This window comes from Amycolatopsis sp. NPDC034160 (genome assembly GCF_055575355.1).
Window position 1 is genome coordinate 1 of sequence record NZ_JBVISU010000011.1, and the last position, 227,653, is coordinate 227,653.

A 227,653-nucleotide genomic window follows, 5' to 3' on the forward strand; every position below is an offset into this window, starting at 1 on the left:
CTTTCCCCAGCCTTAAAGGAGTTGTCGCGAAAGCCATTTGAGGGACATGTGATGTCCTGAAAGTGGCTTTCGCGACACCTCGGAACACCACCGCCCAGTGCCGAAGCCTGATGTCCAACTTCTCACAGGCCCTCCCGACCACGACACCTTTGCCCTACCCCTTGATAATTCCCGAACTCGTGTCGACCAAGTAAACCGTGTCGCCACAGTTCGGCCGCTTCGGTGGATCGAGGCCAAGGCCGTGGAGGTGGTTGTCACTGTCAACGCAAGAGCAAACAGCAATGATATGCGTGAACGAACTTCATCGGATTACTCCCCCTCTAGAATACCCCGACGTACTAGGTTGCAAGTCGCAGCTAAGCGGACTGGATGATGTTGACTATAGGCCAGTCGAGTGAACAAAAAAGTCTCATCGAAAACCGACCCTGCTCCATAGATTTCTTGCGGCTCCCGCACAGTCCCAGCGTCTAGTTGATGTTCTCGGTTGCGTGCACCGTACGGCCACCCTTCCCTTGTGGGGAAGGGAGGTGGCCGTACTCCACCGCGTGACCAGACGGAACTTTTTACCGCCCGGTTCGCCTCAGACCTTTGACTGAACCGGTGTCAGCTGTCGTTGATCTTGACTCGCGCGTGTCGGATCGACGTCTTCAGTTGGCGCTCTGGCAAGCAAACTTTCTTCCCATGTCTGATAAATCCTTCGACGTCGTCAACGCCTCCGGAAACTTGCTTGAGGCCGCCCTCCCTGGCCGCAGAACTCCTGGAAGGTGCCGTCAAAAGTTTGCGGAACATCACGGAGGCGTTCGAGGGTTCGCGCCAGCTGTCGAGTACGAAAGTCATGCAGGCGATTCAAGACATGGGCGAGTTGCAGAGTGGGCTCAAGCTGTCGAAGTCGGCCGCTTGGGAAGCACTGTGCCCCGACTCTGACCACGGGATCCCGGAGTCGGCTCCCGTAGCCGCCGCCGACAAGGACGAGGTGTCGGCATAACGGAAGGGGTGTGCGGTGGTTCTTCCGAGGGTGTCAGTCGAGTGAGTCGCTCCAGTCGGACGAGCCAGCAGCATTGAAGCGGACTGGCAACGCGCCGGCGTGGCGGCCCTGGCTCACCGTGGTCCGCACGCCGCGGTGTGCCTGGAAGCACTAACCGGTCGGGCTACATAGCTGGAGCAGATGTTGTGACCCCATTCAGCAGGGCGAGGCGGAGCGCTCCAGGTTTGCTTCAGCTACTGAACGGTAACTGAAGTTCGCCATGGCAATTCTCAAAGTGAGACAGAACGAAAAAACCGCCCGACCTCGGCAGGTCTGCCAGGTGGGCGGTGTTTCGTCACTGTGGAGCTAAGGGGACTCGAACCCCTGACCCCCTCACTGCCAGTGAGGTGCGCTACCAGCTGCGCCATAGCCCCGGAGCGAAGTTGAACTCCGCATCTCGTGTGTCCATACATTACACCGCCCGCGAGGGCCGTTCGCGCGGGGGTCACCCTTGGCAGTCGTGAGTCGGGAAAAACGCCCTGACCTCCATCTTTTAGCCTTATTTTTAGACGTGTATTGACTCCGCGTGTGACCGCCGTTACGTTTTCGACCATCGTGACGCCGAGGTCCCCGCCCGCTACGCCGCGTCTCCACTGGGCTCCACCTCAGCTCGCCCTGCCCGAATGACGCGGAGGAGGTCCTGATGAGGGCCAGAGCAGCTCTGTTTACCCTGTTTTCCCTGTTCGGAGCGCTGATGGTGGCGGCTCCGGCGGCTCAGGCGGCCATCGTGCCCGACACTTGGTACACGGTGACGGCCGGTAGCGGGAAGTGTGTGGACGCGCGTGGCGCCGGGACGGCGAACGGGACGGCCGTCCAGCAGTACGCGTGCAATCAGACCTTCTCCCAGCAGTGGCAGTTCCAGCCGACCTCCGGCGGTTACTACCGGGTGAACACGCGTAACGACCCAGCGCGGGTGTGGGACGTCGCCGACGTGTCGACCGCGGACGGCGGGTTGATCCATTTGTGGACCTACGGCGGCGGTAGCAACCAGCAGTGGCAGCCGGTCGAGGAATCCGGTGGCGCGTATCACTTCGTCAGCCGCAACAGCGGCAAGTGCCTCGACGTCCCAGGGGCGTCGACCGCGGACAGCGCGCGGCTGCAGCAGTACGCGTGCAACGGCAGCGGGGCGCAGTCGTTCCGGCTCACGCCGGTCACCGGCACGGCCAACCCCGACCTCGGGCCGAACGTGCTCGTCTTCGATCCCGGCATGTCGCAGTCGGCGATCCAATCTCAGGTCGACAGCGTGTTCTCGCAGCAGGAGACCAACCAGTTCGGCTCGAACCGCAAGGCGTTGCTGTTCAAACCGGGCTCGTACAACGCCGACGTCAACGTCGGGTTCTACACGCAGGTGCTCGGGCTCGGGCTCTCACCGGACAGCGTGACGATCAACGGCGCGGTGCACGCGGAGGCCGACTGGTTCCAGGGCAACGCGACACAGAACTTCTGGCGGGGCGCGGAAAACCTCTCCGTCAACCCGAACGGCGGCACCGACCGTTGGGCCGTTTCGCAGGCCGCGCCTTATCGGCGCATGCACGTCCGCGGCAACCTGCAGCTCGACGACGGGGGCTGGTCCAGCGGCGGCTGGATGTCCGACGTCAAGGTCGACGGCCAGGTCCGGTCCGGTTCACAGCAGCAGTGGATCTCACGCAACTCGCAGTTCGGCGGCTGGAGCGGCTCCAACTGGAACATGGTGTTCGCGGGCGTCGACGGCGCGCCGTCGACCAGTTTTCCGAATCCGCCGTACACCACGGTGAACACGACGCCGGTCGTGCGGGAGAAGCCGTTCCTCTACGTCGACAACGCGGGTGCGTACCAGGTTTTCGTGCCTTCGACGCGCACCAACGCGTCGGGTATCACGTGGGGCGCCAACCAGCCGGGAAAGTCGCTGCCGATCAGCCGGTTCTTCATCGCGAAGCCCGGCACGACGGCGTCGCAGCTCAACGCGGCCCTCGCCGAGGGGAAAGACCTCTTGATCACGCCGGGCGTCTACCACCTCACCGAGACGCTCCGCGTGACCAGGCCGGACACCGTCGTGCTCGGCCTCGGGCTGGCGACGCTGATTCCGGACAACGGCATCACCGCGATGACGGTGGCCGACGTCGACGGCGTCAAGGTGGCAGGCGTGCTGATCGACGCGGGCACCACGAACTCCAACACGCTGATGGAGGTCGGCCCGGCCGGCTCCGCGCAGGACCACGCGGCCAACCCGATCTCACTGCACGACGTATTTTTCCGCGTCGGCGGGGCGGCCGTCGGCAAGGCCACGAACAGCCTGGTGGTCAACAGTGACGACGTCATCGGCGACCATCTGTGGATCTGGCGCGCCGACCACGGCAGCGGGGTCGGCTGGGGTACCAACACCGCCGACACCGGCCTGATCGTCAACGGCGACGACGTCACGATGTACGGCCTGTTCGTCGAGCATTACCAGAAGTACCAGACGGTCTGGACCGGCAACCGTGGCAGGACGTACTTCTACCAGAACGAAATGCCTTACGACCCACCGAATCAGGCCGCCTGGATGAACGGGTCGACGCGGGGTTACGCGGCCTACAAGGTGGCGAACTCGGTGACGGACCACCAGGCGTACGGGCTCGGCAGTTATTGCTACTTCAACGTGAATCCGAGCGTGGTCGCCGATCGCGCCATCGAAGTGCCGAACTCCCCGAACGTCCGGTTCCGCAGCATGGTCGCCGTCTCCCTCGGCGGGACCGGGACCATCGACCGGGTGATCAACGACCGCGGTGGACCCGCCAATCCGGGATCGAACGTGGCGAACCTCGTCGGGTATCCCTGAGCCCCGGTGCGCGCCGTGATGGCGGTCGCGGCGCGCACCGGCCCCCGAACGGGTGGTGTGCCGCGCGCACGCTCTCCGGCGCTTCGATACTCGGGACATGCCTCTCGTCGGTTTCACCGCCATCGAACCCCGCCTTGCCTGGCCGCTCGCCGCCGTCCGCGGGGTTTTCGCCGTCCTGTTCGGGGTGCTCGCGCTGATCTGGCCGGGCACGACCGTGTTGGCGCTGGCGATCATCTACGGCATCTACGCGATCTTCGACGGCATCGGCGGCGTGATGCAGGCCTTCCGGCCGGGCGACGCCGCCCACCGTGCCGCCTACGGGGTGCTGGGCGTGCTCGGCATCGTCACCGGCGTGCTGGTCCTGCTCTGGCCGGGGATCACGGTGCTGGTGCTCGCCCTGCTCGTCGGCTTCTGGGCGATCTTCACCGGCATCGTCGAGATCGTCGCCGCGATCCGGCTGCGCAAGCAGATCGAGGGCGAGGCCTTCCTGATCGCGGCGGGTGCGCTCTCGCTGATCGCGGGCATCGTGATCGTGTTCAATCCGATCGCGGGCGCGTACGGGATCGCGCTGCTGGTCGGGATCTACGCCCTGATCTACGGTGTGATCCTGCTCGTGCTGGCGTTCCGACTACGGAAGCTCGCCTGAGCGGTCACCGCCAGGCCTGCCGCAGGTGTACGCGGGCCTCGACGCGGCGCAGGTTCGACAGGCTCGGCGAGCATGATCCGACGTTACGCGCGATCGCTTAGGCTGATCCGGTGAGCCAGCCGATCCTGTTGACCGTCGACGACGATCCCGCCGTATCCCGTTCGGTCGCCCGCGACCTGCGCAAACGGTACGGGAAGGACTACCGGATCATCCGGGCCGATTCCGGTGCCGACGCCCTCGAAGCGTTGCGCGAGCTCAAGCTGCGCGGCGACGCCGTGGCCGCGATCCTCGCCGACTACCGGATGCCGCAGATGGACGGCATCGTCTTCCTCGAGAAGGCGATGGACCTCTTCCCGAACGCCCGCCGCGCGCTGCTGACCGCCTACGCCGACACCGACGCCGCGATCCAGGCGATCAACGTCGTCGACGTCGACCATTACCTGCTCAAGCCGTGGGACCCGCCGGAAGAGAAGCTCTACCCGGTCATCGACGCGCTCGTGGAGACCTGGCGCGCGGTGGGGGAGCGGCCGGTCGACCAGATCAAGCTCATCGGCCACCGGTACTCGTCGCCATCGTTCCACCTGCGCGACTTCCTGGCGCGCAACGCCGTGCCGTATCGCTGGTACTCGGTCGACGACGACGAGGGCCGCCGAATCCTGGAGGCCGCGGACGCCGCGCCGCAGGACATCCCGGTGCTGGTCACGCCGGACGGTTCGGTGCTGCGCCAGCCGTCCGGGCCGGAACTCGCCGACGCCGTCGGCCTCTCCACGCGGCCGGCGCAGGAGTTCTACGACCTGATCGTGATCGGCGGCGGGCCGGCCGGGCTCGGGGCGGCCGTGTACGGCGCGTCGGAGGGGCTGCGCACGGTCATCGTCGAGCGCAAGGCCACCGGCGGGCAGGCGGGTACCAGTTCCCGGATCGAGAACTACCTCGGCTTCCCCGACGGAGTTTCCGGCGCGCAGCTCACCGACCGGGCCCGGCGTCAGGCGCTGAAGTTCGGCGCCGAGGTGCTCACCGCCCGTGACGTCGTCGGCTTGGAGGCGCGGGGTTCGGCGCGCGTGGTCATGTTCGGCGACGGGACCGAGATCGCCGCGCATTCCGTGGTGCTCGCCAGCGGCGTCACCTACCGCGCCTTGAAAGCCGAGGGCATCGCCGAGCTCACCGGCCGCGGCGTCTATTACGGTTCCGCCGCCACGGAGGCGCCCGAATGCAAGGGCGAGCACGTCTACATCGTCGGTGGTGCGAATTCGGCGGGCCAGGCGGCGGTGTTCTTCTCGAAGCACGCGGCAGAGGTCACCATTCTCGTCCGCGGCCAGTCGCTCGAAGCGTCGATGTCGCATTACTTGATCGAGCAGATCGCCGCGATCGAGAACATCCACGTCCGCACGCGGACCACGGTGGTCGAGGCACACGGCGACGACCACCTCGAACAGCTGACCCTGCGCGAGAACGGCGCCACCACCGAGACCGTGCCCACCGGACATCTGTTCATCTTCATCGGCGCCGCGCCGCGCACCGACTGGCTGGGCACGGAGATCCTGCGGGACGACCACGGTTTCGTGCGGACGGGACCCGACCTGCTGACCGACGGCGCCCAGCCGCCCGGCTGGCCGCTGGAGCGCGACCCGCATTACCTGGAGTCGTCCATTCCCGGGGTGTTCGTGGCCGGTGACGTCCGTGCGGCGTCGGTGAAACGCGTCGCCTCAGCCGTCGGTGAAGGCGCCATGGCGGTCACCCTGGTCCATCGCTATTTGGAGGAACAGTGAGCGTTCTGCCCAGGGAAGAATTGCGCGGGCTCTTCCTCTTCGAGCACCTCAACGAGGAGCAGCTCGACTGGATCGACGAGCACGCCGCGCTGGAGCGGTACACCGGCGGCGAGACGATCATCCGCGAGGGTGAGCCCGCCACCTGCTTCTATCTCCTGTTGTCCGGCGCGCTGCGGATCACGCGGCTCGTCGGGGGCACCGAGGTCGAGGTGGTCCGCTCCGACCAGCGCGGCGCGTACTGCGGCGCGACACAGTTCTTCGTGCACCAGGAGACCGAACACACTTACGGCGCTTCGGTGCACGCGGTCAGCGACCTCACCTTCCTGACCCTGCCCGCGGCCGAGTTCGCCACCGAGTTCCGCCGCTGGTTCCCGATGGCCACGCATCTGCTGGAGGGGATGTACCTCGGCTGGCGCAACAGCGACACCGTGATCGGTTCGCGGCGGCGCCTGCTCGCGCTCGGCGAGCTGTCCGCCGGGCTCACGCACGAACTCAACAACCCGGCCGCGGCAGCCGTGCGCGCGACGGCGTCGTTGCGGGAGCGCGTCGCCGGGATGCGGCACAAGCTCGCGATGCTGGCGAAGAAGAGCGTCGACCCGGCGTTGCTGGAGCAGTTGCTCGACATCCAGGAGCAACTGGTCAAGCAGGTCTCTTCGGCGCCGAGGCTGACGGCGATGCGGCAGGCCGACCGCGAGGACGAGATCGGCGACTGGTTCGACGACCACGGCATCGACCAGGGCTGGGATCTCGCCGACATCTACGTCCGCGCCGGGCTGACCGTGCCCGATCTCGATCGCTTGCTGGACTCGGTCGGGGAGACGTTCCTCGACGGCGCCGTCCGCTGGCTGGCGTACGCGCTCGAAACCGAGATGCTGATGGGCGAGATCGAGGACTCGACGACGCGGATCTCGGTGCTGGTCGGCAAGGCCAAGCAGTACTCCCAGATGGACCGCGCGCCCCATCAGTGGATCGACGTCCACGAAGGGCTCGACTCCACCCTCGTCATGCTCGCCGGGAAGATCGGGCCGGGCATCCGGGTCGTGAAGGACTACGACCACACGGTGCCGAGGATCCCGGCGTACGCGGGCGAACTGAACCAGGTGTGGACGAACGTCGTCGACAACGCGCTCGGCGCCATGGGGGCCGAGGGCATACTGACGTTGCGGACGTCCCGGGTGAACGATCACGTGCACGTCGAGATCGGCGACACCGGCCCGGGGATCCCGGCGGAGATCCGGCAGCGGATCTTCGAACCGTTCTTCACCACGAAACCGGTGGGGCAGGGGACCGGCCTCGGTCTGGACATCTCGTGGCGCATCGTCGTCGAACGGCATCAGGGCGACCTCCGCGTCGACTCGGAACCGGGGAACACGCGGTTCACCGTCTGCCTGCCGATCTCGGAGCAGTCCGTGATCTGATTTTCCTTCCCCCTCAACGTTTCGCCAGAAAATGACGACTTCTTTCGTTCATTGATCGTTCATTTCGAAATGGCTCGCCCGCGCGTCAAAAGAGGTGAACGGGCTGAAGGATCAGGCCGGTGAACGAGGGGGTGAGCCGGTGAAACGCCGTCTGTCGATCGGCCTGGCCGTGGTGCTGCTGCTGGCCGTGGTCGCCGTGATCGTCTGGGGCCGGGGCGGTGACGAGAACACCGCGCGGGGGACTGATCTGACCACGGTGCGCGGCGTCATCGGATCGGAGAAGCTGGCCTTCTTCTCCGACAAGCGGGTGGCGGACGCGTTCGCCCGGCACGGGCTGAAGGTCGAGGTGGACACCGCCGGTTCGCGGCAGATCGCGAACATGGACCTCGGGAAGTACGAATTCGCTTTCCCGTCCTCGTCGCCCGCCGCGCAACGGATCCAGCGCGATCACCAGGTGACCGGTGTGCACACGCCGTTCCAGTCGCCGATGGCGATCGCGACCTTCGAACCGATCGTGCACCTGCTGGCCGCCAACGGGATCGTACGCAAGGGCGCCGGGGACTACCAGGTCATCGACGTCGCGAAGTACCTCGAACTCACGCAGAAGGGCACGCGCTGGGACCAGCTGCCCGGCAACACCGCCTTCCCGGCGCGGAAGAACGTCCTGGTCACCACCACGGACCCGCGCGAGTCGAACTCGGCGGCGATGTACCTGTCGATCGTTTCCTTCGTCGCCAACGGGAATAATGTCGTCAGCACGCCGGAGGCCGAGGCGAAGGTGCTGCCCGGGGTGTCGAAGCTGTTCATCGATCAGGGCTACACCCAGAACAGCACCGAAGGGCCGTTCGAGGACTACCTCGCCGCGGGCATGGGCAAGACGCCGCTGGCGCTCATCTACGAGTCGCAGTTCGTCGACAGGCTGGTGCGCGGCGACGGCTCGATCCGGCCGGACATGCGCCTGCTCTACCTGGCACCGACGGTGTACTCGAAGCACACGCTCGTCCCGCTCGAACCGAATGGCGACCAGGTCGGCAGGCTGCTGGCGACCGATCCGGAGCTGGGGAAACTCGCCGCCGCCTTCGGCTTCCGCACCGGTGATCCCCGGCTGTTCGCCGACGTCGTCGCCGCGGCCAAGGCACCGGTACCCGCCGATCTGGTGGACGCGGTCGAACCGCCGTCGTTCGAAACCCTGGAGCGTCTGCTCGACGCGGTGAAGAAGCAGTACTGATGGACGATTTCACGCTCACTCCACCCGAACCGGTGGAGGCGATCCCGGCCGAACGGGCCGCGGGCCTGGTCACCCTCGCACCGGAAGTCCACGCCGAGGTCGCGAAGCGCGCGAAGAGTTTCGCCCGGCGGCTCGAAGCTCTCGACGTCCGATCGCCGGAGTTCACCCGCGTCCTGGACGAACTGCTCGCGGTCGGGGAGGCGGACATGCGCGCGGCGGCGACCGTCGCGGGCGCGCTGCTGGATCGCTCGGCGCGGGCATTGGCGGAAATCGGGTCGCCACAACAGCGGGCGACAGTGAGCCTCGCCGGGCTGCGGCGGGCCGTCGCGGAGATCGATCCCGCGAAACTGCCGATCACCGGGCGGAAACTGCTGGGGCTGATCCCGGTCGCGGGCAGCGCGAAAAAGGCCGTGGACCGCTACCGCGCCGCCAACGAGCCGGTGAACGCGCTGGTACTGGACCTGCGTGCGCGGCAGGACGTCTTGCGCCGCGACAACGCCGCGCTCAAGGGTGAGCGGGAGCGGCTGTGGACGACGCTCGGCAAGCTGTCGGAGGCGGCCGCGTTCGCCGAGGCCGTCGACACCGCTGTCGAACGCCAGGCCGGCATCTTCGACTTCACCGATCCCGCGCGGGCCAAGTCGCTGCGGGCCGACGCGCTGCATCCGATCCGGCGGCGGCATCAGGACCTGCTGACCCAGCTGGCGGTGAGCGCGCAGGGCTATCTGGCACTGGATCTGGTGCGGCGCAACAACGACGAGCTGATCCGCGGGATCGAACGGGCGGTGTCGACCACGGTCGCGGCGCTGCGGGTCGCGCTGCTGGTGAGCGGCGCGCTCGCTGGGCAGCGCGATGTGCTCGACGAGGTCCAGGCCGTACAGGCCACCACTGACGGGCTGATCAGGGCCAACGCCGAGATGCTGGAACTGCGCGGTGCCGAGATCCAGCGCGCGGGCAGCGATCCGGCGGTGGCGGTGGCGACGATCCGCGAATCGTTCGAGCGGATCTACCGCAGTATCGACGCGATCGACGAGTTCAAGGCCGGGGCCGTCTCGACGATGGCGGCGACCGTGGAGGCGTTGTCCGGGGAGATCCGGCGTGCCGAAGACCATCTGCGCCGGTCTCACGAGACGGCGACGGCCGAGGGGGCATCGTGAAACGCTGGACGGTCTTGGCGATCAGTGCGGTTTGCGCGCTGTCGCTGGTTTCCTGTTCTTCGAGCGAAAGCGGGACCGGTGGCCTGGGGGCGGCCGAACCGGGCACTTTGCGGGTGCTCGCGGGCAGCGAACTGGCGGATATGCAAGCGCTGCTGGAACAGGAAGCGGCGGCCACCGGGGTCAAGGTCAAGTTCCAGTTCGCCGGGACGCTGGAGGGCACCGAATCGCTCGCGAGCGGGAAGGCGGACGGCCAGTACGACGCCGTCTGGTTCTCGTCGAACCGCTATCCCGCGGCCGTTCCCGAAGCCGCGAAACGGCTGGGCGAGCAGGCGAAGATCATGAGTTCGCCGGTGGTACTCGGGCTTTCCGCGTCGGCGGCCCAGCGGCTCGGCTGGGCCGGGCGGCCGGTGGGCTGGGGCGAAATCGCCGAACAGGCCGGAAAGAAGACATTCACCTACGGCATGACCGACCCGTCGGCGTCGAACTCCGGGTTCTCGGCACTGGTCGGGGTCGCCTCGGCGCTCGCGGGCGCGGGTAACGCGATCGACGCCCAGCAGATCGCTTCCGTCACCCCGAAACTGACCGAGTTCTTCAGCGCGCAGGCGATGTCGGCAGGCTCGTCCGGCTGGCTTTCCGAGGCCTACCAGCGGCGCGCGACCGGCCAGGATCCCGGCAAGAAGGTCGACGGGCTGATCAACTACGAGTCCGTCCTGCTGTCGATGAACGCGAGCGGGAAACTCCCCGAACCGCTGACGCTGGTATACCCGTCCGATGGCGTCGTGACCGCGGACTACCCGCTGACGTTGTTGCAGAGCGCGAATCCCGACGCCCGGGACGCGCACCGCAAGCTGGCCGAACGGCTGCGCACCCCGGACACGCAGCGCAGGATCATGGAGACCACCCAGCGCCGCCCGGTCGTCCCGGGTGTCCCAACGGGACCGCAGTTCGCGCAGAAGGATCTTGTCGAGCTCCCGTTCCCCGCGACGCAGCAAGCCGTCGACGCGTTGCTGGGTGCCTACTTCGACAAGATCCGGCGTCCCTCGCGGACGCTGTACGTGCTCGACACGTCCGGCTCCATGGCGGGTGACCGGATCGAGGCGCTGCGGACCGCGCTCGTCGCGCTGACCGGCGCCGACGGTTCGCTGACCGGGCGATACCGGCGGTTCCGCAGTCGCGAAGAGGTCACGATGCTGCCGTTCGACACGGTGCCCGGCGCTCCGAAGACCTTCGTCGTCCCGGAAGGCGATCCACAGTCCACTTTGGACAACATCAGGCAGTTCGCCGAAGACCTCGACGCGAACGGCGGTACGGCGATCTACGACAGCCTGGATCGCGCGTACCAGATCCTGGGGCCGTTGGTCGCCCGTGATCCGGATCGGTTCACCTCGATCGTGCTGATGACCGACGGGGCGAACGCGAGCGGTTCCACGTTCGCGGACTTCCAGCGGAAGTTCCCGGCACTGCCGGAGGCGATGCGGCAGATCCCGGTGTTCACCGTGGTCTTCGGCGAGGGTGACTCCGCCGAACTTGGCGAGGTCGCGAAGCGCACCGGCGGAAACGTGTTCGACGCGCGTGGTGACGTGCTGCCCAAGGTGTTCCAGGAAATCCGCGGGTACCAATGATCCGGTACCTCGGTTCCACGAAGAACCTCGCCGGCTGCGTCGGCGGGCTGATCGGGCTCGTGCTGTACCTGACCGGCGTCGTCGGCGGATGGTGGCCGGTGGTCGTCGCCGGACTCTACGCGGTGTTCGCCCTGCTCGCGCCGCCCGAACGAGTCCGGCTGGTGCCGGCCGACGCGGTCGTCGAAGCCGGGCAGCTACGGGCGGACCTCGCTGCGCTGGTGGCCAAGGTGACCGAGCGAGCACAGCGGATGCCGGAGTCCTCTGTGGACGCTGTACGGCGGATCGCCGAAGTCCTCCGTGACGTGCTCTCGAAGCCGGAGCGGTGGGCGGCCAACCCGGACGTCCAGCACGCCGTCACCCGGCTGGCACGGACGGATTTGCCACTGTCGGTGGAGACCTACCTGAATCTGCCGTGGTGGTTCGCCGCCAAACGGCGGCCCGGTGAGCGGAACGCGTCCGACGAACTCCTCGCGCAACTGGAGCTTTTGGAGACCGAAGCGCACCGCATCGCGGAACGGTTCTACGCCGGTGACGTCCACCAGCAGGCCGACCACACGCGCTATCTGCGCGAGCGCGGCGAATCGGCTTAGGGCGTCCCGATCATCGGAAAGCGGAAAACAGTCTGCCGGTCATTCTGCATGGGCAAGCCCGATTTCCGATGGTGGACTGCGTAACGCCGATCCGGTCGTGGTCGGTGTTCCGTCTTCGGTGAGGGAGTTCAGACGTGCGTAAGTACAGACATTGGGCGGCCGCCGCGGCCGCGGTGGTGGTGTGCCTCGCCGGTGGTACCCCGGCGAATGCCGAACAGCGCGGTGATCACTGCGTCGCCGACACAGCGACCGGAGTGATCCGGTGCTTCGACAGCGTCAGCGAGTCGCTCGCCGCGGCGAAGGCCGGAGAAGTCGGTGCCTCCGCGACGGTGATCAGCGTGCTGTACGAACACGCGAACTTCGGCGGTGCGAGCGTCGCCGTCACCGGGTCGCCGTGTACCGAGGGGACCAACCAGACCATCGGGTTTCTCGGTGACTGGAACGACAGGATCTCCTCGTTCCAGACCTTCGGCAACTGCTACATCACGATGTACGAGCACGCCGAATACCAAGGCGGCAGCCAGGAATGGTACGCCAACGACAGCGGTAACTACGGGTCGAACATGAACGACCGCGGCAGTTCGGTGGTGTACTCGCGCGGACCGTCGCGCGCCGAACTGCTCAAGGACTGCGGCCACGCCACCAAGACCTGCAACGCCCACGTCGACCAGCGCGGCCAGGACTTCTACGGCAACTGGGGCCGCGTGGACACGGTGTACAACTGCAGTGCCAACAAGATCACCCAGGTGATCGGCAAACGCGACACCCGCAGCGGGAAGAACACGGTGTCGAACGAGATCAGCGTGAGCGCGGGCTTCGAGTTCCTCGTCGACTGGTCGGTCGCGTACAAACGCACGTGGGGCCAGGAATGGGGCTGGGAGACCAGCGAGAGCGTCGAGACCCGGATCGAGGTCAATCCCGGCTACTGGGCGGGCCTGGACCGCTCACCGGTGATGCGGGTGGCCAGCGGCTCGTACGACATGTGGTACGACAAGCGCCGATGGGGTCACCACCAATGGTACGTCTGGAACTTCAGCGGTGAAGGCCCGGCGCCCGGTGTGGTGGGGCAGACCAGGACGGTCGGCAAGAAGATGACGTCGGAAGAGAAGAAGAAGGTGTGCGGGAAGTCGGCCGGGCTCGTGCGTTCCTCCGGTGGGGCGCAGGCTGAAAGTGCCTCGGCTGGTCCCGCGGCACCGGCCGTGCCCGCGGTGCGCGTCGCGGAGGGGCCGTTGCACAGCTAGCCCGGTGAGGCGTCGGTACAGGTGGTCGTGAGTGGCGATTCGGGTTAGAACCCGAATCGCCACTCACGACCCACCCAGCCACTCGCGACCGTGCCGGAAGCTCCGCGGGCTTCCCTGAGCAGGCGCTTTCCTGGACAATCGTCTCATTCGTCGTCGCTAATACTCCATTGCGTAACGACTCGCTCACTGTGTGATACCGAAATGCTCGCGTAACCCGAATCCGCTGGTGGCGGAAACGCGCGATGCCTAACGTTTCTCGCATGCACGCAGTGCTTTTCCCAGCTCGGGCCTGAACCCAGCCCGCGTCAGCGGGCGTCCCAGGGTGGCGGACCGGACACAGTGGATCTCGCGCAGTGGTCTTTCTCGTCCCCACCGAGGAAAGGACGCCCAGTGACGACGCTACCCCCGGAACCAGAGCCGATCCCGGCCCCGCCTCCCAGCTCCTATCAGCGCGTCAAAGCGGCCTACGACCGGATCACCGAGGTCGACCGGCCCGACGTCTGGATCACCCTCCGCCCTCTGGAAGACGCCCTCGTGGACGCGAAGGCGGTCGATGAACGCCTCCGCGCCGGCGCGGACCTCCCGCTCGCCGGAACTTTGCTGGCGGTCGCCGACGTCATCGACGTCGCCGGTCTTCCCACCGCGGGGGAGGACGTCTGCTGTGTCGGTGCCACCTCGGTCTCCCGGCTGGCCGCCGCCGGAGCGGTGGTCCTCGGCAAGACCAACTGCGACCCGTTCGGCAGCGATCTCGAAAGCACTCACAGCCCCTACGGCGCGGTGAGCGCCGCGCTGAACACCGCCCGGGTCTCCGGAAGCGCGAGCAGCGGCGCGGCCGTGGCCGTGGCACTCGGCCTGGTCGACCTGGCGATCGGCACGGACACCGCGGGAGCGGGCCGGATTCCCGCGTCGCTCAACGGGATCGTCGGGATGAAGCCGACACCGGGTCTGGTGCCCAAGACCGGCGTCGTCGCGCCCTGCGACAGCGTGGCCCTGTTCGCGCGCAGCCTGACGCTGGGGCAGCGTGCGCTGGGGCTGATGACCGGCCCCGACGGGATCGACCCGCTCGCGCGAGACTGGCCCGCCGACGTCCGGCTCAGCGCGGGAGACCGGCCCCGGGTCGCGGTCCCGGGCTCCGAAACGCTCACCTGCCTGTCACTGCAGTCCCGTTCCGCCTTCCTCGGCGCGGTTTCGGCGCTGCGCGCGTCCGGCGCCATCGTGGAGACGGTGGAGGTGTCGGCCCTGCTGTCGGTGGGCGAACTGATGCACGACGAGGGCTTCATCGCCGACAGGCAGCGGGTCGCCGAGGCCGGGATGCTCGCGCTCCGGACGCTGTCGGAGTACGACGCCCTGGTCCTGCCGACCGTCTCGGATCATCCCGAGGTCGCGGAGGCGCTGTCCGATCCGGCTGGGGTCGCCCAGCGGCTGGAGCGGTTCACGGCGTTCGTCGGCCTGCTCGACCTCGCCGCGGTCACGGTGCCGTCGTCGCCGTCGGATCTCGGGCCGTACGGGGTGTCGGTGGTGGTGCGGCCGTTCGACGACCAGGTCGCCATCGACCTCGCCGCCGTCCTCACCGACGAACAGGCCGATTTCCCTTATCCCGCACCGGGTGCGGATCTCGTGGTGTTCGGCGCGCAGCTGCGCGGGCAGCCGCTGAACGAGCAGCTGGTCGCGGCGGGGGCGCGCTTCTCCGGACTGGTCAAGACCGGCGAGGGCTATCGGATGCTGTTGCTGCCGACCGAACCGCCGCAGCCGGGCGTCGTACCGGTGAGCGCCGCGGGCGAGCACACGATGCTGTCGGGGGAACGCTGGCGGCTTTCGCCAGCCGCCCTCGGCACGTTCGCCGCCACGCTGCCCGCGCCGTTCGTCCTCGGCCGGATCCGGCTGGAGAACGGGGACACTCCACTGGCCGTCCTTTGTGACCAGGCGGCCACGGCGACGGCGACGGCGCTCACGCGGTACCAGTGCTGGCGTGCCTACCTGCGGTTCGTCAGTACGGCCGGGCCGCGAGACCTCGGGCGACCCGCTTGACCAGACCGGGGCCGTGCAGGGCGAAACCGCTGTAGAGCTGGACGAGACCGGCGCCGGCGTCGAGCATCCGGGCGGCGGCGCCGGCGTCGAAGATGCCGCCGACGCCGATGATCGGCAGTTCGCCGCCGGTTTCGTCGTGCACGAACCGCACCACCTCGACCGCACGTGCGGTGAGCGGGCGGCCGGAAAGCCCGCCCGCCTGCTCGCCGATGGCGGCCTCGGCCGGCGCGATCCCTTCGCGGGACAGGGTCGTGTTGGTCGCGATCAGCCCGGCGACACCGTGTTCGAGGCAGACCTCCAGCAGTTCCGCGAGCGCTTCGTCGGTGAGGTCGGGGGCGACCTTCACCAGCACCGGCGTCGGCTTGGCATCGCCCGCCAACTCCGCCGAGGTCTTCCGGAGCTCGGCGAGCAGCTCGGCCAGCGCGGTCTTGTCCTGCAGTGCCCGCAGCCCCGGTGTGTTGGGCGAACTGACGTTGACCGCGAAGTAGTCGGCGTACGGGTACAGCGCCCGCAGCGAGAACCGGTAGTCCTCGACGGCCTCGTCGAGCGGGGTCACCTTGGACTTGCCGATGCTGACGCCGAGCGGCACCGGCGGCTTCCCGCTCGCGGCGAGCCGGGCGGCGAGCGCTTCCGCGCCTTCGTTGTTGAAGCCCATCCGGTTGATCACCGCGTCGGTCTCGGCGAGGGTGAACAGCCGCGGTTTGTCGTTGCCCGGCTGCGGATGCCGGGTGACGGTGCCGACTTCGACGAATCCGAAACCGAGCGCGGGCCAGGCGTGCAGCGCGCGGCCGTTCTTGTCCATCCCGGCGGCGAGGCCGACGCGGTTCGGGAAGCGGAGCCCGAGGAAGGTGACCGGATCGTCCGTCCGGTAGACGCGGCCGAGCACGGCGAGCGCGGGGGAGACCCGGCTCAGCCCGGCGAGGCTGCCGATGGTGCGTTCGTGCACGGTTTCGGGGTCACCACCGGAGACCCGGTACAGCGCGGGGCGGACGATCTTGTCGAAGAGCACGCGCCCATCATGCCTGGTGGCCGCTAGGGGCGCGCCTTCCACTCGTCTTCGAGCATCGCGAAGAGGAGTTCGTCACACCACTCGCCCTTGACGATCTCGTTCGCCCGCAGATGCGCTTCCTTCCGCATCCCGAGGCGTTCCATCAGTGCGGCGGAAGCGGTGTTGCGGCCGTCACAGCGGCCGATGATCCGGTGCAGTCCGAGGTCTTCGAAGCCGAGCCGGAGTAGTTCGACGGCGGCCTCCGCGGCGAGCCCCTTGCCGTGGTGGTCGGGATGGAACACGAAACCGATCTCGCCCCGGCGGTGTTCGCTGCTGAGGTATTCGAGGTTCAGATCGCCGATCAGCTGCCCGCTCTCGGTCAGCTCCACGGCCACGGCCAGGAACTGGCCTTCCTCGGACAGGGTGCTGCTGTGGACGCGTTTCGCGAGCGCGGCGGCGGATTCGGCCCGGCTGCGCGGGCTCCAGTACAGATAGCGGGCGACGTCGGCGCGGGACTGGAAGGAGTTGAGTTCGTCGAGATCGTCCGGGGTGAAGGCACGGAGGGTCAGGCGTGGGGTGGTGATCGGGAAATCGGGCCTCAACATGGCGTCAGGCTATCCAGTCTGGCGGGTTCGCGGGAGCGAAACAGCGGCGGACGGTCCTCCAGCGCGACGGGTGGTCCCTCGCGGGCTCGCAAATGGGCCATATCCCGGATATGAGGGTACCCCCGAGGTGGCTCCCGGACGCCGGAATCGGCGGCCGGGCCCGAGCCGGACCGGTGCTCGAGAACCTCGGGGGCCCGGTGACTGCCTGGTATTCGCTATCAGGCAGCACGCGAAGCAGACGACGAGCCGAAGGTGGCTCCAACTTGCGTTGTATCTGCTCAAAAGTCCTACGCGTGCGGTCCGCTAGCGGACAGTCACCTCACGAGTCCTGTTGGAATACAACTTTGGACCACCTCCTCTCTCGTGTACCGCCACGCTAGGCGAGGACTTCGGGGTCCTGCAACAAGATTTCTTTGATCTCGGTCACGAGGGCGGTCTTCGCCGCCGATTCCAGGAACGACGCGTTCGCGGCGTTCTCCGCGAATCGGGCGATTTCGGTCGTGGTGAGGCCGAGGGTTTCGGCGACGGCCAGGTACTCGCCGTCGAGCGTGGCGCCGAACATCGGCGGGTCGTCGGTGTTGAGCGTGACCAGCACGCCATGGTCGAGCAGACGGCGGATCGGATGCGCCTCGATCGACGGGAACTGTCCGGTCCGGACATTCGACGTGGGGCAGACCTCCAGTGGAATCCCTTGTACCGCAAGGTGTTCCATCAGTGCCGGATCGGTGTACGCGCTGACACCGTGGCCGATCCGCTCGGCGCCGAGGTCGTGCACCGCCGACCAGACGGTGGCGGGTCCGGTGGTCTCGCCCGCGTGCGGGACGCTGTGCAGCCCCGCCTCCCGGGCCCGCGTGAAGAAGGGCGCGAACTGCGCGCGGCCGACGCCGACCTCAGGCCCGCCCAGTCCGAACGACACCAGTCCTTCGGGGCGTTCGCGGAGCGCGAACACGACCGTCTCGCGCCCGGCGACGACGCCTTTCTCGCCGGGGATGTCGAAGCACCAGGCCAGTTCCACCCCGTGCTCCGCCTTCGCCGCGGCCCGCCCGGTGGCGAGACCCGTGAGCAGATCGTCTCCCGTCATGCCGTCGAGCAGGTGGTTGTACGGCGTCACGGTCACTTCGGCGTAGCGCGCGTTCTGCGCGGCCAGATCGGCGGCCAGGCCGGTGACGAGGGTGTGGATGTCGCGGGCGTCGCGCACCAGCGAGGTCACCGCCAGGTAGTTGCGGAGGAAATGCGGGAAATCACGGAAGGTGAAGAACTCGGCGAGCGCATCGGGCTCTGTCGGCACCCCGGCGGACGGGCGCCGCCGGGCCAGTTCCAGCACCGTGGGCAGGCTCGCCGAACCGACGAGGTGGACGTGGAGTTCGACCTTGGGCAGGGCGTGCACGAACGCGCGCAGCGCCTCGCCCGTGAGGAATCCGGGCATGACGAAAGCTCCCTGCAAAGTGGGTGAAGGGGTGACGTATCAGTGGAGCGGGCGGCTCAGGGAGCGAGGTCGCCGCGTTCGGTGTCGGCCCCGTAGAGCGGGAGCTTGAACAGCGTCACGAAGCCAGCTTAGCCGCCGGGGGCGGGTCCTGACTGGCATTTGGGGCAGAACCAGGTCGGCCTGGCCTGGTGGCCGGTGCCCTGTGCGGCGACCCGGAGCCGTCCGCCGCAGCGGAAACAGCCCTGCTTGGTCCGCCCGTAGACCCAGTGCTCGCGGCCGCGGCGCAACTCACCGGTGGTGGTCTGCCAGGTGTGCCAGGCGTTCGCCTTCAGCAGTTTGCGGCCGAGCGCGACGGCCTTCGCGGGGTCCACGTCGGAAACCGGGGTCCACGGTGTGACGCCGAGCAGGAAGCAGATCTCGACCTTGTACATGTTCCCGATCCCGGCCAAAATCCGCTGATCCAGCAGGGCGTCGCCCAGTTCGCGATCCGGGTCGGCGGCGAGCGCGGACGCCGCCCGCTCCGCGAGCTCGTCCGTCCACTGTGGATCGAGCAGATCCGGGCCGAGATGGCCGACCAAGCGGTCTTCCTCACCCGTGGGCAGGAGTTCGAGGTCGTGCACGCGGAAACCGATCGCCTGGACGTCTTCGGTCACCAGGATGGCGCGCGCGTGATGAGCCGGATGGCGCCAGCGAGCGTCCGCCGGATAGACCGCCCACTTGCCGTCCATGCGCAGGTGGCTGTGCAGGGTGAGATCGCCGGAGAAACGCGTCAGCAGGTGTTTGCCGACCGTGCCGACGCCGAGTACCTGTCGCCCGGCGAGATCCGCCGTGGCCAGCTGAGGGACTCTGAACTCGCCTCTCCGCAGCGTCTTCCCGGCCAGTGCCTTGTCGAGGACCTTGCCGGCGAGAAAGACGGTGTCGCCTTCGGGCATCGGCGCTAACCCGTGCCGGTGTCGCTCAGCTTGGTGGGCTCTTCGGCCGGCTCCGGTTCGTCGCCGCGGACGCGATGCCGTCCGGCGCGGTTCGAGCGGAGGACCTTGGCCAGCACCATGTTGAAGGTGAGCGCGATCTCCTGGGCGCCGGGGGAGTGCCACTCGTGGATCGGGCTGCACGCGCCCTGGGCCTGCTGCACCGCGAGCCGGTCCGGGATCGCCGTGGGCATCACGAGCGGCCCGAAGTTCTCCCGCAGCTCGGCCACCCGGAACTGATGCTCGTAGGAGCGCACGCGAAGCTTGTTGACCACGACGCCGATCGGCCGCAGCCCCGGGTTCTGCTCCTCGCGGATCTTCTCGATCGCTTCGAGCGCGCGACGGGCGCCGGAGACGGCGTACATCGTCGGCTCGGTGACGATCAGCGCGCTGTCCGCGGCCACCAGCGCCGAGCGGGTCAGCCTGCCGAGCGACGGCGGGCAATCGAGGATCACCAGTTCGTAGGGTTCCTCGCGCAACGGGTTGGTGTGCAGCTCGTCGAGCGCACGCGACAGGTTCTCCAGCCGTCGGCTGTCGGCGTCGGGCTCGTTGAGCATCTCCAGCTCTTCGGCACCGACGAGGACGTCGATCCGGTCGCTCCACACGCTGGGCGCGATCGCGCGTTCGAGCACCGGACGCGTCGGTGTCTCGAGGACGTCGGCCAGCGTGCGGTCGGTGAGGGGTGGATCCAGCGAAGTGGTGGCGTTGCCCTGCGGGTCCAGGTCGGCCACGAGAGTCCGCGCGCCCCGGCGCAGGGCGGCGGACGCGACACCGAGGGCGACCGTCGTTTTACCGACGCCACCCTTCAGGCTGAGTACAGCGACCGTGTGCACTCGATACAGCCTACGGGCCTTCGGCGGGGTGGCTCCCCGGCAAGGTGTCGAACACCGCATCGGACTACACAGGTAATGCCTGCCGGAAGGCGGGCATTACCCTGTGCGCTTATGAAGACGGACACCGTGGCCACGCGGGGATCGGGCGCGGTTCGCCGGGTTCTCGAAGCAGAACTCAAGGCCGCCCGGGCGCGAGGCGCGCACCAGCCGAACGTCGTCGACGTCGGTGGCGGCAGCGGCGGCTGGGCGGTGCCGCTGGCTTCGGCGGGCTGTCTGGTGACCGTCGTCGAGCCGAACCCCAACGCGCTGGCGACCCTGCGCCGCCGCGCCGAGGAAGAAGGCGTCTCCAGCAGCATCACGGTGATCGCCGACGACTCCGACGCGCTCGGCGCCCACGTCGCCGCCGGATCGGCCGACCTGGTGCTCGCGCACGGCCTGCTGGAGGTCGTCGACGACCCTGAGCTTGTGCTCGCCGCGCTGGCCGCCGCGGTCAAACCCGGCGGCGCGGTCTCGGTGCTGGTGGCGAACCGCCACGCGGCGATCCTGCAGCGCGCGCTGGCCGGGCGGCTCGGCGAGGCACGGGAGCTGCTGGCGTCCGAGAGCGGCGTGCTGGGCGGCGGCCGGGAAACGGTGCTGCGGCGCTTCGACGCCGAGGTGCTGCGGGCTCAGCTCGTCGCGGTCGGCCTCGAAGTGATCTCCCTGCAGGGTGACGGCGTCGTGGCGGACTTCGTGCCGGGAGGGGTCCGGGAAGAGGACCTGGCTGAGTTCGAGCTGGCGGCCGCGTCGGTGTCCCCGCTGCGGGACATCTCCAGCCGGCTGCACCTCCTGGCCCGCCGCCCCTGAGCCTCGTGAGTGGTAATGACGGTTCTAACCGTCACTACCACTCACGAGACTGTCGGTGGTCCGGGCTAGCTTCTGTCCGTGGGACGAAATGCTGAGCTGCCTGGCGGCATGAGCCGTTACCGGGTGACGACGGGGGCCACCACCTGGCCCGACGACACCGGTTGCGGCCTGCTGCACGTCGACATGGACGCCTTCTTCGTATCCTGTGAGCTGCGCACCCGCCCTGAACTGGCCGACAAGCCGGTGGTGGTCTCGGGTGGCGGTCCGCGGTCGGTGGTGGCGGCTGCGAGTTACGCGGCGCGCGAGTTCGGTGTCCGGTCGGCCATGCCGTTCTCGACCGCGAAGCGGCTCTGTCCGCAGCTGATCTGCATCACCCCGACACCCGGGCTCTACGGCGAGGTGTCGAAGGGGGTCATGGGGATCTTCCGCGAGCTGACGCCGCTGGTGGAGCCGCTGAGTCTGGACGAGGCCTTCCTCGACGTCAGCGGGGCGCTCAAACGGCTGGACTCCTCACCCGCGCGGCTCGGCGCCTGGATCCGGGAGCGGGTGGCGGCCGACTTCGGGATCAGCTGTTCGGTCGGCGTCGCGAAGGTCAAGTTCGTCGCGAAGCTGGCGTCCGGGATGGCGAAACCGGACGGCATGGTCGTCGTCCCGGCGGCCGAGACGCTCGCGTTCCTGCGTCCGCTGCCCGTGTCGGCGCTGTGGGGTGTCGGAAAGCGCACCGAGGAGCAGTTGCGGCAGCAAGGCCTCGACACGGTCGCCGACGTCGCCGCGGCACCGCTGCCCCGGCTGCGACGCTCGCTCGGACGGGCGCTGGGAGACCATCTGTACGCGCTCGCGAACGGGCATGACGAACGCGAGGTCGTGCCGGAGACGCCCGACAAGTCGATCGGTGCCGAGGTGACCTTCGACGTCGATCTCCACGACCGCTCGGCACTCGGCCTGGAACTGCTCCGGCTGTCGGAACGCGTCGCCGCCACCCTGCGCCGCCGAGGGCTGCGCGGGCGCACGGTGTCGATCAAGGTCCGGTTCGCGGATTTCAAGACGATCACCCGGGCCAGGACAACCGCCGTCGGAGTGGATGTGGCCCGCGACATCCACCGCACCGCCGTCGACCTCCTCACCGAGCACGCGCCGACGGGCGCAGTCCGCCTGATCGGCGTAAGAGTCGAAGGGTTGCACACGGAGAGTGATGGAGAGCAGCTGCTTTTCGACTCACCTGAACCCCGTTGGCGCGATGCGGAAGTGGCCGCCGACGTCGCGAGGTCGAAGTTCGGTGCCGCCGCGGTACGGCCCGCGTCCCTGTTGACCCCTCGTGACCAGTGAAATCGGCCGCTCGACTGTCTTCGAGAGAGCCGAGTCGGGTGGTTTCGGCCAATTCGATCCCTTCTGGATACGGGATCGGGTAGTCGGACGAGCGCGGGGCTCGTATCCTGGACAGAGACACCCCGCCTGGGGTTGTCTGTTGGGTCCATGACGTTGCGCGGCCCGGCGCCCGCGACAGCTGTGCCGGAGGAGGAAAGATGCCACTCTCCGAGCATGAGCAGCGGCTGCTCGATCAGATCGAGCGCGAGCTCTATGCCGAGGACCCCAAGTTCGCATCCACGGTGCGAGGCACCCGGTTGCGCCGCCCCGCCCGCCGACGGCGTATCCAGGGTGTTGCCCTGTTCGTAGTGGGCGTCGCACTGCTGGTGCTCGGCGTGGTGGTCAACATCCGGGTCGCCGAGATCCCAGTGATCAGCGTGCTCGGGTTCCTCGTGATGTTCTTCGGAGTCATGATGGCCGTCACATCGCTTCGGCACGGAGCCGAAGCGGAAGGCGGTAGGGACAGCGGTGGCCCGGGTGCCGGCGGAGGTGGCGGCGGCAAGTCGTCCCCGCGCCGAAGCTCGTTCACCCAGCGCATGGAAGAGCGCTTCCGCCAGCGCTTCGAGGAGCAATAGCGCTCACACACGCGAACATGCCGACGAGGCGGTGCCTCGTCGGCATGTTCGCGTTGTCCTGTGCGGAGGATTCTCGGCACATCCACGTCGGCATCCAGGTCGCCGAAGACCGACGGTGAGGGAATCGGGACACTCAACGTCCCGATTCCTGCATCGTCGTGACCTCGCTACAACCCGGTCAGGGACACTTCTCGCGACCGCAGCGCCCGTTTCAGGTGGTTGGCGCGGTTTCGCGTGGGGGTCGTGAGTGTTCTGGCGAACCCTCTCTGAGGTATCTACTCGTGGCCTGCGGCCATCACGGCACGGCCGCTACTGAACTCGCCCCCGTAGGCACCTGAACCGGACACTCAGTCGCCGGGACCTGTCCCTTGTGGACACTGAAGCCCGGTCGGCGCCCCAGAACCAGACCTGCACGTTCTCGACTTTGCCGGGACCCTGACCTCGTGAGTGGTAAAGACGGTTCTAACCGTCTTTACCACTCACGAGGCCAACCGCCTACTTGCCTCGCCTCAGGGACCGCGGGAACAGGCGGCCCTTCCACGACATGGGCGCGTTCCGCTTCAGGCTCTTGCGAACCTCGGCGAAGGCCGGGCCCAGTTCGTCGTCGCTCACCGGCTGGTCCGAGTACCAGGACGTCTCCACGACGCCGATGACCGTCCGCAGGCCGGAGCGGCCCTCTTCGTCCAGACGGTGCTTCTCGGCGACCTTCCGGCCCGCCACGCGCACCGTGTCGCCGTCCGAGAGCGGCAAGCCCCGGTCCGCGCATTCGTCCATCAGTTCGCGCCACGCGGCGTCGGCCGCGTCGGGGGAGTGCGACGCGATCTTCTGCAGCCGTAGCCGTCGCTTGATCTCCCGGATCGCCGTCGGCGTGCCCAGCCCGCCGAGGACGACCACCAAGACCAGCGCGAACCACCACGACACCCACGCCGCCAGGAACGCGAACGCCGCCACCCACAGCCCGATCGCGATCAGCGGCAGCCAGTTCGCGACGTTCGGGTTGTCCAGGAACCCGCCGTCTTCACGCGCCGGGGCGGGCGAACCAGGGGATCGGGAGGACGTCGAGCGCATGAGCGACCGGTGCCTCAAGCGGGAACGCACGATCGCGACCACGGTGAGCGCGGCCGCCAGTCCGCCGAGGATCCCGGCGAGGATGGCGGGCCACAGCGGCTCCTCCTCCTGCTGACCGCCGGTGTCGCCCGCACCCTGGTCCGCGCCCGGGTCGCGCGGGGTGCCGGTGGCGGGGGCGCTCGACGCCGGCGCTGTCGGCACTTCCTGGGTGTCGTCGGTCGGGGAGCTGCTGGTGTCGGTCTGCAGATACGGCGGGACGACCGCGCGGCCGTCGACCAGCGGGGTCGGATCGAAACTGACCCAGCCCTTCTGCTGGAAGTAGACCTCGACCCACGCGTGCGCGTCCTCGGAGCTGATCGAGAGGTGATCGCCCTTCGGCGTGCCGGAGGTGAAACCGATGGCGACCCGCGACGGGATGCCGACCGACCGCAGCATCACGGCCATCGCCGACGCGAACTGCTCACAGAAGCCGCGTTTGCCGTTGAGGATGAAGTCGGCGAGCGCGTCGGAGTCCTTGGCGTCGGCGGTCTTGGTGTCGTACACGAAACCGTTCTGTGCGGTGAAGAACGACCAGATGGCCTGGGCCTTGTCGAAGTTGTTGGACTTGTTCTCCGTCAGCTGCCTGGCCTTCGCCGCCACTCGGGGGTCGACCCGATCGATCTGCATGAACTGCGGCGGTACCTCGGTGAGCTGAGCGTCGTCGAGCCGGAGCTCCTCCTTCGAGGGTTCCTTGATCGACGCCGTCTCGGTGTAGGCGGGCGCGTTCTGCTTGGTCGTGGTGAACACGGCGCCGCCGACCGGGTCGTACAGCCAGTTGTCGGCCAGCCCGGTGAGCGTCCGCGGCGCACCGTAGATCGGCAGCCAGTTGTCGACCCAGTTCGTCGGCTCGATCCGGATTTCGCGCGCGGGTCCGGCGCCGTCGTCGCCCGGCGCGGGCGGGAGCCCCCGGTTGGCCTGCACGCCCTGCTGGGCGCGGCCGTTCTGCGCCAGCCCCCAGCCCTTGTTCGGGGTATAGGTGTCGAGGGTGAACGCGCGCAGCAGCCGCTTGTCCGCGCCCATCCCGTAGACCTTGAACAGCTCCACGTTCTCGCCCTGGTCGAGCAGGCCGCGCAGCTGCGTGAACGGCTCGACACCGAATCCGCCCGCTCCGCCGCGGCCCGACCCGGTTCCGCCGGGGAGGCTGCCGACCGTGCCGATGCCGGTGACCGCCGTGCCGATGACCAGGCCCATCGCGATCGCGGCGGCCACCACACCGACGGGGGCGGACAGGGTGCTCGCCGAGTTGCCCAGGCCGGGTGCGTCCCGGTTGCGCCAGCGGCGATGCCGGTGGTTGCCGTCGACGGCGAGCAGGGCGGCGAACGCGGCCGCGCCGAGCAGGAACGTCCACCACGGCAGCATGTCCTCGGCCAGCGCGGCGGGAACGGCGTAGACGCACAGCAAGACAAGGCCGGTCGCGGCGGGCGCGGCGGCGGCCACCGCGAGGGTGTCGACCAGCACCGCGACCAGGCCGATCGCGATGGTGACCAGGCAGAGGATGGGCGGCGTGCCCTCGACCGGCGGCAGGCCGACGCGGATCTGCTCGGCCGACGCGGCGAGCACGCCGCGCAGTTCTTCGAGCGCGTCCGGGCCGGGGATGATCTTCAGGATGCCGCTGGTGGTGAACGCCCCGGTGATCAGGAACAGCAGCACCAGCAGCTGCGCCAGGCCGACGACGATGGTCGGCGCGCGCAGCGAGCGCAAAGCGAGTCCGGTGGAGGCGATCAGGACCACCGCGACCAGCAGGTAGCCGAACCACGCCCAGCCGGTGACGACACCGGTGAGCGAGGTCGAGGCGAACAAGGTGGCGAGGCCGGCGGCGACCGGTGCGAGCACACTGCTCGTCCAGACCGGCGGCGGCGCCTCCGGACGGGGCTTCGGGGTGTGCGCGACGGGCGGCGGCGCGGTCGTGGTCACAGGCCACCTCCGATCAGGGTGCCGCGGCGGGCGGCCGTCTGGCACAGCTCGGCCCAGACCTGCTGCATGGGCGATCCGGGCCCGGCGACGACGACGCCCCAGCCGGCGGCGCGCAGCAGCGCCGCCGATTCCTCGGTGGCGGCAGCCCTGGTTTCGGGCCGGTTGACGCCCGAGGACCAGCCGGGGGTGTCGAGCAGCACGGCGAGGCTCCGGATCCCGCGCGGGCGGTACCGGGACAGTTCGTGCACGGATTCGTTGCTGACGGTGCCGAGCACGGCGATGAGTTCCTGTCCCTCGGCCGGGTCGTGGCCGAGGGTGATGTCGCGCTGGTGCGCGGGCTGGAGCGCGGCGAGGACGTCGAGCACGATGTTGTCGTAGTGCTCGCCACCCTCACCGGGGGTGTCGGCCAAGGTCTGGCCGTGTTCGGTGATCAGCCGGACGCGGTGACCGGAGCGGCGCAGGTGCAACCCCACGGAAGCGGCGAACGAGACGGCCCATTCGAGGCTCGCGGCGGGGCCGGTGCCGTGATGCGCGGCCGCGCGGTGGTCCAGCAGCACCGTGGTGCCGCCGCGCCACGGCCGCTCCTCGACGCGGACCATGATCTCGTCGCGGCGGGCGGTCGAGCGCCAGTGGACCTTCCGCAGATCGTCGCCCTGGCGGTACTGCCGCACGATCACGTCGGCCTCGCCCTGCCCGGCATGGAGGCGGATGCTGCCGTCGTCACCGGCGCCGATACCCGCCCCGCTGGGCAAGCCCCACAGGCCGACCACCTTCGGCACGACGACCAGCCGCGAATGCCCGATCAGCTCGCGTTCGAACTCGCACAGCCCGAACGGGTCGGTGATCGTCGCCCGCAGCGGGCCGACCTGCTGGATCCCGCGCAGCACCGGCTGAAGCGGGTAGCGCAGCGCGACGCGCCGGTCGTGGGGAAGCCGTTCGACGACGAACCGCGGCCGCGAACCCAGCGCGTACGGCACGCCGTCTTCGAGGAGCACCTCCCCCGCCGGAAGCCTGCCGTCACGCCAGAGCTCGAGCTGGACCTCGCCGGGCGAGCCGACCGAGACCCGCTCCGGGCGCAGTGCGCGCGCCGCGCCCAGCCGCAGCCTGGTCGCCGAGACGAAGAAGGCGACCAAGAGCGGCAGGGCGACGACGAACACCGCGACCCGCAGCAGGTCCCGCTCGTTGAGCACGAACGAGCACACCGCCGCGGCGACGCCGGCGGCGAGGAGGCAGCGGCCGCGTGTGGTCAGGCCGGACAGAGCACGCAGCATGGCGCTATTCCTCGTGTGTCAGCGGTGGTTCGTCCCGGCGGAGCCCTGCGGGACGGGAACGCGGTGCAGGATCGCGCGGACCACGTCGGTGGCCGAACGGCGGGCGGCGTGCGCCTCGGTGGTGAGCACCAGACGGTGCGCCAGCACCGGGACCGCGACCGTGTGCAGGTCGTCCGGGACGACGAACTCACGGCCCGAAAGCGCGGCCTGCGCCCGGGCGGCGCGGACCAGCTGCAGGGTCGCCCTCGGCGACGCGCCGAGGCGGATCTCCGGCACCTGCCGGGTCGCCGACACCAGTTCGACGGCGTACCGGCGGACCTCCGGCGACATGTGCACCGACCGCACCGTCTCGATCAGCCGCTGCACCGAGTCGCGGTCGGAGACCGGTTCGAGATCGGCCAGCGGGTTGTGCCCGGCGTGCTCGTCGACCATGGCCAGTTCGGCCTGCTGGTCGGGATAGCCGATGGACACCCGCGCGGTGAACCGGTCCCGCTGGGCCTCGGGCAGCGCGTAGGTGCCCTCCATCTCGATCGGGTTCTGGGTGGCGATCACCATGAACGGCTCTTCGAGGTGGTACGTCGAGGTGTCGACGGTGACCTGGTGCTCTTCCATGCATTCGAGCAGGGCCGACTGCGTCTTCGGCGAGGCGCGGTTGATCTCGTCGCCGACCACGATGTTCGCGAACACCGGGCCGGGCCGGAACTCGAAGCCGCCGCTCTGCCGGTTGTAGATGGACACCCCGGTGACGTCGCTGGGCAACAGGTCGGGGGTGAACTGGATCCGGCTCACGGTGCAGTCGATCGAGCGGGCCAGCGCCTTCGCCAGCGAGGTCTTGCCGACCCCGGGCACGTCCTCGACGAGGAGGTGGCCTTCGGCGAGCAGGGTCACGAGCGCGATGCGGATGACTTCGGGTTTGCCGACCAGTACCCGCTCGACGTTGGCGGCGATCCGCCGCGCCGTCTCGTGCAGTTCGTCCAGCGACGCGGTGTTTCCACCAGCCCTGCCCTCACGGCCGTTCTGGCGGCCGCTCACCGAGCCGGTGGCCGTGGGGTACGGCTCGCGCCCGGTTGCCTGCTCGCCCTGCTGTTCGCCGGGCGTCGCAGACTGGATTCTCGACGTCACTCGACCTCCTGATGCCACGTGGCTGGATGTCCGCTGGGTCTGCTGAAGGCAGCTTTTCCTCACCCGGGTAGTCCCCCGAGCAGCGGTCAGCCTCCCACGAAGTGTGTCAAACTCGGGCGAACTCGTGGGGGGAACCCCGCCAACCCCAGTCGATGACTCTGTGCAACCAGAGACCTTACCTCGATCGAGTGAGGTGAGCGCGTTTTTGGGTGCTCCCGCTGACACCGGGTTTTGTCGTATGCTCCGATGCGAAGTCGCTCGACTACGGAGAGGCGTAACCGCATATGAGCGAGGTGAGTTCCGCCAAACCCCGGTTCGATCTGAGCGGGTTCGCGGTCGCCCCGGAGCTGGCCGCCGACGCCCATGTGAAGATCTCCGCCCTGCAGGACGTGGTCGGCCAGATGGTCCGCGAGGCCAAGGTGCTCGGCCGCACGGTTCCCCTCGGCGGGGGATACGCGGACGAGGTCGGCCGGTTCATGGCGCAGTACGGGATCGGCGCCGACGGCTCCGCGGTCGAGGCGCTCACGGCGTTCGGCAAGGAACTCGAGGCGCTCAAGAACCGGATCGAGAAGGCACTGGCCCGCTACACCCGTCAGGATGAACAAGCGGCGGCGGACGTGGACTGTGTCGGCGGCTGAACCCATGAGTCCCCGCCTCCTCGGCTTCGGCGCCCTCGGCGCGCTCATCGTCCTCGCGGTGTCCGCCTGTGGGCAAGGGGCCGCGGGCCAGGCGCGGGTTCCGGAAACCAAGACGGTGGCAGGCGGCGCTTGGACCGCCGCCACGGTTCCGCCGGCGAAGCTGGATCCCTGCGCGCTGCTCGGCCCCGCGGAGCGGTCGAGCGCCGGGGTGAACGTGCTCGGCGTCCCGAAGGAGATCAACGGCGCCCGCGCCTGCGACTGGACGGTGCCCGCGACCTTCGGCGTCACCATCACCGTGGACGAGCGGAACGGCCTGGCCGACCTCGAGATCGCGCGCAAGACCGCGACCAGGACCAAGGTCGGCGACCGGGACGCGCTCAAGGTCGCCGACAAGAACGCCGCCGACGGGACCTGCGCGGTCCTGCTCGGCATGGGGGAGAAGGCGAGCGTCCAGATCGACGTGAGCAACACGGACTTCACCGACACCCCGCTCGCCTGCGAGCGCGCGGTGACGGTGGCGGGACTGGCCGAACCCAAGCTGCCTTAGGAGCCTGTCGGCGGAGCGGAGGACGAACTCAGGAATGGACATGACGCGTGAACCCGCCCGGCCGAAGGCCCCGCTCTCGCGGCGGCGGGGCGCCTTGACCCGTGAACGGCAGAGGTTTGACCATGTCGCGCCCTGTCGACGCGATCGCGGACGCGGGTTCGCAGCCGGATACTGAGGAGATAGAGCCGTGCCTGAAGGAGAGACTCCGGGACGCGAGGTCCCGGTCGCGGCCACGCGGTACGAGGCCTACAGCCACGAGGCGCTGGCCGCCGAGGTCGAGGCAGGCAACGACCCCGAGGCGGCGGGCGGTATCGGCGCCGCTTGGGACGCGCTCGCGCGGCGGATGCACGACGCGACCTCCGAGCTGGCCGGGTTGATCGGCAGCAGCGAGGAGAACTGGCGCGGGGAAGCGGGCGACGCGCTCCGCGGCGTGCTGGCCACCGCGTCCGGCTGGCTGACCTGGTCCGCCGACCTCTCGTCGGCGCTCGGGCAGGCGATCTCCGGGCAGGCCGAGGTCGCGGCGCGAGCCCGCGCGGACATGCCGCCGCCGGTGGACTTCGATCCGGGCGCGATGATCCGCGGTGCCGCCGCCGGCGGGAACCTGCTGGCACTCGCGGCGCTCGCCGACGAGATGGAGGCGCGCCGCGCGGAGGCCGAAGAGGCCAGGCGCAAGGCCGTCGACGTGATGAACAATCGCGACGCCTCGCTGCATTCGCTGACCCCGCGAGTCTCGTTCGGGAAGCCGCCCGAGCTGGGGCGGTCTTGATCCGCGTTTCCGCGTCGGCGTTCGACGTCCTCTGGTCCGACCTCGGCCACGCCGCCCCGCCGTGGCCGCTGTCCGTCCGCAGTGTCGGCGGCACGGAAGCGGAACGCGCCGAGATCCGCGGCGCGGTCTACGAAAACCTCGCCGAACGAGGCCTCTATGACGGGGACCGGCTCGACGCCGCCCTGGAAGCGCGACTGGACCTGCTTGCCCACGCCGAGGTCTACGTCGAATGCGAGGCGCTGGCCGACATGACAGCCGAAGTCCCGTTCCGCGCGGTCGCGGCCGCGCGGGGACGGCACGGCGTGCTGGCCACCCAGCCTGAACAGACCATCGCGCTTTCCGGGATCGGCGACGGCGAGGTGTTCGCCGCGATCGTCGACGTCCTGCCGGAGCTGCGGCCCGGCCCCGGCTATGGCATCAGCCTGCCCGCGGCGCGCTTCGGCGGTGAGCTGGAGGATCCGCTCTTCGGTGATGGTCGACGATCGTCGGTTTCGGACACGCAGCTGCGCGAGGTGCTCGCCATCCAGGCCCGGCCGGTCTACAGCGCGGGCCAGTTCACCGTGCGGGCCCGCGACCGCGACGGCCGGACCCGCCGGGCGGGTGGCCTGACCTGGTTCGACACCGACGTCGGCGCGTACTGCGCGGCGCGGACGGAGGGACGCGGCGGACAGGCGTGGGTGAACGTGTCCCCTGTGGACGGTTCACGGCTGGCGACGCGACTGGCTTCGCTGCTGGATCCGGACCGCTAGGTTGTGACGAGTCGACGACCCGAGGGGGGTTGCGGAATGACCGTGCCATTCGGTGGCCAGGTGCGCGATCCGCAGGAGTGGATGCGCGAACAGGAACAACGCAGCGCCGCCCTGCTGGCCAAGGCTGAGCAGGCGAAAACCGATCTGGAGAACAACGTCGTCACCATGAGCAGCCCGGACCGGCTGGTCACCTTGACGGTCAACCCCGGCGGCGGCCTGACGTCGCTCGCGCTTTCCCCGCAGGCGCAGGAACGGTCGCCCGCCCAGCTCGCGTCGCTGATCATGAGCACCTACCGCAAGGCGACGACGAGGGCCGCGGACCGGACCCTGGAGATCATGGCCGGGCTGACCGGCGAGGACTCCGACGCGGTCGACTTCATCAAGAGCACCCTGCCGCCGCGGGAAGAACCGGCGGCCACCCCGGAACCGGACGACTCCGCGCGGTTCGGCGTCTCAGCCGAGCCACCCGTCGAGCCGCCCGCGAAACCCCGGCCGTCCCGTCCCGTGCCCGACGAGGACGACGGCGAAGACTTCCAGCACGTCGACTGGACCGGCCGCTCGTGAGCGGGCCGGGATACGGCGTTTCGCCCGAACGCCTCAAGGCGCACGCGGACCAGGTCTCCGATCTCGCCGACCGCATCCGCGGCGCGGCCTCGGCGGCGACCCAGGTCGGGATGGGCGGCTTCGGTGGCTATGGCCTGCTGTGCGCGGCGCCCGTCGGTGGCGTCCTGCGGTTGGCCCAAGGCGACGCGGACGAGCTGATGACCAGCGCGGCCGAGCTCGGTGACGCGTTGTCCGGAGCGCTGAAGAAGGCGGCGACGGACTACACCACGATCGACGACGACGCGGCACAGCTCAGCCGGGACCTGGGGAAGAAGCTGTGAGCGAGGACCTGATCGCCAAAATGGAAGACAAATCCGAGCCGTTCAAGGGCGGAGGCGTTTTCGACAGCGGCTCGAGCGTCGTCGGTGACATCTACAAAGGATGGAAAGGCGAAGATCTCGACGCGTTCGCGGTCGCGATGGACGGCGTCTCCTTCGGACTGGACGTTTTATCGATGGTCCTGAACCCGCTCGGAGAGCTGGTGAAGGCCGGTGTCGGCTGGCTGATGGAGAACCTGGACTTCATCCGCGAACCGCTGGAAATCCTCACCGGTGATCCCGATCTGGTCCAGCAGGCGGCGCAGACCTGGAACAATATCGCGACGGAGCTTGAAGCCGTGGCAGGTGATTACGAAGGCGCCTTGTCCACGACTTCTGGATGGGATGGCGACGCGGCCATCGCTTACCGCCGTGTCGCGCTGCAGTACACCCAGTCGCTGCGTGACGTCGCCGCCGAAGCGAAGGATTCGGCGCAGTGGATCACCACCGGGGGAATGGTGGTGGCCACCGCACGGGCGCTGATCTTCGACATCATCGCGACCTTCATCAGCGATGTGATCACGCGGGCGCTCCTCGCGCTCGCGTCGTCGTGGTTCACCTTGGGCGGCTCGGTCGCGGCCTTCACCGCGAGCGTGTTCGCCGACGCGGTCAAGGTCATGGCGAAGATCCAGAAAAAGCTCGGCAAGCTGCTCAGCGCCATCCAGAAATTCGTGAAGCGGTTCGAAGGTTCGAGCGAGCGGGCCCGTGAGGCGGCGCGGGCGCTGGGGCGAAAATCGTCCGAGCTGGGGCGCGAGGCGAACAAGGCGATCAAGGCCGGCGACAAGACGCTGGACAGCCTCAAGGGCGACAACCTCAAGTACCTTCGTGGTGCAAAAGATCGGATGGAGAACACCACCTGGGGCAAGGTCGCTGACAACACCGGTCTCAAGGTCGCCAAGGAAGCCGGAAAGGCGGCCGCTGCGGACTACAACCAGTACGACGGCGGTTCGTCCGAGCGCGGCCGGGTCACGCCGCCCAAGACCGGCCGGATCAGCGGTTCGCTCGATGACGAAGACTGAACTGGCCGAACCCCCGCACCGGGCGCGCCGAGGGCGATACAGCCTGCGGGTGCTCTCCGGCGTCGTCTTCGTGGTGCTGGGCTCATGGGTGATGTTCTCATTCGGTGCCTCGCTGGGGATCGGTGCCGCGGGGACAGTGGATCGGTACCACAACATCGTCCCCGTGGACCGCCTGCAGCCGTTGTTCTCCACTGGGTTGTGGTTTTTCTTCGTAATCGTGGGCACGATCCCCAGCTACATCGTCGGCTGGTTCGCGGGCAAGGGCATCGACCGGTTGTTGCCCGAACCGAAGGAGAAGCCTAAGGACTGGCGGGGCGTCAGCCGTCGTGCTACTCCCGGGATGACCGGGCGCCGCCGGAAGCGCGATCGTCGCTGATGGGCGAACAGATCAAGCGGCCGACACGAACCGGTCCTACCCGGTGGGGGCCTCCAGGCGTGATGGGCGCCCTGGGGGTCCTGCTCACGTTGTGGCTGATGCTCTCTTTGCAGTGGGTGATCGGTTTCGAGCCGTGGGGCAGGCTGAGCAGGACCGGTACCGCTCAAATCGAGCAGTGCCAGAGGAACGCGGTCCATGCCTGGATGACGTATTCGTGCAAGGCGGAAATCCGGTGGGACAACGTTTCCCAAGCTGGAGAACAGGTCTCGACCGACGCGGTCACCTCGGTTTCCGCGTTTTCGGGCAGCGTTCCGGTGGAGGAGTACAAGTTCCGGAAGAAGAACAGCTCGCGAGGTGGATCTTCCGTGGTCCCGGTGGATCGGCCGCGGTGGCCGGTCGCCGATGGCTGGTGGATCCTGCTCGTCTTCGTGAGCGTGATCCCCGGCTGGATGGCGGGGTACTGGGTGGGTGATCGGCTCGGCCGGTTGCTGCCCGCGCCGACGGAGAAGCCCAGGGAATGGCGCGGCGTCAGCCGTCGCACCACGCCCGGGATGAACGGACGCCGCCGCAAGCGCGGACGCCGCTGACCGTCCCCGCCCATTCCGTCGGTGCGCCGAGCCCGAAGTGATGGCTGTCCTTTGTCGACATGTCGTCCGATGAACCGACGTCACCCTCCACAATGTCCCCCACCGTGCTCCACCGGATTCCCCACTTTCACCCCCACTTCGCCCTACAGCAGGGTTCCGGCTGCCGATAACCGGACGCATCAGGCATGGATGAGGTTGCTTCGATACCCGGCCAGGGGGATCTTGGCCACCGTCCCCCACCGAGCCCCCACCTGGCCCCACCTGGCTGACCAGCGAAAACGTCTGACACGACGGAGTGGTGGCGGCTTTTGTCGCGTTGACTGTGGTGAAAAGTGGGGTACGGTGGTGCGCAGTGGGGCAGAAGGGAAGCCCCGTGGCCGACCCTGGTTGCCAGCAGCCGGGATCGGTAGGGAGGTGGAGCCGATGTTCCTCGGCACCCACACCCCGAAGCTGGACGACAAAGGGCGGCTCACGCTGCCCGCGAAGTTCCGCGACGCGCTCGCCGGTGGGTTGATGGTCACCAAGGGGCAGGATCACTGTCTCTTCGTCTTTCCCCGGGCCGAGTTCGAGCAGATGGCGAGGAAGGTCGCCGACGCCCCGTTCACGAACGAGGCGGTCCGGGCCTATCAGCGTTATCTCTTCGCCGGGACGGACGAACAACGCCCGGACGGGCAAGGACGTATCGCGATCGCGTCCGAGCTCAGGCGGTACGCCGGGTTGAACAAGGAGTGCGTGGTGATCGGAGCGATCACCAGGTTGGAGATCTGGGATGCCCAAGCGTGGCAGGGCTACCTGGACGAACACGAGGACAGCTACGCGAAGGCTCGAGAGGAAGTTCTGCCGGGCGTCTTCTAGACGTGACCGAAGAAGCACCCACGCCGTCGGGGGGCGCGGGTTCCTGCTTCGGACACGCCGGAAGCCGTCCACACGGATGCCGTGAGGCCTCTGTCCGCTCAGTGGCCCTGGTACACCTTCCCCGGTACCAGGTCAGCAGGCGGGCGGACAGGGACCTGACGGCATCCGGCATCTTCCCCGGCACGACACGAAAGGGGGGAAGACATGGCAGACGAACACGAGCACGTTCCGGTGCTGCTCATGCGCATCGTCGAACTGTTCGCGCCGGTCTTCTCCGACCGCGAGGCCGTGCTGGTCGACGCGACCGTCGGACTGGGCGGTCATTCCGACGCGCTGCTCACCGAGTTCCCCGCATTGCGCCTGGTCGCACTCGACCGTGACCCCAACGCGCTGGAACTTTCCGCGCAGCGGCTCGCGAAGCACGGGGATCGCGTCGATTTCGTGCACGCCGTCTACGACGAGATGCCGTCCGCGCTGCAGGGTCTCGGACTGTCCAGAGTGGACGGAATCCTGTTCGACCTCGGTGTCTCCTCGATGCAGCTGGACCGCGCCGAACGCGGTTTCGCCTACTCCAAGGATTCCCCGCTCGACATGCGGATGGACCCGACCACCGGGATCACCGCCGCCGACGTGCTCAACACCTACGCCCCGGGCGAGCTGATCCGGATCCTGCGCGACTACGGCGAGGAACGATTCGCCCAGCGGATCGTCAAAGCCGTTATGGCGGAACGGGAGAAGGAACCCTTCACCCGAAGCGGGCGGTTGGTGGAACTGCTGTACGACGCGGTCCCCGCGGCGAGCAGGCGCACCGGCGGCCACCCGGCGAAGCGCACTTTCCAGGCGCTGCGGATCGAGGTCAACGGCGAACTGGAAGTGCTGCGGCGGGCGATGCCGCGGGCGCTGTCCTCACTCGCCGTCGGCGGCCGCATCGTCGTGGAGTCCTATCAGTCCCTCGAGGACAGGCTGGTCAAGCAGGCCTTCGCGGAACTGGCGAAATCCCGGACGCCCGAAGGGCTTCCGGTGGAACTACCGGGCCACGGCCCGGAACTGAAACTGCTCACCAGAGGGGCCGAGAAGGCCGGCGAGGCGGAGACCGAACACAACCCACGGGCCGCCTCCGTGCGGCTGCGAGCCGCCGAACGGATCGGAGACCGAGCACGATGACCGCTCCCGCGAAGTCCCGCGGCCGCCGGGGTGCACCGGCGCCCGGACGGCGTGCCCGCGCGACCAGCACGGTCGACGAGACGCCGGAAACCGCCGCACCGGACACCGCGGCGCCCACCCGCGCCTCCCGCGGCCGGACGTCGGCGGCCGAACGCGCCTACGCCCGCCGCGCCCAGCGCGCCGATCTGCTGCAGCGTGACCAGCGGCGCAACCGTCCTGACGCCGAAGTCGGCGCGGGCAAGGAAGAACCGCCGAGGAAGCTCAAACTGCGGTGGCCGCGCTCGCGCGCGTCGTTCGTGCTGATGATGATGGGCATGCTGGCCGTCGGCGTGGCGTGCACGCTGTGGCTGACCACGCAGGCCATCGCCGATTCGTACCGGCTCGAACAACTGCGCACGGCCAACGCCGGGCTCGCCGAGGCGAAGGAACGGCTGCAGCGCGAGGTCGCGAAGGCCGAGTCGCCCGCTTCACTGGCGCCCAAGGCCAGGGAACTGGGCATGGTGCCCGGCGGCGACCCCGCGCACATCGTGGTCGGCCCGGACGGACAGTCCACTGTGGTCGGTGAGCCGAAGAAGGCACAAGGGGAGGCGCCGCCGGTCTCGGCCGAGCCGCCGCCCCCCGCCGAGGGCACCCAGCAGGGCGTGATCGAGGGCGACCAGCCCGCTGTCCCACAGGAGAACGCGGAACCCCAGGCGCAAGGAGGTCAGTGATGTCACCCGGCCGTCCGGCACAGGCCAGGACCCGGTCGGCGGGCAGCGCACGGCGGACCTACGCCGCCGGGACTCGCCGTGCCACCGCCCGGCGGGGCAACGGGGGACATCCGAGCCGGTTCACCGGCGTGCGGATCCTGCTGATCGTCGTGATGGTGCTCGCCGGCCTCAAACTGGTGCAGGTGCAATGGTTCGAGGCCGGCGCGCTGTCCGAGGCGGCGGAACGGCAGCGGACATCGGTGATCGAAAGTCCCGCGCAGCGCGGGTCCATCATGGACCGCAACGGGACGAAGATCGCGTTCAGCATCGAGGTGCGGACGCTCGCGGTGAGCCTGAACTGGCTGCACAAGACGATGGACGACTTCGCCGCGAAGAACCCGGCCAAGGGCAAGAACTTCGAGACCGAGGTCGCGGGCGCGGCGAAGCTGATCGCGGCCAAGCTGCCGGGCGTGATCACCGAGCAGGAGTTGCTGGACAAGTTCCACAAGCCGGACGGGTTCACCTACCTGGTCCACGACATCGAACCGTCGGTCGCCGAGTCGATCGTCAAGGCATACCCGTGGATCAGCGTCGAGAAGCGCTCGAAGCGGGAGTACCCCGGCGATTCGGTGGGGGCGAACATCATCGGCTACGCGAACTGGCGTACCGACGACAAGGACGTCTCCAAGCACAACCTGCACGGTGGCTACGGTCTCGAGGCCTCGCGGGACAACGATCTCGCCGGAACACCGGGCCGCAAGATCGTCAACACCCGGAACGGCAACGACAACCTCGTCATCCCCGGTACCGAGCGGGACATCCAGAACGCCGTCCCCGGTTCGGATCTGCAGCTGACGATCGACACCGATCTGCAGTACGAACTGCAGCGGCAGCTGAGCGAGTACGTCGCCAAGTCGCGGGCGAAGGGTGGCCAAGCGGTCATCATGGACTCGAAGACCGGCGAGGTCTACGCGCTGGCCAACGACAAGACGGTCAACCTCAACGACCCGGCTTCACGCAGCGAGACCGAGAACCTGAACAACCGCGCGGTGACCACGCCGTTCGAACCCGGTTCGGTGAACAAGATCGTCACCGCCGCGGGCGCGATCGACGACGGCATCACCACCCCGGAGGCGTCGATCCCGGTGCCGGGTTCGCTGCAGGTCGCGGACAAGGTCGTCAAGGACGCCTGGATCCACGGCACGCAGCAGTTCACCACCACCGGCATCTTCGCGAAGTCGTCGAACGTCGGGACCCTGTTGCTGGCGCAGAAACTCGGCGAAGACCGCTACGCCGACCTGCTCAAGAAGTTCGGTCTCGGCCAGCGCACCGGTCTCGGCCTCCCCGGGGAGAGCCCGGGCGTCGTACCGCCGCGCAACCAGTGGTACGCCACGACCTTCGGCAACCTGCCGATCGGGCAAGGGCTTTCGATGACCGTCGTGCAGATGGCCGGGATGTACCAGGCCATCGCGAACGACGGGCTGCGCGTGGAACCGAGGGTCGTCAAGGCGAAAGTCAATCCCGACGGGACCGTCGTCCCCGAACCGGCACCGAAGACCGTGCAGGTCATCAGCCCGCAGGCGGCGAAGACCGTGCGCGAAATGATGCGAGCCGTAGTGCAGAGCGGCAGGGGGCTGCAGAGCGGCACCGGGCCGAAGGCGGCGCTGGAGGGCTATCAGGTCTCGGGCAAGACCGGCACCGGCCAGCAGGTCGACCCGGCGACGAAGACGTACAGCAATCACCTGTACAACATCACCTTCGCCGGGATCCTGCCCGCCGACAAGCCGCGGTTCGTGGTCGGCATCCGGCTCGACGCGCCGGACGCCTCGCTGCCGGGCGGGGGCTCGGCCGCGCCGCTGTTCCACTCGATCGCCGCCTACCTGACGCAGCGGTTCCAGATCCCGCTTTCGGACGGTCCGACGCCTCAGGTCCCGCTGATCCTTTCCTGACCGGTCCAGGAGCCTCGTGAGTGGTAATGACGGTTCTAACCGTCATTACCACTCACGAGACCATGATCGTCCTCAAGCGACAGTCGGAAGCCCTTGCGTGCCAAGGAGAGCTCGCCGAACCCAATACCACGAGCATGATCACCGCGCGCACACCCCGCACCGCTTCGGTCACCCGAATGCCACGCCGGTAACCTCCTTTGCTGTGTCGGTGCCTACTTCAGATCCCCGCAGCGGTCCCGCCGTCGAAAGCGGGTCCGGCGCGACGGCTGCCCAGGTCCCGGACAGCCCGGTCAAGGCCGTCGCCGCACCCCCTCGTCCGGCCAGGATCGAGCCGATGCCGCTGGGCACGCTGCTCGCCAGGGCGGGCGCGCGGCTCGTGGTGGGCGGTGACGACTATCCCGCCGCGGCCGAGCTGACGGTCACGGGCAGCACGCTGCGCGCCCAGCACGTCCTTCCCGGCGACCTCTTCGCCGCGCTTCCCGGTGCCCGCGCCCACGGCGCGGACTTCAGCGACCAGGCCATCGCCGCCGGAGCGGCCGCCGTGCTCACCGACGAGGCCGGTGCCGGGCGCCCGGTACTCCGCGACGCCGGCGTGCCGATCCTCGTGCACCCGGATCCGCGGGCCGCTCTCGGCGAGATCGCGGCCTGGATCTACGGCGAGCCCTCGCTGGAGCTGTCGGTGCTCGGGATCACCGGGACGTCCGGCAAGACCACGACGTCGTACCTGGTCGACGCCGGGCTCAAGGCGGCCGGGCTCACCACGGGGCTGATCGGCACGGTCGAGACCCGGATCGCGGGTGAACGGCTGGCCAGTGGGTTCACCACTCCCGAAGCACCGGATCTGCAGGCTCTCCTCGCCGTGATGGTGGAGCGCGGCGTCACGCACGTGCCGATGGAGGTCTCCAGCCACGCGCTGGCGCTGGGCCGGGTCAACGGCACACGTTTCGCGGTCGGGGCCTTCACCAACCTCTCCCAGGACCACCTGGACTTCCACAAGGACATGGAGGAGTACTTCGCCGCCAAGTCGCTGCTGTTCGACGGCCGCTCCACCGCCGAGGTGGTCGTCGTCGACAGCGCCTGGGGCCACGCTCTCCTGACCCCGCACACGGTGACCGTCTCCACCGAGCCGGGCACGGACGCGCACTGGCGCGCCACCGACCTGACGCCGACCCCGGCGGGGGAGCAGACGTTCACCCTCCACGGTCCCGACGGCCTCGCCGCTTCGGCGAAGATCCCGCTGCCGGGTGAGTTCAACGTGGCGAACGCGGTGCTCGCGGCCGCGATCCTCAGCACCGCCGGTGTCCCGCTCGACGCCATCGTCGAAGGGCTCGCCGCGGTCGAGGTCCCGGGCCGGATGGAGCGGGTCTATCTCGGCCAGCCGTTCACCGCGGTGGTCGACTACGCGCACAAGCCCGCCGCGGTCGCGCAGGGGCTCGACGCGCTGCGTGCCCGCACCGAGGGCCGGATCATCACCGTCCTCGGCTGCGGCGGCGACCGCGACACCGCGAAACGCCCGGTGATGGGTGAGGCGGCGGTCCGGCGCAGTGAGGTGCTGATCGTGACCGACGACAACCCGCGCTCGGAGGATCCGGCCGCGATCCGGGCGGCGATGCTGGCCGGTGCCCGCAACGCCGGACCCGCGCTGGGCGGCGAAATCCTCGAGATCGCCGACCGGCGCGAGGCCATCATCCACGCCGTCGAGCTCGCCCGGCCCGGCGACATCGTGCTCATCGCGGGCAAGGGCCACGAGACCGGCCAGGAGGTCCAGGGTGTCGTGCACCCGTTCTCCGACCGGGACGAGCTCGCCTCCGCCATCCGCAGACGTCTGGAGACACCGTGATCGTGCTCAGCCTGGCCGAGATCGCCGCCATCGTCGGCGGCAGGCTGCACCGGACCGACGGCACCGCCGAGATCACCGGCAGCGTCGAATTCGACACGCGTGAGATCACCCCGGGCGGCTTGTTCGTCGCGTTGCCCGGCGCGAAGGTCGACGGCCATGACTTCGCCGCGAAAGCCGTCGAGTCCGGCGCCGTCGCGGTGCTCGCGGGCCGTGAGGTCGACGCCCCGGCCGTGATCGTGCCGCCGGTGCCCGCCGGTGCCGCGCACGATCGCGCGTTCGCACTGGTCGCGGACAAGGACGGGGCGGGCGCCGCGGTACTGGCCGCGCTGGCCAAACTCGCCCGGCACGTGGTCGAGAAGCTGTCCGGAGAGCACCTGACCGTCGTCGGGGTCACCGGCTCGTCGGGCAAGACCTCCACCAAGGACGTCATCGCCCAGCTGCTGGAGCCGCTCGGCCCCACGGTCGCGCCACCAGGCTCGTTCAACAACGAGCTGGGCCATCCCTGGACGGCGCTGCGGGCCGACGCCGCGACCCGGCACCTGGTGCTGGAGCTGTCCACCCGCGGGCACGGCCACATCGCCGAGCTGGCGGCCATCGCGCCGCCGCGGATCGGGGCCGTGCTCAACGTCGGCACCGCGCACGTCGGCGAGTTCGGTTCCCGCGAGGGCATCGCCAAGGCCAAGGGTGAGCTGGTCGAGGCGCTGCCGAGCGCGGAAGACGGCGGTGTCGCGATCCTGAACATCGACGACCCGCTGGTCGCCGCCATGGCGAGCCGTACGAACGCGCGGGTGGTGTACGTCGGCGAGAGCGCGTCCGCGCACGTCCGCGCCGCCGACGTCACCCTCGACGAGGAAGCGCGGGCGTCGTTCCGCCTGATCACCCCGTCCGGCGAAGCGCCGGTGAAGCTCCCGCTGTACGGCGAGCACCACGTCGGCAACGTGCTCAGCGCGGCCGCTGTGGCGCTGGAACTCGGCTCGACGACCGAGGAGATCGCGGCCCGCCTGTCGAACCTCGAACGGCGCTCCGGGCGCCGGATGGAGGTCACCACCCGGCCCGACGGGGTCACGGTGCTCAACGACTCGTTCAACGCCAACCCCGAGTCGGTGCGCGCCGCGCTCAAGGCACTCGCCTCGATGAGCACGGAGCGCCGGTCCTGGGCCGTACTCGGCGTGATGGCCGACCTCGGCGCCGACGCGGTCGAGGCGCACGACGGCATCGGCAGGCTCGTCGTCCGGCTCAACATCGACAAGCTCGTCGTCGTCGGAGAGGCCGCCGCGGCCATGCACCAGGGCGCGCATCAGGAGGGTTCCTGGGGCGAGGAGTCGGTACTGGTACCCGACGTCGACGCCGCCATCGCCCTGCTGCATGATCAGCTCCGCGCGGGCGACATCGTGCTGGTGAAGGCGTCCAAGTCCGTCGCACTGTGGCGGGTGGCCGATGCCCTGCTCGCCTCCCCCGGAACGAACGCTGAATCCCCTGTAGTACCCCCTTCCCCCTCCCAAGAACGCTCGAACGGTGGTGACGCGTGATCAGCATCCTGATCGCGGCCGCGGCGGGCCTGCTGGTCTCCATCCTCCTCACTCCCTATCTGATCCGGGTCTTCTCCCGGCAGGGCTTCGGCCAGGAGATCAGGGAGGAAGGACCGCAGGGACACAAATCCAAGCGCGGTACCCCGACGATGGGTGGTGTCGCGATCATCGTCGCGATGGTCGTCGGGTATTTCGTGGCCCATCTGATCAGCTCGCTCAGCGGCGGCAACGGCACCGGCGGCCCGTCCGCTTCGGGTCTGCTGGTCCTCGGGCTGGCCGTGGGCCTCGGGATCGTCGGGTTCCTCGACGACTTCATCAAGATCCGCAAGCAGCGCAACCTCGGGTTGAACAAGACCGCGAAACTGGTCGGCCAGCTGGTGGTCACGATCGGCTTCGCGATCCTGGCGCTGCAGTTCGCCGACGAACGCGGGCTGACCCCGGCGTCGGAGAGCCTGTCCTACGTGCGTGACCTCGCGCTGATCACCTTCCCGTCGGTGTTCTTCGTGATCTTCTGCTACGTCGTCATCTCGGGCTGGTCGAACGCGGTGAACTTCACCGACGGCCTCGACGGTCTCGCCGGCGGCACCGCGGCGATGGTGCTGGCGACCTACGTCGTCATCGCCTTCTGGCAGACCCGCCTCTCGTGCGCGGTCACCCCGCAGGCCGCCTGCTACGACGTCCGCGACCCGCTGGACCTCGCCGTGGTGGCCGCCGCGGCGACCGGCGCCTGCGTCGGCTTCCTCTGGTGGAACGCGGCCCCGGCGAAGATCTTCATGGGCGACACCGGTTCGCTCGCGCTCGGCGGTCTCGTCGCCGGGCTGTCGATGACCACCCGCACCGAACTGCTCGCCATCGTCATCGGCGGTCTGTTCATGGTCGAGATGATCTCGGTGGTCGCGCAGATCGCGGTGTTCCGCACGACCAGGCGACGGCTGTTCCGGATGGCCCCGTTCCATCACCACTTCGAACTCGCGGGCTGGGCGGAGACCACGGTCATCATCCGGTTCTGGCTGCTTTCGGCCATCTGCTGCATGTTCGGTCTCGGGCTGTTCTACAGCGAGCAACTGGGCCTCGGGGGTTAAGCGGTGGAACTGGCCGGTCGTCACGTCCTCGTCGCCGGAGCCGGGGTCACCGGCAAGTCCATCGTCCCGGTCCTGCGGGAGCAGGGGGCGCGGGTCACCGTCACCGACGGCAACGCCGAACGGCTGGCGGAGCTTGAAGGTCTCGGCGCCGAATTGGTACCGGGCCTGACGGAGCCGCCGGAAGGCGTCGAGCTGGTCGTGACCAGCCCGGGCTGGCGGCCCACGTCGCCGCTGCTGGTGGCGGCGACCGAAGCGGGCATCGAGGTGATCGGCGACGTCGAGCTGGCGTGGCGCGTCGGGCAGCTGCGCGACAAGCCGCCGGTGTGGCTCGCGATCACCGGCACCAACGGCAAGACCACCACGGTCGGGATGCTGGAGTCGATCCTGCGCGTCGCCGGCGTCGACGCCGTGGCCTGCGGGAACGTCGGTTTCGCGGTACTCGACGCAGTACGGGCCGGGCACGAGGTGCTCGCCGTGGAGCTGTCGAGCTACCAGCTGCACTGGTCGTCCACGCTGGCCCCGCACGCCTCCGTGGTGCTGAACCTGGCCGAGGACCACCTCGACTGGCACGGCTCGATGGAGGAGTACGCCGCCGCGAAGGGCCGGATCCACGCGCACTCGCGGAACGTGGTGCACAATCTGCACGAGGAGTGGTCCGTCCGGCTCGCCGACGAGCACGCGCCCGCCGACGCCCGCCGCGTCGCCTTCGGCATGGACACCCCGCGGCCCGGCGAACTCGGCATCGTGGAAGACCTGCTGGTCGACCGCGCCTTCGTCGCCGACCCGGCGACCAGCGCCGACGAACTCGGCACGCTGGCCGACGTCCGGCCGGCCGGTCCGCACAACGTGTCCAACGCGCTCGCGGCGGCGGCGCTGGCCCGCGCCTACGGCGTCAGCGGCGAGGACGTCGCCAAGGGCTTGCGCGAGTACCGCCCGGCCCCGCACCGGGCCGAGGAGATCGCCGAGTTCGACGGTGTGCGCTACATCGACGACTCCAAGGCGACCAACCCGCACGCGGCGAGCGGTTCACTGCGCGCGCACCTCTCCGTCGTCTGGATCGCCGGTGGCCAGCTCAAGGGCGCCTCGGTGGACGAGCTGGTCGGTTCGATCGCCGGCAGGCTCCGCGGAGTCGTGCTCCTCGGCGTGGATTCACCCGCGATCGCCGCCGCGGTCGCGCGACACGCGCCGGATGTCCCGGTCAACAGCCTCCTTCCGGGTGACGATGACCCCATGACTGCGGCGGTGAAGGCGGCCCGCGCCCTGGCGCGCCCTGGAGATGTGGTGCTGCTGGCCCCCGCCGCGGCGTCGTTGGACATGTTCTCGAGCTACGGTGCGCGCGGCGACGCGTTCGCGCGCGCGGTCCGTGTCCTGCGCGACGGTGCGGGGGAGACCAGTGACGGCGGTTGAGGAAAGAAAGCGTCAGCCAGACCGGCCACGCAAGCCGCGGGAACGCAAGGAAAGCGCGTTCGTCGCGTTCCGCACCGCGCTGACGGCGTGGCTTTCGCGGCCGCTCGCCTCGTTCCACCTGGTACTGGCGCTCACCGGCGTGCTGACCGTGATCGGCATCGTGATGGTGCTTTCGGCGTCTTCGGTCGCCTCGTACAACCCGAAGACCGGTAGCGGGGTCTACGCGCAGTTCAGCAAGCACATCCTGTTCGTCGCCATCGGCTCGGTGGTGTTCTGGATCGGGCTGCGGATCCCGCTGGAACGCGTCCGGCGCCTTTCGGCGACGATGACCGTCGTCTGCCTCGGCCTGCTCACGCTGGTGCTCACCCCGCTGGGCTCGACCGTCAACGGTTCGCAGGGCTGGTTCATGTTCGGCGGGTTCGCCTTCCAGCCGGTCGAGGCGGCGAAGCTCGCGCTCGCCTTCTGGGGCGCGCACATCCTGGTGATCAAGTACAACATCATCAACCAGTGGCGCCATCTGCTCGTCCCGGTGGTGCCGATCGCGCTGCTGATGTTCGCGCTGGTCATGATGCAGCCCGACCTCGGCGGCACGATCACCCTCGCGGTGGTGCTGCTGGCCCTGCTGTGGTTCGCGGGCGCCCCGAAACGGCTGTTCGGCGTGATCCTCGCCGGCGGGCTCGTCGGGGTGCTGGTGCTCGCCATCATCGCCCCGTACCGGCTGCGGCGGGTCATGTCGTTCGTCTCCGGGGACCCGGACACCAGCGCCGACGGTTTCCAGGCCAACCAGGCGAAGCTCGCGCTCGCCGACGGCGGGCTCTTCGGCAAGGGGCTCGGGCAGGGCCAGTCCAACTGGGGCTACCTGCCGAACGTGCAGAACGACTTCATCTTCGCCCTGATCGGCGAGGAACTCGGCTTCATCGGCTGCGTGGTGGTGCTGGCGCTGTTCGCCGGGGTCGCCATCGTGGGCCTGCGCATCGCGGCCCGCAACCTCGACCCCTGGATCCGGATCGTGTCCGGCACGCTGACCGTCTTCCTGGTCGCGCAGGCGGGGATCAACATCGGCTACGTCGTCGGCCTGCTGCCGGTCACCGGGGTCACCCTGCCGTTGATCTCCTACGGCGGGACGTCGCTGGTGATCACCATGCTCATCATGGGGGTACTCGCCAACGCCGCCCGGCACGAACCGGAGGCGGTGGCCGCACTGCGTTCGCAGGGGCCGGGTAAATTCGGACGCCTGCTGAGGCTTCCCGCGCCCGATCCGTACCGCCCGCCCGCCAAGCGCAAGGGCGCCGCGGCCAGGGGAGGCGCCACCAAGGCGGCGAGGCCCGCGCCGAGGACGGCGAGGCCATCGCCTGCCCAGGAGCGGCGCCGCTCGGTGCGGGAGCCCGGCAGGAGGACGGCCGCACGTACGGCGGTGAACCGCGGTACCGCGAAACGGGGTACCGCAAACCGGAGAGGTCATAGGTGAGTAACCCCGTTAAGGGAGCCGAGAGATCCGCCGCGGGCAAGGCGCCGGTGGTCGTGGTCGCCGGGGGCGGCACCGCAGGACACATCGAACCAGCACTCGCGCTCGCCGACGCGGTGATGCGCCTGCGTCCCGACGCGAAGGTGATCGCGCTGGGGACCGAGCGCGGGCTGGAGACCAAGCTCGTCCCGGCGCGCGGCTACCCGCTGGAGCTGATCCCGCCGGTGCCGATGCCGCGCAAACCGACACCGGAACTGCTGAAGATGCCGCTGAAGGTCCGTGACGCGGTCAAGCGCACTCGCGACATCCTGGAGCGGGTCGGCGCGGACGTCGTCGTCGGCTTCGGTGGCTACGTCGCGCTTCCGGCTTATCTGGCCGCGCGTGGGCGCACGCCGATCGTGGTGCACGAGGCCAACAAGTCGCCGGGCCTGGCGAACAAGGTGGGCGCCCGGTTCGCCGCCCGCGTCGCCGTCGCCGTCCCGGGGACGCCGCTGGTGAAGGCCGAGGTGGTCGGCATCCCGCTGCGCCACTCCATCACCTCGCTCGACCGGGCCGCGCTGCGCGCCGAAGCCCGCGAGTTCTTCGGGCTCGACCCGGACGTTCCGACGCTGCTGGTCTTCGGCGGCTCGCAGGGCGCGGTGTCGATCAACGGCGCGGTCTCCGGCGCGGCCAAGGAGTTCGCGGACGCCGGAGTCGGCGTCCTGCACGCCCACGGGCCGAAGAACACGCTGGTCGTCCAGGAATTCCCCGGCAAGCCGGCGTACGTCCCCGTGCCGTACCTGGAGCGGATGGACCTGGCCTACGCCGCCGCCGACGCGGTGCTGTGCCGCTCCGGCGCCATGACCGTCGCCGAGGTCACCTCGGTCGGCCTGCCCGCGGTGTTCGTCCCGCTGCCCTACGGCAACGGCGAACAGGCGGGCAACGCCCAGCCCGCCGTCGACGCGGGTGCCGCGCTGATGCTGCCCGACGCCGAACTCACCGCGGCCAAGGTCGCGGAGCTGGTGATCCCGCTGGTCTCCGACGCCGACCGGGTCGCGAAGATGAGTGCGGCCGCGGTCGGTCTCGGCCACCGCCAGGCCGACGAGACCCTTGCCAAGATCGTGCTGGAGGTAGCCGGTGCCTGACACCCTCCCGGACACGCTCACGCGTGCCCACCTGATCGGGATCGGCGGCGCCGGGATGAGCGGCATCGCCCGCATCCTGCTGGCCCGCGGGGCCCAGGTGTCCGGATCCGACGCGAAGGAGTCGCGCGCGTTCCTGTCGCTGCGCGCACAGGGCGCCGAGATCGCCATCGGCCAGCGTGCCGAGAACCTCGACGCGTTCGCGGAGGGCCCGTCCTCGGTGGTCGTGTCGACCGCGATCAAGGAGAGCAACCCGGAACTGGTGGCCGCGCGGGAACGCGGGATCACCGTCCTGCACCGCGCGGAGGCGCTGGCCGGGCTGATGCGGGGTCACCGCGTCGCGTGCATCGCCGGGACGCACGGCAAGACGTCGACGACGTCGATGCTGACCGTGGCCCTGCAGCACTGCCGCCTCGACCCGTCGTTCGCCATCGGCGGCGACCTCAACGAGTCGGGCGCGAACGCGCACCACGGCGAGGGCGGCGTCTTCGTCGCCGAAGCCGACGAGAGCGACGGGTCGTTCCTGGCCTACTCGCCGACGGTCGCCGTGGTGACCAACGTCGAGCCGGACCACCTCGATCACCACGGCACGGCCGAGGCGTACGTCTCGGTGTTCAGCGACTTCCTCGGCCGGATCGAGCCAGGCGGCTTGCTCGTGGCCTGCGGTGACGACGAAGGAGCCGGCAAGCTGGCCTCGCAGGCGGAGGAACGCGGCATCCGCGTCCGCCGCTACGGTCGTTCCGTCACCGGCGCGGACGACGCGAAGGTGCTGGGCTACACGCCCGATCCGGAAGGCGGCGTCGTCCGCATTTCCTCGCAGGGCAAGGAAATTGACCTTCGCGTCGCGGTGCCGGGTGAGCATATGGCGCTGAACGCGATCGCCGCGCTGCTGGCCGGGATCGAGCTGGGCGCGCCGGTCGACGGCCTCGCCGAGGGGCTCGCCGCGTTCGGCGGTGTCCGGCGGCGGTTCGAGTTCAAGGGCCGCTCCGGCGACGTCCGGGTGTACGACGACTACGCGCACCACCCCACCGAGGTCGACGCGCAACTGCGCGCGGTGCGGACGGCGGCCGGTTCGGGCCGGGTCGTCGTGGTCTTCCAGCCGCATCTGTACTCGCGCACGAAGACGTTCTCGAAGGAGTTCGCGGCGGCGTTGTCGCTGGCGGACGAGGTCATCGTGCTGGACGTGTTCGGCGCCCGCGAGGAACCGGAGCCCGGCGTGAGCGGCGCGCTCATCGCCGACCAGATCTCCGGCACCACCGTGCACTACCAGCCGGCGTTCGACGTCGCGGCGAAGCTCGCCGCGGATCTGGTCAAACCCGGGGACCTGCTGGTGACCATGGGCGCCGGTGACGTCACCCAGATCGGCCCGGAGATCCTGGCCGAACTGGACCGGCGGGCGGAGTAGCCATGACGCAGACCGGGGAACGCCGCCGCCCGGCCGAACCCGGTCGGCGTCCGCGTACCGAACGAGACAAGCGGGTCAAGCGGGTTCAAGGGGCGAAGGCCCGGCGCGGCAGGCGGTCCGTGCAGGATCGTCGCCGGACCACCCGGCCGATCCGGCGCAAGGAACTGCGGCGGCGCTGGGTCGCGCTGCTCTCGGTGCTGACCGTCGTCGCCGTCGTCTACCTGCTGTGGTTCAGCTCGATGCTGGGCGTGCAGCAGGTGGACGTCGTCGGCGCGACCTCCGTCCCCGCGGACCAGATCCGCGCCGCGGCGGCGGTACCGGACCAGAAGCCGATGTTGCGCCTGGACACCGAAGAGATCCGCGACCGCGTCGCGCAGATGCCCGGCATCGCCACGGTCGACGTCTCGCGGTCCTGGCCGAGCACGCTCGAAATCACCGTGACCGAACGGGCGGCCATCGCGTTCTTCGACAGCGGCCCCGGCGGCGACGGCGTGCACCTCATCGACGGCGGGGGAGTGGTGTTCAAGACGCTCCAGGAACGGCCGGCGGGGCTGCCCGAGTTGAAGCTGCCGTCGGTGTCGGCCGACGACCCGGTGACCCGTGCGGTGACCGGCGTCCTCGGCGTGATCCCGCAACAGCTGCTGAAGCAGGTCACCACCGCGACGGCGAAGACACCCGGCAGCGTCGAGTTCGCGCTGGCCGACGGGAAGACCGTGCGGTGGGGGACCTCGGCGGACACCGAACGCAAGGCGAAGGTGCTCGCCGCGCTGCTCACCCGCGAGGGCAAGGTCTTCGACGTCTCCGCGCCCGACCTGCCCACCGTCTCCTGACGCATTTCGTCCTCTAGATGCGGTAGTTCGCCCTGCCAACTACCGCGTTTAGAGGACTAAACGCGGGCTTCGATGCCGTCCAGTAGGCGTTCCAGGCCGAAGGTGAAAGTGTCGTAGGCGGCTTCGCAGCTGTCGGCGTCGTAACCGCCGCTCTCCCACATCCGGGTCATCGCCGGATGCCGATCGACGTCGAAGTACTTCTCCCAGAACACCGCCCGCTGCCCCCACCAGGTGTCGGTCGACTCCCCGGTCCGCTGTTCCAGCTGAGCCGTCTCCGCCGAAAGCGCCGCGTTCGCCTGGACGTACACCTCGATGCTCTGCGCGGCCGCGGTCACCTCGCGCGGCGGCAGCCCGATGTCCGCGACCGCCGCGATCAGGTACTCCTGCCCCGCCATCAGCCCCGGCCCGAGCACCGGTCGCACCGACGACGCCGACCGCAGCCAGGGGTGCTCGCGGTACACGGCCAGGGTGCGGTCGGCGTAGAGCCGGACCCGCTCGCGCCAGCCGTCCGGCCGGGGTTCGCCGGGACCGGGGAGGTCCCGTCCGGCGAGCACCGAGTCCACCATGAGGTCGAGCAGCTCCGTCTTGCCGGGGACGTAGGTGTAGAGCGTCATCGTGCCGACGTCGAGTTCCTTGGCGATCTGGCTCATCGACACGGTCGCCTCGCCCGCCCCGTCGGCGAGGGCGACGGCGGTGGCGATCACCCGGTCGAGGGTGAGTTTCGGTTTCCGTCCCCTGGTCGGCTGCCGGGCTTCGCCGCGGTCACGCCACAACAGTTCGAGACTGCGCTCGAAATCCATCCACACTCCACTCGGCCGTGAAGCTGGATTCTACATTCTCGTATGCGGTACGGTTGAATCATTCCCGTATGGCGTACGAAAAGGAGTGGGGCATCGTGACGATCCTGGTGACCGGTGCGACCGGAAGCGTCGGCAGGCTGCTGGTCGACGAACTGGTAGAGGCCGGAGCGCCGGTGCGGGCGTTGACCGTCAATCCGGCGAAGGCGGCACTGCCGGAGCAGGTGGAGGTCGCCAAGGGCTACCTGGGCAAACCCGAGACGCTGCCGGAGGCGCTGAAGGGCGTCGACACCGTGTACCTGGCGCCGTTGGCGGAGACGGTGGACGACTTCGTGAAGCTGGCGAAGGAGGCCGGAGTGCGCCGGGTGGTGGCGCTGTCGGGCAGCAACGCCGACGATCCGGCGGAGAACTCGAGTGGTGTCGCCTACGCGATCATCGAGAAGGCGGTCCAGGAGGCCGGTTTCGACTGGACGTTCCTGCGGCCGGGCGCGTTCATGAACAACACGCTCGGCTGGGCGGAGCGGATCAAGTCGGGACGGGTGGTCCGCGAGGCCTACCCGGAGGCGCGGATGACGCCGATCGACCTCGGGGACATCGCCGCCGTCGCGGCGCACGTCATCCTGACCGAGGGACACGTCGGCAAGAAGCACACCCTGAGCGGGCCGACGGCGATCAGCCAGCGCGAACAGGTCGCCGCCATCTCGGCCGCGCTCGGCGAGGAGGTCACCTTCCAGGAACTCACCCGGGAGGAGGCGGACAAACAGTGGACCGACGCCGGGATCCCGGCGGAGATCGCGAAGTGGCTGCTCGACGGCTTCGCGTACTTCACCGAGCACCCTGACACGCCGACGGGCGTGGTCCAGGAACTCACCGGACGGCCCGGGGTCACCTACGAACAGTGGGCCGTGGCGAACGTCGAAGCGTTCCGCTGAGGGTCGCCCTCGTGAGTGGTGATGACGGTTCTAACCGTCATTACCACTCACGAGGCTTTGGTGACGTTTCAGCGAGCTCGCCGGGGCAGACGGGTCGGCAGCGGTGCGCCACGCCGCGGCCGGTCCGCCGTCGCCTGAGCAGGCGCTTGGGCAGGCGACGGGGCAGGCGGGAGCGGCTGGGACTTCCGCTGAGGTTGAGGCAGCGGAGGCGGGGCCTGTGACTCGCGAGGCCAGGCGGGGGTGATCATCGCCTGTGCCCCGACCCGGCGGACCGGCAGTCCGTGCGCCTCGCGGGCACGCAGGCCGGGCCAGATCTCGGCAGCCTCTTTGGCGGCGTCGCGGATCGCGGTGCCGTCGAGCGAGGTCCGCGTCTCTTCGATGTCGCGGTCGAGCCACTGGACGACGAACTCCAGCGGCCCGGCCGGCGGCAGCGGCCACAGGAAGATCTCGTGGTCGACGTGGAACGACGTACCGCCGAGGCCGTGCGCGCGCAGCACCGGCTGGTCCGGTTTCGACGCCGATGGCACGGAGATGGTCTCCGAACTGGCCCGGCGGCCGTCGGGGAAGAGCACTCCGACGAGCAGCGCGTTGTAGTCCGGTACGCGGCGGTGGTCGATCAGGCCTTCGGCGTGATCGCCGGGCAGCAGGTCGCGCGCGTAAACCGACAGCTGGAAGGTCACCGACTCCGGCCATACTTCGATCCCGCGCAGCGCCACGATGGTCCGCTCGGCGCGGCCCAGCGGCATCGACCAGGGCAGGATCGCCGGGACGATGTACTCGCGCGGTGGGTCCACCCAAGGGCGGCCGTTGTAGCCGAACAGCTCCTGTTCCGGCACCGGGAACAGGGGACGGCTGCGCGGGCCGTCCGTGAAGAAGCTCATCGCGGACCAGGTGGGGCGAACCTGGCTGACCCGCCGTTCACGCCGTCAAAGACCACCATGCGGTTCACGGTATCCGATGACCATGCCGGTACTGAACGGTTTCACCACACCTTTCGCGTCACCCGAAGCCCCTGATCCGCACCTTTGAGCCCTTCGGGACCTTGGTGCCCGGCTGCGGATCCTGCTGCAGGACGAAGTCGAAACCGCCGTTTCCGCCGCCGTTCCCGTTGCCGTTTCCGCGACCCTGACGGTCGGGGTCCAGACCCGCTTGCCGCAGGATCTGGATCGCCTCCTCCATCCGCTTGAAGGTCACGTTCGGTACTTCGACGGCGTTCGAAACGAAGACCCCGATGCGGCGGTTGCTCGCCTTGCCGCCGCCCTTCGGGTCGGTCCGGATCACCTGGCCGGCGGCGAACTGGTCGGAGAACTCCTCGCCTGCCTGGAACGGCTGGAAACCGGCCTGCTGGAGGATCGTGAACGCGGCGTCCTTGCTCTGGCCCGTGACGTCGGGGACCGGCGGCAGCGGCTCGGGGCCCTTCGACAGGATGATCGTGACCTGCCCGCCGATGTTCAGCTGCGAACCGGGGCTCGGGTCGACGCGGATCACCTTGTTCTTGGCGACCTCGCTGAACTCCTGCTCGCCGAGGGCCGGGGTGAGCTGTGCGGCCTTGATCGCCGTCTCGGCGTCCTGCTGGCTGGTCCCGGCCTGGACGTCCGGCACGATCGGGCGGCCCTTGGACAGCACCACGGTGACCGTCGAGCCCGGCGCGAGCGACGTGCCCGCCGCCGGATCGGACCGGATCACCGTGTGCTGCGCCGCGGTGTCGCTGTACTCCTCGGTGTAGGCCGGGGTCAGCTTCGCCGAACGGAGCGCGTCACCGGCGGCGGCCTGGTTCATCCCGGCCAGCTTCGGCACCGAGGACGACGTCGGGCCGGAGTCGTTGAGGATGAAGGCGAACGCGCCGATCAGGCCCCCGAGGACCAGGACCGCGGCAGCGATCATCACGTAGAGGCGGTTGCGCGACCGTGGCTGGTCTTCGTCGTCCGCGGGTGGTTTGGGTCGCGGGGGAGGCGTTCGCGGCGGCTGGGCGGCCGCGAATTGCGGCTCCCGGTGCAGTGCCTGCGTCCCGCGTGGGCCGGTGACCGGCAAGGTCGCCTCGGCGACCGGGGCCAGCACCGTCGTCGCCGTGGCGGCGCTCGACGCCGGGACGGCCGGGATGCCGGGGGTGGTGCGTTCGGCGTCGGTCTCCCGGTCGGCGTCGGGCGGCAGCGGCACGGGCACCGGGACCGCTGGGATGCCGAGGACGGTGCGCAGATGGTTCAGCTCGGCGAGAAACACCGCCGCGTCGGACGGGCGCTGCTCGGGGTCGCGGCGGGTGGCGCGCAGGATCAGCTCGTCCAGTGCGGGCGGAATGCCCGGCCGCAGTTGACTCGGGCGGGGGACGTCGTCGTTGACGTGCCGGTACGCCACCGAGAGGGCGGTGTCGCCGGTGTAGGGCGCCCGTCCGGTGAGCATTTCGTACAGCAGGATCCCGGTGGAGTAGACGTCGCCGCTGGAGGTGGTCGCGCCGGTGGCGACCTGTTCGGGCGAGACGTAGGCGACGGTGCCGAGGATGACGCTGGAACTCGTGGTCCCCGCGCTCGCGATGGCACGGACCAGGCCGAAGTCGCCCACCTTGACCACACCGCCCGAAAGCGCCGTGCCGCCGCGGCCGATGAGCACGTTCTCCGGTTTGACGTCGCGGTGCACCAGTCCGGCCGCGTGCGCCGCGGCGAGGGCGGACAGCACGGGTTCGGTGATGCTCAGCGCGAGCGCGACGTCGAGCGGGCCGCGTTCGGCGAGCAGTTCGCGCAGGGTTCCGCCGTCGACGAGTTCCATGACCAGGAACGCGCGACCGGACTCCTCCCCGCCGGGGGTATCGAAGCCCTGGTCGTGCACCGCCACCACGTGCGGATGGTGCAGCCGGGCCGCCGAGCGGGCCTCCCGTTCGAAGCGCTCGACGAACGACCTGTCGTCGGCGAAGCGCGGGTCCATGATCTTGATGGCGACCTGGCGGTCCAGGCGGGTGTCGACGCCGCGGTACACCGACGACATCCCGCCGCGCGCGAGCAGCTTGTCCACCCGGTAACGGCCCTCGAGCAGAGTGCCCACCAGAGTGGGGTCCGTGCGTGTCACGGCTATGGATCGTACGGAAGTGCCCATGTTCTGATGTACGGGACCTGGCCCGGGCGGGATCACGATTTCCGTCATTTCGTCGAAACGGCGGTATGCGTCACCGAGCGAGCACTCTCCGTCATGACGGAGGTCGTCACCCGTGCGCAGTAACGGGACACGAGACGGAATGTGGCACAGTGTCACCTGTGAGTGGGATTCCCGTCGCCGACGACGTTCTCGGTGCAGATGTGGCCGTTCTTCCGATTTCCGAGGTCGCGACCGCGCTGAACGTTTCGGCCAACAAGGTCCGCCAGATGTTGCGTGACGGCCATCTGATCGCCGTCCGGCGCAAGGGCGAGCTGTACGTCCCCGGCGCGTTCCTGGTGAAGGACGGCGTGGTCAAGGGCCTGGCCGGCACGATCACGGTGCTCGCGGACTCCGGTTTCAGCCGGACCGAGATGCTGCGCTGGCTCTTCGCCGAGGACGAGACCCTGCCGGGGGCCACCCCGGTCAACGCGCTCCGGACCAGCCACGGCACCGAGGTCAAACGGCGCGCGCAGGCGATGGCGTTCTAGTCCGTCCGGACGTTCTGACCAGGACATACGTCGTAGCCGCGAGCAGCTGGCACCCCGCCGCGGCGGACAGCCCGGTGGTTACGGAGAGTGCGCTCAGCGGTCCCGCGGCCGCGGCACCCGCCGCGAGTCCGGTGATCTTCACGCTCGCCGCCGTCGTGAAAACCTGCGCCCGCACCTCCGCGGGCGCTTCGCGATGCCGGATGGCGAACAGCGCCGAAAGCTGCGGTCCTTCGGCGAATCCGGCGAGCACGGCGGCGGCCAGCAGGGTCACCACGTCGTGCCCGGCCGCCGCGAGCAGGAAGCTCGCGCCCAGCAGGACGGTGCTGGCGAGCACCGTCCGATCCGGTGGTGGCGGCTTGCGGGCCAGCACGGCGTTCGCGACCAGCGCCGCGGCGGCCAGCACGGTGAGCAGGAGCGCGCCGAATCCCGCGTTCCCCAGCCGTTGGGCGCCGAGCAGCGGGTAGCAGACCACCGCGATCCCGATGCCGACGAAGGACACCGTGGACGTCGCGGTCGCCCGCAACAGCGCCCGCTTGCGGAAGAGGACGGCGAACCCGTCGGCGAGCTGACGGCGGATCGGCTTCGTGGGCTTAACTTCGCCCGCGGGTAGCGACCATGCCGCCGGGAAAGCCACCGCGACCAGGGTGATCGCGACGGCGACCGCGGCCGGGGCGCCTGCGTAAGCGGTCACGAGCCCGGCCAGTCCCGGTCCGATGAGGCTCGCCGCGGTGAACGTCATCGCGTCCAGCGTGCTCGCCCTCGGCAACGACGTCCCGCCGCGGACGTGGGGCAGCTGAGCCGTCCAGCCGCCGGCCAAGGCCGGGTTGAGCAGGCCCGCCGCGACGGCGACCGCGATCGCCGCCGGGACTTCGACGAGCGCGAGTACCGCGCCGAGCCCGCCCGCGTAGGCGAGCAACGCCCACGCCAGCAGCCGTCCCGGCCGGGGACTGCGGTCGAGCAGCGCGCCGAGCAGGGGACCGCCCGCCGCCGCGGAGATCGTCAGGCCCGCGAGCAGCGCGGATCCGGTGGCGGCCGAGCCGTCGACACTGAGACCGAGCAGCAGCAACGCCGGCCCGGACAGCTCGTCGCCGGTCCTGGCGATCGTCGCTCCGGTGAGGTAGACGGCGAGTCTGTAACGGCCTCTCATAGATAAGACGTTACAGTGGGGGATGACTTCAGCGCAGCGGGATTTCCTGCCGGGCCGGTCCGCTCGGGAGGCGGCGCAGCGAGCGGTGGATCTTCTGGAGGTCCTGCTCGTGCCGGAACCGTCGGATTCTTCTGTCCGTTCCGTGCTGGAGGCGCACGGTGAGACCGACGTCGAGCTGGAGCCCTCGGACATGACGTCGTTGCGCGAGGCGGCTTGGGAGCTGCGTGCAGTGTTCGCGGCGCGGGATGTCACGGAGGCGGCCGGGGTGCTCAACCGGCTGCTGGCCCGATACGCGCATCCGCCGCGGCTGACCGACCACGACTCCGGATTCGGCTGGCATCTGCACGTCGACGCCGACGATGACGGGCCGTGGGGCGCGTGGCTGGCGACGTCGTCCGCGCTGGCGCTGGCGGTCTTGCTGGCGGACCGCCAGGCGCCTCCGGGCGGACTGTGTGCCGCTTCGGGCTGTGGGAAGCCCTTCGCGCACTTGGGCGGGGGGAGCCCGCGTCGGTACTGCTCGACGCGGTGCGCTACCCGGGAGCGGGTGGCGGCACACCGGCGTAAGCCACCCGAGACGCCATGAAAGGTCCTTTCCTCGCAAAATTTGCAAGGAAAGGACCTTTCATGGCGCGCGAAAGCGGGTCAGGACTGCTGCTTGTCGCGCCACTGGGTCCAGGCGCGCAGCTTGTCGAGGTTGTAGTCCGGTCCGCCGGTCGCCACGGTGAACAGCGAGACACCCAGCTCCAGCAGCTTCGGTCCCAGCTCCTCCGGGTCACCGTCGACGGCGATCGAACGCTCGATCTCCTTCGGGTCCCGGCCGACGTCGGCGCAGTGCTGGTCGAGGATCTTGACCTTGCGCTCGACGACCTCCGGGTCGCCGAAGCCGTGCCAGATGTCGGCGTGCTTCGCGACCAGGCGCAGCGTCTTCTTCTCGCCGCCGCCACCGATCAGCACCGGGATCTTGCGGGTCGGTGCCGGGTTCAGTTTGCCGAGCCTGCTCTCGATCCGCGGGAGCGCTTCGGCGAGGTTGTCGAGGCGTCCGCCCGCCGTGCCGAACTCGTAGCCGTACTCGTCGTAGTCCTTCTCGAACCAGCCGGAGCCGATGCCGAGGATGAGCCGTCCGTCGGAGATGTGGTCGACGGTGCGGGCCATGTCGGCCAGCAGTTCGGGGTTGCGGTAGCTGTTGCACGTCACCAGCGCGCCGATCTCGACCCGCGACGTGGACTCCGCCCACGCGCCCAGCATCGTCCAGCACTCGTAGTGCAGGCCGTCGGGGTCGCCGAACAGCGGGTAGAAGTGGTCCCAGTTGAACACGATGTCCACGCCGAGGTCTTCGGCCTCCGAGGCCGCCCGGCGGATCGCCTTGTACTCGGCGTGCTGCGGCTGCAGCTGGACGCCGATCCGGATCTTCCTGTTCGCAGCAGTGGTCATGTTCGCACCCTAAGCCTGGAGTTGCTCCACGCGCTCGTCAGTAAACCCGGCAAGGCGACCCCCGCCCGGCGGCGGCGCGGCACGACCGCTCGGGTGTTCAGCACGTCGTAATCGAGCGCCACGATCTCGTCGAGGATGCCTTCGTAGAGGACGAGCGCGGTCCGCACGCAATACCGGGATTCCTCGCGCAGCAACGGGATTCCCGCTTCCGCGCGGCGGTACACCGCCCGGTTGCGCGCCACCGACACGGCGAGCGCGCGCCGCACCCGACGGTCCGGCAGCCCTCGGGAACGCGACCATTCGAGCAGTTCGCGGTCGACACCGAACGCGGCCAGTTCCTCGGTGGGCAGGTAAAGCCGTCCCCGGTCGAGGTCCTCGCCGATATCGCGCAGGAAATTGGTCAGCTGGAACGCCTCGCCCAGCGCGGCGGCGTGGGGCTCGGCGTCGGAAATCGGGACGACGGCGCCCAAAACCGGCAGCATCTGCAGGCCGATCACCTCGGCCGAACCGTGGATGTACTCCCGCAGCTCGGCGTAGGTCGCGTACTCGGTGATCTTGAGGTCCATCGCCATGGACCGCAGGAACGCGGCGAACAGGCCGCGGTCCAGCTGGTGGCGGCGCACGGTGTCGGCGAACGCGGCCAGCACCGGATCGGCGGGGGTGGCACCGTCGAAAACCCGCCCTGCCGAATCGGCGACCTCGTTCAGCGCGGCCGCGGGATCGGTGCCGGGAGCGGGATTGTCGACCAGGTCGTCCGCCATCCGCGCGAAGCCGTACAGCGCGTGCGCGAACGGCCGCGCCCGCGGCGGCAGCAGCCGGGTCGCGAGGAAGAAGGTGCGGCCATGGCGCGCGTTGATCCGGCGGCACGCGGTGTACGCCGCCCGCAACGCCGGGTCGGTGATACCCGCGGCGTCGAGCTCGTTCATCGCCCGGTGACCCGTTCCGCCGCGAGCCTGCCGGAGATCACCACCGGCGGAATGCCGACGCCCGGCGTGGTCCCGCAGCCGGCGAGTACGACGTTTTCCGCCGCCCGCACCAGATTCCCCGGCCGGAACGGGCCGGTCTGGGCGAAGGTGTGCGCGAGGGAGAACGGCGTGCCCGCGGTGAGCCCGCGCTCCGCCCAGTCCGCGGGGGTGATCATCTCGTCGACGACGAATGCGTCCGTGAAGCCGGTGAGGCCGCGTTTTTCCAGCGTGCGCAGGAGTTCCGCGCGATATGCGGGCCCGACCCGGTCCCAGTCGATCTTGCCGCGGCGGAGGTTCGGCGCCGGTGCCAGCACCGAGATCACCTGATCGCCGCTGGGGGCGAGTCCCGGTTCGGTCGCGGTCGGCCGGGTCACCAGCAGTGAAGGGTCACTCATCAGCTTGCCCTCGCGGATGATCTCCGAGAACGTCTTTTCCCAGGCGCGGCCGAAGAAAATGGTGTGGTGGCCCAAATCCGGCCACGACCTCGGCGCGTGTCCGTGCAGTACGACGGCCGACGGCGAATACCGCAGCGGCAGCGGGCGCCGGGGGCGGGCGCCGAGAAGGCGATACGCGGTGCCGAGTTCGGTCGCGAGAACCACGGTGTCACAAGGGATCCGCTCACCCGAGCGGGTCCGCACCGCGCGCACCCGCGAGGAAACCCTTTCCAGCCAAGCGGCTTCGGTGCCGAACCGCACCTCCGCACCCGCCCGTTCGGCCGCGGCCGTCAGCGCACGCGCGATCTCGCCCATCCCACCGGACGGGTAGTAGACACCGCCGACGGTGTCCATGAAGGAAATGACGCCGTACGCGCCGATCGCGCGGGCCGGGTCGAGTCCCGCGTAGAGCGCCTGGAAGGAGAACAGACGGCGCACGCGATCGTCGCGCAGGAAACCGGCGATCTTCGGGCCGAGCCGCCCGAAACCACCCAGTGCGGCCAGCTTCGCCAGTTCCGGGCGCACGAGATCGAGCGGGGAGTCGAAGTTCGCGCCGATGAAATGGTCCTTCTGTACCGCGTACAACTCGGTCAGCCAGCGCCGCAGCCGACGGTAGCCCTCGGCCTCGGCCGGGCCGGCGGCCGCGCGGATCTCGGCCTCCATCGCCGCCGCGTCCGTGTGCACGGCGATCGTGCTGCCGTCGGCGAACCGGGCGCGATAGGCCGGATCGAGCCGGGTCAGCGTCAGGTTGTCCGCCAGCGATTCACCGACCGCCGCGAAGGCCTCGTCGAGCAGTTCCGGCATGGTCAGCACGCTGGCCCCGGTGTCGACGGTGTTGCCGCCGAAGTTCGCTTGCCCGGCGCGGCCGCCGGGGGCCTTGTCCTGCTCCAGCAACGTCACCCGGCGTCCGGCGCCGAGCAGGTGCAGTGTCGCCGTCAGCCCGGCGAGCCCGCCACCGATCACCACCACGTGGTCACTCGGACCGGTGACGGTGCGCATCAGTAGGTCCGCTGGGTCGCCTTGACGACCAGCCCGGTCAGCGCGGCGGGAGCGGGTTCGGCCAGACGCGCGCGGTCCAGCGCGGCCATCGCGGATTCAGTGAGCTCGTCGATCCGGTGTTCCACCGCGTCGACCGCGCCGACGTCCCGCAGCGCCTCGCGCACGTTCTCGACGGCGTCCTCGGAAAGGTGAGCGTCGCCGATGGCGTCGGAGATGACCTTCTCCGCCGCTTCCTTGCCCTGCTCGGCCGCGCGCTGGAGACCCAGCGCGACCAGCAGGGTGCGCTTGCCCTCGCGCAGGTCGTCGCCTGCCGGTTTCCCGGTGACCGACGGGTCGCCGAACACGCCGAGCAGGTCGTCCCGCAGCTGGAACGCCACGCCGACCTCGTCACCGAACTCGCGCAGCGTCGCGATCAGGGCCTCGTCGGCGCCGCCGAGCGCGGCACCGAGGTGAAGCGGGCGCTGGACGGTGTACGCGGCCGTCTTGAGCTTGCAGATGTGCAGTGCGGCCTCGGGGGAGGCGTCGCCGGTGGCCTGCGTGCGCACGTCGAGGTACTGCCCGGCGAGCACCTCGGTACGCATCGCGCGCCACGCCGGCCGCGCGGCGGCCAGTGCCGCGGGCGGCAGCGGGGCCTCGCCGAACATGTCGTCGGCCCAGGCCAGCGCGAGGTCACCGACCAGGACGGCGGTCGCGAGCCCGAACGTGCTCGGCGAACCCAGCCAGCCGCTGTCGGCGTGCAGTTTCGCGCCCGCGATGTGCACCGTAGGCGAACCGCGGCGCGAATCGGAGGAGTCGATGAGGTCGTCGTGGATCAGCGCACACGCCTGGATCAGCTCCAGGCTCGCCACCGCCTGCAGCACGCCTTCGACGTCCGGCCCCGCCGGATCGCCGCCCGCGCCGCGCCAGCCCCACCAGGCGAACGTCGGGCGCAGGCGTTTGCCGCCGCCGAGCACGAACCCGGCCAGCGCGTCGATCCCGACGCCGACGCTCGGTTCGGTGCGGCGGATTTCGGCACCGGCGCGCTCGAGGAACCCCGCCAGCGCCCGCTCGACGTGGGCGGGCAGATCGGCGTCGTAGGCGGACGTGTCCATGCGCACATCCTCCGGGAAGGACGGCGTCGGGACCCAGTCGGGTGCCGTCGAATGTGGCGGAACAGACGTCAACCGCGGGTCTTGGCGTAGTGCCGCTTCGCCCGCGCCCGGTTCCCGCAGTCCGCCGAACTGCACCAGCGCCGCGACCGGTTGCGCGTGTGATCGGTGAAGACCCAGCCACAGCCCGGCCCTTCGCACTCCCGGACCCGATCGAGTGCTTCGGAGCGCAACAGCTCCTCGGTCGCCAACGCGAGGAAGTGCGGCAGCGCGTCGCCGTCGTCCAGCGGTACCACCCACCGCAGTGGCAAGGACGACGGGAGCGACGCGTGCCGGTATGCCTCGATCAGGGGCTTTCGCAGCACCGTGAGGTCCGGCGGATCCGACACGAGCACGCGGTAAAGCGTCTCGCGGAACGTCTTCACCGTCTCGAGGACGGCTTCGGAGATCTCCAGTCGTTCGCTGCCCGCACCCACCAGGACGACCCACTCGGACAGCCGCGCCGGATCCGAAAGCCGGTCTTCCCGCCTGGCCGGATCGCGCCGCCAGGAAACGGTGTTGACCAGGTCCAACGGCACACTCCCGCCGATGCTGTCGTACCCGTCCCAGTGGCCGTCCACAGATCCTCCTAATGGTCAAAATAAGTTTAGCTTGTTAGGCTCGGTCGTATGACCACGCTCCGGCAGCACTATCTGTCCGGCGCCCGAGTCGGCCTCGGACTGGGTGTCGCGACCTTCGTCCTCGGTGTCACCTTCGGCGCCTACAGTCAGACTCTGGCCTGGGGGATCGCGGCCCCGATCGTCGCGTCGATCATCGTGTTCTCCGGCTCGGCCCAGTTCGCGATGGCCACCGCGCTCGCGGGCGGCGGCAACATCGCCGTCGCGGTCGGCGCCGCGGCCCTGATCAACGCCCGTTTCCTGCCGATGGGCGCCGCCGTCGCCGCGGACCTGCGTGGCGGGCGCCTGCGCCGCGCGTGGGAGGGTCAAGCCGTCGTCGACGGCTCGTGGGTCGCCGCTCACCTCGGCGGAGGACGCTTCGACCGCGAGAAGCTCATCGGCTGCACGCTCGTCCAGCTGCCCGCGTGGGTCCTGGGCACCGTGCTCGGCGTCCTCGCCGCCCCGTCACCGGACATCGTCGCGCGCTTCGGCCTCGACGTCGTGTTCCCCGGCTTCTTCCTGGTCCTGCTCATCGACGAACTCCGCCGGTCCCGTGAGGCGGTCTGGACGGCGGCGCTCGCCGCCTGTCTCGCCGGCGTCCTGGTGCTGTTCGTCCCGGTGGGGCTCGCGCTGATCGGCGCTTCGGCGGCCGCGCTGGTGGGATTGGGGGCCCGGCGATGACCCTCTGGATCGCCATCGTCGCCGTCGCGCTGGTCAGCATCGGGTTCAAGGCGGCCGGCCCGGTCCTGCTCGGCGACCGGGAACTGCCGCCGCGGCTGGCCGGGGTCATCGCGCTGCTCGCACCCGCGCTCCTGGCCGGTCTCGTGCTCACCGACGTGACCGGCCCGGCCTGGTCCGGGCTCGACTGGACGCTGTGCGCCGGGCTGGCCGCGATCGCGGTGACCTACCTACTGCGCGTGCCGGTGCTCGCCGCGATCCTCTGCGGCGTCGTCGTCACCGCCGCACTGCGTTTCTTGGCGTGAAGTACGTGATGGCCCCCTTCCTTGCGCCTAGCGCAAGGAAGGGGGCCATCACGTACTGGGGGAAGGGGTCCTTCATGTGCCGCTTACGAAGCCGCCCAGAACGGTCCGCTCAGCCCGGCCTGGGCGAAGTACGCCGCCGCGGAGGCCGGGTCCCGGCGGGCGTAGCCGTGCTCGAGCCTGCCTTCGTACCAGCCGGCCGCGAGCCGCCACAGTGTCGCCAGATCCATGACGTAACCCTTGTCCTGCCCGGTTTCGGCGAGCCATTCGTCCACACAGGACTCCCCGCAGAACAGCCGCTGGTTGCCGCAGGTGTGCACGACGTCGTCCCACATCCGCGCCACCGGCACCAGGAAATGCGCGACCAGTTCACCCTTTGGCGGGGCCTGGTCGTTCACCAGCAACGCCTGCGGTTCGCCGCAGCCGCGGCAGCGCGTGGACACCAGCACCTCGGGTTCGGTCTTGACCAGACGCGGGATCGCGAACGAGTCCCACGCGCAGCCGCCCCACCACAGCGTCCGCTCGCCCATCACGGAAAACCCCAGCGGAATCGCCGCGAACGGATGCGCCATCACGACGTGCTCACGGGTGTCGAGCACCAGATGTCGCTGCTCGGCGAGGCGGTGCAGCGCCTGTTTCGCCACCGCGAGCGATCCGTGGGCGGCGTCGGCCAGTTCCGGGGCCGTCGGCGGTCTCCCGTGCTCGGCGAACGCGCGGTAGACCGCGACGCGGACGTCCTCGTCCCAGCTGGTGTCGGTTTCGGCGCTCATGGCGGCTCCCTGTGCTCGTCCCCGAGTCTCCCCAGGCTCGCGCCACTCAGCAACCGCGCGAGAGTGGCTGAAGTCGCATGTCCATTGCCTGAGAGGGGACTCCCAGCCAGCGGACTTTCCCCCTTAACATGGCGGTATGACGTCGGTGGTCGAGCGGTTGCAGGGTGATGGACCCGTGTTCTCCATCGAGTTCTTCCCGCCTCGCGACGCGGCCGACGAGGCCGTGCTGTGGAAGTCGATCCGTGAACTCGAGCCGCTGGACCCGGCGTACATGTCGATCACCTATGGCGCCGGCGGGTCCAGCCGCGACGGCACGATCCGCAGCATCGCCCGCGTCGCCACCGAGACCACGCTGGTGCCGATGGCGCACCTCACCGCCGTGAACCACTCGGTCGCGGAGCTGCGCAACGTCATCGGCTGGTACGCCGCCGTCGGGGTGCGGAACATCCTCGCGCTGCGGGGTGACCCGCCGGGCGACGTCTACGGCGACTGGGTCCCGCATCCGGAGGGGCTCAACTACGCCGAGGAACTCGTCGAACTGGTGCGTTCGCTCGGCGACTTCTGCGTCGGCGTCTCGGCGTTCCCGTACGGCCACCCGCGGTCGGCGAACCTCGAAGCCGACACCGAATACCTCGTGCGCAAGCTCCGCGCGGGCGCGGATTTCGCGATCGCGCAGCTGTTCTTCGAGCCCGAAGACTTCCTCCGCCTGCGTGACCGGGTCGCGGCCACCGGCTGCGAGGCACTGGTCATCCCCGGCATCATGCCGCTGACCACGCTGCGGACCCTGCACACGACGATCAAGCTGTCCGGCGCGCCCGCGCCGCGGCGGCTGCTGGACCGGCTCGAACCGCTGGCCGACGATCCGAAGGCCTTCCGCGCGGCGGGGATCGACACGGTGACCGAACTGTGCGAGCGGCTCATCGCCGAAGGCGTCCCTGACCTGCACTTTTACACGTTCAACCGGTCCAAGGCCACGCGCGAGGTGGTCAGCAGGCTCGGCCTGGTCCCCGCCAGGGCGTAACTCCGTACCGAAGTAGCCTGGCATCCCGGTAGCGTGCCGGGCATGGCTTCAACCGCGCGAAGTGTGCACCAGATCTGTGACCGGTACGTCGACGAGTACGCCGCGGCCGACCCGGTCGCCGCGACGACGTTCGGCATCTCCGGATACGACGACCAGCTGACCGACTACTCGCCCGCCGGGCACGCGGCGCGGGCCGCCATCGCCGCCCGCGCGCTGGCCGACATCGAAGCGGCCGAACCCGCCGACGACGGCGAGCGCGCGGCCAAGGCGGTGTTCACCGAGCGGATCGGCTTGCAGCTGGAGATCCACGAGGCGGGTCTCGACATCGCGGCGCTGAACGTGATCGAAAGCCCCGTCCAGGAACTGCGCATGGTCTTCGACTTCATGCCCACCGACACCGCGGAAGACTGGGCGACGATTGCCGCCCGGATGGCGCGGGTGCCCGAAGCGCTCGACGGCCTCCGTGCGTCGCTGCTCGCGGCCGCGGGCGCCGGCCGGGTGTCGGCGTTGCGGCAGGTCGGCAAGGTCGCCGAACAGGCCGAGACCTGGGCGGGGCTGAAGGACGAGACCGGGTTCTTCGAGACGCTGGTCTCGGGGGCGAAGGACGTCGACGAGAAGCTGCGCGCCGAGCTCGGCCGGGCCGCGCACACCGCGCAGGAGGCGTACGCGGAGTTCGCCGGTTTCCTCCGCGCCGAACTCGCCCCGCTGGCGCCGGTCAAGGACGCCGTCGGCGCCGAGGTCTACCGGCTGTGGTCGCGGTTGTTCACCGGAGCCACCTTCGATTTGGACGAGGCCTACGCCTGGGGCTGGGCCGAGTTCACCCGCATCGAGACGGAGATGCGCGAGGTCGCCGGCCGGGTCAAGCCCGGCGCGACCCTCGCCGAGGCGGCCGCCGCCCTCGACGCCGACCCGAAGTACGTCGTGCGCGGCCGGGCGGAATTCCAGGCCTGGATGCAGAACCTGTCCGATAACGCGCTGAAGTCGTTGCGCGGCAAGCACTTCGACATCTCCGACCGGGTGATGGCGCTGGAGTGCAAGATCGCCCCGCCCGGCGGCACCGTCGGCGCGTACTACACCGGCCCGAGCGAGGACTTCTCCCGTCCCGGCCGGATGTGGTGGTCGCTGCCGCAGGGCCGGGACGAGTTCACCACCTGGCGCGAGGTCAGCACCGTCTACCACGAGGGCGCGCCGGGTCACCACCTGCAGATCGCGACCGCGGTGGACCAGTCGGAGTCGCTCAACAAGTATCAGCGGTTGCTCGCGTTCACCTCCGGGCACGCCGAGGGCTGGGCGCTGTACTCCGAGCGGCTCATGGAGGACCTCGGGTTCCTCGACGACGACGGCGAACTGTTCGGCATGCTGTCCGAACAGCTGTTCCGCGCCGCGCGCGTGATCGTCGACATCGGCATGCACCTGGAGCTGGAGATCCCGGCCGGGACCGGATTCCACGAGGGCGAGCGGTGGACGCCGGAACTGGGCCTGGAGTTCATGCTCACCCGGACGGTCACCGACCCGGCCCACGTGCACGACGAGATCGACCGCTACCTGGGCTGGCCCGGGCAGGCGCCGTCGTACAAGCTCGGGGAACGCCTTTGGCTCGCCGCGCGCGAAGAAGCCCGCGCCCGGCAGGGCGACGCGTTCGACATCAAGCAGTTCCACACGCGGGCGCTGGCGCTCGGCGGGATGGGGCTGGACACGCTGCGGGAGATGCTCGCGGCGCTGGACTGATCCGGCTCGCCTCCGGTAGTGCCATGAAAGGTCCTTTCCTTGCGAAATTTGCGAGGAAAGGACCTTTCCTTGCGTGCTTCGCCCTCGACGCACGGCGAGGTGGCCCGGCCGCCCCTCAATTCACGTGCGCCCACCGCCGCCCCTTGATACGTTCGGCTCGTGCAGCGGATCTTTCTTGTCACCCCACCCCCGGCCTCCTGAGCGGGGTGTCTCCGGCCGCGCGGCGTTCCAGCCGCCCGGCCTCCTAGTGCTGCACTGAAGCACCCCGCGTCGTCGACGTCCTTTCCGACCGACACAGACGCAGGAGCGTTTCCCCATGTCCGTTGCCGTACCCACGCGCGCCCGATCGTCGGCCGCGCTCGTTCTCGCCGGTGTCCTCTGGGGCACCGGCGGCCTCGCCGGATCCCTGCTGGCATCCCGTGCGGGGCTCCATCCGATGGGTGTCGCCGCGTACCGGCTGCTGATCGGCGGCGTGATCGCCACCGGCTACCTCTGGCTCACCGGCGGTCTCCGCGGCCTTCCGCGCACGCGGGAGGCCCGCCGTCGCCTCCTGGCCGTCGGCGGCCTGTTCGCCCTCTTCCAGACCAGCTACTTCGCCGCGGTCTCGCTGAGTTCGGTGAGCGTCGCGACGATGACCACCATCGGCAGCGCACCCGTTCTGCTCGCCGTCGCGACGGTCGTCAGGACCAAGAAATTCCCCACGCGCTGGACCTTGGTGTCCCTGGCCGGTTCCCTCACCGGGCTCGCGCTGCTGCAGTGGACGCCCGGTGAGAAGGTCGACGTCGCCGGAGTGCTGTTCGCCTTGCTCGCCGCGGCCGGGTTCGCCGCGTTGACCCTGGTGACCGCGACCCGCGTCGAGGGGCTGGATCCCTTGCCCACCACGGCTTTCGGTTGCCTGATCGGCGGCGCCGCGCTCGCACCCGCCGCGGTGTGGTTCGGGATGGCGGTGCCGCTGGAGGCCGATGTTCTCGCGCTCGTCCTGTACTTCGGCGTCGTGCCCACGGCGTTGGCGTACGCCGCGTACTTCCGCGGTCTCGAAACCGCGCATCCCGTGCTGGCCGCGTTGTCCGCGCTGCTCGAGCCGCTGACCGCCGCGCTGCTGTCCATGGCCGTGCTCGGGGAACGGCTCGGCACCATGGGCTGGTGCGGCGCGGTGGTGCTCATCGCCGCGCTCGCCGTCGCGTATACGAAGCCTTAGAGGGGAAGGGTCCGGCCGAGGATCGCGAACGCCCGCGGATCCCCGGCGAAGTGGTAGTCCCGCAGTACGTCGACGAACCCGACGCGCCGGTACAGGTTCCAGGCCCGGCTGGTGCCTTCCGGCGTGGAAAGGAGGACGTGGGCGTTGGGCACGCCGTCGAGCAGCCGTCGCAGGAGGTCCTCGCCGATCCGCTTCCCCTGGCTTTCCGGGCTGACGTGGATCTCGGTGAGCTCGAAGTAGTCGGACATCCAGTGCTCGGCGGCGGCCTGGCCCTCGCGGCGGGTCAGGCCGTGGCGGACCTGTTCATGCCACCACTGGCCGCCGCGGCCCTTGTAGCCGTAGGCGAGCCCGAGCAGGACGCCGTCCGCGTCGAGCGCGGCCATACAGCGCCAGCCTTCGCGCAGCGCGTGCGTGAGCCACATCGGCGCGCGCTGCTCCGCCGTGCCTTCGGGGTAGCGCATGGCATTGACGTAGATGGTCAGCGCCTCGGGGAGCCGGGCGCGGAACTCGTCCGCGGACAACTGGACGTAGCGGGTGCGTTCCGAGGACATCGCGGTCACGGGCGTTCATCCTGCCCGCCGCCCGCGACGGTCGCGGGAGTGCCCCCGGTCAGCGCGACCAGCTCCTCGAACGTCGTGGGGAACACGGACTTCGGATGCCCGGCGGCGGCCCAGACGACGTCGTGGGCGCGCAACGCGGTGTCGACGAGAGTGGTCAACGCCTTCGGGTGACCGATCGGGGCGACCCCGCCGATCGGCTGTCCGGTGTGCGCGCGGACGAACTCCGCGTCCGCCTTGCCGATCTCGTCGGCGCCGGTCAGCGTGGCCAGCAGCCCGGTGTCGGCGCGGTGCGCGCCGGAGGTCAATGCGAGCAGGGCCGTCTCCGTGTCGCCGGTGCGGCTGCGGAACACGAGGCTGTTCGCGATCGCGCCGACCTCGACGCCGAGTGCTTCGGCGGCTTGCGCGGCCGTGCGGACTTCGGCGGGGAGGATCCGGATCCCGTCCGCGGCGGCGTGCTGACCCGCCTCGGCGAGGGCGGCCGCGACCTTGGCCACCGAGGGATGGCCGGACTGGTCGATGGTGCTCATGACCCTATGAGATCACGAGCCCGATTCCGTGTCCCTCACCACATGCGGCGATCACCCGGCTACAAGGCCGAGGGCGCCGGGGTTGAAGAAAGGGGCACTTCAGGGTTACATTGGTCTTGTTCGAACAGACGTTCGACATTCGGTGAGCGCGCACCGGTAGGTGCCCGGCGCGGGGGCGGGGGAAGCGCCTCGGCGCCGGGCACCGGCCGGCGCTCACGTACAGGAGGAGGGTCGTCATGTCCGTTTCGGTCGTGTCCCCTGACGAAGCCGAGAGGCCGGGGGGCTCCGCGCAGCCCGCCCTGCCGATGTCGTTGCGCCCGCCGGCACCGCCCGCGGCGGTCTCCTTGTACGCACAGGCAAGGCGTGGCCTTGGCGAAGCAGAGCGGGAGAGTGATCCCGCGGAGCGGTTCATCGGCGCGTATCTCGCCGCGCTGCGGGGTGCGGCGGCGGTGCTGGAGGCCCGGGGCCGTCCGCACCGGGGCCGTGCGCGGCCGGCGAGCGGCTGGGTGCTGCTCGAATCCGTCGCGCCCGAGCTGAAGGAGTGGGCGGCGTTCTTCGCGGCCAACTCCGCGACGCGAGCCGCCGCGCAGGCGGGCATCACGGGCAAGGTCACCGCCGAACTGGCGGACGGGCTGGCGAAGGCCGCCACAGTGTTCCTGGAACTGGTCCGACGGGTGGTGCACGGGCTGCCGATGGGTGATGCGGCGCATGTGGCCTAGCGCGTCGTGGAGAGGGGGTGGCCGATGGCCGGGCAGGCCATGATCGACCAGAGCAGGTTCTTGGCGGTGATCGGCGCCGAAACGGAGCTGATGTCCCAGGTGGCGCACCACGCGTCCGCCGACGCGCCGGTCCCGACCTGCCCCGGCTGGACACTCGGCGAGGTGCTCCGGCATGTGGGCAGCGTGTACCGGGTCACCCGCCGGTGGATCACCGACGGGCGTCGTCCCGAGCACTGGCAGCGCAAACCGGGGCCTGGTCAGACCCTGGACGAGTACTTCCGCCAGGGTCGGGACGAACTCGTCGCCGAACTGGCCGCGCACGACGCGGACGAACCGGCGCCGACCTGGTGGCCGGCGGACCGCAGCTACGGGTTCTGGCGGCGGCGGATGGCGCACGAGGCGACCATCCACCGGATCGACGCGGAGAACGCGGCCGGGCGGGACGTGTCGGAGATCCCCGAAGACGTGGCACTCGACGGGATCGACGAGGCGCTGGCGCTCTGGTTCGGCCAGCGGCTGCCGTTGCTGGGACTGTCCGGGACGAAGACCGGATCGGTCGGTGTGCGCACCGCGGGCCATCACTGGATCGCCAGAGCCGGGCCGACGGAAACGGTCGCCTGGCGGTGCTCGGCCGAGGACGCCCAGCGTGCGGACGATCTGGTCACCGGACAGCCGGACAAGATCTACCGCTGGCTCTGGGGCCGGGCGGGTCCGACCGCGGTGACCGTCAGCGGAGACCAGGACATGGCGGGACAACTCTGGGCCCTTTTGCGGCTCGCGACTCGATGACCGGTCGGTGGGGAAGCCAAACCGGTCAGCGCCAGTCGGCGAAGCCGAAGATGTGCCTGAGAAGCGACCGAACGCGAAATGTCGGTGGTGCCGTCTAGGTTCACCAGGTGTGGCATCACACCTGGTGAACCTGGTCTTCGACTCGGCCCTTCCCAGAGATCTGGCGGGTTTCTGGGAAGGGCTGTTCAGCTGGGACGCCCCGTTCGACCCGGCCTTCCGCTCCGAGGCCGGGCCGAAACGGGGCAAGAACCGGCTGCACCTGGATCTGGCGAGCCGTTCGCCGGAACACCAGGCCGAACTGGTGGACCGTGCGCTGTCCCTCGGCGCACGACACCTCGACATCGGCCAGGGCCCGCCGGAGGAGAAGCGGGTGCCGTGGGTGGTGCTGGCGGATCCTGAGGGCAACGAGTTCTGTGTCCTCGAACCCCGTGAGCAGTACGCGGGCACCGGTGCGATCGCCTCGGTCGTCGCCGATGCCCGGGATCCGGAGCGGCTCGCGCGGTTCTGGGCGGCCGCGCTCGGCCGGGAGATCGGGGTCCGGGAGAAGCCGATCGTGGGCTTGCGACCGGCGGATGGCCGCGGTCCCTGGCTCGAATTCCTCGCCACCGAGGAGGAGAAACGGCACCGGAACCGGTTGCGGTTCGAAATCGCGCCACGGCGAGGCGGAAGCCGGGCGGCCGAGGTCCGGCGGCTGCGGGAGCTCGGCGCGACAGGGCAGGGGTCGGCGAGACAAGGCGCCGTGGCCATGGTGGACCCGGAAGGCAACGAGTTCAGCGTGCTTTCACCGCGCTGAGTGTTTCGCCGGGGTTGCGCGGCGGCGCCGAACGCTGACCTGAGCGAAACACCGGCGCCGTGGGCAGGCAACAACCGGCGGGGACCGTTGAGGCCATGGAGACCTATCGAATCCGGCCCACCCAGGTCCATTCCGGTGCGGAGACGGCGGCCGCGTCGGCCTGGCGGGTCCGGATCCGCGTGGACGACCGGCCGGGCACCCTCGCCAGGATCGCGATCAGGCTGGCCGACCTCGAGTGCAACATCCTCGGACTCTCGGTGCTGCCGGTCCCCGGCGGCGTGCTGGACGAGATCGTCCTGCGGCCGGCCGCGGGCTTGCCCCGGCAACTGCTCGTCGACGCGATCCGGGACGAAGGCTGCGAATGCTCCGCCGTCATCGACGCCGACCTCGCCGAACTGGTCGATCCGGCCACCGCGACGTTCACCGCGGCCAAACAGGCCGTCGAGGCGCCCGGCGGACTCGCGGAGGTGCTTCGCGGCGTCCTCGCGGCCGACGTCGTCACGAAGGTTCCTTCCATCGAGGCGAATCCCGCCCGGACGGAGGGCGGGCACCGGGCGGTGTTCCCCGCCGGGGACGGAACCGCGTTCGTCGCTCGCCGCCGGTGGTCGCCGTTCGTCGAACTGGAACTGAGCCGGGCCGTCGCGCTGATCGGCCTGATGACCGCCGTCCGCGACAACGTGACCGGCCCGATCGTGCTCGACCGGCCCGACGGCGCCGCGATCGTCCTGCGGAAGGGCGTCCCCGGTGACGCGGAGGCGGTGTCCGCGCTGCACCAGAGATGCTCGATGACGACGTTGTTCCACCGCTACCACACCGGAATGCGCGCCGTACCGCGTCGCTGGCTGCACCGGCTCCTGATGCCGCCGCGCGGAGTGAGCCTGCTCGCGGTCTGCGGTCGCGACGTGATCGGCCTCGGTCAGCTGATCCCGGCCGTCGGCGGCGAGGCGGCCGAAATCTCGCTCCTGGTCGAGGATTCCTGGCAGCGGCAGGGCATCGGCACGGCCTTGCTCTCCCGGCTCGCCGTGCTCGCCACGGCCAAGGGGGAGCGCGAACTCGCCGCCGTCTGCCTGCCCGGCGACGACTCCCTCTACCGCACCGCCGCCCGGGCGGGCCTTCGCCCCGAACGCCTCCCCGGCGATTCGGGCACCCTGCGCTTCACACTCCCCAACCCCCCGCGTTTAGTCCTCTAAATGCGGTAAACGCGGGAGGAGGTCAGCGCTTCCAGAACCAGTCTTTGCCGCGGGCCTCGCCCAGCGCTCGCTTCTTACGCTCGGGGGTGAGGCGGTCCAGGTACAGCTTGCCGTCGAGGTGGTCGATCTCGTGCTGCAGGCACTGCGCGAGCACGTCGAAACCTTCGACCTCGACCGGTTCGTTGCGCAGGTTGACCCCGCGCACGACGGCTCGCTTCGCACGGACGACCGGGAACCACAGTTCCGGCACGGAAAGGCAGCCCTCGCCGATCTCGTGCGTCTCCTCGGAGAGCTCGACGAGCTCCGGGTTGATCACATACCCGGTCAGCCCGCCGACGTCGTAGCTGAACACGCGAAGGCCGACCCCGATCTGCGGCGCCGCGAGACCCGCGCGCCCGGCCGGTTTCACCCCGTCCATCAGGTCGGTGACCAGCGACTCGATCTTCTTGTCGAATTTCGTGACCGGGTCGCATACGGTCTTGAGCACGGGATCCCCGAAGTAGCGCAGGTCGCGCATCACCATGTTCGAACGTCCTTCTCCGCTGGCCTGAGCGGCAATTCTAGGCCCGCAGGCGCAGGCCCTTCGGAGTCGCCCGGAATCCCGCCTCCTGGAGCACCGCGGACAGCTCGGAGGTGAGCGCCACCTCACCGTCGGCCTTCTGCACCGCGAGTTGCCCCAGCCAGCCTTCCCGTACCGCTGTGGACAGCGCCCGCGCGGCCGACCGCAAGGGTTCCTGATCCTCGGTGAAACTCAGCAGCGACCGGCCACCGCGTTCGACGTACATCGCCGGGACACCGTCCACGAGCACCGCCAGCGCCCCCGCTTTCCTTGCGGGACGGTGCTTCGTGTCACCCGTGGCGGCAGGCCACGGCAACGCGGCGCCGTAAGGCTGGGCCGGGTCGGCGGCGGCGAGCACCACCGCTCCCTCCTTGGTGGTGCGCTGGTTCCCGGACTGCGCGCGCAGCCTGTCGACGGCGCCCTTCGCCGCGAACTGCGCGGCTCCGAGCCCCTCGACGACGTAGCCACGAACGACCTGGCCCGAATCCTCCATCCCGCGCAAAACCTTGTAGATTCCGGAAAAACCGCCGGTCACCCGCTCGGTGTCGAGCGCACCGCGGGTGAGGACGCCATGCCGTTCCAGGAAGGCCTCCGTCCGCGCGAGCGCACGCCTGGTCGGGTCCGGCGCGCGTTCCGGGGTCAGCGCCCAGCGTCCGGCGACCGTCGGCGGACCGGTGCGCGACGGCATCGCCGGACGTCCGGCCCGAAGCCGCGCGTACCGGCCGCGAGGAGCCTGCCGTCGTGGTTTGTGCGCCGCGCCCGAACCGGAGACCTGCGCCCGCAACGGGCCGAGCGTGTCCCCGGTGACCAGCCCTGCCCACACCAGATCCCACAGCGCGGCGACGACTTCACCGTCGTTGGGTGGGGTTTCGACCAACGGTGACGCCCGGTCCACGAGCTGGCGGAAGAACTGCGCCCCACCCTCCAAAGTGGACAGAATGGCCTCGTGGAGCGGACCGGACGGCAGATCGTCGTCGAGGTCGGGCAGCAGCAGATCGGCGACGTCCGTCGGCGCGAGCGCCAGCCAGCCGTCCCCGCCGGAGAGGGAACCGCATCCGCACCAGGTGACCTCGCCCGCGGTGGTCAGTTCGTCGAGCAGCGACGGCGTGTAGCCGGGCAGCCTGCTCGGCAGGATCAGCGACTCGACGGCGCTCGCCGGCAGCGGGGCCCCGGCCAGCTGTTCGACCACGGACAGCACGTCGTCCGCCGTCGGCGCCGAGCGCACGCGCGCGCCGATGCCGTGCCACGACGGCAGGAACCGGCCCAAGGCCGCCGGTTCGACCGGTTCGACCTCGGCTCGCAGCCGAGCCAGTGACGCCCTCCGGAGCCTGCGCAGCACCGACGCGTCGCAGAATTCCATCCCGACGCCGTGGGTTTCCGGATGTCCGACCGGACTCAGTTCACCGCGCACCAGCCTGCCCTGCGCGGTCAGCCTGTCCAGCACACCGGTGACCACGGCCGTCCCCAGCCCGAACCGCTCGGCGGCCTGCCGGGCGCTGAACGGACCTCGACTGCGGGAATAGCGCGACAGCAGATCGCCGACGGGATCCTCGACCGGTTCGGTGAACGCCTCCGGCACGCCCACCGGCAACGCGGTGCCCAGCGCGTCCCGCACCCGGCCCGCGTCCTCGATGGCGATGAAGCGTTCACCGCCGCCGATGCGGACCCGGAGCACCCGCCGCGCCGCTTCCAGTTCCTCCAGCCATTCCCGCTGGATTCCGCGTGCGGCGGCCTCCTCGATCGAGAGATCTCCGAGGAACCGCAACAGATCAGCGGCCTCCTCGGCGTTGCGGGCGTGCCTGTCGGGATCGAGCCGCTGCAGCGACCGCTCGACTTCGGCGACGACCTCGGCGTCCAGCAGTTCCCGGATCGCCTCGGTGCCGAGCAGTTCGGCCAGCAGTGTCGAATCCAGCGCCAGCGCCGCCGCGCGCCGTTCCGCCAGGGGGGCGTCGGTCTCGTACAGGAACATCCCGACGTAGCCGAAGAGCAGGCTGCGCGCGAACGGCGACGCCGACGGCGTCTCGACCTCGACCAGCTTGACCTTCCGCGACCGGACGTCGGCCATCAGTTCGCGCAGCCCGCCGACGTCGTACACGTCCTGCAGGACTTCCCGCATCGCTTCCAGCACCACGGGGAACCGTTCGTACTTGGCCGCGACCGAAAGCAGTTGCGACGCGCGCTGCCGCTGCTGCCACAGCGGGGTGCGGCGGCGCGGATCCCGGCGGGGGAGCAGCAGCGATCGTGCCGCGCATTCCCGGAATCGCGCGGCGAACACCGCCGAACCGCCGACCTCGGCCACGATCAGCTGCTCGACCTCTTCCGGATCGAGCAGCACGTCATCGACGCCGATGGTGATTTCCGAGCCGTCCGAGTCCAAGGCTTCCGGCAGGCGCAGCACGATGCCGTCGTCGGAATGCGCCACCTGCGCGTCGACCCCGCGGTTCTCCCGTAGCCGGGCCGCGATCGCGAGCGCCCACGGCGCGTTGACCTGAGCGCCGAACGGGGAGTGCAGGATGACCCGCCAGTCGCCGAGTTCGTCGCGGAAGCGTTCCAGCAGCACGGTCTTGTCGTTCGGGACGTGCCGGGTCGCCGACTTCTGTTCTTCCAGATACGCCAGCAGGTTGTCGCACGCGTACTCGTCCAGCCCCGCGACGGCGGCGCGCTCCCTGGCCACCGCGGGATCCGAAGTGGACAGTTCGCGGACGAACGCGCCCAGCGCCCGCCCCAGTTCCAGCGGGCGGCCGGGTGCGTCGCCTTTCCAGAACGGCATCCGCGCGGGCTCGCCCGGCGCGGGCACCACAAGCACGCGATCATGGGTGATGTCGGTGACCCGCCAGGAGGAGGTGCCGAGCAGGATCGTGTCCCCGACGCGGGACTCGTAGACCATCTCCTCGTCGAGTTCACCCACCCGCGACCCGGGTTTGTCGTCGGCGCCCGGCGTCATCACCGTGAACAGGCCGCGATCGGGGATCGTGCCGCCGGAGGTCACCGCCAGCCGCTGCGAACCCGGGCGGCCGTGCAGTTCACCGCTGACCCTGTCCCAGGTGATCCGGGCGCGCAGTTCACCGAACTCCTCGCTCGGGTACCGGCCGGCGAGCATGTCGAGGACCGCCAGCAACGCGTCGTCCGGGAGGGAGGCGAACGGCGCCGCGCGGCGAACGAGGGCGGCGACGTCGTCGACCGTCCACGATTCCAGCGCCACCATCGCCACGATCTGCTGCGCGAGCACGTCCAGCGGGTTGCGCGGGTACCGCACCGCCTCGATCGCCCCGGCCGCCATCCGTTCCGCGACCACCGCGCACGAGACGAGGTCGCCCCGGAACTTCGGGAACATCACCCCGCTCGACACCGCGCCGACCTGGTGCCCGGCCCGGCCGACCCGCTGCAGCCCCGAAGCCACCGTCGGCGGCGCCTCGATCTGCACGACGAGATCCACCGCGCCCATGTCGATGCCCAGTTCCAACGAGGACGTCGCCACGACACAGGCGAGGCGGCCGGTCTTGAGTTCTTCCTCGACGTGGGTGCGCTGCTCCCGCGACATCGAGCCGTGGTGCGCCCGCGCGATCACCGGCGCCGCGCCGGTGGTGAGCCCGGACTGGCCGATCGCCTCCGCCGGATACCGCTGGTCGGGCTCCAGTTCGGACTGTTCCGCGACGAGTTCGTTGAGCCGGGCCGTCATCCGCTCGGTCAGCCGCCGCGAGTTGACGAACACGATCGTCGACCGGTGGGACTGGATCAGTTCGAGGACCCGTTCCTCCACTGCGGGCCAGATGGACGGCCTCCGCGGCGCGCCGTCGATCTCCTCCAGTGAGCCGGGCAGCCGGGCGAGACCCGCGTCGAGGTCTTCGTTCTGCTTCGGCCCCTGAGGACTGTCGAGATTGGACATGTCCTCGACCGGTACTTCGACGCGGACCTCGATCGTCTTCGCCAGCTTCGGCTGGACGACGGTGACCGGCCTGCCACCGGCGAGGAACGAGGCGACCTCGTCGATCGGCCGCACCGTCGCCGACAGACCGATCCGCTGGGCGGGTTTCTCCAGCAGGGCGTCGAGCCGTTCGAGCGAAAGAGCCAGATGCGCGCCGCGTTTGCCGCCGGCGACCGCGTGCACCTCGTCGACGATCACCGTCTCCACCCCGCGCAGCGAATCGCGCGCGGAGGAGGTGAGGATGAGGAACAGCGACTCCGGTGTGGTGACCAGCACATCCGGCGGTGTCTTGCCGAAGGAGCGCCGTTCGGCGGCCGTGGTGTCGCCGGTGCGCATGCCGACGCCGATGTCCGGCACCGGCAGCCCCAGCCGCCGCGACGCCTGGGAAATACCGGCCAGCGGAGCCCGCAGGTTGCGCTGCACGTCGACGGCCAGCGCCTTCAGCGGTGAGACATAGAGGACACGGCAGCGTTTGCGCGGCTCGGCGGGCGGCGGTTCCACCGACAGCCTGTCCAGGGCCCAGAGGAACGCCGACAGGGTCTTACCGGACCCTGTGGGGGCCACGACCAGCGCGTGTTCCCCGGCGTGCGCGGCTCGCCAAGCCCCTTCCTGCGCGCGAGTGGGCGCGGCGAAGGCCCCGGTGAACCAGTCCCTGGTCGCGGGGGAGAAGAGGTCGAGTGCGTCTGCCACGCCCTCCATAGTGCGCCGGACCCCCGACAGTTTCGCTCCAAAGTCCGTGACCTGCGGTATCCGTCACCCGGTTCGGACGAGTTTGGCGGGTCCGCACGTACGGTGACCGCGCTCATGGGAGCATCACGGCCAGCGCGACCGGATCGGTGCTGGGGCGGTCGCCGTTCGTCTGTGAAGGGGAAAGAGCTGTGCGGATCCTGTCGGTGGACCTCGGGACGTCCAACACCGTGGCCGTGTTGTCGGCGCATGGGCGGCCGCCTCGGGTGGTCGAGGTCGACGGTTCGGCCAACATGCCCTCCGCGGTGTTCGCCACCGAGGACGGCACGATCATGGTCGGCCGCGACGCCGAACGCCGTGCCCGGCTCGACCCGACCCGCTTCGAGCCCAACCCCAAACGCCGCATCGACGAGCAGACGCTGCTGCTCGGTACCGACGTCATCCCGGTCACCGAGGTGCTGGCCGCGATCCTGCGCCGCGTCCTCGACGAGACCACCCGCCAGCTCGGCGGCGAACTGCCTGACGAGGTCCGGCTCACGCATCCCGCGCAGTGGGGTCAGACGCGCCGCAACGTGCTGCTGTCCGCCGCCCGCCTCGCCGGAATGGGCGGCAACCTGGTGCTCGTCCCCGAGCCGGTCGCCGCGGCGGCGCATTTCGCGTCGTTCCCCGGCAAGACGCTCGCCCCTGGCCAGGCACTCGCCGTGTACGACCTCGGTGCGGGGACCTTCGACGTCGCCATCGTCGGCGCCACCCCGAACGGCGGCTTCACCGTCGTCGCCGAAGACGGCCTTCCCGACCTCGGCGGCCTCGACGTCGACCAGGCACTGCTGGTGCACGTCGGACGCGAGGTCTCGCACAAGGATCCCCAGCGCTGGCAGCGGGTCCTGCGGCCCGAGTCCACTCCGGATCGCCGTACGCGACGCGCGCTGCAAGAAGACGTGAAGGCGGCGAAGGAGGCTCTTTCGCGGCACCCGCAGACCGAGGTCCCGATGCCGGAGCCGTTCGAGGACGTACTCGTCACCCGCGGTGAACTCGAGGCGCTGGTGCGGCCGTCGATGCTGCGCAGTGTCGAGTTGATGGCGCGCGTGGTCCGCTCGGCCGGGATGGCGCCGGACCAGCTCGCCGGTATCTACCTCGTCGGCGGTTCGAGCAGGCTTCCGCTGGTCGGCAGCCTGATCGCGGAGAAGCTCGGCGTCGTACCCGGCAGCCTCGACCAGCCTGAGACCGCGGTCGCCCTCGGCGCCCAGCATGTCGCCTCCGACGGCATCAGCTCCCGGACTCAGGGGGTGGAAGGACAGGTCGCGGCGGGGACCGGCGCGCACCCCGGTGTTTCGGGTCCGTACGCGCCACCGCAGCAGGTCGCGTCGATCCCCGGTTATCAGTCCGGCCCCGGCCAGTCCGGTGGTTTCCCGCAGTCGGGCTATCCGAACAGCGGCCCGCAGCAGGTGCAGCAGCAGCCCGCGCCGACGAACTTCCCGACCTACTCCCTGGCGAGCGGCGACACCGGCGACAAGGCGACCGCGAGCAAGAAGAAACCGCTCGTCATCGGCGCGATCGCGGCCGTCGTCGTGCTGATCGCCGCCGGGCTCGTGTACTTCCTGACCTCTTCGTCGGTGACCACCTACACCGCCGACGAGTGCAAGGCTCCCGGTGCGGCCGACGACAAGGGCCTCACCGGCTGCCTGCGCCAGCTCGCCGGGAAAATCGCCGACACCGGCGACTGCAAGCCCGGGATGGGCAACGGACCGGCGAAACCGGCGGAGGACCTCGGCGTGACGTCGACCTGCTCGGCTCCGGGCCGCGCCGGAACCCAGGTGACCTATCTGCAGAGCGACTCCGCGGAGAAGCTCAAGGCCTACACCGACCAGCTGCTCGCCTTCGCCGGCGGTGATCGCACCGAGGCCAAGTGGGTGGGCAACGCCCTGGAAGGCCAGTACTCCTCGGCCGCCGGGCGGAACGCGGCCGTGCTGGTGTTCACCGTGACCGACCGGCCGCTGGTCGGTTTCATCTACCAGGTCCCGGCAGAGGGACAGAACCCGACGCCGGGCGAACTGGCCGACTACTTCGAGAAGAGCATCCAGCCGGGTGAATAGGCCCAAGGTGGCCGGGCTGGGCAGTGTCCTTTTCCACACACCTTCACTGGAACTTGTGGTCACCGGGGCTCTCGTGCCTGACTGTGTGGATTTCGGGACATCCAACGTCCCGATATCCACACAGTGAGGAACACGGCCGACAGGGCCGGTCGACCCCGGCGGCCATGCTCCCCGGCCCGGCGAAGAAGCCCTTCGCGCGGTTCTGGCCGAGCCCGGGGCTAGACTTCCCCCGATGCGTATCACGGTCTTCCGGCGGCTGATGGCCGACGAATTCGGTCCCGGACGTGCGGAAACCCTCTCGAGGGATCACGTGTTCGGTGAACTCGGGGGCCGGACCGTCGAACAGGCCCTTGACTCCGGAATCTCGGCCAAGGACATCTGGCGAGCGGTCTGCGACGCGTTCGAGATCCCGCCGGAGCGGCGCTGACCTCGGGATGAAGGCGAGCACCCTAGTGCGACGGCGTGTCGGTCACGGGCTCGAACACACGTTCGTCTATGGTGTTGTCCACAACGGGGTCAGCGATCCACAGCTTGGGCGCGAGGCCTGGAATTGTCGGTGGTCGCCCGTAGCGTCGAGCCCGACAGCTCAGAACTGAAACAAGCCCTACCGGCTCAACCAACGAGGTGGACTCCATGGCACCAGCAGCACCCGACAAGGACAAGGCGCTCGAACTGGCCCTCGCCCAGATCGACAAGCAGTACGGCAAGGGCTCGGTCATGCGCCTCGGTGAAGAGGGCCGCGTGCCGATCGAGGTCATCCCGACCGGTGCCATCGCGCTCGACGTCGCGCTCGGGATCGGCGGCCTGCCGCGCGGCCGCGTCATCGAGATCTACGGTCCGGAGTCCTCCGGTAAGACCACCGTCGCGCTGCACGCGGTCGCCAACGCGCAGCGGAACGGCGGCATCGCCGCGTTCATCGACGCGGAGCACGCGCTGGACCCGGACTACGCCCAGAAGCTCGGCGTCGACACCGACGCGCTGCTGGTCTCCCAGCCGGACACCGGTGAGCAGGCGCTCGAGATCGCGGACATGCTGATCCGCTCCGGCGCGCTCGACATCCTGGTCATCGACTCGGTCGCCGCGCTCGTGCCGCGCGCCGAGATCGAGGGCGAGATGGGTGACAGCCACGTCGGTCTGCAGGCGAGGCTGATGAGCCAGGCGCTGCGGAAGATGACCGGTGCGATGAGCAATTCCGGCACCACCGCGATCTTCATCAACCAGCTGCGCGAGAAGATCGGCGTCATGTTCGGCTCCCCGGAGACCACGACCGGTGGTAAGGCGCTGAAGTTCTACGCGTCGGTCCGGCTGGACGTCCGCCGGATCGAGACGCTGAAGGACGGCGGCGAGCCCGTCGGTAACCGCACCCGCGTCAAGGTCGTGAAGAACAAGGTCGCGCCGCCCTTCAAGCAGGCCGAGTTCGACATCCTGTACGGCAAGGGCATCTCCCGCGAGGGCTCGCTGATCGACATGGGTGTCGACCAGGGCATCCTGCGCAAGTCCGGTGCCTGGTACACCTACGAGGGCGACCAACTGGGCCAGGGCAAGGAGAACGCGCGCAAGTTCCTGCTCGAGAACCCGGACATCGCCAACGAGGTCGAGAAGCGCATCAAGGAGAAGCTCGGCATCGGCGCCGTCGTCGACGCCGAGGCCGCCCCGGCGCCGGTCGACTTCTAGGAGGTACGGGTTTGCGAGCGCCCAAGGTGGATCCGGCGGAGTTGCCGCCGGACGAGCGGAGGAAGAAGGCCAAGGAGATCTGCTTCGATCTCCTGGCCGCGCGCCCGCGCTCCACGGAGGAGCTGCGTCAGGCCCTCAAGCGCAAAGGCTTCGACGAGGAGACGACGGAGACCCTGCTCGGTAAACTGGACCAGGCAGGGCTCGTCAACGACGCCGAGTTCGCCGAAATGTGGGTTCGTTCCCGCCACGCCAACATGGGCCTGGCACGGAACGCGCTCGTGGCCGAACTCAAACGCAAAGGAATAGATGGGGATATCGCCGTCCAGGCCGCCGAAGAGGTGGACCGAGAGGCAGAGGAGCAGCGCGCCCGAGAGCTGGTACGCAAGCGTATGCGCTCCTTGGGCGACGTCGACGAACAGACGGCGATCCGTCGCCTGCTGGGCGTCCTCGCCCGCAAGGGCTATCCCCAGGGGCTGGCCTACACCGTGATCCGCGACGAACTCCGCGAGTTCGGTGCCGAGGCCGCCCTCTTGGACGACCCCACCCTCGACTGAGACGCCTTCACCTGAGCTGCTCACCGGTCGAGCGGGCCCCGTGCCCGCAGGCCGGTGTTCTGCTTTCCACGGCCGGTGCCGACACGACCGATCAGGAATCGAGAAGCACCGGGCGCCCGCCGGGAAATAGCGTTACCGGCATGAACTTCATCGACGCCATCACCCTCGAAGTGGCCGACACCGCGGCCGCCGAACGCTTCTACACCACCGCCTTCGGCCTCGACACCCAGCTTCGTCTGCGAGCCGCTCAGGAGCCCACCACCGGCTTCCGCGGCTACACCCTTTCCCTCACGGTGTCGCAGCCCGCCAATGTCGACGCCCTGATCGAAGCCGCCCTCGCCGCCGGCGCGACCGCGATCAAACCCGCCGCGAAGTCGATGTGGGGCTATGGCGGTGTCGTCCAGGCCCCGGACGGCGCGATCTGGAAGATCGCCACCTCGGCGAAGAAGAACACCGGGCCGGCCACCCGCGAGATCGACGCCATCGTGTTGCTGCTGGGCGTCGCCGACATCTCCGCGAGCAAGAAGTTCTACGTCGAGCACGGTCTCACCGTGGGCAAGAGCTTCGGCCGTGTGTACGTCGAGTTCGAATCCGGGTCGAGCCCGGTCAAGCTGGCGCTGTACCGGCGCAAGGCGCTGGCCAAGGACGCGGGCGTCGCCCCGGAGGGCACCGGTTCTCACCGGATCGCGGTCAGCGGTCCCGCCGCGCCGTTCACCGACCCGGACGGCTTCCGCTGGGAAGCCTCCACGCTCGCCGCCCAGTCCTGATGTGCCACTACCGGATGCCGCCGCTCGCCGCCTACCGAGGAGAAAACGCCATGAGCAGCACCACTTACGAAGGATTCTCGGCCGAGGAGAAGGCCGCGATGAAGGAACACGCCCAGGACATGAAGAAGGCGTCCCGCCGCGGTTCGGCCGCCGACAAGGCGGCGGCCGCGGAGCAGGATGTGGTCGACAAGATCGCCGAGATGCCCGACGACGACCGCGCGCTGGCCGAACGGGTCCACGCCATCGTCAAGGCCAACGCCCCGATGCTCGCGCCGAAGCTCTGGTACGGCCAGCCCGCCTACGCCCTCGACGGCAAGATCGTCTGCTTTTTCCAAGCGGCGGCCAAATTCAAGACGCGTTACGCGACGCTTGGCTTCAACGAGGAGGCCAAGTTGGACGATGGTGCGATGTGGGCGACCGGTTTCGCCTTGGTCGAGATGACCCCCGCGGTGGAGAAGCGCATCGCCACCTTGGTGAAGCAGGCCTGTGCGTCTTGAGTGGCACTGCGTTTTACCGCACGATTGGCCACTCCCAGCGGTGAGGTGAATCCCTAGGCTCGGGTGAGCACTGGGAGGACATCATGATCACCATCGCGTCACCGGAGCCCAAAGACCGCGAAGGCTGGGAGATCCTGTTCCGCGCCTATATCGCCTTCTACGAACGTGATGAGCCCCAAGAGGTTTACGACCGTGCTTGGCGAGAGTTCCGTGAAGCGCGACGGATGCACGCGCTCGTCGCCCACCTGGACGGTGAACTCGTCGGAATCACGCACTTCCTGGTGCATCCCAGCACTTCCACGCTCACCGACGTCTGTTACCTGCAAGACCTGTTCACCGCACCGGAGGTCCGGGGCAACGGTGTCGCACGGGCGTTGATCGAGGCTGTCGCGGACTGGGCACGCCTCCGTGGCTGCAACAGGGTGTACTGGCACACCCAGGAATCCAACGCCACCGCACGCCGTCTGTACGACAAAGTCGCGGTCGATCGGGGTTTCATGCTCTATCAGCTGCCGCTCTGAAAACGGTGAAGGCCGCCCTCGGGAGGGCGGCCTTCACACCATGATCAGAGCTTCGAAGCCGCCGCGGCGAAAGCTTCGATCTTCCCGAAGTCCTTGGCCGCCAAAGCATCCTTCGGGGTCAGCCACGAACCGCCGATACAGCCCACATTGGACAGTGCGAGGTAGTCCGGCGCGGTCTTCACGGTGATGCCGCCGGTCGGGCAGAAGCGCAGCCCCGGCAACGGGCCGCCGATCGACTTCAGGTACGCCACGCCACCGCTGGCTTCGGCGGGGAAGAACTTCAACGCCGTCAGCCCGCGTTCGGCCAGCCGCATCGCCTCCGAAACCGTGCTCGCCCCCGGCAGGAACGGCAGCCCGGTGTCGAACGCGGCGTCCAGCACCGAGTCGGTGCAGCCTGGGGTCACGAGGAACTTCGCGCCGGCGGCGGCGGCCTGCTTGGCGTGTTCCGGTGCGGTGACCGTCCCGGCGCCGATGACGATCTCCGGGACCTCCGCGGCGATCCGCTCGATGGAGGCGAGGGCCGCCGGGGTGCGCAGGGTCAGCTCGATCACGCCGATGCCGCCCGCGAGCAGGGCCCGCGCGGTGGGCACCGCGTCGGCGGCGTCGTCGAGGACGACGACGGGCATCACAGGGGACAGGCCGAGCAGGTCGGCGCCGGTGGTCACTGACTTACCTCCACAGGGTTCAACGTGTGCGCCGGAGCGCCGAAGTGTTCCGGCGTGAGCGGTCCGAACACGCTCGCGCCCTGATCGGCGGGGCCGACCGCGCGGCGCAGCGCCGCGAACAGCTCCCGGCCGGTGCCGGTCCAGGATGCCTCCGAAGGCGGGGAGTCCACCAGTTCACGGCGGGCGAGTTCTTCGTCACCCACGAAGACGTCCAGCGTCCCGGCCCGCGCGTCGAGCCGGACGACGTCGCCGTCGGCGATCCGGGCGATCGGGCCGCCCACGGCGGCTTCCGGGGTCACCTGGATCGCGGCGGGGATCTTGCCGGACGCGCCGGACATGCGGCCGTCGGTGAGCAGCGCCACCTGGTGCCCGCGGTCCATCAGCACGCCCAGCGCCGGGGTGAGGCCGTGCAGTTCGGGCATCCCGTTGGCCTGCGGGCCCTGCTGCCGGATGACCACGACGACGTCGCGGTCCAGCTCGCCTGCCTCGAAAGCGTCCTTGAAGGACTTCTGATCGGTGAACACCCGGGCCGGGGCTTGGACGACGCGGTGTTCGGGCGCCACCGCGGACACCTTGATCACCGCGCGGCCGAGGTTGCCCGCGACCATCCGCAGCCCGCCGTCGGCGGCGAACGGCCGCGACGCCGGGCGCAGGACGTCCTCGTCGAGGCTGCGTGTCGGCACGTCGCGCCAGACCAGTCCGTCCTCGGACAGGATCGGTTCCTGCCGATAGCGGCTCAGGCCCGGCCCGGCGACGGTTTGGACGTCCTCGTGCAGCAGGCCCGCGTCGAGCAGCGTGCCGACCAGGAACTGGATGCCGCCGGCGGCGTGGAAGTGGTTGATGTCCGCGCTGCCGTTCGGGTACACCCGCGCCAGCAGCGGGATCACCGCCGACAGGTCGGAGAAGTCGTCCCAGGTCAGCTGGATGCCCGCGGCGGCGGCGATCGCGACGAGGTGCATCGTGTGGTTGGTCGAACCGCCCGTGGCGAGCAGCGCGATGACGCCGTTGACGACGGCCTTCTCGTCGATCACCCGCGAGACCGGGGTGTACTCCTCACCGCGGGAGATCCGCACGACGCGGCGCCCGGCCTCCTCGGTGAGCGCGCGGCGCAACGACGAGTTCGGCTGCACGAAGCTGGCGCCCGGCAGGTGCAGGCCCATCACCTCGACGACCATCTGGTTCGAGTTGGCCGTGCCGTAGAAGGTGCAGGTGCCGGCCGAGTGGTACGAAGCCGCTTCGGCGTCCAGCAGGTCTTCGCGGGTGGCCTTGCCCTCGGCGTACAGCTGGCGCACGCGCGCCTTCTCCTTGTTCGGCAGGCCCGAGTTCATCGGCCCGGCCGGCACCAGGATCGCCGGGAGGTGCCCGAAGGACAGCGCGCCGATCAGCAGGCCCGGCACGATCTTGTCGCAGACGCCGAGCAGCAGCGCCGCGTCGAACATGTCGTGGGACAACGCGATCGCGGTCGACATCGCGATCACCTCGCGGCTGAACAGCGACAGCTCCATGCCCGGACGGCCCTGGGTGACGCCGTCGCACATCGCGGGTACGCCGCCGGCGAACTGGGCCACCCCGCCCGCTTGGCGGACCGAACCTTTCAACAACGCGGGGTACTCCTGCATCGGCTGGTGCGCCGAAAGCATGTCGTTGTAGGAGGACACGATCGCGACACCCGGCGCCCGCACGGCGCGCAGGGCCGCTTTGTCGACACCCTCCATCGCGGCGAAGCCGTGTGCGAGATTGCTGCAGTCGAGACCGCGGCGCACCGGACCTTCTTCGTAGGCGGCGGCGACCCGCTCGAGGTGCGCGGCGCGGGTCTCGGCGCTGCGGGCGGCGATGCGTTCGGTGACTTCGGCGATGATGGGGTGGACGTTCGGGGCGGTGCTCATTGTCCGGCTCCGGATCACTGGTCGTGGTGGTCCGCGGGACGGCAACGCTGACGTCGCTGGGTCGTGACAGTGGCCACAGTACCTCGGGGGAAAGCTCGAATCAAAATCGATACAGAAGATCGACTCGCGTGACCTCCGTCACGTCAGTAGGTTCCACTGTGCTACTTGTCACATTGCACAATGCGCGGCAGAGTCGAGACGGCGAGGATCGCTTGCTTTCGAAGGCTCAAGCGGCCAACCGAACCGACCATCGGGAGGTACCGATGTCCACCACAGAGATCGCCGAACTTCGGCGAGCCATCGGTCAGTTGAGGCAGTGCGTCGGCACGCTGCGCTCCCGATACGGCGATGCTTCGGCGGTACGACGCCTGGCGAACGACGTGGAGCGGCTCGACATCGACGCGGCCGATCTCGACACGACCCCGAACGCGGTGCCCGCGCAGGCGAAGGCCATCGATCGGGTCCAAATACCCGACACGCCCTATGACCCGGCGCTCTGGCATGGCGCCGATGACGAAGGCGTCGGCGGCTACAAGCGCGACCAGCGGTGAGCGCCCCCGGCGAGCTCGAGGCCGGACGGGGTACGGGGGTCCGCGCGCCATCGCGGGCCCGGATCGCCGAAAAGACGCTGCGCACCGATCGGTGGTGGCTCTCCCCGCTGCTGACCGTTCTCGGCCTCTCCGCCTTCATCGTCTACGCGACGATCAGGTCCTTCGTGCGCACCGCCTACTGGGTGCCCGAGTACCACTACCTGACGCCGTTCTACTCACCCTGCGTCTCGGAATCCTGCGTCGAAGGCTCCCGGCACTTCGGGGCCTGGCTCGGCGAACTGCCGAGCTTCGTCCCGCTCGGCTTTCTCGTCCTGCCGTTCCTGCTGGGCTTCCGGCTGACCTGTTACTACTACCGCAAGGCGTACTACCGCGCGGTCTGGTTCTCGCCGCCCGCGTGCGCGGTCGCCGAACCGCACGCGAAGTACACCGGCGAGACGCGGCTGCCGCTGATCATCCAGAACGCCCATCGCTACTTCTTCTACGTGGCCGTGGTCGTCTCGCTGATCAACACCTACGACGCGATCACCGCGTTCCACGGCAAGACCGGCGGGTTCGGTTTCGGGCTCGGCAACGTCGTGCTGCTCGGCAACGTGATCCTGTTGTGGGCCTACACGTTGTCGTGCCACTCGTGCCGTCACGTGACCGGCGGCAGGCTGAAGCACTTCTCGAAACATCCGGTCCGCTACTGGATCTGGACGCAGATCACGAAGCTCAACACCCGGCACATGGCGCTGGCGTGGACGACGCTCGGCACGCTCGTGCTGACCGACTTCTACGTGATGCTCGTGGCCAGCGGGGCGATTTCGGATCTGCGGTTCATCAACTAGCGGCACGGGAATCTCCCGTCCCCGACAACGGCGTCCAGCTTTGAGGTGGCTCTTTCTATGACCGAGGTCGAACGGCTCAACTACGACGTGGTGGTGATCGGGGCAGGCGGCGCCGGTCTCCGCGCGGTCATCGAGGCCCGCGAGCGCGGGCTCAGCGTCGCGGTGGTGTGCAAATCGCTGTTCGGCAAGGCGCATACGGTGATGGCCGAAGGCGGCTGCGCGGCGTCGATGGGCAACGCGAACTCGAACGACAACTGGCAGGTCCACTTCCGCGACACGATGCGCGGCGGGAAGTTCCTCAACAACTGGCGGATGGCCGAGCTGCACGCCAGGGAGGCGCCGGACCGGGTCTGGGAACTGGAGACCTACGGCGCGCTGTTCGACCGCACGAAGGACGGGCGGATCAGCCAGCGCAACTTCGGCGGGCACACCTACCCGCGGCTGGCGCACGTCGGTGACCGCACCGGGCTCGAACTGATCCGCACCATGCAGCAGAAAATCGTTTCGCTGCAACAAGAAGACTACAAGGAGACCGGCGACTACGAGGCGAGGATCAAGGTCTTCGCCGAATGCACGATCACCGAACTGCTGACCGACGACGGCCGGATCTCCGGCGCGTTCGGGTACTGGCGGGAAAGCGGCCGGTTCATCCTCTTCGAGTCGCCGGCGGTGGTGCTGGCCACCGGCGGCATCGGGAAATCGTTCAAGGTCACCTCGAACTCGTGGGAGTACACCGGTGACGGGCACGCGCTGGCGCTGCGGGCCGGGGCGACGCTCATCAACATGGAGTTCGTCCAGTTCCATCCGACCGGCATGGTCTGGCCGCCGAGTGTGAAGGGAATCCTGGTCACCGAAGGCGTTCGCGGTGACGGCGGGGTCCTCAAGAACACCGAGGACAAGCGGTTCATGTTCGAGTATGTCCCGGACGTGTTCAAGGGGCAGTACGCGGACAGCGAGGAAGAGGCCGATCGCTGGTACACCGACCAGGAGAAGAACCGCCGCACCCCGGACCTGCTGCCCCGGGACGAGGTGGCGCGCGCGATCAACTCCGAGGTCAAGGCGGGCCGGGGATCGCCGCACGGCGGGGTCTTCCTCGACATCGCCAGCAGGCTGCCCGCGGAGGAGATCCGCAAGCGGCTGCCGTCGATGTATCACCAATTCAAGGAACTCGCCGACGTCGACATCACGAAGGAACCGATGGAGGTCGGCCCGACCTGTCACTACGTGATGGGCGGGATCGAGGTCGACCCGGACACGGCGTCGTCGAGCGTGCCGGGGCTGTTCGCCGCGGGTGAGTGTTCGGGCGGGATGCACGGTTCGAACCGGCTCGGCGGCAACTCGCTGTCGGATCTGCTCGTCTTCGGCCGCCGCGCGGGACTCGGTGCCGCGTCCTACGTGTCGGAACTGAAGGACCGGCCCAAGGTCAGTCAGTCCGATGTGGACGCCGCGGCGGCGATGGCGCTCGCGCCGTTCGACCCGCCGGGTGACGGCGTCGAGGAGAACCCGTACAGCCTGCACACCGAACTGCAGCAGTCGATGAACGACCTGGTCGGCATCATCCGCAAATCGGAGGAGATCGAGCGGGCACTGGAGAAGCTCGGGGAACTGCGCGAGCGGATCAAGCGGGTCACCGTCGAAGGACACCGGCAGTTCAACCCCGGCTGGCATCTCGCCGTCGACCTGCGGAACATGCTGATGGTCAGTGAATGCGTGGCGCGGGCCGCGCTGATGCGCACCGAGAGCCGGGGCGGGCACACGCGGGACGACCACCCGGGGATGGATCCCCAGTGGCGCAACAAGCTCCTCGTCTGCTCGGCCACGCCGGGCGACAACCCGGTGGTGCCGGAGATCGGCATCGAGGTCAAGGAACAGACCCCGCTGCGGCAGGACCTGCTGGAGCTGTTCGAACTGTCCGAGCTGGGAAAGTACTACACCGACGAAGAACTGGCCTCGCACCCCGGGAGTCCGGCATGAGCTACAAGGCGAGTTTCCGGGTCTGGCGCGGCGACGCCGACTCCGGCGAGCTGAAGGACTACAGCGTCGAGGTCAACGAGGGCGAGGTCGTCCTCGACATCATCCACCGGCTTCAGGCCACCCAGGCCTCGGATCTGGCGGTACGGTGGAACTGCAAGGCGGGCAAATGCGGTTCGTGTTCGGCGGAGATCAACGGCAAACCGCGGCTGCTGTGCATGACCCGGATGTCGACCTTCACCGAGGACGAGATCATCACCGTGACGCCGATGCGGACGTTCCCGGTGATCCGCGATCTGGTGACCGACGTGTCGTTCAACTACGCCAAGGCCCGCGAGATCCCGTCGTTCACGCCGCCCCCGGAGCTGAAGCCGGGGGAGTACCGGATGCAGCAGATCGATGTCGAGCGCTCGCAGGAGTTCCGCAAGTGCATCGAATGCTTCCTGTGCCAGAACACCTGTCACGTCGTGCGTGACCATGAGGAGAACAAGGAGGCCTTCGCCGGGCCCCGGTACCTCATGCGCATCGCCGAACTCGAGATGCACCCCCTCGACGTCGCCGACCGGCGGGACGCGGCACAGGAGGAGCACGGCCTCGGCTACTGCAACATCACGAAGTGCTGTTCGGACGTGTGCCCGGAAGGCATCCACATCACCGACAACGCGCTCATCCCGATGAAGGAACGCGTCGCGGACCGGAAGTACGACCCCATCGTCTGGCTGGGGAACAAGCTCTTCCGGCGAGACAAGTAAAAAAGCCTCGTGAGTGGTAATGACGGTTCTAACCGTCATTACCACTCACGAGGCTTTTGATCGTTTGCCGCCGCTCGCCTGCCCGTTGCACACTTACGTCATGACCCTTGGTATCGAAGAGAAAACCGGCTCCCCGCCGTCGTCCTGACCGGACGTCGCACCTGTGGAGCCGCCCTTCGGCAAATCGAACCGGGCGGCTTTTTCATGGTGTGTTCTTTTCCGGTGAACCCTGATTTCTGGACCGAGGCGGTCCGGTGCGCAGTGCGTGCCGGACCGTGTTCCAGGCCAGAATCCCCGGCACGGCGGGGAAACCTGTTCCGTCGTACCGGTGCGGCGGTGTGGGGTCCGTGTGCTCCACACCGCCAGACGCGCACGGTCCGGCGACCGACCGGGATTCATAGCCCCGGCCAGCCTGGCTCGACACCAGGGTGCGCGACTCAGGCGCCTTTGCGGGCGCTGTGGATGTCGCCGTGTTCGTCGCGGCGCAGCACGATGTCCTGAAAACCGTTGCGCCGCAAGCCCTCTTCCAGGGTCAGGCCGTTCGTGGCGACGACCACGAGCAGTCCGCCCGCGATGAGGCTCGCGGTGATGCGGCCGAGATGGTCGGGGGACTCCAAGAAGGCCAGGACGACGTCGAAGGTCCCCATCACCGGCATCCGGTCGAGCTGGTGGACCTCGTAGGAAATCCCGAGCGGATCGCGTTCCTCTTCACGCTGCGCGGCCGCGATCAGCACCTGGTCGGCGTCCACACCGGCCACGCGACGAGCGCCTTCGCGGCGCAGCAGCCGAGGATAGCGGCCATCGCCACACCCGACGACCAGGACCGACCTGCCCGCCAGGTCCGGGAGCACTTCGAGCAGCGTCGTGGCCTGGTCCGACATAAGGCCGACGCTAGCCGACGAAGTCACCGTCCCGACAGGACCAAGAGGCCTATCCCTCCAAGTACATGAAGGCCCCCTTCCTGTACGCAGGCGCAAGGAAGGGGGCCTTCATGTACTTACGGAGCTACAGTGCTCCACCGCTTGCGTCATCGCGCTGCATGACCACGCTGGACGGCGCGGAGTGCACCGGCTTGGCACCCTTGGGGGCCTTCTTCCGTCGTGCCAGCTTGTTCTCCAGCCACGACGCGAACCAGCTCAGGATCAGGTTCAGCACGATGAAGATGATCGCGATGACGATCAGCGTCGGGATCGTGTTGCCGTAGAGACCGGTGAGCGGTCCGGAACTGCGGATCAGCTCGTCGAAGCCGATCGTCAACTGACCGGCCAGCGCGGTGTCCTTGAGGATGACCACGAGCTGACTGACCAGCGCGGGCAGCATCAGGGTGACCGCCTGCGGCAGCAGGACGGTCATCATGATCTGGGTCTTGCGCATGCCCAGCGCCGACGCGGCCTCACCTTGGCCTTTGGGCAGCGAGAGGATGCCCGCGCGGAACACCTCGGCCATGACGGATCCGTTGTAGAGCACCAGGCCGGTCACCGCGGCGAACAGGGGACGGATCTCCGGGTCGATGTCGGTGTAGAACGCGTAGAGCGCCGCAGCGAAGACCATCAGCAGCAGCACCGGGATCGCCCGGAAGAACTCGACGATGGCGCCGACCGGAACCCTGATCCACTTGTGCTCGGACAGCCTGCCGATACCCAGGAGCGCCCCGATCGGCAACGCGATCACGATCGAAAGCCCAGCCGCCTTCAGGGTGTTGAGCAGGCCAGGGAGCAGGAACTGAGTCCAGGTCGAGCCGTCGACGAAAGGCTTCCAAAGCGTACCTGCCCACTGGCCCTTCTCGTCGAAGCCGACGTAGACGAAGTAGATCACCAGCGCCAGTACGAGCAGGAAAAGAACGCTGTAGAGCCAGTTTCGCACCCGGGCCTTGGGGCCGGGGATGTCATAGAGGACGGTCTGCGTGCTCATCGCTTGACCTCGACCTTCTTGGCGACCCAGCCCAGCAGCAGGCCGAGGGGGAGGACCAGGACGACGAACCCGGCGGCGAAGAGGAGGAAGACCAGGATCAGCGAGTCGGACTCGTTCTCCACCATCTCGGACATCAGCAGCGAGGCCTCGGCGACACCGATGATCGAGGCGACCGTGGTGTTCTTCAGCAGCGCGATCATGACGTTCGCCAGCGGTGCGATCACCGACCGGAACGCCTGCGGCAGCACGATCAACGCCAGCACCTGGACGAAACCGAGTCCCAGTGCGCGGGCGGCTTCCGCCTGGCCGACGGGGACGGTGTTGATGCCCGACCGCAGCGATTCACAGACGAACGTCGCGGTGTAGGCGACGAAGCCGAGGATCGCGAGCCGGAAGAAGTTGTCGTCCAAGGAGGTCGTCGAGTCCGACGAGGCCAGGTTGATCCCCAAGGTGGAGGACAGTCCCAGCGACGTGAAGACGATGATCACCGTCAGCGGGGTGTTCCGGAAGATGTTGACGTAGGCGGTGCCGAACGCCCGCATGATCGGAACCGGGCTCACCCGCATCCCCACCAGGATCGTCCCCCAGACCAGGGAACCGATCGCGGAGAAGAAGGTGAGCTTGATCGTCATCCAGAAGGCGCCGAGCAAGTCGTAATTGGGATTGTCGAGGAAATCGAACAAGGTGCTCAACCCAGCCTCGGTATGGGAACGGTGCGCCGCGGTACACGGCGCACCGTTCGATTCCTTTGATTCAGCGGCTCAGTGAGCCGGGTGTCAGGAGATGGCCGGGGGCTCGGGGATCTTGTAGCCCGACGGACCGACGTTCTTCTCCAGAGCGGCCTTCCACGCGCCGTCCTGCTGCATCTTCTTGATGGCGTTGTTGATCGCGGTGACGCTCTCGGCGTCGTCCTTCTTCAGGCCGACGCCGTACTTCTCGTCGGTGAAGCCCTTGCCGACCAGCTTCAGCTTGCCGGGCTGCTGCGCGGCGTAGCCGCCGAGGATGACGTCGTCGGTGGTCATCGCGTCGACCGTCTTGTTCAGCAGCGAGGTGACGCAGTCGGTGTACTTGCCGACCTCCTGGAGCTGCACGTCCTTGGCGTACTTCTCCTTGACGTTCTGCGCCGGGGTCGAACCCTTGACCGAGCAGAGCTTCTTGTTGCCGGTCAGCGACTCCGGGCCGGTGATGTCGGTGGAGTCGGCGCCCACCAGCAGGTCCTGGTGGGCGATGAAGTACGGGCCCGCGAAGGAGACCTCGTTCTTGCGCTTGTCGGTGATCGAGTAGGTGGCGACGATGAAGTCGACCTCACCCTTCTTGATCAGGTCCTCACGCTGCGCGGACTGCGCTTCCTTCCACGTGATCCCCGACTCTTCGACACCGAGCTCCTTGGCGATGTACTTCGCCACGTCGACGTCGAACCCGGCGTAGGTGCCGTCGGCCTGCTTCTGGCCGAGGCCGGGCTGGTCGAACTTGATGCCGATGGTCAGCTTCTTGTCGTTCTTGGCCTTCGCCACCACGTTCTTGGCAGCGCTGGAGCCGCTGCCGGCGTCCGACCCGCCGCCACCACAGGCGGAGAGGGCGAGACCGGCCGCCACGACGGCCGCGCTCATTCGCAGAACTCGGTTCAACCGCATTCTTCTCAATTTCCTTCCGAATCTTGTCCAGCCATACCGGCCGGCGGGGAAGTCCTTAGTGGGTAAGGATCTTGCCGAGGAAGTCCTTCGCCCGGTCGGTCTTGGGCTTGGTGAAGAACTCGTCCGGAGTGGAGTCCTCGACGATCTCGCCGTCGGACATGAACACCACCCGGTTCGCCGCTCGCCGCGCGAAGCCCATCTCGTGGGTGACGACGAGCATCGTCATCCCGTCCTTCGCGAGGGTGGTCATGACGTCGAGGACCTCCTGGACCATCTCCGGGTCCAGCGCCGAGGTCGGCTCGTCGAACAGCATCACCTTGGGACGCATCGCCAGCGCGCGGGCGATCGCCACCCGCTGCTGCTGCCCGCCGGAGAGCTGCGCCGGGTACTTGTCGGCCTGGTTGGCGATGCCGACGCGTTCGAGCAGGTCCATCGCGGTCTTGCGGGCTTCGGCCGAGTTGACCTTGCGGACCTTCATCGGCGCGAGCATGACGTTCTCGACGATCGTCTTGTGCGCGAACAGGTTGAACGACTGGAACACCATGCCGACGTCGGCGCGCAGCGCGGCCAGGGCCTTGCCTTCGGCGGGCAGCGGAACGCCGTCCACCGCGATCTCGCCGGAGTTGATGGGCTCCAGCCGGTTGATCGCCCGGCACAGCGTCGACTTGCCAGACCCGGACGGCCCGAGCACGACCACGACCTGCCCACGCGGCACCTCGAGGTTGATGTCCTTGAGCACGTGCAGGTCGCCGAAGTACTTGTTCACGGCGGCCGCCTTGATCATCGGCGCCGCCACCTCCGCGGTCATCTGGCCTCCAGGAGCGTTCGTTTGCAGGGGACTGCGGGGTCAGGCACCACGCGATGGCGGAAACCTACTCCCGTCGGACCGCTTGTAAAGGCGGCTTGACCAATACTTAGGGTTTCAAGTCCGTATCGTTCCAAGCCACCGGACGGCCCCGATCCACGCCCGTCCGGCGCTGATCAGCCTAGACAAGGCGGGGATAACCCGTAACCGGGGTCACAGGGAATCTGTGACGCATCGTGACCATTACCGCCTGCGGTGGGCTCGTCACTGGGCCGGACGGCCGAGCGGTACGGGGAGCGCCAGGAGTGACTCACCCCATAGAGTCGTTCTTCAAGCTCGCGGTGCGGGGATGGCGGGAAAGGGAAAACACGGGTGCGGGTACTGCTGGTGGAGGACGACGACCGGGTCGCGGGCGCACTGACGCCCGCGCTGACCCGGCGCGGTCTGACGATCAAACGCCTCGCCTCCGGCGCCGGGGTGCTCGACCTGGTGCACGAGGTCGACGTCGTGCTGCTCGACCTCGGCCTTCCCGACGTCGACGGGATCGTGCTGTGCCGCCGGATCCGCGCGGTCAGTGATGTCGCGGTGATCGTCGTTTCGGCGCGGGGAGAGGTCGACGACCGGATCCAGGGCCTGCGATCCGGTGCCGACGACTATCTCGTGAAGCCCTACGACGTCGACGAACTCGTCGCCCGCGTCGAGGCCGTGCGCCGCCGCCGGGGCGAACGCCCGGCCGCGCCCGAACCGGCGGGCGTCATTCGGGCGGGTGATGTCTCGGTCGACATCGGGCGGCACGAGGTCCACGTCGACGGGCAGCCGGTTTCGTTGTCGCGCAAGGAGTTCCAGGTCCTCGCGCTGGTGGTCACCGCCCGCGGCGCGGTCTGCGCCCGCGACCACGTGCTGAGCGAGGTCTGGGGCCACCGCGGTCCTGCGGAGAGCCGCTCACTCGACGTCCACGTCGCCACCCTGCGGACCAAACTGGGCAGGCCCGCGCTGATCGAGACCGTCCGCGGCGTGGGGTACCGCCTCGGCGGCGCCTACGGCCCGGCGGACGAGGGCTGAGCCGGTGCGCGTCCGGCTGCAGGCGATCGTGCTGACCCTGGTCGCGGCGCTCGTGTTCGGCCTCGGCATCCCGCTCGCGCTCAGCGTGGCGGCCAGTGTGCAGCTCGACCTCTTCCTCGACCGGCTCACCGACACCTCCCGGTTCGCCTCGCTGGCCCAGCGCCCGCTGGTGGAGAACCGGCCGGACCTGATCGAGGACGAACTCCGCCGCTACACCGAGGTTTACGGGGTTCCGGTGGTGATCGCGAATCAGGACGGCGAGAACGTGGTCAGCGCGCTCGGCGGTCCCGGCCAGGCCGCCCGGATCAACCTCAAGGACGCCGTCATCGCCTCGCATCTGCAGCAGGCGCTGGCGGGACGGCGGTCGGAACCCGGACCGCTGCTGATGCCGTGGAGCACCGAGCCGCTGGTGCTGGCCGAGCCGATCCTGATCGACGGCGAGGTGCGGGGTGCGGTGATCACGCTGTCCTCGACCGAGAAGGCCCGCACCGAACTGTTGTGGTGGTGGCTGCTCATCGCGGCGGGCGCCGTGGTGGCGTTCGGGCTCGCGCTGCTGGTCGCGGTGCCGGTGGTGCGCTGGATCCTGCGCCCGGTCCGCCGTCTCGACGACGCCACCGGCGCCCTCGTCGCCGCCGTGGTCAGCGGCCGCGAGGTCGAGCGGGTGGGCGAATCGGGCGGCCCGCCGGAGCTGAGGCAGCTCGAACGCTCCTTCGACCGGATGGCCGCGAGCGTCGACGAGGCGCTTTCGGCGCAGCGCGCGTTCGTCGCCGACGCCTCCCACCAGCTGCGGAACCCCTTGACCGCGTTGAAGATCCGGCTCGGCAACCTCGAGGGGCACGTCGACGACGACCTGGCGGCCGCGGACCTCGAAGCCGCCGTCGTCGACGCGCGAAGGCTCAATCAAATCCTTGACGAACTCCTCTCCCTGGCCCGTGCCGAGGCCTCCGGTGGCGAATTGGTGCCGGTCGAAGTCGACGAGGTGGTGGGCGCCAGGGTCGCCGACTGGAGCGTGGTGGGCGCGACGCGCGACGTCGCCCTCGTCTCGTCCGGGCTGGGCGGCGGGCTGCGCGTGCTCACGCCTGCTCGCGGCCTGGAAGTGGTGCTCGACGCGCTGCTGGACAACGCGCTCAAGTTCACCGAGCCGGGGACCGAGGTCCGGGTCACCGTCACCGCCGCGGACGGAAAGGTGGACATCGCCGTCCGCGACCACGGGCCCGGCCTGCGCGACGACGAACTCGACCGCGCGGCGGACCGGTTCTGGCGCAGCGCCGCGCATCAGAACGTGCCGGGGTCCGGTCTGGGCCTGGCGATCGTCACCGAGATCATGGCCCGCTCGGACGGTTCGCTGCGGCTCGGCTCGCCCGAGGGCGGCGGCCTCGAAGTGACCGTGACCCTGCCTGTGGTCAGTCCTTGAGGGAACGGAAGTACCGCAGCGCCCCGGGGTGCAGCGGCAGGGGAGCGGTCTCGATGGCCGGGTGGACGTCGATCGACAGCGCGGCCCCGGCCGCCTTGACCAGCTGTTCCCGCGCGTCGAACAGCCCGCGGACCAGCGCTTCGGCGACGTCGTCGGACATAGAAGCGGGCACCACGAGGAAGTTCGGCAGCACCAGTGTGGTCACCGGCTCCGACAGGTTGTAGGCCGTCACCGGGATGGTCGCCGTGCGGTACACCGGGCTGGTGGCCCGCAGGTCGTCCGCGAGGTCGGTGATGTCGAGCAGCCGCAGGCCGACCGTCTGCACCCGCTCCGTGATCGAGGGCGTCGGCACGCCACCGGACCAGATGACGGCGTCGATCTGCCGGTTCTCCAGCGCGGGCAGCGCCTCGTTGATCCCCAGATTGCGCTGGTCGATCGCGCCGGTCAGCCCGGACGCCTTCAGCAGCTGCTTGGACAGGAACTCGACGCCGGAGTCCGGCGAACCGATCGCGACCTTGTGCCCGCGCAACTGGGAAAACGACCTGATCGGCGAGTCGGCCCGGACGATGACGTGCAGATAGTCGTCGTGCACGCGGGCCAGCGCGGCCAGCCCCGCCGTGTTCTCGGTGGCGACGTCCGCGGCGACGAACGCGACGTCGGCCTTCCCCGCGCGAATCCGGCCGATGTTGTCCGGGGACCCCTCGGTCTCCTGGATCTCGGGCCGCTCGGTGTCCAGTTGCGAGGCCCACGCGTCGGCCAACGCCTCGGCGAGCTTGTCATAGACGCCGCCGTCGAGTCCCGCCGCGATCCGCACCCGCGTCCCGGACAGATCGGGCCCGCACCCGGTGACCAGGGCGCAGACCACGGCGAGCACCACCGCCAGTACGCCCGGTCTCCTCATGAGGGTCGATCGTGCCATGGAACCCCGCCCGCGTACCCTCGAAGACGAGATGAGCGCGCGCACATACCAGATCCGCACCTTCGGCTGCCAGATGAACGTGCATGACTCCGAACGTCTTGCCGGGCAGCTCGAGGACGCCGGCTACGTACCGGGTGACGGCGAGGCCACACCCGACCTGATCGTGTTCAACACCTGCGCCGTGCGGGAGAACGCGGACAACAAGCTGTACGGCACCCTCGGCCACCTGCGGCCGCAGAAGACCGCGAAGCCGGACATGCAGATCGCCGTCGGCGGCTGCCTCGCGCAGAAGGACCGCGGCGAGATCGTCAAACGCGCGCCCTGGGTCGACGTCGTGTTCGGCACGCACAACATCGGCGCGCTGCCGACGCTGCTGGAACGCGCGCGGCACAACGCCGAGGCCGAGGTCGAGATTCTCGAAGCGCTCGAAACCTTCCCCTCGACGCTGCCCGCCCGGCGCGAGTCCGCGTACGCGGGCTGGGTGTCGATTTCGGTGGGCTGCAACAACACCTGCACCTTCTGCATCGTGCCCGCGTTGCGTGGCAAGGAGCGGGACCGCCGCCCCGGCGAGATCCTGGCCGAGGTCGAGGCGCTCGTCGCCGAGGGCGTGCTCGAAGTGACCCTGCTCGGCCAGAACGTGAACTCCTACGGCGTCGAATTCGGCGACCGGCTCGCGTTCGGGAAGCTGCTGCGCGCCTGCGGTTCGGTGGAAGGCCTGGAGCGTGTCCGCTTCACCTCGCCGCATCCGGCGGCGTTCACCGAGGACGTCATCGACGCGATGGCCGAGACGCCGAACGTGTGCCACCAGCTGCACATGCCGCTGCAGTCCGGCTCGGACCGGGTACTGCGCGAGATGAAGCGGTCCTACCGCTCGGCCCGCTACCTCAAGATCCTCGACCGCGTGCGTGAAGCGATGCCCGACGCCGCGATCACGACCGACATCATCGTCGGCTTCCCCGGGGAGACCGAGGAAGACTTCCAGGCCACGCTCGACGTCGTCGCACAGGCCCGGTTCTCCAGCGCGTTCACCTTCCAGTACTCGATCCGGCCCGGCACGCCGGCCGCCGAGATGGACGGGCAGCTGCCCAAGGAGGTCGTGCAGGAGCGCTACGAACGGCTCGTGAAGCTGCAGAACGACATCTCCTGGGAAGAGAACAAGAAGGTCGTCGGCCGCCGCGTCGAGCTGCTGGTCGCCTCCGGCGAGGGCCGCAAGGACTCCGAAACGCACCGGATGAGCGGCCGCGCCCGTGACGGCAGGCTCGTCCACTTCGCGCCGACGGGACCGCTGGTGGACCGCGCCGTGCGGCCGGGCGACGTCGTCGAGACCGTCGTGACCTACGGCGCCCCGCACCACCTCGTCGCCGACGGTGACCTGCTGTCGCACCGCCGGACGAAGGCGGGCGACAACTCCGAGGCCGGGCTCCGGCCGAAGACCAACGGCGTGACGCTGGGCCTGCCGGGCTTCGGCGCCCCGGCCGTCACGCCGGAACCGGTGAGCGGATGTGCGCTGTGACCGAACCGAAGATCGACGAACTCGCCGCCGAGATCGACGAAGTGGGTGAACGCGCGGCCAAGACGATCGAGCTGGGCAGGCGCGGATTCTCCATCGCCGTACTGGTGTTCGTGCTGCTGGTGGCCCTGCTGCTGCCCTGGGTCGGCGACCACGCCGGCTGGGAGGTGCTGCTCGGCCGCGGCGGCGGCATCCCGCAGCTGTTCGCCGCGACCTCCACCGCGATCGGGGTGTTCGCCTCCGCCGTCGCGCTGGTGACCCGCCGCTGGTGGCTGGCCTGGGTCTGCGCCGCGGGCGGCTGGTTCGCCTCGGTCGACGGACTGCTCGCGATCTGGTCGCAACAGTCCTCACACGCGACCGGCGCGGCCGGTGGCGGTCCGGGCCTCGGGCTGATCGTCGCCTGGATCGCCACCGTCGCGCTGGCCTGTTACTGGATGCGTGCCGCCTTCTCGCGGAGCTAGCCGACGCGCAAGGTGAGGTTGCTGGACGTGTAGGCGCTCGCGTACAGCGATGTTTCGGGGTGATAGGCCCGCAGCGTGATCACCGCGCTGAACGAGAAGCTGAGCCTCAGGGAGAACGTCGAGTTGGGCCGGCAGGTGGTGTCGGCGATGTTCACCCAGACACTGCCCTGAAGCTGCTGCACGATGATCGCTTCGAGGCTGTCCGTTCCGTCGGACCGGGCGCCGCCCTCGACCTGCAGGTGCCCCTTGAGGGTGACCTTTTCGTTGACCTTGGCCTCTTTTTTGCTGAGCGAGGCGTCGAGTTTGACCTTCTTCTTGCTGATTTCGGGAGAGGCCGGGACCGGTGCCGGAGAACCGATCGCCGACGCGGCCGGAGCGAGCCCGGCCACCAGAGCACAACTGATCGCCAGGGCGGCGAGCACCCGGCGTACTGGGGGAATCAGTGTCTGGTTCATGATCGAAGTTGAGCACGGTTGAGCGCGGAGAGCGCCCGAATGGGCACTAAAGAGCGACACGTCCCTCCACAGCAGTGTGATCGCGCCTGCCGGGATCGCGCTGCCAGGGCGTGGTTTCGTTGGTGAAGTCACCTTCACCTGGAGGGCGCCCTGCCATCGCGATCCCGGGGCCTGTCGGCCAAAGGGGCGCGACTTCAAAAGATCAAAAGACCTTCGTCACCACAGCGGTGGTCACCGCAGCTGTGGTCGCTCAGCGGTTCGCGATGGCCGCTTCGGCCGCCTCGAGCCACTCACGCCACTGCGCCGCCTGCTCGTCGGCCTTCTTCGCGCGCCGCTCGTCGCCCGCCGCACGGGCCTTCGCCGCCTGCGACTCGAACTGCTCCACCCGCTCGCGGAACTGCGCCGCCCTGGCCTGCGCCTCCGGATCGGTCCGCCGCCACTTGCTGTCCTCGGCCGACTTGATCGCGTCCTGCACGGCCTTCAGCCGTCCGTCCAGTTCACGGATGCGCTCGCGCGGGACCTTGCCGATCTCGTCCCACTGGTCCTGGATGCGCCGCATGTGCTGCTTCGCCGCTTCGAGGTTCGCCATGGGGTCGATCTTTTCGGCCTCGACGAGCAGCTCTTCCTTCTGCTGCGCGTTGGTCGCGAATTCGGCGTCCCGCTCGGAGAACACCGCGGACCGCCGGGCGAAGAACTTGTCCTGCGCGGCACGGAACCGCTGCCAGAGCGCCTCGTCGCTGTCCTTGGGCGCGCGACCGGCGGCCTTCCACTCGGTCATCAGGTCCTTGTAGCGGCCCGCCGTCTCGCCCCAGTCCGACGACTCCGACAGCGCCTCGGCTTCGGCGATCAGCTCTTCCTTGCGCTGCTTGGCCCCGGCCCGCTGCTTGTCCAGCTCGGCGAAATGCGACCCACGGCGCCGGTTGAACGCCTCGCGGGCCTTGGAGAACCGCTTCCACAGCTCGTCGTCGGTCTTGCGGTCGACACCCTTGACGGTCTTCCACTCGTCCAGGATCGCGCGCAGCCGGTCGCCGGCGGCCTTCCACTGGGTCGACTCGGCGGCGAGTTTCTCGGCTTCGTCGGCGAGGGCCTGCTTGCGGACGACGGCGGCGGCGCGGGCCTCTTCACGCTCCTGCTTGGCGGCGGCCAGTGCCTTCTCGGCGTGGGAGATGACCTGCTCGATACGGCCGCTCAGCGCGGCGATGTCGCCGACGACGGCGGCTTCGGCGAGACCGTCGCGCAGCTGCGTGGCGGTCGCCAGCGCGTGCTTCGGGTCGCCCGCGCCGGACTCCAGCCGCGTCTCCAACAGCTCGACCTCGGTACGCAGGTCGTCGAACCGGCGCGCGTAGTGGAGCAGACCCTCGTCCGGGCTCCCGGCCTGCCAGACCCCGACCGCGCGTTCACCGTCGGGCGTGTTGACGTACACCGTGCCTTCGTCGTCGACCCTGCCCCAAGCGGACGGGCTGGGCTCGGCGGGGGGCACGGGGGGTGCGGGGTGCCCGCCACCGAGCGCGTGCGGTACCGGGTGCGGAGCCGGGGTACCGGTGGACGTGTTCTCCTGGGCCATCGCAGGCTCCTTATCGCCTGTACGCCCGCTGGCGCGGGCGCCCCGCCTAGCGGCGGGGCCGGGTAATGCGTTGCCGTCTTGCTTCGGGGGTATCAACCCCTTGCGGCATTCAAGCAGCTCAGCGTCCACCGTGGAACCGGATGAACCACCAGAGGGCAGTGATCCTACTTCCGGAGGACGTTCCGTGGCGGTCGGTCGCGGGCCGCTTCGGGCGGGGAAGGTAACGTCGGCGGCCGTGATCCGCCGTGTCGCCGTGCTTCCGCAACCGCCACTCCTCATTCCCGAACTCGCCGCCGGAGCGGCGGATGAATGCGCCGAGCTGCGCGAAGCATGCCTTCAAGCCGTGGAACGCTTGGCCGGCGCTTCGCCGGACTGGGTCGTCGTCGGCGCGGCCACGGGTGCACCTGAAGTGCCGGAACACGCGAGTGGTTCCTTCCGCGGGTTCGGCGTCGACATCGGCGTCTCACTCAGCCGGGTGACAGCGGCGGAGACCGAGCTGCCGTTGCCCGCACTCGTGGCCGGCTGGCTGCGTGAGCGGGCGAACGCGTCATCCGTCCGCGTCCACCTCGTCGATCCCGCCGCCCCGGCCGAGCATTGCGCGCTGGTCGGCCGTGAGCTGGGGGAGCCCGCCGCGGTACTCGTCCTCGGTGACGGTTCGAGCAGGCACGGCCCGCGTTCCCCCGGTGGCGAGGACGAGCGCGCGGAGGGCTTCGACGCCGGGATCCGCGACGCGCTGGCCAAAGCCGACACCGGCGCGCTCGCCGCGCTCGACCCGGCCCTCGCCGCCGAACTCGGGGCCGGCGGCCGCGCCCCCTGGCAAATCCTCGCCGGGCTGGCGGCCGACGGAGACTGGGCCGCCGACGTGCTCTACTCGGCCGCGCCGTTCGGCGTCGGCTACCACGTCGCAGTCTGGGAGCACGCGTGATCCGGCCGGTCGCGGTCGTCGGGCCCACGGCGACCGGGAAGACCGCGCTGGCGGTCGAACTGGCGCTCGCCCTCGGCGGCGAGGTGGTCAACGCCGACGCGCTGCAGCTGTACCGCGGGATGGACATCGGGACGGCCAAGGCGACCGTCGAAGAGCGGCGAGGCGTGCCGCATCACCTGCTGGATGTCCTCGACGTCACCGAGACGGCCTCCGTGGCCGCGTACCAGCGCGACGCGCGCCAGTGCGTCGAAGAACTCCTCGACGCCGGCCGCGTGCCGATCCTCACCGGCGGGTCAGGGCTCTACATCCAGGCCGTGCTCGACGATCTCAAGTTCCCGGGCACCGATCCCGCGGTGCGCGCGCGGTTGACCGCCGAGGCCGACGAGATCGGCGCCGCCGCGATGCATGCCCGGCTCACCGGACTGGACCCGCTCGCCGCCACGGCGATCCTGCCGACCAACACCCGCCGCATCGTGCGCGCGCTGGAGGTCATCGAGATCACCGGGGAACCGTTCTCGGCGAATCTGCCGAAACCGGGGCCCGCGCGCTACGGCACGGTCATGATCGGCGTGGATCGCGAACCCGGTGAACTCGACGCCCGCGTCGACCGGCGGGTGGAGATCATGTTCGAAGCCGGTCTCGTCGACGAAGTCCGGACGCTGCTGGGACGAGGGCTGCGCGACGGGCTCACCGCGTCGAGGGCGCTGGGCTACCACCAGGTGATCGCCGCACTCGACGGCGACGGTGATTTCCCGGCCGCCGCCGAGGCCACCGCGCAGGCCACCCGGAGGTTCGTGCGGAGGCAACGGTCCTGGTTCCGGCGTGACAAGCGCATCGAGTGGTTCGACGGCGGTTCGGAGCGGCTGGCCAAGCGCGTCCTCGAGGTGACGGCCCAGTAGCCTGGACACCATGGGCGGCATCGAATTCCTTAAGGGACACGGCACACAGAACGATTTCGTGCTGCTTCCCGACCCCGACGGCCGCCTTGAGCTGACCGAGGCACGGGTGGCGGCGCTGTGCGACCGTCAACGCGGTCTCGGCGCCGACGGCGTGCTGCGGATCGTGCGGTCGTCCGCGTTGGGGATCGAGTCCGGCGGCGAATGGTTCATGGACTACCGCAACGCCGACGGTTCCGTCGCCGAGATGTGCGGCAACGGTGTCCGGGTCTTCGTGCGCCACCTGGTGGATTCCGGGCTCGTGGCCGAGCGCGACTTCGTCATCGGCACCCGCGCCGGGGACCGCCCGGTGCGGATGCACGCCGATGGCTCGGTGACCGTGGAGATGGGACCGGCCACGATTACCGGCACCTCGGTCACCGTGGTCGCCGGGAAGCCGTTTTCCGGCGTCGCGGTCAACGTCGGCAACCCGCATCTGGTTTCGGTCGTCGAGGACGACGTCGACGAGCTGGATCTGCGTGACCAGCCCGATTTCGACTCCGATGTGTTCCCGGACGGGGTGAACCTCGAGTTCATCAACCTGCTGGGCGACGGCGCGCTGAAGATGCGCGTCCACGAACGCGGCGTCGGCGAGACGCGGTCCTGCGGCACCGGCACGGTCGCCGCCGTCGCGGCCGCTCTGCACCTCGCGGGCACAGACACCGGCGAAGCGACCGTCGACATCCCCGGTGGCCAGGTCGTGGTCGAGGTCCGCCGCGGCGCGTCCACCCTCACCGGCCCCGCCGAGATCGTCGCGCGCGGCGAACTCGACGAACACTGGTGGGCCGGCCTCGGCGCTTAGCCGACAGCGACCGGCTCCCGCGGCAGGTCGCGAAGCTTGCGAATCGGGGAGAAGAACACCCAGAGCAGCGAAACCGTCTGACCTGCCGCGCCGAACCACAGGGCGCCCCGGATCCCGATGGTCTCGCCGAGCACGCCGCCGATCAGCCCGCCCAGCGGCAGCGTCCCCCACACCACGAAGCGCACACTCGCGTTCATCCGGCCCAGCAGCCTGTCCGGGCAGACGGCCTGGCGGTAGGAGACCTGCGCGACGTTGTAGATGATGACCCCGAACCCGGCGATGGCCAGGCCCGCCGGGAACAGCACGATCCGCCAGCCCGGTGCGGCGAGCGGGACCAGCAGGTAGAACGGCCAGGTCAGCACGGGAACGAGCCAGATCGACCGTGCCTGTCCGATCCGCTTGGTGATCCCGCCGGCGAAGACCGCGCCGGTGATCCCGCCCGCCCCGCCGATCGCGAGCACGACGCCGACCGTCGCGGGTGAAAGGCCCAGTTCCCGGTACAGGAACAAGATCTCCACCGCGACGAAGACGCCGTTGGCCAGGTTGGCCGTCGCGGTGCAGGCGACGATCGAGCGCAGCGCGCCGTCGGAGAACACGAACCGCAGACCCTCGACGATCTGGGGGAGCAGCTTCGCGTTCTCGGTCCGCTCGGGCACCGGCTCCGGAGTGCGGATCCGCAGCAGGCACAGCGCGGAGGTGAGGAAGCCGAGCCCGGTCGTGAGCACCGCGTTGGCCGCGCCCACCAGCTGCACCAGCCCGCCGCCGATGCCCGGACCGGCCAGGAAGGCGACCGATTGGCTCGCCTGGAGCTTCGCGTTGCCTTCCATGAGGTGCTCACGACCGACGAGCGCCGGCAGATACGACTGGTAGGCGATGTCGAAGAACACCGTCGCGACGCCGACGAAGGTGGCGACCACGATGAGCTGGGTCAGCGTCAGTACCCCCGCCCACCAGGCGATCGGAATGCTGACCAAGAGCACCGCCCGGACGAAGTCGGCCCGCAGCATCAGCGTGCGGCGCCGCATCCGGTCCACCCACACCCCGGCGGGCAGCCCGATGATCAGGAACGCCACCGTCTCCGCCGCGGTCAGCAGCCCCATCTGGAACGGCGTCGCGGCCAGCACGGTCGCCGCGAGCAGCGGAAGAACGGTGTGCCCCGCGAAAGCGCCCACCTGACTCGCGGTGTCGCCCGCCCAGAGCCGTCGGAAGTCCGCGTGGAAGAACAGCGAGTCTTTACGCACTCCGCCACCTTGGCGTGAGTGATTGGAAAGTGTCAATCACTTTTCCGCCTAAGCTTGCCCGGTGCCCGAATCACGACGCGCCGCCAGCGAGGCCGAAGCGGCGGCCATGGCCTCCGGAATAAGGCTGCGGATCATCCGGTTGACCTACTCGGAGGCGCTGACCAACAAGGAACTCGCCGAGCGGCTCGGCCGCGACCCGGCGACGACGCTGCACCACGTGCGCAGACTCGTCGACACGGGGTTTCTCGAAGCGCTCCCGGCACGGCGTGGCAAACGCGGCGCGAAAGAAATTCCCTACCGCTCGACCGGGTTGTCCTGGCATCTTGATTCCAGCGACAGGGGGATCGATCAGGCGATCTTCGAAGCTTATCTGGCCGAGATCGCCGAGACGGGGTTCGACGACTTACACCAGACGAGGCTGGTCCTGCAGCTGCCGGAGGAGCAGATCGCCGAGCTCGAAGGCCGGATCAACGAGCTGCTCGACGAGTTCCTCGCCCGGCCGGTGGACACGAACGCGAAGCGCACGGCGATATACCTGTCGAGGTATCCCAGCGGCTAATGAATTCGGTCCCGACGCAGAAACGTGGGACCATGGAGGCACGATGACGGAACTGACACACAACGATCTGAACGACATGGACCCATCGACCGGTGAACTGGAGCTCGAGGACCGCGCCTCGCTCCGCCGGGTAGCGGGCCTGTCCACCGAACTCGCGGATGTCACCGAGGTCGAATACCGGCAGCTGCGCCTGGAGCGCGTCGTTCTGGTCGGGGTGTGGACCGAGGGCACCGCCCTTCAGTCCGAGGCCTCGCTCGCCGAACTCGCCCGGCTGGCCGAAACGGCGGGCTCCGAGGTGCTGGAAGGCCTGGTACAGCGCCGGCTCCGGCCGGATCCCGCCACCTACATCGGCTCGGGCAAGGTCAAGGAACTGCGCGAGATCGTGGCGGCCACCGGCGCCGACACGGTGATCTGCGACGGTGAACTCTCGCCGGGCCAGCTGCGCCAGCTGGAGGAGAAGGTCAAGGTGAAGGTCATCGACCGCACCGCCCTGATCCTCGACATCTTCGCGCAGCACGCCAGCTCCAAGGAGGGCAAGGCCCAGGTCGAGCTGGCCCAGCTGCAGTACCTGATCCCGCGGCTTCGCGGGTGGGGTGCGGCGCTGTCCCGGCAGGCCGGTGGCCGTGCCGGTGGCGCCAACGGCGGTGTGGGTCTGCGTGGCCCCGGTGAGACGAAGCTCGAAACCGACCGGCGGCGGATCAGCAAGCGCGTCTCGAAGCTGCGCCGGGAGATCGCCGCGATGGACACCATCCGCGAGACCAAACGCGGTCGCCGGGTGGCCAACGAGGTGCCGAGCGTCGCGATCGTCGGCTACACCAACGCCGGCAAGTCGAGCCTGCTCAACGCGCTGACCGGCGCCGGGGTACTGGTCGAGGACGCGCTGTTCGCCACGCTGGATCCGACGACCCGGCGGGCACAGACGCCCGACGGCCGCACCTACACGCTGACCGACACCGTCGGGTTCGTGCGGCACCTGCCGCATCAGCTGGTGGACGCGTTCCGTTCGACGCTGGAGGAGGCGGCGAGCGCCGACCTGCTCGTGCACGTCGTCGACGGTGCCGACCCGACGCCGGAAGAGCAGGTCAACGCGGTGCGTGAAGTGCTCACCGAGATCACGAAGCGCCGTTCCGAGCCGCTCCCGCCGGAGCTGCTGGTGATCAACAAGGCCGATGCCGCCGACGAGGTATCGCTGGCCCGGTTGCGGCACCAGATGGCCGGTTCGGTGCAGGTGTCGGCGCGGACCGGCACCGGGATCACGGAGCTGGCTGAGGCGATCGCGGAGCGGTTGCCGAGGCCGGAGATCGTGGTCGAGGTGCTCATCCCGTACTCGCGGGGCGAAGTCGTCTCCCGTGCCCACGCCGACGGCGAGGTGCTGGAAGAGGAGCACGTCGAGACCGGTACCCGGATGGTCGTCCGCGGCAGGCCTGAGCTGGCCGCGGCGCTGAGCGACTTCCAGACGAACGGCTCGGCCCTGTAATCAGCAAGTCACGAAGGCCCCCTTCATGCGTGAAGGGGGCCTTCGTGTACCCGGAGATTTCTGCATTCAGAGGACTAAATGCAGAGTCGGCTCGACGTGGCGTGCGCGACATTCCGGACTGTCTCGGCGTTCGCACCGAACTGCGCGCCGTCCCGGACGTCTCCGTAGTGTGGGGCTTCAGGGGTTCCACGGTACGGAGGCGGATGTGCGGGGGATTGTCGCGGCGGTAGCCGTGCTGGCGGCGTTCATCGGCGGGACGACACCCGCCGTGGCGCAGGAGGTTCCGGCGCCGCAGCCGGTGTGCAAGAACAGCGATTCCCGGCTCAGTGAGTTGTCCGGCCTCGTTTCGGACGGCGAGCGCCTGTACGCCCTCAACGACGGCGGCACCAAGACGCAGGTCTTCGTCCTCGGCCGCGATTGCAAGGTCCAGAAGGTCATCTCGGCCGCGACGGATCCGTACGACCCCGAAGACCTCGCCCGCACCGCGGACGGCACCTTCTGGCTTTCCGACACCGGCGACAACCGCAAGAAGCGAGACACGGTCGCTCTGATCTCGCTGACCCCGCAGGGCAAGGCGACACTGCACCGGCTCACCTACCCCGACGGCCAGCACGACGTCGAAGCGCTGATCATGGACCGCTCGGGCAAGCCGTACCTGATCACCAAGGACATCTTCGGCGACGCGAAGGTGTACCGGCCCACCGGGCCGCTCGCCAGTCCCGGCCCGACCCCGCTGGAGAGCGTGGGATCGCTGCGGATCAAGGAGACTTCGACCCCGGGCGGGCCGGTCGGCTCGATCGGTTCGATGACGGTGACCGGCGCGGCGTCGATGGCCGACGGCTCGGTGGTCGCGTTGCGCACCTACACCGACGCCTATCTCTACGCCGTCACCGACGGCGATCTGGCGGGCGCGTTGCAGCGCGAACCCGTGCGCGTGCCCCTGGCGAACGAAAAGCAGGGGGAGGCGCTCGCCTTCGACCCGGACGGGACGCTGCTGTCCGGCGGGGAGGGCGTCGGGGAGCAGATCCGTGCGGTGAAGGGCGCGGCCGCGCTCGCCGCGGCCAAGGCCGAGGGCAGTACGTCGGGCGGGACTTCCGCGGCCGGTGGCAAGGGCCAGGGAACCGACTTCCCGTACGTGCAGGTCGGCATCGCCGCGATCGTCGTGATCGGCGGTCTCCTCCTGGTCGGCAGGCTGCGCAAACGGCGCGCCTGAAGAAAAGGAGGTCGAGGCCACCGAAGCTTGCCGGGTCTGACCCGTGGTCTCGTGACCTGGGATCCCGGCGCGCTCCGGTTCGGGACTAAAGCCTGCGGAGAACGGCCACGACCTTGCCGAGGATCGTGGCGTCGTCACCCGGGATGGGCTCGTAGGCCTCGTTGTGCGGCATCAGCCAGATGTGGCCGTCCTTGCGCTTGAACGTCTTGACCGTTGCCTCGCCGTCGATCATCGCCGCCACGATCTCGCCGGGGTCGGCCGTGGGCTGCTGGCGCACGACCACCCAGTCGCCGTCGGTGATGGCGGCGTCGATCATCGAGTCACCGGTGACGCTGAGCAGGAAGAGCTCACCCTCACCGACGATTTCCCGCGGCAGCGGGAAGACGTCTTCGATCGCCTGCTCGGCCAGAACCGGCCCACCGGCGGCGATCCGGCCGACGAGCGGCACGTACGCGGCCTTCGCGGCCGACTGCGGCTGCTCGACGTCGATGCCCATCGGATTGTCGTCCGTCACGGCGAGTACGCCCACCGCACGCGGGCGGTTCGGGTCGCGTCGCAGATATCCCTTGCGCTGCAGGGCCTGCAACTGGTGCGACACCGACGAGGTGGAGGTCAGCCCGACCGCCTCGCCGATCTCCCGCACGCTCGGCGGGTAGCCGAACCGGCTCACCCACAGCTTGATCACGTCGAGCACCTGCTGCTGCCGCACGGTCAGGGTCTCGTCCACCTCGTAGACCTCGGGCAAGGCGCGCACCTTGCCCGAGCGCCTAGGCGCGTTCCCTGCCTTGCTCTCCTTAGCCACCGTCTCGCTCCTTCATCTCCTGCGTCGCCTCCCAGTACGTCCGGTCGCCCGGACCGACTCCGCGTGTCCTCGCTGTCTTCGCCGGTGGCGGGCGACCTTGCCGCCCACGGCACCGGCGGCGTCCGCACAGCAGACGCCCTGGTCAACGACGTTAGCCCGCCGGGACGACGATTTCAAACATCTGTTCGATGGACACGCCGTGTCGCTCGATTTTTGTCGGTGGGAGGTGGTACACATTCGCACGGGCGTTCGATAGAACGCGTGTTCGATCTTGATCGCCGGGCCCGCCCGGCGCTGGACCTGAGTGAAGCAGGATGCGAGGAGGTTCCGATGTCGATTCTGGCCGATCGAGGACTGGTGCGACCCAGTGCCCCCGGGCCCGTTCCGGCAGGGCTGACCCGGCCGGTGCGGGCGGTTCGGGGCAGGCGCGCCGAGCCGCTGCGGCCGCCGTCGCGGGCGCGGGTCGTGGCCGGTCATCGCCCCGGCGTCGCCACCGTCTCGCCGGGTTGCCCGGCGCCCCGGCGGCTCCCGCTTCGCTGGCCGTCGCTCGTCACGTTGGCCTTGCTCGTCGCCGGCGTCGTCACCGGATTGGGTCTGTTCTTGGCCGGTGCGCCCGGCGCCGCCGTGCCCGAGCGGACCGCCACGGTGTCCGTTTCGGCGGGGGAGTCGCTGGCGGATCTCGCGGCGCGCTTCGCGCCAGGGAGTGACACCGGCGCGGTCGTCGCCAAGATCAAGGAACTCAACTCCCTGGAAGACGCCGTTCTGGTGCCCGGACTGCCGCTCACCGTCCCGGTCGCGGCCGAGGTCGCCGAGGGTCGGAGGTGAGCTTGGAGACCGCTCTCACCCACCGCGGGTGATGTCCCCTTTCGTGTCCGATCGGCCTCGCGGTTGCGCTTGCGTGCGCCCCACCTGCGATCTAGTCTCCACCGCTATATGTAGTAGTTACATGGCTGTAGTTGGTCCATAGCTTGGGGTAGACTCGGTGCCAGTTGTCCACAGCTGACCGGTGTTCGCCCACCGGATGTCCACAGATCGATCCACAGGTCGGTTTTTTCGTCGTTGCGTGGCGACGGGGCGGGCGTCCACTCGGGGACCGGCCGGCGCGGAGGGGAAGGTGATCGGCGGATGAGGTGCCCGTTCTGCCGGCATGCGGACTCTCGGGTCGTCGACTCCCGAGAGGTGGATGAGGGTCAGGCGATCCGGCGGAGGCGCTCGTGCGCCGCTTGCGGCCGGCGCTTCACCACTTCGGAGACGATGGTGCTCGCCGTCGTCAAGCGATCCGGGGTCACCGAGCAGTTCAGCCGGGACAAGGTGGTTCGGGGGGTGCGACGCGCCTGCCAGGGCAGGCCGGTCGACGACGACGCGCTGCAGCAGCTCGCGCAGCGGGTCGAGGAGTCGATCCGGTCGGCGGGGCTGGCGGAGATCCCGAGTCACGAGGTCGGCCTGGCGATCCTGGGCCCCCTGCGTGAACTCGACGGCGTCGCCTATCTCCGGTTCGCCAGTGTCTACCGCTCCTTTTCCTCGGTCGAGGACTTCGAAAAGGAGATCTCGGACCTTCGCGAGGCCATGGCTGCCGCCCCGGACGAGAGCGATCAAGACGCGAAAGACGGCTGATGCCGCCTCCCGCGTGGGAGTGAGGGATAGACCCATGACCGAGACCGTGGGAACAGGTAACCCGGCCACAGCGCGGACGAGTAAGAAGCAGGCAGGCGGGCTCACCGTGCGGCGGGTCTTCACCACCGAGGGCGTCCATCCGTACGACCAGGTCACCTGGGAGAACCGGGACGTCGTGATGACGAACTGGCGCGACGGCACGGTCAACTTCGAACAGCGCGGCGTCGAGTTCCCCGACTTCTGGTCCGTCAACGCGACGAACATCGTCACCAGCAAGTACTTCCGCGGCGCCGTCGGCTCGGCCCAGCGCGAGCAGAGCCTCAAGCAGCTGATCGACCGCGTCGTCCACGCCTACGTCAACGCGGGCCGCGAACACGGCTACTTCGCGAGCCCCGCCGACGCCGAGGTCTTCGAACACGAGCTGACCTGGATGCTGCTGCACCAGGTGTTCAGCTTCAACTCGCCGGTGTGGTTCAACGTCGGAACCGCCTCGAAGCAGCAGGTCTCGGCGTGTCAGCCTTACGACGCGCTGGTCAACACTCCCGGTGGTGCGGTTCCCATCGGGCGCATCGTCGAGTTGGACGCGGTGGGCGCCAAGGTCTATGACGCGCACGGCCTGACCAAGGTCATCGCCACCAAAGCGAACGGGGTCAAAGAGGTCTTGCGCCTCACGACGAAGTCCGGTCACCGCCTCGACGTGACCGCCGATCACCTTGTCTGGCGCTCGACCGGGAGTGGTGGCGCCTTCGTGCCCGCCGGGGAACTCCGTGCCGGAGACACTCTCGAATGGCACCGGCGCGATGCCTTCGGTGAGACCGAGATCAACGAGCTGGACGTGGCCGAGGCCGCTCTCGCCGGCTGGTTGCAATCAGACGGTTTCGTCGGCCAGTACGAAGGGACCAACCGTTCCCTGACGATCGAGGCGATGACCGTCACCGACGCCGAACTCGCCTGGGTGCGGCGCGCCCTCGATCGCGTCTTTCCCGATGTGCGCCGTCATGAGCGGAAAGTCGAGACACCGGACCGGTCGCTGGACTGCCGTCGCACCCGTCTGTACGGGACCGAGCTCGAATCCTTCGTGAGCGCTTGGGGCCTGCGCGCCCGCGGCCGCGACATGACGGTCCCCGAAGACCTGAACACCGCCCCGCTTCCCGTGGTCGCCGCCTACCTCCGGAGCATCTTCCAAGCCGAGGGCTATGTGTCCGAACGCGAGCGGTCGGCGCTGGTGGGGCTCGACATGATCAGCGAGGAACTGATCCGCGGGATCCAGCACCTTCTCTCGAGGTTCGGCATCTTCGCCCGGGTCGGACGCAAGGCCGAGAAGCGGGACGACCGTCACGCCCTGTGGGGGATCCGCATCCAGAACGCGGGTGACCGTCGGCTTTTCGCCGATGCCGTCGGTTTCCTCGACCCGATCAAGGCCGCGAAGCTCGAAGCATCCTTCGAGAAGCCCGGGCGTCCCGCGCTGGAGACCAAGCGGCTGCAGATCGCCGGCATCGAAAGCCGTGGCGAGATGCCGGTTTACGATATCCAGACCGAGTCCGGCGAGTACCTGTCCGGCAACCTCCGGGTGCACAACTGCTTCATCCTCGCGGTCGACGACACCATGGAGTCGATCCTCAACTGGTACCGCGAGGAGGGCCTGATCTTCAAAGGCGGCTCCGGTGCCGGCCTGAACCTTTCCCGTATCCGTTCCTCGCGTGAGCTGCTGTCCTCCGGTGGCACCGCGTCCGGTCCGGTCTCGTTCATGCGCGGTGCCGACGCCTCCGCGGGCACCATCAAGTCCGGTGGCGCCACCCGGCGCGCGGCGAAGATGGTCGTGCTCGACGTCGACCACCCGGACATCGAAGAGTTCGTCCAGACCAAGGCCCGTGAAGAGGAGAAGATCAAGGTCCTCCGCGACGCCGGGTTCGACATGGACCTCTCCGGCTCCGACATCACCTCCGTCCAGTACCAGAACGCGAACAACTCGGTCCGCGTCTCCGACGAGTTCATGCAGGCCGTCGAGTCCGAGGGCGAGTTCGGCCTGCGGGCGAGGATGACCGGCGAGGTCATCGACCGGGTCGACGCCAAGAAGCTGTTCCGCACCATCGCCCAGGCCGCCTGGGAGTGCGCGGACCCGGGTCTGCAGTACGACGACACGATCAACGACTGGCACACCTGCCCCGAATCGGGCCGGATCACCGCGTCCAACCCGTGTTCGGAGTACATGCACCTGGACAACTCCAGTTGCAACCTCGCCTCGCTGAACCTCCTCAAGTTCGCCACCGCCGACGGCGGTTTCGACGCGCCGCTGTTCGCGAAGGCCGTCGAGCTGGTCATCACCGCGATGGACATCTCGATCTGCTTCGCCGACTTCCCGACCGAGGCGATCGGCGACACCACGCGCAAGTTCCGCCAGCTCGGTATCGGATACGCGAACCTCGGTGCGCTACTGATGGCGCTCGGGCATGCCTACGACTCCGACGGCGGCCGCGCGCTCGCCGCCGCGATCACTTCGCTGATGACGGGCGTCTCGTACCGGCGTTCGGCCGAACTCGCCGCCGCCGTCGGTCCGTACGAGGGCTACGCGCGCAACGCCGAGGCGCACCAGCGGGTCATGCGCAAGCACGCCGCGGCCAACGAACTGGTGCGGACCTACCACACAGGAGACGCCGCGGTCCGCGCGCTCGCGACCCAGGAATGGAAGCGCGGAATCGAACTGGGCGAGACCAGCGGCTGGCGCAACGCGCAGGCCTCAGTGCTCGCGCCCACCGGATGCCTGACCGCGGACACCCTGGTCACCACCGACCGTGGACTGGCCCGGCTCTCCGAACTCGGCGATCTGTACGGAGACCGCTGGCAGGACGTCGAGTTCACGGTCGCGACCGACGAAGGCCCGCGCCAAGCCACGAAGTTCTTCGTCAACGGCGAGGAGCCCACCCGCCGGGTCGAGACCAAGGGCGGATACCGGATCCAGGGGACCCTCGCCCACCGGGTCAAGGTGCTGGAACCGCAGACCGGGTCCTGGGTTTGGAAACGACTCGCCGACATCCAGCCCGGCGATCTGGTGCCCCTGCAGCTGGGTGGTCTGGTCGGCGATCCTCGCCGAGTGCCGTTGCCCGTACTCGACCAGGCGTACTACGCCGGCGACCGCGATATCCGGGTACCGGACGAGGTCACCGCCGATCTCGCGGAACTGGTGGGGTACTTCGCAGGCGACGGCAGTCTGCACGCCAAGGGCATCCGGCTCTGTGTGGCCGACACCGATCTCGATGTCGTCGAACGCTTACGCATCCTGAGCAAGGGTCTCTTCGACCTCGAGCCCGCGGTCCGGCAATGTCAGGGCTACCAGGAGGTGTCCCTCCAGTCTGTTCGCCTGGCTCGGTGGTGGCAGGCGGCCGGTTTCGCGAAGGAACTTCCCGCTCTCGACCACGCCGGAAAAGGCTGGACTCCCCGGGTTCCGGCGAGTATCCGGGAGACCAACGACACCGAGGTCTACGCCGCGTTCCTGCGCGGAGTCTTCGAGGCGGACGGGACCGTGCTCGAAGGAGTTCCGAGCGTCTCCACCTCCTCGCAGCTTTTCGGTGAAGACCTTCGAAGCCTGCTGTTGACCCTGGGCATGGCGACCACGACCCACCGGACGACCAGCGGATCCGGCGGGCCGGTACTTCAGCTCCGGCTACGGAATGTCGACCACGCCATGATCTTCGACGAGGTCGTCGGTTTCCTCGGTGAGCGTAAGGCACGGTCGATGGTGTGCCTGGAGCCGGACGGGTCGGCCAGGGGTGATCGAGTACACCTTCCACGGTCCGTGTGGGACGCACTGGTGCCTCTTGGACACGAGTACCGCGACGCGGTCGTGCAGTCGCTGCGGAAGACCGGTGGAGTGGCACGGACTCTGGCCCGCCGGATCTACTCCGAGAACCTCGATTCCCGGCTCGGCCGGGCGCTCAAGTACCTTTTCGAGCCCGTCGAGTCCAATGAGGACGGTGGCGTTCAGCCAACCTATGACCTGTCGGTGCCGGACAACGTCACCTACGTCGCCAATGGTTTCGTCAGCCACAACACCATCGGCTTCATGATGGACTGCGACACGACCGGCATCGAACCGGACTTCTCGCTGGTCAAGTTCAAGAAACTGGTCGGCGGCGGCTCGATGCAGATCGTCAACCAGACCGTCCCGCGCGCGCTGACCGCACTCGGTTACCAAGGCGAACAGGTCGAAGCGATCGTCGAGTACATCGCCCAGCACGGTCACGTCGTCGACGCCCCCGGACTGCGCTCCGAGCACTACGAGGTGTTCGACTGCGCGGTGGGGGAGCGGTCCATCGCGCCGATGGGCCACGTCCGGATGATGGCCGCGGTGCAGCCGTTCCTGTCCGGCGCGATCTCCAAGACGGTCAACATGCCGGAGTCGGCGACCGTGGAAGAGGTCGAGGAGATCTACTTCCAGGGTTGGAAATCCGGTCTCAAGGCGCTCGCGATCTACCGTGACAACTGCAAGGTCGGGCAGCCGCTGTCGACCGGCAAGAAGGGCTCGGCGAAGAAGGAAGAGCCCGAGGCGGAGAAGGTCGTCGAGTACCGGCCGGTCCGCAAGCGCCTGCCGAAGAAGCGCCCGAGCCAGACGGTGTCGTTCACTGTCGGCGGTGCTGAGGGCTACCTGCACGCCGGCTCCTATCCGGACGACGGACTCGGCGAGATCTTCGTGAAGCTGGGCAAGCAGGGGTCGACCCTCGCGGGCGTGATGGACGCGTTCTCCATGTCGATTTCGGTCGGCCTGCAGCACGGGATTCCACTGGAGTTCTACGTTTCGAAGTTCTCCAACCTGCGCTTCGAGCCCGCCGGGATGACCGACGACCCGGACATCCGGATCGCCACGAGCGTCATGGACTACCTGTTCCGCCGGCTGGCACTGGACTACCTGCCGTACGAGAAGCGTGCCCAGCTCGGCATCTTCACCGCCGACGAGCGTTCGGCGCAGGTCGAGGCGAACTACGGCGGCGGCTCGGCCCCCGCCGCGGAACCGGAGAGCGTCGACATCGACGCGCTTCGGTCCACTGTGGACTCGTCGCCCGCGGAACCCGCCAAGATGGCGCACTCGACGGCGGAGCTGGTGGAGCTGAACCTCGGCACGGCTTCCGACGCGCCGCTCTGCATGACCTGCGGCACGAAGATGCGGCCCGCCGGCTCTTGCTACGCCTGTGAAGGGTGCGGCGCGACCTCCGGCTGCAGCTGATCTCTGGGAAGTGTCATGAGGGGGTCTTTCAGGACAAAGAGCGTCCTGAAAGACCCCCTCATGACATCGGGCTGCGGGGAATTCACCGCGCGAGATCGAGGACGAGAGTGGCCACCGCCAGCGCAAGGAACCCGGCGGGGAAGGCGATGTTGTAAAAGACGCGGGCACGCACGTGAGTGATGACGGCGCCGACGTAGAACAACACGAGCCCGACAGCCGCCGCGGTGCCGAGGTAAGGCACGCCGAGCAGGCCGAGCAGCAATCCGCCCGCGCCCGCCGCCTTCAGCGAGGCGAGCGGCGGGATCCAGGACGGGGGCACGTCGACTTCGGCGGAGTTCTTGAGGACGAAGGGGACGCGTGCGAAGTCGGCGGCGGCGATTCCGGCGTTGACCACGATCGTCACGATGGCCACGGTGAGGTAGGCGGTGAACATGCCCTCTGGACGAGGCCCGGGCCCGGAGCGTGACAGAACCATGATCGACCCGCTCATGGCTGTTCCGCATGTTCGTCGGCGCACCCGGCCCTTCAGGACGCCTTGGCGCTCGAATGGATCAAAGTGCATCGGCTCGACACGATCGCCGAACTCGAATGTTTCGTGAAATGGGCGGAAAGGATCGGCGCCGGCGAGCGGGATCGGGGCGAGGCCGGTGTGTTCGCGGTCGCGGAATTGGAAGACTGCACCGCGATAACCGATGACCAGGCCGCCATTCGAGTGGCCAGGCGGTATGGCCTGGAGGTGCACGGAACGAGCTGGCTTCTGGCGCGGGCCTGCCGGGATGGGAAGCTGACCGAGGTTGCCGCTGGAAACCTCATCGACTTGGTCCGGGACACGGGCATGCGGCTTCCTTGCCCTGGTGCCGAGTTCGGTGAGTGGACCCGGCGCCAGGGACTGCTGTGAGGCGCGCTCAAGGGTGGCAGCGGTCAGGCGCGCCAGCGTTCGAGCACCGTGTCGATGGTCGAGCGGATGCGGTCACGGGCGGTCTGCCGTTCCACGCCCGCCATGAGGAGGTCGTCGTAGTCGGTGTCCAGGTGCCGGATCGAGGCGACGACGGCGAGGAACACCGCCCGCTCGGCCAGTTCGCGCCCGGCCGCGGACCGGCCGACCCGGCCACTGCCGCGCTGACCGGCGTGTTCGGCGATAGCGCGCGCCCGCTCCGGCGGGCAGCCGGGGAACATCTCGGTGATCGCGGTGAAGAACCGGGCGGTGAATTCGACGTCTTCCTGTGCGCGCCGCTCGCGATCACGCACGCGACGGCGTTCCCGGACGTCCTCGTCGGCGAAGCACTGTTCCTCGGCGCTGCGAAGCGCCCCTTCTTCGACCAGGATTCCTTGCCGCTCCTGGCGTTTCCGTGACCGGTTGAAGCGCGTGACCACGGCGGAGAGGCGGCTCGCCTTCTTGGCCCGGCGGGTCAGGGTCGCGTCACCGGAGGGCAGGAAGACCAGGTGGCCGAGGTCGGCGCAGTCGAGGCAATGCGGCACCTCTTTCTCCAGGTACAGCAGATCACCGGTACCGCCGCACTCGGCACAGGTCCATTCCTTGAGCGCGACCCAGACGAAGAGGTCGGGGGCTTTCTGTTGCCGCGCGACGACTTGCGCGCGTTTGGCGTCGGACAGTCCCGGCATGATCCAGTGCGTCCGGAACAGCGGTTCGAGGTCGGCCAGGTCACCCGAAGTCGCTCTCAGGGCGGCCCGGTCACGTGTCGCCGCGACGTGTTCGATCTCGGAACCTTCGAGGCCGTTCGCTTCGGCCCAGCGCTGAAGCGCTCCGAGGGCGAAGCTCAGCTTTTCCTTGTCCACCGGCAGCGCCGTCGACAGGTCGGGGATCCTGCTCTGCTGCCACGCCCTGATGATGTTGTCCGACAGCCAGCCGATCCCGGCCAGGACGTCGAGCGCGGTCACCGATTTTCGCGTGGACAACAGCTTCTCCGCCGTCTCCACGACACGCTGTTCCAGCTTCGCCGCACCCTGCATCGCCGGGAATTCTAGCGATCACGCGGTTTCGGCCCGCGCCCGGTAGGCCCGGATCTTGGCGCGGTTGCCGCAGCGCTCCATCAAGCACCAGCGGCGGTTGCCCGAGCGTGAGGTGTCGAAGAAGAGCAGATAGCAGTCGTTCGCGGAGCACTCGTGTACGCGGCCGGACCGATGGCCCGAGACGAGTTCGATGGCGTCGCGGGCGACGGAGCCGAGGAGTTGCTTGCCGGTGACGGGAGGCGCCCATCAACTGGGACGCCGTCGACGAAGCGGACGGCGGTCAACGCCACGGAAGGCCCGCTGCCGGATCGTGCCCTGCACGCCGACTTCTACCGGCTGGCCGCCTCGGAACCCGGCCGGGTCGCACTGGTGGGGAGCTTGACGTACGGCGAACTCGCGGAACGCTCTCTGCACATGGCGTCCGCACTGCACGCCCAGGGCGCGAAACCCGCGGCTATCGCGAACGCGAGAAGATCCGCCTCACCTGGCGGTCGAAGGACTGGGACCACGAGAGGACGGTCCAGATCAGGCTCCGTCCGGCCGGTGCGTGGTCGACGGCCTCGGCGGCTGATCAAGGCAACGCCCGCAGCGCCTGCTCCTTCAGCGCCTCGGTGATCCGTTCAGTGCTCAGGCCGAGTTCACCTGTCTGATAGAGGAAGACCTCCGGGGCGAGCGGTGCCAGCAGGATGTCGGCGAGCGCGTCCGGATCCTTCGCGCCCGCCTGCTCGGCGAGGAAGCGGACGTGGGTGCGCCACAGCCGGTACGCGCCGGTGGCGAACCGTGAATGCCCGACCTCGGTGCCGAGTACGAGATGCGCGTGCCGGTCGAGCAAACCGGTCATCGCCGCGTAGAACGCGGCCAGCCGTTCGGCGGGCGGCGAGCCGGGTCCCAGCGGGGGAGGGCCGGTGAGCAGCCGCTCCTGCAGCTCCCGCTCGTGTTCGTCCAGCAGGGCGACGGCGATCGCCGAGCGGTCGGGGTAGCGGCGGTACAGCGTGGCGCGGCCGACGCCGGCCGCCTTGGCGATGTCTTCCATGGTGACGTCCCCGGCCGGACGTGCGGCGAAGAGCTCTTCGGCGGCCTTCAGGATCTTCACGCGGTTCCGGGCGGCATCGGCTCGTTCCCGTCCCGGGCCGTTCGCGAGCAGATCTTCTGGCGGCATGTCTTGAGCCTAGGGAATATCCGGACGCGTCGTCCACTTGTACCCGGCGAAGCAAGTGGACGTCGTGTCCACTTCCTGGTCCGGGAGGCCCGATGTGCCACCTTCTCCACCTCGACTCCAGCGCCCGCCGTGCGTCGTTTTCCCGCGAGCTGAGCGCTCGCTTCGCCGAGGTCTGGCGCGCCGCGCACCCCGGCGCGGAGTACACCTACCGCGACGTGGCGGCCGAACCGGCGCCCCCGATCGGGCAGGCGTGGACCGAGATCTGCGACGCCGTCCTCGCCGCCGAAATCACCGATCCGGCTGACTACGCGTCGGTGGTGAAGACGGCCGGACAGCGTGCGGCCTGGGCGATCATCGAGCCGCTGCTGGCCGAACTGCTCGCCGCCGACGTCGTGCTGATCGGGGCGCCGATGTACAACTTCTCCATTCCCGCGACACTCAAGCTGTGGATCGACCAGGTCACGTTCCCGAAGATGTCCTTGGCGGGCAAGGCTTTCGTGGTCGCCGGGGCACGTGGCGGCACCTACCTGCCGGGGACGCCGCGCGAGCCGGTCGACCATCACGAGCGCTACCTGCGTGACTTCTTCGCCGGGCACTACGACGTCCACGATGTCACGTTCCTGCACGCGGAACTCACCAACGCGCTCGTCGACCCGAGGCTGAGCCCGCGCGATCCCGACAGGGCCGCGTCGCGGGACCTGGCGCTGCTGACGGCCGAAAAGCTGGCATCGGCCGGAAAGGAAGCCTGATGGGCTGGGGAATGCTGCTGTTGGCCGGAGTCGTCGAGGTCGCCTGGTCGCAGAGCATCAAGCCGACGGAGAACTTCACCCGTTTCTGGCCGACCGTGCTGTGTTTCGTGCTCGGCGTCGCCGCGGTCTACCTGCTGTCGAAGGCGATGGATTCGCTGCCGGTAGGCACCGCGTACGCCGTGTTCACCGGAATCGGCGCGGTGGGGGCGATCGTGTTCGGCGTCGTCGTCCACAAAGACCCGCTCGGCTTCGGGCGGTTCGCCGCGATGGGACTGATCGTCGGCGGTGTCGTGCTGGCGAGGGTGACCGCCTGATGCCGAGCGTGTCATGAGGGTCCCCATAGGACGAAAATCGTCCTATGGGGACCCTCATGACATCCGGCGGCGGGTGCTCAGGCGGCGAGTTTCTCCCACAGGAATTCGAGCACCAGCGCCCATTTGAACGCCAGCTGCTCGTTGTCGGCCGCCGCGCCGTGCCCGCCTTCGATGTTCTCGTGGTAGCGCACGTCGTGCCCCTGCTCCAGCATCCGCGCGACCATCTTGCGCGCGTGCGCGGGGTGCACCCGGTCGTCCCTGGTGGAGGTGACGAACAGGACCGGCGGATACGCGCGTCCACTGTGGACGTTCTGGTACGGCGAGTACTTCCCGAGGTAGTCCCATTCGGCGGGGTCGTCGGGGTCGCCGTACTCGGCCATCCAGGACGCGCCGGCGAGCAGCTTGTGGTACCGCTTCATGTCCAGCAGCGGTACCTGGCTCACGATCGCGCCGAACAGGTGCGGGTACCGCGTCAGCATGACCCCCATCAGCAGCCCGCCGTTGCTGCCGCCCTGGATGCCGAGGCGGCCCGGTTCGCTGATGCCGCGCTCGACGAGATCGGCGGCGACGGCCGAGAAGTCCTCGTAAACCTTGTAGCGCTTGGCTTTGGTGACCGAGGTGTGCCAGGAGGGCCCGTATTCGCCGCCGCCGCGGATGTTCGCGACGACGTAGGTCCCGCCGCGCGAGAGCCAGCCGCGGCCGATCACGCCGCTGTAGCCGGGGGTCAGTGAAACCTCGAAGCCGCCGTAGCCGGTCAGCAGCGTCGGCCCTCCTTCGGCGCCGGAAGGACGTACGACGAAGTAAGGGATCTTCGTGCCGTCCTCCGAGGTCGCGAAGTACTGCGAGACCGTCATGCCTTCGCTGTCGAAGAACGCGGGAGCGCGCTTGAGGACTTCGACGCCGCCACCGACGTGCCCGTAGCTCAGTGTCGACGGCTGGGTGTAGCCGCTGGAGTCGAGCAGGTACTCGTCGCTGACGTCGGGGTCGGTGCCGGTGATCTGCGCCGTGCCCAGTTCCGGGGCGCCCGCGAGCGGCTGGGAACTCCAGCCGTCCGACGGCGTGAGGACGCGCAGTTCCGTCCGGACGTCGGACAGCGTCGAGAGCAACAGGTGGTTGTGCGTCCACACCCAGTACTCCAGCGACGAGTGCGCGTCGGGCGTGAAGAGCGTCGTGAAGTCGCGCTCGCCCGCCATGAAGGCGTCGAACCCGGAGGCGAGCAAGGTCCCGGAGGGATAGGTGGTGCCGCCGACGGTCCAGTCCGAGCGAAGCCGGATCAGCAGCCATTCGCGGTGCGAGGACGTCTGCGCGTCTTCGGGAACCTCGATCCGTTCGAGGCCGCCGGGCGTCCGGAGATACCGTTCGGTGCGGTAGAAGTCGATCGACCGGTAGACGAAGTCGCGTTCGTATCCCTCGGTCGGGTCGTGGTGGGCGGACACCGAGACGTCGTCCGGCTTGCCCTCGAAGACCACTGTCGCCTCTTCGAGCGGGGTGCCGCGCCGCCATTCCTTCGCCAGCCTCGGATAGCCCGAGTTGGTCAGCGTCCCCGCGCCGAAATCGGTGCCGATGTAGACCCGGTCGCGGTCGATCCAGCCGATCCGGGTCTTGGCTTCGGGTACGAAGAAACCGTCTTCGACGAACCGGCGTTCGTCGAGGTCGAATTCGCGGACCACGGTCGCGTCGGCGCCGCCGCGCGACAGTTCGACCAGCGCGCGCCCATAACCCGGCCGGAGGACGGCCGCGCCCTGCCACACCCAGTTCTCGCCGTCGGCCTCGGCCAGCGCGTCGACGTCGAGCAGGAGTTCCCACTCCGGCGCGTCGAGCCGATACTGCTCGAGAGTGGTGCGGCGCCACAGGCCGCGGGGATTGGCCGAGTCCTGCCAGAAGTTGTAGAGATACTCGCCGCGGCGCCGGACGTAAGGGATCCGGTCGTCGGCGTCGAGGACCTCCCGGACCTCGTCACGGATACCGGCGAACCGCTCGCCGCCCGCCAGTTCCGCCAGGGCTTCGGCGTTGCGGGCTCGCACCCAGTCCAGCGCTTCTTCGCCGGTCACGTCTTCCAGCCACAGGTACGGGTCCTCGTCACTCATGCTGACAGTCTCGCCGGGCGCTCCGTCCCGGCGCCACCAGGTGTGGCATTCCGTATGCTGATGGCTCGCACGCTTGGGGGAGACCATGACCGGCACCGACGAGGTACCCAGACCGTTCGCGCCGTCTCCACCTCGCTCCGAAAGCCCCCGCAAAACCGGTTCCGCCGTGGTCGGGGTGCTCATCGTCGCCGTCCTGACCGCGGCCGGGATGGCGATGGCGAGCGGACCGCGGAAGATCGACGGCCAGGCCCTCCCGGCCGCCGACGCGCTCACCTCGGAAGTGGCCAAGGCACCGGCCGGGAAGGCGAAACCTCCGCCCAAGGAGGTACGGGAACTGGAGACGAACCCGCTGCTCGCCGAAGGTGTCGCGCTCGGCGCCGTCACCTGCCGCCTTCCGGCGATCAGCCGTGACGCCGCGAAGCTGGAGACGTACTACAAGACCTTCGCCTCCTGTCTCGCCGAAGCCTGGAAACCGGCTTTGGACCAGGCGAACGAGCCGACGCTGACGGCGACCGTCCAGGTGACCCTGCCCGAGACCAGCGCCTGCGGGAAGGCGCCGAGCGAGACCGAGGCCGTCGCCTATTACTGCGGCGGCGACACCACGATCTACGCGCCGACCGAATGGATGCTCGGCGACGCCGGCCTCGAACGGTCGCGTCACCTCGCGACGATGGCCCACGAGTACGGGCACCACGTCCAGCGGTCCAGCGGGATCCTGACGGCGGCCGCGGAGAAGATGTCCTCCCCGGACGAGGACACCCCGGCGGACAAGGAACTCGTCCGCCGCATCGAGCTGCAGGCGAACTGCTTCGGCGCGCTCGCCCTCGCGGCCGCCTCCGGACGCGGGTCGATCAGCACCTCACTGGCCAACGCGGCGCTCGCCGATTACGGCCGCACCGACGACAGCGACACCCACGGCAGCCGTCGCAACCAGCTGAAGTGGGCGAAGGCCGGGTTTTCCGCGAAGGCGACTTCGGCGTGCAACACCTGGGCGGCACCGGCGGCCGACGTCCAATGACCGATGACGTGATGGCCGAAATCCACACCGGCCTCCAGCTGCACATCTCCGGGGACCGGGCCGGTGCGCGCGCGAGGTTCGCCGCGCTGTGGGAGCGGATCGGCGAAGACGGCGACCCGCTGCACCGATGCGCGCTCGCGCATTACATGGCCGACGTCTGCGACGACCCCGCCGACGAACTCGCCTGGGATCTCCGCGCGCTCGCGGCCGCGGATTCGCTGACCGACGAACGCGCCCAGGAGTATCACGCGACCCTGGCCGTCCGCGGGTTCTATCCGTCCCTGCACCTGAATCTCGCCGAGGATTACCGCAAACTCGGTGATCACGAGGCCGCGAAGGCCCAGTGGGAACTGGGCCGCGGCACCCTGGGCGCGCTCGGCGACGACCCGTACGGCACCGGGATCATCGAGGCGTACGACGCGCTCGCGACCAGACTGGGTATCGAATCGGACTCCGCGGGCTTTCGCCCATGGCGGTCAGGCCATAACCTGGAGTGACTCAGGTCACCCATCCGGGAGGAGCGCGTATGCGGATTTCCGATCTGTTGCGGAACAAGGGGGCGGCCGTCGCGACCGTCTCGCCGGAGACGAACGTCACCGAACTGCTCGAGAGACTCGCGGAACACAATGTCGGGGCCCTGGTGGTCGTCGACGACGAAGGCGGGATCGTCGGGATCGTCTCCGAACGGGACGTGGTGCGACGGCTCAACGAACGCGGGCCCCAGCTGCTCGACGGATCGGTGGCCGCGATCATGACCAAGATGGTCGCCAGCTGCACCCCCGAAGACTCGGTGGACCAACTGTCGGTGCTGATGACCGAACGTCGGATCCGGCACGTGCCGGTCGTGGTCGACGGCAGGCTCGCGGGGATCGTGAGCATCGGCGACGTCGTGAAGACGCGGATGGAACAACTGGAGAAGAGCCAGGAACAGCTGGAGGCCTACATCTCCCAGGGCTGATCCGCTCTGACGAGTGCCATGAAAGGTCCTTTCCTTGCAAAATTTGCAAGGAAAGGACCTTTCATGGCGTCCCGGGGGCACCTACTCCCGCCACCCCGACAGCTCGACCCCCTTCGCGACGTCCACCCGGTACCCGAGCGTCACGACCGTCTTCGAGCCCGGGGCGAGCGTCAGCCGCCAGGTGAACTCGCCCAGCTCTGTCCGCTCCACAGGTTCCGGCACCGCGCGGACCTCCCGGACCGAGATCGCCTCGTCGCGGGAGACCGGCGCCTGATCCAGCACGGTCACGACGGCTTCGCGAGGGCTGTGGTTGGTGATCGTCGTGGTGTACGAAGCCTCGCGCTTACGCACGCCGGACAGCGTCGCCTTGCTCGCCGAACGGTGGGCGAGTTCGCGTTCGACCCGGATCCGGTCGTCCACGCCGAGGGCGAGTTCGAGTTCTTCACCCGGTGCCCAGACGTCGAGCCGCGTGGTGCCGACGAACTCCGTCTCATGGAACACCGACGCCTTCCCCGGCCGGAGTGTGTGCTGCGAAGTGTTGACCACGGTCGCCCGAAGGTAGGCCTCGGACGACAGCGCCGGAGCGGTGACATAGCCCAGTTTCGCGGTCAGATCCAGCTGCGCCAGCGTCGTGCGATGGCCCTGGGCGCCCGAGGGCACCGCCACCGGACGGCCGGGCCGGTACGTGACCGCGGTGGTGCCTTCTTCGACGGTCGCGGTCCGCATCGCCATCGGCGGCCCGGCGGGCGCGGCCATGCCCACCGACTCCGGAATCCCGCCACCCGCGGGCGACGCGCTGCCGTACGCGGCACGCGCCATCATCGGCTGGGGCGGGCGTACGCGGTCGAGGAACCACGGTTCGAGCTCCGGCACCTCCACCGTGCTCGCCGGGCGCGCGGTCGAGAGGGCCAGCTCGCATTCGGGCCAGTCCTCGCCGGTGTGCTGGGTGATCCGCCCGTACCAGGTCACCGTGACGTCCTCGCCGCGGACACGGACGTCGTAGCCCGGTTCCCAGCTCGCGTTCGCGACCACATAGGACAGTTCCAGCCCGATCTCCGCACCGTCCTCCGCGCTCTCCAGCTCGACCGTGACCGTCGCGCTGTCCACTTCGGACACGCCCTGCTTCGCCTCGATGTCCCGGTCCAGCGCCTTGAGATCGTCGCGGAGCCGGGCGAGCCGGATGCCCAGTTCGCGGCGTTTTCCGAGCGCACCGGCCAGTTGCGTGCCGAGCGCGTCGGTGACTTCGGCTACCCGGGGCGGTTCCGCCGTGCCCGCCGCGAGCGCCTTCGCGAAACTCTTGCCGCTGCGTGCCGCCACCCCGGTCAGCAGATCGACCTTCGCGGTCTCCGCGGCGACGGCGTCCGCGACCTCGTCGACCATGGCCTGGTCGGCGCGCCGCCGCTCGGTCAGCGCCCGCAGCGCGGCGTCCGCGGGTACGGGATGGCGCTCGACGGCGACGTCGACCCCGGCGATGACCGCCGGACCGGAACCGGTGACCCGGACCGAATCGGCGTCGAGATTCCACGGCAGGCCCGCGAACGCGAAGCGTGTTTCCCCGTCGAGGCGCGCCGACGCCCGTCTCGTGATCCGCGCGTGGTGCGGGTAGACGGTGACGGCGACGATCGGGGCTTCCACGGTGCTAGGCATGCCCCCGACGTTAGTCTCTTGACACCTGTTCGGGTGGCCGGAAGCCTCAGCTGAGTCCCGCCCGCCATGCCCGTTTTGGGGGTCACGTGAGAGTCGCCCGGCTCGCCGCCTTGTTCACCGCCGTCCTGGTCCTGCCGGCGACGGCCTTGCCGGCTCAGGCCGACACGCCACCGGCTCCTGTGTTCTCCGGCGGTCAGGCGCAACCGGTGTTCGACCCGGCCGACGTCATCCGCGAGAACGTCTGGGTCACCGCGCCGGTCGACAGCGACGGCGACGGCAAGGACGACCTCGTGCACGCGGAGGTGGTGCGGCCCCGCGCGACACAGCAGGGGATGAAGGTCCCGGTCGTCTACCAGGCCAGCCCGTACTACGCGGGCGGCAACGACGTCGCGAACCACAACGTCGACGTCGAGCTGTACGTGCCCGGCGCCCGACGCGCCCCCGCCGGCCCGCGGATCGCGACCAAGACCGTCGGCCCGAACGCGGTGCCGATCAGCTGGCGCTACCAGGACTACTTCACCGCCCGCGGGTTCGCCGTGGTGTACGGCGAATCGCTCGGCAGCGGCCAGTCCACCGGGTGCCCGAGCACCGGCGACGTCAACGAGACCATCGGCGCGAAGTCCATTGTGGACTGGCTGAACGGCCGCACGACGGCGCGTGACGCGGCGGGCAAGGCCGCGGTCGCGGACTGGAGCACCGGCAAGACCGGCATGATGGGCGTCTCCTACAACGGGACGCTGCCGAACGCGGTGGCCAGCACCGGCGTCGAAGGACTGGAGACGATCGTCCCGATCGCGGCGATCTCCAGCTGGTACGACTACTACCGCAACGACGGCGCCGTCGTCGCGGCGGGCGGATTCCAAGGCGAGGACGCGGACGTGCTCGCCGAGTACGTCCACACGCGACAGGACCGCTCCGTCTGCCGCCCGCTCATCGACCGCATCGCCGTCGACCAGGACCGGGTGACCGGCGACTACAGCCGCTTCTGGGACGTGCGGAACTACCGCAACGACGTGAACAAGGTGCGCGCTTCGGTGCTCGTGGTGCACGGCCTCGGCGACTGGAACGTCAAGACCGACCAGGGCACGCGGTGGTACGAAATGCTCAAGGCACGCGGTGTCGAGCACAAGATCTGGCTGCACCAGTCCGGGCACGCCGACCCGTACAGCCTCCGCCGCGACGTCTGGCTCGCCACGCTGAACAAGTGGATGTCGCACTACCTCTACGACGTCGACAACGGCATCGAGCGCGAGCCGAAGGCCACCATCCAGCGCGAGGACAAGTCGTGGGTGGACGAGCCGGAGTGGCCGCTGCCCGGCACCCAGGACGTGAAGCTGTACCCGTGGCCCGGTGGTTCCTCGAAGGGCACGCTCGACACGCGTAACCCCGTTCCGGGCAAGCCCGCCGTCGAAAAGCTGGCCGACGACGCGAGCAAGACCATCGAACAGCTCGCGAACGCGACGTCGTCGGGCAACCGGCTGCTGTACTCGACCTCGGCGGCGAAGCAGCCGGTACGCCTCTCCGGTACCGCGAAGGCCGGTTTGTCGGTGTCCTTCGACAAGCCCGCCGCGAACGTGACGGCGGTGCTCGTCGACCGTGCCCCGGACGGCACGGCCAAGGTGATCAGCCGTGGCTGGACCGACCCGCAGAACCGCCGCGACCCCGCCCGCACCGAGCCGATCACCCCCGGCGAGAGCTACCGCGTCGAGGTCGAACTGGTCGCGAAGGACTACCTGCTCGCGGCCGGGCACAAGATCGAGTTCCTGCTGGCCTCCAGCGACCACGACTACACGCTCCGGCCGAAGCCCGGGGCGGGGATCGCGCTCGAACTGAACCGGACCACCGTGGTGCTGCCGGTGGCGGGCGGAAAGCCCGCGTTGCGCGCCGCCTTCGGCTGAGCCCGGTGCCCTTGCTCGCGGTGCAGTACATGAAGGCCCCCTTCCTTGCGCCTGGCGCAAGGAAGGGGGCCTTCATGTACTGGGACTCCGGACCACACCGGAAGCCTCGGAGCAGAAGGCCGAAAACCTCCACCCTGCTCCGCGCTTGTATGGAAAATGTATTTCCTCCGGCTTTGCTTCGAAGCGTCCGGCTTTCCCAGCTGATGGAGGTCTCCATGTCCAGGTTGCGCCGCCTCGCAGTGCTCGCCGCGGCCACCGTTCTCCCCGCGCTCGGCCTGACCTTGGCCGGGACGTCGCAGGCGTCGGCCGCCCCCAACTTCCAGGTCCCGTTCAAATGCGGTGTGACCGTCACGGCCGCGACCTTCAGCGGGCACAGCCCGGCGAACTCGGTCGACTTCCAGAAGTCGGGGATCACCGGGATGCCGGTGCTGGCCTCGGCGGGCGGCACCGTCAGCCGGGTCGCCAACGAAGGCAGCACGAGCTACGGCCGCTGGGTCGAGGTCGATCACGGTGGTGGCTGGACCACCCGCTATGCCCACCTGTCGACTCAGTCGGTCTCGGTCGGCCAGGCCGTCAGCCTCGGCAAGCAGCTCGGCACGGCGGGGTCCACCGGCGGGGTGACCGGTCCTCACCTGCACTTCGAAGAGCGGCTGAACGGTGTGGCGCAGAAGGCGAAGCTGAACGGCGTCGCGGTGCCGTACTACGGCCACACCGACTTCACCAGCAAGAACTCGTGCGGCGGCAACCCGTACGAGGCCACGGAGGTGTGTGGCAGCGGCTTCTCGGTGGTCGACTCGCAGGGGCTCGCGAACAACTCGGGCACGGCGTACCTGCTCTACAACGCCTCGACCAAGGCCAACTGCGTGACCACGCTGAAGGCGGTTTCGCTCGGCACCGCTTCGCCGGTGTCGGCGTTCCTCGAAGTCCAGGGTGCGGCCCGCGTGACCGACTCCGGCAGCTTCACCTACTACGCCGGACCGGTGACGAAGACGGCCGCCTCGACCTGCGTGAAGTGGGGCGGCTCGGTCGGCTCGAATGCCTACGAAAGCCCGTTCGAACACTGCGGCTGATCCCGCGGGGCCGGGCAATATAGACCACCCCACCGACAGGATCGGCGTCCCGGCGCCCGGTCCCGGGGGCGGTTGTCCACAACGCTCCCGGTTGTCCACAGATCTGCCATGCCCCCACCCGGCGGCCCCATTCCCGCCGCAGGGTGGGGGCATGACCACAACCACCCCGACCGGCAGGACCAAGGTCGATCTGAAGGATCCGGCGGACCTGCTCGCCGCGATCCCGTACATCCTCGGCTTCCATCCCGAGGACTCCGTCGTCGTCTTCGGGCAGCGAGGGCCGGACCGCAAGCGGCAGGGCCTCACGCTGCGCGTGGACCTCCCGCCGCCCGGCCTGGAGAAAGACCAGGCGTTCGATCTCGCGGCCCGGCTCTCCGCGACCGCGCACACCGGCGCCACCGTGGCCGTCATCGGCGGTGGCACCCTGAATCCGGCCGGGCGGCCACCGCGCCGCCGCTTCGTCCGGCGCCTGGAATCCTCGCTCGCCGAGTTCGGCATCCCTTTGCTGCATCCGCTGTGGGTACCGCGGATCGCCGCGGGCGTGCCGTGGGGCTGCTACCGCGATACGACCTGCGGCGGCGTCCTGCCCGACCCTCGCGAGTCGGTGATCGCCGCGATCGTCACCAGCGACGGCCACATCACCCGCGAGAGCAGGGAGGAGCTGGAGCACCTATTCGACGCCGGCCCGCCGGAAACCCTCGCCCGGCGTGCCGACCTCTTGAACAGGCTGGCCGACCCGCCGTGGACGGACGAGCCCGTCGTCGAGGCGGGGCTCGCCGAGGTGAACGCCGCGCTCGCCCGCGTCGCGCGTGGCGACGGGACGATCACCGACGATCAGGCCGTCCGGCTGGCCTGGGCGCTTTCGCTCGTCGAGGTCCGGAGCGCCTGCCTGCTCACCGCCGCTCCTGCGGATTCGCCACTGGCGAGGGCCGCGGAAGATCTCTGGCTCCGCCTCGCCAGGGAGTTACCCGAACCGGAATCCGCCGAGGCGCTGTGCCTGAAGGCGCACGCCGCCTACGCCCGCGGCGACCTGACCGTCGCCGGGATGGCGCTGGCCAGGGCCTGCGAAGTCGATCCGGAACACGGACTGGCCAGGCTGCTGACAGTCGCTCTGGACTCGATGCTGGCTCCGTCGGAAGTGGCCGGGATCGTCCTGCGGCAGCAGGAGGAAGGGCCGCGGTACGTGCTCAGCCTCGAGCCGTCCGGCGGGACCGCGTGAACTCCCAGGCGTCGGCCACGATGCCGTCGAGGTCGGTGCGCTCGGGCTTCCAGCCGAGTTCGTCGCCCGCCCGCGCGCTGGAGGCCACCAGCACCGACGGGTCGCCCGCCCGGCGCGGCGCGACCGCGGCGGGGATCTCGTGACCGGTGACCCGGCGGCACGCCTCGATCACTTCGAGCACGGAGAAACCGGTACCGCTGCCGAGGTTGTAGATGCGGTGCTCGCCGTCGACCACGTGGCGCAGGGCCAGCAGATGCGCGTCGGCGAGATCGACAACGTGGATGTAGTCGCGGATGGCGGTGCCGTCCGCGGTGGGGTAGTCGTCACCGAAGATCTGGATCCGCTCGCGGTCCCCGGTGGCGACCTGGAGTACGAGGGGGATCAAATGGGTTTCAGTGGCGTGCCGCTCGCCGAAGGAGCCGTAGGCGCCGGCGACGTTGAAGTAGCGCAGGCTCGCCGCGGCGATGCCGTGGGCGCGCGAAAACGACGTGATCGCGTGGTCGATGGCCAGCTTCGTCGCGCCGTAGGTGTTCGTCGGCTGGGTCGGCGCCGACTCGGGAATGGGGGAGGACTCGGGCTCGCCGTAAGTGGCCGCGGTGGAGGAGAACACCAGCCGCTTCGTGCCGTGGTCGCGCATGGCCTCGAGCAGGCGAAGCGAGGTCAGGACGTTGCCCTCCCAGTACTTCGCCGGATCCGCCATCGATTCGCCGACCAGGGACTTGGCGGCGAAGTGGAGGACACCGTCGAAGCCGTCACCGAGGACGCGCCGCGCGACCTCGGCGGCGTCACCCTCGACGAAGGTGGCGTCCGGGTGCACCGCGTCGGCGTGCCCGGTGGAGAGGTCGTCGACCACGGTGACGTCGTGCCCGGCCTCGATGAGGCGGGCCGCGCAGACGCTGCCCACATAACCGGCTCCGCCCGTCACCATCAGCTTCAGGGTCTTGGTCGGTTCGTCGGTCACGTTCGCGCCTTTCTGCTGCGGATGCGGTCGCTCCACAGTCTCCACGCCCCCGGGCACCCGACGTGCCCGGGGGTATCGCGGCTACAGCTCGTCGCGACCGGCGCCGCGCGACGGCACCGCGGTGAACAGCCTGGGGTGACGCAGATCCGCCGCCTCGTACGCGGCCTTCACCGCTCGCCCCACAGTGTCCACATCGGACTCTCGGACCAGTGCGATCGCCGAACCGCCGAAGCCACCGCCGGTCATCCGCGCCCCGAGCGCCCCGGCTTCACGGGCCGAAGCGACGGCGAGGTCGAGTTCACGGGTGGAGATCCGGTAGTCGTCGCGCATGCTGACGTGCGAGGCGTCCAGCTGCGGGCCGATCTCGGTGATCCGGCCGTCACGCAGCAGGCCCACGGTGTCGAGCACCCGCTGGTTCTCCGTCACCACGTGCCGCACCAGGGGCACCAGTTCGTCCGGCAGCTTGGCGAGCGCGGCGTCCAGCCCGTCGACATCGATGTCCCGCAGCGCCTTCACTTCGAGCAGTTCCGCCGCGCGCTCACAGCCCCGGCGGCGTTCGCCGTAACCGCCTTCGGCGTGCGAGTGCTTCGTGCGGGTGTCCATGATCAGGATCCGGACGCCGGATTCCTCCAGCGGGAACGGCACCTGCTCCAGCTCACCGGAGCGGACGTCGAGGAACAGCACGTTCGATTCCGTGCAGCACAAGGAAGCCGTCTGGTCGAGCAGACCGGTCGGCGCCCCGACGAAGTCGTTCTCCGAACGCTGCACCCAGCGGGCCACCTCGTGCAGGGTCGGCGAACCGGCGCCGGTGGCCGGGGTGATGCCTGCCAACCCCAGGAGAGCGAGCGCGACGGCGCATTCGAGCGCGTGGGACGAGGACAGTCCGGCGCCGGAGGGTACGTCTCCCGCGATCACCAGGTCCGCGCCGCTGCCGAGCCCCTGGTCCCGCAGGACCCAGGCGACTCCGGCCGGGTACGCGGCCCACCCCTCGATCGCGCCGGGCCGCAGCTCGGCGATGGTGAGCGGCCCTGATTGCTGGACGCGGCCGTCCGAACCGAGGGTGGCCACGGTCAGCACGCCGTCCTCGCGCGGGCTCGCCGCGGCGGCGAGCCGGTGCGGGAGGGCGAACGGCAGCACGAAGCCGTCGTTGTAGTCGGTGTGCTCCCCGATCAGGTTCACTCGGCCGGGCGCGGACCAGACTCCGGCCGGAGCCCGGTCGTGGAGGGCTCGGAAGGTCGCCGCGGCGTCGGACGCGGCGCTCACCTTGCCTGCGCCAGCACGGCGTGCAACGCCGAAACGGGAACCTGGGCGGTGTTGTCGCCGCCGGTGACCTCGATGGTTCCGCCGGGCGCGGCCTTGCCGACCTTGACCCGGCCGCCGGGCACGATGCCGACCGACTTGAGTTCGGTCATCAACAGCTCGTCGAGCTGCACGTGTTCGGCGATGCGCCGGATCTCGACCTCGCCGCCACCCGTGCGGGCGAACTCGTCGAGCCGCACCAGATCGGCCTCGGCAGGCGGGGCGGGATCACCGTCGCCGAGCTTGTCCAGTCCCGGGATCGGGTTGCCGTAGGGGGACGTGGTGGGGTGATCGAGCAGCTTGACCAGCTTGCGCTCGACGGCCTCGCTCATCACGTGTTCCCAGCGGCAGGCCTCGTTGTGGACGTGCTCCCACTCGAGACCGATCACATCGACCAGGAGGCGCTCGGCCAGCCGGTGCTTGCGCATGACCGCGATGGCGAGCTCGCGACCGTGTTCGGTCAGCTGCAGATGCCTGTCGTCGGCGACGACGACCAGCCCGTCACGTTCCATCCTGGCGACGGTCTGGCTCACGGTGGGGCCGCTCTGCTGCAGCCGCTCCGCGATCCGGGCCCGCAGCGGGACGACACCCTCTTCTTCGAGCTCGTAGATCGTACGCAAGTACATCTCTGTGGTGTCGATGAGATCGTTCACGCTGTCCCCTTCGTCCGCGTTGCTCATCGTAGTCGCTGGCACCGACAGCGACGCAGGCGTGGGGACAACAAGCCCCGTGGCGGGAAAAGTCCCCCAAGCTGGTAATGAAGCCAGGAGGCGCGGGAAGATGGGCCCATGCGTCCCATGATCACCACCAGCGAACTCGTCGTGCGGCTTTCCGGGCCGGAGCCGGCACGCTCCGTAGTCCTCGACGTCCGCTGGCGGCTCACCGGCCCGCCGGGCGCCGATTCCTACCGTGAGGCACATCTCCCGGGCGCGGTGTACGTGGATCTCGACACCGCGCTCGCCGGGGAGCCGGGTGACGGCGGCCGTCATCCGCTGCCGGAGCCGGAGACGCTGCAGCGGCATCTGCGGGCGGCCGGGGTCCGCGACGGTCACCCGGTCGTGGTCTACGACGACTCCGACGGTTCGGTCGCCGCCCGGGCGTGGTGGCTGCTGCGCTGGGTAGGGCACACCGAGGTCGCCGTGCTCGACGGCGGGTTCGCCGCCTGGACCGAGGAAGAACGGCCGGTCACGGACGAGGTCCCGGTGCCGGAGGAGGGTGACATCGTCGTGAAGCCCGGCGGCATGCCGGTGCTGAACGCCGCCGAGGCCGCCGCGCTCGCCAGGGAGGGGCTGCTCTTCGACGCCAGGGCCAAGCAGCGGTACACGGGGGAGACCGAGCCGGTCGACCCGCGCGCCGGGCACATCCCGGGCGCGGTCAACGCGCCCTTCTCCGGACATCTCGCGGAGGACGGCCGCTGGCGAGACGCCTCGGAACTGGCCGAGCGGTTCGAAGGGCTCGGCGTGACGCCGGAGACCCCGGTCGGTGTCTACTGTGGATCGGGCGTCACCGCCTCGTCCGTCGTCCTCGCGCTCGAGGTCGCCGGTCACCCGGAGCCCGCGGCGCTGTACGCGGGTTCGTGGTCGCACTGGTCCCGTGATCCGGAGCGCCCGATCGCCACCGGAGACCTGCCGGGCTGACCCGCGGCCGGTCCGGCGCGGGGCATGAGCCGCTTTCGGGCACTAGAGTTCGCACCATGCGAGCACCGGCCGTCGTATGGGACTCCTCGCTGCTGGGTTACGACCTCGGCGGCGAGCATCCGTTCAATCCGGTGCGGCTCGAACTGACCATCCGGCTCGCCACCGAACTAGGCGTGCTCGACGGCGTCGAACTGCTCGTCCCCGGTCCCGCCGGGGACGACGAACTCCGCCGCGTCCATATCGGCGAGTACATCGAGTCGGTCCGGCAGGCGCCGATGACCGGCGCGGATTTCGCGCACGGGCTCGGCACCGAGGACAACCCGGTGTTCACCGGCATGCACGAGGCCTCGGCGCTGGTCGTCGGCTCGACGCTGCTGGCCGCGCGCAAGATCGCCGACGGTGAGGTGACCCGGGCGGTGAACATCGCGGGCGGGCTGCACCACGCGATGCCGGACAGGGCGTCGGGCTTCTGCGTCTACAACGACTGCTCGGTGGCGATCTCGTGGCTGCTGGACCATGGTTTCGACCGCATCGCCTACGTCGACACCGACGTCCATCACGGCGACGGGGTGCAGGCGGCGTTCTACGGCGACCCCCGGGTGCTGACCGTTTCCCTGCACCAGCATCCGTTCACGCTGTGGCCGGGCACGGGGTACTCGGCGGAGACCGGCAAGGACGGCGCCGAGGGCACCGCGGTCAACCTGCCGCTGCCGCCCGGTACCCGCGACGGTGGCTGGCTGCGGGCGTTCGACGCGGTGGTGCCGTCGCTGCTGGAGCACTTCCGCCCGCAGATCCTCGTCACCCAATGCGGTGTCGACTCCCACGAAGAAGACCCGCTGGCGGACCTCTCGCTCTCGGTGGACGGCCATCGCGCCATTTACCGACGGCTTCGCGAGCTGTCCGAGGCGTACGCCGGTGGCCGCTGGCTCGCCGTGGGTGGCGGTGGCTACCAGCTGATCCGGGTGGTGCCGCGGTCGTGGACCCATCTGCTCGCCACCGTGCTCGATCGCGACGTCGACCCGGCGACGTCGCTGCCGCCGAACTGGGTAGCGTCGATCTCCAGGGCGGCGCCGAACGCCGAGATCCCGCCCCGGATGTCCGACGACCGGGAAACCGGGTTCGTCCCGTGGGGAGACGGGGCGGACGAGCCGGTCGACATCGCCATCCGTGACACCCGCCGCGCGATCTTCCCGCTGCACGGCCTCGATCCGGACGATCCGAGGGATTGACCATGACCACTGAGGACGCCAGGCTCGCCGCCTTCGACTACCCGCGCGAGTGGGAGGCCGACGTCCTGCTCTCCGACGGGGGCACGGTCCACCTGCGACCGGTGCTCCCCAGCGACGCCGACGGGCTCGTCGCCTTCCACGGCCGGTTGTCCGAACGCACCCGCTACTTCCGGTACTTCGGCGCCTATCCGCGGATCCCGCAGCGGGATCTCGAGCGGTTCTCCGTCGTCGACCACCACGACAGGGTGGCCTTCGTCGCGCTGCTGGGCGACGACATCGTGGCCGTCGGCCGCTACGAACGGCTCGACAAGGGACCGTCGGCCGAGGTCGCTTTCGTCGTCGACGACGCCCATCAGGGTCGCGGCCTCGGGTCGATCCTGCTGGAGCATCTGGCCGCCGCCGCTTCGGAATGCGGTTTGCGCCGCTTCGTCGCCGAAGTACTCGCCGAGAACGCGGGGATGGTCCGGGTGTTCCGCGACGCCGGGTACCAGGTCAGCCGCGAGATCGAGGAAGGCGTACTGCACCTCGAGTTCGACATCGACCCGACAGAGGAGTCGCTCGCGGTCGCCCGCGCCAGGGAACAGGCCGCCGAGGCGCGCAGCGTGCACAACCTGCTGCACCCGAAGTCGGTCGCGGTGATCGGCGCGTCCACCGATCCGACGAAGATCGGGTACGTCGCCCTCACCAACCTGCTGAGCGCCGACTTCGCCGGCACCGTCTACCCGGTCAACCCGGAGCACAAGTCCGTCCGCGGTGTGCGTGCCTATCCGTCCGTTGTGGACATTCCCGAGGACGTCGACCTCGCGCTGGTGGCGGTGCCCGCCGAAGCCGTCGAGTCCGTTTTGGACGGTGCGCTGGCCAAGGGGGTCAAGACCCTCCTGATCGTCTCGGGCGGATTCGCCGAGGCCGGCCCGCACGGGCTGCACGCCGAACTGCGGCTGGTCGGGGAGGCCAGGGCGCACGGCATGCGCGTGGTCGGCCCGAACGCGCTGGGCGTGCTCAACACCGACGTCTCGGTCCGGCTCAACGCCACCCTCGCGCCGCGGCTGCCCGCCCGCGGCCGCACCGGGTTCTTCTGCCAGTCCGGCGCGCTCGGCACCGCGATCCTCGCCGACGCCGAAGCGCGTGGACTCGGGCTCTCGACCTTCGTCTCGGCGGGCAACCGGGCCGACGTCTCCGGCAACGACCTGTTGCAGTACTGGGAGACCGATCCGGCGACCGACCTCGTCCTGCTGTACCTGGAATCGTTCGGCAACCCGCGCAAGTTCGCGCGTCTCGCGCGGCGGCTGGCGCGGACGAAACCGGTGGTGGCGGTGAAATCCGGCAGGCACGCGGTCCGCCCGCAACTCGCCGCGACCTCGGCCGAGGTCGACGAGTCCAGCGTGCAGGCCCTGTTCGAGCAGGCCGGGGTCGTCCGCGTCGACACGCTCGCGCAACTCTTCGACACCGCCCTGGTCTTCGCCCATCAGCCGTTGCCTGCCGGGCCGCGGGTCGGCATCGTGGGCAACTCCAGCGCGATCGGGTTGCTGGCCGCCGACACCGCGCGGGCGCAGGGGCTGCGGCTGGCCTCGGATCCGGTCGACGTCGGGCCGCAGGCGAGCCCGGAGGAGTTCGCCTCTGCCGTGCGCGAAGCCCTCAACTCCCCGGAAACCGACGCGCTCGTCGTGGTCTTCGTGCCACCTCTGGCCATCCCCGGCACCGCGTACGCCCGCGCGCTGCGGGAGGCCGTCGTCGAGATGCACGAGAACAAGCCGATCGTGTCGACCTTCCTCGCCGTCGAGGGCGTGCCGGACGAACTGGCCGTGCTGTCCGAGGACGGCGTGCCGACGCGGGGTTCGGTCCCGTCCTATCCCAGCCCCGAGCGCGCGGTGAACGCGCTCGCCCGCGTCGTGCGGTACGCCGCCTGGCGTCAGCGGCCGCAGGGCAACCTGATGCGGCCGTCGGGGCTGCACGCCGAGCAGGCTCAGGTGATCGTCACCGAACTGCTGGCGGGCGAGGACGGCAAGACGACGCTGCTCTCCGACGAAGACGTGGTCCGGCTTCTGGGTTGTTACGGCATCGACGTCGTCCCGTTCCGGGTCGTGACGTCCGTGGAAGAAGCGGTGCGAGCGGCCGAAGAGCTGGGTTTCCCGGTCACCCTCAAGGCGGTCGACGAGCGGTTCCGCGGCAGGCCGGACCTCGCCGGCGTGCGGCTCGATCTGTCCTCTGTGGACGGAGTACGCCGGGCGTACCTCGACCTGCGGGACACCTCCGGCGACGATGACGTCTACGTCCAGCGGATGGCGCCCAAGGGCCTGTCCTGCGTGATCGGCCTGCAGGACGATCCGTCGTTCGGCACGCTGGTGTCGTTCGGCCTGTCCGGGCTGGTCAGCACGCTGCTGGGGGACCGGGCCTACCGCGCCGTCCCGCTCACCGACGTCGACGCCGCCACGCTGCTGCGTGAACCGCGGACGTCACCGCTGCTCACCGGCTACCGGGGCGACGAACCGGCGGACCTGGCCGCGTTGCAGGACATCGTGCTGCGCGTCGCCGCGCTCGCCGAGGACAACCCCGAGGTCCGTTCGATGACGCTCGACCCGATCCTGGCCTCGCCGGACGGCGCGTTCGTCGCCAACGCCCGGATCGTGCTCGGTCCGCCGCCGACCCGCCCCGACACCGGGCCGAGGCGGTTGCGGCCGATCAACGCCCCTACTTGAGCCCGGGGGGGGGGGGAGCCACGCTGAGCACACTCGTCGCGAGTGGCGCGAGAATCCCGAACGCCGCCGTGACGGTCTTGCCCACCGTGGCGTCGATGCCCAGCAGCCCGCTCAGACGGGCGCGTCCGGCCAGCCAGTCCTCGCCGGGCCGCGCGTCGATCGATAGCGGGTAGAGCCCGTCCACCCACACCGGCCTCGTCACCGAGGCCGGGTGGAGTCACGACGACTACGAAGCCTGGCTCAAGGACACACTGGTCGTTTCGCTGCTTCGGTGACGAAGCGTTTTGCCGAAGAACGCCGAGAGCCGAGCGCGCTGCGTGGCGACGCTCCGCGCCGGGTCGATGGTGCCGACGAACGCGGTCGGAGCGTTACCCAGCTGCGGCAACAGGGTTTGGTAGTCGGTGAAACTGAAGTGCTCACCTTCCGGCAGCCGCGTTTCGCGGGTCCAGCCGCGCTGGTTACGCAGGAATTCCTGCCAGGACGCGTCCGACGCGGCGCTGTGGTCGCCCGCGCTCATCAGCAGGAACGGCCGGTCCAGTCCTTCGTCGGCGACGCGGCCGAAGAGCCGCTGTGACTGCGAATAGGCCATGCTGCCGTCCAGATTCGCCCCCGCGTCGATCCGCCGGTCGGTCACCATCGTCTCGCCCGCGGTGAACCCACCGGCGGAGTGCCCGAACATGCCGACGCGGGACAGGTCGAAGCCGAGTCGTTTCAACGAGTCGAGGACGAACCGGGTGTCCTGTACGCGGGTCTCGATCACGCGTTGCGAAACCTCGATGCTCGACGGCGGTAAGGCTTTCTTCGCGACGCGCCCATCGGGGAACTCCACCGCTTCGGCTTCGTAGGTGTGGTCGATGGCCACGACGAGGTAGCCCTCGCTGGCGAGCTGTTCCAGCTGCGTGGTGCCGTGAGAGCGCGACAGCGTGCCCCCGGGCGAATAGAGCACGACCGGCCGCGTGCCCCCGATCGCGGGCCCGTCGGTCCGGGCGTGGGTGGGGAAGCGATAGTCGAGTTGTTCCGCCGTCATGCCCAGTTTGACGGCGTCGCCGTCGGCCACCACCTTCGCGACACCCGGCGCCATGTACGGCGCTTTCGGCTTTCCGCTCGGCAAAGCCGGGTAGCGCACGGTGATCATCAGTTCCCGGGTGGTCCCGGGAACCCACGGGTCCTGGCGAGCGTGGTCGATCAGGTGGAGATCGGTGCTGCCGACCGCGTACGGACCGGTCGGCGAGGGAAGGCTCAGGCGGACGGGCGCCGCCGACGCGGACGGCGCGAGGAGGACGGCGGGGAGAGCGAGCGCGGTGGCGAGTACGCCGATCCGGCGCGGGGTTCGGTTCATGGCACCGAACGTAGAAAACGGGCCGGGGCCGGGACATCGGGAAGATCACCGGTCCCGACCCTGGGATCGGTCCCGGCGGACCAGGGGTCACCTCGTTGCTCAGCTGACTTCGCAGTTCGAATGCCGCTTGTGGCAGTTGCCTGTTCCGGAAGCTTCGTTCGCTGTAGAACCGGCGAACCCCTTGTTACGTTCGGTGATGGGACGTGCACGCCCGGACCGAAGGAAAACCGACGAGAGGTAAATGCCATGAAGGAATACGAGACCCCCATGCTGATCGAGGCCGGCGAGTTCGAAGAGGTCACCGGCCTGCTCTCCAGGAACGGCAACGACCGGCTGATCTTCAGCAAGAACTGAACGCGCTGACCGTCTGCGTCGATGCGTCGAATCGCTGACACGCTGGGTCACGGCGAGGAGTACTTCGCGGTCTTTCCCGACCACGAATCCGCCCTCGCCGTGGCCCCGCGGTTGCACGCACCTGGGTCCCGGACGCTCGCCCACGCGTCGGGGCGGCCGTGGCTGACCGGCCGATGGCCGGACAACGGGATCGTCGTGGCTTCGGCGGGGCGGACCAGGCTGGCGGTGATCGGTTGCTGCCCAGTCACCGAGAAGGAGCTGACCATCGCGGCCGCGCGGCTGCGCGATCTTGGCGGGCTCGACGCGCTGGCGGCGAAACTGCCGGGCAGCTTCCACCTGGTGGCCTCGGTGGACGGGCACTGCCGGGTGCAGGGCACCGCGTCCGGGCTGCGGCTGGTCCACCACACCCGGATCGGCGGCGTGGTGATCGCGGCCGACCGCGCGGACATCCTCGCCCACGCGGCGGGCGCGGACATCGACGAGCGGATGCTCGCGGTCCGGCTGCTGTTCCCGGTCCCGCATCCGTTGCTGCACAAGCCGATGTGGCGCGGGGTACACGGGGTGGAGCCGGGCAGCGCGCTGGTGCTCGCGCCGGACGGCGTCGCCGCCCGCACGGTGCGGTGGTGGGATCCGCCGCGTCCGGAACGCTCGCTCGCGGAAGGCGCGCCGCTGGTGCGGGAAGCGCTCACCACCGCGGTGGACGCGCGCACGGCCGCCGGTGGCGTGGTCGCCTGCGACCTTTCCGGTGGCCTGGATTCGACCTCGGTGACCTTCCTCGCCGCCCGAGGTGGCGCGAAGATCGTGGCGAGCACCTGGCCGGGGCTGGATCCGGCCGACGACGACCTCGCCTGGGCGAGGCGCGCGGCGGCGCATCTGCCCGAGGTCGAGCATGTGGTGTGGGACGTCGCCGCGTCTCCGCTGGTCTATGCGGGCCTGCTCGAAATCGACGATCCGCTCGACGAGCCGACTATCGGGATGATGGACAGGGCAAGGCTGCTGAGTGATCTGGCGCCGCTGGGGGCCAAGGGCAGCAGGGTCCGGCTGACCGGCATCGGCGGCGATCACGTCGCCTGGTGCTCCGAAGCGCACTATCACTCGATCCTGCGGCGTCGCCCGTTGTTCGCACTGGGCGCGCTACGGGGTTTCCGTGCCTTGTTCACCTGGCCGCTCGGTGGCATGGTGCGCGTGCTCGCCGATTCCCGTTCGTACCGCCGGTGGCTCTCGGACACCGCGGCCGATGTCCGCGCGGCGAAGACCGCACCGGTGACCGCCGCGCTGGGCTGGAGCACGCCGCCCCGGTTGTTCGACTGGGCGACGCCGGAGGCGGAAGAGCTGGCGAGCGCGGCGATCCGCGACGCGGCGCTCACCGCGGAGCCGCTCGGTGAGACCAGGGGCGAGCACGCGGACCTGGAGCAGATCCTGTCCTGCACGCGGATCATCCGGCAATGGGAGCAGATGAGCGCGCGGGCCGGGTTGCCGATCCAGTCGCCCTTCCTCGACGACCGGGTGATCGAGGCCTGCCTGTCGATCAGGCCGGACGACCGCGTGACGCCGTGGGCGTACAAACCGGTGCTCACCGAAGCCATGCGTGGCGTGGTGCCCGGCGAATGCCTGGCCCGCACCAGCAAGGCGCAGGCGTCGATGGACGCCGCGGCGGGGTTGCGGGCCAGCCGGGGCGACCTGCGTGCGCTGTGGGCGGACTCACGGCTGGCCGAGCTCGGCCTCGTCGACCGGAACCGGTTGAGTGCCTTGGCGTCGCGGCCCGAAACGCCGGAGCTTCGCGACGGCATCCTGTATCCGACCATCGGCTGCGAGGTCTGGTTGCGCACGCTCTCGAAGCCCTTGCTCTCTCTGGAGGAGAAATGAGCCTCGCCTTCCGCCCCAACGTGTCCATTGTGGACACCGACTATGGGTCCGTGCTGCTCGACGAGCGCAAGGGCCGGTATTTCCAGCTCAACCCGAGTGGCCGGATCGTCGTGCGGACGCTGCTCGAAGGTGGTGACAGCGAAGAGGCGGCCGGCGCGCTCATCGAGGAGTACGACGTCTCGCGTGAGCGTGCCGAGCAGGACGTGACCGCGCTGGTGGAGGGGCTGCGCGCGGCGGGCCTGGTGACGTCGTGACCACCCCGAGCGCGCTCAGCAGGTCGCGGTCGCTGCCGTTCACGCGGCGGCTCGCCGCGCGGCTCGCGGTCGCCGCGGCCAGGCTGATCGCGATGCTGCCGCCACACCGGATCCGGACGGTCTTCGGCGTACTCCGCCGCGGCGCCCGGCCGGCCACCCGCGAGCAGGCGGAGGCCGCGAGGGAGGCGGTGCTCGCGGTCAGCCTCGCCTGCCTCGGCCCGAAAGGCTGCCTGCCCAGGTCGCTGGCGGTCACGCTGCTGTGCAGGTCGCACGGTGCTTGGCCGACTTGGTGTGCCGGCGTCCGGGTTCGGCCGCCGTTTGGTGCGCACGCCTGGGTCGAGGTGGACGGGCAGCCCGTCGGCGAAGGAGTATCGGCCGGCTATTTCGCGCGGCTGGTCGCGGTCGGGCCGCCGGATCAGGCCCGATGAGCGATCGGGCGGGCTTCCGGGAGCTGCTGAGGCTGACCGCGGGCCACCGTGGGGTGCTGACGCTGGCCATCGTGCTCACCGTGTCGGCCTCCGGACTGGGGATGCTCCAGCCGTTGCTGGTCCGGTACGGGATCGACTCGGTGGGCACGCAACCGCTTTCCTGGTGGTTCATCGCGGGCATAGCCGGGCTCTTCCTCGTACAGGCCGCCGTGGACGGGCTCGGCTTGTTCATGCTGGAGCGGTCGGGTGAACGCGTGGTGCTCAGCGTGCGCAGACGGCTGATCGCGCGCCTGCTGCGGCTGCGGATGCCCGCCTACGAGGACCATCGGCTCGGTGACCTGATCTCCCGGCTCAGTGCCGACACCACCGTGCTGCGCGACGTGGTGTCGACCGCGTCGGTCCAGCTCGTCGCGGGCGGGTTGACCGGACTCGGCACGGCGGTGCTGATGCTGCTGCTCGACCCGGTGTTGTTCGGCCTGGTGGCGGCGACGGTGTCGGTCGCCGCCGTCGTGGTGCTCGCGTTGCTCGGCAGGCTCCGCGCGGCGGGCGAGCGGACACAACGCGGCGTCGGCGAGATGGCCGCGGACCTCGAACGCGCGCTGGGCGCGATCCGGATGGTGCGTGCCAACCGGGCGGAACCGCGAGAGGAGCGGAGGATCGGCGAGCGGGCGGAGTCGGCCTTCGCCGCGGGAGTGCAGGCGGCCAAGCTGACCTCGGTGATGACCCCGGCCGTCGAGTTGGCCATCCGCGGCTCGCTGCTGCTGGTGCTGCTCGTCGGCGGGGCGCGGGTGGCGGCGAACGCGACCTCGCTGGGCGCGCTGGTGGCGTTCCTGTTGTACGCGACCTATCTGGTGGTGCCGCTCATCTCCCTGCTTCAGGGAATCGGCCTCGTCCAGCGCGGCATGGGCGCGCTGCAGCGGGTGCACGAGGCTTCTCTCTTGCCTGTCGAAAGCGACACGCAGACTTCTTCACCGATACTCGCCGGGCGGTCCGCGCCGGTGCTGGAATTTCGCGATGTCCGATTCTCCTACGGGAAAAGGACGGTGCTGGACGGCGTTTCGTTCCGGGTCGAACCGCGTACGGTCGTGGCAATGGTCGGAATGTCCGGGGCGGGAAAGTCGACAGTTTTCTCACTGGCCGAGAATTTTTACCAGCCCTTTTCCGGCGCGGTGTTGCTGAATGGCGTCGACCTGACCGGAATGTCACTCTCCGACTGCCGTTCCCGGCTGGCGCTGGTCGACCAGAACGTGCCCATCCTGCATGGCACGCTGCGAGAAAATCTCGTGTACGGGGCACCGGACGCCGACGCGGAGGAGGTCGCGCGGGTGTTGGAAATGGTCAACCTGGCCGAGCTCGTCGCCGGTCTGCCCGACGGGCTCGACACCCAGGTCGGTGAACGCGGGAACATGCTCTCCGGCGGTGAGCGGCAGCGGGTCGCCATCGCCCGTGCCCTGCTCACCCGGCCCGACCTGCTGCTTCTCGACGAACCGAGTGCGCACCTCGACCAAATCAACGAGGCCGCCCTGACCACGGCGCTGGAGCGGGCCGGACGCGAATGCGCACTGCTGATCATCGCGCACCGGCTGGCCACCGTCCGCCGGGCCGATCGGATATTGGTGCTCGACGGGGGCAGGGTCGCCGGCGACGGCACGCACAGTGAGCTCACCGCGTCCTGCCCGCTGTACCGGCGGCTCGTCGAGAATCAGTTGTCCGGTGATCGGTCTGCCGGAAGCCTACCTGCCGACGCGGCTTCCGCCGGATAATCCCCGATTGTGGTCAGCTCATCCCCCGGATGGCCCTGTCGCGACTTCCGAGTGCTCTTGAGAATAGATCGCTGGGATGTCGGATGGGTTATTCGGATGGGCCGGTGATGATGCTCAAATGATCTACAACCGACTGGCCGATGGCCAATTGACTCGGCAACTGGAATTCGTGGAGGTGCTGTCAGGACGCTGTGATACGCTCAGGCGTATCGAACGGTTTTGTGAAACCACCAAACTCGTGTCCGGAATTCTTTCCGACGGCGGCCGGACGGACGCCTGTGATCCGGCGCTGCTGGAGTCGATGCTCTTCAGCCCGGGACGCAGGCGGCTGGTGGTCGACTCGCGGCTGGCGGGCGGTGAGCTGGTGCGGCATCACGAAAAGGACAGGCAGACCGAAATCAGGGTGTACGGCGGAGCCTTGCGGCACATGCTGGTCTTCGACGCCCGGTACGCGGTCGTGCCGCTCGACGAGGCGAGCCTGCACGCGGGCGCGCTGGTGCTGCGCCCACCGCTCGTCGGTCCCTGCGGCCAGTTCTTCGACGTCCTCTGGTCGGAGTCGCGACCGCTCGGCGGCGGGCCCGGACAGGGCGCCTGCCTCAAGGGACGGCAACTGCAGGTCGCGGACCTGTTGGTGGAAGGAGCCACGGACCATCAGGTCGCGAACCGCCTCGGCATGAGCAGCAGGACCGTGCGCACCATCGTGTCCGAGCTGCACGGCCGGTTCGGCACCACCTCGCGGATGGCCTTGGGATTCCGCCTCGGGCGCGTGAGCAAGCGCGTCTAGTACCGGTACCGCACCTCCCAGGCTCCCGCGGTCCCGTCGGCCGCCAATTCCCGCTTGAGCACCTTGTGTGTCGCCGTTCGCGGCAGTTCGTCGACCACCCGCACGAACCGCGGCCGCTGCTTCGGGCCGAGATCGCCTTGCACCGCCACGAAAGCGGCGAACTCGTCCGCGTCGAGCGGTGCCCGGCAGATCAGCGCGGCCATCACCTGGTCACCCACCCGGGGGTCCGGCACCCCGTACACCGCGGCCTCGCGGACGGCGGGATGCCGGACCAGCGCGCGTTCGATCGGGGCGGTGCCGAGGTTTTCACCGTCGACGCGGAGCCAGTCGCCGAGCCGCCCGGCGAAATAGCAGTAGCCGTCCGCGTCGAGGTAGCCCAGGTCGCCGGTGTGGTACATCCCGTCGCGCATCCGCTCGGCCTCGGCGGCCGGATCGCCGTAGTACCCGGCGAAGAAGCCGGCGCCGCCGGTATTGACCAGTTCGCCGACCGCCTCGGCGGCGTTGAGAAGCTTCCCGTTCGCGTCGAATTCCGCCGGAGGACAAGGCTTTCCGGTCTCCGGATCGAGGACGGCGACGCCATCGAGCAGGCGGCCGAGCGAACCTGGCGGCGTGGTGGCGTCCCGGCCGAAGTTGACCCCGCCCTCGGTCGAACCGAACGCGTCGACCACGTGGCAGCCGAAGCGCGAGCCGAACGCGGCGAGATCGGCCTCCGCCCCTTCGTTGCCGTAGACCAGTTTCAACGGGTTGTCGGCGTCGTCGTCCCGCTCGGGCGTGCTGAGCACATAGGACAGTGGCTTGCCGACGTAGTTGGCGTACGTCGCGCCGAACTTCCGGACGTCCGGCAGGAACCCGGAGGCGGAGAACCGTCGCCGCAGTGCGATCCCCGCGCCCGCGGCGAGCCCGACCGACCAGCCGGCCATGATGGCGTTGGAATGGAACATCGGCATCGACACGTACACCGTGTCCTGGGTGGACAGACCGAACCGGGAGGCCAGCATCTCGCCGGGATAGGCGATCTTGCCGTGCGTGCACCGGACGGCCTTCGGGTCGCCGCTGGTGCCGGAGGTGAAGATCAGCATGAGCAGGTCTTCGGGTTTCGCGGCCACGGGAACGATCGGCTCCCGCCGCGGTTCGAGGTCGCCCAAGGGCAGCACCGGGACATCGGTTTCGGACAGGAGTGGAAGGTACTTCTCCTCGGCGAACACCAGTTCGCAGTCGGCCAACGCGACGTCGCGGGCCAGCGCCGCGCCCCGGCGCGTCGAGTTCAGGCCGACCAGGACGTGCCCCGAGAGCGCCGCGCCGCCGAGCAGGAACGAGAACTCGGGGACGTTGTCGGCCAGCAGCCCGAAATGCCCGCCCGGACGCAGCATCCCGGTGAGCGCGGCGGCGTGAGCGGCGCACGCCTCGACGTGCTCGGCCCAGGACCAGCGCCGGTCCTCGAACAGCAGCCCGGTCGAGCGGTCCACCGCCCGCGCGAGCAGGAGTTCCGTGACCGTGGGGGTCATGCCGGATCCGCGGCCAGGAGATCGCCGAGCCCCCGCAACTGCGCGGTCGCCCCGCCGAGGGTGAATTCGAGCCGCTTCGCCGCGACGAAATAGCGGTGCAGGGTGTGGTCGACGTCGATGCCGACTCCGCCGTGGACGTGCACGGCGGTGTGCGCGACGCGGTGCCCGGCCTCGGCCGCCCAGAACTTCGCCGTCGCGACCTCCTCGGCCGCCGGAAGTCCTTCGCTCAGCCGCCAGGCCGCCTGCCACAACGTCAGCCGGACGGCTTCGACGTCGACGTAGGCGTCGGCGAGCCGCTGCCGTACCGCCTGGAAACTCCCGATGAGGTGGTCGAACTGCTTCCGTTCCCGCGCGTACGCCGCGGTCAGTTCCAGCGCCCGTTCGACGACGCCGAGTTGCTGCGCGCAGACGCCGATGGTGGCGCGCAACCGCAGCCATTCGCCGATGTCGCCCAGCGAGGCCGTGGCCTTCGCGCGGGACAGTTCGACGAGCGCGGCGTCGGCGTGGTCGACGGTCCGTTGCGGTGACACGGTCACCGAGTCCCGGTCGAGCAGGAACACCTGATGCCCGCCGTCGACGGCGGCCTCGACGAGGAACCCGTGCGCGAACGCGCCGAACGGGACCGCGGTCTGCGCGCCGGTCAGCCGCCAGCCGTCACCGTCGGCCTCGGCGGTGAAGCCGCAGGGAACGCCGTAGTCCGGCAGCGCCACGGCGAGGACATGATCGCCACGCAGCACCGGGACGATCCAGCGTTCGGCCAGCCGCCCGTCCCCGAACTCCGCGACCGCGGCAGCGCCCATGACGACCGATGTCAGATAGGGGACCGGCGCGACCGCGCGCCCGATCTCGGCGAGTACGGAACACTGCTCCGGCAGCCCGAACCCGCCACCGCCGACCGACTGCGGCAGCGCGGCGTCGACCACCCCCGCCTGCGCCAGAGCTGTCCACAATGGAGCGCTGAATCCGCCGGAACCGTGTTCTCCCAGGATCTCCGGGGTCACCTTGTCCGTCAGGATCCGGCGCGTCAGCGACGCGAGATCCTGCTGCGCTTCGGTGAGCGTGAAGTCCATCAATGCCTCCTAGGACAGGGCTAGCGCGTGACGGGCAGGCCGAGCGCGGTCGCGGCGATCATGTCCCGCTGGATCTCGTTGGTGCCGCCGCCGAAGGTGAGGATCAGCGACGACCGGTGCAGCCGTTCGATCCGGCCACGCAGCAGCGCGCCGGGGGAGTGCTCGCGGACCACGGCGCCCGCGCCGAGGATCTCCATCATCAACCGGTACGCCTCGGTCGCGAACTCCGTGCCGAACACCTTGGTCGCCGACGCTTCCGCGGGACCCAGTTCGCTGCTCGCCGCCGCCCAGGCGATGCGCCAGTTCCGCAGTTTCAGGTACTCCGCGTGCGCGTGGATCCGCGCCAGGTGCAGCCGTACCCAGGGTGCGTCGATGACGCGGGAGCCGTCGGGCAGCTTGGTCGTCCGCGCCCAGGTCCGCACGTCGCGCAACGACGTCTGGATCGGCGCTGCCGAGGTCAGCGCGACCCGCTCGTGGTTGAGCTGGTTCGTGATGAGCGGCCAGCCCTCGTTCTCCCCGGCGACCCGGGAGGTCACGGGCACGCGGACGTCGTCGTAGTAGGTGGCGCTCGTGCCCGGCCCGGCGACCGTGCGCACCTTCGTCCAGGAGAACCCCGGTGCCGACGTCGGCACGATCAGCATGCTGAGGCCCTTGTGCTTGCGGGCTTCGGGGTCGGTGCGGGCGGCCAGCCAGACGTAGTCGGCGTACTCGATCAGGCTCGTCCACATCTTCTGGCCGTTGATCACGTAGTCGTCGCCGTCGCGGACGGCGCGGGTGCGCAGCGACGCCAGGTCGGTGCCCGCGCCCGGTTCGGAGTAGCCGATCGCGAAGTGCAGCTCGCCGGCGGCGATCTTCGGCAGGTAGAACGCCTTCTGTTCTTCGGTGCCGTAGCGCATGATGGTCGGCCCGACGGTGTTCACCGTGAGGAAGGGGACGGGCACCCCGGCCGCGGCCGCCTCGTCGGTGAAGACGAGCTGGTCGAGCATCGGCCGGTCCTGCCCGCCGTACTCGCGCGGCCAGCCGATCGCGAGCCAGCCCGAGCGGCCGAGGTCGCGCACGATTTCCTTGTACACCAAGCCGTCGCCGTACTCGCCGCCGTCTCCGGCCAGGGCTTCACGGCGCTCGGGGGTCATCAGCCCGGCGAAGTACTCCCGCAGTTCCGCGGCCAGTGCGCGCTGCTCCGGCGTGTAGTCGATCCGCATCCGTCACCTCTGCCGTCGGTGCTCGTTACTGGTGCCATGGCCGCTCGCGGCGGTAAGGTAGAACCTGTTCTAGTTGTACCAGGTGTGGCGGCGAGGAGGGAATATGGAGATCGACGTCGACCGCTCGCTCTGCGAGGCGAACGCGATCTGTGTCGGCTTCGCGCCCGAGGTCTTCGATCTCGACGAGGACGAGGAGCTGGTCCTCGCGACGACTGACGTTCCGCAGAACCAAGTAGAACGTGTTACTCAAGCGGTGGCGAGCTGCCCGAAAAACGCGCTGCTCATATATGGTTAGCACCGTTTATTTGGGGCTTGCATGCCCCAAGAACAGATTCTACTGTGTCCGGAGAGGCAAGGAGGCCTTGAGTGAGTTTGGACGGCAAGACGGCCATCGTGACCGGAGCCGGCGCGGGACTCGGCCGGGCCGAGGCGCTGGCGCTGGCCGCGGCGGGAGCGTCGGTGGTGGTCAACGACGTGTCGGCCGCGGCACGGGAGGTGGCCGACGAGATCGAGGCCGAGGGCGGCAAGGCGATCGCGGTCACCGGTGACGTGTCGGAGTCCTCGACGGCCGACGCGCTGCTCACCGCCGCCGTCGACCACTTCGGCGGCCTCCACCTCCTGGTCAACAACGCGGGTGTGCTGCGCGATCGGATGCTCTTCTCGATGTCCGACGACGATTGGGACACCGTGCTCGGCGTCCATCTGCGCGGGCATTTCCTGCTTTCCCGCAACGCCGGGGCGTACTGGCGCGACAAGTCCAAAGTGGACGGTGCGCCGGTGTACGGCCGCGTGGTCAACACCGCTTCGGAGTCGTTCCTGCTCGGCGCCCCCGGCCAGCCGAACTACGGCGCGGCCAAGGCGGGGATCGCCGCGCTCACCGTCTCCACGGCACGCGGGCTCTCCCGCTACGGCGTCCGCGCCAACGCGATCTGCCCACGCGCCCGCACCGCGATGACCGAGGCCGTGTTCGGGGCCGAAGCACCCGAAGGCGTCGACCCGCTCTCGGTCGACCACGTCGCGCCGTTCGTGACGTTCCTCTGCTCGCCCGAGTCCGACCGCGTCAACGGTCAGGTGTTCCTCGTCTACGGCGGGATGGTCGCGCTGATGCGGCCGCCGTCGGTGGAACAGCGGTTCGACACCGCCAACGGCACCTGGACCACCGAAGAACTCGTGACCACCGTGGGCGGCTACTTCGCCGACCGCGACCCGGAACGCATGTTCGCCGCTTCCGAGATCATGTCGCTGCCGTAGACCGTAGGAGATGATGTAGTGGGCAGGCTCGATGGCAAGGTAGCGCTGATCACCGGCGGGGCCGGGGGACAAGGCGAAGCGGCCGCACGGCTGTTCGTCGCCGAGGGCGCGCGGGTGGTGATCGCGGACATCAACGACCTCGACGGCAAGAAACTCGCCGCCGATCTCGGTGAAGCCGCCGTCTACCAGCATCTCGACGTCGGTGACGAGGCCGAGTGGGAGACGGCGATCCAGCGCACCCAGACCGAGTTCGGCCCGCCGACGGTGCTGGTCAACAACGCGGGCATCCTGCATTTCTCCGAGCTGGGCAAGACCACGCTGGCCGATTATGAACGCGTCATCCGGGTCAACCAGATCGGGGCGTTTCTCGGGATGCGTTCGGTCGTTGAACCGATGACCGGGGCCGGTGGCGGCTCCATCGTCAACGTGTCCTCCGTGGAAGGCCTCGCCGGAATGCCGTTCCTCGTCGCCTACACCGCGAGCAAGTTCGCGATCCGCGGGATGACCAAGGTCGCGGCGCTCGAACTCGGCGCGAAGAACATCCGTGTCAACTCCGTGCACCCCGGCGCGATCGACACGCCGATGGTCGCCGCGGCGGCGGGCGGGCAGAAAGTCGACATGTCGTGGGTGGGCAAAAAGGTCGCGCTGGGCCGGGTCGGGCAGCCGGAGGACATCGCGAAACTGGTGTTGTTCCTGGCCAGTGACGAAAGTTCGTACAGCACGGGTGCCGAGTTCGTCGCCGATGGCGGCGCGACCGCGACCCACGCGCTCAAGTTTTGACGCGGAGGTGCCGAGAGCAAAGTGAACACCGCTAACGCATCGGTGCGTTGACAGGTGGAGTAAGACTCGGGGCAGGCTACTGGGAGGTTCTGTGAACGCGTCGGTGTCCGTCCCGGGTACGGGTGCGCTCACCCAGGTCGGCAAACTCGCGACCCTGTCGTGGGAGGTCCTGCGCGCGATCTTCAAACGCCCGTTCCAGTTCCGCGAGTGGATCCAGCAGTGCTGGTTCTTCGCCAGTGTCACCATCCTGCCGACGGCGCTGGTGGCGATCCCGTTCGGCGCGGTCATCGCGCTGCAACTGGGATCGCTGACCCAGCAGATCGGCGCGCAGTCGTTCACCGGCGCCGCCAGCGCGCTCGCCATCGTCCAGCAGGCCAGCCCACTGATCACCGCGCTGCTGGTGGCGGGCGCCGGCGGGAGCGCGGTCTGCGCCGACATCGGCGCCCGCAAGATCCGCGAAGAGATCGACGCGATGGAGGTACTCGGGGTCAACCCGATCCAGCGCCTGATCGTGCCCCGCGTCCTCGCCGCGATCGTGGTTTCGGTGCTGCTGAACGGTTTGGTCAGTGTCGTCGGCGTACTCGGCGGCTACTTCTTCAACGTCGTCATGCAGGGCGGGACCCCCGGCGCGTATCTCGCCAGCTTCAACGCCCTGGCCCAGGTGCCGGATCTGTGGGTCAGCGAGATCAAGGCGCTGCTCTACGGTTTCGTCGCCGGCGTGGTCGCGGCCTTCCGCGGACTGAATCCGGCGGGCGGGCCGAAAGGCGTCGGCGACGCGGTGAACCAGGCCGTGGTCATCACCTTCCTGCTGCTGTTCCTCATCAACGTCGTGCTGACGGCGATCTACCTGCGGATCGTGCCGCCGAAGGCGATGTGACATGGCAGGCGAACCCGCTGTTTCGGATCGGACGCTCGAGATCATCGCGCGTCCCGGAGCGATGCTGGAAGGCTTCGGCGGTCAGCTGTCGTTCTACTTCCGGGCGCTGGCCTGGACACCGCGCACGATCCGGCGCTACCGCCGTGAGGTCTTCCGCCTGCTGACCGAGGTCAGCTTCGGCACCGGCGCGCTCGCGGTGATCGGCGGGACGCTCGGCGTGATGATCGGGATGACGCTGTTCACCGGGCTCATCGTCGGCATGCAAGGCTATTCGGCGCTGAACCAGCTCGGGACCGCCGCGCTGACCGGGTTCATCTCGGCCTATTTCAACACTCGCGAGGTCGCGCCGCTTTCGGCCGGGCTCGCGCTCTCGGCCACCGTCGGCTGCGGGTTCACCGCGCAACTGGGCGCGATGAAGATCTCCGAGGAGATCGACGCGCTCGAAGTGATGGGCGTGCCGAGCCTGCCGTACCTGGTGACGACGCGGGTGATCGCCGGCGTCACCGCGGTCATCCCGCTCTACGCCGTCGGCCTGCTCTCGTCCTATCTGGCCTCGCGGCAGATCACGATCTGGCTCTACGGCCAGTCCGCGGGCACCTACGACCACTACTTCACGCTGTTCCTGCCGCCCGAAGACGTGCTGTGGTCGTTCCTCAAGGTGATCGTCTTCAGCGTGCTCATCATCCTTTCCCATTGCTACTACGGCTATACCGCCAGCGGTGGGCCCGCCGGGGTCGGGATCGCGGTCGGCCGCGCGGTGCGGACGTCGATCGTGCTGATCTCGGTACTCGACTTCTTCCTGAGCCTCGCGATCTGGGGCGCTACGACGACGGTGAGGATTTCCGGGTGAACAGGAGGCTTCTGCTGCAGCGGCTCCGGCACCAGGTGCTGGGCCTGATCTTCCTCGTGGTGGTCGTGCTGTTCTTCGTCACCACCATCGCCTTCTACGAGAAGGCCTTCACCACGGTGACCCTGGTGAAACTGGAGACCGACCGCATCGGCAACCAGATGCGCGAGGGCGCGGACGTCAAGGTGCGCGGGATGGTCGTCGGCGAGGTACGGACGATCCAGGCGCACGGCGACCGCGCCACGATGGAACTGGCGCTGCAACCGGACAAGACGCCGGTCATCCCGGCCAACGTGTCCGCGCGGTTGCTGCCGAAGACGTTGTTCGGTGAGCGCTATGTCGCCTTGCAGATCCCCGACAAGCCGGACCGGCACATCACCGAGGGCGACGTCATCCCGCAGGACCGCAGCAGCAGCGCGATCGAGCTGGAAACCGTGCTCGGCAACGTCATGCCGCTGCTGCAGGCCGTGCAGCCGGAGAAGATGGCCAGCACGCTCAACGCCGTCGCGTCCGCTTTGGACGGTCAGGGCAAGCAGCTCGGCACCACTCTGGCGGGCCTTTCGGACTATCTCGGGAAAGTGAACCCGTCGCTGCCCGACCTCAAGGCCGACATCACCGGACTGGCCAACGCCGCCGCGATCTACGACAAAGCCGCGCCGGATCTGCTGGCCGCGCTGTCGGATCTGACCACGACGAGCAAGACCCTGGTCGAGAGCCAGCGCGGGCTCGCCGACGTCTACTCGACGGTGACCGCGGCTTCGCTCGATCTCACGAGCTTCCTGAAGGTCAATCAGGACAACCTGATCCGCCTCACCACCAACCTGCAGCCCACGCTGGACGTCCTCGCGAAGTACGCGCCGGAGTACCCCTGCCTGCTCAAGCAACTGGCCGAATCGGTGCCGCGCGCGGAACTCGCGTTCGGCAAGGGCACCGCGCATCCCGAGGTCAGCCGGGTGACCATCGAATTCACGCCGAGCCGCGGCAAGTACCTGCCCGGGGTCGACGAACCGAAGTACGACGACAAACGCGGCCCTCGGTGCTATCCGCAGGTGCCGCCGCCGGGCCGCTGGCCGCAGTATCCGCCGGACGGCGCGATCGCCGACGGGTCGTCCAAACCGGCGCCGCCGCGCGACCCGGACGGCAGGCTGCCCTCAGGCGGGAGCGCGGGTGGTTCGGTGGTGAACACGGCGGACGAGCGACGACTGATCGACCTGCTCGTGTCACCGGCGATGGGCACGACGCCGGACCAGGTGCCGAACTGGGGCAGCCTGCTGGTCGGGCCGCTGTACCGGGGAGCCGAGGTGGAGCTGCGATGAGCTGCGAGTCGAACCCCGGTTCCGGGGCCGTGAAGGCCTCCTTCCCTACCTTGAGCGTAGGGAAGGAGGCCTTCACAGACGGCCGCTTCGGGCGCGGGAGCTGTTCGGCCTCGCGGTCGGCGGTGGGGCGCGTTGGTCGTGAGTGGCGATTCGGGTTAGAACCCGAATCGCCACTCACGACCCCCTGGAGCGAGGCGAGGCTGAAGGGGCCCATCGCCGCGTCCGACACGGCCATGGCGCCTCGGCCCGCGACGGCCGGGGGAGACCGGTGGGTATGGGCGCTCGTGAGTGGTAATGACGGTTCTAACCGTCATTACCACTCACGAGGCGGGAGGGCGGTCCGATGAGGTCCTTCGTCCCGGATCTGGTCAAGATCCTGATCTTCGCGGTGGTGACCGTGCTGCTCACCGCGATCCTCGGCGCCACCATCGCGAACACCAACTTCGGCGAGACGTCGGGCTACGTCGCCAAGTTCACCGACGCCTCCGGGCTCAAGGAAGGCGACGACGTCCGCATCGTCGGCGTGAAGGTCGGGCAGGTCGGCGAGATCGAGATCGAAGGGGGCGAACGGAACCTCGCCCAGGTCCACTTCGACGTCCAGACCGCGCACCGGTTGCCGGCGTCGGTGACCGCGACCATCAAGTACCGCAACCTGGTCGGGCAGCGGTATCTCTCGCTCGGCACGGACATCGGCGACAAGGAATCGTTGCCGCGCGGCGGGATCATCCCGCCCGAGCGCACCAAACCGGCGCTGAACCTGACCGTGCTCTTCAACGGGTTCAAACCGCTCTTCCGCGCGCTGAACCCCGAGGACGTCAACAAGCTCTCTCACGAGATCATCCAGGTGTTCCAGGGCGAGGGCGGCACGATCACCAGCCTGCTCGCGCACACCGCGTCGGTCACGTCGGCCATCGCGGGCAAGGACAAGATCATCGGTGACGTCATCGCGAACCTCAACACCGTGCTCGGCACCGTCGAAAGGCGTTCGCCGCACCTGGGCGAACTGATCGACCAGACCCAGCGGCTGGTCACCGGGCTCGCCGAGCAGCGGCAGCCGATCGGTGAGGCGGTCAAGGCGCTGGGCGATCTCACCGTCGCGACCACGGGCCTGCTCGCCGACGCGCGTCCCGCGCTCAAGGACGATGTCGCGCAGCTCGGCGCGCTGTCGCAGAACCTCGGTGATTCGGAACAGCTGATCGACCATCTCCTGCAGGTGCTGCCGGGCAACCTGCAGAAGTTCACCAGGACGCTGAGCTACGGCAGCTGGTTCAACTACTACCTGTGCGGGATCTCCGGCAGCATCGGCATCAAATCGCTCGACATCGAACTGCCGATCACGCCGCTGCCCGGCACGCAGCGACCGGAGAGGTGCGGGCCGTGAAGCCGCTCAAGGAACGCAATCAGGCCATGGTCGGTGGAGCCGCCTTGGTCCTGATCGTCTTGATCACGATGACGACGTACTTCTCCGACCGGATCCCGCTGTTCGGCAGCGGGACGACGTACTCGGCGTACTTCGGCGAATCGGCCGGATTGGCGCCGGACAACGAGGTCCAGGTCGCCGGGGTCAAGGTCGGCCAGGTCACCTCGGTCGAGCTGGCAGGCAAGAAGGTGCTGGTGAAGTTCCGGGTGAAGGACGTCCGCGTCGGCGACGCCACCGCCGCCTCGATCGAGATCAAGACGTTGCTGGGCGAGAAGTTCCTGGCGCTGGCGCCGAAAGGCACCGGCGATCAGGATCCGAACGCGACCATCGGGCTCGATCGCACGCGGACGCCGTTCGAACTGCAGGACGCGTTCCAGCAGCTGTCCGGCACGGTCGGCGAAATCGACACCGCGCAGCTGGCGACGAGTTTCACCGTGCTCTCGGACGCGCTCAAGGACAGCCCGCAGTATCTCAAGGACGCGCTGGGCGGGCTGTCTTCGTTGTCCAAGACGGTTTCTTCGCGTGATGGTGACTTGAAGACGTTGCTGGCCAACACCAGCAAGGTGTCCAAGACGCTGTCCGACCGCAACGCCCAGCTGAAGCGGATTCTCGACGACGGCAATCTCCTGCTCGCCGAACTGCAGAACCGGAAGGACGCGATCAGCACGTTGCTCAAGGGCACACAACAGGTTTCGGCGCAGCTGTCCGGGCTCGTCGCCGACAACCGGCAGCAGCTGAAGCCGACGCTGGAGAAACTCGGCAAGGTCACCGACATCCTGCGACGTAACCAGGACAACCTCAGCCGCAGCCTCGCGTTGATGGCCCCGTTCGCCCGCGTCGGCGCCAACGCGACCGGCAACGGGCGCTGGTTCGAGGGCTACCTGTGCGGGTTGCTGCCGCCGACGATCATCGCCGGCGCGTTCCAGGTCAACCCGGAGGGCTGCACCCCGCCGATCGCGGCGCCGAACCAGGGGGTGGGCGGCCGATGACCATCCACACGCGCACCGGGCGCACGCTCTACACATGGGTCGCCTTGGCCTGCGTTCTCGTATTGATCTTGACCGCCGGCCTCTGGCTGGTGTTCAGGGACACGGGCGGGACGAAGATCAGCGCGTACTTCGGGAAGACCGTGGGGCTCTACGCGGGATCTTCGGTACGGGTCCTCGGGGTGAAGGTCGGCGAGATCACCGGGGTCACGCCGCAGGGCGAAGCGGTCCGGGTCGACATGCGGATCGACGGCGACACCCCGATCCCGGCCGACGCGGGTGCCGTCGTCGTCGCGCCGAGCCTGGTGAGCGACCGGTACGTGCAGCTCACCCCGGCGTACGAAAGCGGCCCCGAAATGGCCGCGGGCACGGTGATCACCAAGGAGAAGACGGCGACCCCGGCCGAACTCGACGACCTCTACACGAGCCTCGACAAACTCTCGACGAGCCTGGGACCCAACGGTGCCAACAAGAACGGCGCACTGTCCGATGTGCTCGACACCGCGGCGGCGAACCTCGGCGGCAACGGGAAGAACCTCAACACCACGGTGACGCGACTGTCCGAACTGGCCAAGACCCTCGATGGTGCCAAGGGTGACCTGTTCGGCACGGTGCAGAACCTGAACTCGTTCACCAGCGCCCTGGCCGAAAGCGACCAGCAGCTCAACGAGTTCTACCGCCGTGCCGCCGACGTCAGCGGTTTCCTGGCCGCGGACTCCGCCGACGTGGGTGCCGCGCTGACGTCCCTGGCGACGGCGATGGGCGACGTCGAGAAGTTCGTCGCGGAGAACAAGGACCTCCTCTCGTCCAATGTGGACAAATTGGCCGGGCTGACGAAGGTGCTCGTGGACCAGCGCGCCTCACTCGCCGAAGTGATCGACATCGCGCCGACCGGGGCGACCAACTTCATCAACTCCTACGACGCGGCGTCGGGCACGATCGCCGTGCGGGACAACCTGAACGAGCTGACGCATCCGCCGATCCTCACCGTCTGCCGGCTGATCAGCGCGGGCACGCCCAAACCGATCCCGGACACGCTGGGGAACATCTGCAAGCAGCTCGCGCCGGTCCTCGACGGCACGTTGAAGCTCCCGTCGGTCCCGCAGGTGCTGGCGTCGCTGCAGAACGGCGAACTGCCGCCGCTGCCGCTGCCCCTGGTCGACGTCCTCACCAAGGGAGTCCCGAAATGAGGCGCCAACGGCAGAAGATCGCGGCGGTGATGGCAGGTGTCCTGGTGCTGGCCGGCTGTAGTGACGGCGGCTTTTCGGGGCTGTACAACACCCCGCTGCCCGGTGGCGCGGATCTCGGCGATCACCCGTACCGGCTCTCCGCGCAGTTCTCCGACGTCCTCGACCTCGTTCCCCAGGCGAGTGTGAAGGTCAACGACGTCCCGGTCGGCCGGGTCGAGAACATCGAGCTCGCCCGGGATACGCGGTCGGCGTGGGTGAACATGGTCGTCAACGGCGACATCGCGCTGCCCGCGAACGCGCGCGCCGAACTGCGCCAGTCGAGTCTGCTGGGGGAGAAGTTCGTCGATCTGCACGCCCCCGAGAAACCCGAAGGATCCCTCGTCGAGGGCGCCAAGATCCCGTTGGACCGCACCAACCGCAACCCCGAGGTCGAGGAGGTCCTCGGCGCGCTTTCCCTGCTGCTCAACGGCGGTGGCGTCGAGCAGATCCAGAAGATCAGCCGCGAACTCAACGACGCCCTCACCGGCAACGAGGCCGAGGTCCGCTCGCTGCTGTCCCAAGTGGACAAACTGGCCACGGAACTCGACGGGCACAAGGGCGAGATCCTGCGGGCCATCGACGGCCTCGACAAGCTGTCCAAAACCCTGGTCGGGCAGACGCAGAACCTGACCAACGCGCTCGACAACCTCTCGCCGGGGCTCAAGATCGTGACCGAACAACGGGATCAGCTCGTCGGCATGCTGCAGTCGCTGAACACGCTGTCCGGGGTCGCGACCGACACGATCAAGGCCAGCCGTGACCAGCTGGTGGCGAACCTCCGTGCGTTGCAGCCGACGCTGCACAAGCTGACCGAGGCGGGCCAGGACCTGCCGACCGCGCTGCGGATCCTGCTCACCTACCCGTTCCCCGACTACGCGGGCAACGTGATCAAGGGCGACTACGCCAACGTGGACGCCAAGATCGACCTGAACCTGGACACCTTCCTGGAGAACATGAACAACTCGTCGCAGCCGATCATCCAGCTGCCGGGGAACAAGGGCACCGGCACACCCGGGGCGATCCCGTTCGGCAACGGGGCGGCGCCACCGGTGCTGCCGCTGCCCACCGGCGATCTCCCGCAGGCTCCTCAGACGCCTCAAGGGGATGTCTTGGGCGGCGTGCTCGGCGGGATACTCGGGCCGCTGCTGGGAGGTGGCCGGTGAGCACGCGCAAGACCAGGATCCAGCTGGCCGCGTTCTTCGTCATCGCGGTCGTGTCGGTCGTCTACGCGGGTGGCAAGTACGCCGGGCTGGACCGGCTCTTCGGCACCCGCGGCTACCTCGTCACCGCGCAACTGGTGGACTCCGGCGGGATCTTCGTCAACGCCGAGGTCTCCTATCGCGGTGTCGCGGTCGGCAAGGTCGCGTCGATGACGCTCACCGAACACGGCATCGACCTCGGCCTCGACATCGATTCGGGGGCGCCGGAGATCCCGGCGGACACGAAGGCCGCGGTCGCGAACCGGTCGGCGGTGGGGGAGCAGTACGTCGATCTGCTGCCCATGCACGAAAACGGGCCGTACCTCGCCGAGGGTTCGGTCATCAAGCGGGACAAGACGTCGATCCCGCTCGCCCCGGACACCGTACTGTCCAATCTGGACAAACTGGTGTCGAGTGTGAAACCGGAATCGTTGAAGACCGTCGTCGACGAGACCTACGAGGCGTTCGCCGACGCCGGACCGGAGCTGCGGCAGCTGCTCGACAGCACCGGTTCGCTCACCGCGACGGCGACGCAGTACCTGCCCGACACCCAGGGCCTGCTCGCCAGTTCGCGGACGGTGCTGGACACCCAGCAGCGGCAGGCGGACAACATCACGAGGTTCTCCAGCGGGCTCAAGACGATCGCCGCGCAGCTGAAGACGTCCGACCCCGATCTGCGGCGGGTGATCGACGAAGCACCGAAGCTGAGCCGTCAGATCAGCGACGTGCTCGCGGTGTCGGGGACCGACCTCGGGGTGCTGTTCGCGAACACGCTCACCACCGCCCAGATCACCTCCGCCCGGACAGACGCGATCGAGGAACTTCTCGTGGCGTACCCGATCATTTCGGCGTTCTCGCGCTCGACGTCGCCGGACGGCACCGGCCATCTCGGGGTGGTGTTCAACTTCTTCGACCCGGCGTCGTGCACGAAGGGCTACGAGGGCACGAAACAGCGTCCCGCCAACGACCTCACCGAGGCACCGGTGAACACCCAGGCCTACTGCGCCGAGCCGCCGGGAAGCCCCACAGGCGTGCGAGGCTCGCAGAACGCCCCGTACGCCGGGAAGCCGCCCGCGGTCCCGGAACGTCCGAAGCAGACCCCGCAGGCGGCGGAATCCGCGCAGCTGCCCGGGGTGCTGAGCTTGCTCACCGGCTCCGGACCCGGCGGGCTGGGCGCGTTGCTGGGCGGTAAGTAGTGCTGACCCGGGCCCTCGCTGTCGGCACTGTCGTCGCGCTCCTCACCGCCGCCTGGTTCGGCTGGTCGTGGTGGAGCGCCGCGCGGGACGACGGTCTCGCGCGCGGCCGGGAACGCGAGGCCGTCCTCACCGCGGCCTCCGGCCAGCTCGAGGTGCTCAACACGATCGACTACCGCACCGGCGCCCAGGACGTCGACCGCTGGCTCGGCGTCGCCACCGGGCGGCTCGGCAAGGACCTCGCCGGTGACCGGCAGCTCCAGATCGACCGGGCGAACACCGGCAAGACGGTGGCGACGGCCAAGCTGAAACAAGCCGCGGTGACCGAACTCGACGTCGTCGCCGGAACGGCGCGGCTGATGGCCGTGCTGGACGTGAAGATCAGCACCGGCGGTGGCTCCGCCGTACCCAAGGTGAGCAGGCTGACCGTGGACTACCAGCGGGCCGAGGACGGCTGGAAGGTCAGCGCGGTGCAGGCGGCGGGCTCGTGACCGGGCGCGCACCGCGGCTCCTGATCGCGATCATCGTGCTGGCCACCGGCTGCGCGGTGTGGTCCGGGATCCAGGCGTCGTCGCTGGGCTCGGACGGCAACGCGGCGCTCGTGGACCAGGCCGCCACCGCCGAGGTCGCCGACCAGGTCGGTGCCGGCGTGAAGGCCGTGTTCTCCTACGACTACAGCAATCTCGCGCGGACCGAACGGGCCGCGGCCGACGTGCTGACCGGCGAAGCGACCGGGCAATACCGGGATCAGTTCGCGTCGGCGCGCAAACGGGCCGAGGAACAGAAACTGGTGCGCACGACGACGGTCCGTTCGCTCGGTGTCCGGTCGTTGCGCGGCGACCGCGCGGAAGTGCTGTTGTTCCTCGATCAGCAGACGCTCACCGCGGACGGCGGTGCCCCGCAGTCGTCGGTATCGCAGCTTTCGGTCACCGCTCAGCGGATCGACGGCCGGTGGAAGATCTCGCGGCTGACCCCGCTTTGATCTCACGAGTGGCGTCTGATGTTCGCCGTGCTGATGGCGCCGCGGGAAACGGTGTAGGAACCGGAGAAAGTCCGCATCGAACCGTCGGTCTGCCGGGCGGAAAGATCGACGTACACCGTGGTCCCACTCACGCTCGTCACGGTCAGGGCGACCCAGGAAGTCGTCGCGTATCCCTTGGCGTAGGAGGCGAGAGTGCCGCCTTTGGCCAGCCTTTGCCCGCCGAGATTCCACGCGGTGGGGAAATCACGCCGGTTGAGCGCGTCGTAGTAGGCGATCACCGTCTGCGCCACCGAAACCGAAGGCACGGGTGCGGGCTCGGGATGGATCGTCCGCGTCGTGGGCGGTGCGACGTAAACCGTTTGCGGTGGCGGGGCCGGGGCCGCCGGCGCCTGCAGCACGATCGTGTTCGGAGGAGCACCCACCGCGAGGACGGGCGTCGCCGTACCCTGATTCGGGACCGCGCAGGCGGACAACGCGCCCGCCGCCATGAGCGTCGCCGCTGCCCAGTTCTTCGCTCTCATCGCCATACCCCTCGTTTCTCGCCTTTTCGCTCGTGTTACCGAGAATGCGAGAAAAGCGCCCGGCCCACTAGAGGATTAGGCCTCGTTACGAATACCGGAAAACGCACCGGAACCGTTATGGGATCTTGTGCGCGGAAGGCGTAGGCCACCCTCGTCTCACACCGGATCCCCGCCGGGTTTAGCGTTAGGCATGACCACTGCACCTGTCGATGTCGAGAGCGCCCGCCGCGACTACGCGGCCCTCGTCGACCGTGGCCTCTCTCTGGACATCACCCGCGGCAAGCCGTCCCCCCGCCAGCTTGACCTCGCCGACGGGCTGCTCGCGCTGCCCGGCGACGTGCGCAAGGCCGAGGACGGCACGGACGTCCGCAACTACGGTGGCCTGAAGGGCCTGCCCGAGCTCCGCCGTATCTTCGCCGGGCCGCTGCAGGTCCCGGCCGAGCAGCTGCTGGCCGCGGGCAACTCCAGCCTGGAGCTCATGCACGACGTCATCGTGCAGGCCTTCCTGAGCAAGCTCCCGGGCGCCGAGCGTCGCTGGGCCGACGAGCCTGCCGTCAAGTTCCTGTGCCCGGTCCCCGGTTACGACCGTCATTTCGCGCTGGCCGAGCGCTTCGGCATCGAGCTGATCCAGGTTCCGCTCACCGAGACCGGCCCGGACATGGACGTCGTCGAGCGGCTGGTCGCCGAGGACGCCGCGGTCAAGGGCATCTGGTGCGTGCCGAAGTACAGCAACCCGACCGGCATCACTTACCGTGACGACACCGTGCGGCGGCTGGCCACGATGACCACGGCGGCGCCGGACTTCCGGATCTTCTGGGACAACGCCTACGCCGTCCACCACCTCACCGAGGTCGAGGTGCCGCTGGCCGACCTGTTCGTGCTGTGCGCCGAGGCGGGCAACGCCGACCGCGCGTTCGTCTTCGGTTCCACCTCGAAGGTGACCTACGCCGGTGGCGGCGTCGGTTTCCTCGGCGCGTCCGAGGCCAACCTCGCCTGGTGGATCGCCCTCATCGGCAAGCGGACCATCGGCCCCGACAAGGTCAACCAGCTCCGGCACGCGCTGTTCCTGCGTGACGAGGACGGCGTCCGCGAGCACATGCGCAAGCACGCCGAGCTCATCGGGCCGAAGTTCGCGGCCGTCGACGAGATCCTCACCAAGGAGCTGGGCGAGAGCGGCCTCGCGACCTGGACGAAGCCGACCGGTGGGTACTTCATCTCGCTGACCGTGCCCGCCGGGACCGCCAAGGAGGTCGTGCGGCTGGCCAAGGAGGCGGGTATCGCGCTGACCCCGGCCGGCGCGACGCACCCGTACGGCGACGACCCCGAGGACGCCGTCATCCGCATCGCGCCGACGTACCCTGAGCTGGCCGAAGTCGAAGAGGCGATCCGCGGCCTCGCCGTCTGCGTTCGCCTTGCCGCGGCGACGAAGAAATAAATTCGAGCTCTTTTCCAATCCGGGTCACGGGTGGTTCCGAACGTCCGAGTGGGTGGGTGTGCACCGCAAAGACGAGAGGAACCACTCGTGTTCGGAAAGCCGTTCGTTCGTACCCTGATTTCGCGCAGTGCCGAGAACCGCACGGATCGTCGCCGGTTCTTGAAGGCCGCCGGCGCGGCGGGGCTCGGTGTCGTCGGCGCGACCTATCTCGGGGTACAGGCCACCTCGTCCGCTTCGGCGACGGGTGACGCGGCCGCCGAGGCCGCCGCGGCGGGCGCTCCCAGTGACGCGGCCGTGCTCAACTTCGCGCTCAACCTGGAGTATCTCGAAGCCGAGTTCTACTCCTTCGCCGTCCACGGGCGCGGGCTGCCGGACGACATCACCGGCGGTGTCGGCACCCAGGGCGGCGTGGTCGGCGGCAAGAAGGTGATGTTCCACGACAAGGCCCTGCACCAGTTCGCGAAGGAGATCGCGGGTGACGAGGTCGCCCATGTCAAGTTCCTGCGCGGCGCGCTGGGCGAGGCCGCGGTCTCCCGGCCGGAGATCGACCTCAAGGACAGCTTCACCGCCGCCGCGCGGGCGGCCGGGCTGATCAGCGAATATCAGCAGTTCGACCCGTTCGCCAACGAGAAGAACTTCCTGCTCGCGGCGTTCCTGTTCGAGGACGTCGGCGTGACGGCCTACAAGGGCGCCGCGCCGCTGATCACCAACAAGACCTTCCTGGACGCGGCCGCCGGGATCCTCGCCGCCGAGGCGTACCACGCCGCCACCATCAGGACGTCGCTGTTCGACCGGGACCTCGGCGACGCGGCGGCCAAGATCTCCAACGCGCGCGACGCCCTCGACGGCCCCGGTGACGCCGACCAGGGCATCGTGCTCGGCAACCAGGCCAACATGGTGCCCACCGACGACAACGGCATCTGCTTCGGCCGCAGCGCCGACCGGGTCCTGAACGTCGTGTACCTGAACCCAAGCCCGGTGAAAGAGGGCGGCTTCTTCCCTAAGGGCATAAACGGTGACATAAACACCAGTGGTGGCGCCTGATCCTTCTGTCGTGTCGCCATTGCCGGTTACGGTCTCTGGCATGGCGACACGACAGGGGGTTTCGCGGTGAAGGCTGTGATCATCGGTGGTGGCATCTCGGGCATGGTGACCGCGATGGCGTTGCAGCGCGCGGGAATCGAGGCGAGCGTCCACGAGGCCTACCCGTCGGGCGGTGAAGACGCGGGCGCGTTCCTCACGATCATGCACAACGGCATGGACGCGCTGCGCGCCATCGGTGCCGAGGCGCCGGTGATCGAGAACTCCTTCGCGGCAGTGGGGCTGGAATTCGTCACGCCGGACGGGCGGCCCGTCGAGCGCCGGTCGTACGACGTCGACGGCCTCGCCGGGCCGCGCACCCTGACCCGCGCGGCGCTGTACCGGGCCTTGCAGGAGGAGGCGATCTCACGCGGGATCGCCTTCGTACCGGGAAAACGGCTGGTTTCCGCCTCGCCGGGAGTGACCGCGCGCTTCGAGGACGGGACCGTGGCCGACGGCGACATCCTGATCGGCGCCGACGGCCTGCGGTCGGTGGTCCGGAACGTCATCGACCCCGCGTGCCCGCCGCCGCGCTCGACCGGCTTGGACGTCGTTTACGGCTACACGACGGACAAGAGCATCCCGCAGGCGCCGTCCCTCTATCGGATGATCCAGAGCCTGCACGCCTTCTTCGGCTACACCAGCGCTCCCGACGGCTCGACGTTCTGGTTCGCGCGGCTCCCCGCGGCCGAAGGAGTGCGATCCGGATTGTCGGCGGCCGAGTGGCGCGACACGGCTTTCGCCGCTTTCGACGGGGAACCGTTGCCCGCCGCGGAAATCATCCAGTCGACGGGGGACGACGTGTTCGGCGGCCACTCCTACGACGTCCCGTCGACCCCGGTGTGGTGGAACTCCTCGATGGTGCTCGTCGGCGACGCGGCGCACGCGGCTTCACCGGCCGCGGGTCAAGGGGCGTCGATGGCGTTGGAGGACAGTGTCGTGCTGGCGCAGTGCCTGCGGGACCTTCCCGACGCGCCAACGGCTTTCGCGACTTACGAGCGATTGCGGCGGGGGCGGGTGGAGAAGCTGGTGGCGAGCAGCGCCGCTGTTTCGTCGGGGGTGACTTCGGACGAAGGCCGGAATTGGCTGTACCGGCACCACATCGAATGGGACGAGACGATCACCGGGTGACGTCCATCACCTGCTTTGTATTCCGTGGGTGGCGCTTCAAGATCGTTAGTACGGTCTGCCTGGAATCGAGCAAACAACCTGGGGGTTGCTGATGTACAACAAGATTCGTGCACTTCTGCTCGCCACCTTCGCGGTGGCGGGGCTGGCCGTGGTGAGCGCGCCCGCCGCGCACGCCGCGTCCTACACGCAGGTGGGCTACGCGACCTCGTTCGGCAGGCAGGTGTACCTGTGGCGCAACAACGACAACGGGTGCATCCACGCGCAGGGCAAGAGCATGCGCGCCGGTGACGAGGTGATCCTGCAGGTGGTCAGCGGCGGCCTGCTCATCGACGACGACGTGCAGCGCGCCAACGCCACCGGCGTTTCGGTCAACACGCAGTCGCTCTGCAACAAGGGTGGCGCCGGATTCCGCGGTCTCGTGAAGGACGCGAACGCGAACGGACCCGAGACCGGGACCTACCGGAACTGGTAGCCGGAACTGGTCGTGAGTGGCGATTCGGGTTCTAACCCGAATCGCCACTCACGACCACCCGCGGGGGCGCGCACCGGAAGACTCAAGCCAGAAAGTCCGTGAAGGCCTCCTTCCCTACCTTGACAGTAGGGAAGGAGGCCTTCACGGACACGTCTGTTCGATGTGGACCGGGAGAAGCTACTTCTTGTAGAGGGCTTCGATGTCGTTCGCGTAGTTCTTGTTCACGATGTTGCGCTTGAGCTTCAGGCTCGGCGTGATCTCGCCGCCCGCCTCGGTGAAGTCCTTCGAGAGGATCGTGAACTTCTTGATCGCCTCGGCCTGCGACACCGCGCTGTTGGCCTGATCGACGGCCTGCTGGACCTCGGCGCGCAGCTCGGGGTCATCGGCCAGGTCCGACACGGAGGCGTCGGAAGGCTTGCCGTGCTGCGACTTCCACGACGGGAAGTACTCCTCGTCGATGGTGATCAGCGCGCCGATGAACGGCCGCTGGTCGCCGACCACCATCGCCTGGCTGACCAGCGGGCTGGCCTTGATGGTGTCCTCGAGTCCGGACGGGGCGACGTTCTTGCCGCCCGCGGTCACGATGATCTCCTTCTTACGCCCGGTGATCTTGAGGAACCCGTCGCGGTCGAGTTCGCCGAGGTCGCCGGTGTGGAACCAGCCGTCCTCCAACGCTTCGGCGGTCGCCTCGGGGTTGTTGAAGTAGCCGCTGAACACGACGTCGCCCTTCAGCAGGATCTCGCCGTCCTCGGCGATCCGCACCGAGGTGCCGGCGACCGGGCGTCCCACGGTGCCGACGCGGAAGCCGTCCTGGGTGCCGACGCAGGCCGCGGCGGACGTCTCGGTCAGGCCGTAGCCCTCGAAGACCGGGACGCCGATGCCGCGGAAGAAGTGCGCGAGCCGCACACCGAGCGGGGCGCCGCCGGACACCGCCGCGACACACCGGCCGCCGAGGGCCGCGCGCAGCTTGCTGAAGACGAGCTTGTCGAACAGCGCGTGCTTGATCTTCAGGCCCAGCCCGGCCCCGCCGGTGTCCTGGGCCTGGCTGTAGGCGACCGCGGTGGCTTCGGCGGCGTCGAAGATCTTGCCCTTGCCGTCGCCGTGCGCCTTCTGCTTGGCGCCGTTGTAGACCTTCTCGAACACGCGCGGCACGGCGACGACGAACGTCGGCCGGAAGGTGCCGAGGTCGGCGACGAGGTTCTTGACGTCCGAGGTGTGCCCGAGGGTCACCCGCGCGCTGAGCGCGGTCACCGCGATGGCGCGGGCGAGGACGTGCGCCAGCGGCAGGAACACCAGCAGCGAGTTGCCCTGCTCCATCAACTGCGGGAACGCCGCGATGTCGGCGCGGATCTCGGCCAGGAGGTTCCGGTGGGTCAGCTCGACGCCCTTGGGGCGGCCGGTGGTGCCCGACGTGTACACGATCGTGGCGAGGTCGCCAGCCTTCACCGTACGGCGGCGCTCATGCAGGTCGTCGTCGCTCAGTCCAGCGCCCAGCGCGGTGAGGTGGTCGACGGCGGGTGCGTCGGCGGACTCGATCTGCCAGGTGTGTTCGAGCGAGTCGAGACGTCCCTTGACCGATTCCAGCGTCGCGACGTGCTCGTCGGTTTCGACGAACACGCCCTTCGCCTCGGAGTCCGAAAGGATCCAGTGGACCTGCTCGGCCGAGGAGGTGTCGTAGATCGGGACGGTGACCGCGCCGGCGGCCCAGATCGCGAAATCGATCAGGGTCCATTCGTAGCGGGTCTTGGACATGAGCCCGATCCGGTCGCCCGGAGCGATACCCGCCTGTGCCATTCCCTTGGCCACGGCGAGAACCTGGGCGGCGAAGTCTTTGGCGGTGATGTCCAACCAGGTACCGTCGACCTGGCGGCGGAAACTCACGACATCGGAGAACCGCTCGGCGTTCGCCCAAACGACGTCGGCGAGGTTCTCGTCGTCGGTCACCGGATTGGCGGCGGGGGCGCTGTATTCGCGCACGAGGAACCTCCGTGTTCGCGTGCAGGTGGTGTGACCGGTGTTACCCGCCAGTCAACTTAGCGTGCCGTGCACCTTAAGACCATGCTGACGAATCGGCCATAGCCAGGGCATGACATTCTGCCGCTGTGAACCAGGCGCCGCCAGCTCTCGACATCGTCGACGAGACCTTCCTCGTGGTCCCGCCCTCCACCGTGGCCGCCGTCTTCGCCGATCCGCGATCTTGGTCACGTTATTGGCCGGACCTCGTTCTCGAGGTCTACACCGACCGCGGGGACGAGGGATTGCGCTGGACCGTGCGCGGTGCCTTGATCGGTACGATGGAGGTGTGGCTCGAGCCGGTGCTCGACGGCACCTTGCTGCACTACTTCCTGCGCGCCACCCCCACCGGTCCGGACGGGGCGCCGCGCGTGCTCCAGCCCCGGGACCTGCGGCAGGAGTTCGATCGCAGGGCCCGTGCCGCCAAGGCGATCGCGCTCGGGCTCAAAGAGGTCTTGGAGGACGGGCGCGAACCCGGGGTAGGCCCACGCGCCGACTAAGCAGCAGGGGAGAGCATGCGGGTTCACGTGGTGTCGGACGTGCACGGCAACGCCGACGCGCTCAAACGCGCGGGCGACGGCGCCGACGCGCTGATCGTGCTGGGCGACCTGCTGGACTTCGTCGACTATCGCGAGCACGACAAGGGCATCATGGGCGCGCTGTTCGGTGCCGAGAAGGTCGGCGAGTTCGCGCGGCTGCGGCGCGAGGGCACCCGTGACGAGACCGTTGCCTTTTCGCGATCGTTGTGGGCCACTTTGGCCGATCCCGCCGCCGCCGTCGGCGAGGCCATCGTCGACCAGTACGCCATCCTGTTCGGCGCCCTCACCGCGCCGACCTACGCCACGCCCGGCAACGTCGACGACCCGTCGCTGTGGCCCGAGTTCGCCGGCGACGGCATCCAGGTGCTCGACGGCGAGGTCGCCGAGGTCGGCGGCCTGCGCTTCGGGTTCGTCGGTGGCGCGCTGCTCCCGCCGAACGTGGTCCCGCGCCGCAACGGCTTCTGGCGGCCGTACCTGCGCACGCGTGAGGAGTACGACGTCGCGGTCGGCGCGCTGGAGGACGTCGACGTCCTGTGCACGCACATCCCGCCCGCCGTCCCGGAACTGACCTACGACGTGATCGCGCGGCGGCCCGAGATCGGCTCGGCGGCGCTGGTGGACCTCATTCGCGAGCAGCGGCCGCGGTGGTCGCTGTTCGGGCACGTTCACCAGCCGCTGACCGCGCGGACGAGGCTCGGCAGGACCGAATGCCGTAACGTCGGTCACTTCAAAGAGACGGCACAGCCGTACGTGCTGCGCTGGTGACCGGCGGTCCCGGCTAGAGTTTGGGGCATGGCCGAGCAGTCCACGCAATCCATCGAGGTCGACGCCGAGCCCGAGCGGGTCATGGCCGTCATCGCCGACTTTCCCGCGTATCCGGAATGGGCCAAGGCCGTCCGGCAGACCGAGGTACTCGGCGAGGACGACAAGGGCCGCGCCAAGCAGGTGAAACTCACCCTCGACGCCGGGCCGATCAAGGACGTCTACACCCTCGAGTACGACTGGGACGCCGACGGCCACGGGGTCAGCTGGCACCTGGTCAAGGGCCAGATGCAGAAGGCCCAGAACGGCCGCTACGCCCTCGAAGCGCTGGGCGCCGGGCGCACCAAGGTGACGTATACGCTGTCCGTCGAGCTGGCACTGCCGATGATCGGGCTGCTGCGCCGCAAGGCCGAGAAGATGGTCATGGACACCGCGCTCAAGGAGCTCAAGAAGCGCGCTGAAGCGTCCTGAGTCGAAGGGTAGGCATGCGGATCCTGCTGTTCACCGGCAAGGGGGGTGTCGGCAAGACCACGCTGGCCGCGGCGACGGCCGCCGCGCTGGCCGGGCGGGGCAGGAAGACGCTCGTGGTCTCGACCGATCCCGCGCATTCCCTCGGCGACGCCTTCGGCCGCCCGCTCGGCGCCGAACCGTCCGAAGTGGACGAGCTTCTGCACGCCGCCCAGATCGATTCCCGCGGCCTCGTCGACAGCACCTGGCGCGAACTCCGGCAGGAACTGCAGAGCGCGCTGGCGGGTGTCGGCCTCGACTCCCTCGACGCCGAAGAGCTGACCGTGGTGCCCGGCGTCGACGAACTCCTCGCCCTCACCGAAGTCCAGCGCCTCGCCGAGCACGGTCCCTGGGAGACCGTCGTGGTCGACTGCGGCCCGACCGCGGAAACCTTGCGGCTGCTGGCTTTACCGGAAGCGGTTTCCGGGTACTTGACGAGGATGTTCAAACCCGGCGCGCGACGGACGGCGACCGCGGTGCGGCGGCTCGGCACGCATCTGGAATCGCTGCGCACCCTGCTCACCGATCCGGCCACCACGACCGTGCGGTTGGTGCTGACCCCCGAACGGGTGGTCGTCGCCGAGGCTCGCCGCACGCTCAGTTCCCTGGCCCTGCGCGGCATCGGAGTCGACGGCCTGATCGTCAACCGGCTGATGCCCGCCCCCGGTTTCTGGCGCGGTGCCGCGGCCACGTGGATGCGGACCCGTCGCACCCAGCAGAACGCCGTCCTCGCCGAACTCGCCGACGCCGGATTCGGGCCGGACGAGGTGAGGCCGGTCGAGCATCGCGCTGTCGAACCGGTCGGGCTGGCGGCGTTGCGGGAAATCGCCTACGAGCTCTATCAGGGGCTGGACCCCTTGGCCGGTAAGGGAAAGGGTGTCACCCCGTTGCTGCAGGTGTCCGAATCGGACAGTGGATACCGGCTGCGGATCGCGGTGCCGTTGCACCGGGATTCCGAAGTGGACCTGGCCAGAGTGGACGATGATCTCGCCGTCACCGTGGACGGTTTCCGGCGGCTGATCGCGCTGCCGGAGATGTTGCGCCCGTGCCGGATCACCGGTGCGGAATCCGACGCGCACGGCCTGGTCGTGAGCCTGGCCGGGAACCGGGGAGCCGGGTGAGCGAGCACAGTGAGAACACCGGAACGGCGCATCTCAGCCTGATCGAAGAGATCCGGTTGCTGGTCGAACTGGTCGTCGAGCACGCCGCGCCGTGGCTGGAGGACGTCATCTCCGCCGGGCACGGCTGCGCGGAACACGAGGGCGACTGGTGCCCCTTGTGCGCGATCGTCGAGGTCTTCCGCGGCGGACGGCCCGAGTTCGTGGCGCGGGTGCTGGAACAGGCCGCGCAGCTCGTCGCGTTGCTGCGCGCGGTGCTCGCGGACCGCTGGGAGCCCGAGGGCGGCGTACACATGCCGGGGTTCCAGCCTGCGCGGAAGGAGCCCGCGGCCGAAGATGTGCCGATGGGAGCTTCGCGGGTCCAGCACATCGCCGTGACCAGGCGCGACGCTTGGCAGTCGGACCAGGAGAACTGAGTGCTGACAGTAGGGGTGGACGTCGGGGGCACGAGTGTGCGCGCCGGCGTGGTGGACGAGCACGGCTCGCTGATGGACACCGCCAGGGTCGGCACACCCGGCGAGGAGAACGCGCTCGAAGACGCGATCGCGGGGGTCGTGGAAGACCTCCGCAACCGGCACGACGTCTCCGGCGTCGGGCTCGCGGTCGCCGGGTTCGTCGCCAAGGACCGGCGGACGGTGATGTTCGCGCCGCATCTGTCGTGGCGTGCCGCGCCGGTCGCCGAGCGGATCGAGAAGCGGGTCGGCCTCCCGGTCACCCTGGAGCACGACGCGAACGCCGCCGCGATCGGCGAGTACCGCTTCGGCGCCGCTCGCGGCGCCCACGTGGCCGCGCTGGTCGCGCTCGGCACCGGGATCGGCGCGGGTCTGCTGCTCGACGGCAAGATCTACCGGGGCGCGCACGGCGTCGCCCCGGAACTCGGGCATCTGACGGTCGTTCCGGGCGGGCGGGCCTGCCCGTGCGGGAAGTACGGCTGCTGGGAGCGGTACTGCAGCGGGACGGCACTGGCCGCGACGGCGGTGGAACTGCTCGCGCGGCATCCCGGCCGCTCGACCGTGCTGGCCCGCGAGACCAGGGGAGATCCCGGTTCGGTGACCGGGCGCCGCGTCGCCGGCGCCGCCCGCGACGGTGACCCGATCGCCCAGCGCGCGATGACCGAGCTGGCGAAGTGGCTGGCCGAGGGGCTGGCGCTGGTCGCCGACGTCTTCGACCCCGAGATCATCGTGATCGGCGGCGGAGTGTCCGAGTCCGCGCCGCTGTTCCTCGACGAGGCGCGGGAGCACTACGCGGGCAAGATCACCGGCGCCGGGCACCGGCCGCTGGCCCGCATCCGCACCGCGCACCACGGGGACGACACCGCCATCGTCGGCGCGGCGGCGCTGGCCGTCGACGCGGCGAAGGCTCTCGGCGCCGAGGTCGGTGTGACAGGCTGAAACCGTGACCAGCCAGGATGGCAACGGCTTCGTGAAGTGCGATTTCGGGCATCTTCACTGGGGACTGAACGGTGCCGCCGGGCTGCTGCTGTCCGATCCCGCACGCGGTGTCCTTCTGCAGCGGCGGGCCTGGTGGGTCCATCACGGTCGCACGTGGGCGTTGCCAGGGGGCGCGGTCGAGGCGGGGGAGAGCGCGCGTGAGGCCGCCACCCGTGAGGCGCACGAAGAGGCCGACATCCCGCCCGCCAGGGTCCGCCCGCTGGCGGCGTCGCACGTCGACCACGGGAACTGGCGCTACACCACGATCCTGGCCGCGCCGATCGGGAGGCTTTCGGCCAGGGTGAAGAACGCCGAGAGCGCGGAACTGCGCTGGGTCCACGCGGCGGAGGTCGCGGATTTCCGGCTGCATCGCGACTTCGCGGCAGCCTGGCCGGGATTGAGGGAACACTTGGATCGCACGCTGGTACTGGTGGTCGACGGCGCGAACGTCGTCGGGTCACGGCCGGACGGCTGGTGGCGCGACCGGCGCGCCGCGGCGGAACGGTTGCGGGACAAGCTCGCGACGCTCGCCGAGACCGGCTTCACCGATCCGGCGCTGCCTGGCGGCGGGCAATGGTCGTGGTGGCCGAAGGTCGTCCTGGTCGTCGAGGGCAAGGCTCGCGGTGTCGCGGCGACGCCCGGCGTCGAGGTCGTCGACGCCGAGGCGGACGGTGACGCCCGGATCGTGGCGGTCACCCGCTCGGCCCGCACCGACCACCCCGGCGACCACGTGGTCGTGGTGACCGCCGACCGCGAACTCCGTTCCCGCGTCGAGGCTCTGGGCGCCGCCACCCTCGGCCCCGGCACTCTCCTGGCCCACCTCGACCGCGTTTAGTCCTCTAAATGCGCTCCTTGCGTGGGCAACTACCGCATTTAGAGGACTAAACGCGGGTTCTAGGGGCGCGGGATCGTGCCTTCGCGCATTTCGGCGATGAGCGAAGCGACGACGGCGCGAAGACTGCCGTTGGACCGCTTCGCCACCGCGCGCTGACGCACGTAACTGGGCCCATAACGCAGGATCGTCTCCACCGAGCGAAGTTCGTCGACGCAGTCCAGGCGCCGGGCCACCGGTTCGAGCCGGTCCAGCAGGTCGAGGGTGTCTTCGGTGACGAGCCGCTCGTTGCCCGCGGCGTCGAGGATGACGATCGCGTCGACGCCGTAGCGCGCCGCGCGCCACTTGTTCTCCTGGACGTGCCACGGCGGCAGCGTCGGCAGGATCTCGCCGTCGTCGAGGCGGGTGTTGAAATCCTCGACCAGACATTGCGTCAGCGCCGCGATCGCGCCGACCTCCTCCAGCGTCGGCAGCCCGTCGCACACGCGCATCTCGATCGTCCCGAAATGCGGGGCCGGCCGGATGTCCCAGCGGATCTCGGAGAAGTGGTCGATCACGCCCGTGGTGAACATGTCGTCGACGTAGCTCTCCAGCTCGGTCCACTTCCGGAACTGGAACGGCAGCCCGGCCGTCGGGAGCTGCTGGAACATCAGCGCGCGATTCGACGCGTACCCGGTGTCCTCCGCACCCCAGTACGGCGACGACGCCGAGAGCGCTTGCAGGTGCGGCGCGTAGTTGAGCAGCGAGTCGAGGATCGGCAGGACCTTGTCGCGGTGTTCGACGCCGACGTGCACGTGGACGCCGTAGATCAGCATCTGCCGCCCCCACCACTGGGTCCGGTCGATGAGCTTGGCGTACCGCTCCTTGTCGGTGACCTTCTGCTGGTACCACGTCGAGAACGGATGGGACCCGGCCGAGAACAGCTCCACGCCCAGCGGGTCGAGCACCGAATGCACGACGTCGAGCGAGGCGTTCAGATCGGCCTTGACCTCGGCGATCGTGTCGCAGATCCCGCTGATCACCTCGATGGTGTTGAGCAGCAGTTCCTGCTTGATCTTGGGATGCTCTTCCGTGCCGTCGGGACGGACGGCGTCGAGCACCTGTTCCGCGACCGACGAGAGCTCACCGGTCCGCCGGTCGACGAGGGCGAGTTCCCATTCCGCGCCGACCGTCGACCGGCGTGAGGGACTGAAGTCGATCTTCATGATCGGAATTGTCCGACAGCTCAGACCTGCGCGCCGTTGTGCGGATCGGCGCCGGGCGGCGGCCCCTGGCGCACGCGCAGGAGGAGCAGCGCGATCGCGGTCGCGAGGGCGAGGATGCCGAGCGGGGTGCCGAGCCGCGTGCCCATGCCGATCAGATTGGGCGCGATCAGGAGCAGCAGGCCGAGCACGAAGAACAGCAGGACGATGAACGCGCCCTTGCGCGGGCGCGGCAGGGGAGGCGGCTCGGGCGGCACGAAATGGCCCTCGTCGTCACTCGACCCGGCCGGAGGGTCCTCGAAGAGGGTCTTTTCCCAGCTGGTGCCGCCACCTCGCCAGCCCGGCTCGGATTCGGCCTCCGAAGACTCGGGCCGTGGCGTCTTCTCCGCCGGCTTCTCCGCGGTCTTCCCGGCGGGTTTCTCCAGGTCGTCTCCGGGGAACAGGCCGACGCCCTCCGCACGGAGGTCGGCCACGATCTCGGCGAACGTCGCGTCGACGTCCTCCGGCCCGTCCTTGCCTCTGCTCATCCGGCGTCCACCTGTCCCGCCCGGTGCACGGACCGGGCGAAGTCCACCGTACGCGTGAAGATCAGGCCCGCGTCGTGGTCTTGGGTGGCGACGTGGAAGCTGTTCTCCAGCACTACCTCGGTGACGTCCTCGCTGCGGATCCCGTCGAGGATCACCTGGGCGTTGACCGGCTCCACGATGTGATCGACGGCCGAGCGGAGCAGCAGCACGGGCTGGGTGACCTTCGCCAGGTCCGCCCGCGTCACCCGCCACAACTGGGCGAGGCTCGCCGCGGCGCGCACAGGCGTCCGGGAGTAGGCGAGTTCGGTTTCGCCCGGCTTCGCGATGTCGTTGGCCACGCCGGGCACCGAGGGCAGGACCCTCGACAGCACGGGCAGCAGTTTGGCGTCCCACCGCAGCGTCATGATCGAGGGGTTCACGAGCACGATCCCGGCGATCCGGTCGCCGAACTCCTCGGCGAGGCGCAGGGTCAGCGTCCCGCCCATCGACAGCCCGGCGACGAACACCGAGTCGCAGGTCGCGAAGAGAGCCAGGAGTTCTTCACGGACCGCGCCGTACCAGTCCTGCCAGCCTGTCCGGTTCATGTCCTGCCACCGGGTCCCGTGCCCGGGAAGGAGCGGGCAGCGCACGGTGTAACCGGCCTCGGCCAGATGGTCGCCCCAGGGCCGCATGCTCGCGGGGGTGCCGGTGAAGCCGTGGCACAGCAGGAACCCTGCTTCGGTCGAACCGGTGTGAGCGAACGGTTCCGCGCCGGCGAGGACGGCCATGCGATCGCCTTCCGTGAGAGCTGGGTAGGTCTCCTATGTTCGCACGAGCGGGGCGGCTTGTGGGCCCCCGGCCGCTGCCGGAATCGGGCCGCACCGGGTGTGAGATCCGTCGCTGGGTACGGGTATCCGGGTGGACTTCGTTGTGCCTGGGGTGCGCGATTCGTAGTCTTGACCATCGGGCGCGGGGGTTGAGCTGCTAGGAGGAGTTTTCGCAGTGCTGTACTGGCTCATGAAACACGTGTTTATCGGGCCACTGCTCAAGGCGCTGTGGCCCACCAAGGTGGTCGGTGCGGAGAACATCCCCGAGCACGGCGGCGCGATCCTCGCGGGCAACCACCTCGCGGTGGCCGACTCCTTCTTCATGCCGCTGCGGGTCAAGCGCAAGGTGACCTTCCCGGCCAAATCGGAGTATTTCACCGAGAAGGGCCTCAAGGGCCTGCTGAAGAAGTGGTTCTTCACCGGCGTCGGCCAGTTCCCGATCGACCGCTCCGGCGGCAACGCCGCACAGGCCGCGCTCGACACCGCGACCCGGCTGGTCCGCGAAGGCCACCTCCTCGGCATCTACCCCGAAGGCACCCGCTCCCCGGACGGCCGCCTGTACAAGGGCAAGACCGGCGTCGCGCGGATCGCGCTCGACTCCGGCGGCGTCGTCGTCCCGGTGGTCATGATCGGCACCGACAAGGTGAACCCGATCGGCTCGAAGATGTGGTGGCCGCGCCGCCTCGAGATCCGCTTCGGCAAGCCGCTCGACTTCTCCCGCTACGAGGGCCTCGCCGGTGACCGCTTCATCGAGCGGTCCATCACCGACGAGATCATGTACGCGCTCATGGAGCTCTCCGGCCAGGAGTACGTCGACATCTACGCCGCCAAGGCGAAGGAACTGCTCGCGGCCGAAGAGGCCGGGATCCGCCCGGTCGTGCCCTCGCAGCCGTCCGCCCACGACGTCGCCCGTATCCCGGACACCAAGGTCGGCTGAGCGCACACTAGGGTTCTCCGGTGCGCTTTTTCTACGACACCGAATTCATTGAGGACGGCGTGACCATCGATCTGGTGTCGATCGGTGTCGTGGACGAAAGAGGTCGCGAGTTCTACGCGGTCTCGACCGATTTCGACCCCGGTAAGGCCGGCCCCTGGGTCCGCGACAACGTGCTCCCGAAACTCCCGTCGCCCGCCGACCCGGCGTGGCGCAGCCGCGAGAAGATCCGCACGGATCTGCTCGAGTTCTTAGGCAAGCCGCCCGGCGGGATCGAACTGTGGGCCTGGTTCGCCGCCTACGACCACGTCGCGCTGGCGCAGCTGTGGGGTCCGATGCCCGCCCTGCCGCGTCAGCTGCCGCGCTTCACCCGTGACCTGCGGCAACGCTGGGAGGACGCGGGCAAGCCGAAGCTCCCTGCGGCCCCGGACGACCAGCACGACGCGCTCGCGGACGCGCGCCACAACTACCAGCGGTGGCAGATCATCGAGTCCTACTGGCACCGGTAGGTCCTTGCCCGAAGTACGTGAAGGCCCCCTTCATGTACCTAGTGTCGTGCGTCTGAAGTTCGTGTCGTAAGTACGTGCACCCTGTTCTCCGAACTCGCGTGCTCAGAGACGTGACTCGCGTGCTTGGAGGCGGATCTCGCGTGTGCGGTCTCCAAGCACGCGAGATCCGCCTTTGAGCACGTGAGATACGGCTCAGAGCACGTGAGTGCGGGGTTTGATCCAGGTTCCCGCTGGACGCACGAACCTCCGGCGCGGGCCACTAGACGCAAGGATGGGGTCCTTCATGTACTGGGGCTGGGGTCTGGAGTGGCGGTCAGGGTGACGGCAAGGTCGGGAGAGTGCCGCACCGGGTGTATGTGCGGTTCCGCAAGGGGTCATGAGCGTTGATGAGGGTTAGAACGACCCAAATCACTCACGACCTCCTTGTGAAGCCGGCCAATCAGCCCAAATCGGGCACTCTTGTCGCGAAAAGTGTCCCTTATGGACAGTCAAGAGCCTCTTGCGCGAGCCGCCCGCGCGCGACCGCCGAACCTCTCACCGTCGTGAGTCGACAGCCTCCGCCAGCGTGTCCAGCAGCGCGGCCGTCGTCTCCCACCCGAGGCAGGCGTCGGTGATCGACTGCCCGTAGGTCAGCGAAGCGGCCTCGCCCAGCGTCAGGTCCTGGCGCCCCTCCACCAGGAAACTCTCCAGCATCAGCCCCACGATGCCCCGCTCACCGGCCCCCATCCGCCCGGCGAGTTCGCGGACGACCGCGGCCTGCCGCACGGGGTCCTTCGCGCTGTTGCCGTGGCTCGCGTCGATGATCACGCGTTCCGGCAGACCCGCCTTCGCCAGCCGCCCCAGGGTGTCGGCCACCGTCTCGGGGTCGTAGTTCGGTCCGGCGGCACTGCCGCGCAGGATCACGTGGCAGTCCTCGTTCCCGGCGGTGGTGATCAGCGCGGCGAGCCCGTCGGGGTTGATGCCGGCGAACACGTGGCTCGCGCCGGCCGCGCGGGTGGCGTCGACGGCGACCTGGACGTCGCCCTCGGTCGAGTTCTTGATCCCCACCGGCATCGACAGCGCGCTGCACAGCTGCCGGTGCACCTGGCTCGCGGCGGTCCGCGCGCCGATGGAACCCCAGGTCACGGTGTCGGCGATGAACTGCGGCGTGATCGGGTCGAGGAATTCGCAGCCGACCGGCAGGCCGAGCGCCGAGACGTCGAGCAGCAGTTTGCGCGCCATCCGCAGGCCGTGGTTGACCTCGTAGGTGCCGTCGAGGCCGGGGTCGTTGATCAGGCCCTTCCAACCCAGCGTCGTCCGCGGCTTTTCGAAGTAGACGCGCATGACGATGTGCAGGTCACGACGGTGTTCTTCGGCCTTCGCGGCCAGGCGGCGAGCGTAGTCGAGCGCGGCGTCCGCGTCGTGCACCGAACAGGGTCCGACGACGACGAGGAGCCGGTCGTCCCGGCCGTCGAGGATGTCGACGGCCGAGGCCCGCCCGGCCAGGACGGTCTCGGCGATTTCTTCCGTCATCGGATGCTCGTGCCGCAGCATGGCAGGCGACAGCAGCGGATTGATGGCCGCCGTGCGGTGGCCGTCGAGGGCGATGAGGGTGTCGGCGGAGGGAGACATCGCGGGTCTGGTTCCTTTCGAAAGGGATACCGACCCGCGGGAACTCGCCGAGCCGGTGTGATTCCGGCTCGGGGGTGGTGGTCAGCGCAGGTTCACGCCGCCGTGCCCACCCGGGGCCGGCTTCGTAAACCAGAAATAGCGCTGCACGACGCCAAGCTAGCACATTCGCCGCCGTGGACCGATCCCCGAGGTGGTCCGCCCTGCACCGATCCAGAGAACTGCCGCTACGCTGGCGTCGGGACATGTGACTGTCATCTCTACGGAACACAAGACGGAGGCTTCTGATGCGTGTCGGTGTGCTGACCGGCGGTGGCGACTGCCCGGGGCTCAACGCGGTGATCCGCGCTGTGGTGCGCAAGGGCATCGAGGTGCACGGCTGGGACATCGTCGGGTTCCGCAACGGCTGGAACGGTCCCCTCGCCGGGGACAGCCGTCCGCTCGGACTGAACGACGTCGAGGACATCCTCACCCGCGGCGGCACGATCCTGCGCTCCTCGCGGACCAACCCGTACAAGGTCGACGGCGGCGTCGACAAGATCAAGTCCGTGCTCGCCGAGCAGCAGGTCGACGCGCTGATCGCGATCGGCGGCGAGGACACCCTCGGCGTCGCGAAGCGGCTCACCGACGACGGCGTCGGCGTCGTCGGCGTGCCCAAGACGATCGACAACGACCTCGGCGCCACCGACTACACCTTCGGCTTCGACACGGCCGTCTCGATCGCCACCGAGGCCATCGACCGGCTGCACACCACGGCCGAATCGCACCACCGCGCGCTGGTCGTCGAGGTCATGGGGCGGCACGCGGGCTGGATCGCGCTGCACTCCGGCCTCGCCGGTGGGGCGAGCGTGATCCTGGTGCCGGAGCGGCACTTCAACGTCGACCAGGTCGTCTCGTGGGTCGAGCGCCGGTTCGAGAAGGAGTACGCGCCGATCATCGTCGTCGCCGAGGGCGCGCTGCCCGAAGGCGGCGAGGAGAAGCTGCTCACCGGCGAGAAGGACGCCTTCGGGCACGTCCGGCTCGGTGGCATCGGCACCTGGCTCGCCGACGAGATCGCGGCGCGCACCGGCAAGGAGTCCCGCGCGGTCGTGCTCGGGCACGTCCAGCGCGGTGGCACCCCGACGGCCTACGACCGCGTGCTCGCCACCCGATTCGGGCTCAACGCGGTCGACGCCGTCGCCGACGGCGACTTCGGCGTGATGGTCGCGCTGCGTGGCACGGACATCGTCCGCGTCAAGCTCGCCGAGGCCACCGCCGAGCTGAAGACCGTCCCGGTCGAGCGGTACGAAGAGGCCGAAGTCTTCTTCGGCTGAGCGGTGTTTCAGAAGAAGGCCCCTTACTCCGTGCTGATCTTGGGTAAGGGGCCTTCGCCGACCTTGCGGCTTCGGCCTCGCGGCGAGTTGAATCGGCCACTCCGGGGGATCTGGGTGGAAGGGCGGGGTTCTCATGGCCGAAGCGGGATCCAGCAGGCGCGAGTTCCTGAGATGGCTGGCCGCGAGCGGCACCGGCGTGGCGCTCTCCGGACTGTTGCCCGGCACGGCGACAGCGGCCGCGAGCGAGTCGGACGCGGACGAGATCGTCGTCATCACGCGGGTCACGCTGATCGACGGCACGGGTTCGGCTCCGCGCCGCGACGTCTCCGTCGTGCTCGTCGGCGACCGGATCGCCTGGGTCGGTAATTGCGGCCAGGTGCCGGAAACCGGTGTCGCGCGGGTGATCGACGGCCGCGGCAAGTACCTCATCCCCGGTCTGTGGGACATGCACACCCACGGCGCGGATCTGGAAGAGATCATCCCGCCGCTGCACCTGGTTCACGGCGTCACGGGTGGCCGCGAGATGTGGGGCTACGCGGAGAACCGCGCGACCAGGGACCGGATCGACCGCGGCGAGTTGCTCGGCCCGCGCCTCGTGGTCGGGAGCGGGATAATCGACGGGCCGGTCACGCTACTGGGCCCGCCGGTGATCCAGGTGTCGACCGAAGCCGAGGCGCGCGCGGCCGTCCGCGCGGAGAAGACGGCGGGGGCGGAGTTCGTCAAGATTTACTCCTATCTAGGTGCCGACGCCCTGCGCGCGGTCGCGGACGAGGTCCGCCATCAGGGGCTGAGGTTCTCGGGGCACTGGCCGTACAAGGTGTCCCACTTCGACGCGAGCGATCTCGGCCAGCACAGTTTCGAGCACTTCTTCGGGGTGTCGATCCACTGCTCGTCCCGGCGCGACGAGATCCTCGCCAGGTTGAGGGCGACGCCCTTCGACCCGGCGGCACCGCGCGACTTCTTCAACCTGGCGCGCCGGCTGGAGTTCGAGTCGGTCTCCACCTACAGCCCCGACGCGGCGTGGTCCTATTTCGGCAGGCTTCGGCGCAACGGCACCTGGCATTCGCCGACGCTGACGATCAACCGGATCGTCACGCAGCCCGCCGAAACCCATCAGCGGGACCCGCGGCTGAAGTACGTGCCCGCCGACATCCGCGAGAGCTGGGCCGTGGGCATCGAACGGTTCGCGCCGAAGACGTCGTCGGAGATCGCCCTGCAGGAGCGGTATTACCAGGAGACGTTGCGGCTGGTCGGTGTCGCGCACGAGGCCGGTGTCGGGATCATCGGCGGCACCGACTGCCTCAACCCCTACACCTTCCCCGGCAGCGGGCTGCACGAGGAACTCGCCTTCCTGGTCGAGGCCGGGCTTTCGCCGGTGCGGGCATTGAAGACCGTCACCGGTGACGCGGCGAAGTTCCTCGGCAGGGAACAGACGTCGGGCACGATCGCGGCGGGGAAGGAGGCGGATCTCGTGCTGCTGGAGGCGAATCCGGCCGCCGACATCCGCAACGTCGCGAAGATCGACCTGGTGATCACCCGTGGCCGCGTTCTCGACAAGGCGACGCGGCAGCGGATGCTCGACGCCGTCGAGATTGCCGCGAACCGGCCGCCCGCCACGGCCACGAACGCGCGGATCCGGTCACTGGCCCGCCGGGGCTGCTGTTGCTGACCCCCGCGTTTCGTCCTCTGAATGCGGTACTTGCGCGTGCGACTACCGCATCCAGAGGACGAAATGCGGGGCCAGACGAGCGCGAGGGTGTCCAAAGGGACACGGCGCGCGATGTCCTCGGTGAGCGGCCGGTCCTCGACACTCGGGTCGAGGACAGCCGCGGCGGCCTCGTAGGCGTCTCGCGTGGGCAGGGCGACGAGTTCGGCCTTCCGCCCGCGCCGGAACGGGAGGCCCGTGCCCGGCCAGCCACGGCAGCGCGCCCCGGTCCGCTCTACGAATGGGGCGTCCAGCGGGCCCCCGGTACCGGCCTCACGTTCGAGCCGTTACCGATTCACTGACTGTCTTCGTCGAGGTGCCGCTCGAGCGCGTCGATCCGTCCCTCCCAGAACCGGCGGTAGGGCGCGAGCCAGGCGTCGACTTCCGCGAGCGGCTCCGGGCGGAGCCGGTAGCACCTTCGCTGCGCGGCGACGCGGACGGTGACCAGACCCGCCTCGCGGAGCACACGCAGGTGCTTCGATACGGCCGGTTGGCTCAAATCGAGGACCTCGACCAGCTCGTTGACCGACCGTTCGCCGTCGCGCAGGAGGTCGAGGATGGTCCGACGGCGCGGTTCGGCGAGGATCTCGAAGGTCTGCATCATCCGGGAAATGTGCCCCGTGCGGCATATTTCCGTCAAGGAATGTTCGAATAGATCCATCTAGTCAACTTTGTTTCGGCTGGTTTGAGGTACATGATGGCCCCCTTCCTTGCGCTAGGCGCAAGGAAGGGGGCCATCATGTACTCGGGAAGAGGGGCCTTCACGCGAGTCCGTCGGTGGCGGGGATTACCGTCACCCCATGGGTTTCGAGGGTTTCGGTGAGTACGCCATCGACTTCTACGACGGTCTCGAGGCCGACAACTCCAAGTCCTACTGGGACGAGAACCTGGCCACGTACAAGGCCGACGTCCGCGCGCCGATGGAGGCGCTGCTCGCGGAACTGGTCCCGGAGTTCGGGGACGGTTTCGGCGAAGGGAAGGTTTTTCGCCCGTACCGCGACGTCCGGTTCGCCAAGGACAAGACGCCGTACAAGACCCACTGCGGCGCGGTGATCGAGCAGGGCCGTGGCGGTGGCGCCTACTACGTCGAGGTCGGCCCGGCCGGGCTGCGTGTCGGCGGCGGCTGCTTCCACTTCGAGTCCGACCAGCTCGCCCGCTTCCGCCGGGCCGTCGACACCGAAGTCCACGGCGCCGAGCTGGCCAAGCTCCTCGCGAAGCTGGAGAAAGCGGGCTGGGAGATCAGGGGCGATCGCCTCAAGTCCAAGCCGCGCGGCTTCGCCGAGGACCACCCGCGCATCGACCTGCTGAGGTATCGCTCGGTGTACGCCGTCAAGGTCTGGGAGCCGGACGACGTCCTGCACGAGCGGGATGCGCTCGACCGCGTGCGGAAGGCGTGGCGGCAGGTCCGGGCGTTCAACGAGTGGGCGCGTGACCGGGTCGGGCCGAGCGAGAAGCCGCGCAGATAACTGTCGAACCTGGTTCGGTGGTGGTCAATCCTCCAGGTGAACTGACACTTTTCTTGAACTTTCGGTATCGGTAAAGACGGATCACCGATGAGGGACTACGCTGTACGAACGTGAGCCGACGCGCGAAGATCGTTTGTACCCTGGGCCCCGCGACCGCTACGCCGGAGAAGATGCGGCAACTCGTCGACGCCGGGATGGACGTCGCGAGGATGAACTTCAGCCACGGGACGCACAGCGACCACAAGCAGGTCTATGACCTCATCCGGTCCGCCGCCGCCGAATCCGGCCGTGCGGTGGGCATCCTCGCCGACCTCCAGGGGCCGAAGATCCGTCTCGGCACCTTCGCGGGCGGCCCGGTCGAGTGGCACAACGGCGACATCGTGCGCATCACCGTCGAGGACGTCGCGGGCACCCACGACCGTGTCTCGACCACCTACAAGGGACTCGCCGACGACGCGAAGCCCGGCGACCGTCTCCTGGTGGACGACGGCAAGGTCGGCCTCGTGGTCAAGGAGGTCGACGGCCCGGACGTCGTCTGCGAGGTCACCGAAGGCGGCCCCGTCAGCAACAACAAGGGCGTCTCCTTGCCCGGTATGGACGTCTCCGTGCCGGCGCTGTCCGAAAAGGACATCGAGGACCTCGAATTCGCGCTCGAACTCGGCGTGGACTTCATCGCGCTGTCGTTCGTCCGCTCGCCCGCCGACATCGACCTGGTCCACCAGGTGATGGACCGCGTCGGCAAGGGCCGTCTCCCCGTGGTCGCGAAGATCGAGAAGCCCGAAGCGGTCTACAACCTCGAAGCCATCGTGCTGGCTTTCGACGCGGTGATGATCGCCCGCGGCGACCTCGGTGTCGAACTCCCGCTGGAGCAGGTCCCGCTGGTGCAGAAGCGCACCATCCAGATCGCCCGCGAGAACGCGAAGCCGGTCATCGTCGCGACGCAGATGCTCGAGTCGATGATCAACAGCTCCCGCCCGACCCGCGCGGAGGCCTCGGACGTCGCCAACGCGGTGCTCGACGGCGCGGACGCCCTCATGCTCTCGGGTGAGACCAGCGTCGGCCGCTACGCCATCGAGGTCGTCCAGACCATGGGCCGGATCATCGAGGCCGTCGAGACCGACTCCCCGGTCGTGCCGCCGCTCTCGCACGTCCCGCGCACCAAGCGCGGCGTCATCTCCTACGCCGCCCGTGACATCGGCGAGCGGCTGAACGCCAAGGCGCTGGTCGCCTTCACCCAGTCCGGTGACACGGTCCGGCGGTTGGCGCGACTGCACACGCGGCTGCCGCTGTTGGCGTTCACGCCGGAGGAGAGCGTCCGCAGCCAGCTCGCGATGACCTGGGGCACCACCACCCGGATCGTGCCGAAGGTCGACTCCACCGACCAGATGATCCAGCAGGTCGACCACGCGATGCTCGAAATGGGCAAGTACGCCAAGGGCGACCTCGTGGTCATCGTCGCCGGCTCCCCGCCGGGAACGGTCGGCTCGACCAACCTCATCCGGGTGCACCGGCTCGGCGAGGACGACCACGCCTGACGCTGCTCGCCCGAGCTGCCGCCTCGCTGTGCCATGAAAGGACCTTTCCTTGCCAAATTTGCAAGGAAAGGTCCTTTCATAGCGTTCGAGGTGAGCGAGCGGAGCTGTGGCGGGGTCGTTCGTGCCTGCCTGGGATGTCCACAGGGGTCCCGAAGGTGGTCTTCGCGACAAACGTCCCGCCTCACGGAGGCCCTGGACGGCCTGACCGCATAGGGTTCCGCATATGACTGAGATGGCCAGGGAGGCCGCGGCCGGATTCGACACCACCGGCGGAGTGGGCGGTCAGCCCGTGCTCGACCGGTTGGTCGCGCTGCTGGACTTGGAGAAGATCGAAGAGAACATCTTCCGCGGCGTCTCACCGGCCCATTCGCCGGTGCGCGTGTTCGGCGGACAGGTCGCGGGGCAGGCGCTGGTCGCCGCCGGCCGGACGGTGCCCGAGGAGCGGAAGGTCCACTCGCTGCACGCGTACTTCATCCGCGGCGGCGACCCGAGTGTCCCGATCGTCTACGAGGTCGACCGCATCCGAGACGGCCGCTCGTTCACCACCCGCCGGGTCGTGGGCATCCAGCACGGCAAGGCGATCTTCTCGCTGTCGGCGTCGTTCCAGAAGGACGAGGGCGGCATCGAGCACTCCGAGGCCATGCCGGACGTGCCCGATCCCGAGTCGCTCCCGACGCTGCAGGAGCGCGCCGAGGGCTACTTCATGGGCCACCTCGACCGGCCGCGCCCGATCGACGTGCGCTACGTCAACGATCCGCCGTGGGTGACCCGGAAGTCCGGTGAGCGTCCCGCCAGGAACCAGGTCTGGATGCGGGCCGACGGCAAGCTCCCGGACCATCAGCTGCTGCACGTCTGCGTCCTGACCTACGCCTCCGACATGACGTTGCTGGACTCGGTCCTCGCGCGGCACGGCGTCTACTGGGATCTCGACAAGGTGCTCGGCGCCAGCCTCGACCACGCGCTGTGGTTCCACCGCCCGTTCCGGGCCGACGAGTGGTTCCTCTACGACTCCGCGTCGCCGACCGCCTCGGGTGCCCGGGGTCTGGCCACGGGCCGGTTCTTCGCCGCGGACGGAACGCATATCGCCACCGTCGTGCAGGAGGGCCTTCTCCGGGTGGTGTGAACGGTGACGTTCCGCGTCGGAGGGCGTTTTGTCCACCCTTTAGAGGGAATGGCGAAATGCATTAACATCTGAAGCCAGAGCATTGAGTAATGGTCGCGGGCATAAAGGGAGGGCCGGAACCGATCGGGGGACGGCTCCAGCCCTGCACCGGGGGTGAATCCGGCTTCGACAGGTATCCTTTCGGAGTCCCATCGGTGCAGCTCGCGGCCCCGCGCCCGTGCCTCGACCGTTGCACGATGCTCAACCTACAGCGGCAATCTGCAAATTGCAGGATGAAAATCGGGTGGTGCCGGAAAATCGTCCTGTGACCATCTCACCGAATGTGTCTCGGGCTGGTTAGATGTGTTTCGTGCGAGGTTCGCGAACACCGTTCTCCTCGCCGTGTCGCGATCGGTGTGGCTCGGACAGCCCTGTGGAGGTGCCGTGATGACGAGGGGACAAGGGCCCACCGTGCGCCGCCGGAGACTGGCGAGCGAACTGAGGCGGTTGCGCGAGGCGGCCGACCTCACCATCGACGAGGTGAGCGAGAAGCTCGAATGCTCGGCCTCGAAGGTCAGCCGCATCGAGACGGGGCACGTCGGCGTCACCCCGCGCGACGCGCGCGACATGCTCGAGCTGTACGGCATCGCCGGCGACGAGCAGGAGGCGCTCGTCCAGCTGGCCAGGGAAGCGCGCAAACGCGGCTGGTGGCACGCGTATAACGAAGTGTTCACCGGCACCTTCGTCGGCCTGGAAGCCGACGCGAGTTCCCTCCGCGCGTTCCAGGCGCTGCTCGTGCCGGGCCTGCTGCAGACCGAACGCTACGCCAGGGCCGTGATCAGGGCGATGCGGCCCGACGCCGAGGAAGCCGAAGTCAGGCGCCGGGTGGCGGCGCGGATGGCGCGGCAGGAACTGCTGACGGACCCTTCGCCGCCGGAGTACTGGGCCGTGATGGACGAAGCGGTCCTGCATCGCACGGTCGACGGGGCCGAGGTGATGGCGGAACAGCTGTACCGGATGGTCACGATGGCGGGGAGGGCGAACGTGACCATCCAGATCGTGCCGTTCGGCGCGGGTGCCCATCCCGGGATGGAGGGTCCGTTCCTCATCATGGGCTTCCCCGAACTGGCCGACACCGACGTGGTCTACGTCGACAGCACCTCCAGCGGGCTCTATCTGGAGGAACCCCCGGACGTCCGGCGATACGCGTTGATGTTCGACCATCTCCGTGCCGCCGCGTTGAAACCGGACGACTCGGTCGAGGTGATCGCCGAGGCCGCCGGAAGGTTCGCCGAACAGGCGGCCCTCCCGAATACACCGCAGTATCGAGACCTCGGTGTGCTCGAGGTCCCTGGAAACAAGTAAGGAGCGGGGAGCAATGACGCCCAACGATGATCTTTCCCAGGCCCGGTGGTTCAAGAGCAGCCACAGCGGTGGCGGCAACGACTGCGTCGAGGTCGCCTTCACCGGTTCCGGTGCCGCGCTGAGGGACTCGAAGGACCCCGAAGGAGGAGCCTTCCGCCTTTCGCCGCACGCTTGGCGGGGGCTGCTCCGCGCGGTGCGCCAGAGTGGCCCGGCTCACGACTAGAGACGTTGGACTTCGACCCCTTACGCCCCCGAGCAGGGGATGGGCGGGAGTAAGGGGTCGAATCACGGCCGGGTGTAGGTGATCACCCGATGCCGCGAGGCACCCCTCAGGACGAATCTGGTCACTACCAAACCAGGTAGTGAGTTCCTAAGGGGAAACGTGATGCACAGCAATGACGCGATGCTCGTCGGGGTACTGGCCGAGGTGGCCTACCGGCGGGAAGAGCTGCAGAAGGCGGGCCGCAGTGTCTGGGTCGACCGGGCTCGCCGGGCGACCAAGCGGGTCCGGGCGCACCGCGCTGAAGTCCGGGTGCCCGCCCAGCAGCGCCGCGAAGCCGGGCAGATGCCCGCTCGCAGCGGCGAGATCACCCGGTAAAGGCCGAGTGCGATGAAGCTCTCGGCGAAAACCCAGGCGAAGTTGTCGGTCCGGTAGGCAAGAATGCACCTCGTGCCCCGTCTTGGCTCCGGAATCCCGATCGTCGCCCGCACTCAGGAGATGCGGCAGCTCCGCGCCGCCTTCGCCCGGGCAGAACGGGCCGAGGCCGGCGCGGTGCTGCTCTCCGGTGACGCCGGTGTCGGCAAGACCCGGCTGCTGACCGCGCTCGGTGAATTCGCCGCGTCCACGGGCGCCCTGGTCCTCACCGGGCGCTGTATCGACGTCCACGAGGGTGGCCTTCCTTATCTTCCGTTCGCCGAGGCGCTGGCGCCGCTGGCGACGACTTCCGATCCCGCGGTCACCGCCGCGGTCCGGGCCCGGCCGGCGCTGGGCAGGCTGCTCCCGCAACTGCAGCAGGCGGAAGACTTCCCCGCCATCGAAGACGGTCAGCTCACCGCGAGCGAACGGGTGTCGACGCAACGCCTCCGGCCCGAACAGGACCTCGGCCAGCTCCAGCTGTTCGACGCGGTACTGGGGGTGCTGACCGCCATCGCGCAGCGCCGGCCGGTGGTGATCCTGCTGGAGGATCTGCACTGGGCCGACGGCTCCACCCGCAACCTGCTCTCCTTCTTGCTGACGAGGCTGCGCACCCAGCGGTTGCTGCTGGTGGCGAGCTATCGCGAGGAGGACGTCCACCGGCGGCATCCGTTGCGTGCTCTGCTGTCCGAGGTGGTCAGGCTGGGCGCGGTCGAACGTGTCGAGGTCAAGCCGTTCGGCGCCGAGGACGCGCGCGCCTTCGTCGAGGCGCTCGCCGACGAGCCGATCAGCCAGGACCTGATCGCCGACATCGTCGCCCGGTCCGAGGGCAATCCGTTCTTCGTCGAGGAGCTGCTCGCGTCCGCGAAGGACTGCCGAGAGCTACCCGCCGGACTGGCCGAAGTGCTCCTCGCCAGGGTGGAGCAGCTTTCCCCGGTCACGCGCCGGGTGCTGCGGGTGGTCTCGGTCGCCAAGGACGCGGTGGCGCACGCGGCGCTCGCCGAGATCTCCGGCCTGGACGAACTCGAACTCGACGAGGCACTGCGCGAGGCGGTGCAGCATCACGTGCTGGTGATCGAGAACGGCTTCTACACCTTTCGCCACGCGCTGTTGCAGGAAGCGGTCTACGGCGACTTGTTGCCGGGGGAGCGGGTGCGCATGCACGCGGCCTACGCGGCGCGTATCCGCGACCGGGCCCAGGGCCGGGGCCAGGACGCGCGGCTCGCGCACCACAGCCTGGAGAGCAAGGACTTCGTCACCGCGCTGGCCGCGTTGCTGCGCGCGATGGACGAGGCGGAGAAGCTGGGTGCGCCCGGTTCCGCGCTGCGGCACGTCGAGCAGGCACTGTCCATCTGGGACGCCGTACCCGCGGCCGACCGGCCGCCGGACGTCGACGAACTCCGCCTCCTGCACGAAGCTTCGTATTTCGCGAGCACGTCGGGCGAACCGGAACGGGCGGTCGCCTATTCACGGTCCGCGACCGAGGCCCTCGGCCCGGACACCGGCGGCGAGCGGGCCGCCAAGGTCTGGCGTCGGCACGCGGAGGCGCTGCTTTCGGTCGACGGCACACTGGACGAGGTCGTCGAGGCGATCGACAAGGCCTGGGAGCTGGTCGAACACACCGAGGCGAGTTCCGCCCGGGCCTGGGTACTCGCCACCAGGGCGGGCATTCTGCGCCTGATCGACAGGTACGACGAGGCGCTGAAATGCGCGTTGGCCGCGGTCGCCGACGCGAGGGCCGTCGGCGCGGACGGGGCGGAGGCGGCCGCGCTGGTCTCGCTCGGCACGCTGGCCGACTCCGCGGGCGACGTCGAGGAGGCGCGGGAGCGGCTGCGCCAGGCCGAGCGAAAGGCCAAGGAATCGGGCGCGCTCAACGGTGAACTCCGGGCGCTGCACTTCCTCGGGCTGAGCTACGACGACCGGGCCGAGATCCAGCCCGCGCTGAAGTACTACGCCAAGGGGATCAAGCGGGCCGAGGAGACCGGGCTGACCTGGAGCTCGTTCGGGATCGAGCTGCGGACCAAACACCTCACGCTGCGGTACGTCAGCGGGGACTGGCCGAACGACGACGACGCCGGCCGGGCGGGCCGCGGGGTTTCGAGCGCCGTCGCGGCGCGGTTCCTGAGCATCTGGGCGCAGTTCGTCGTCGCGCGTGGCCGGTTCGAAGACGCCGACAAGGTCCTCGCCGGTTTGCGGCAGCACTGGAACACGGACGTTTCGATCGCGCTGGCCGCGGGTGACGCGGGCATCCAGCTCGCGTCGTGGCGGCAGGACCACGCGGGCGCGGTGCGGCAGGCGCGCGAGCTGATCGACTGGATCGAAGAGGTCGAGCCCGCGCTGCTCGGCGGGATCCGGATCAGCGTGCACGGCCTCGCGGCCGCCGTCGCGCAGGCCGCCGAGGCCCGGGTCCGCGGGGATCTGGCGACGGTCGAGGCCGCCGTGAGATCGGGCGAGGAGATGCTCGCTTACGGCCGCCACTGCGCCGAGCACGGCGTCCCGCGTTCGGTGTCGCTGGGCCCGGAGGCGCTGGCGTGGCTCGCCCGGCTGGACGCGCTCGGCAGCTGTCTGCACGGCGTGGGTGATCCGGCGTCGTGGGCGAAGGCGGTCGACGCGTTCGGGTACGGCGCGGTGTACGAGCAGGCCATGTGCCGTCTTCAGCACGCGAAGGCGCTGCTGGCTTCCGACGGCGACACCTCGCTGGCCGCGGCGGAGCTGTTGGCCGTGCACGCGGTGGCCGACAAGTTGAGTGCCTGCCCGCTGCGCGAAGCCGTCCGGGAGCTGAGTCACCGGGCACGTGTCGGGCTACCCGGGGAGCCCGCGGCTCCGCGCCGTGACGTCGTCGACCCGCTCACCGACCGCGAACGGGACGTGCTGGAACGCGTCGCGCTCGGCCGGACCAACCGCCAGGTCGGCGAGGAGCTGTACATCAGCGAGAAGACGGTGAGCGTCCACCTTTCCCGCGTGATGGCGAAGCTCGGCGCGAGCCGCCGGGCGGAGGCCGTCGCGATCGCCTACGACCGACGCCTGCTGAAACGCGTTTAGTCCTCTGAATGCGATCCTTGCGTGTGCAAGTACCGCATCCAGAGGACTAAACGCGTAGGGGGAGGGGGAGGAGGCAGGGCGGTCAGCGGCGCGGAAGGCGGCGGAGGACCTTCAGGCTCGTGCTCAGGGCCCGCGCCCACAGCTTCGGCGGGATGCCGCGACCGGGCCGCAGCGGCATCCCGCGCTGCAGCGCGATCGCCTGGGCCTCGGTGTACTTCAGCAGCCCTTCGGCACCATTACGCCGTCCGACCCCGGAGTCCTTCATCCCGCCCATCGGCAGCCCCACGGTCCCGAAGGTCGCCGCGAAGCCTTCGTTGACGTTGACGGTCCCGGCCTTCAGCCGCGCCGCGACCTCCCAGCCCGCGCGGCCGTTGCGCGACCACACACTCGCGTTCAGCCCGAACCGCGTGTCGTTGGCGCGCTCGATCGCCTCGGTGACGTCGGTGTAGCCGTAGATCGACACGACCGGCCCGAAGGTCTCCTCGGCGAACAGCTTGACGTCCTCGGTGACGTCGGTGAGGACGGTCGGCTCGTAGAACAGCGGGCCGAGTTCGGGCCGGGCCTTACCGCCGGTGAGCACCCTCGCGCCCTTGGACCGGGCGTCTTCGACATGCGCCGACACGGTCGCCAGCTGGTCTTCCGAGGTCAGCGAGCCCATCTGCGCCTGGTAGTCGAGGGCACCCCCGAGCCGTAGCGCGGCGGTCTTGGCGACGAAGGCCCGCGTGAACTCCTCGCGGATGGATTCGTGGACGTAGATCCGTTCGACGGAAACGCACAGCTGGCCCGCGGAGGAGAAGCACGCGGTCACCGCGCCCGCGGCGGTTTTGGCGATGTCCGCGTCGGGCAGCACGATCATCGGGTTCTTGCCGCCGAGTTCCAGCGAGTAGCTCGTCAACCGCTCCGCCACCTTCGCGGCGAGCCCCTTGCCCGTCGGCGTGGAGCCGGTGAAGCACAGATAGTCCGATTCCTCGACCAGCGCGTCACCGATGCGCGAACCGCGGCCGAGCACGATCTGCCAGACGCCGGCGGGCAGCCCCGCCTCCTCGGCGAGCTCCTGCAGCCACAGCGCCGAAAGCGCGGTCTGGTTGTCCGGCTTCTGCACGACGGCGTTGCCCGCCGCGAGCGCGGGCAGGACGTCCATCGCGGTGAGCGCGAGCGGGTAGTTCCACGGCGAGATGATCCCGACGACGCCCTTTGGGTGCCGGATCTCGCCGACCTTCGTCAGTACCGGGATCAGCCCGGCGGGGCGGCGCGGGGAAAGGATCTTCGCACTGTGCTTGCCGTAGTAGGCGGCCACGAGCGCGGTGGCGCTGACTTCGTCGAAGGCGTCCATCCGTGCCTTGCCCGCCTCGATCTGCACGAGGTCGAGCGCCTCTTCCTGGCGCTGCAACACGAGATCGTGCAGGCGGATCAGGATGTGCTGGCGGTCCTCGACCGCACGCTCGGCCCACGAGCGCTGCGCCTCCCGCGCCTGGTCGAAGACGGCGCGGACGTCGGCGTCGGTGGCCTGGGGGAGCGTGGTGATCGGTTGTCCGGTGAACGGCGCGCACATCTGGACCGGTGCGGAGTCCTTGCCGCCCACGACCCGCCGCACGAGCCGGTCCGCCCTCGCCGAGGCCGGGGCCCCGGGGACGCCGCCGATGGTGGCCGGCCCCTCGGTGTGGTGGCTCGCGCTCGCCGGTGTCGTGCTCGTCATGCCGTCTCCGTTCCATGCGGCGTGGAGCCGGGAGGCGCCACGCAGAGCCCAGGTGTTACCGACGAGTACAGCATACCGCCGGTATGGAGACTGTCCAGCGCTGATATGAATAAGTTTCACATATTGCCGGATTGGGGCGGATTGTCGGGGGACGGGCGCAGGATGTCCTGCTGCTGCAACGCCGACCCCGCAGGCGGTGTCGGGGGTGACGGCGGCTCATAGGCCTGAAGCGGCGGTTGCTGCGGATACTGCTGCTGAGGGACGCTGGGCGGGTAAGGGGCGTAGGCGACCGGGTAGGGGTTCTGAGAGGGCGGCGCGGGCTCACGGCGATTGGCCACGATCGCCAGGACGAGGGTGAGCAACGCCACGAGGCCGCCCGCGAGCAGGATCCAGAATCCGCCCCCGGTGCCGTAGCGCGAGACGAACCGGCCGGTGTCCTGGCCGAAACTCAGGCTCGCCGAGATGTCCATGCCGAGCATCCAGACCCCGACCGCGGTTCCGGCGCCGCCGACGATCAGCAGTGTCCTCGACGTCGTCGCCGCGGGCGAACCCGAATTCCGCCGGTACGAGGCGAAGCCCACCGCGGCCCCGGCGAACAGCGTCAGCGCCGCGGCGGACAGCGGGATGCCGTACCGGGCGACATGGGTCTTGTCGTAGAACTCCTTCTCCTCCGCCGAGGGTTCGATGTCGAAGGACCGCGCCCACCCCGTCTCGGCGAATTTCGACACCGTCTTGCCTTCGGAAATCTGCTCATAGGTCGACTGCGGCAGAAAGGTGGCGACCAGGACCAGCAGTCCGGCGAAGACGCCCATCATCGCCGCGAACAACCGGGGGAGCCGCGCATCGGACGGCGGACTTGGTGCGGCCACGGGAGGTTGGACGGGCTGCATTGCGCCGAACGGGCCAGTCGGGTGGTACGGCTGCTGCTGCGGCGCGCTCATGATCGGCTCCTCCGCCGGTTCTGTTGTCCAGCAAGGAATTCCACCACGAATCGGCCGACGAGATAAGTGTCACCTGTGCTCTGGTCAAGAGCATCCGCGCGTGCTAGCGGCCTCAGGTCGAGGCGTCCTCGTACAACATCACCGCGACGCGCTTCCATTCGTCGAGCAATTGCCGCCGCCGCTTCGGATCACCGCCGAGTTCGGCGTCCAGCGCCAGCCCCCGCGTGAGGTTCACGGTCAGCCAGAACAGGATCTCGGCGCGTTCCTTCGGCAGCTCCCCGGCGATCGAGGTGACGTGCTCCAGGGTTGAGCGGCCCAGGGCCCGGTCGACCGGGCGGATCGCCTCCCGGAGTTCGGGATCGGTCCGCGCCGCGACCCACAGTTCCGTGGCGGCCGTGGACAGCGTGCCCGAGTAGCCCTCCCACAGCAGGTCGATCGCCGCCGCGACCCCCGAGGCGCCACCGGGAAGCGTGGAAATCGACTCGGCGAGGCGGCCGCGCAGCTTTCCGGTCAGATGCTCGACGGCGGCCGCCATCAGCTCGGCCTTCGCGGAGAAGTGGTGCTGCACGGCACCCTTCGAGACCCCGGCGCGGGCGCAGATCTCCTGCACCGAAGTGCGCGCGTATCCGAGGTCGACCAGGCAGTCGATGGTCGCGTCGAGCAAGGCGGTGCGGGTCTGCTCGCGCCGCTCGGCCTGTGTCCGGTGGGTTCTGCCCAGTACGGCCATCGGCCTGCGCCCCCTCTTTACGTGCAGCTCGGTACGGATGTACATTCCGCTTGGAACTTACATCCTAAGCGTCATGTTTTCCAGGTCCGATCAGGAGGCGTTGGCCGTGCCCTTGCAGATCCAGAAGAGTTCGTGGAGCACGACGGAGCTCGAAGACCTCCGGGACCTCGCCCGGACCTTCTGCCAGAAGGAACTCGTGCCGAACCAGGAGCGCTGGGCGGCCGAGAAGAAGGTCGACCGAGAGCTCTGGACGAAGGCGGGCGAGGTCGGCCTGCTGGCCCTGTCCATCCCGGAGGAGTACGGCGGTGGCGGCGGCACGTTCGCCCACGAGGCCGTGCTCTACGAAGAGCAGGCCCGATCCGGCGACAGCGCCTGGGGCGTCACCGTCCACAATGGAATCGTCGCGCACTACATCCTGGAGTACGCCGGCGAAGAGCAGAAGAAGGCGTGGCTGCCGAAGTTCGCCTCCGGCGAGATGGTCGGCGCGGTCGCGATGACCGAACCCGGCACGGGTTCGGATCTGCAGAACATCAAGACCCGCGCGGTACGCGACGGCGACCACTACGTGATCAACGGCGCGAAGACGTTCATCACCAACGGTTTCCACGCCGACCTCGTCGTCGTCGCGGTGAAGACCGACCCGGACGCGGGCGCGCAGGGGGTCTCGCTGATCGCCGTCGAGACCGACACCCCCGGCTTCAGTCGCGGTCGCGTCCTCGACAAGATCGGCCTCAAGGGCCAGGACACCGCCGAGCTGAACTTCGACGACGTCCGGGTGCCCGCCGCCAACCTCCTCGGTGAGCAGGAAGGCCTCGGCTTCATCCAGCTGATGCAGCAGCTGCCACAGGAACGGCTGATCATCGCCGTCACCGCGGTCGCCGGGATGGAGGCCGCGATCGACCAGACCATCGCCTACACCAAGGACCGGCAGGCCTTCGGCCGTCCGATCTACAACTTCCAGAACACGAAGTTCAAACTCGCCGAGGCCGCGACCGAGGCCGCGGTCTCCCGCGCGTTCCTCGACCAGTGCATCGAACGGCACCTGCGCAAGGAACTCGACGTGCAGGGCGCGGCGATGGCGAAGCTGTGGACCACCGAACGGGTCAACAAGGTCGTCGACGACTGCCTGCAGCTCTTCGGCGGCTACGGCTACATGACCGAGTACCCGATCGCGCGCGCGTGGGCCGACATCCGGATTTCCCGGATCTTCGGTGGCACCAGCGAGATCATGAAGGAAATCATCTCCCGCACGCTCTGAGCGATCCGCTGGCGTAGGAAGGAAAGACGTGGCGAAGAAGGCCGGCCCGCTGAGCGGGCTCAAGGTCGTCGAACTGGCCGGGCTCGCCCCGGCGCCGTTCGCCTGCACGATCCTCGCCGATCTCGGCGCGGACGTCATCCGGGTCGACCGGGCGACACCGGGCAACGACGTGATCGGCTTCCCGAACGATCCGCTCGCCAGGGGCAGGCGGTCGATCGGGATCAACACCAAGACCCCCGAAGGGGTCGAACTGGTGTTGAAACTCGCCGACGAGGCGGACGTGCTCATCGAGGGCTTCCGCCCCGGGGTGGCCGAGCGGATGGGCATCGGGCCGGAGCAGGTCCACGCCCGCAATCCACGGCTGGTCTACGGCCGGATGACCGGCTACGGCCAGGACGGTCCGCTGGCGACCGTCGCCGGGCACGACATCAACTACATCGGCATCTCCGGCGCGCTCGAACCCATCGGGCACGCGGGACAGCGGCCGGTGGTGCCGCTCAACCTCGTCGGTGACTTCGGCGGCGGTGGCCTCCTGCTGGCGATGGGCGTGCTGGCGGCGCTGTTCGAACGCCAGTCGTCCGGCAAGGGTCAGGTGGTCGACGCGTCCATGGTGGACGGTGCCGCGCTGCTGACCACCAGCCTGCACGGGCTGCTGAACTCCGGGCTCTGGCCGGGCGGACGCGGCGAGAACATGCTCGACGGCGGCGCGCCGTTCTACGACACCTACGAGACCGCCGACGGCAAGTACGTCGCCATCGGCGCGATCGAGATGCGGTTCTGGGGCGACCTCGTGAAGGTCCTCGGACTCGATCCCGAGGAGACCCCGGTCCACGTCGACAAGAACGAGTGGCCGAAGCTGCGCAAGATCGTCGCCGAAGCCGTCGCGAAGCACACCCGTGACGAACTGGTCGCGAAGGCCGAAGGCACCGACGCGTGCCTGACGCCGGTGCTCGCGCCGGGGGAGGCGCCGTCGCATCCGCACAACGTCGCGCGTGGGACGTTCGTCGACATCGGCGGAGTGGTGCAGCCCGCGCCCGCGCCGAGGTTCGACCGCACGCCGGCGGAAACGCCGGAACCGCCGCGGCCCAAGGGCGCGGACACCGCCGACGTCCTCGCCGAACTCGGGGTCGACGCCGAGGGTGTCGAACGGCTCAAGGCCGCGGGCACGATCGTCTAGCGAGTTTCCGGGGCGGGGTCCAGGTCGGACCGCAGCATCGAATAGAGGACGTGGTCGCGCCAGGCCCCGTCCCGGAACGCGTAGCCGCGCAGCACGCCTTCGCGGGTGAAGCCCGCCTTCGTCAGGGAGCGCTGCTCGGCGACGTTGCCCGCTTCCGTCGACGCCTCGACGCGGTTCATCTGCGTATGCGCGAAGAGGTAGCGGACCAGCAACCGCTGCGCCTTGGTCCCGTAGCCGTGGCCGCGTGCCTCGGGGATCAGCACGAGGCCGGCGTTCCAGCAGTACGACGTCGACCCGGACCTGGTCTTGTGCCAGGAGACGAAACCGAGCCGCTGGCCGTCGAGGTCGATCATCAGCATCCCGTTGTCCGCGGCGAGCATGCCGGTCTCGGTCCAGCGGCGGCGCAGGAAATGCGGGTCGTGCCAGCCGTGCCATTCGAACTCGCCCGCGGCCCGCGGATCGTTCGTCAGTGCTTCGAGCATCGGCAGGTCTTCTTCGGACACCGGTCTGAGCGCGACTCCGGTTTCTGTCATCCGACAGACATTAGGACCTCGGGCCGTCGAAACTGCCGTGACGCCCCGCGCCCCCGCTGAATCGACTCGCGCCTTCGACGGCTTCTTCGGCGAGCCCGCCGCCGATCAGCGCGTTCGAGAACTCGGTCCGCAGCGCCTCTTCTTCGGTGAGTCCGTACTGGCCATACGCGGACTTGCGGTCCGCGCGCAGACAAGCCTGCGGGAACGCCGCCAGTTCGCGCGCGAGGGCCTGTGCGGCGCTCACCGCCTCGCCGTCGGGTACGACGCGGTTCGCCAGCCCGATCGCGAGTGCTTCGTCGGCGTCGACCGGACGGCCGGTGAGGATCAGGTCCATCGCCCGCGAATGCCCGATCAGCCGGGGGAGGCGCACCGTGCCGCCGTCGATCAGCGGGACACCCCAGCGGCGGCAGAACACGCCGAAGACGGCCGTGCTGTCCGCGACCCGCAGATCGCACCACAACGCCAGTTCCAGGCCGCCCGCGACGGCGTGCCCGCGGACCGCGGCGATCACCGGCTTCGACAGGGCCAGCCGCGTCGGCCCCATCGGCCCGTCACCCGCCGGGGTGAGCGAGTTGGTGCGGTCGGTGCCGACGGCCTTCAGATCGGCTCCGGCGCAGAAGGCGTCACCCGAACCGGTGAGGACGGCGACCGCGGCCGCCTCGTCGCGGTCGAAGGCCCGGAACGCGTCCGCCAGCGCGGCGGCGGTCGGGCCGTCCACCGCGTTGCGGGTCTCCGGCCGGTGCAGGGTGATCGTCGTCACCGGACCCTCCCGGTGGACGAGAACGTTTTCGCTCATCTTCGCTCCCTCGGGCGGGTCAGGGTGGGCAACGGGGCCCCGATCTCCTTAAGGTGGTGACAAAGTCCGCAGTGCGCGCGGAGTCAGCGTCTCCGACACTACGGTGTGATGGGATGGAGCCATGTCGCCCGGCTTGAAGAAATTCGTTGTGATCGCCGTCGTCGCGCTCGTGCTCTTCTTTCTGATCAGCAGGCCGACCCAATCCGCCGACGCCGTCCACACCGCGCTCGGCTGGCTCCGGTCCGGTGCCGAAGCCATCGTGACCTTCGTGCGGAGCCTCTTCTCCTGACCCGTCGTGCCGAGCACCGGTGTCCCTGGTGACGCCGGTGATCACCGTGCGCGGCCACCTGCGGATATCACGCACTGTCACCGACCTCGGATTTCGGTCGGGCGACTCGACCATCCGGGTGGATTGACCCCGAAAACCCGCAGGTCGACGAATTCGTGCCCAGGAAGCTCTGGCGGAAGAGACCTCCGCGCCCCTACGGTGCTCACATTGCGTGATCGGTTGGTCTTCCAGGCGCCGGAGCCGGCCTCCTGGGCGAGAGTTTCCGCAGGTGCGAGCCTCAGGGCGAAAGCGGACATTCAGCCGGGCAAGTAAGTCAGGACTTGTCAGTCGGGGAATCATGAGGAGGCAGGGATGACCGGAGATCCCGGAGTCGACGCGTTGATCCGGCAGTGGGCCGCCGAGCGCGAGCAGACCCCCGAGGAGCAGGAGGTCGACCGCATCGCGTCCGCGTGGCTCGCCGACGCGCCCCGTCAGGCGCCCGGGATCCCCGGCCAGCGTCAGCAGTCCGGTCAGGCGCGCTGGGCGCCGGTCGAGGCCGCCGACCCCGGCTATCTCGACGCCATGCGCAGCCGTCTTCCCGATGTCCCGCAGGATCTGCTCGTCGCCGCCGCGGGCTGGTGGCAGATGGTCGGCGGGGTCGCCGAGGCCGAAGCCTGGTGGGACGCCGGCATCAGCCCACTCGACCAGCGCGCGCTCGACTACCGCGCGGCCGGGCTCGCCCCGTCCGACCTGAGCCGTCGTCTCGGCCCGATGACCGTTTTGCAGCACCTTCGCCGCGGCAGCGCCCCGGCCTGGTGCGTGGCGCGGCTGGCGAGGCAACAGAAGTCCGCCTGATGAGAACTTCTCGCACACGCGGGTGAACCGGCGTGGCAGAGGCGATCACGGCAACCGCGTAACGCTAACCTGCGCGGGCTCGTTGTTCGAGCATCGGTCGTGATCGCCGCCCACGCTGGAGGACTCGCTTCGTGCGCACCACCCCGGAAAACGACGAGTTCGTCGCCGACCCGGCCAAGCCCGTTTCGTCACGTCGCGGGGCAGGCGCCGCCGTTCTCGTCAGGCTGGTGGTCGTGCTGGCCGTACTCGGCCTCGCCGGGGGCGGTGTCTGGCTGGTGACCAAGGCGTCCGCCCCGGTCGCGAGCCCGACGACGATGGAGATCCCCGCCTTGCAGGTCAAGGCGGCGGACGTGAAACCGGGAACGGTCGTCCCGGTCAACGCCGCGCCCGCCGGTGGCGCGGCCCAGCAGACCTCGCCGCAGCAGGTACAGCCGAAAACGGGCAAGGACCCGCTGGCCGCCTGGACCGAACGGGCGGCGCAGGCCACCGGCATCCCGGCCAGGGCACTGCTCGCCTACGGCTCCGCCGAGCTGGCGATGCGCCAGCTGCAGCCGAACTGCAAGATCTCGTGGGCGACACTCGCCGGCATCGGCCGGATCGAGTCGAACCACGGCCAGTACGGCGGCGCGATCCTCGGCCAGGACGGCCGCCCGTCGAAACCGATCATCGGGGTCCCGCTCGACGGCTCACCCGGTGTCAAGGCGATCGGGGACACCGACGGCGGGCAGTTCGACGGCGACACGGCTGTCGACCGCGCCGTCGGCCCGATGCAGTTCATCCCCAGCACCTGGCGCCGCTACGCCGCCGACGGCAACCGCGACGGCGTCGGCGACCCGCAGCAGATCGACGACGCGTCGCTCGCGGCGGCCCGCTATCTGTGCGTGAACAACCGCGACATGTCGGCCGCCTCGGGGTGGTGGCAAGGCATTCTGTCGTACAACAACTCGACGGAGTACGCGCAGAAGGTCTTCGGACTGGCGGACGATTACGCGAAGGCCGTGCAGTCCCGCTCGTGAGTGGTAATGACGGTTAGAACCGTCATTACCACTCACGAGACGCGACTCACCGCTCGGAGCCTGCCAGAGGTCGTGACCGACCTCCGTCGTCGATCCCGGCATCCGCTGCACCGTCACCCTGACGCAAGTCAGGCGCAGGGAGAGCGTAGGGATAGAGGACTTGACGGACTCCGAGCGGCAAGAGTGCCGGAGCCGGGACCAAGGTCCCGTGCCCCGGTCGGCGCAGTTTCGCACCGCCGCCAGTGCTAGCGTCGATGCGTGCCCGCACCGTCTGTCACCCTGCGCCGTCTCGGCATCGCCGGCGTCTGCCTGGTGAGCCTGGCGCTGTGCTGCGGGCTCGCCTGGTGGCAGTGGGAGCGGTTCTCCTCGGCGAGCGGGACCTTCCAGAATTTGGGTTACGTCCTGCAATGGCCGCTGTTCGGGCTGTTCCCCGCGTTCATGTTCTGGCGGATCCGCAAGCTCCGCCGCCAGGCCGCGGAGGCCGACACCTCGGAGCAGGTGGCCGAGACCGCCGTTCCCGAAGTGCCCGCGCCCCGGCGGAGGCGCGCCCCGGCGCCCCGCCCGTCCGCCCCCGAAGATGACGAGCTCGCCGCTTACAACAGGTACTTGCGCGAACTCAACGCCCGCGACGAGTAGTTCCCCAGAGAGGTTCGAGACCCTATGACCACCCGAACTGACGACGCCGTCCCGGCCCGCTCGGTCTCGCTGGGCGGGCCGCTGATCCGATTCCGCGTCGCCGCGTACGCCACCGGTGTCGCCCTGCTCGGGCTGGTCGTCGAGATGCTGCTGCAGTACGCCTTCCGCGTGGAACTTCCCCAGTTCGTGAAGCTGATCCCCATGGTCCATGGCGGGCTTTACCTGATCTACCTGCTGCTCGCGGTCGACCTCGCGATCAAGGCCCGCTGGTCGATGAAGGGCACCCTCCTGGTGCTGATCGCCGGCTGCATCCCGTTCTTCTCGTTCGTGATGGAGCGCAAGGTCACGCACAAGGTCGACGCGGGTCAGAAGCTCTAAGCCCGGCGCCGGAAGGTCACCGCCACCAGCAACGACACCGCCGTCACCACGGCCGCGGCGGTGAAGGCGGCGGTCATCCCGCCGACCGTGGTCTCCGCCGGGCTTCCGGACGGCGTCCGCGTCACCGCGCCGAACACGGTGATCAGGATCGCGAGCCCCAGCGTCGCCCCGGCCTGCTGCAACGTCTGCAAAAGCGCCACCGGCCGCACCCGCGTCCTCTGGCGGCACCGTCGCAACTGGATTCGGGGAATGTCTCCGTTTTCGTCGCCCGAGGAGGTGCAGATGGTCACGGCCGATCCGGCCCGGCCCATGCGCGCGGACGCGCGGCGCAACTACGAGCGCATCGTGGCCGTGGCGAAGAAGGCGTTCACCGACGAGGGAGTGGACGTGCCCGCCGACGACATCGCCAAACGCGCCGGGGTCGGCGCGGGCACGCTGTACCGGCACTTCCCGACCCGCGACAAACTGATCGAGGCCGTCTACCGCGACGAGATCGACGGGATGGCCCAGCAGGCGTTCGACCTGCTCGACCGGCTGACACCGGGCGAAGCGCTCGAAGCGTGGTTGGCCACGCACGTCGCCTACGTGGTCGAGAAGCACGGTCTCGCGATGACTTTGAAGGCGTCCGTCGATGCCGGATCCGAGGTCTTCGCCTGGTGCCAGTCACGGCTGCGGTCGGCGTCCGACGCGATCGTGAAGGCGGCTCAGGACGCGGGCGTCCTCCGGGAGGACGTCACCGGGATCGACATCCTGCGGCTGGGCCACGGGGTGGGTTCGGCGGCGAGCAAGGCGTCCCCGGAGGACGCGAAACGGCTGCTCGCGATCGTGCTGGACGGCCTCCGGACGCCATGAAAGGTCCTTTCCTTGCAAATTTTGCAAGGAAAGGACCTTTCATGGCGCGCGTGACGCCGATCAGGAGCCGATCCCGGTGAGGGACCGCACCTCCATCTCGGCGTGCTTGACCGGATCGGCCTTCGAGCGCCCGACGAACGTGCCGACGAAGCCGCACAGGAACGAGAACGGGATCGACACCAGGCCCGGGTTCTTCAGCGGGAACCAGTGGAAGTCGACGCTGGTGATGATCGAGTCGGCGGCTCCGGACATCACCGGCGAGAAGAACACGAGCACCAGGCTCGCGATCAGTCCGCCGTAGATGCCCCACAGGGTGCCGGTGGTGTTGAACCGCTTCCAGAACAGCGAGTACAGCAACGTCGAGAGGTTCGCCGACGCCGCGACCGCGAACGCCAGTGCCACCAGGAACGCGATGTTCTGCCCGTTCGCCAGGATGCCGCCCACGATCGCGAACGCCCCGACGGCGACCGCGGTCAGCCGGGCGACCCGGACCTCCGCGACCGGTTCCGCCTTGCCGCGTTTGAAGATGTTGGCGTAGACGTCGTGCGCGAAGGAGGCCGACGCGGTGATCGTCAGCCCGGCGACGACGGCGAGGATGGTCGCGAAGGCCACCGCCGAGACGACGCCGAGCAGGACGGTGCCGCCGATGTTCAGCGCCAGCAGCGGCGCCGCGGAGTTTTCCCCGCCCGGCGCGTTCTTGATCGCCTCCGGGCCGACCAGCGCTGCCGCGCCGAAGCCGATGACCAGTGTGCAGAGATAGAAGACGGTCATGCACGCGGTCGCCCACACCACCGAGCGACGCGCCTCGCGCGAGTTCGGCACGGTGTAGAAGCGCATCAGCACGTGCGGCAGCGCGGCGGCGCCGAGGACCAGCGCCAGTGCCAGCGAGACGAAGTCGAGTTTCGTGATCTCGCTCTTGCCGTACGAGCCGCCGGGCTGCAGCAGCTCTTCACCCAGGGGGCTCTTGTCGGCGGCGGCCGAGAGCAGGTTCGAGAAGCTGAAGCCGAACTTGCCGAACAGGAACACGGTGATCAGCGCACCGGTCAGCAACAGGATGGTCGCCTTGATGATCTGCACCCACGTGGTGCCCTTCATCCCGCCGACCAGCACGTACAGCACCATGACGATACCGACGACACCGATCACCAGCGCCTGGCCGATCCCGCCGTGGATGTCGAGCAGCAGCGCCACCAGCCCGCCGGCGCCGGCCATCTGCGCGAGCATGTAGAAGAAGGAGATCACCAGCGTCGACGTCGCGGCCGCGGCGCGGACCGGGCGCTGCTTCATCCGGAAGCTCAGCACGTCGCCCATGGTGAAGCGGCCCGTGTTGCGGAGCAGTTCCGCGATCAGGAGGAGATCGACCAGCCAGGCGACGAGGAACCCGATCGAGTACAGGAAGCCGTCGTAGCCGTGGATCGCGATCGCCCCGGCGATGCCGAGAAACGACGCCGCCGAGAGGAAGTCGCCCGAGAGCGCGATGCCGTTCTGCCGCCCGGTGAAGGCGCTGCCCGCCGCGTAGTAGTCCGAAGTGGAGGAATTGCGCGTGCTGGCGCGGTACACCACGTACAGGGTGATCGCGACGAACAGCGCGAAGACCACGACGTTCAGGATCGGGTCGTTGTCGGGGATGCTCATCGCTCACCCGCCTCGACCGACGCCCGCAGCCGCTCGACCTTGGGGTCGAGCCGCTTGTTGGCGAACCTCAGGTAGGCGATCGTGATCAGCACCGTGCTGGCGAACTGACCGAGCCCGAGCAGGATGCCGACGTTGACCTCGCCGAACACCTTCCGGCTCATGAACTCGTGCGCGTAGGCCGCCAGCAGCACGTACGTCATGTACCAGGTGAAGAACAGCAGGCTCATCGGGAACACGAACCGCCGGAAGGACTTGCGCAGCGCGACGAACTCCTTGCCGTGCTGGATCCGGTCGTAGTCCGGGCCGGTGCTGCGGGGCGGCGCGGGCGCGGGCCGTCGCCCGCGGACGAACAACGCGGGCATCTGCCCGGTGTCCTCGAGGGCGTTGCTCGCCGCGAAGGGACGCGCGACGTCGGGCATGGGGTTCCTCCGAGGCTTGCTGGCATCCGGGCGCGGTACGGAGCGCACATACTAACTACGCCTTCGAGTGCGCTGAAAAGGCGACCCCGCTTCCGTAACCGCAAGCGAGGGTATTCGTTTTCCGATCGCAATTAGATTCCGGGAATTCGTTTCGGCGGAATGATCGAGCTTTTATCACTCTTAATAGTGAGCAAGTTTGTCACGCCCGGTCGTCGCCCGAACGGAGCACTGCGGCAAATGGTTGAGGCTGGCCACGCTGTGTCCCTCGTCTTGGTGACAGATCGTAGTTTCGCTTCCCGGTCACACTCGGCTTCGATACTCTGCCCGCCATCGCCAGGCGCGGAAGATCCCCTGGCTCACCCGATATCCGGAAAGAAATCACCTACGGCGGGGAGGTCGAGCAGACCGGAACGGCAAGGCCACAACATCGGGCACAGATTTGGGCTTGACCCACCCATTGGGGGTACGGACAGTAGTTCGACCGGGCGACGCGGCTACCGAGCGTAGGCTGTTCGGGTGACTCTGGCACACCGTGCGTCGGCGCAACCTGTAACCGGAATTCCCTCGTTTGTGACGCGGGGACGGTTTTCGGGCCTTGTACGTCGTTCGGGCATACACTTTTCCCAGGTCAGCGCCCGTGTGCTGAACGGAATTGACGGTACCTGGATTGGTGTACGATTCTTTGGCCCGGCTGACCCGCAGTGATCGATTGGCAAAGAAAAGTTGATCTCGACGACCATGCACTTCGCAGGTTGCGACCTGCACGTGCAGGTGCAAGACCGTCCGACGCGGACCGGTGCCCCTGGGGACACCCGGATCGCCGGACCGGGTCTCTCGTGCCGCGGTCGATCACGTGGTCAGGCCGGGGCCGAGTTCTCCGCAGGTAGGTTCCTCGCGGGAACGGACGCCTCAGACCGTGCCAGGACGCCGGACAGGGAGTCACCTACGTGACCGTTGCAGGAGAAGGCCAAGTGCCTGTCGGGGAGCTGCTGGGACGCACTCCCCGGCCATCGCGGTGGGCTACCGGCTGGCGCGCGCTCGTGCGCTGGCGGGACTGGAGCCTGCCGGTGAAGCTGTCGGCCGTGACACTGGTGCCGATCCTCATCGCGCTCGCGCTGGGCATCGCCACCATCGCGGGCCAGGTCGGCCGTTCCGACGGCTATCAGCGGCTCGACCGCCTCGTCGCGCTGAGCGGCCAGATCCGTACGCTCGCCGACGGGCTCGGGCGCGAACGCACCCAGTCCGCCGCCGGGCTGACCGCCGGGACCGTCGGCGGCACCCTCGACCTCGCCTCCGCCCGCGGCGACGTCGACACGGCCATCCCGTTGTACCGCGCCGCCGCGATCAGGGCCGTGGAGGCCGAGCCGTCGCTCGCCAAGGCGAAGGACGCCGCGGCCGCCCAGCTGGACAAGCTGGCCGACATCCGGCAGCGGGCCTCAGCCGGGCAGCTCGACCCGGTCCAGGCCATCGGCGAGTACACCGACGTCACCACCGCGCTGCTCGCCGTCGACACCGCGCTGGCCGCGGGCGCCAGTGAAGACGTCCTCGGCGGCACCCCCGCCGCGTTGCACGACCTCGCCGTGATGAAGGAACAGCTGTCGCTGAGCCAGGCGCTGGTCTCCTTCGGCATCGCCCGCTCCGGCCTCGCGCCGAGCGAGCTCAACCAGGTACGCACCGCCGAACTGCGGCTGGCCGACCGGTTCACCGACTTCCGCGCCGCCGCTTCGGAACAGCAGCGCCAGGAGTTCGCCGCCGTCGTCAGCGACGACGCGATGGAGACGCGCGACAGGCTCGCGAAGACCGCACTCGGTGACCAGGGCACGCCCACCCAACAAGCGTTCCGCACGCTGTCCGCGCAGGGCTGGACCGACGCGTCGACCACGATGATCACCAAGGTGGGCGAGGTCGCGAACCAATTCGGCGCGCGGGCGAACGCGGTGTCGGCCGAACTGGTCGACGACGCCAGCAGCGGCGCGGGCCTGCTCGCGGTCCTGCTGTTCGGCGCGATGGTGCTCGCCGTCGCCGTCGTCTTCCTCATCACCCGCCAGCTGCTGCGGTCGCTGAAGGTGCTGCGCGCCAGCGCACTCGACGTCGCCGAGCGGCAGCTGCCCGACGCGGTCCGCAACATCCAGGAGGGCCGCTCGCAGGGCACCGACGTCCAGCCGGTCCCCGTCGGCACCGACGACGAGATCGGCGAGGTCGCCAGGGCCTTCGACAAGGTGCACCACCAGGCGCTGCGCCTGGCCACCGAACAGGCCTCGATGCGGACCGGCTACAGCAACGTGTTCGTCAACCTCTCCCGCCGCAGCCAGAGTCTCGTGCAGCGACAGCTGCAGCTGATCGAACGGCTGGAGCGCGACGAGGAGGACGCCGACCAGCTCGCCACGCTGTTCCAGCTGGACCACCTCGCCACCCGCATGCGGCGCAACAACGAGAACCTGATGGTCCTCTCCGGCGCCGAACCGGGCAGGCGGTCCGGTCAGCCGGTCTCCGCCAGCGACGTGGTGCGCGCGGCGGTGTCCGAGATCGAGCAGTACCAACGGGTCACCGTGCAGAACCCGCCGCCGGTCCGGCTGGTCGGGTACGCGGCCAACGATCTGATGCGCCTGATCGCCGAACTGCTGGACAACGCCACCGCCTTCTCCGCCCCGGAGACCCAGGTGACCGTCGCGACCCGGCTCCTCGAAGACGGCTCGTTCGGCATCGACATCCTCGACAAGGGCATCGGGATGAACGAGGCCGAGGTCGCCGAGGCCAACGCCCGGCTCACCGAGGCCCCCAACGTCGACCTCACCACCTCGCGCCGGATGGGCCTGTTCGTGGTCGGACGGCTGGCCAGCAGGCACCGCATCGGTGTCTCGCTGCACGGTGGCAAGGACATCGTCGGCGTGCGCGCCACCGTCTCGGTCCCGGCGGATCTGGTGATGGTCCCGGCGGGGGATCCCGGCCCCGCCACCGGCCCGATCACCCAGCGCCTCGCGCCGCTGCCGCCGCAGCAGCCGGGTGGCCTGCCCCGCCGCCAGCGTCCCGTCAACGGCTCACGGGCGGCGATGCCGAACGTGCCGTCGCAGGGCGGCGACCGGTGGCCGTCGGCGAACGATCTGGCCGGGCACACCACAGCCGGGCTGAACGGGCACACCCACACCCAGGAACCGCGGCCGCCGTCGGACGCGGAGATCTCGGGAACGGCGCTGTTCAGCCCGATCCCCAAGGAGCAGACGACCCCTCCGCCCGCCCAGTCGCCGTCGGCGCCGCAGCCCCGCCTGCCGGAGCCCGCCGCCGAACCCGAGCCGGTCGCGGAGGAAGCGGAAAAGCCCGCCGAGCCCAAGAAGGCCGCGCCCGCCACGTCGGAAGGCGAGCTGCCCAGCGGCAAGGAACTGTTCGAGGCCAAGAACAGCACCACGCTGAGCGAGTGGTGGAGCCAGGCGGCCCCGCCCGCGGCTCCCGTCGTCCCGCCGCCCACCGCGTCGGAGACGACGCCGATCTTCGACGAGATGCTTTCGGCGTGGTTCCGTTCGCCCGCCCCCACTCCGGAGAAGTCCGCGGCCAAACCCGGGGACAAGAAGGAGAAGCAGGGGAAGAAGGAGCCTGCCGAGAAGAAGGCCGCCGAGCCGGCCGTCGAGGCTGGTTCCGCCACCGAGCAGGAAACCCGCAACTGGGACTTCGCCAGCGACAAGGCCTTCCGCACGGTCCAGGAGGTCTCCCAGACCGCCCCGTCGACGTTCACCGAGGCCGGGTTGCCGCGCCGCCGCAAGGGCGAGCAGCTTCTGCCGGGCAGCGCGCTGTCGTCGGTCCCGGCCGCCGAACCGACCGCCAAGTCGGAGCTGCCGGTCCGCGACCCCGCGAACGTGCGCGGCAGGCTGAGCAGTTTCCAGCAGGGCGTCAAACGGGGCCGCAAGGAGACCGCGGGCAAGACCGCGCCCGCCACCACGCAGCTGCCCGCTCCCGAGACGACCACGACCCCGGAACCCGCCAAGGCTCCCGAACCCGTCAAGGCGCCGGAGACGGTCGCTCGCCCGGCCTCGCCGCCCACCCGGCGTCCGGAGAAGAACCCGCAGGCAGCGACGCCGGAAGCGGAGCCTGCCACCGCCGTGGAGCGGACCGACGCGTGGAACTTCGGCTCCGACGAAGGCTGGAAGGCCGCCCAAGCGGTGTCCCAGTCAGTGCCCTCGAAGACGACTTCGGCAGGATTACCCAGGCGCCGTCGCGGGGAGCAACTGCTTCCGGGCAGCGCGGGACCCCCCGCCGGGGCGGTCACCCCCCGACCACAGCGAGACGCGCACGACGTGCGTGGTCGCCTGAGCAGCTTCCAGCAGGGCATCCAGCGCGGACGGCACCGCACCGCCCAGGCGACCGAAGCCAACCACGAAACCCTGGAGGGTGAATGACCTCGCCGAACCCGGCCCAGCCCCAGCAGAACCAGTTCGGGTGGCTGGTCAATGACTTCGCCGAGCGGGTGCCCGGAGTGGCGCACGCCGTGGTCGTGTCGGCGGACGGCCTCCTGCTCACCGCGTCCAGCAGGCTCCCACTCGACCGGGCCGACCAGCTGGCCGCGGTCGCTTCCGGGCTGGTGAGCTTGACCCAGGGCGCCGCACGGTGTTTCGAGGCCGGCGCGGTCAACGAGACCGTCGTCGAAATGGAACTCGGCATCATGGTGCTGATGTCCATCAGCGACGGCTCCTGTCTGGCCATCCTCGCCGCCCCGAACTGCGACATCGGACAGGTCGCCTACGAGATGACGATGCTCGTCGACCGCGTCGGTCAGATCCTCACCCCGGAACTCCGCGCGCAATTGCAGGGCGCCGGTGGGTCGCTGATCGGCGAACCGGTGGGATGATGTCCCGATGAGCACCGGGTCCGGATCCTTCGGCGAACAGCCGGGGACGGGTGAGCACCAGCCTCCGCGCGCGGGGGCTGCCCATGCTGCCGGTTCACGGGACGACGGCACGTTCGCCGACGTCTTGAACGGCTTCACCCTGGATTCGGGCCGTGGTCGTCGGAAGCGCAAGAAGAACAAGCAGTCCGAGGATTTCCCGGTGGGCGGAGCACGCGCCGCCGGGGAATCAGCAGTCCCGCAGCCGACCGATCAAGGAGACCGCGTGACCTCACTTGCTTCTCCGCCCGACAGCGGCGCAGGTGCCGTCGGGCCGAGACCAGGTGGTCTTTTCGACCCGGGCCCGCCCAGCGGCGAGTTCATCATGCCCGCCGTCTTCGAGCAGGGGCCGTCGCCGCTCGAAGAGACGGCGATCGTCCGTCCGTACGCCCTCACGGGCGGCCGGACCAAGGCGAACTACGCTCTTGAGCTGGAGACGCTCATCTCCACCAAGGACCACGTCGCCGCGGGTAGCCTCCCCGCGGGGGCCACGGAGCAGATCGAGTGCGTTTCGATCATCGAGGAGTGCCGGACCCCGCGCTCGGTCGCCGAGATCGCGGCGATCCTGCGGGTACCGCTGGGTGTGGCACGCGTGCTGATCAGCGACGCGGCGGACGCGGGACTGGTCAGTGTGCACAAGACGATTTCGGGCAATGACGGCGCCGAGGCACATCTGGTGTTGATGGAAAGGGTTTTGAGTGGACTCCGTCGGCTTTAAGGCACCGCGGGAAACCGCGCCCCCGACCATGACATCCGCGAAGATCGTCGTGGCGGGTGGTTTCGGTGCGGGTAAGACGACCTTCGTCGGTTCGGTGTCGGAGATCGTCCCGCTCACCACCGAGGCGATGATGACGGACGCCAGTCGGGGGATCGACAACCTCGACCAGACGCCCAACAAGTCGACCACCACGGTCGCGATGGACTTCGGCCGCGTGTCCCTCGACGCGGACCTGATCCTCTACCTGTTCGGCACGCCCGGGCAGCAGCGGTTCTGGTTCATGTGGGACGACCTCGTCCGCGGCGCGATCGGCGCCGTGGTGCTGGCCGACACGCGACGGCTGGCCGACTCGTTCGCCCCGATCGACTTCTTCGAAGACCGGGGCCTGCCCTACATCGTCGGGGTCAACACCTTCGACGGCATCCTCGAACACGACATCAACGACGTGCGTGAAGCGCTGTCGATCGACCCCAACATCCCGATCGTCCGCTGTGACGCCCGGGAACGGGAGTCGACGAAGCAGACGTTGATCACGCTGGTCGAATACGCCATGCGGCAGTGGATCGCCTTGCGGGCGAGCAACGCGAGGTGAACCTGACGGCGGCAGCGTAGGAGCTGCCGCCCAGGGGCCACCTCACTTACTTTTCGTAGGTCAGCAGTACCGCGCGCCCGTCGAAAGTGCGGGTGCCGGTCAATCGCAGGTCCGTCCGGACGCCGCCCCCGAGCACCTGCTTGCCGCCGCCGAGCACCACCGGGTGCACGACGACGTGGAACTCGTCGATCAGGCCGCGGTCGGCGAGCGCCGTGGCCAGTTCGGCCCCGCCCATCAGCAGGAGATCCTGGCCGGGCCTGCCCTTGAGTTCGGTCACGCGTGCGGTGAGGTCGCCCGCCACGACTTCGGTGTTCCAGTCCGCGGTTTCCAGCGTCCTGGAGAAGACGATCTTCGGCGTCTTCCGCCAGATCGGGGCGAACCACAGGTCGTGCGGGTCGTCGGAGATCGATTCGGCCTGCGGCCAGTACGACGACATCATGTCCCAGACCCGTCGTCCGTAGGCGAAGGTGTCGGCGCGGTCGACCAGTTCCTGGGAGTGGGCGGACAGCTCCGGGCCCATCGCGGCCCAGTCGAACTCGCCCCCCGGGCCTTCGATGCGGCCGTCGAGCGAGGTGTGGACGGCGTAGACGAGCTTGCGCATGGCTTGGATCCCTCCGGTGTGGCGCCCGCCTTCCGGGCGCCGGACACCGAAGGGTCGGAGCGGGCGCGGGGTTCTCGACACCCCAACCCAACCCGCATTCAGAGGACTAAATGCCGAGACTCAGTACTCGTCGTGGCGTTTCCACCAGTGACCCGGCCCGTCGTTCCCGCGGCCGGACTCCTCCCACGCCTCCTGCCGCCCGAGCGGCGTCAGGTCCAGGTACCGCAGCGTCGACACGAGCTGGTCCCCGCCGCGGCCGGTGGTGAAGTAGGTCCGGAACACGTCGTCGCCCTCGCGCAGGAACACGCTCACGCCGAATCCACCGTCGATACCGCAGGCCGGATTGAAGTCGTTGCCGCCGGTCGAGACCCACGGAACGGTCCAGCCCATCCGTTCCTTGTACCGCTCGATCTCGGGCAGCGTCGCTGGCGCGACCACGTACAGCGTGGTGTCGCGGGCGTGCAGATGCGCGAGGTGGCCGATGTTGTCCACGAGCAGCGAGCAGCCGGGGCAGCCGGCCTTCTGCCCGGGGTTGAGCATGAAGTGGTAGACGATCAGCTGACGGCGCCCCTCGAACAGGTCCAGCAGCGTGACCCGACCCTGCGGTCCTTCGAATTCGTACTCGCCGTCGAAGCGGACCATCGGCAGCCGTCGCCGTTCGGCGGCGACCGCGTCCGCGGCCTTGGTGAGTTCCTTTTCCTTGATCAGTAACGCGTCCCGCGCGACCTGCCACTGCTCCTGCGACACGATTTCCGGTAGTGCGATGGTCTCACTCATCTCGATCACCTTTCTGAAGTTCCGCCAGATGGAGTTCCATGCGGTCGAAGCCGCCTTCCCAGAAGCTCCGGTACCGCTCGACCCAGTCGGCGACATCGCCGAGCGGCGCGGCCTCCAGGCGGCAGGGCCGCCACTGCGCCGTCTTGCTCCGGCTGATCAGTCCTGCCCGCTCGAGGACCTTCAGATGCTTGGAGACGGCCTGGAGGCTGACCGGAAAGGGCTCGGCCAGCTCGTTGACGCTGGCCTCGCCGGTGGCGAGCCGGGCGAGGATGGCGCGCCGCGTGGGGTCCGCCAGTGCGGCGAACGTGGCGCTGAGCTGATCAGTGGTCATCGCTGCTCAATCGATCGGTTGTTTAACTCTTCGGTTGAATATACTGGTGTGTGTCGATCTGTCAAGGACGAGTGAGAGCGCCGTCACGCGCGTGGATGGGTTTAAAATAGTAGGAAGTCCAAGTATTTTGGAGGAATGACCAGCGATCTGCACCGGCCCGTGAATCCCGTTCGCTTCGTAACGGCGTCGAGCCTCTTCGACGGGCATGACGCGTCCATCAACATCATGCGGCGCATCTTGCAGTCGCAGGGCGCGGAGGTCGTTCACCTCGGGCACAACCGGTCGGTCGACGAGGTCGCCACCGCGGCCATCGCCGAGGACGTGCAGGGCGTGGCCATCAGCGCCTATCAGGGCGGGCATGTCGAATACTTCAGTTACCTGGTCGAGCTGCTGAACGAACGCGGTGCGGGGCATATCAAGGTGTTCGGCGGCGGGGGCGGCGTCATCGTCCGCGAGGAGATCGACCTGCTGCACTCACGCGGCGTCGCGCGGATCTTCTCGCCGGAAGACGGCTACGAGATGGGCCTTCCGGGCATGATCAACCTGATGATCAAGGCCTGCGACACGGACCTGTCCGCCCCATCGCCGGGCTCGCTGGACAAACTGCTTTCGGGGGACATCCCCGCGTTGTCCCGGGTCATCACGCAGCTTCAGCGCGAGGCATTGCCGCAGGACGTGCTCGACAAGATCACCGAGGCCGCCAAGGCGCGGACGGTGCCGGTCCTGGGGATCACCGGTACGGGTGGCTCCGGCAAGTCGTCGCTCACCGACGAACTGATCCGCCGGTTCCGGCTGGACCAGGAGGACAAGCTCCGCATCGCCGTGCTGGCCGTCGACCCGTCGCGCCGCAAGGGCGGGGGAGCGCTGCTCGGCGACCGGATCCGGATGAACTGCCTTGACGGCAGCCCGGTCTACTTCCGGTCGCTGGCCACCCGGACCACCAGCGGTGAGATCCCGACCGGGCTTTCGGAGTCGATCCTCGCCTGCAAGGCCGCGGGTTTCGACCTGGTGATCGTCGAGACGCCGGGTATCGGCCAGGGTGACGCCGGCATCGTCGACTACGTGGACCAGTCGTTGTACGTCATGACGCCGGAGTTCGGCGCGGCGTCGCAGCTGGAGAAGATCGACATGCTCGACTTCGCCGACGCGGTGGCGATCAACAAGTTCGAGCGCCGCGGCGCCGAGGACGCCCGCCGTGATGTCGCGCGTCAGCTCGTTCGCAACCGTGAGGCGTTCAGCTCCTCGCCCGAGGACATGCCGGTCTACGGCACCAGTGCCGCGAAGTTCAACGACGACGGCGTCACCGCGCTGTACCAGCACCTGCGCGACACGCTCGCCGAACGCGGCCTGACCGTCTCGCCCGGCGTGCTGCCGAAGGTCGAAGGCAAGGTCTCCACCGACGCCAGCACGATCATCCCGGCCAACCGGTCGCGTTATCTCGCGGAGATCGCCGAAACCCTGCGCGGTTACCACACCAAGACCGAGCAGCAGGTCGCCGCGCTGCGCAAGTACGAGCACCTCGCCGCCGCCCAGGAGGCGCTGGCCGCCGTCGACGCGAGCACCGACGCGCTCGACGGCCTGCTCGCCGCGGCCGGGTCCGATGTGGACGGTGAGTCGACGAACCTGCTTTTGCGCTTCCGTGAACTCGCCGAGTCCTACCGCGCCGACGAGCTGGTCGTGAAGATCCGCGACAAGGAACTGCACACCCAGCTCTGGCGCGACACGCTGTCCGGCAACCGGATCCCGCGCGTGGCGCTCCCGCGCTACACCGAATCCGGTGAGCTTCTGTCGTTCCTGCGCCGCGAACACCTGCCCGGGTACTTCCCCTACACCGCGGGTGTCTTCCCGTTCAAACGCGAGGGTGAGGACCCGGCGCGGATGTTCGCCGGTGAGGGCGATCCCTTCCGTACCAACAAACGGTTCAAGCTGCTGTCGGCCGATTCCGAGGCCAAGCGCCTTTCGACCGCGTTCGACTCGGTGACGCTGTACGGGCACGACCCGCACACGCGCCCCGACATCTACGGCAAGGTCGGCACCTCCGGCGTCTCCATCGCGACGCTCGAAGACATGAAGGTGCTCTACGACGGCTTCGACCTCACTTCGCCGAGCACCTCGGTGTCGATGACCATCAACGGCCCGGCGCCGACGATCCTCGCCTTCTTCCTCAACACCGCGATCGACCAGCGCGTCGCGGCGTTCAAGGCCGAACACGGCCGCGAGCCGTCCGAAGCCGAGGCCGCCGAGCTGCGTGAATGGGCGCTGCGCAACGTCCGCGGCACCGTGCAGGCGGACATCCTCAAGGAGGACCAGGGGCAGAACACCTGCATCTTCTCCACCGAATTCAGCCTGCGCATGATGGCCGACATCCAGGAATGGTTCATCGAGCACGGCGTCCGGAACTTCTACTCGGTGTCGATCTCCGGCTATCACATCGCCGAGGCCGGGGCGAACCCGATCTCGCAGCTGGCGTTCACCCTGTCGAACGGTTTCACCTACGTCGAGAGCTACCTCGCGCGCGGGATGGACATCGACGACTTCGCGCCGAACCTGTCGTTCTTCTTCTCCAACGGCATGGACGCCGAGTACTCGGTGCTGGGCCGGGTCGCGCGCCGGATCTGGGCGGTCGCGATGCGCGAGCGCTACGGTGCCAACGAGCGTTCGCAGAAGCTCAAGTACCACGTGCAGACCTCCGGCCGGTCGCTGCACGCGCAGGAGATGAGCTTCAACGACATCCGCACCACGCTGCAGGCGCTGTGCGCGCTGTACGACAACGCGAACTCCTTGCACACCAACGCCTTCGACGAGGCGATCACGACGCCGTCGGAAAGCTCGGTGCGGCGCGCGATGGCCATCCAGATGATCATCAACAAGGAATGGGGCCTGTCGAAGAACGAGAACCCGTTGCAGGGCTCGTTCATCATCGACGAGCTGACCGACCTGGTCGAAGAGGCCGTCCTGCTGGAGTTCGACCGGATCTCCGAACGCGGTGGCGTGCTGGGCGCGATGGAGACCGGCTACCAGCGCGGCAAGATCCAGGACGAGTCGATCCTCTACGAGCGCCAGAAGCACGACGGCACGCTGCCGATCATCGGCGTCAACACCTTCCGCAACCCGAATGCCGGCGAGGACGACGTCGAGGTCGAACTCGCGCGGGCGACCGAGGACGAGAAGCGGTCGCAGCTGGAGCGGCTCGAAGACTTCCAGCGCCGCCACCATGACGAGGCGCAGGTCGCGCTGAAGACGCTGCGCGAGGCCGCGACGCGGGGCGGAAACCTGTTCGGCGTGCTGATGGACGCGGCACGGGTGTGCTCGCTCGGCCAGATCACCGAGGCGTTCTTCGAGGTGGGCGGGCAGTACCGCCGCAACGTCTAGGGCCGCGGGAATATCGCGGGGCGTGTTCGGGTAGTTGCTGGACATGGAGATCGGAATCGCCACCTTCCTCACCGATGAAGGCATCAGGCCGGACGTCCTCGCCGCCGCGGTGGAAGAGCGCGGGTTCAGCTCACTGCAGATCGCGGAGCACTCGCACATCCCGACGAGCCGGGAAACGCCGTACCCGGGCGGCGGCGAGCTGCCGAGGATCTACTACCGGACCTTGGACCCGTTCGTCGCGCTGACCGCGGCGGCCGGGGCCACGTCGAACCTGAAACTGGGCACGGGCGTCGCGCTGCTGCAGCAGCGCGACGTCATCCACACCGCGAAAGAGGTCGCCTCGCTGGACCTGGTTTCGCGCGGCCGGTTCCTTTTCGGCGTCGGCGTCGGGTGGAACCGGGAGGAAATGCGCAATCACGGCACCGATCCGAAGACGCGAGGCGCGCTCGTCGACGAGCAACTGGCCGCGCTGAAGGAGATCTGGACCAAGGACGAGGCCGAATTCCACGGCGAGTTCGTCGACTTCGACCCGATCTTCGCGTGGCCCAAGCCGGTGCAGAAGCCGCATCCGCCGATCTACATCGGCGGCGCGGGGGAGAAGGCGATGCAGCGGATCGCGAAGTTCGGTGACGGCTGGCTGCCGCATGCCCACACCCCGCCGGAGGAACTGCGCAAGGCCCGTCAGTGGCTGGCCGACCAGGGCCGGAGCGACGTCAAGTTCTCCGCTTTCGGTGCTTCGCCGGAGGAGGACGCGCTGCGCGCGCTGGTGAGCGGAGGCGTCGACGAGGCGACGCTCTTCCTGCCGACCGAGCCCGAAGCAGAGACACTGGAACGACTCGACCGGTACGCGAAGGTCGCCGAGAGCTTTCGAAAGGGGCAGCAAGCGTGACTGAGGTTCAAATCGGCTTGGCCGCGGCACTGGAGCAGTTCTCGCCGCGCGAGTCGATCCGGCTGGCGGCGCTGGCCGAACAACACGGATTCTCCGGCCAGATGGCCGCCGACCACTTCCAGCCCTGGGTCCCGCAGCAGGGCGAGGCCTCGTTCGTGTGGAGTGTGCTCGCCTCACTGGCGGAGAACACCACCGGCGACCTCGGCCCCGGCGTGACCTGTCCGTCGTTCCGGCTGCACCCGTCGATGGTCGCCCAGGCCGCGGCGACGCTCGAGGCCACCTACCCCGGCCGGACTTGGCTCGGCATCGGCTCCGGTGAAGCGCTCAACGAGCACATCATCGGCGGCTACTGGCCGGAGGCGCCCGAGCGGGTGCGGCGGATGTTCGAGGCGCTCGAAGTCATCCGGAAACTGTTCACCGGCAAGGACGTCAAGCACAGCGGCGAGTTCTTCAAACTGCACACCACCCGGCTGTGGACCCTGCCGGACGAGCCGCCGCCGATCTACATCGCGTCGGCGGGCCCGTACACCTCGCGCAAGACCGGTGAACTCGCCGACGGACTGATCACGCCGGGCGCGTCGATCGAGAAACTCGCCGGGATCCTCGACAACTTCGGCACCGGCGCGCGCAAGGCGGGCAAGGACCCGGACTCGATGCCGAAACTGCTGCAGGTGCACCTGTCGTGGGCCGAGGACGACGAAACGGCGTGGGCCAACGCGATGGACCAGTGGCCCAACGGCGGCATGAAGTTCCCCAAGGCCGACATCCGCTCGCCGTTCGACTTCGCGCAGATGGCGAAACTGGTGCGGCGAGAGGACTTCGAAGGCCGGATGGTCGTCTCGTCCGATCCGGACGTGCACCGCGCGGCGCTGCAAAAGTACGTCGACGCCGGCTTCAACCGGATCTACCTCCACAACGTGGGCCGGAACCAGGACGAGTTCATCGAGACGTTCGGGCGGGACGTGCTTCCGAAGTTGACCGCCTGAGGCTGGTCGTGGGTGGCGATTCGTGTTCTGGCGAACCGTCTCTTAGGTGCCTACTCGGGGCCTGTGGCCTTGTCGGCGTGAAGTACATGAAGGCCCCCTTCCTTGCGCTAGGCGCAAGGAAGGGGGCCTTCATGTACTGGGGGAAGGTGTGAAGGTCGTGTTTCCTCGGCTGAGCCGGGTGAAGGGAACTTTGAGGGACTCCGGGTCCCTCCGGCCTCGGTCGCGCCGAACAAGAGGGGCGTCCTTCATGGCACGCGGGTGCCGGTCCGTCAGTCGTTCTTGTCCAGCAGCAGGTGCACCGACAGCTCCAGCCGGTTCGCCACGTCCGCCGCCGAAGCGCGCCGGGTCACCCAGGCGACCAGGTTCGCCATCCAGACGTCGGCGATGACGTGGAAGATGTCGCGGTCGGCCTCGGTCGGGTCCTCGATGCCCATGGCCTTGGCGAACATGTTCTCCATCAGCCGCCCGACCTGCTCCACCTCGGCGGCCGCGGTGGTGTCGGCGAACATGAAGGCGCGGACCATGGCCTCGGTCAGGTGCGGGTCGCGCTGCATCAGCCGGGTGTTGCGGCCGAGGACGAACATCAGCCGTTCGCTCGGGGTGTCACCGGGGATGGCGGCGCGTTCGAGTTTTTCCTGCGCGCGTTCGAATTCCCGGGCCAGCCCGGAGACGAGCAGGTGGATCTTCGAGGGGAAGTAGCGGTACAGCGTGCCGAGCGCGACGTCCGCCTTCTCGGCGACCGCCCGCATCTGGACCGCGTCGTACCCGCCTTTCGCGGCGAGGGTCAGGGTCGCGTCGATGATGCGGCGACGCCGGTCGCGTTGTGCCGCGGAGCCGAGTTCTTCGCCGCCCAGCGCGGAGAGACCGTTGCCGCTTCGCGCCTTCGCGCTCGTGGGTGCCTTGGCCTTCCCTGGCATCGCCACGTCCCCCTTCATCGAACCGCTCTATCCAACCGAGCTTCGGAACTTGTTCCACTTTCTCCGCGTAGCGTACCTAAGCGGAGAACGGTTCAAGTCGCGACCCACTGGGCAAGAAACTGTAACACGTTCTACACTCGCGGGTAGGTCACCGCGAGGAGGTCCCACCCGTGTCGATCGCGCTCACCGAGGAACAGACGGCGCTGGCCGCGTCGATCAGGGCATGGGCGGCCTCCGCCCGGCCGGTCGACGCCGTCCGAAGCGGACGGATCACCGAGCCGCCGCCAGGGTTCGCGGAACTCGGCCTGTTCGGCGTCGCGATTCCCGAAGACGTCGGTGGGGCGGGTGGCATGCTCGCCGATCTGGCCGCCGGGCTCGCCGAAGCGGCCGAAGCGCTTGTGCCCGGTCCTGTGCTCGGAACGGCGTTGGGCGCCGCGGTGCTCGCGACGGTTCCCGAGGCAGCCAAGGAGATCCTCCCCGGACTCGCGGAGGGCACCGAGCAGCTGGCGGTGGTGCTCGGTCCGGGTTTCGTCGTGTCCGACTCGGTCGTCGACGGTGAGTCGGGACCGGCGCTCGACGTTCACCCGTCGGCGTGGCTGCTGGTTCTCGCGGGCGACCTCTCCGTGCTCATTCCACCTGGGACGTCCGGTGTGGACATCGAGCAGTACGACCCGTTCGACGTCTCCCGTCCGGTCGGCCGCGTCCGGTGCGCCGGGGTGCGCCCCGAAGCGATCTTCGAGTCGCTGCCCGTGGACGACTACGCCGCCACACTCGGTGCCGCCGAAGCCGCCGGAACCGCCCGATGGTGTCTCCGGACCGCCGTCGAGTACGCGAAGGTGCGAGAGCAGTTCGGCCGTCCGATCGGGTCGTTCCAGGCGATCAAGCATCTTTGCGCGGAAATGCTCTGCCGGGCCGAAGCCGCCGACGCGCTCGCGTGGGACGCCGCGAGGGCTGCCGATAACCCGGCGCAGCATCCTCTCGCGGCCGCGACGGCGGCGGCCGACGCCCTCGACGCGGCCGTGGCCAACGCGAAGGACTGTATTCAGGTCCTCGGCGGCATCGGATTCACCTGGGAGCATGACGCCCACTTCTATCTGCGTCGCGCTGTGGCCCTGCGTCACTGGCTCGGCGGATCCGCCCGCTGGCGCCGTCGCGCCGCCGAACTCACACTGCGCGGAGACCGCAGGACGCTGGGGGTGGACGTCGGGGAAGACGCCGAACTCCGTGACCTGGTCGGCGAAATCGCCGCCCTGCCGGAACCCGACCGGCGCGTCGCGCTGGCCGATAGCGGGCTGTTGGCCCCGCATTGGCCTTCGCCGTACGGGCGGGGCGCCACGGCCGCCGAGCAGCTGCGGGTCGACGCCGCCCTCGCCGACGCGGGCGTCCGCCGTCCGGATCTGGTCATCGGCGCGTGGGCCGTGCCGACGCTGCTCGAACACGGTTCGCCGGAACAACGGGAACGCTTCGCGGCGCCCACCTTGCGTGGCGAGATCACCTGGTGCCAGCTGTTCAGCGAGCCCGAGGCGGGCTCCGATCTCGCGTCGCTCCGCACGACGGCCAGGCGTGTCGACGGCGGCTGGCGGCTGACCGGCCAAAAAGTCTGGACGTCGCTCGCGCGCGAGGCGGACTGGGCGATCTGCCTGGCGCGCACCGACCCGGCCGCGCCGAAACACCAGGGCATCACGTACTTCCTCGTCGACATGACCGCTGACGGAATCAGCACGCGACCGCTGCGCGAGATCACCGGCGACGCCGTCTTCAACGAGGTGTTCCTCGACGACGTCTTCGTCCCGGACGAGCAGGTGGTCGGCGAGGTCGGCGGCGGCTGGCGGCTCGCGCGCACGACGCTGGCGAACGAACGGGTCGCCCTCGGGAGCGGGTCCGCGGTGGGGGAGGGCGTCGAGAAGCTGCTTGCCACCCTCGACGGCGACGCCGATCTCGACCGGCTCGGCGGCCTGATCGCCGAAGGCAGCGCGTGTTCGGTCCTCGACCTCCGGGCGACGTTACGGCGGCTCGACGGCCAGGACCCGGGTGCCGAGTCGAGTGTGCGGAAACTGCTGGGCGTCCGGCATCGGCAGGCGGTGGCGGAGTTCGCCCTGGAGAACCTGGGCGAGGACGCGCTCGTCGCCGGAGATCCCGCACAGCACGAGTTCCTGCTGACCCGGTGTCTCAGCATCGCGGGTGGGACGACGCAGGTGCTGTTGTCGCTGACGGCCGAGCGGCTGCTGGGGCTTCCGCGGTCTTGAAAGCCCGGGCGTGAAAGTTCCTGTCACAGCCCCGCGGGGTGTTGTGAACGGGACTTTCATGGCGAAATTCGCCATGAAAGTCCCGTTCACAACACCGCCGTCCGCCGCCTGTCGGTCCCGTGCTCTAACGTGCGGGTCGTGGAGTTCGGCACAGGAACCCAGGCCACCTTCGTCCCCTCGGATCCCCCGCGGGACGGCGTGCTGGCGCTCTGGGGAGACGGCGTAGCGGGTGACACCGCGATCGAACTCGTGCTGCCGGTAGGGAAGGTGTTCCGGCGCACGAAGGTCGACGCGGCACTCGTCCCGTTGTCGCGCGCGATTCCCCGGCTGCTGACCGCGGACGGCGATTCGAGTCCGGCCATCGCCGCGTGGGCGGCGGTCGCCGAGGCGGGGGTGAACCTCATCGCCCGCGGCAGGCTGCTGCCCGCCGCCTCGCCCGGCGGCGTGGATTCGTGGCGGGTCGGCCCGCTCGACGTGGCCGACGAGGAGATGCTGCGCGGGCTCGCCGCCGCGTTGCCGCCCGAGGCCCACGCGTTGCCGTTGTCCGGGCTGAAACGGATCCGGCTGCACTCGCCGGAGTCGTTGATCCGCGCGTTCTGGGACGCGACGGCGGACGTGCTGGTGCGCACGCCGGCGGCGAGTGTCGCGGCGGGCGGCCCGGCGTTCGCGGCGCCCGAGCCGACGCTGGTGGGGCCGGACGGTGCCGCCTGGCTCGCGGAACTGAGCGCCCGGCAGGCGCAGGGCGCGCATCTCGTCCTGCGCATGGAGGTGCAGGAAGCCGAGAGCCCCGAAGAGGAACCCACGTTCGCCGCCGTCCTCGCCGTCCGGAGCGCCGCCGATCCGAGTCTGATCGTCGAGGCGGCGACGCTGTGGGACGCGCCCGAAGCGGTCCTGGAGCGGATGGGCGAGCAAGTCGAAACGCAGTTGCTGCTCGGACTGCGCCGCGGCGCCAGGGCGTGGGCACCGCTGGGCCGCATGCTGCAATCGGCCGCGCCGACCGAGCTGGCGCTGGAGTACGAGGAGGTCGTCGACCTCCTGACCCACGGCGACGTGGCGCTGGGCGGAGCCGGTATCGAGGTGCAGTGGCCGAAGGATCTGTTCGCGGGCGAACTCAAGGCCAAGGCGAGCGCGACCCAGGCACCCGGCAGTGTCACCGGGCCCGAGTTCACGCTGAAGAGCCTGTTGCAGTTCCGCTGGCGGCTGAGCCTGGGGGACGAGGAACTCACCGACGCCGAGGTCACCGCACTCGCCGAGGCGAAACGGCCGCTGGTGCGGTTGCGGGGCAAGTGGGTCAAGGTCGACGCGCGCTTGCTGGCGAAGGTGCGGGCCCATCGCGCGAAGAAGCTGTCCGGAGCCGAGGCGCTGGCCGCGGCGCTCACCGGCGAACTGGAACTGGACGGCGAAAAGGTCGAGTTCACCGCGCCCTCGGCGCTGACGGGACTGCTCCAGCGGATCCGTGACTCGGCCGCGGAACCGATCGAGCAGCCCGCGGACCTGCGGGCCACCCTGCGGCCCTACCAGAAGGCCGGCCTGTCGTGGCTCGCGACGATGACCGGGCTCGGCCTCGGCGCCTGTCTCGCCGACGACATGGGGCTGGGCAAGACGATCCAGCTCATCTCCCTGCATCTGCACCGCCGCCCGCTCGGGGAGGGCCCCACGCTGGTCCTGTGCCCCACGTCGTTGCTGGGCAACTGGGAACGCGAATTCGCCCGGTTCGCCCCGGACATCCCGGTACGCCGGTTCCACGGCGGTGGACGGCATCTCGACGAGGTCGCGCCGGACGAGGTCGTGCTCGCCACGTACGGCGTCCTCCGCCGGGATCGTGAGACACTGTCCGAAGTGGACTGGGGGATGATCGCCGCCGACGAGGCCCAGCACGTCAAGAACCCGCTTTCGGTCACGGCCAAGGAACTGCGGAAGATCCCGGCCGCCGCGAAGGTCGCGCTGACCGGGACGCCGATGGAGAACCGACTGACCGAACTCTGGTCCATTGTGGACTGGACGACGCCGGGCCTGCTCGGCTCGCTCGACGGGTTCCGCCGCAAGGTGGCCCGGCCGATCGAGCGTGACCGCGACACCGCGGCGACCGAACGGCTCGCCGCGACCGTGCGGCCGTTCCTGTTGCGCCGCAAGAAGACCGACCCGGACATCGCTCCCGAACTGCCCCGCAAGACCGAGACCGACCGGTTCGTCCCGCTCACCGCCGAGCAGACGACGCTGTACGAGGCGGTGGTCCGGGAGAACCTCGCGATGATCCGCGAGCTGGACGGGGTGGCCCGGCGCGGTCAGGTGCTCAAACTGCTCACCGAGCTCAAGCAGATCTGCAACCATCCGGCGCAGTACCTCAAGGAACCCGGCGTGCTGCACGGCCGATCCGGGAAGCTCGCCGCCTTCGAGGAGCTGCTCGACGTCATCCTCGACGAGGGCGACAGCGTGCTCGTGTTCAGCCAGTACGTCCAGCTGTGCCGCCTGCTGGAGAAGCGCCTCGCCGAACGCGGGCTGCCGACGATGCTGCTGTCCGGATCGAGTACGCCCAAGGTCCGCGAAGAGATGGTGGCCCGGTTCCAGGCGGGTGAGGTGCCGGTGTTCCTGTTGTCGCTCAAGGCGGGCGGTGTCGGGCTCAACCTGACCAAGGCCACCCACGTGATCCACTACGACCGCTGGTGGAACCCGGCGGTCGAGGACCAGGCGACCGACCGCGCGTACCGGATCGGGCAGGACAGGCCGGTCCAGGTGCACCGGCTGATCGCCGAAGGCACCCTCGAGGAGCGCATCGCCACCGTCCTGGAGACCAAACGCGGCCTGGCCGACGCGGTCATCGGGGCGGGCGAGAACTGGATCACCGAACTGTCCGACGACGAACTCGCCGACCTCGTCCGGCTCGGGGAGACCTGATGCCCAGCGCGACCGGCCGGAAGCGGCGCACCTTCGGCAACACGTGGTGGGGCGAGGCGTGGGTCGAGGCGCTGGAGGAGCGCGCCAAACTCGATCCGAACCGCCTGCCGCGCGGGCGCACGTACGCGCGCAAAGGCACGGTCAGCAAACTGGCCGTCGGCACGGGTGAGGTGACGGCCTCGGTTCAGGGCAGCCGTGCCTCGCCGTACCGGGTGACCATCCACATGCGGGCGTTCACCGAGGAACAGTGGGAGAACCTGCTCGGGATGGTGGGGGCACGGCTCGGGCACGTCGCCGCCCTCCTCGACGGCGAATTGCCCGGTGAGCTGGCCGAAGACGCCCGGGCGGCGGGCGCGGACCTCCTGCCGGGACCGGGTGATCTGCGCCCGAAGTGCTCCTGTCCTGACAGCGCGAACCCGTGCAAGCACGTCGCGGCGGTGTACTACCTGGTCGCGGACGAGGTCGACACCGATCCCTTCGTGCTGTTCCTGCTGCGCGGCCGTCCGCGTGAGGCCGTGCTCGCGGAACTGCGTGCCCGCCGGACACCCGCGAGCGCGCCGGGCAAGCGGGTGCGCGCCCCCGCCGCACCCGGTGTCGACCCGAAACGCGCTTACACCCGGCGGATCGCCGCATTACCGCCCCGGCTGGCCGTCCCCGGCACGGTCGGGCCGCCCGCGGTCCTCGACGTCGACCCGCCACATCGCACGGGCTGGAGCAGCGACACGTTCGCGGAACTCGCGGCCGACGCCGCCGAGAGGGCCTGGGAACTACTGGTCATGGGCCCCGAAAGCGGCGCGGAGCTGTCGTTCGAGGAGGACCTTGCCCGTCGTGCCGCCAGGCGCCCGGACACGATCGCCGAACTCGCGGAGGCCGCGCGGGTCCCGGTGCGGGACCTGGCCGCCTGGACGCAGGCTTGGCGTGAGGCGGGCCGGGGTGGAATGGCGGTGATCCGGGAGGTCTGGCGGCCGGGGCAGGCGCCGCTCTCACAGGCGAGGGCGGATCTCGCCGAATCGGGGCTGCCAGGGGAGCCGAAGACCTGGCGGAACCGGATCACCCAAGGCGACCTGCAACTGCGCTACGGCCGTGACGAGCGCTGGTACCGCTTCATCCGCGACGGTGAGGGCTGGCGGGTCGACGGTCCGGCGTCCACCCGGCCGATGGACCTCATCTACCCGCCCTGATGTCGAGCCTCGTGAGTGGTGATGACGGTTCTAACCGTCATCACCACTCACGAGGCGCTGGACCGGCGTCGCCAGGTGCGGTAACTCCATTCCAGGAACCGCTCCACGCCGCGGACCACGTGCGCGCTGCGGATCGAGGGGAAGACGTCGAAGGCGTGCTGCGCCCCGGAGATCTCCGCGTAGGCGACTTCGCGGTGTGACTTCTCGCGCAGGCGCCGCACGAATTCGCGGGCTTCGCCCACCGGCACGAGTGAGTCATGGACGCCGTGGATGACGAAGAACGGCGGCGCGTCTTCGGTGATCCGGTCCAGCGGCGAGGCCGCGATGTAGTCGTCGAGGAAGTTCACCGGATCCCTGTCCGCCTCGAAGACGTGCTTGGCGATCAGCGTCTTCAGCCGCGTCTGGCTGGAACGCCGACCGCTGGTCGCGGCGAAGTCGTACACGCCGTAGTGCGGGGTGCACGCTTGGATGCTCGTGTCGGCCTCGGTGAAGCCGGGCTGCAGCGCCGGGTCGTTCGCGGTCAGTGCCAGCAGCGCGGCGAGATGCCCGCCCGCCGAGCCGCCGGTCACGGCGACGAACGACGGGTCGCCGCCGTAGGACTCGGCGTTGTCGCGGATCCAGGCCAGCGCGCGTTTGGCCGCGACGATGTGCGCCGGCCAGCGAGCGGCGGGCGACAGCGGGTAGTTGATCGCGACGCAGATCCAGCCGCGTTTGGCCATGTGCAGCATCAGCGGCAGGCCCTGCTGGTCCTTGTTTCCGATCACCCACGCGCCGCCGTGCACCTGCAGCAGGATCGGCGCGCCGGAGACCGGTTCGCGCGGGGAGTAGACGTCGAGCAGGAACCGCTTCCCGCCTGGCGCGTAGGCGATGTTCCGTTGACGGCGCACCTGCCGGTCGCGCATGCGGAACGGCATGGCCAGCTGGCCCCACGGCGTCGCGAGGTCCTTCGGGTCCGGCGGGTGCGTTAGTTCGTCGACATACGCGGTGCCGATGCCCTCGGTGAGCGCGGTCTCGATCTCGCCGCGAGCCCGCTGGGACTGGGCGATCAGCGTGCCCAGGCCGGCCGCCGACGCCGCCGCGAGCGCGAGGCCCGTCTTGCTGGAGCCGCTCCGGCGGCGTGCGACGTGGGCCGCCGCGTCGGCCGCGGTGAGCGCGAGCAGATGCGGGGCGAGCTCCCCGGTGAGCCAGCCCGCGAAGAACGCCGGAATCGCGGTCCTGGCGGCGCGCGGCGGCTTGAGCGCGTTCGCGGTGAGCGCGAGCTGGAGTGCCTGGCGGAGGACGAAACTCGGCTGCATGAGCACCGATGCTACCGCCGGGTGACGCGGTAGAACCGGTTGCAGAGTTCGCCTAGGGTGATTCTTATGCAGAGATTGAGTGGTCTGGACGCCAGTTTCCTCTACCTGGAGACACCGACCCAGGTCCTGCATGTCTGCGGACTGCTCGTCCTGGACGGTTCGACCATGCCCGGCGGCTACGCTTTCGAGCGCTTCAAGGAGAAACTGGCCGAACGGGTGGCGTTGATCCCGGCATTCCGGCGCAAGCTGCACAATCCACTCTGGAATCTGACCCATCCCGTCTGGGTCGAGGACGAGGATTTCGACCTCGAAGCCCACGTTCACCGGATCGGCGTACCCGCGCCGGGAGACCGGCGGGAACTGGCCGAACTCTGCGCCCACATCGCGGGACAACGGCTGGACCGCGCACAGCCACTGTGGCAGTTGTACGTCATCGAAGGCCTGGCAGGCGGCGAGATCGCCGTCCTGCTCAAAATGCATCACGCCAGTGTGGACGGCGTCGGGGGCGCGAGCCTGATCACCGCTCTCGCCGGTCTCGAACCGGACGCCCCACCGCCGGAGGTCGCGCGGGACGAACGCCGCAACGCGGGCGTACCGGGCAGGCGGGCGTTGCTCGGCGCGGGGCTGACGTCGTTCGTGAAGGGGCCCGTGGAGCTGGCGAAACTGCTGCCGGACCTGCTCGGACTCGCGCCGAAGTGGATCGGGAAAGCGTTGCAGGGCAAGGGAATGCCGGTGCCGTTCACGGCGCCGCGCACGTCGCTGAACGGGACGATCACCGCCCATCGCAGTGTCGCCTACGCCTCACTCGACCTCGACGAGGTCAAGCAGGTGAAGAACGCCTTCGGGGTGACCGTGAACGACGTCGCCCTCGCCGTCGTTTCCGGTGCCCTGCGGCAGTTCCTGAAGGAACGGGGTGAACTGCCGGAAGACCCGCTGGTGGCGACCGTGCCGGTGTCGGTGCACGGACGGACCGAACGCGACCACGGCAGCAACAAGGTGTCGGCGTTCTTCGCGTCGCTGCCCACCCATCTGGAGGATCCCGCCGCGCGGGTGTTCATGCTCGCGGAATCGAACCGGTTGTCGAAGGACCATCACTACGACATCGACGCCGACATGCTCGGAGATTGGGCGCAGTTCTCGGCGGCGACGATGTTCGGGCTCGCGGTGCGCGCGTATTCGGTTCTGCGCCTGGCCGAACGGCATCCGGTGGTGCACAACCTGGTGGTGTCCAATGTGCCCGGTCCGCCGATGCCGCTGTACCTGCTGGGCTGCCGGGTCACTGGGCTCTACCCGCTCGGTCCGGTGTTCCACGGCGCCGGGCTCAACGTGACCGTGCTGTCCAACGCGGGCCGGGTCGACGTCGGCCTGCTCGGCGCCCGTGAGCTCACCGGCGACCTGTGGCCGCTCGCCGACCACTTCCACGACGCCCTCGGGGAACTGCTCAAAGCCGCGCGTGCGCAGACGTGACCGCCGCCAGCAGCGCGGGGACGAACTCGTTCGCCCACAGGGCACAGGCCGCGTGCCCGGCCGGGATCTCGTAGGTCGCCGCGCCGGGGATCCGCTGGCCCGGCGTCGACCACCACGGTCTGCCCGCGGCCGGGCTGTGACACCGGTTCCGGCCACGGCACGTCCGCGGTCGGGGGCACGGTGACCAGCCGGCGGGTGGCATGCCGGCCCGCACCGCTCAGTCGGGTCCTTGCCATGCGCCGCCGCCGTTTCTCGAGGGGGTTGCCGTCCGGCCGCCTTCCGGATAAGACTAGAACAGGTTTCAGTATTGTGCCCGTCCGGCCCGGTGAGGAGCCAGTGTGGACTTCCAGTTCGACGAGACGCAGACCGAGGTCACCGCGCTGACCGCGCGTGTGCTCGGCAAGGAGCGCGCACCCGCCGAGACCTGGCGCGCGCTCGCCGACGCCGGCCTGCTCGCACTGGCGCTGCCCCCCGAACTCGGCGGTGACGGCCTCGGCGTCGCCGAGGTCGCCTTGGTGCTGACCGAGCTCGGCCGCGTCGCCTCCCCGGTGCCCGCGCTGGCGGCGCTGGCTTTCGGTGTCCTGCCGGTCGGGGCGCTGGGTGGACCGGATCAGCGCGCGGCCCTGCTCCCGCCGGTCGCCGCGGGCGACTCCGTGCTCACGGCCGCGCTGCACGAACCTTCCGCGCCGTTCACCACCCGGCCCGCGACCGTGGCGGAGTCGGCCGGGGACTGGCGGCTGAGCGGGATCAAGATCGGCGTGCCGTTCGCGGCGGAGGCCACCCGGATCCTGACCCCCGCCTCCCTGCCCGGCGGCACCGGCGTCTTCCTGGTCGACCCGCACGCGGACGGCGTGACGCTGACGCCGACCAGAACTTCTTCGGGCACCCCGGACTACACGGTGCGGCTGGATTCCGTGACCGTCACGG

The 227,653-nt window shown here is 69.1% G+C and carries 211 protein-coding genes, 1 tRNA gene and 2 pseudogenes (1 of these 214 cut by a window edge); 144 read left to right on the forward strand and 70 right to left on the reverse strand.

The window, feature by feature from the left end; translation table 11 throughout:
* Positions 1-778 precede the first annotated feature (778 nt).
* A complete protein-coding gene (locus ACZ54P_RS21865) occupies positions 779-985 on the forward strand; it encodes a hypothetical protein (RefSeq protein ID WP_465463405.1) in 207 nt (68 codons plus the stop codon).
* 340 nt (positions 986-1,325) lie between these two features.
* On the opposite strand, the gene ACZ54P_RS21870 is transcribed toward ACZ54P_RS21865, so the two are convergent.
* Positions 1,326-1,398 (reverse strand) — tRNA-Ala (locus ACZ54P_RS21870).
* 269 nt (positions 1,399-1,667) lie between these two features.
* Between ACZ54P_RS21870 and ACZ54P_RS21875 the strand changes: the two genes are divergently transcribed.
* From ACZ54P_RS21875 to ACZ54P_RS21920, 10 genes are all read left to right on the forward strand, one after another.
* Positions 1,668-3,821 (forward strand): RICIN domain-containing protein, encoded by a 2,154-nt coding sequence (locus tag ACZ54P_RS21875; RefSeq protein WP_465463406.1) that lies wholly within the window; start codon positions 1,668-1,670, stop codon positions 3,819-3,821.
* A 97-nt stretch (positions 3,822-3,918) separates the two neighbouring features.
* On the forward strand, positions 3,919-4,467 hold the full coding sequence (locus ACZ54P_RS21880) for an HdeD family acid-resistance protein (RefSeq protein ID WP_465463407.1): 549 nt from the start codon (positions 3,919-3,921) through the stop codon (positions 4,465-4,467).
* A 110-nt stretch (positions 4,468-4,577) separates the two neighbouring features.
* Positions 4,578-6,233 (forward strand): NAD(P)/FAD-dependent oxidoreductase, encoded by a 1,656-nt coding sequence (locus ACZ54P_RS21885; protein WP_465463408.1) that lies wholly within the window; start codon positions 4,578-4,580, stop codon positions 6,231-6,233.
* Positions 6,230-7,651, forward strand: a complete 1,422-nt coding sequence (locus ACZ54P_RS21890) for an ATP-binding protein (protein ID WP_465463409.1) — start codon at positions 6,230-6,232, stop codon at positions 7,649-7,651. Before ACZ54P_RS21885 ends, ACZ54P_RS21890 begins: the two co-directional genes overlap by 4 nt.
* 139 nt (positions 7,652-7,790) lie before the next feature.
* Positions 7,791-8,879, forward strand: a complete 1,089-nt coding sequence (locus ACZ54P_RS21895; protein WP_465463410.1) for a hypothetical protein — start codon at positions 7,791-7,793, stop codon at positions 8,877-8,879.
* Entirely contained in the window at positions 8,879-10,033 is a 1,155-nt protein-coding gene (locus ACZ54P_RS21900) for a toxic anion resistance protein (RefSeq protein ID WP_465463411.1), read from the forward strand. Before ACZ54P_RS21895 ends, ACZ54P_RS21900 begins: the two co-directional genes overlap by 1 nt.
* A complete protein-coding gene (locus tag ACZ54P_RS21905; RefSeq protein WP_465463412.1) occupies positions 10,030-11,655 on the forward strand; it encodes a VWA domain-containing protein in 1,626 nt (541 codons plus the stop codon). Before ACZ54P_RS21900 ends, ACZ54P_RS21905 begins: the two co-directional genes overlap by 4 nt.
* Entirely contained in the window at positions 11,652-12,245 is a 594-nt protein-coding gene (locus tag ACZ54P_RS21910; protein ID WP_465463413.1) for a hypothetical protein, read from the forward strand. The genes ACZ54P_RS21905 and ACZ54P_RS21910 overlap by 4 nt, the downstream gene beginning before the upstream one ends.
* A 134-nt stretch (positions 12,246-12,379) precedes the next feature.
* On the forward strand, positions 12,380-13,486 hold the full coding sequence (locus tag ACZ54P_RS21915) for a peptidase inhibitor family I36 protein (RefSeq protein WP_465463414.1): 1,107 nt from the start codon (positions 12,380-12,382) through the stop codon (positions 13,484-13,486).
* Between the two features lie 390 nt (positions 13,487-13,876).
* A complete protein-coding gene (locus ACZ54P_RS21920) occupies positions 13,877-15,514 on the forward strand; it encodes an amidase family protein (protein WP_465463415.1) in 1,638 nt (545 codons plus the stop codon).
* Here ACZ54P_RS21920 and ACZ54P_RS21925 read toward each other — a convergent pair.
* The 5 genes from ACZ54P_RS21925 to ACZ54P_RS21945 all read right to left on the reverse strand — a co-directional run bounded on the left by ACZ54P_RS21925 (position 15,474) and on the right by ACZ54P_RS21945 (position 20,334).
* Positions 15,474-16,523, reverse strand: coding sequence for a quinone-dependent dihydroorotate dehydrogenase (locus ACZ54P_RS21925; RefSeq protein ID WP_465463416.1), 1,050 nt, complete (start codon positions 16,521-16,523; stop codon positions 15,474-15,476). The two genes, ACZ54P_RS21920 and ACZ54P_RS21925, sit on opposite strands and share 41 nt — an antisense overlap.
* A 23-nt stretch (positions 16,524-16,546) precedes the next feature.
* Positions 16,547-17,107, reverse strand: coding sequence for a GNAT family N-acetyltransferase (locus tag ACZ54P_RS21930; protein ID WP_465463417.1), 561 nt, complete (start codon positions 17,105-17,107; stop codon positions 16,547-16,549).
* Between the two features lie 376 nt (positions 17,108-17,483).
* Entirely contained in the window at positions 17,484-18,533 is a 1,050-nt protein-coding gene (gene add / locus ACZ54P_RS21935) for an adenosine deaminase (RefSeq protein WP_465463418.1), read from the reverse strand.
* A 128-nt stretch (positions 18,534-18,661) separates the two neighbouring features.
* On the reverse strand, positions 18,662-19,465 hold the full coding sequence (locus ACZ54P_RS21940; RefSeq protein WP_465463419.1) for a DNA-formamidopyrimidine glycosylase family protein: 804 nt from the start codon (positions 19,463-19,465) through the stop codon (positions 18,662-18,664).
* Between the two features lie 5 nt (positions 19,466-19,470).
* A complete protein-coding gene (locus ACZ54P_RS21945) occupies positions 19,471-20,334 on the reverse strand; it encodes a ParA family protein (protein WP_465463420.1) in 864 nt (287 codons plus the stop codon).
* Positions 20,335-20,445: 111 nt separating this feature from the next.
* Here ACZ54P_RS21945 and ACZ54P_RS21950 point away from each other — a divergent pair, with 111 nt between their 5' ends.
* The 3 genes from ACZ54P_RS21950 (at position 20,446) to ACZ54P_RS21960 (ending at position 23,117) form a co-directional block, all read left to right on the forward strand.
* Positions 20,446-21,177, forward strand: a complete 732-nt coding sequence (locus ACZ54P_RS21950; RefSeq protein WP_465463421.1) for a methyltransferase domain-containing protein — start codon at positions 20,446-20,448, stop codon at positions 21,175-21,177.
* Between the two features lie 108 nt (positions 21,178-21,285).
* A complete protein-coding gene (gene dinB, locus ACZ54P_RS21955; protein ID WP_465463639.1) occupies positions 21,286-22,503 on the forward strand; it encodes a DNA polymerase IV in 1,218 nt (405 codons plus the stop codon).
* 197 nt (positions 22,504-22,700) lie between these two features.
* Positions 22,701-23,117, forward strand: a complete 417-nt coding sequence (locus ACZ54P_RS21960; protein ID WP_465463422.1) for a DUF3040 domain-containing protein — start codon at positions 22,701-22,703, stop codon at positions 23,115-23,117.
* A 495-nt stretch (positions 23,118-23,612) separates the two neighbouring features.
* Here the strand turns inward: ACZ54P_RS21960 and ACZ54P_RS21965 are convergent, their stop codons facing one another.
* The 3 genes from ACZ54P_RS21965 to ACZ54P_RS21975 are packed head-to-tail and all read right to left on the reverse strand — an operon-like array spanning position 23,613 to position 28,531.
* Entirely contained in the window at positions 23,613-26,138 is a 2,526-nt protein-coding gene (locus ACZ54P_RS21965; RefSeq protein ID WP_465463423.1) for a transglutaminase TgpA family protein, read from the reverse strand.
* Complete coding sequence (locus ACZ54P_RS21970; protein WP_465463424.1) at positions 26,135-27,409, reverse strand: DUF58 domain-containing protein; 1,275 nt, start codon at positions 27,407-27,409, stop codon at positions 26,135-26,137. The genes ACZ54P_RS21965 and ACZ54P_RS21970 overlap by 4 nt, the downstream gene beginning before the upstream one ends.
* A gap of 18 nt (positions 27,410-27,427) precedes the next feature.
* Entirely contained in the window at positions 27,428-28,531 is a 1,104-nt protein-coding gene (locus ACZ54P_RS21975) for an AAA family ATPase (RefSeq protein WP_465463425.1), read from the reverse strand.
* 284 nt (positions 28,532-28,815) lie between these two features.
* Between ACZ54P_RS21975 and ACZ54P_RS21980 the strand changes: the two genes are divergently transcribed.
* The 21 genes from ACZ54P_RS21980 to ACZ54P_RS22080 all read left to right on the forward strand — a co-directional run bounded on the left by ACZ54P_RS21980 (position 28,816) and on the right by ACZ54P_RS22080 (position 49,469).
* Positions 28,816-29,169, forward strand: coding sequence for a hypothetical protein (locus ACZ54P_RS21980; protein WP_465463426.1), 354 nt, complete (start codon positions 28,816-28,818; stop codon positions 29,167-29,169).
* A gap of 4 nt (positions 29,170-29,173) precedes the next feature.
* Entirely contained in the window at positions 29,174-29,716 is a 543-nt protein-coding gene (locus ACZ54P_RS21985) for a DUF3558 family protein (protein WP_465463427.1), read from the forward strand.
* Between the two features lie 187 nt (positions 29,717-29,903).
* Positions 29,904-30,482 (forward strand): PPE domain-containing protein, encoded by a 579-nt coding sequence (locus ACZ54P_RS21990; protein WP_465463428.1) that lies wholly within the window; start codon positions 29,904-29,906, stop codon positions 30,480-30,482.
* A complete protein-coding gene (locus tag ACZ54P_RS21995) occupies positions 30,479-31,231 on the forward strand; it encodes an ESX secretion-associated protein EspG (RefSeq protein WP_465463429.1) in 753 nt (250 codons plus the stop codon). The genes ACZ54P_RS21990 and ACZ54P_RS21995 overlap by 4 nt, the downstream gene beginning before the upstream one ends.
* Positions 31,232-31,267: 36 nt before the next feature.
* On the forward strand, positions 31,268-31,795 hold the full coding sequence (locus tag ACZ54P_RS22000; protein WP_465463430.1) for a YbaB/EbfC family nucleoid-associated protein: 528 nt from the start codon (positions 31,268-31,270) through the stop codon (positions 31,793-31,795).
* A complete protein-coding gene (locus ACZ54P_RS22005; protein ID WP_465463431.1) occupies positions 31,792-32,115 on the forward strand; it encodes a type VII secretion target in 324 nt (107 codons plus the stop codon). Before ACZ54P_RS22000 ends, ACZ54P_RS22005 begins: the two co-directional genes overlap by 4 nt.
* Positions 32,112-33,170, forward strand: coding sequence for a WXG100 family type VII secretion target (locus tag ACZ54P_RS22010; protein WP_465463432.1), 1,059 nt, complete (start codon positions 32,112-32,114; stop codon positions 33,168-33,170). The genes ACZ54P_RS22005 and ACZ54P_RS22010 overlap by 4 nt, the downstream gene beginning before the upstream one ends.
* A complete protein-coding gene (locus ACZ54P_RS22015; protein ID WP_465463433.1) occupies positions 33,157-33,546 on the forward strand; it encodes a hypothetical protein in 390 nt (129 codons plus the stop codon). Before ACZ54P_RS22010 ends, ACZ54P_RS22015 begins: the two co-directional genes overlap by 14 nt.
* 62 nt (positions 33,547-33,608) lie before the next feature.
* Complete coding sequence (locus ACZ54P_RS22020; RefSeq protein WP_465463434.1) at positions 33,609-34,133, forward strand: hypothetical protein; 525 nt, start codon at positions 33,609-33,611, stop codon at positions 34,131-34,133.
* A gap of 423 nt (positions 34,134-34,556) precedes the next feature.
* Positions 34,557-34,988, forward strand: coding sequence for a division/cell wall cluster transcriptional repressor MraZ (mraZ, locus tag ACZ54P_RS22025; protein ID WP_005156436.1), 432 nt, complete (start codon positions 34,557-34,559; stop codon positions 34,986-34,988).
* Positions 34,989-35,192: 204 nt separating this feature from the next.
* Entirely contained in the window at positions 35,193-36,152 is a 960-nt protein-coding gene (gene rsmH, locus ACZ54P_RS22030; RefSeq protein WP_465463435.1) for a 16S rRNA (cytosine(1402)-N(4))-methyltransferase RsmH, read from the forward strand.
* Positions 36,149-36,862, forward strand: coding sequence for a cell division protein FtsL (gene ftsL / locus ACZ54P_RS22035; RefSeq protein WP_465463436.1), 714 nt, complete (start codon positions 36,149-36,151; stop codon positions 36,860-36,862). The genes rsmH and ftsL overlap by 4 nt, the downstream gene beginning before the upstream one ends.
* Entirely contained in the window at positions 36,862-38,790 is a 1,929-nt protein-coding gene (locus ACZ54P_RS22040; protein WP_465463437.1) for a peptidoglycan D,D-transpeptidase FtsI family protein, read from the forward strand. The genes ftsL and ACZ54P_RS22040 overlap by 1 nt, the downstream gene beginning before the upstream one ends.
* Positions 38,791-39,124: 334 nt before the next feature.
* Entirely contained in the window at positions 39,125-40,630 is a 1,506-nt protein-coding gene (locus ACZ54P_RS22045) for a UDP-N-acetylmuramoyl-L-alanyl-D-glutamate--2,6-diaminopimelate ligase (RefSeq protein ID WP_465463640.1), read from the forward strand.
* Positions 40,627-42,159: a UDP-N-acetylmuramoyl-tripeptide--D-alanyl-D-alanine ligase gene (locus tag ACZ54P_RS22050; RefSeq protein ID WP_465463438.1), complete on the forward strand. Its 1,533-nt coding sequence runs from the start codon at positions 40,627-40,629 to the stop codon at positions 42,157-42,159. The genes ACZ54P_RS22045 and ACZ54P_RS22050 overlap by 4 nt, the downstream gene beginning before the upstream one ends.
* Positions 42,156-43,241 carry a phospho-N-acetylmuramoyl-pentapeptide-transferase gene (gene mraY / locus ACZ54P_RS22055; RefSeq protein WP_037304276.1) on the forward strand — a complete coding sequence of 362 codons (1,086 nt, stop codon included), beginning with the start codon at positions 42,156-42,158 and terminating at the stop codon, positions 43,239-43,241. The genes ACZ54P_RS22050 and mraY overlap by 4 nt, the downstream gene beginning before the upstream one ends.
* Before the next feature lie 3 nt (positions 43,242-43,244).
* Positions 43,245-44,648, forward strand: coding sequence for a UDP-N-acetylmuramoyl-L-alanine--D-glutamate ligase (murD, locus tag ACZ54P_RS22060; RefSeq protein ID WP_465463439.1), 1,404 nt, complete (start codon positions 43,245-43,247; stop codon positions 44,646-44,648).
* Complete coding sequence (ftsW, locus tag ACZ54P_RS22065; protein ID WP_465463440.1) at positions 44,635-46,116, forward strand: putative lipid II flippase FtsW; 1,482 nt, start codon at positions 44,635-44,637, stop codon at positions 46,114-46,116. Before murD ends, ftsW begins: the two co-directional genes overlap by 14 nt.
* Positions 46,113-47,237, forward strand: coding sequence for an undecaprenyldiphospho-muramoylpentapeptide beta-N-acetylglucosaminyltransferase (murG, locus tag ACZ54P_RS22070; RefSeq protein WP_465463441.1), 1,125 nt, complete (start codon positions 46,113-46,115; stop codon positions 47,235-47,237). Before ftsW ends, murG begins: the two co-directional genes overlap by 4 nt.
* On the forward strand, positions 47,230-48,639 hold the full coding sequence (gene murC / locus ACZ54P_RS22075; protein WP_465463442.1) for a UDP-N-acetylmuramate--L-alanine ligase: 1,410 nt from the start codon (positions 47,230-47,232) through the stop codon (positions 48,637-48,639). The genes murG and murC overlap by 8 nt, the downstream gene beginning before the upstream one ends.
* A 2-nt stretch (positions 48,640-48,641) precedes the next feature.
* Positions 48,642-49,469, forward strand: coding sequence for a cell division protein FtsQ/DivIB (locus ACZ54P_RS22080; protein ID WP_465463443.1), 828 nt, complete (start codon positions 48,642-48,644; stop codon positions 49,467-49,469).
* A gap of 56 nt (positions 49,470-49,525) precedes the next feature.
* Here the strand turns inward: ACZ54P_RS22080 and ACZ54P_RS22085 are convergent, their stop codons facing one another.
* Complete coding sequence (locus ACZ54P_RS22085; protein ID WP_465463444.1) at positions 49,526-50,269, reverse strand: TetR/AcrR family transcriptional regulator; 744 nt, start codon at positions 50,267-50,269, stop codon at positions 49,526-49,528.
* A 95-nt stretch (positions 50,270-50,364) separates the two neighbouring features.
* Between ACZ54P_RS22085 and ACZ54P_RS22090 the strand changes: the two genes are divergently transcribed.
* Positions 50,365-51,198: an NAD(P)H-binding protein gene (locus tag ACZ54P_RS22090; RefSeq protein WP_465463641.1), complete on the forward strand. Its 834-nt coding sequence runs from the start codon at positions 50,365-50,367 to the stop codon at positions 51,196-51,198.
* Positions 51,199-51,266: 68 nt separating this feature from the next.
* On the opposite strand, the gene ACZ54P_RS22095 is transcribed toward ACZ54P_RS22090, so the two are convergent.
* Complete coding sequence (locus ACZ54P_RS22095) at positions 51,267-52,079, reverse strand: hypothetical protein (protein ID WP_465463445.1); 813 nt, start codon at positions 52,077-52,079, stop codon at positions 51,267-51,269.
* Between the two features lie 118 nt (positions 52,080-52,197).
* The gene (locus ACZ54P_RS22100; RefSeq protein WP_465463446.1) at positions 52,198-54,255 is read right to left on the reverse strand and encodes a PASTA domain-containing protein; all 2,058 of its coding nucleotides are present in this window, start codon (positions 54,253-54,255) and stop codon (positions 52,198-52,200) included.
* A 185-nt stretch (positions 54,256-54,440) separates the two neighbouring features.
* Between ACZ54P_RS22100 and ACZ54P_RS22105 the strand changes: the two genes are divergently transcribed.
* Positions 54,441-54,809, forward strand: coding sequence for an Rv2175c family DNA-binding protein (locus tag ACZ54P_RS22105; RefSeq protein ID WP_061984007.1), 369 nt, complete (start codon positions 54,441-54,443; stop codon positions 54,807-54,809).
* Here ACZ54P_RS22105 and ACZ54P_RS22110 read toward each other — a convergent pair.
* Positions 54,778-55,956, reverse strand: coding sequence for an MFS transporter (locus ACZ54P_RS22110; RefSeq protein ID WP_465463447.1), 1,179 nt, complete (start codon positions 55,954-55,956; stop codon positions 54,778-54,780). The genes ACZ54P_RS22105 and ACZ54P_RS22110 overlap by 32 nt on opposite strands.
* 22 nt (positions 55,957-55,978) lie before the next feature.
* Here ACZ54P_RS22110 and ACZ54P_RS22115 point away from each other — a divergent pair, with 22 nt between their 5' ends.
* Complete coding sequence (locus ACZ54P_RS22115) at positions 55,979-56,539, forward strand: CGNR zinc finger domain-containing protein (protein WP_465463448.1); 561 nt, start codon at positions 55,979-55,981, stop codon at positions 56,537-56,539.
* 59 nt (positions 56,540-56,598) lie between these two features.
* On the opposite strand, the gene ACZ54P_RS22120 is transcribed toward ACZ54P_RS22115, so the two are convergent.
* From ACZ54P_RS22120 to ACZ54P_RS22140, 5 genes are all read right to left on the reverse strand, one after another.
* On the reverse strand, positions 56,599-57,387 hold the full coding sequence (locus ACZ54P_RS22120; RefSeq protein WP_465463449.1) for an LLM class F420-dependent oxidoreductase: 789 nt from the start codon (positions 57,385-57,387) through the stop codon (positions 56,599-56,601).
* Positions 57,384-58,313 carry a phytoene/squalene synthase family protein gene (locus ACZ54P_RS22125; RefSeq protein WP_465463450.1) on the reverse strand — a complete coding sequence of 310 codons (930 nt, stop codon included), beginning with the start codon at positions 58,311-58,313 and terminating at the stop codon, positions 57,384-57,386. Before ACZ54P_RS22125 ends, ACZ54P_RS22120 begins: the two co-directional genes overlap by 4 nt.
* A complete protein-coding gene (gene crtI, locus ACZ54P_RS22130) occupies positions 58,310-59,785 on the reverse strand; it encodes a phytoene desaturase family protein (protein ID WP_465463451.1) in 1,476 nt (491 codons plus the stop codon). Before crtI ends, ACZ54P_RS22125 begins: the two co-directional genes overlap by 4 nt.
* On the reverse strand, positions 59,785-60,876 hold the full coding sequence (locus ACZ54P_RS22135) for a polyprenyl synthetase family protein (protein ID WP_465463452.1): 1,092 nt from the start codon (positions 60,874-60,876) through the stop codon (positions 59,785-59,787). The genes crtI and ACZ54P_RS22135 overlap by 1 nt, the downstream gene beginning before the upstream one ends.
* Before the next feature lie 68 nt (positions 60,877-60,944).
* Entirely contained in the window at positions 60,945-61,493 is a 549-nt protein-coding gene (locus ACZ54P_RS22140; protein WP_465463453.1) for a CGNR zinc finger domain-containing protein, read from the reverse strand.
* Positions 61,494-61,541: 48 nt separating this feature from the next.
* On the opposite strand from ACZ54P_RS22140, the gene ACZ54P_RS22145 reads away from it, so the two are divergent.
* Complete coding sequence (locus ACZ54P_RS22145; RefSeq protein WP_465463454.1) at positions 61,542-62,210, forward strand: AzlC family ABC transporter permease; 669 nt, start codon at positions 61,542-61,544, stop codon at positions 62,208-62,210.
* On the forward strand, positions 62,207-62,512 hold the full coding sequence (locus ACZ54P_RS22150; RefSeq protein WP_465463455.1) for an AzlD domain-containing protein: 306 nt from the start codon (positions 62,207-62,209) through the stop codon (positions 62,510-62,512). Before ACZ54P_RS22145 ends, ACZ54P_RS22150 begins: the two co-directional genes overlap by 4 nt.
* An 83-nt stretch (positions 62,513-62,595) precedes the next feature.
* Here ACZ54P_RS22150 and merB read toward each other — a convergent pair whose 3' ends face one another.
* A complete protein-coding gene (gene merB / locus ACZ54P_RS22155; protein ID WP_465463456.1) occupies positions 62,596-63,279 on the reverse strand; it encodes an organomercurial lyase in 684 nt (227 codons plus the stop codon).
* A 136-nt stretch (positions 63,280-63,415) separates the two neighbouring features.
* Here merB and metF point away from each other — a divergent pair, with 136 nt between their 5' ends.
* The 3 genes from metF to ACZ54P_RS22170 all read left to right on the forward strand — a co-directional run bounded on the left by metF (position 63,416) and on the right by ACZ54P_RS22170 (position 67,226).
* On the forward strand, positions 63,416-64,300 hold the full coding sequence (gene metF, locus ACZ54P_RS22160; RefSeq protein WP_037304247.1) for a methylenetetrahydrofolate reductase [NAD(P)H]: 885 nt from the start codon (positions 63,416-63,418) through the stop codon (positions 64,298-64,300).
* 42 nt (positions 64,301-64,342) lie between these two features.
* Positions 64,343-66,028: a DUF885 domain-containing protein gene (locus tag ACZ54P_RS22165; RefSeq protein ID WP_465463457.1), complete on the forward strand. Its 1,686-nt coding sequence runs from the start codon at positions 64,343-64,345 to the stop codon at positions 66,026-66,028.
* A 316-nt stretch (positions 66,029-66,344) separates the two neighbouring features.
* Positions 66,345-67,226, forward strand: a complete 882-nt coding sequence (locus ACZ54P_RS22170) for a DMT family transporter (protein ID WP_465463458.1) — start codon at positions 66,345-66,347, stop codon at positions 67,224-67,226.
* Here the strand turns inward: ACZ54P_RS22170 and ACZ54P_RS22175 are convergent.
* Both ACZ54P_RS22175 and ACZ54P_RS22180 read right to left on the reverse strand, forming a co-directional pair.
* A complete protein-coding gene (locus ACZ54P_RS22175) occupies positions 67,223-67,777 on the reverse strand; it encodes a GNAT family N-acetyltransferase (protein WP_465463642.1) in 555 nt (184 codons plus the stop codon). The genes ACZ54P_RS22170 and ACZ54P_RS22175 overlap by 4 nt on opposite strands.
* Positions 67,778-67,782: 5 nt before the next feature.
* Positions 67,783-68,313, reverse strand: a complete 531-nt coding sequence (locus tag ACZ54P_RS22180) for a YbaK/EbsC family protein (protein ID WP_465463459.1) — start codon at positions 68,311-68,313, stop codon at positions 67,783-67,785.
* Positions 68,314-68,549: 236 nt separating this feature from the next.
* Between ACZ54P_RS22180 and ACZ54P_RS22185 the strand changes: the two genes are divergently transcribed.
* From ACZ54P_RS22185 to ACZ54P_RS22200, 4 genes are all read left to right on the forward strand, one after another.
* Entirely contained in the window at positions 68,550-69,032 is a 483-nt protein-coding gene (locus tag ACZ54P_RS22185) for an SAV_6107 family HEPN domain-containing protein (protein WP_465463460.1), read from the forward strand.
* 24 nt (positions 69,033-69,056) lie between these two features.
* Positions 69,057-69,821 carry a maleylpyruvate isomerase family mycothiol-dependent enzyme gene (locus ACZ54P_RS22190; protein WP_465463461.1) on the forward strand — a complete coding sequence of 255 codons (765 nt, stop codon included), beginning with the start codon at positions 69,057-69,059 and terminating at the stop codon, positions 69,819-69,821.
* Positions 69,822-69,930: 109 nt separating this feature from the next.
* Positions 69,931-70,614 (forward strand): VOC family protein, encoded by a 684-nt coding sequence (locus tag ACZ54P_RS22195; RefSeq protein WP_465463462.1) that lies wholly within the window; start codon positions 69,931-69,933, stop codon positions 70,612-70,614.
* 95 nt (positions 70,615-70,709) lie between these two features.
* Positions 70,710-71,804: a GNAT family N-acetyltransferase gene (locus ACZ54P_RS22200; protein WP_465463463.1), complete on the forward strand. Its 1,095-nt coding sequence runs from the start codon at positions 70,710-70,712 to the stop codon at positions 71,802-71,804.
* Between the two features lie 22 nt (positions 71,805-71,826).
* Here ACZ54P_RS22200 and def read toward each other — a convergent pair whose 3' ends face one another.
* Both def and ACZ54P_RS22210 read right to left on the reverse strand, forming a co-directional pair.
* Entirely contained in the window at positions 71,827-72,327 is a 501-nt protein-coding gene (def, locus tag ACZ54P_RS22205; protein ID WP_465463464.1) for a peptide deformylase, read from the reverse strand.
* 37 nt (positions 72,328-72,364) lie between these two features.
* On the reverse strand, positions 72,365-76,987 hold the full coding sequence (locus ACZ54P_RS22210; protein WP_465463465.1) for an ATP-dependent helicase: 4,623 nt from the start codon (positions 76,985-76,987) through the stop codon (positions 72,365-72,367).
* Between the two features lie 179 nt (positions 76,988-77,166).
* On the opposite strand from ACZ54P_RS22210, the gene ACZ54P_RS22215 reads away from it, so the two are divergent.
* From ACZ54P_RS22215 to ACZ54P_RS22245, 7 genes are all read left to right on the forward strand, one after another.
* On the forward strand, positions 77,167-79,068 hold the full coding sequence (locus ACZ54P_RS22215; RefSeq protein ID WP_465463466.1) for an Hsp70 family protein: 1,902 nt from the start codon (positions 77,167-77,169) through the stop codon (positions 79,066-79,068).
* A 232-nt stretch (positions 79,069-79,300) separates the two neighbouring features.
* Complete coding sequence (locus ACZ54P_RS22220; protein WP_465463467.1) at positions 79,301-79,495, forward strand: DUF3046 domain-containing protein; 195 nt, start codon at positions 79,301-79,303, stop codon at positions 79,493-79,495.
* A gap of 206 nt (positions 79,496-79,701) precedes the next feature.
* Positions 79,702-80,742 (forward strand): recombinase RecA, encoded by a 1,041-nt coding sequence (gene recA, locus ACZ54P_RS22225; RefSeq protein ID WP_101606377.1) that lies wholly within the window; start codon positions 79,702-79,704, stop codon positions 80,740-80,742.
* A 26-nt stretch (positions 80,743-80,768) separates the two neighbouring features.
* Positions 80,769-81,296, forward strand: coding sequence for a regulatory protein RecX (locus ACZ54P_RS22230; RefSeq protein WP_465463643.1), 528 nt, complete (start codon positions 80,769-80,771; stop codon positions 81,294-81,296).
* Between the two features lie 140 nt (positions 81,297-81,436).
* On the forward strand, positions 81,437-82,063 hold the full coding sequence (locus ACZ54P_RS22235; protein WP_465463468.1) for a VOC family protein: 627 nt from the start codon (positions 81,437-81,439) through the stop codon (positions 82,061-82,063).
* Positions 82,064-82,113: 50 nt separating this feature from the next.
* Positions 82,114-82,560 carry an iron chaperone gene (locus ACZ54P_RS22240; RefSeq protein ID WP_465463469.1) on the forward strand — a complete coding sequence of 149 codons (447 nt, stop codon included), beginning with the start codon at positions 82,114-82,116 and terminating at the stop codon, positions 82,558-82,560.
* Positions 82,561-82,643: 83 nt separating this feature from the next.
* Complete coding sequence (locus ACZ54P_RS22245; RefSeq protein ID WP_465463470.1) at positions 82,644-83,081, forward strand: GNAT family N-acetyltransferase; 438 nt, start codon at positions 82,644-82,646, stop codon at positions 83,079-83,081.
* Between the two features lie 44 nt (positions 83,082-83,125).
* Here ACZ54P_RS22245 and eda read toward each other — a convergent pair whose 3' ends face one another.
* Both eda and edd read right to left on the reverse strand, forming a co-directional pair.
* Positions 83,126-83,746 (reverse strand): bifunctional 4-hydroxy-2-oxoglutarate aldolase/2-dehydro-3-deoxy-phosphogluconate aldolase, encoded by a 621-nt coding sequence (eda, locus tag ACZ54P_RS22250; RefSeq protein ID WP_465463471.1) that lies wholly within the window; start codon positions 83,744-83,746, stop codon positions 83,126-83,128.
* Entirely contained in the window at positions 83,743-85,632 is a 1,890-nt protein-coding gene (edd, locus tag ACZ54P_RS22255) for a phosphogluconate dehydratase (RefSeq protein WP_465463472.1), read from the reverse strand. Before edd ends, eda begins: the two co-directional genes overlap by 4 nt.
* A 263-nt stretch (positions 85,633-85,895) precedes the next feature.
* On the opposite strand from edd, the gene ACZ54P_RS22260 reads away from it, so the two are divergent.
* The 4 genes from ACZ54P_RS22260 to ACZ54P_RS22275 are packed head-to-tail and all read left to right on the forward strand — an operon-like array spanning position 85,896 to position 89,733.
* Complete coding sequence (locus ACZ54P_RS22260; RefSeq protein ID WP_465463473.1) at positions 85,896-86,183, forward strand: hypothetical protein; 288 nt, start codon at positions 85,896-85,898, stop codon at positions 86,181-86,183.
* Positions 86,180-87,010, forward strand: a complete 831-nt coding sequence (locus ACZ54P_RS22265) for a hypothetical protein (RefSeq protein ID WP_465463474.1) — start codon at positions 86,180-86,182, stop codon at positions 87,008-87,010. Before ACZ54P_RS22260 ends, ACZ54P_RS22265 begins: the two co-directional genes overlap by 4 nt.
* 57 nt (positions 87,011-87,067) lie before the next feature.
* Positions 87,068-88,984 (forward strand): fumarate reductase/succinate dehydrogenase flavoprotein subunit, encoded by a 1,917-nt coding sequence (locus ACZ54P_RS22270; protein WP_465463475.1) that lies wholly within the window; start codon positions 87,068-87,070, stop codon positions 88,982-88,984.
* The gene (locus ACZ54P_RS22275) at positions 88,981-89,733 is read left to right on the forward strand and encodes a succinate dehydrogenase/fumarate reductase iron-sulfur subunit (protein WP_465463476.1); all 753 of its coding nucleotides are present in this window, start codon (positions 88,981-88,983) and stop codon (positions 89,731-89,733) included. The genes ACZ54P_RS22270 and ACZ54P_RS22275 overlap by 4 nt, the downstream gene beginning before the upstream one ends.
* Positions 89,734-90,170: 437 nt before the next feature.
* On the opposite strand, the gene ACZ54P_RS22280 is transcribed toward ACZ54P_RS22275, so the two are convergent.
* The 5 genes from ACZ54P_RS22280 to ACZ54P_RS22300 form a co-directional block, all read right to left on the reverse strand.
* Positions 90,171-90,614: a class I SAM-dependent methyltransferase gene (locus ACZ54P_RS22280; protein ID WP_465463477.1), complete on the reverse strand. Its 444-nt coding sequence runs from the start codon at positions 90,612-90,614 to the stop codon at positions 90,171-90,173.
* Positions 90,615-90,738: 124 nt separating this feature from the next.
* A complete protein-coding gene (locus ACZ54P_RS22285) occupies positions 90,739-91,644 on the reverse strand; it encodes an amino acid ABC transporter permease (RefSeq protein WP_465463478.1) in 906 nt (301 codons plus the stop codon).
* Complete coding sequence (locus tag ACZ54P_RS22290) at positions 91,641-92,336, reverse strand: amino acid ABC transporter permease (RefSeq protein WP_465463479.1); 696 nt, start codon at positions 92,334-92,336, stop codon at positions 91,641-91,643. The genes ACZ54P_RS22285 and ACZ54P_RS22290 overlap by 4 nt, the downstream gene beginning before the upstream one ends.
* Positions 92,337-92,420: 84 nt before the next feature.
* The gene (locus ACZ54P_RS22295) at positions 92,421-93,278 is read right to left on the reverse strand and encodes a glutamate ABC transporter substrate-binding protein (protein WP_465463480.1); all 858 of its coding nucleotides are present in this window, start codon (positions 93,276-93,278) and stop codon (positions 92,421-92,423) included.
* 55 nt (positions 93,279-93,333) lie between these two features.
* Positions 93,334-94,062 carry an amino acid ABC transporter ATP-binding protein gene (locus ACZ54P_RS22300; RefSeq protein WP_465463644.1) on the reverse strand — a complete coding sequence of 243 codons (729 nt, stop codon included), beginning with the start codon at positions 94,060-94,062 and terminating at the stop codon, positions 93,334-93,336.
* Positions 94,063-94,455: 393 nt separating this feature from the next.
* Between ACZ54P_RS22300 and ACZ54P_RS22305 the strand changes: the two genes are divergently transcribed.
* Positions 94,456-95,145, forward strand: a complete 690-nt coding sequence (locus tag ACZ54P_RS22305; protein WP_465463481.1) for a response regulator transcription factor — start codon at positions 94,456-94,458, stop codon at positions 95,143-95,145.
* A 4-nt stretch (positions 95,146-95,149) separates the two neighbouring features.
* Complete coding sequence (locus ACZ54P_RS22310; RefSeq protein ID WP_465463482.1) at positions 95,150-96,559, forward strand: sensor histidine kinase; 1,410 nt, start codon at positions 95,150-95,152, stop codon at positions 96,557-96,559.
* Here ACZ54P_RS22310 and ACZ54P_RS22315 read toward each other — a convergent pair.
* On the reverse strand, positions 96,549-97,460 hold the full coding sequence (locus tag ACZ54P_RS22315) for a TAXI family TRAP transporter solute-binding subunit (protein ID WP_465463483.1): 912 nt from the start codon (positions 97,458-97,460) through the stop codon (positions 96,549-96,551). The two genes, ACZ54P_RS22310 and ACZ54P_RS22315, sit on opposite strands and share 11 nt — an antisense overlap.
* Before the next feature lie 16 nt (positions 97,461-97,476).
* Here ACZ54P_RS22315 and miaB point away from each other — a divergent pair, with 16 nt between their 5' ends.
* The gene (gene miaB, locus ACZ54P_RS22320) at positions 97,477-98,991 is read left to right on the forward strand and encodes a tRNA (N6-isopentenyl adenosine(37)-C2)-methylthiotransferase MiaB (protein ID WP_465463484.1); all 1,515 of its coding nucleotides are present in this window, start codon (positions 97,477-97,479) and stop codon (positions 98,989-98,991) included.
* Positions 98,979-99,449: an Rv2732c family membrane protein gene (locus ACZ54P_RS22325; protein ID WP_465463485.1), complete on the forward strand. Its 471-nt coding sequence runs from the start codon at positions 98,979-98,981 to the stop codon at positions 99,447-99,449. Before miaB ends, ACZ54P_RS22325 begins: the two co-directional genes overlap by 13 nt.
* Here the strand turns inward: ACZ54P_RS22325 and ACZ54P_RS22330 are convergent.
* Both ACZ54P_RS22330 and ACZ54P_RS22335 read right to left on the reverse strand, forming a co-directional pair.
* Positions 99,446-99,904 (reverse strand): hypothetical protein, encoded by a 459-nt coding sequence (locus tag ACZ54P_RS22330; protein WP_465463486.1) that lies wholly within the window; start codon positions 99,902-99,904, stop codon positions 99,446-99,448. The two genes, ACZ54P_RS22325 and ACZ54P_RS22330, sit on opposite strands and share 4 nt — an antisense overlap.
* A gap of 250 nt (positions 99,905-100,154) precedes the next feature.
* Entirely contained in the window at positions 100,155-101,468 is a 1,314-nt protein-coding gene (locus ACZ54P_RS22335) for a DUF349 domain-containing protein (protein ID WP_465463487.1), read from the reverse strand.
* Between the two features lie 235 nt (positions 101,469-101,703).
* On the opposite strand from ACZ54P_RS22335, the gene ACZ54P_RS22340 reads away from it, so the two are divergent.
* The 3 genes from ACZ54P_RS22340 to dapF are packed head-to-tail and all read left to right on the forward strand — an operon-like array spanning position 101,704 to position 104,130.
* Positions 101,704-102,393 (forward strand): class III extradiol dioxygenase subunit B-like domain-containing protein, encoded by a 690-nt coding sequence (locus ACZ54P_RS22340; RefSeq protein ID WP_465463488.1) that lies wholly within the window; start codon positions 101,704-101,706, stop codon positions 102,391-102,393.
* Positions 102,390-103,292 (forward strand): tRNA (adenosine(37)-N6)-dimethylallyltransferase MiaA, encoded by a 903-nt coding sequence (miaA, locus tag ACZ54P_RS22345; RefSeq protein WP_465463489.1) that lies wholly within the window; start codon positions 102,390-102,392, stop codon positions 103,290-103,292. Before ACZ54P_RS22340 ends, miaA begins: the two co-directional genes overlap by 4 nt.
* 10 nt (positions 103,293-103,302) lie before the next feature.
* On the forward strand, positions 103,303-104,130 hold the full coding sequence (gene dapF / locus ACZ54P_RS22350; protein ID WP_465463490.1) for a diaminopimelate epimerase: 828 nt from the start codon (positions 103,303-103,305) through the stop codon (positions 104,128-104,130).
* Here the strand turns inward: dapF and ACZ54P_RS22355 are convergent.
* Positions 104,127-105,371, reverse strand: a complete 1,245-nt coding sequence (locus tag ACZ54P_RS22355) for an MFS transporter (RefSeq protein ID WP_465463491.1) — start codon at positions 105,369-105,371, stop codon at positions 104,127-104,129. The two genes, dapF and ACZ54P_RS22355, sit on opposite strands and share 4 nt — an antisense overlap.
* A 61-nt stretch (positions 105,372-105,432) precedes the next feature.
* Between ACZ54P_RS22355 and ACZ54P_RS22360 the strand changes: the two genes are divergently transcribed.
* The 3 genes from ACZ54P_RS22360 to ACZ54P_RS22370 all read left to right on the forward strand — a co-directional run bounded on the left by ACZ54P_RS22360 (position 105,433) and on the right by ACZ54P_RS22370 (position 108,620).
* A complete protein-coding gene (locus ACZ54P_RS22360; protein WP_465463492.1) occupies positions 105,433-105,930 on the forward strand; it encodes an ArsR/SmtB family transcription factor in 498 nt (165 codons plus the stop codon).
* A 43-nt stretch (positions 105,931-105,973) separates the two neighbouring features.
* Entirely contained in the window at positions 105,974-107,407 is a 1,434-nt protein-coding gene (gene hflX / locus ACZ54P_RS22365; protein WP_465463493.1) for a GTPase HflX, read from the forward strand.
* Positions 107,408-107,612: 205 nt separating this feature from the next.
* Positions 107,613-108,620, forward strand: a complete 1,008-nt coding sequence (locus ACZ54P_RS22370; RefSeq protein WP_465463494.1) for a hypothetical protein — start codon at positions 107,613-107,615, stop codon at positions 108,618-108,620.
* Positions 108,621-108,705: 85 nt separating this feature from the next.
* Here ACZ54P_RS22370 and lexA read toward each other — a convergent pair whose 3' ends face one another.
* Entirely contained in the window at positions 108,706-109,422 is a 717-nt protein-coding gene (lexA, locus tag ACZ54P_RS22375; RefSeq protein ID WP_465463495.1) for a transcriptional repressor LexA, read from the reverse strand.
* Between the two features lie 330 nt (positions 109,423-109,752).
* Between lexA and ACZ54P_RS22380 the strand changes: the two genes are divergently transcribed.
* The 3 genes and pseudogenes from ACZ54P_RS22380 to ACZ54P_RS22390 form a co-directional block, all read left to right on the forward strand.
* Positions 109,753-110,247 (forward strand): LysM peptidoglycan-binding domain-containing protein, encoded by a 495-nt coding sequence (locus ACZ54P_RS22380; RefSeq protein ID WP_465463496.1) that lies wholly within the window; start codon positions 109,753-109,755, stop codon positions 110,245-110,247.
* Between the two features lie 300 nt (positions 110,248-110,547).
* Positions 110,548-111,036, forward strand: coding sequence for a transcriptional regulator NrdR (gene nrdR, locus ACZ54P_RS22385; RefSeq protein ID WP_037304189.1), 489 nt, complete (start codon positions 110,548-110,550; stop codon positions 111,034-111,036).
* Between the two features lie 97 nt (positions 111,037-111,133).
* Positions 111,134-116,254: pseudogene (locus ACZ54P_RS22390) on the forward strand (adenosylcobalamin-dependent ribonucleoside-diphosphate reductase); the annotation flags it as partial.
* Between the two features lie 82 nt (positions 116,255-116,336).
* On the opposite strand, the gene ACZ54P_RS22395 reads toward ACZ54P_RS22390, so the two are convergent.
* Positions 116,337-116,687, reverse strand: coding sequence for a DoxX family protein (locus ACZ54P_RS22395; RefSeq protein ID WP_465463645.1), 351 nt, complete (start codon positions 116,685-116,687; stop codon positions 116,337-116,339).
* Positions 116,688-116,783: 96 nt separating this feature from the next.
* On the opposite strand from ACZ54P_RS22395, the pseudogene ACZ54P_RS22400 reads away from it, so the two are divergent.
* Positions 116,784-117,152: pseudogene (locus tag ACZ54P_RS22400) on the forward strand (PIN domain-containing protein); the annotation flags it as partial.
* Positions 117,153-117,175: 23 nt separating this feature from the next.
* Here the strand turns inward: ACZ54P_RS22400 and ACZ54P_RS22405 are convergent.
* The 3 genes from ACZ54P_RS22405 to ACZ54P_RS22415 form a co-directional block, all read right to left on the reverse strand.
* Positions 117,176-118,225 carry a DUF2293 domain-containing protein gene (locus ACZ54P_RS22405; protein WP_465463497.1) on the reverse strand — a complete coding sequence of 350 codons (1,050 nt, stop codon included), beginning with the start codon at positions 118,223-118,225 and terminating at the stop codon, positions 117,176-117,178.
* An 18-nt stretch (positions 118,226-118,243) separates the two neighbouring features.
* The gene (locus tag ACZ54P_RS22410) at positions 118,244-118,417 is read right to left on the reverse strand and encodes a CGNR zinc finger domain-containing protein (RefSeq protein WP_465463646.1); all 174 of its coding nucleotides are present in this window, start codon (positions 118,415-118,417) and stop codon (positions 118,244-118,246) included.
* Positions 118,418-118,796: 379 nt separating this feature from the next.
* Positions 118,797-119,384, reverse strand: coding sequence for a TetR/AcrR family transcriptional regulator (locus ACZ54P_RS22415; protein WP_465463498.1), 588 nt, complete (start codon positions 119,382-119,384; stop codon positions 118,797-118,799).
* A 92-nt stretch (positions 119,385-119,476) separates the two neighbouring features.
* Between ACZ54P_RS22415 and ACZ54P_RS22420 the strand changes: the two genes are divergently transcribed.
* Both ACZ54P_RS22420 and ACZ54P_RS22425 read left to right on the forward strand, forming a co-directional pair.
* Positions 119,477-120,133, forward strand: coding sequence for an FMN-dependent NADH-azoreductase (locus tag ACZ54P_RS22420; protein WP_465463499.1), 657 nt, complete (start codon positions 119,477-119,479; stop codon positions 120,131-120,133).
* On the forward strand, positions 120,133-120,447 hold the full coding sequence (locus ACZ54P_RS22425) for a DMT family transporter (protein WP_465463500.1): 315 nt from the start codon (positions 120,133-120,135) through the stop codon (positions 120,445-120,447). The genes ACZ54P_RS22420 and ACZ54P_RS22425 overlap by 1 nt, the downstream gene beginning before the upstream one ends.
* A gap of 77 nt (positions 120,448-120,524) precedes the next feature.
* On the opposite strand, the gene ACZ54P_RS22430 is transcribed toward ACZ54P_RS22425, so the two are convergent.
* A complete protein-coding gene (locus ACZ54P_RS22430; protein ID WP_465463501.1) occupies positions 120,525-122,534 on the reverse strand; it encodes a prolyl oligopeptidase family serine peptidase in 2,010 nt (669 codons plus the stop codon).
* Positions 122,535-122,619: 85 nt separating this feature from the next.
* Between ACZ54P_RS22430 and ACZ54P_RS22435 the strand changes: the two genes are divergently transcribed.
* Genes ACZ54P_RS22435 through ACZ54P_RS22445 form a run of 3 tightly spaced genes read left to right on the forward strand, consistent with a single transcriptional unit; the run spans position 122,620 to position 124,510 of the window.
* Positions 122,620-123,552 (forward strand): neutral zinc metallopeptidase, encoded by a 933-nt coding sequence (locus tag ACZ54P_RS22435; protein WP_465463502.1) that lies wholly within the window; start codon positions 122,620-122,622, stop codon positions 123,550-123,552.
* Complete coding sequence (locus tag ACZ54P_RS22440; protein ID WP_465463503.1) at positions 123,549-124,049, forward strand: hypothetical protein; 501 nt, start codon at positions 123,549-123,551, stop codon at positions 124,047-124,049. The genes ACZ54P_RS22435 and ACZ54P_RS22440 overlap by 4 nt, the downstream gene beginning before the upstream one ends.
* Positions 124,050-124,078: 29 nt before the next feature.
* Positions 124,079-124,510 carry a CBS domain-containing protein gene (locus ACZ54P_RS22445; RefSeq protein ID WP_465463504.1) on the forward strand — a complete coding sequence of 144 codons (432 nt, stop codon included), beginning with the start codon at positions 124,079-124,081 and terminating at the stop codon, positions 124,508-124,510.
* Between the two features lie 81 nt (positions 124,511-124,591).
* Here the strand turns inward: ACZ54P_RS22445 and ACZ54P_RS22450 are convergent, their stop codons facing one another.
* Positions 124,592-126,157 carry a DUF4139 domain-containing protein gene (locus ACZ54P_RS22450; protein ID WP_465463505.1) on the reverse strand — a complete coding sequence of 522 codons (1,566 nt, stop codon included), beginning with the start codon at positions 126,155-126,157 and terminating at the stop codon, positions 124,592-124,594.
* Positions 126,158-126,243: 86 nt separating this feature from the next.
* Between ACZ54P_RS22450 and ACZ54P_RS22455 the strand changes: the two genes are divergently transcribed.
* The 3 genes from ACZ54P_RS22455 (at position 126,244) to ACZ54P_RS22465 (ending at position 130,344) form a co-directional block, all read left to right on the forward strand.
* Positions 126,244-128,055 carry a Xaa-Pro dipeptidyl-peptidase gene (locus ACZ54P_RS22455; RefSeq protein ID WP_465463506.1) on the forward strand — a complete coding sequence of 604 codons (1,812 nt, stop codon included), beginning with the start codon at positions 126,244-126,246 and terminating at the stop codon, positions 128,053-128,055.
* A gap of 215 nt (positions 128,056-128,270) precedes the next feature.
* A complete protein-coding gene (locus ACZ54P_RS22460; RefSeq protein ID WP_465463507.1) occupies positions 128,271-129,125 on the forward strand; it encodes a M23 family metallopeptidase in 855 nt (284 codons plus the stop codon).
* Positions 129,126-129,276: 151 nt separating this feature from the next.
* The gene (locus ACZ54P_RS22465) at positions 129,277-130,344 is read left to right on the forward strand and encodes a DUF4192 domain-containing protein (RefSeq protein WP_465463508.1); all 1,068 of its coding nucleotides are present in this window, start codon (positions 129,277-129,279) and stop codon (positions 130,342-130,344) included.
* Here ACZ54P_RS22465 and galE read toward each other — a convergent pair.
* The 3 genes from galE to ACZ54P_RS22480 all read right to left on the reverse strand — a co-directional run bounded on the left by galE (position 130,313) and on the right by ACZ54P_RS22480 (position 133,284).
* Positions 130,313-131,272 carry a UDP-glucose 4-epimerase GalE gene (gene galE / locus ACZ54P_RS22470; RefSeq protein ID WP_465463647.1) on the reverse strand — a complete coding sequence of 320 codons (960 nt, stop codon included), beginning with the start codon at positions 131,270-131,272 and terminating at the stop codon, positions 130,313-130,315. The two genes, ACZ54P_RS22465 and galE, sit on opposite strands and share 32 nt — an antisense overlap.
* A 114-nt stretch (positions 131,273-131,386) precedes the next feature.
* Positions 131,387-132,568, reverse strand: coding sequence for a galactokinase (gene galK, locus ACZ54P_RS22475; RefSeq protein WP_465463509.1), 1,182 nt, complete (start codon positions 132,566-132,568; stop codon positions 131,387-131,389).
* On the reverse strand, positions 132,565-133,284 hold the full coding sequence (locus tag ACZ54P_RS22480) for a metal-dependent transcriptional regulator (RefSeq protein ID WP_081736173.1): 720 nt from the start codon (positions 133,282-133,284) through the stop codon (positions 132,565-132,567). The genes galK and ACZ54P_RS22480 overlap by 4 nt, the downstream gene beginning before the upstream one ends.
* Positions 133,285-133,392: 108 nt before the next feature.
* Here ACZ54P_RS22480 and ACZ54P_RS22485 point away from each other — a divergent pair, with 108 nt between their 5' ends.
* Genes ACZ54P_RS22485 through ACZ54P_RS22495 form a run of 3 tightly spaced genes read left to right on the forward strand, consistent with a single transcriptional unit; the run spans position 133,393 to position 138,166 of the window.
* Positions 133,393-134,241, forward strand: a complete 849-nt coding sequence (locus ACZ54P_RS22485; protein ID WP_465463510.1) for a sulfurtransferase — start codon at positions 133,393-133,395, stop codon at positions 134,239-134,241.
* Positions 134,242-134,297: 56 nt separating this feature from the next.
* Positions 134,298-135,470: an acetoin utilization protein AcuC gene (locus tag ACZ54P_RS22490; protein ID WP_465463511.1), complete on the forward strand. Its 1,173-nt coding sequence runs from the start codon at positions 134,298-134,300 to the stop codon at positions 135,468-135,470.
* A gap of 2 nt (positions 135,471-135,472) precedes the next feature.
* Positions 135,473-138,166: a bifunctional acetate--CoA ligase family protein/GNAT family N-acetyltransferase gene (locus tag ACZ54P_RS22495; protein ID WP_465463512.1), complete on the forward strand. Its 2,694-nt coding sequence runs from the start codon at positions 135,473-135,475 to the stop codon at positions 138,164-138,166.
* Here ACZ54P_RS22495 and ACZ54P_RS22500 read toward each other — a convergent pair.
* Both ACZ54P_RS22500 and ACZ54P_RS22505 read right to left on the reverse strand, forming a co-directional pair.
* A complete protein-coding gene (locus tag ACZ54P_RS22500) occupies positions 138,159-138,350 on the reverse strand; it encodes a hypothetical protein (RefSeq protein ID WP_465463513.1) in 192 nt (63 codons plus the stop codon). The two genes, ACZ54P_RS22495 and ACZ54P_RS22500, sit on opposite strands and share 8 nt — an antisense overlap.
* 42 nt (positions 138,351-138,392) lie before the next feature.
* Positions 138,393-139,505 (reverse strand): alpha/beta hydrolase family protein, encoded by a 1,113-nt coding sequence (locus ACZ54P_RS22505; protein ID WP_465463514.1) that lies wholly within the window; start codon positions 139,503-139,505, stop codon positions 138,393-138,395.
* A 246-nt stretch (positions 139,506-139,751) separates the two neighbouring features.
* Here ACZ54P_RS22505 and ACZ54P_RS22510 point away from each other — a divergent pair, with 246 nt between their 5' ends.
* The 6 genes from ACZ54P_RS22510 to ACZ54P_RS22535 all read left to right on the forward strand — a co-directional run bounded on the left by ACZ54P_RS22510 (position 139,752) and on the right by ACZ54P_RS22535 (position 144,954).
* On the forward strand, positions 139,752-139,859 hold the full coding sequence (locus ACZ54P_RS22510) for a keywimysin-related RiPP (protein ID WP_465463515.1): 108 nt from the start codon (positions 139,752-139,754) through the stop codon (positions 139,857-139,859).
* A gap of 21 nt (positions 139,860-139,880) precedes the next feature.
* Complete coding sequence (locus ACZ54P_RS22515) at positions 139,881-141,725, forward strand: lasso peptide isopeptide bond-forming cyclase (protein WP_465463516.1); 1,845 nt, start codon at positions 139,881-139,883, stop codon at positions 141,723-141,725.
* Complete coding sequence (locus tag ACZ54P_RS22520) at positions 141,722-141,979, forward strand: lasso peptide biosynthesis PqqD family chaperone (protein ID WP_219153351.1); 258 nt, start codon at positions 141,722-141,724, stop codon at positions 141,977-141,979. Before ACZ54P_RS22515 ends, ACZ54P_RS22520 begins: the two co-directional genes overlap by 4 nt.
* A complete protein-coding gene (locus tag ACZ54P_RS22525; protein WP_465463517.1) occupies positions 141,976-142,407 on the forward strand; it encodes a lasso peptide biosynthesis B2 protein in 432 nt (143 codons plus the stop codon). Before ACZ54P_RS22520 ends, ACZ54P_RS22525 begins: the two co-directional genes overlap by 4 nt.
* A complete protein-coding gene (locus ACZ54P_RS22530) occupies positions 142,404-144,170 on the forward strand; it encodes an ABC transporter ATP-binding protein (protein WP_465463518.1) in 1,767 nt (588 codons plus the stop codon). The genes ACZ54P_RS22525 and ACZ54P_RS22530 overlap by 4 nt, the downstream gene beginning before the upstream one ends.
* Positions 144,171-144,408: 238 nt before the next feature.
* Positions 144,409-144,954, forward strand: a complete 546-nt coding sequence (locus ACZ54P_RS22535; protein WP_465463519.1) for a helix-turn-helix transcriptional regulator — start codon at positions 144,409-144,411, stop codon at positions 144,952-144,954.
* Here the strand turns inward: ACZ54P_RS22535 and ACZ54P_RS22540 are convergent.
* The 3 genes from ACZ54P_RS22540 to ACZ54P_RS22550 are packed head-to-tail and all read right to left on the reverse strand — an operon-like array spanning position 144,951 to position 148,731.
* On the reverse strand, positions 144,951-146,459 hold the full coding sequence (locus ACZ54P_RS22540; RefSeq protein ID WP_465463520.1) for a long-chain-fatty-acid--CoA ligase: 1,509 nt from the start codon (positions 146,457-146,459) through the stop codon (positions 144,951-144,953). The genes ACZ54P_RS22535 and ACZ54P_RS22540 overlap by 4 nt on opposite strands.
* On the reverse strand, positions 146,456-147,529 hold the full coding sequence (locus tag ACZ54P_RS22545; protein WP_465463521.1) for an acyl-CoA dehydrogenase family protein: 1,074 nt from the start codon (positions 147,527-147,529) through the stop codon (positions 146,456-146,458). The genes ACZ54P_RS22540 and ACZ54P_RS22545 overlap by 4 nt, the downstream gene beginning before the upstream one ends.
* A 20-nt stretch (positions 147,530-147,549) precedes the next feature.
* A complete protein-coding gene (locus tag ACZ54P_RS22550; RefSeq protein WP_465463522.1) occupies positions 147,550-148,731 on the reverse strand; it encodes an acyl-CoA dehydrogenase family protein in 1,182 nt (393 codons plus the stop codon).
* A gap of 103 nt (positions 148,732-148,834) precedes the next feature.
* Between ACZ54P_RS22550 and ACZ54P_RS22555 the strand changes: the two genes are divergently transcribed.
* From ACZ54P_RS22555 to ACZ54P_RS22615, 13 genes are all read left to right on the forward strand, one after another.
* Positions 148,835-149,026, forward strand: coding sequence for a ferredoxin (locus tag ACZ54P_RS22555; RefSeq protein ID WP_465463523.1), 192 nt, complete (start codon positions 148,835-148,837; stop codon positions 149,024-149,026).
* A 71-nt stretch (positions 149,027-149,097) separates the two neighbouring features.
* Positions 149,098-149,982 (forward strand): 3-oxoacyl-ACP reductase, encoded by an 885-nt coding sequence (locus ACZ54P_RS22560; RefSeq protein WP_465463524.1) that lies wholly within the window; start codon positions 149,098-149,100, stop codon positions 149,980-149,982.
* An 18-nt stretch (positions 149,983-150,000) separates the two neighbouring features.
* The gene (locus ACZ54P_RS22565) at positions 150,001-150,762 is read left to right on the forward strand and encodes a glucose 1-dehydrogenase (RefSeq protein WP_465463525.1); all 762 of its coding nucleotides are present in this window, start codon (positions 150,001-150,003) and stop codon (positions 150,760-150,762) included.
* Between the two features lie 91 nt (positions 150,763-150,853).
* Positions 150,854-151,639 carry an MlaE family ABC transporter permease gene (locus ACZ54P_RS22570; protein WP_465463526.1) on the forward strand — a complete coding sequence of 262 codons (786 nt, stop codon included), beginning with the start codon at positions 150,854-150,856 and terminating at the stop codon, positions 151,637-151,639.
* A gap of 1 nt (position 151,640) precedes the next feature.
* Positions 151,641-152,489, forward strand: coding sequence for an MlaE family ABC transporter permease (locus ACZ54P_RS22575; protein WP_465463527.1), 849 nt, complete (start codon positions 151,641-151,643; stop codon positions 152,487-152,489).
* Positions 152,486-153,802 carry an MCE family protein gene (locus ACZ54P_RS22580; protein ID WP_465463528.1) on the forward strand — a complete coding sequence of 439 codons (1,317 nt, stop codon included), beginning with the start codon at positions 152,486-152,488 and terminating at the stop codon, positions 153,800-153,802. The genes ACZ54P_RS22575 and ACZ54P_RS22580 overlap by 4 nt, the downstream gene beginning before the upstream one ends.
* Positions 153,803-154,145: 343 nt before the next feature.
* A complete protein-coding gene (locus ACZ54P_RS22585; protein WP_465463529.1) occupies positions 154,146-155,183 on the forward strand; it encodes an MCE family protein in 1,038 nt (345 codons plus the stop codon).
* A complete protein-coding gene (locus ACZ54P_RS22590) occupies positions 155,180-156,211 on the forward strand; it encodes an MCE family protein (protein WP_465463530.1) in 1,032 nt (343 codons plus the stop codon). Before ACZ54P_RS22585 ends, ACZ54P_RS22590 begins: the two co-directional genes overlap by 4 nt.
* Positions 156,208-157,398 (forward strand): MCE family protein, encoded by a 1,191-nt coding sequence (locus ACZ54P_RS22595; protein ID WP_465463531.1) that lies wholly within the window; start codon positions 156,208-156,210, stop codon positions 157,396-157,398. Before ACZ54P_RS22590 ends, ACZ54P_RS22595 begins: the two co-directional genes overlap by 4 nt.
* Complete coding sequence (locus ACZ54P_RS22600) at positions 157,395-158,600, forward strand: MCE family protein (protein WP_465463532.1); 1,206 nt, start codon at positions 157,395-157,397, stop codon at positions 158,598-158,600. Before ACZ54P_RS22595 ends, ACZ54P_RS22600 begins: the two co-directional genes overlap by 4 nt.
* Complete coding sequence (locus tag ACZ54P_RS22605; RefSeq protein WP_465463533.1) at positions 158,597-159,832, forward strand: MCE family protein; 1,236 nt, start codon at positions 158,597-158,599, stop codon at positions 159,830-159,832. Before ACZ54P_RS22600 ends, ACZ54P_RS22605 begins: the two co-directional genes overlap by 4 nt.
* Positions 159,832-160,320 (forward strand): hypothetical protein, encoded by a 489-nt coding sequence (locus tag ACZ54P_RS22610; protein WP_465463534.1) that lies wholly within the window; start codon positions 159,832-159,834, stop codon positions 160,318-160,320. The genes ACZ54P_RS22605 and ACZ54P_RS22610 overlap by 1 nt, the downstream gene beginning before the upstream one ends.
* Positions 160,317-160,811 carry a hypothetical protein gene (locus ACZ54P_RS22615; protein WP_465463535.1) on the forward strand — a complete coding sequence of 165 codons (495 nt, stop codon included), beginning with the start codon at positions 160,317-160,319 and terminating at the stop codon, positions 160,809-160,811. Before ACZ54P_RS22610 ends, ACZ54P_RS22615 begins: the two co-directional genes overlap by 4 nt.
* A 2-nt stretch (positions 160,812-160,813) precedes the next feature.
* Here ACZ54P_RS22615 and ACZ54P_RS22620 read toward each other — a convergent pair whose 3' ends face one another.
* The gene (locus ACZ54P_RS22620; RefSeq protein ID WP_465463536.1) at positions 160,814-161,332 is read right to left on the reverse strand and encodes a hypothetical protein; all 519 of its coding nucleotides are present in this window, start codon (positions 161,330-161,332) and stop codon (positions 160,814-160,816) included.
* A gap of 190 nt (positions 161,333-161,522) precedes the next feature.
* On the opposite strand from ACZ54P_RS22620, the gene ACZ54P_RS22625 reads away from it, so the two are divergent.
* The 4 genes from ACZ54P_RS22625 (at position 161,523) to ACZ54P_RS22640 (ending at position 165,450) form a co-directional block, all read left to right on the forward strand.
* Positions 161,523-162,767, forward strand: coding sequence for an aspartate aminotransferase type Ic (locus tag ACZ54P_RS22625; RefSeq protein ID WP_465463537.1), 1,245 nt, complete (start codon positions 161,523-161,525; stop codon positions 162,765-162,767).
* Positions 162,768-162,854: 87 nt separating this feature from the next.
* Positions 162,855-163,811, forward strand: a complete 957-nt coding sequence (locus ACZ54P_RS22630; protein ID WP_465463538.1) for a ferritin-like domain-containing protein — start codon at positions 162,855-162,857, stop codon at positions 163,809-163,811.
* 66 nt (positions 163,812-163,877) lie between these two features.
* Entirely contained in the window at positions 163,878-164,978 is a 1,101-nt protein-coding gene (locus tag ACZ54P_RS22635) for an FAD-dependent oxidoreductase (RefSeq protein ID WP_465463539.1), read from the forward strand.
* Between the two features lie 91 nt (positions 164,979-165,069).
* On the forward strand, positions 165,070-165,450 hold the full coding sequence (locus ACZ54P_RS22640; RefSeq protein ID WP_465463540.1) for a hypothetical protein: 381 nt from the start codon (positions 165,070-165,072) through the stop codon (positions 165,448-165,450).
* Positions 165,451-165,627: 177 nt separating this feature from the next.
* On the opposite strand, the gene ACZ54P_RS22645 is transcribed toward ACZ54P_RS22640, so the two are convergent.
* Entirely contained in the window at positions 165,628-167,427 is a 1,800-nt protein-coding gene (locus tag ACZ54P_RS22645) for an AMP-dependent synthetase/ligase (RefSeq protein WP_465463541.1), read from the reverse strand.
* Between the two features lie 125 nt (positions 167,428-167,552).
* On the opposite strand from ACZ54P_RS22645, the gene ACZ54P_RS22650 reads away from it, so the two are divergent.
* Genes ACZ54P_RS22650 through ACZ54P_RS22680 form a run of 7 tightly spaced genes read left to right on the forward strand, consistent with a single transcriptional unit; the run spans position 167,553 to position 172,654 of the window.
* On the forward strand, positions 167,553-167,963 hold the full coding sequence (locus ACZ54P_RS22650) for a polyketide cyclase / dehydrase and lipid transport (protein WP_465463542.1): 411 nt from the start codon (positions 167,553-167,555) through the stop codon (positions 167,961-167,963).
* A 15-nt stretch (positions 167,964-167,978) separates the two neighbouring features.
* Positions 167,979-168,767 carry a metallophosphoesterase family protein gene (locus ACZ54P_RS22655; RefSeq protein WP_465463543.1) on the forward strand — a complete coding sequence of 263 codons (789 nt, stop codon included), beginning with the start codon at positions 167,979-167,981 and terminating at the stop codon, positions 168,765-168,767.
* A gap of 27 nt (positions 168,768-168,794) precedes the next feature.
* Positions 168,795-169,235 (forward strand): SRPBCC family protein, encoded by a 441-nt coding sequence (locus tag ACZ54P_RS22660; protein ID WP_465463544.1) that lies wholly within the window; start codon positions 168,795-168,797, stop codon positions 169,233-169,235.
* A 14-nt stretch (positions 169,236-169,249) separates the two neighbouring features.
* Complete coding sequence (locus ACZ54P_RS22665) at positions 169,250-170,392, forward strand: ArsA family ATPase (protein ID WP_465463545.1); 1,143 nt, start codon at positions 169,250-169,252, stop codon at positions 170,390-170,392.
* On the forward strand, positions 170,389-170,805 hold the full coding sequence (locus ACZ54P_RS22670) for a hypothetical protein (RefSeq protein WP_465463546.1): 417 nt from the start codon (positions 170,389-170,391) through the stop codon (positions 170,803-170,805). The genes ACZ54P_RS22665 and ACZ54P_RS22670 overlap by 4 nt, the downstream gene beginning before the upstream one ends.
* A 15-nt stretch (positions 170,806-170,820) precedes the next feature.
* On the forward strand, positions 170,821-171,780 hold the full coding sequence (locus tag ACZ54P_RS22675; protein WP_465463648.1) for an ROK family protein: 960 nt from the start codon (positions 170,821-170,823) through the stop codon (positions 171,778-171,780).
* 4 nt (positions 171,781-171,784) lie between these two features.
* Positions 171,785-172,654, forward strand: coding sequence for an NUDIX domain-containing protein (locus tag ACZ54P_RS22680; protein WP_465463547.1), 870 nt, complete (start codon positions 171,785-171,787; stop codon positions 172,652-172,654).
* A gap of 59 nt (positions 172,655-172,713) precedes the next feature.
* Here the strand turns inward: ACZ54P_RS22680 and ACZ54P_RS22685 are convergent, their stop codons facing one another.
* Genes ACZ54P_RS22685 through ACZ54P_RS22695 form a run of 3 tightly spaced genes read right to left on the reverse strand, consistent with a single transcriptional unit; the run spans position 172,714 to position 175,147 of the window.
* Positions 172,714-173,856, reverse strand: coding sequence for a glutamate--cysteine ligase (locus tag ACZ54P_RS22685; RefSeq protein ID WP_465463548.1), 1,143 nt, complete (start codon positions 173,854-173,856; stop codon positions 172,714-172,716).
* Positions 173,857-173,876: 20 nt separating this feature from the next.
* Positions 173,877-174,380 carry a hypothetical protein gene (locus ACZ54P_RS22690; protein ID WP_465463549.1) on the reverse strand — a complete coding sequence of 168 codons (504 nt, stop codon included), beginning with the start codon at positions 174,378-174,380 and terminating at the stop codon, positions 173,877-173,879.
* Entirely contained in the window at positions 174,377-175,147 is a 771-nt protein-coding gene (locus tag ACZ54P_RS22695) for an alpha/beta hydrolase (protein ID WP_465463550.1), read from the reverse strand. The genes ACZ54P_RS22690 and ACZ54P_RS22695 overlap by 4 nt, the downstream gene beginning before the upstream one ends.
* Positions 175,148-175,361: 214 nt before the next feature.
* Here ACZ54P_RS22695 and ACZ54P_RS22700 point away from each other — a divergent pair, with 214 nt between their 5' ends.
* Both ACZ54P_RS22700 and ACZ54P_RS22705 read left to right on the forward strand, forming a co-directional pair.
* Entirely contained in the window at positions 175,362-176,123 is a 762-nt protein-coding gene (locus tag ACZ54P_RS22700) for a lysophospholipid acyltransferase family protein (protein ID WP_465463551.1), read from the forward strand.
* Positions 176,124-176,143: 20 nt separating this feature from the next.
* On the forward strand, positions 176,144-176,629 hold the full coding sequence (locus ACZ54P_RS22705) for a polyadenylate-specific 3'-exoribonuclease AS (RefSeq protein ID WP_465463552.1): 486 nt from the start codon (positions 176,144-176,146) through the stop codon (positions 176,627-176,629).
* 534 nt (positions 176,630-177,163) lie between these two features.
* On the opposite strand, the gene ACZ54P_RS22710 is transcribed toward ACZ54P_RS22705, so the two are convergent.
* Positions 177,164-178,240, reverse strand: coding sequence for a 3-deoxy-7-phosphoheptulonate synthase (locus ACZ54P_RS22710; protein ID WP_465463553.1), 1,077 nt, complete (start codon positions 178,238-178,240; stop codon positions 177,164-177,166).
* A 284-nt stretch (positions 178,241-178,524) separates the two neighbouring features.
* Between ACZ54P_RS22710 and ACZ54P_RS22715 the strand changes: the two genes are divergently transcribed.
* Both ACZ54P_RS22715 and ACZ54P_RS22720 read left to right on the forward strand, forming a co-directional pair.
* A complete protein-coding gene (locus ACZ54P_RS22715) occupies positions 178,525-179,550 on the forward strand; it encodes a 6-phosphofructokinase (protein ID WP_465463554.1) in 1,026 nt (341 codons plus the stop codon).
* A 133-nt stretch (positions 179,551-179,683) separates the two neighbouring features.
* Positions 179,684-181,219, forward strand: a complete 1,536-nt coding sequence (locus tag ACZ54P_RS22720) for an amidohydrolase family protein (protein ID WP_465463555.1) — start codon at positions 179,684-179,686, stop codon at positions 181,217-181,219.
* 331 nt (positions 181,220-181,550) lie between these two features.
* Here ACZ54P_RS22720 and ACZ54P_RS22725 read toward each other — a convergent pair whose 3' ends face one another.
* The gene (locus ACZ54P_RS22725) at positions 181,551-181,859 is read right to left on the reverse strand and encodes an ArsR/SmtB family transcription factor (protein ID WP_465463556.1); all 309 of its coding nucleotides are present in this window, start codon (positions 181,857-181,859) and stop codon (positions 181,551-181,553) included.
* Positions 181,860-182,055: 196 nt separating this feature from the next.
* Between ACZ54P_RS22725 and ACZ54P_RS22730 the strand changes: the two genes are divergently transcribed.
* From ACZ54P_RS22730 to ACZ54P_RS22760, 7 genes are all read left to right on the forward strand, one after another.
* Positions 182,056-182,721 carry a DUF2461 domain-containing protein gene (locus ACZ54P_RS22730; RefSeq protein WP_465463557.1) on the forward strand — a complete coding sequence of 222 codons (666 nt, stop codon included), beginning with the start codon at positions 182,056-182,058 and terminating at the stop codon, positions 182,719-182,721.
* Between the two features lie 110 nt (positions 182,722-182,831).
* Entirely contained in the window at positions 182,832-184,256 is a 1,425-nt protein-coding gene (gene pyk / locus ACZ54P_RS22735) for a pyruvate kinase (protein ID WP_465463558.1), read from the forward strand.
* A 223-nt stretch (positions 184,257-184,479) separates the two neighbouring features.
* On the forward strand, positions 184,480-185,379 hold the full coding sequence (gene tesB / locus ACZ54P_RS22740; RefSeq protein WP_465463559.1) for an acyl-CoA thioesterase II: 900 nt from the start codon (positions 184,480-184,482) through the stop codon (positions 185,377-185,379).
* A 426-nt stretch (positions 185,380-185,805) separates the two neighbouring features.
* On the forward strand, positions 185,806-186,723 hold the full coding sequence (locus ACZ54P_RS22745; RefSeq protein ID WP_465463560.1) for a helix-turn-helix domain-containing protein: 918 nt from the start codon (positions 185,806-185,808) through the stop codon (positions 186,721-186,723).
* A 13-nt stretch (positions 186,724-186,736) separates the two neighbouring features.
* Positions 186,737-186,946, forward strand: coding sequence for a DUF397 domain-containing protein (locus tag ACZ54P_RS22750; RefSeq protein WP_465463561.1), 210 nt, complete (start codon positions 186,737-186,739; stop codon positions 186,944-186,946).
* Positions 186,947-187,108: 162 nt separating this feature from the next.
* A complete protein-coding gene (locus tag ACZ54P_RS22755) occupies positions 187,109-187,321 on the forward strand; it encodes a hypothetical protein (protein ID WP_465463562.1) in 213 nt (70 codons plus the stop codon).
* A 63-nt stretch (positions 187,322-187,384) separates the two neighbouring features.
* On the forward strand, positions 187,385-190,399 hold the full coding sequence (locus ACZ54P_RS22760; RefSeq protein ID WP_465463563.1) for a helix-turn-helix transcriptional regulator: 3,015 nt from the start codon (positions 187,385-187,387) through the stop codon (positions 190,397-190,399).
* A gap of 82 nt (positions 190,400-190,481) precedes the next feature.
* On the opposite strand, the gene ACZ54P_RS22765 is transcribed toward ACZ54P_RS22760, so the two are convergent.
* From ACZ54P_RS22765 to ACZ54P_RS22775, 3 genes are all read right to left on the reverse strand, one after another.
* Positions 190,482-192,095, reverse strand: coding sequence for a succinic semialdehyde dehydrogenase (locus ACZ54P_RS22765; RefSeq protein ID WP_465463564.1), 1,614 nt, complete (start codon positions 192,093-192,095; stop codon positions 190,482-190,484).
* A 116-nt stretch (positions 192,096-192,211) separates the two neighbouring features.
* A complete protein-coding gene (locus ACZ54P_RS22770) occupies positions 192,212-193,036 on the reverse strand; it encodes a hypothetical protein (protein WP_465463565.1) in 825 nt (274 codons plus the stop codon).
* 112 nt (positions 193,037-193,148) lie between these two features.
* Positions 193,149-193,763 (reverse strand): TetR/AcrR family transcriptional regulator, encoded by a 615-nt coding sequence (locus ACZ54P_RS22775; protein ID WP_465463566.1) that lies wholly within the window; start codon positions 193,761-193,763, stop codon positions 193,149-193,151.
* 106 nt (positions 193,764-193,869) lie between these two features.
* Here ACZ54P_RS22775 and ACZ54P_RS22780 point away from each other — a divergent pair, with 106 nt between their 5' ends.
* Together ACZ54P_RS22780 and ACZ54P_RS22785 are read left to right on the forward strand one after the other, a co-directional pair.
* Positions 193,870-195,021, forward strand: coding sequence for an acyl-CoA dehydrogenase family protein (locus ACZ54P_RS22780; RefSeq protein ID WP_465463649.1), 1,152 nt, complete (start codon positions 193,870-193,872; stop codon positions 195,019-195,021).
* 28 nt (positions 195,022-195,049) lie between these two features.
* On the forward strand, positions 195,050-196,198 hold the full coding sequence (locus ACZ54P_RS22785) for a CaiB/BaiF CoA transferase family protein (RefSeq protein WP_465463567.1): 1,149 nt from the start codon (positions 195,050-195,052) through the stop codon (positions 196,196-196,198).
* On the opposite strand, the gene ACZ54P_RS22790 is transcribed toward ACZ54P_RS22785, so the two are convergent.
* Entirely contained in the window at positions 196,195-196,731 is a 537-nt protein-coding gene (locus ACZ54P_RS22790; protein ID WP_465463568.1) for a GNAT family N-acetyltransferase, read from the reverse strand. The genes ACZ54P_RS22785 and ACZ54P_RS22790 overlap by 4 nt on opposite strands.
* A gap of 10 nt (positions 196,732-196,741) precedes the next feature.
* The gene (locus ACZ54P_RS22795; protein WP_465463569.1) at positions 196,742-197,527 is read right to left on the reverse strand and encodes a crotonase/enoyl-CoA hydratase family protein; all 786 of its coding nucleotides are present in this window, start codon (positions 197,525-197,527) and stop codon (positions 196,742-196,744) included.
* Between the two features lie 133 nt (positions 197,528-197,660).
* Between ACZ54P_RS22795 and ACZ54P_RS22800 the strand changes: the two genes are divergently transcribed.
* The 5 genes from ACZ54P_RS22800 (at position 197,661) to ACZ54P_RS22820 (ending at position 200,680) form a co-directional block, all read left to right on the forward strand.
* Positions 197,661-197,816, forward strand: coding sequence for a hypothetical protein (locus ACZ54P_RS22800; RefSeq protein WP_162182762.1), 156 nt, complete (start codon positions 197,661-197,663; stop codon positions 197,814-197,816).
* 351 nt (positions 197,817-198,167) lie between these two features.
* Positions 198,168-198,650 carry a helix-turn-helix transcriptional regulator gene (locus tag ACZ54P_RS22805; RefSeq protein WP_465463570.1) on the forward strand — a complete coding sequence of 161 codons (483 nt, stop codon included), beginning with the start codon at positions 198,168-198,170 and terminating at the stop codon, positions 198,648-198,650.
* A 131-nt stretch (positions 198,651-198,781) separates the two neighbouring features.
* Entirely contained in the window at positions 198,782-199,666 is an 885-nt protein-coding gene (locus tag ACZ54P_RS22810) for a lytic transglycosylase domain-containing protein (protein ID WP_465463571.1), read from the forward strand.
* 258 nt (positions 199,667-199,924) lie between these two features.
* Positions 199,925-200,302 carry a hypothetical protein gene (locus tag ACZ54P_RS22815; RefSeq protein ID WP_465463572.1) on the forward strand — a complete coding sequence of 126 codons (378 nt, stop codon included), beginning with the start codon at positions 199,925-199,927 and terminating at the stop codon, positions 200,300-200,302.
* A gap of 24 nt (positions 200,303-200,326) precedes the next feature.
* Entirely contained in the window at positions 200,327-200,680 is a 354-nt protein-coding gene (locus ACZ54P_RS22820; RefSeq protein ID WP_465463573.1) for a DUF3817 domain-containing protein, read from the forward strand.
* Here the strand turns inward: ACZ54P_RS22820 and ACZ54P_RS22825 are convergent.
* Positions 200,677-200,880 (reverse strand): hypothetical protein, encoded by a 204-nt coding sequence (locus ACZ54P_RS22825; RefSeq protein WP_465463574.1) that lies wholly within the window; start codon positions 200,878-200,880, stop codon positions 200,677-200,679. The two genes, ACZ54P_RS22820 and ACZ54P_RS22825, sit on opposite strands and share 4 nt — an antisense overlap.
* 82 nt (positions 200,881-200,962) lie before the next feature.
* Between ACZ54P_RS22825 and ACZ54P_RS22830 the strand changes: the two genes are divergently transcribed.
* The gene (locus ACZ54P_RS22830; protein WP_465463575.1) at positions 200,963-201,532 is read left to right on the forward strand and encodes a TetR/AcrR family transcriptional regulator; all 570 of its coding nucleotides are present in this window, start codon (positions 200,963-200,965) and stop codon (positions 201,530-201,532) included.
* Between the two features lie 60 nt (positions 201,533-201,592).
* Here ACZ54P_RS22830 and ACZ54P_RS22835 read toward each other — a convergent pair whose 3' ends face one another.
* Positions 201,593-203,167 carry a solute symporter family protein gene (locus ACZ54P_RS22835; protein WP_465463576.1) on the reverse strand — a complete coding sequence of 525 codons (1,575 nt, stop codon included), beginning with the start codon at positions 203,165-203,167 and terminating at the stop codon, positions 201,593-201,595.
* Positions 203,164-203,586: a DUF485 domain-containing protein gene (locus ACZ54P_RS22840; protein WP_465463577.1), complete on the reverse strand. Its 423-nt coding sequence runs from the start codon at positions 203,584-203,586 to the stop codon at positions 203,164-203,166. Before ACZ54P_RS22840 ends, ACZ54P_RS22835 begins: the two co-directional genes overlap by 4 nt.
* Positions 203,587-204,557: 971 nt before the next feature.
* On the opposite strand from ACZ54P_RS22840, the gene ACZ54P_RS22845 reads away from it, so the two are divergent.
* Genes ACZ54P_RS22845 through ACZ54P_RS22860 form a run of 4 tightly spaced genes read left to right on the forward strand, consistent with a single transcriptional unit; the run spans position 204,558 to position 209,769 of the window.
* Positions 204,558-207,974: a sensor histidine kinase gene (locus ACZ54P_RS22845; protein WP_465463578.1), complete on the forward strand. Its 3,417-nt coding sequence runs from the start codon at positions 204,558-204,560 to the stop codon at positions 207,972-207,974.
* Entirely contained in the window at positions 207,971-208,423 is a 453-nt protein-coding gene (locus ACZ54P_RS22850; protein WP_005166055.1) for a roadblock/LC7 domain-containing protein, read from the forward strand. Before ACZ54P_RS22845 ends, ACZ54P_RS22850 begins: the two co-directional genes overlap by 4 nt.
* Before the next feature lie 7 nt (positions 208,424-208,430).
* Positions 208,431-209,177: a DUF742 domain-containing protein gene (locus tag ACZ54P_RS22855; RefSeq protein WP_465463579.1), complete on the forward strand. Its 747-nt coding sequence runs from the start codon at positions 208,431-208,433 to the stop codon at positions 209,175-209,177.
* Between the two features lie 28 nt (positions 209,178-209,205).
* Entirely contained in the window at positions 209,206-209,769 is a 564-nt protein-coding gene (locus ACZ54P_RS22860) for a GTP-binding protein (protein ID WP_007033694.1), read from the forward strand.
* Between the two features lie 46 nt (positions 209,770-209,815).
* On the opposite strand, the gene ACZ54P_RS22865 is transcribed toward ACZ54P_RS22860, so the two are convergent.
* From ACZ54P_RS22865 to ACZ54P_RS22875, 3 genes are all read right to left on the reverse strand, one after another.
* On the reverse strand, positions 209,816-210,370 hold the full coding sequence (locus ACZ54P_RS22865) for a dihydrofolate reductase family protein (RefSeq protein WP_465463580.1): 555 nt from the start codon (positions 210,368-210,370) through the stop codon (positions 209,816-209,818).
* A 120-nt stretch (positions 210,371-210,490) separates the two neighbouring features.
* Positions 210,491-211,147 carry a DUF899 domain-containing protein gene (locus ACZ54P_RS22870; protein ID WP_465463581.1) on the reverse strand — a complete coding sequence of 219 codons (657 nt, stop codon included), beginning with the start codon at positions 211,145-211,147 and terminating at the stop codon, positions 210,491-210,493.
* Positions 211,140-211,478 (reverse strand): ArsR/SmtB family transcription factor, encoded by a 339-nt coding sequence (locus ACZ54P_RS22875; protein ID WP_465463582.1) that lies wholly within the window; start codon positions 211,476-211,478, stop codon positions 211,140-211,142. Before ACZ54P_RS22875 ends, ACZ54P_RS22870 begins: the two co-directional genes overlap by 8 nt.
* A gap of 135 nt (positions 211,479-211,613) precedes the next feature.
* Here ACZ54P_RS22875 and icmF point away from each other — a divergent pair, with 135 nt between their 5' ends.
* The 3 genes from icmF to ACZ54P_RS22890 are packed head-to-tail and all read left to right on the forward strand — an operon-like array spanning position 211,614 to position 216,725.
* Positions 211,614-214,850: a fused isobutyryl-CoA mutase/GTPase IcmF gene (icmF, locus tag ACZ54P_RS22880; protein ID WP_465463583.1), complete on the forward strand. Its 3,237-nt coding sequence runs from the start codon at positions 211,614-211,616 to the stop codon at positions 214,848-214,850.
* A gap of 43 nt (positions 214,851-214,893) precedes the next feature.
* The gene (locus ACZ54P_RS22885) at positions 214,894-215,739 is read left to right on the forward strand and encodes an LLM class F420-dependent oxidoreductase (protein ID WP_465463584.1); all 846 of its coding nucleotides are present in this window, start codon (positions 214,894-214,896) and stop codon (positions 215,737-215,739) included.
* Entirely contained in the window at positions 215,736-216,725 is a 990-nt protein-coding gene (locus tag ACZ54P_RS22890; protein WP_061990238.1) for a TIGR03557 family F420-dependent LLM class oxidoreductase, read from the forward strand. The genes ACZ54P_RS22885 and ACZ54P_RS22890 overlap by 4 nt, the downstream gene beginning before the upstream one ends.
* A gap of 269 nt (positions 216,726-216,994) precedes the next feature.
* Here ACZ54P_RS22890 and kstR read toward each other — a convergent pair whose 3' ends face one another.
* A complete protein-coding gene (kstR, locus tag ACZ54P_RS22895) occupies positions 216,995-217,642 on the reverse strand; it encodes a cholesterol catabolism transcriptional regulator KstR (protein WP_037304445.1) in 648 nt (215 codons plus the stop codon).
* A gap of 170 nt (positions 217,643-217,812) precedes the next feature.
* Here kstR and ACZ54P_RS22900 point away from each other — a divergent pair, with 170 nt between their 5' ends.
* The 3 genes from ACZ54P_RS22900 to ACZ54P_RS22910 all read left to right on the forward strand — a co-directional run bounded on the left by ACZ54P_RS22900 (position 217,813) and on the right by ACZ54P_RS22910 (position 223,964).
* Positions 217,813-219,888 carry an acyl-CoA dehydrogenase family protein gene (locus tag ACZ54P_RS22900; protein WP_465463585.1) on the forward strand — a complete coding sequence of 692 codons (2,076 nt, stop codon included), beginning with the start codon at positions 217,813-217,815 and terminating at the stop codon, positions 219,886-219,888.
* 129 nt (positions 219,889-220,017) lie between these two features.
* Positions 220,018-222,783, forward strand: a complete 2,766-nt coding sequence (locus ACZ54P_RS22905; protein WP_465463586.1) for a DEAD/DEAH box helicase — start codon at positions 220,018-220,020, stop codon at positions 222,781-222,783.
* Positions 222,783-223,964 carry an SWIM zinc finger family protein gene (locus ACZ54P_RS22910; protein ID WP_465463587.1) on the forward strand — a complete coding sequence of 394 codons (1,182 nt, stop codon included), beginning with the start codon at positions 222,783-222,785 and terminating at the stop codon, positions 223,962-223,964. The genes ACZ54P_RS22905 and ACZ54P_RS22910 overlap by 1 nt, the downstream gene beginning before the upstream one ends.
* A 47-nt stretch (positions 223,965-224,011) precedes the next feature.
* Here ACZ54P_RS22910 and ACZ54P_RS22915 read toward each other — a convergent pair whose 3' ends face one another.
* On the reverse strand, positions 224,012-225,259 hold the full coding sequence (locus ACZ54P_RS22915; protein ID WP_465463588.1) for an alpha/beta hydrolase fold domain-containing protein: 1,248 nt from the start codon (positions 225,257-225,259) through the stop codon (positions 224,012-224,014).
* A gap of 66 nt (positions 225,260-225,325) precedes the next feature.
* On the opposite strand from ACZ54P_RS22915, the gene ACZ54P_RS22920 reads away from it, so the two are divergent.
* Entirely contained in the window at positions 225,326-226,726 is a 1,401-nt protein-coding gene (locus ACZ54P_RS22920) for a WS/DGAT/MGAT family O-acyltransferase (RefSeq protein WP_465463589.1), read from the forward strand.
* Here ACZ54P_RS22920 and ACZ54P_RS22925 read toward each other — a convergent pair.
* Entirely contained in the window at positions 226,701-226,940 is a 240-nt protein-coding gene (locus ACZ54P_RS22925) for a hypothetical protein (RefSeq protein ID WP_465463590.1), read from the reverse strand. The genes ACZ54P_RS22920 and ACZ54P_RS22925 overlap by 26 nt on opposite strands.
* 124 nt (positions 226,941-227,064) lie before the next feature.
* On the opposite strand from ACZ54P_RS22925, the gene ACZ54P_RS22930 reads away from it, so the two are divergent.
* Positions 227,065-227,653, forward strand: the 5' portion of a protein-coding gene (locus tag ACZ54P_RS22930) for an acyl-CoA dehydrogenase family protein (RefSeq protein ID WP_465463591.1). Its footprint extends 476 nt past the window's final position; only the first 589 of its 1,065 coding nucleotides appear in the window; its start codon is at positions 227,065-227,067; its stop codon lies beyond the right edge, outside the window.

Coding starts and splice junctions, on each gene's coding strand:
- ACZ54P_RS21950 (WP_465463421.1), top strand. CDS start 20,446: ATGAAGACGGACACCGTGGCCACGCGGGGATCGGGCGCGGTTCGCCGG.
- ACZ54P_RS22165 (WP_465463457.1), top strand. CDS start 64,343: ATGGCTTCAACCGCGCGAAGTGTGCACCAGATCTGTGACCGGTACGTC.
- edd (WP_465463472.1), bottom strand. CDS start 85,632: ATGAGCACCGCCCCGAACGTCCACCCCATCATCGCCGAAGTCACCGAA.
- ACZ54P_RS22695 (WP_465463550.1), bottom strand. CDS start 175,147: ATGGCCGTCCTCGCCGGCGCGGAACCGTTCGCTCACACCGGTTCGACC.
- ACZ54P_RS22330 (WP_465463486.1), bottom strand. CDS start 99,904: ATGAACCAGACACTGATTCCCCCAGTACGCCGGGTGCTCGCCGCCCTG.
- ACZ54P_RS22240 (WP_465463469.1), top strand. CDS start 82,114: ATGAGCAGCACCACTTACGAAGGATTCTCGGCCGAGGAGAAGGCCGCG.
- dinB (WP_465463639.1), top strand. CDS start 21,286: ATGAGCCGTTACCGGGTGACGACGGGGGCCACCACCTGGCCCGACGAC.
- ACZ54P_RS22395 (WP_465463645.1), bottom strand. CDS start 116,687: ATGTTCACCGCCTACCTCACCGTGGCCATCGTGACGATCGTGGTCAAC.
- ACZ54P_RS22720 (WP_465463555.1), top strand. CDS start 179,684: ATGGCCGAAGCGGGATCCAGCAGGCGCGAGTTCCTGAGATGGCTGGCC.
- ACZ54P_RS21910 (WP_465463413.1), top strand. CDS start 11,652: ATGATCCGGTACCTCGGTTCCACGAAGAACCTCGCCGGCTGCGTCGGC.
- ACZ54P_RS21985 (WP_465463427.1), top strand. CDS start 29,174: ATGAGTCCCCGCCTCCTCGGCTTCGGCGCCCTCGGCGCGCTCATCGTC.
- ACZ54P_RS22595 (WP_465463531.1), top strand. CDS start 156,208: ATGACCATCCACACGCGCACCGGGCGCACGCTCTACACATGGGTCGCC.
- ACZ54P_RS22510 (WP_465463515.1), top strand. CDS start 139,752: ATGAAGGAATACGAGACCCCCATGCTGATCGAGGCCGGCGAGTTCGAA.
- ACZ54P_RS22440 (WP_465463503.1), top strand. CDS start 123,549: ATGACCGATGACGTGATGGCCGAAATCCACACCGGCCTCCAGCTGCAC.
- ACZ54P_RS22725 (WP_465463556.1), bottom strand. CDS start 181,859: ATGATGCAGACCTTCGAGATCCTCGCCGAACCGCGCCGTCGGACCATC.
- ACZ54P_RS22715 (WP_465463554.1), top strand. CDS start 178,525: ATGCGTGTCGGTGTGCTGACCGGCGGTGGCGACTGCCCGGGGCTCAAC.
- ACZ54P_RS22755 (WP_465463562.1), top strand. CDS start 187,109: ATGCACAGCAATGACGCGATGCTCGTCGGGGTACTGGCCGAGGTGGCC.
- mraZ (WP_005156436.1), top strand. CDS start 34,557: ATGTTCCTCGGCACCCACACCCCGAAGCTGGACGACAAAGGGCGGCTC.
- ACZ54P_RS22575 (WP_465463527.1), top strand. CDS start 151,641: ATGGCAGGCGAACCCGCTGTTTCGGATCGGACGCTCGAGATCATCGCG.
- ACZ54P_RS21875 (WP_465463406.1), top strand. CDS start 1,668: ATGAGGGCCAGAGCAGCTCTGTTTACCCTGTTTTCCCTGTTCGGAGCG.
- ACZ54P_RS22480 (WP_081736173.1), bottom strand. CDS start 133,284: ATGAGCAACGCGGACGAAGGGGACAGCGTGAACGATCTCATCGACACC.
- ACZ54P_RS22245 (WP_465463470.1), top strand. CDS start 82,644: ATGATCACCATCGCGTCACCGGAGCCCAAAGACCGCGAAGGCTGGGAG.
- ACZ54P_RS22465 (WP_465463508.1), top strand. CDS start 129,277: ATGACCACAACCACCCCGACCGGCAGGACCAAGGTCGATCTGAAGGAT.
- ACZ54P_RS22665 (WP_465463545.1), top strand. CDS start 169,250: ATGCGGATCCTGCTGTTCACCGGCAAGGGGGGTGTCGGCAAGACCACG.
- ACZ54P_RS22445 (WP_465463504.1), top strand. CDS start 124,079: ATGCGGATTTCCGATCTGTTGCGGAACAAGGGGGCGGCCGTCGCGACC.
- ACZ54P_RS22170 (WP_465463458.1), top strand. CDS start 66,345: ATGTCCGTTGCCGTACCCACGCGCGCCCGATCGTCGGCCGCGCTCGTT.
- ACZ54P_RS22460 (WP_465463507.1), top strand. CDS start 128,271: ATGTCCAGGTTGCGCCGCCTCGCAGTGCTCGCCGCGGCCACCGTTCTC.
- ACZ54P_RS22655 (WP_465463543.1), top strand. CDS start 167,979: ATGCGGGTTCACGTGGTGTCGGACGTGCACGGCAACGCCGACGCGCTC.
- ACZ54P_RS22315 (WP_465463483.1), bottom strand. CDS start 97,460: ATGAGGAGACCGGGCGTACTGGCGGTGGTGCTCGCCGTGGTCTGCGCC.
- ACZ54P_RS22185 (WP_465463460.1), top strand. CDS start 68,550: ATGTCCGTTTCGGTCGTGTCCCCTGACGAAGCCGAGAGGCCGGGGGGC.
- ACZ54P_RS22435 (WP_465463502.1), top strand. CDS start 122,620: ATGACCGGCACCGACGAGGTACCCAGACCGTTCGCGCCGTCTCCACCT.
- ACZ54P_RS22430 (WP_465463501.1), bottom strand. CDS start 122,534: ATGAGTGACGAGGACCCGTACCTGTGGCTGGAAGACGTGACCGGCGAA.
- kstR (WP_037304445.1), bottom strand. CDS start 217,642: ATGCCAGGGAAGGCCAAGGCACCCACGAGCGCGAAGGCGCGAAGCGGC.
- ACZ54P_RS22730 (WP_465463557.1), top strand. CDS start 182,056: ATGGGTTTCGAGGGTTTCGGTGAGTACGCCATCGACTTCTACGACGGT.
- ACZ54P_RS22190 (WP_465463461.1), top strand. CDS start 69,057: ATGGCCGGGCAGGCCATGATCGACCAGAGCAGGTTCTTGGCGGTGATC.
- ACZ54P_RS21930 (WP_465463417.1), bottom strand. CDS start 17,107: ATGTTGAGGCCCGATTTCCCGATCACCACCCCACGCCTGACCCTCCGT.
- recA (WP_101606377.1), top strand. CDS start 79,702: ATGGCACCAGCAGCACCCGACAAGGACAAGGCGCTCGAACTGGCCCTC.
- ACZ54P_RS22020 (WP_465463434.1), top strand. CDS start 33,609: ATGGGCGCCCTGGGGGTCCTGCTCACGTTGTGGCTGATGCTCTCTTTG.
- dapF (WP_465463490.1), top strand. CDS start 103,303: ATGGGCGGCATCGAATTCCTTAAGGGACACGGCACACAGAACGATTTC.
- ACZ54P_RS22295 (WP_465463480.1), bottom strand. CDS start 93,278: ATGCGGTTGAACCGAGTTCTGCGAATGAGCGCGGCCGTCGTGGCGGCC.
- ACZ54P_RS21960 (WP_465463422.1), top strand. CDS start 22,701: ATGCCACTCTCCGAGCATGAGCAGCGGCTGCTCGATCAGATCGAGCGC.
- ACZ54P_RS22235 (WP_465463468.1), top strand. CDS start 81,437: ATGAACTTCATCGACGCCATCACCCTCGAAGTGGCCGACACCGCGGCC.
- ACZ54P_RS22685 (WP_465463548.1), bottom strand. CDS start 173,856: ATGAAGATCGACTTCAGTCCCTCACGCCGGTCGACGGTCGGCGCGGAA.
- miaB (WP_465463484.1), top strand. CDS start 97,477: ATGGAACCCCGCCCGCGTACCCTCGAAGACGAGATGAGCGCGCGCACA.
- ACZ54P_RS22260 (WP_465463473.1), top strand. CDS start 85,896: ATGTCCACCACAGAGATCGCCGAACTTCGGCGAGCCATCGGTCAGTTG.
- ACZ54P_RS22760 (WP_465463563.1), top strand. CDS start 187,385: ATGCACCTCGTGCCCCGTCTTGGCTCCGGAATCCCGATCGTCGCCCGC.
- ACZ54P_RS22085 (WP_465463444.1), bottom strand. CDS start 50,269: ATGGATTTCGAGCGCAGTCTCGAACTGTTGTGGCGTGACCGCGGCGAA.
- add (WP_465463418.1), bottom strand. CDS start 18,533: ATGCCCGGATTCCTCACGGGCGAGGCGCTGCGCGCGTTCGTGCACGCC.
- ACZ54P_RS22585 (WP_465463529.1), top strand. CDS start 154,146: ATGAGGTCCTTCGTCCCGGATCTGGTCAAGATCCTGATCTTCGCGGTG.
- ACZ54P_RS22275 (WP_465463476.1), top strand. CDS start 88,981: ATGAGCTACAAGGCGAGTTTCCGGGTCTGGCGCGGCGACGCCGACTCC.
- ACZ54P_RS22850 (WP_005166055.1), top strand. CDS start 207,971: ATGACCTCGCCGAACCCGGCCCAGCCCCAGCAGAACCAGTTCGGGTGG.
- ACZ54P_RS22175 (WP_465463642.1), bottom strand. CDS start 67,777: ATGTCCTCGGAACGCACCCGCTACGTCCAGTTGTCCGCGGACGAGTTC.
- metF (WP_037304247.1), top strand. CDS start 63,416: ATGACGTCGGTGGTCGAGCGGTTGCAGGGTGATGGACCCGTGTTCTCC.
- ACZ54P_RS22660 (WP_465463544.1), top strand. CDS start 168,795: ATGGCCGAGCAGTCCACGCAATCCATCGAGGTCGACGCCGAGCCCGAG.
- ACZ54P_RS22285 (WP_465463478.1), bottom strand. CDS start 91,644: ATGAGCACGCAGACCGTCCTCTATGACATCCCCGGCCCCAAGGCCCGG.
- ACZ54P_RS22790 (WP_465463568.1), bottom strand. CDS start 196,731: ATGACAGAAACCGGAGTCGCGCTCAGACCGGTGTCCGAAGAAGACCTG.
- ACZ54P_RS22125 (WP_465463450.1), bottom strand. CDS start 58,313: ATGAACGAGCTCGACGCCGCGGGTATCACCGACCCGGCGTTGCGGGCG.
- ACZ54P_RS22505 (WP_465463514.1), bottom strand. CDS start 139,505: ATGAACCGAACCCCGCGCCGGATCGGCGTACTCGCCACCGCGCTCGCT.
- ACZ54P_RS22425 (WP_465463500.1), top strand. CDS start 120,133: ATGGGCTGGGGAATGCTGCTGTTGGCCGGAGTCGTCGAGGTCGCCTGG.
- ACZ54P_RS22000 (WP_465463430.1), top strand. CDS start 31,268: ATGACCGTGCCATTCGGTGGCCAGGTGCGCGATCCGCAGGAGTGGATG.
- ACZ54P_RS22620 (WP_465463536.1), bottom strand. CDS start 161,332: ATGAGAGCGAAGAACTGGGCAGCGGCGACGCTCATGGCGGCGGGCGCG.
- ACZ54P_RS22600 (WP_465463532.1), top strand. CDS start 157,395: ATGAGGCGCCAACGGCAGAAGATCGCGGCGGTGATGGCAGGTGTCCTG.
- tesB (WP_465463559.1), top strand. CDS start 184,480: ATGACTGAGATGGCCAGGGAGGCCGCGGCCGGATTCGACACCACCGGC.
- ACZ54P_RS22120 (WP_465463449.1), bottom strand. CDS start 57,387: ATGACCACTGCTGCGAACAGGAAGATCCGGATCGGCGTCCAGCTGCAG.
- ACZ54P_RS22145 (WP_465463454.1), top strand. CDS start 61,542: ATGACCACGCTCCGGCAGCACTATCTGTCCGGCGCCCGAGTCGGCCTC.
- ACZ54P_RS22110 (WP_465463447.1), bottom strand. CDS start 55,956: ATGAGAGGCCGTTACAGACTCGCCGTCTACCTCACCGGAGCGACGATC.
- ACZ54P_RS22380 (WP_465463496.1), top strand. CDS start 109,753: ATGTCGATTCTGGCCGATCGAGGACTGGTGCGACCCAGTGCCCCCGGG.
- ACZ54P_RS22530 (WP_465463518.1), top strand. CDS start 142,404: ATGAGCGATCGGGCGGGCTTCCGGGAGCTGCTGAGGCTGACCGCGGGC.
- ACZ54P_RS22860 (WP_007033694.1), top strand. CDS start 209,206: ATGACATCCGCGAAGATCGTCGTGGCGGGTGGTTTCGGTGCGGGTAAG.
- ACZ54P_RS22485 (WP_465463510.1), top strand. CDS start 133,393: ATGCGTCCCATGATCACCACCAGCGAACTCGTCGTGCGGCTTTCCGGG.
- ACZ54P_RS22840 (WP_465463577.1), bottom strand. CDS start 203,586: ATGCCCGACGTCGCGCGTCCCTTCGCGGCGAGCAACGCCCTCGAGGAC.
- ACZ54P_RS22270 (WP_465463475.1), top strand. CDS start 87,068: ATGACCGAGGTCGAACGGCTCAACTACGACGTGGTGGTGATCGGGGCA.
- crtI (WP_465463451.1), bottom strand. CDS start 59,785: ATGCGCACCGTCACCGGTCCGAGTGACCACGTGGTGGTGATCGGTGGC.
- ACZ54P_RS21980 (WP_465463426.1), top strand. CDS start 28,816: ATGAGCGAGGTGAGTTCCGCCAAACCCCGGTTCGATCTGAGCGGGTTC.
- ACZ54P_RS22690 (WP_465463549.1), bottom strand. CDS start 174,380: ATGAGCAGAGGCAAGGACGGGCCGGAGGACGTCGACGCGACGTTCGCC.
- ACZ54P_RS22545 (WP_465463521.1), bottom strand. CDS start 147,529: ATGGACTTCACGCTCACCGAAGCGCAGCAGGATCTCGCGTCGCTGACG.
- ACZ54P_RS22820 (WP_465463573.1), top strand. CDS start 200,327: ATGACCACCCGAACTGACGACGCCGTCCCGGCCCGCTCGGTCTCGCTG.
- ACZ54P_RS22745 (WP_465463560.1), top strand. CDS start 185,806: ATGACGAGGGGACAAGGGCCCACCGTGCGCCGCCGGAGACTGGCGAGC.
- ACZ54P_RS22135 (WP_465463452.1), bottom strand. CDS start 60,876: ATGGACACGTCCGCCTACGACGCCGATCTGCCCGCCCACGTCGAGCGG.
- ACZ54P_RS22710 (WP_465463553.1), bottom strand. CDS start 178,240: ATGTCTCCCTCCGCCGACACCCTCATCGCCCTCGACGGCCACCGCACG.
- ftsL (WP_465463436.1), top strand. CDS start 36,149: ATGACCGCTCCCGCGAAGTCCCGCGGCCGCCGGGGTGCACCGGCGCCC.
- nrdR (WP_037304189.1), top strand. CDS start 110,548: ATGAGGTGCCCGTTCTGCCGGCATGCGGACTCTCGGGTCGTCGACTCC.
- ACZ54P_RS22335 (WP_465463487.1), bottom strand. CDS start 101,468: ATGGCCCAGGAGAACACGTCCACCGGTACCCCGGCTCCGCACCCGGTA.
- ACZ54P_RS21880 (WP_465463407.1), top strand. CDS start 3,919: ATGCCTCTCGTCGGTTTCACCGCCATCGAACCCCGCCTTGCCTGGCCG.
- ACZ54P_RS22865 (WP_465463580.1), bottom strand. CDS start 210,370: ATGCGCAAGCTCGTCTACGCCGTCCACACCTCGCTCGACGGCCGCATC.
- ACZ54P_RS21970 (WP_465463424.1), bottom strand. CDS start 27,409: ATGCTGCGTGCTCTGTCCGGCCTGACCACACGCGGCCGCTGCCTCCTC.
- ACZ54P_RS22855 (WP_465463579.1), top strand. CDS start 208,431: ATGAGCACCGGGTCCGGATCCTTCGGCGAACAGCCGGGGACGGGTGAG.
- galE (WP_465463647.1), bottom strand. CDS start 131,272: ATGGTGACGGGCGGAGCCGGTTATGTGGGCAGCGTCTGCGCGGCCCGC.
- ACZ54P_RS22080 (WP_465463443.1), top strand. CDS start 48,642: ATGACGCAGACCGGGGAACGCCGCCGCCCGGCCGAACCCGGTCGGCGT.
- hflX (WP_465463493.1), top strand. CDS start 105,974: ATGACGGAACTGACACACAACGATCTGAACGACATGGACCCATCGACC.
- ACZ54P_RS22920 (WP_465463589.1), top strand. CDS start 225,326: ATGCAGAGATTGAGTGGTCTGGACGCCAGTTTCCTCTACCTGGAGACA.
- ACZ54P_RS22910 (WP_465463587.1), top strand. CDS start 222,783: ATGCCCAGCGCGACCGGCCGGAAGCGGCGCACCTTCGGCAACACGTGG.
- ACZ54P_RS22450 (WP_465463505.1), bottom strand. CDS start 126,157: ATGCCTAGCACCGTGGAAGCCCCGATCGTCGCCGTCACCGTCTACCCG.
- ACZ54P_RS22300 (WP_465463644.1), bottom strand. CDS start 94,062: ATGATCAAGGCGGCCGCCGTGAACAAGTACTTCGGCGACCTGCACGTG.
- ACZ54P_RS22540 (WP_465463520.1), bottom strand. CDS start 146,459: ATGACCCCCACGGTCACGGAACTCCTGCTCGCGCGGGCGGTGGACCGC.
- ACZ54P_RS22180 (WP_465463459.1), bottom strand. CDS start 68,313: ATGAGCACCATCGACCAGTCCGGCCATCCCTCGGTGGCCAAGGTCGCG.
- ACZ54P_RS22095 (WP_465463445.1), bottom strand. CDS start 52,079: ATGAGCTTCTTCACGGACGGCCCGCGCAGCCGTCCCCTGTTCCCGGTG.
- ACZ54P_RS22555 (WP_465463523.1), top strand. CDS start 148,835: ATGGAGATCGACGTCGACCGCTCGCTCTGCGAGGCGAACGCGATCTGT.
- ACZ54P_RS22415 (WP_465463498.1), bottom strand. CDS start 119,384: ATGCCGCCAGAAGATCTGCTCGCGAACGGCCCGGGACGGGAACGAGCC.
- ACZ54P_RS22870 (WP_465463581.1), bottom strand. CDS start 211,147: ATGAGTGAGACCATCGCACTACCGGAAATCGTGTCGCAGGAGCAGTGG.
- ACZ54P_RS22115 (WP_465463448.1), top strand. CDS start 55,979: ATGACTTCAGCGCAGCGGGATTTCCTGCCGGGCCGGTCCGCTCGGGAG.
- ACZ54P_RS22765 (WP_465463564.1), bottom strand. CDS start 192,095: ATGACGAGCACGACACCGGCGAGCGCGAGCCACCACACCGAGGGGCCG.
- ACZ54P_RS22495 (WP_465463512.1), top strand. CDS start 135,473: ATGACCACTGAGGACGCCAGGCTCGCCGCCTTCGACTACCCGCGCGAG.
- ACZ54P_RS22015 (WP_465463433.1), top strand. CDS start 33,157: ATGACGAAGACTGAACTGGCCGAACCCCCGCACCGGGCGCGCCGAGGG.
- ACZ54P_RS22750 (WP_465463561.1), top strand. CDS start 186,737: ATGACGCCCAACGATGATCTTTCCCAGGCCCGGTGGTTCAAGAGCAGC.
- ACZ54P_RS21900 (WP_465463411.1), top strand. CDS start 8,879: ATGGACGATTTCACGCTCACTCCACCCGAACCGGTGGAGGCGATCCCG.
- icmF (WP_465463583.1), top strand. CDS start 211,614: ATGACCAGCGATCTGCACCGGCCCGTGAATCCCGTTCGCTTCGTAACG.
- ACZ54P_RS22040 (WP_465463437.1), top strand. CDS start 36,862: ATGTCACCCGGCCGTCCGGCACAGGCCAGGACCCGGTCGGCGGGCAGC.
- ACZ54P_RS22830 (WP_465463575.1), top strand. CDS start 200,963: ATGGTCACGGCCGATCCGGCCCGGCCCATGCGCGCGGACGCGCGGCGC.
- ACZ54P_RS22795 (WP_465463569.1), bottom strand. CDS start 197,527: ATGAGCGAAAACGTTCTCGTCCACCGGGAGGGTCCGGTGACGACGATC.
- ACZ54P_RS22775 (WP_465463566.1), bottom strand. CDS start 193,763: ATGGCCGTACTGGGCAGAACCCACCGGACACAGGCCGAGCGGCGCGAG.
- ACZ54P_RS22220 (WP_465463467.1), top strand. CDS start 79,301: ATGCGTATCACGGTCTTCCGGCGGCTGATGGCCGACGAATTCGGTCCC.
- ACZ54P_RS22875 (WP_465463582.1), bottom strand. CDS start 211,478: ATGACCACTGATCAGCTCAGCGCCACGTTCGCCGCACTGGCGGACCCC.
- ACZ54P_RS22325 (WP_465463485.1), top strand. CDS start 98,979: ATGTGCGCTGTGACCGAACCGAAGATCGACGAACTCGCCGCCGAGATC.
- ACZ54P_RS22915 (WP_465463588.1), bottom strand. CDS start 225,259: ATGCAGCCGAGTTTCGTCCTCCGCCAGGCACTCCAGCTCGCGCTCACC.
- ACZ54P_RS22835 (WP_465463576.1), bottom strand. CDS start 203,167: ATGAGCATCCCCGACAACGACCCGATCCTGAACGTCGTGGTCTTCGCG.
- ACZ54P_RS21940 (WP_465463419.1), bottom strand. CDS start 19,465: ATGCCCGAAGGCGACACCGTCTTTCTCGCCGGCAAGGTCCTCGACAAG.
- ACZ54P_RS22150 (WP_465463455.1), top strand. CDS start 62,207: ATGACCCTCTGGATCGCCATCGTCGCCGTCGCGCTGGTCAGCATCGGG.
- ACZ54P_RS22805 (WP_465463570.1), top strand. CDS start 198,168: ATGACCGGAGATCCCGGAGTCGACGCGTTGATCCGGCAGTGGGCCGCC.
- ACZ54P_RS22625 (WP_465463537.1), top strand. CDS start 161,523: ATGACCACTGCACCTGTCGATGTCGAGAGCGCCCGCCGCGACTACGCG.
- ACZ54P_RS22420 (WP_465463499.1), top strand. CDS start 119,477: ATGTGCCACCTTCTCCACCTCGACTCCAGCGCCCGCCGTGCGTCGTTT.
- ACZ54P_RS22770 (WP_465463565.1), bottom strand. CDS start 193,036: ATGAGCGCGCCGCAGCAGCAGCCGTACCACCCGACTGGCCCGTTCGGC.
- ACZ54P_RS22490 (WP_465463511.1), top strand. CDS start 134,298: ATGCGAGCACCGGCCGTCGTATGGGACTCCTCGCTGCTGGGTTACGAC.
- ACZ54P_RS22405 (WP_465463497.1), bottom strand. CDS start 118,225: ATGCAGGGTGCGGCGAAGCTGGAACAGCGTGTCGTGGAGACGGCGGAG.
- ACZ54P_RS22640 (WP_465463540.1), top strand. CDS start 165,070: ATGTACAACAAGATTCGTGCACTTCTGCTCGCCACCTTCGCGGTGGCG.
- ACZ54P_RS22280 (WP_465463477.1), bottom strand. CDS start 90,614: ATGTCGGACCAGGCCACGACGCTGCTCGAAGTGCTCCCGGACCTGGCG.
- ACZ54P_RS22520 (WP_219153351.1), top strand. CDS start 141,722: ATGAGCCTCGCCTTCCGCCCCAACGTGTCCATTGTGGACACCGACTAT.
- ACZ54P_RS22200 (WP_465463463.1), top strand. CDS start 70,710: ATGGAGACCTATCGAATCCGGCCCACCCAGGTCCATTCCGGTGCGGAG.
- merB (WP_465463456.1), bottom strand. CDS start 63,279: ATGAGCGCCGAAACCGACACCAGCTGGGACGAGGACGTCCGCGTCGCG.
- ACZ54P_RS22210 (WP_465463465.1), bottom strand. CDS start 76,987: ATGGAGGGCGTGGCAGACGCACTCGACCTCTTCTCCCCCGCGACCAGG.
- ACZ54P_RS22515 (WP_465463516.1), top strand. CDS start 139,881: ATGCGTCGAATCGCTGACACGCTGGGTCACGGCGAGGAGTACTTCGCG.
- ACZ54P_RS22885 (WP_465463584.1), top strand. CDS start 214,894: ATGGAGATCGGAATCGCCACCTTCCTCACCGATGAAGGCATCAGGCCG.
- def (WP_465463464.1), bottom strand. CDS start 72,327: ATGGTGATGCGCGACCTGCGCTACTTCGGGGATCCCGTGCTCAAGACC.
- ACZ54P_RS22550 (WP_465463522.1), bottom strand. CDS start 148,731: ATGCGGATCGACTACACGCCGGAGCAGCGCGCACTGGCCGCGGAACTG.
- rsmH (WP_465463435.1), top strand. CDS start 35,193: ATGGCAGACGAACACGAGCACGTTCCGGTGCTGCTCATGCGCATCGTC.
- ACZ54P_RS22045 (WP_465463640.1), top strand. CDS start 39,125: ATGCCGCTGGGCACGCTGCTCGCCAGGGCGGGCGCGCGGCTCGTGGTG.